This is a genomic window from Actinomycetospora corticicola (assembly GCF_013409505.1).
Lineage (GTDB): Bacteria > Actinomycetota > Actinomycetes > Mycobacteriales > Pseudonocardiaceae > Actinomycetospora > Actinomycetospora corticicola.
In genome coordinates, this window is the sequence record NZ_JACCBN010000001.1 from 4,301,134 (window position 1) to 4,531,819 (window position 230,686).

Genomic DNA, 230,686 nt, shown 5'->3' on the forward strand with positions numbered 1-230,686 from the left:
CACGGGAACTTCCGGGTGAGCGCGAGCGCGACGGTCACGGCCGGGTTCAGGTGCGCCCCGCTGACGTGCCCGAGCGCCGACACGAGCGCGACGAGCACGAGGCCGAAGGCCAGCGCCACGGCGAGCGAGTTCGACGGCTGGCCCGCGATCGTGCGGCCCGTCGCGGCGGAGACCGCCACCGCGGTCCCGGTGAACACGAGCAGGAACGTCCCGATCAGCTCGGCGGTCGCCGCGCGCCGGGTGTTGCCACCGCTCGTGTCACTGCCGTAGAGCCCGCTGCCTGCCATGCCCACCCTCCCCCGCGCGGACCACCCTCGAGTCCGAGCGGGCCCGTCATACCCAGCAGTAGGCGAACGACGGCTGGTCCGATCGGGCGAAGGTGCGCTCCGCGCAGGTGAGCAGAAAGAGGGGTTATAGGCCCACTTTCTGCTCACCTGGCCGCAGGCCACCTACGGCAGCAGGCGCCGGTCCAGGTAGCACCAGCGCCAGGACTCGCCCGGCTCGAACGACTCCATCACCGCGTGACCGGTGTCGGTGAAGTGCGACGACGCGTGCCGGTACGGGCTCGAGTCGCAGCAGCCGACGTGCCCGCAGGTCAGGCACATCCGCAGGTGCGCCCACACCTCGTACCCCGCCTCCCGGCAGTCCGGGCAGATCAGCCCCGGGGCGCCGCGCTCCGCCTGCGCCACCGGAGGGTCGACGTCCTTCGATGCGATGAGGTGTTCACAGGCGCCCACCCGTCCAGGTTACGTGAGCTCGTCACACCACCGACGTACGTCGCGTGATCGTCTCGTCGCGACCCGGACCCACCCCGATCGCCGACACCGGCGCCAGCGAGAGCTCCTCGATCCGCTCGACGTAGTCCCGCGCGGCCTGCGGCAGGTCGGCGAAGTCGCGGCACGCCGAGATGTCCTCGAACCACCCGGGCATCCGCTCGTAGACCGGGGTCGCGTGGTGCAGGTCGGACTGCGTCATCGGCATGTCCTCGACCCGCTTGCCGTCGATCTCGTAGGCGACGCAGATCGGGACCTCGGGCAGGCTCGAGAGGACGTCCAGCTTCGTCAGGAAGATGTCGGTCAGGCCGTTGACCCGGGTGGCGTAGCGCGCGATCACGGCGTCGAACCAGCCGCAGCGCCGGGACCGTCCCGTCGTCACGCCGAACTCCCCGCCCTGCTTGCGCAGGTACTCGCCGTCGGCGTCGAACAGCTCGCTCGGGAACGGGCCCGACCCGACGCGCGTGGTGTAGGCCTTGAGGATCCCGATGACGCGGTCGATGCGCGTCGGGCCGATGCCGGAGCCGGCCGACGCGCCGCCCGCCGTCGGGTTCGACGAGGTCACGTAGGGATAGGTGCCGTGGTCGACGTCGAGCAGCGTCCCCTGCGAGCCCTCCAGCAGCACCGTCTCGCCGGCCTCGAGCGCCTGGTTCAGGGCGAGGCGGGTGTCGGCGATCCGGTGCGCGAAGCCCTCGGACCAGCCGAGCACCTGGTCGGCGACCTCGTCGGGGTCGAGCGCGCGGCGGTTGTAGACCTTGACCAGCACCTGGTTCTTCAGGTCCAGCGCCGCCTCCACCTTCTGGCGGAGGATCTTCTCGTCCAGCAGGTCCTGCACGCGCACGCCGACGCGGGCGACCTTGTCCTGGTACGCCGGCCCGATGCCGCGACCCGTCGTACCGATCTTGGACTTGCCGAGGAAGCGCTCGGTGACTTTGTCCATCGCCACGTGGTACGGCATGATCAGGTGGGCGTCGGCGCTGATCAGCAGGTTCGTCGTGTCGACGCCGGTGGCCTCGAGCCCCGCGAGCTCCTCGAGCAGCACGGCCGGGTCGACGACCACGCCGTTGCCGATCACGTTGGTCACGCCCGGCGTCAGGATGCCGCTCGGGATCAGGTGCAGCGCGAACTTCTGGCCGTCGGGGAGCACCACGGTGTGGCCGGCGTTGTTGCCACCCTGATACCGGACGACCCAGTCGACCTCGCCGCCGAGGATGTCCGTCGCCTTGCCCTTGCCCTCGTCACCCCACTGGGCGCCGATGAGGACGATCGCGGGCATGTGAGACTCCCTCGGGTCGCGTGCTGAACTCCCGCACGAGTCCGCCCCGTGCACCCGAAGGGTAGTCGTCGTTGTCCACTCGTCACGCACCCCCGGCGGGAACGGTCGTGCTGACCTGCGGCGACGTCGCCTCCCGGGCCTCCTTCCCGACGTCGGGAGTGGTCGCCTGCGGCGCGGTCCCCGCGCGCTCCGAGGTGGACCCGCTGCTCGACGACGCGACCCGGCTCGTGGTGGCGGGATCCGACGCCGCCCTCGCCGCCGTCGTCGTGCGCCTGCTGCGCCGCGAGCGCCTCGACCTGGCCGTGGCCTTCGTGCCGGGGTCGCCGTCGTCGGAGGCCGCCGCGGTGTGGGGTCTCCCGACCGACCCCGGGGCGGCGCTGGACCTCGCCTTCGACGGGTCGCCGGTGCCGGCCCCGTTGATCCGCGACGACCGTGGGGGCGTGATCGCGGGCGTCCACCGGGTCGGGCCGTTCACCGGCGCCTCCTTCTGCGACGAGCACGAGCTCGTGCGTGGCGACGCCGCCGGCCTCGAGGTGCGGCCCGACCCGGAGGCCGACACGCGGACCGGGCTCGGGCCGGGCGGGGGCGGGGTGGCCGCGACGGTCCTCGTGCGGCGTCGACTGCTGCGGCCGCGGGCCAGGACCACGTTCGGTCGGGCGGCGACCGTGGGCATCCGACAGGGCTCGGCCGCGGCCGCGAGCCGGGACGGGGTGGACGACCCGAAACCGCTGGAACGACGCTCCTGGTACCGGCACACCGAAAACTGGCACCTCGTGCGCCCGTGACGCACCGTGAACATCCGGAAAACGTGCGGCGTCAACGGCGGACAGCGGAGGTGACCGTTGCCACACCTGCCGTAGCGGTCGGTACGACGTTCGGACCGACCTGTGATTCGTGAGGTTCAGGAGGCCGGGGACGCGGGTAGGTTCTGTTCATGCTGGTCGCGGTCCTCATCCCGGTGCTCCTGTTGGTCGCGACCGTGCTCCTCGAGCGCTTCGAATCCCGGGTGCTCGACGTTCCCACGCGACGCCGGCCGGTCCGCCCGCCGCTGCGCCTCGAGGCGCCCGCCACCACGACGGTCGCTCAGCGTCACCTCGCCGCCGTCCCGGAGCCGCTGGTCCTCGACGTCGCGCCGGCCGCGGTCACCGACCGTCCGCTGCCGAAGGCGTCGTAGCTCACCGACGGCTGGCCGACGCCGCGGACCGGGCGGCGTCGCGGTCCATCCCCATCGCACACAGCAGGTCCGTGACGATCGAGCGCATCTGGGCCACGACCACGTCCGCGGAGAACCCGCCACCGGCGCGCGGGAGCCGGGCCGCCACGTCGAGCACCGCCGTCTCGGCCGCGTCCACGCGGTGCCCGCCGGCCAGGTCGACCCGCAGCACGCCGACCGCGTCGGCGAGGGCGCGCAGGGTCGGGGGCCACCTCGGCGCCGACGGTCTCGCCGTCGGTCGCGGCCGACACCGCCCGGCGGACGAGCACCCGGGCGTTGCGCACGGCGAGGTCGAGGGGCCCGGTGGCCGCCCGCAACCGCGACAGCTCGCCGCGGTGACGCCGCCGGCCCGGAGCGATCGCGGTGATCTCCAGCCCGGCGTCGACGGCGCTGTCGAACGCGTCGACCGCCCGCTGACTGGCCCGGATGCGCTCGAGGACCCGGTTGCCGGTCTCGGGGTCGGCCGCTTCGAGGCTCTCGGCGGCGCCGCGCAGGGCCTCGGACAGCTCGTCGAGCAGGGTGTCGACCGTCCGGCGCGCGGCCGTCAGCGGGTTCGACGGCAGGACCGCGGCGACCAGGAGCCCCAGCGCCGCCCCGATCAGGGTGTCCAGCCAGCGCGAGAACGCCGCCGAGGTGCCGGGCGGCTGCAGCGTCGCGACCAAGACCGCCGACACGGCGGCCTGGTTGAGCAGCAGCGCGCCCACGTCGAAGAGCAGGGCGACGAGCAGCGCCAGGGCCACGACCACGGCGATCTGCCACCAGCCGCTGCCGATCACGAGCACGATCGCGTCGCCCACCCCCACGCCGACGCTCACCCCGACGGCGAGCTCGACGCTGCGGCGAAGCCGGTTGGTCAGCGAGATGCCGAGCACCAGCACACAGGCGATGGGCGCGAAGAACGGTACGGGGTGGCCGACCACGTGGCGGGCGATCGCGAACGCCGCGCCCGCCGCCAGCGCGCACTGGAGCACCGGCCAGGCGGAGTCGCGCAGACGTCGACGCCGGGTGTCGAGAAAGGTGCCGAGCCGACTCATGGGGCACACCTGACTCGAGCGAGCGGCACCTTCGCAGCCTCTCTGTGCGCGAAAGTGCCGCTCGTTCGCATCGGGACGGGCTCAGACCACGCCCAGTGCGGGCGCCGCCGCGGGGTCGCAGTCGTCGAGCAGGTCCCGGCAGCGGGTCGCCTCGTCGAGCTCACCGATGGTGGCCGACGCCTTGGCCAGTACCGCGACGGCGCGCAGGAAGCCCTGGTTCGGGACGTGCTCCCACGGCACCGGCCCGAAGCCGGCCCAGCCGTTGCGCCGCAGCTGGTCGAGGCCGCGGTGGTAGCCGGTGCGGGCGTAGGCGTACGCGGCGATCGTCTCGCCGGCGTCGAGGGCCTGCTCGGCCAGCGTCGCCCAGGCCGCGCTCGACGTCGGGTGGTCCGCCGCCACCGCGGCCGGGGACTCGCCGGCGTCGAGCCGGTCGGTGGCCGCGGGGTCGGCGGGCAGGAGGGTCGGCTGCGGACCGAGCAGGTTGTGGCCGTGCCCGGCGGAGGGACCGGTCGGGATCGTCATGACGACGATTCTCCCCGGTCCCGCCCGACCGGCCCCGACCCGGCGTCAGGAAGCGGCGTTCCTGCCACTGGATGACAGCAACGACGCTTTCCTGCCAGGTGGGGGACGAGCTACTTCGCCAGCGACTGCCCCGTCGAGCGGAGGTTCTCGCACGCCGTGACGACGCGCTCGGCCATGCCCTTCTCGGCCGCCTTGCCCCAGGAGCGCGGGTCGTAGACCTTCTTGTCGCCGACCTCGCCGTCGACCTTCAGCACGCCGTCGTAGTTCTGGAACATGTGCGCCGCGACGGGGCGGGTGAAGGCGTACTGGGTGTCGGTGTCGACGTTCATCTTCACCACGCCGTAGTCCAGCGCCTCGTGGATCTCCTCGAGCAGCGAGCCCGAGCCGCCGTGGAAGACGAGGTCGAACGGCTTCGAGTCCTCGGCCAGACCGAGCTTGCGGGCGGCGACCTCCTGGCCCTCCTTGAGCACGGAGGGGCGGAGCTTGACGTTGCCCGGCTTGTAGACGCCGTGGACGTTGCCGAAGGTGGCCGCGAGCAGGTAGCGGCCCTTCTCGCCGGCGCCGAGGGCGTCGACGGTGTGCTCGTAGTCGCCGGCAGCGGTGTAGAGCTTGTCGTTGATGTCGTTCGCGACGCCGTCCTCCTCGCCGCCGACCACGCCGATCTCGATCTCCAGGATGATGTTGGCCTTCGCGGCCTTCTCCAGGAGCTCCTGGGCGATCTCGAGGTTCTCGTGCAGCTCGACCGCCGAGCCGTCCCACATGTGCGACTGGAACAGCGGGTTCCGCCCGGCGTCCACCCGCTCCTGCGAGATCGCGATCAGGGGGCGCACGAAGCCGTCCAGCTTGTCCTTCGGGCAGTGGTCGGTGTGCAGCGCGACGTTGATCGAGTACTTCTCGGCGACGACGTGCGCGAACTCGGCGAGCGCGGAGGCGCCGGTGACCATGTCCTTCACGGACTGGCCCGAACCGAACTCGGAGCCACCGGTGGAGAACTGGATGATGCCGTCGCTCTCGGCGTCGGCGAACCCCCGCAGCGCGGCGTTGATCGTCTCCGACGAGGTGCAGTTGATGGCCGGGTAGGCGAAGCGGTTGGCCTTCGCCCGGTCGAGCATCTCGTTGTAGACCTCGGGGGTCGCGATCGGCATGAGGTTGGCTCCCTGCATCTCGTGTGGCTGCGCTGCCGTCCCCGGCGGCCGCAGTATGCCCGTCACGGGCGGGTGCCCGCTGCCCTTCGCGACGGGCCGGGGACGTGACCGATCTCCCCCGTTCGGCGGTGCCCCCGATGAAGCGGAGGTGTTCTCCCGTTTCACCGTCCGACAGCCCGGAAAGGTGTCGGTGGGCTGGTCTATCGTCGGGGACGTGGTCGAGCCGGTCGAGAGCGCGATCGAACGCACGCTGGGCAGTCTGCGGGCGCTCGACGCGATGACCGGGTCGGAGGCCTCGGTCGTCCACCCGGCCGCGCCGCCGGCCCGCGGCCCGAACGGCGGACCGCCCTACCCCCCGCCGAGCCGGCCCCCGGCCCACCCCGGTGCCGGGCGTCCCGGTCCTGGACCTGGTCCGGGCGCACCGCCGCCGCCCCCCGGCGTGCTCCCCGCGCCGCCCACGCCGCCGCAGCCCTCGCCCGACGGTCCCCGCACCCTCGAGGACCTCTACCGCGAGCACCGCATGCGGTTCGTCCGGCTCGCGATCCTGCTGGTGGACGACCCGGCGACCGCGGAGGACGTGGTGCAGGAGGCGTTCACGGGGCTGCACCGGCACTGGTCCCGCCTGCGCGACGAGAACGCGGCCCTGGGCTACCTGCGCACCGCGGTGGTCAACGGCTCCCGCTCGGTGCTGCGCCGCCGGCGCACCGCCCGCGAGTACACCCCGCCGCACACCGCCGACGCCCGCTCGGCGGAGTCGCTCGCGATGCTGTCCGCGGAGCACCAGGCCGTCGTGTCCGCCCTCTCCCAGCTCCCGCGCCGGCAGCGTGAGGTGCTGGTGCTGCGCTACTACGGCGGGCTGTCCGAGGCGGAGATCGCGGAGGCCACCGGGATCAGCCGCGGCACCGTCAAGTCGACCGCCAGCCGCGGCCTCGACGCGATCTCGAAGATCGTCGGCGGCGCCCCCTAACCCCCGCACCGGCTCCCGCACGACGACGCCGGGTGGCCCACCACCCGCCGCACGCATCCGTCCGGCCGACCACGCGGGACCGGAGAGACCCCTGGGGCAGCGGGGGTCACCCTGGTTACGATCGCCCGCGATGGATGACGAGCGGCTGCTGTCCGAGGCGTTGCGGGCCCAGGCCGCGGGTGGCGTCTCCACCCCGCGCGCGGTCCCGCCGACGCCCGAACCACCGACCCCGGCGTCCCCCGCGGCGCCCACCGGCCGCTCCCGCCGCTTCCGGCCCCTGGGTCGCCGCAGGGCCGAGGACACGCCCGCCACCCAGGTCACCCCCGCCGCCACCGGGAGCGCGGCCGTCCGCACCGACGTGCCCGCGCCGCGGTCCGGCGGGATCGCGGCACCTCCCCCGGGAGCCCGGCCCGCACCGCCCCGGCCCGGCCAGCCGTACGGCGGGCCCCGGCAGGGCCCGCCGTCGGGACCGGTCCCCGCCTACCGTCCGTACCCGGCCGCGCCGCCGGTCCCCCCGCGGGCGGTCGCCCCGCCGGAGGGTCCCGGCACCTGGAACGCGAGCACGGTGGCCTGGTGGGGGCTGGTGTCGCTGCTGGCAGGCGGCACGGTCGGCGCCGCCATCGGCGTGCTGTCGCTGCTGCTGCCGGCCTGACGCTGCGTGTCCGCCCGGGACACCGGCGGGCGCTTCCCCGGAGGCACACACCGGACACCCACGTCCGGCCAGTACCGTGACGAAGCGTGACGCTCACCGACGCGACCACGGTCGTCGCCCTGGGCCCGCAGTGGCTGGACCCGCAGTACATCATCTCCAGCCTGGGGCCCTGGGCCCTGCTGGGCGTGGCCCTCATCCTCTTCGCGGAGTGCGGGCTGCTGATCGGGTTCTTCCTGCCGGGTGACTCGCTGCTGTTCATCACCGGGCTCGCCGCCACCACGGGACTGATCGAGACCCCGCTGTGGGGGGTCTGCGTGGTGCTCGTGGTCGCGGCCTTCGCCGGCAACGTCGTGGGGTACGGGATCGGCTACAAGGCCGGACCCGCGATCTTCGACAAGCCGAACTCGAAGCTGTTCAAGCGGGAGAACGTCGAGCGCACGCAGAAGTTCTTCGACAAGTACGGCAACCGGGCCATCGTGCTCGGCCGCTTCGTGCCGATCGTGCGGACCTTCATCACGGTCATGGCGGGCGTCGGGCGGATGGACGCCAAGCGGTTCTTCACCTTCTCCGCGATCGGCGCCGTGCTTTGGGCCGCCGGGGTGACGCTGCTCGGGGCGGCGCTGGGCCAGTTCGAGTTCGTCAAGAACAACATCGAGCTGATGCTCATCCTCGTCGTCGTGATCTCCCTGGTCCCGATCGCCATCGAGGTGCTGCAGGCGCGCCGTGAGAAGAAGCTGGGCGCCTCGAACCTGGCCGAGCAGACGCTCGACGGCGCGAACGCCGACGCCCCGACCCAGCAGATCCGGCGTCCGAACCCCTGATCCCTACGGAGCCGCGTGCTCCCGGATCCAGGCGTGCATCGCGATCCCGGCGGCGACGCCCGCGTTGATCGAGCGGGTCGAGCCGAACTGGGCGATGGAGACGACGAGGTCCGCACCCGCGGTCGCCTCCGGGGTGAGACCCGGGCCCTCCTGCCCGAACAGCAGCACGCAGGCGCGCGGCAACGGGGTCGTCTCGAGCGGGGCGGAACCCGGCCCGTTGTCCACCGCGACGACGACGAGGCCCACCGACCGCGCCCACGACACGAGGTCGGCGACGTCCGCGTGGTGGCTGACGTGCTGGTACCGGTCGGTGACCATGGCGCCGCGGCGGTTCCAGCGCCGCCGGCCCACGATGTGCACGCCCGCCGCGAGGAACGCGTTCGCCGTGCGCACGACCGTGCCGATGTTGGCGTCGTGGCGCAGGTTCTCGATGGCGACGTGGAACGGGTGCCGGCGGGTGTCGAGGTCGGCCACGATCGCCTCCCGGCGCCAGTAGCGGTACCGGTCGACGACGTTGCGGCGGTCCCCCTCTGCGAGCAGCTCCGGGTCGTAGCGCGGATCGTCGGGCCAGGGGCCGTCCCACGGCCCGACGCCCACCTCCGGGGCGCCCGTCGTCCACTCGGTGGGGCCGGGCCCGGCGGGATCGGAACCGTCGGGAGCCGCGGTCACCCCAGGCCCAGGTCGGCGAGCCCGAGCAGCGCGCGGTAGGGCACGCCCCGCTCCTCGATGACCGCGGCGGCGCCCGTCGCCCGGTCGACGATCGTCGCGACCCCCACCACCTCGGCGCCCGCCTCGCGGAGCGCGTCCAGCGCGGTCACCGGGCTGCCCCCGGTGGTGGAGGTGTCCTCGACGACGAGCACGCGCCGGCCCGCGACGTCGGGGCCCTCCACCCGCCGCTGCATGCCGTGCCCCTTGGCCTCCTTGCGCACCACGAACGCGTCGATCGGGCGGCCGGGAGCATGCATGATCGCCGCCCCCACCGGGTCGGCGCCCATGGTCAGCCCGCCCGCGGCGTCGTAGGCCCAGTCGGCGGTCATCTCCCGCAGCAGCCGCCCGATCAGCGGCGCCGCCTCGTGGTGGAGGCTGATCCGGCGCATGTCGACGTAGTAGTCGGCCTCGCGCCCGGACGACAGGGTCACCCGACCGTGCACGACGGCGAGCTCGCGGGCGAGCGCGGCCAGCCGGTCGCGGGCCGGGCGGTCCACGTCGGGCCCACCGCCGACGGCGGCGACGGCGCGCTCCGCGGGAGCTCCGGGCAGGGGGGCGTGCGGGGTCGGCATGCCCCCATTCTGACGACGGGGTGACGACGGGGCGGGTCAGCCCCGGACCGACGCCCGCAGGTCCACCGTCGCGCGCAGCCAGCGGTGCCGCCGACTCGCCGGGTCGGTCGACGCGGCCGCCATGAGGCGCTGGCGGGCCGTCGTCAGGGGCTCGCGCAGCAGGCCGATCACCACGTCCCGGCGCCGGATCACGTCGCGGTGCCGGTCGCGCAGCTCGCGCAGGAACTGGTGCTGCAGGCCGATGTTGCGGCGGAACGCCGTGGAGGTCACCGAGCCCGTGGCCAGCCGGAACGCCGAGAGCGTCCGCGGGAGGCCGTGGAACCCGCCGTGCTCCACGAGGCGGGCCGCGAGCCCGATGTCGAGGGCGTACGGGTTGTCCGGGAACCCGCCCGCCGCGTCGTAGGCCGTGCGGCGGAACAGCATGTTCCCGGGCACTCCGAGCGGGCTGCCGCGGTGCCGGACGATCCGTCGGATCACCGTGGTCGCGTCCTGGCGGCCCAGCAGGTCCCGGCTGCGCAGGGCACGGTCGCGGGACATCACGCGGTCGTCGTCGTCGACCAGGTCGTGCCGGCAGGAGACGAGCGGGAGCGCCGGGTCGGCGTCGAGCACCGCGACCTGCTCGGCGAGCGCCGTCGGGTAGATCAGGTCGTCCGCGCTGAGCACCTTGACCAGCGGGGCACGGGCGAGCTCCACCGCCCGGCGGAAGTTCGCGGGCGCGGGGATGGTCGCCGGATTGTGCTCCAGCCGCACCCGCGGGTCGTCGAAGGAGCGCACCACGTCGACCGAACCGTCGGTGCAGGCGTTGTCGAGGACGACCACCTCGAAGTCGGTGAACGTCTGCGCGAGCACGCTCGCGAGCGTGCGGCCGATGTACCGCTCCTTCTGGTACAGCGGGATCACCACCGAGACCCGCGGCGTCCCGTCAGGCTCGCGTCCGGTGATCACGGGGCCAATCGTGAACGCTGCACGTCAGCCGGTCAACGATCCGATGACGGACCGTGACCCGGCCGCCCGCCTTGCTGGTTCATCCGCGTCCGGACGCGCTGCGCCGGGCCAGGGCGTGCACGAGCCGTGGTGGAGCGAGCCGGGACGCGAGCACGATCGCCTTGTACAGCGGATGCGGCACCGAGACGGGCCGGCCGCGGGCGAAGTCGGTCAGCGCCGTGCGGACCACGTCGTCGGCGTCCATCCACGCGAACGCCGGGCCGGTCCGGGCCTGGCCGAAGCGCTGGTGGAACTCGGTCTTCACGAACCCGGGGCACAGCGCCATCACGTGGACCCCGGTGCCCGCGAGCACGCCCGCGAGGTTCTGCGACAGCATCGTCACGTAGGCCTTCCCGGCGCCGTAGACCGAGCCGCGGCCTGGGAGGAAGCCGGCCACGCTGGACACGTTCAGCACCCCGCCGCGGCCGCGGCCGATCATGCCCGGCAGCGCGACGCGGGTCAGCCGCAGCACCGTGGTCACGTTGACCTCGTGGTTCGCGGCCAGGACGTCGAGGTCGGTGTCGACGAACTCGCCCGCCGTGCCGTACCCGGCGTTGTTCACCAGCAGGTCGACCGGGCGGTCGGCGTCGGTCAGCCGGGCCTCGACCACCCGCCGGGCCTCCGGGTCGGCGAGGTCGGCGACCAGCACCTCCGCGCCGCCGAGCCGGTCGGCGAGGGCCTGCAGGCGGGCCTCGTCCCGCGCCACCAGCACGAGGGCGTAGCCCGCGGCGGAGAGCTGGACGGCGAACTCGGTGCCGAGGCCCGAGCTCGCCCCGGTCACCAGGGCGGTGGGGCTCACCGGCCCCGGAACTTCCCGCTGCGCCAGGTGCTGCCCTGGGAGGACCGGGGTGCGCCGGCGCGTGGCTCGTCGGGGTCCGGGTCGTCGCTCTCGAGGTCGTAGGGGATGTCGGCGGGCCGGTCGCGGTGCGTCGGTCGCCCGCCCGCGTCGGTCCCGCCGCGCGTGTACGGGCTCGCGTCGTCGTCGCCCGAGGCGAAGGCCTCGAACTCGTCGTCGTAGTCGTCCTCGTCGGCGTCCCGCGCCGGGCGGCTCCCCGAGGGGCGCCCCGTCGTCGCGGGGGCCTCGTCGCGGCCCCGTGGACGGTCCCGCCCGCGGTCGACCACCGTGGTCGGCGCGTCGTCCTCCCGCTCGACGGTCTCGGTGCGGGACTCGTCGGCGGGGCTGCCCACCGGCGGCACCTCGCGCTCCGGCTCCCGCTTCCCGACGACGGAGGTGGGGGCGTCGTCGCCGTGCGGCTCCGCGACGCCCGGATCGCCCGGGCCGCCCTCGACCGCGTCCTTGATCGCCGCCGAGACCTCGACCAGGGACTCGATGAGCCCCTCGATCCGGTCGGGGTCGGCGTCGGGCTCGATCGAGGCCAGCACCCAGGTGTCCTCGGCCCAGACCAGCGGCACGTCGGCGCCCACGCGGTCGGCGGCGTCGGTGACCTGCCGGGTCAGCAGGCGACGGCCCTCCAGCGCGTTCGAGACGAAGGCGTAGCGGCGGCCGACCTGCCCGAGGTTGTCGAGCTCGTCGTCGTCGGGACGGGGCGACTCCGGGAGGCGCAGCTCGAGAGCCACCGGCACCGCGACGGTGCCGCGCACGGCGGCGATCGTGGCCACCGTCCGGCCGTCCTGCTCCTGGTCGAAGATGCAGCCCAGGCGCCGGCCGCCGGGGCCGGGCACGGCCCCCGTTGCCACGTCGTAGGCCTGCCGGGGACCGTCACCGCGCAGCGTGCCGTAGCGCCACGCGTGGGGCGGCGAGGACAGCGCGTCGGTGAACTCCCAGCCCTTCGACGCCGCCCACTCCCGCCGGTCGTTGCCCCGGCGCTCGGGACGGGCACGGTCGTACCAGAGCAGCAGCGCACCGCCGGCTGCGGCGACCAGCGCCACGACGAACCAGATCCAGGCAGGCACCCACCGAGCGTAGGCCCGCACCCCGGTCCGGTGGGGCAGGACACTCGGAGTGACCATGCCTTTTCGTCGGCGCACTACGCTCGGGTCGGTGCAGGCCACCCTCGTCGCCCGCGACGTCTCCGCCGTCCACGGCGCGCGCACCGTCTTCGCGGGCGCCGACCTCACCGTCGCCGCGGGGGACGTCGTCGGCCTCGTCGGCGCGAACGGGGCGGGCAAGTCCACGTTCATGCGCATCCTCGCCGGGCTCGAGAAGCCGGACACCGGTGGCGTCGAGCTCGCGCCGCCCACGGCCACCGTCGGGCACCTCCCGCAGGAACCCGCCCGCCGGCCGGGCGAGACGATCGAGGGGTTCCTCGCCCGCCGCACCGGCGTGGCCGACGCCCAGGCCGAGCTCGACGCGGCCACCGCCCTGCTCGAGACCGGCGACGACGGCGAGCGCTACTCGGTGGCCCTCGAACGGTGGCTCGACCTCGGCGCCGCCGACCTCGTCGAGCGCATCCCCGAGGTGGCCGACGACCTCGGCCTGGGGCTCCCCCTGAACGCGGAGATGACCGCGCTCTCCGGCGGTCAGGCCGCCCGGGTCAACCTCGCCGCACTCCTGCTCGCCCGCTTCGACGTGTTCCTGCTCGACGAGCCGACCAACGACCTCGACCTCGCCGGGCTGGAGCGCCTCGAACGCTTCGTCCGCGAGCTGCGCGCCCCCACCGTCGTCGTCAGCCACGACCGGGAGTTCCTCGCGCGCACCGTCACCGGCGTGCTGGAGCTCGACCTCGCCCAGCAGCAGGTCGCCTTCTACGGCGGCGGGTACGAGGCCTACCTCGCCGAGCGCGCCGTGGCCCGGCGTCATGCCCGCGAGAACTACGAGGAGTACGCGGACAAGCGCTCCGCGCTCGAGAGCCGCATGCAGACCCAGCGCAATTGGCTGGAGCACGGCGTCCGCAACGCCCGCCGGAAGGGCGCCGGAAAGTCCGACAACGACAAGAACGCCCGCAAGGTCCGCGCCGAGTCGACGGAGAAGCAGGCCTCCAAGGTCGCCCAGTCGCAACGGCGGATCGAGCGTCTCGAGGTGGTCGAGGAGCCCCGCAAGGAGTGGGAGCTGCGGATGACCATCGCCACCGCCCCGCGCTCCGGCACGATCGTCGCCTCCCTCCACGACGCCGTGGTGCGCCGCGGCTCGTTCACCCTCGGACCGGTCACGCTGCAGCTCGACCAGGCCGACCGCGTCGCCGTCACCGGCGCCAACGGGGCCGGCAAGTCCACCCTCCTCGCGCTGCTGCTCGGCAAGGTCCGTCCCGACGACGGGTCGGCGGAGCTGGGTTCCGGGGTGGTGGTCGGAGAGGTGGACCAGGCGCGCGGCCTCTTCGCCGGGGACCGGACCCTGCTCGACGCGTTCTCCCGCGAGCCCGAGGTCGACCGGTGGCCGACCGCGGAGGTCCGCACCCTGCTCGCCAAGTTCGGGCTCGGCAGCGAGCACGTGCACCGCCCGGCCGACTCGCTCTCCCCCGGTGAGCGCACCCGCGCGGCGCTGGCCCTGCTCCAGGCGCGCGGGGTGAACCTGCTGGTGCTCGACGAGCCCACCAACCACCTCGACCTGCCCGCGATCGAGCAGCTGGAGTCCGCGTTGGAGTCCTTCCCCGGCACGGTCCTGCTGGTCACCCACGACCGCCGGATGCTCGACACCGTGCGCACCACGCGGCGCTGGCACGTCGAGGACGGGCAGGTCCGCGAGGTCGGATGAGCCGGCCCGGCCCGGCCCGTTTCCCGTGGCCCGGCCCGCCCCCCGGTGGCAGGAAAGCGTCGTTGCTGTCATCCAGTGGCAGGATCGCCACATCGTCGCACTCGCCGCGCCTGCTCCCCCAGCCGCGAGACGCACACCAGGCATCCCCCGACGCACCGGGACCTGCCTGATGTGAGCCTCGGGAACGGGCCCCGGAACGAGCGAAGGGCCCCTCCGGTCGATCTACTCGGCCGAAGGGGCCCTTCGCTCAACCGGGGCCGGGACTCAGCCGCGCGCCACCGTCAGGGCGCCCGTCCCGTGCTCGGCGTCCTTGTCCAGGTCGACCCGGACCGTGTCGCCCTCGCGGACCTCGCCGCCGAGCAGCTCACGCGCCAGCTGGTCGCCGATCGCGGACTGCACGAGTCGGCGCAGCGGCCGCGCCCCGTAGAGCGGGTCGAAGCCCTGCAGGGCCAGCCACTCCTTCGCGGCGTCGGACACCTGCAGCGAGAGTCGGCGACCGGCGAGGCGGGACGCGAGCCGGTCGATCTGGATGTCGACGATCGACGTGAGCTCCTCGGTGGACAGCGCGTGGAAGACCACGACGTCGTCGAGCCGGTTGAGGAACTCCGGCTTGAACGACCGCTTCACGACCTCCATCACCCGGTCGCGCCGTCCGGCGTCGTCGAGCGAGGAGTCCATGAGCGCGGCCGACCCGAGGTTCGAGGTCAGCACGAGGATCGTGTTGCGGAAGTCGACGGTGCGACCCTGGCCGTCCGTGAGGCGCCCGTCGTCGAGCACCTGCAGGAGCACGTCGAACACATCGGGGTGGGCCTTCTCCACCTCGTCGAGCAGGACCACCGCGTACGGCCGACGCCGGACGGCCTCGGTGAGCTGGCCGCCCTGGTCGTAGCCGACGTAGCCGGGGGGCGCCCCGACGAGCCGGGCGACCGAGTGCTTCTCGCCGTACTCGCTCATGTCGATGCGGATCATGGCCCGCTCGTCGTCGAAGAGGAACGCGGCGAGGGCCTTGGCCAGCTCGGTCTTGCCGACGCCCGTGGGGCCGAGGAAGAGGAACGACCCGGTGGGCCGGTCGGGGTCGGAGATGCCGGCCCGGGTCCGTCGCACCGCGTCGGACACCGCGCGCACCGCCTCGGTCTGGCCGATCACGCGGCGACCGAGCTCGTCCTCCATCCGGAGCAGCTTCTGGGTCTCGCCCTCCAGCAGCCGACCGGCGGGGATACCGGTCCAGGCGGAGACGACGTCGGCGACGTCGTCGGGGCCGACCTCCTCCTTGAGCATGACCGGGCCCGCCGCCGCGGACGCCTCGTCAGCGGCCGCGAGCTCCTTCTCCAGGGCCGGGATGCGGCCGTAGCGCAGCTCGGCGACCTTCGCGTAGTCGCCGTCGCGCTCCGCCCGGTCGGACTCCCCGCGGAGGGCCTCGAGCTGCTCCTTGAGATCCCGCGCGGAGTTGATCGACTCCTTCTCGCCCTGCCAGCGGGCCGTGAGCGCGGCGAGCTCCTCACGCTTCTCGGCGAGCTCCGCGCGCAGCGCGCCCAGCCGCTCGACCGACCCGGCGTCGGACTCCTTGGCCAGCGCCATCTCCTCGATCTCGAGGCGCCGCACCGAACGCTCCACCTCGTCGATCTCGACGGGACGCGAGTCGATCTCCATCCGGAGGTGCGACGCCGCCTCGTCGACGAGGTCGATCGCCTTGTCGGGGAGGAACCGCGCGGTGATGTAGCGGTCGGACAGCGCGGCCGCCGCGACGAGGGCGGCGTCGGTGATCCGCACGCCGTGGTGCACCTCGTAGCGCTCCTTGAGCCCGCGCAGGATGCCGACGGTGTCCTCCACCGACGGCTCCCCGACGAGGACCTGCTGGAAGCGCCGCTCCAACGCCGGGTCGGACTCGATGTGCTTGCGGTACTCGTCGAGCGTCGTGGCGCCGACCATCCGCAGCTCGCCGCGGGCGAGCATCGGCTTGATCATGTTGCCGGCGTCCATGGCGGACTCGCCCGTGGCCCCGGCGCCGACGATGGTGTGCAGCTCGTCGATGAAGGTGATGACCTGACCGGCCGAGTCGGTGATCTCGCCGAGGACGGCCTTGAGCCGCTCCTCGAACTCGCCGCGGTACTTGGCGCCCGCGACCATCGACCCGAGGTCGAGCGAGACGACGCGCTTGTCGCGCAGCGACTCCGGGACGTCGCCCGCGACGATGCGCTGCGCCAGGCCCTCGACGATGGCGGTCTTCCCGACGCCGGGCTCGCCGATCAGCACGGGGTTGTTCTTGGTGCGGCGCGACAGCACCTGCACGACGCGACGGATCTCGGCGTCCCGCCCGACGACGGGGTCGAGCTTCCCGGAGCGGGCGCGCTCGGTGAGGTCCTGCCCGTACTTCTCCAGGGCCTGGAAGGTGCCCTCGGGATCGGGCGAGGTGATCCGGGCCGAACCGCGGACCTTGCTGAACGCCTCCTGCAGGGCCTCCGGCGTGGCGCCGTGGCGGGTGAGGACCTGCGCGGTCCGCCCGCCGGCCGCGGCTAGCCCCACGAGCAGGTGCTCGGTGGAGACGTACTCGTCCCCGATGTCGGCCGCGAGCTGCTGGGCGTGCGCCAGGACGCGGGCGGAGTCACCGTCGAACTGGGGCGCCGCGACGTTCGAGCCGGTCGCGCTCGGCATGGAGGTGATCAGGCGCTCGGCCTCGGCGCGCACGGCGTCGGGGTCGGCCGACACGGCGCGCAGCAGCGGCAGCGTGATGCCGTCGGCCTGGTCGAGCAGGGCGACGAGGAGGTGCGCCGGCGACACCTGGGGGTGTCCGGACGCGGTGGCGGCGCGGACCGCGGCGGACACCGCCTGCTGGGTCCGCGTCGTCGGCGAGAAGTCCATCGGGCCTGGCCTTTCGGGGTGGGAGGGGTCGTGGTGACTCTCGTGGGGTCCAACCTACGCGAACTTGAGCGTATTCCGCTCAACTCTGCGTGCGACTGTCTTTTTCCGGCCCGTCGATGTCGCACACGGTGACGACACGGGGATACTTCGCCGTGTTCCGGCACGCTCTGTCATGATGGCAGCGACTCGGGCGCGGAACGGGACCTCGCCGGGGGCACGGAGGGAGTCGGCATGTCGGCGGAACCGGCCGAGCCGATCGGACCAGTGGGGCAGGGTCCTGCCCTGCCCGACGACGGGTCGGGGCCGCGCGCCCCGCGTCCGTCGGACGCCCCGGCCGCCCGTCCCGTCCGGCCGCTGCGGCTCGTGCCCACCGCGACGCGGCCGGCCGCGTCCGCCGCGCCGACCACGGTCATCCGCGCCGTCGAAACCGTCGATCCCGACGCGGACCCCGACGCCGACCCCGCCGTCGAGGTGCCGGCGACGACCGTGCTCGCCGCGCCGTCGGCGACCGCACTCGTCGCGCCCGTCACGGTCCCCCCGCCCACGGCGCCGGGACGGGCCCCCCAACGGGCCGAGCCCGTCGCGGCACCGGCGCGGGCCCCCCAGCGCGCCGAGCCCGGCGCACCGGCGCGCGCTCCGGGGAAGGCCGCACCCGCCCCGGCACCGACCACGGCGATCACGACGACCACCGACCTCACGGTCGTCCGCGCCGCCGACGCCGTCCGCTCCGGCTGGGCGCAGGTCGCGGCGGCCGAGGCCGAGGTCGCCCACTGGTTCGGCGCCCTGCTCTTCAGCCTCGCGCCGGCGCTGCGCGGGCACTTCCCGGCGCAGGCCGACCCGGTCGCCCGCCGGCTGCTGCGCGCGACCGTCGACGCCATGTCCGTGGTGGACCGACCGGCCGACCTCGCCGCCGCGGTGCCGCCGCTCGCGCGTGAACTGCGTGCGCTCGGGCTCGACGACCGCGCCGACGAGCCGCTCGGCGTCGCCCTCGTGGGTGCCGTGCGGCGTTTCGCGGGCGAGCAGTGGGACGGCGCCGCCGACGCGGCCTGGGTCCGTGCCTTCTCGCTGGCCGCCCGTCCCGCCCGTGCCGCCGTCGCGGCCCAGCCCGGCGTGGTGGGCGCGACCGTGGTCTCCCACCGGCGCCTGAGCTGGGACCTGGCCGTGGTCGAGGTCGAACCCGACCGGCCGGTCCACCACCGGCCCGGGCAGTCGGTGACGGTCGAGGTGCCGCAGCGGCCGTGCCTCTGGCGCCACCTGACGCCCGCCGGCGCCCCGCGCGCCGACGGACGGCTCGAGTTCCACGTGCGGGCGGTCGAGGGCGGCTGGGTGAGCCGGTCGCTCGTCGCCCACAGTCGCGTCGGGGAGCGGTGGCGCATCGGTCCCGCCGAGGGCGGGCCCGAGCTCGACCCGGCCGCCGAGCGGGAGCTCCTGCTCGTCGGCGGGGGCACCGGGGCGTCGGTGGCGCTGGCGCTGTGCGAGGAGTTCGTCGGGCTCGCGGCCGCGGGGGTCGACGTCCGACCCACCACCGTGGTGATCGGCGGCCGGACCCACGAGGACCTGCACACGCTCGACCGCTTCCTCGACCTCGCGGTGGGCGAGCCGTGGCTCGCCGTGGTCGGGGTCTGCGAGTCCGACCCCCTGGACACCGAGCTGGCGCCGGGCACCGTCGTCGAGGCCGTGAGCCGCTCCGGCCCGTGGTTGGACCACGACGTCGTCGTGGCGGGCTCGCCCGCGATGACCCGCGCGACCGTCGACGCCCTGCTGGCCGACGGCACCCCGCTGGACCGCATCCACCACGACCCCTTCACCGACGGGGCCTGAGCCCGTCATCCGGTCGGCCCGGTCAGTCCTGACCCGGCTCGTCGGGTGCCTGCCTGCCCTGGTGACGGTGGTGCGCGGGCTGCCACACCACGACCGACTGCGTGCGCCGCACGGGCAGCAGGTCACCCGAGCGGCCGGCCTGTTCCGCCAGCGCCTGCAACCGGGACCGGCTGCGCGCGAGCTCGTCGGTGACCTCGGCCAACCGGTCGGTGAGCTGGTCGACCTCCCGCTCGAGCTCGATGATCCGCTTGATGCCGGCGAGGTTCACGCCCTCCTCCTGGGAGAGGCGCTGCACCTCCCGGAGCAGGGCGATGTCCCGCACCGAGTAGCGCCGCCCGCCGCCGCTCGCCCGGCCCGGGCTGACCAGGCCGATCCGGTCGTAGGAGCGGAGCGTCTGGGCGTGCATGCCCGAGAACTCGGCGGCGATGGAGATGACGAAGACGGGGGTGTCCTCGTCGGCCCACGGCGGCAGTCCGGGGATCGCCGACTCGGCACGCGGGGCACGACGGGCACTCCCGGATCCCGTGTCCCCGGTGGTCATGACGCGGCTTCGGAGTCCGCGTGGGCCCGGTCGGCCCGCTCGGTGAGGTGGGCGCGCGGGTCGTGGTCGGCCGTGGCACGGGCGTACGCGTCCAGCGCGTCGCTCGCCTCGCCCGACAGCCGGGCGGGGACGGCCAGCTCGAGGGTGACGAGCAGGTCGCCCGTGCGGTCCTTCCGCTTCACGCCGCGTCCGCGCACGCGCAACGTGCGGCCCGCGGAGCTGCCCGGCGGCACCTTCAGCGAGATGCGCCCCTCGAGGGTCGGCACCGTGACGGTGGCACCGCGCACCAACTCGGGGTAGGTGACCGGCAGCGCGAGCGTCAGGTCGTCCGGGTTCTTGGTCGAACGGCCGAAGACCGCGTCGGAGCTGACGTGGACGATGACGTAGAGGTCACCGGACGCGCCACCCGCAGGACCGGGCTGGCCCTTGCCGGCGAGCCTGATGCGCTGGCCGTCCTCGACCCCGGCGGGCACCCGGATGGTCAGAGTGCGGGGCCGGGAGCTGACACCGTCGCCGCCGCACTCCGGGCAGGGGTCGTCGACCAGGTGCCCGGTGCCGCGGCAGTCGGGGCAGGGCTCGCTGAAGGCGAACGCCCCCTGGCTCCGGGACACGAGCCCGGCACCGCCGCACCGCACGCACGTGCGGGGCGTCGTCCCCGGCTTCGCCCCGGACCCGTCGCAGGTCCCGCAGGTCATGGGCGAGGTCAGCCGCAACGGCAGGGTCGCCCCGTTCACCGCCTCGGCGAAGTCGATGCGCACCTCGGTCTCGACGTCGGCACCGCGCCGCTGGCGGGGGACGCCGCCGAAGCCGCCCAGCCCGCCGCCGTTGCCCAGGCCACCGGTCGGGTCGGCGGTGGTCCCGCCGCCGCCCATCCCGCCCATGCCCCCGAAGATGCCGCCGAGCAGGTCACCGAGACCGCCCGCGCCGCCGCCGCCACGGCCGCCACCGGAGAACAGGTCCTCGAACCCGGTGCCCTGGCCACCGGCGGACCGGCCGCCCCCGCCGCCGAAGCCCCCGAAGCGCCCGCCCGCGAACAGGGTGCGCGCCTCGTCGTACTCCTTGCGCTTGGTGGGGTCGGACAGCACGCCGTACGCCTCGCCCGCGGCCTTGAACTTCGCCTCGGCCTTCGTGTCACCGGGCTTCGCGTCGGGGTGGTTCTCCCGCGCGATCTTGCGGTAGGCCTTCTTGATCTCGTCGGCCGGGGCGTCCTTCGCGACGCCGAGCTCACGGTAGAAGTCCTTTTCGAGCCAGTCGCGATTGCTCAACGGTCCATCCCTCCTCCCGTGGGCCCGGCGTCGACCGGGACGTCCCTACTCTGCTGCACCTCAGGCGGCGCCGGAACCGCCGGTTCCGCTCTCCGTGGGGACCGCGTCCGGATCGTGGTCGGTGACCTCGACCATGGCGGGCCGCAGCACCTTCTCGCCGAAGCGGTAACCCCGACGCATGACCGTCGTGACGGTCGGCCCCGCGACGTCGGCCGAGGAGGCACTGGCGACCGCCTCGTGGACCGACGGGTCGAACGCGTCGCCGACCTCGCCGAAGCCGGCCAGCCCGGCCCGGTTCAGGGTCTCGGACAGCCGGTCGGCGACGACCTTGAACGCACCGGTCAGGTCGCCGTGCTGCCGCGCGCGCTCGACGTCGTCGAGCACCGTCAGCAGCTCACCGGCCACCTGGGCCTTCGCGCCGGACACGGTGGCCTCCCGGTCCCGCTCGACGCGGCGCCGGTAGTTCGCGTACTCCGCGGAGAGTCGCTTGAGGTCCTCGGTGCGCTCCTCGAGATCGGTGCGCAGCCGCGTCAGTTCCGGATCGCTCGTCGCGGTGTCGACCTCGCCCTCGGCCGAGGTGGGCGTGCCGCCCACCGCCGCGTCCGGGACGTCGACGCCCTCGGCCGGCGCCACGGGGTTGCCCCCGGGAGCGTCCGATCCGGCCCCGAACTCCTCCTGGTGGTCCTCCACCGACACGTCCTCACGGACGTCCGTCGGGTCCTGCACGATGGCCTCCTCCTGGAGTCCACCGCGCCCGGCCTCGCGGGCCGGGCGCGGTACCCGTCGTCGGTCTGGTGGGACTACTTCTTGTCGTCGTCGACGATCTCGGCGTCGACGACGTCGTCGTCGGCCGAGCCGTCCGCGGCACCGGCACCCGCCGCACCGCCGGCCGCGCCCGCGGCGCCGCCCTCGGACTGCGCCTGGGCGTAGATCGCCTGGCCGAGCTCCTGCGAGTCGGTGGCGAGCTTCTCCACCGCGGACTTGATCGTCTCGGTGTCGTCGCCCTCGAGCGCCTTCTTCAGGTCGTCGAGCGAGCCCTGGACCTTGTCCTTGGTCTCCGCCGGGACCTTGTCGCCGTTCTCGGAGAGGACCTTCTCGGTCTGGTGGAGGAGCGACTCCGCCTGGTTGCGGGTCTCGGCCGCCTCACGCCGCTTGCGGTCCTCGTCGGCGTGCGCCTCGGCGTCGGAGACCATGCGGTCGATCTCGTCCTTGGACAGCGCCGACCCACCGGTGATGGTCATGGCCTGCGACTTGCCGGTGCCCTTGTCGACCGCCGACACGTTGACGATGCCGTTCGCGTCGATGTCGAAGGTGACCTCGATCTGCGGCACGCCCTGCGGGGCCGGGGGCAGCCCGGTCAGCTCGAACATGCCGAGCTTCTTGTTGTAGGCGGCGATCTCGCGCTCGCCCTGGAAGACCTGGATCTGCACCGACGGCTGGTTGTTCTCGGCCGTGGTGAACACCTCCGACTTCTTGGTCGGGATCGTGGTGTTCTTCTCGATCAGCTTGGTCATGACGCCGCCCTTGGTCTCGATGCCGAGGGACAGCGGCGTGACGTCGAGCAGCAGGACGTCCTTGACGTCACCGCGCAGCACACCGGCCTGCAGGGTCGCGCCGACGGCGACGACCTCGTCCGGGTTCACGCCCTTGTTGGGGTCCTTGCCGCCGGTGAGCTCCTTGACCAGGTCGGTCACGGCGGGCATGCGGGTGGACCCGCCGACCATGACGACGTGGCTGATCTGCCCGACCGAGATGCCGGCGTCCTTCACGACCTGGTTGAACGGCTTGCGGCAGCGCTCGAGCAGGTCGGCGGTGATCCGCTGGAACTCCGAGCGCGAGAGCGTCTCGTCGAGGAACAGCGGGTTCTTGTCGGCGTCGACGGTGATGTAGGGCAGGTTGATGCTGGTCGAGGACGAGCTGGACAGCTCGATCTTCGCCTTCTCGGCGGCCTCGCGGAGCCGCTGCATCGCCATCTTGTCCTTGGACAGGTCGATGCCCTGCGAGCTCTTGAACTTGTCGACGAGCCAGCCGATGATCTTCTCGTCCCAGTCGTCACCACCGAGGTTGTTGTCGCCGTTGGTGGCGCGCACCTCGACGACACCGTCGCCGATGTCGAGCAACGAGACGTCGAACGTGCCGCCGCCGAGGTCGAAGACCAGGATCGTCTGCTCGTCGGAGCCCTTCTCCAGCCCGTAGGCGAGGGCGGCCGCGGTCGGCTCGTTGACGATGCGGAGCACGTTGAGGCCCGCGATCTGGCCGGCCTCCTTGGTGGCCTGGCGCTGCGCGTCCTCGAAGTAGGCGGGGACGGTGATCACCGCGTCGGTGACCTCCTCGCCGAGGTAGGACTCGGCGTCGCGCTTGAGCTTCATCAGCGTGCGGGCGCTGATCTCCTGCGCGGTGTACTTCTTGCCGTCGATCTCCGTGGTCCAGTCGGTGCCCATGTGCCGCTTGACCGACCGGATCGTGCGGTCGACGTTCGTCACGGCCTGGTTCTTGGCCGACTGCCCGACGAGGACGTCGCCGTTACGGGCGAAGGCGACCACCGACGGGGTGGTCCGGCTGCCCTCGGAGTTGGCGATGACCGTGGGCTCGCCACCCTCGAGGACCGCGACCACGGAGTTGGTGGTGCCGAGGTCGATGCCGACCGCTCGCGCCATGTCTGATGACTCCTTCCAGGAGCTCGTTCTGCTGTCCGTGAGCCCGTCGCGCTCAAGTCTACCGATCCCGGTCGCGCAGCGCGACCCGGGGATGAGTGGAAGGCGCTCAACTTGCTCTCGTGCGGGACAACGAGCCGGTCACGGGAGTTGTTCCCGGTCGGCTCAACTCGTGCCCGCCGGTGCCGTACCCGGTCGGGTCGCGAGCGGAACCAGACCCTTCTCCGACCAGCTCACCGAGCGGGTGCCGAGCGGCACGCCGGTCTGCTGGGCCTCCATCATCTTCCCGTCGCCCAGGTACAGGGCGACGTGGTGGATGGAGTCCGGGTCGGAGCTGTCGTAGGCCCAGAAGAGCAGGTCACCGGGCTGGGCCTGCGCGACGGGGACGTGGGCGCCGGCCCCGTACTGGTCCCGCGAGACGCGCGGCAGCACGATCCCGGCGGCCTGGAAAGCCCGGAGCATGAGCCCGGAGCAGTCGTAGCTCGACGGCCCGGTCGCCCCCCACACGTAGGGCTTGCCGGTCTCCCGGGTCGCGAACTCGATCGCCGTGCGGGCGACGCCCGGCGGGAGGGCGGTGGCGACCCCCGCGGTCGGTCCCTCCGCACAGGGCCGGATCGCGCCCTGGACGCCGGCGAGGTCGCCCACCAGGGACGCCGCGAGCGGTTCCCACTTCGCGTAGGCCTCGGGGAACGCCGAGCGCTGCACGATCTGCGCGGCCCGCGTGACCGGCAGGTCCGCCCACCCGGGAACTGCGAGCAGGCGGGTGAGGAAGGTGCGGGTGGCGTACACCGGGTCGCGCACCTGGTCCGGGCTGCCCCACCCCTGGCTCGGCCGCTGCTGGAACACGCCGAGGGAATCGTGGTCGACGGCCACGTCGATGCCCGCGAGCCCCATCCGCGACTCCTGCATGGCCGTCGCCAGTGCGACCACCCAGGCCCGCGGCGGGGCGTCCATGCCCTTCGCGACCCCGATGATCGTCCCCGCGGTGTCCCGCTGGATCTGGTTCAGGTCCGCCCCGGTGCGCGGGACCCCGACCGCCGCGCGCCCGGCTCCGGCGTCGCACGCCCCGGCCGCGTCCGGGTCGCCGCCGCCGGTGAACTGCCCGACGACGAGCAGCCCCATCATCAGCACGACGACGAGCACCCCGGCGAGCACGCCGACCGGGATCAGCAGCCGCAGGAACCGCAGGCGCGACGGCAGGCGCGGCAGGCGCGGCAGGCGCGGTGGTCCGCCCTGCTCGGGCGGGCGGAGCAGCGTCGTCATCTCAGCCGGCCCGGTCGTAGCCGGCCACGCGCCAGTCCCCCGGCGCGGTCTGGACGAGCAGCAGCTGCAGGGTCACCGCGTCGGTGGGCACCTGGACACGGACGGAGTCGGGACGCACCTCGACGGCCCGCGGCAGGCCGGTGACCCGGGTGCCGGGCACGTTGGCCGGGTCGACGTCGGCGAGCGTGGGCAGGTACTCGTCGGTGGTGTACGGCCGGAGCCGGTCGCTCCACTGCGCCGCGGTGGTCCCCGCCGGGTGGTCCGCCCACGCGGTCGCCCACCGCTGCGCGACGCCGAGCGCGGACTGCGGGGCGGCGGAGAGCGGCAGCGTGGTGGGCGTGAGCTCGGGCGGCGGGGTCGCGACCGGCGGCGCCACCGTGACCGTCGGCGCCTCGGGCACCGGGCCGAGCGCGGTCCCGGACCCGGCGGGACGCGGTGCCAGCCACCCCGAGAGGGCGGTCAGCCCGACGACGACGAGCGCGGCGACGGCGAGCACCAGGACGAGCCGGGCGGGGCTGTGCAGGGGCCATTCCCAGAGCGCGCGGTAGGCGCCCGAGCGGCCGCGTCGGGTCCGGATCGGCACGGCGCGCTACCTCCCGTCGCCCCGGGGCTCCGGCGTCACGCGACTCTCCAGCACCCGGCCCTCGACGACGGGTCCGCTCCCGCCGCCGCGGGCCGACGGCCGGTAGATGCGCTGCGCCGGCGCCCCGTCGACCTCGACGACGCGCGGGGCCGCCGCGGGCAGGGCCGGCCGGACGGCGTCGATCTCGCGGCGCGGTCCCGACGACCGGTCGGGCCGGACCACCTCCGACTCGACGTGCACGGTGCGGGTCCGGGCCGCGCGCTCGGTGACCGGGTCGGTCTCCTCGGGACGCACCCGCATGCCCTGCGAGTGCCGCTCGGCCCACCAGGAGCCCTCGCGCCCGTCGGACCCCCCGATCCGCCCGAGCGCACGGCCGAGGGCGCCGCTGCCGCTCGCCGGCAGGAAGCCGCCGACCTGCTCGCGGGTCAGCGAGACCATCGACGTCAGGCGTCGGAACGGCCGCGACACCGCCCAGAGGATCACCGTGACCACGCCGGTGACCAGGAGCGCGAGCCACGTGTCCACCCCGGACCCGGGCCGGAAGAGCGAGATGACCAGCAGCGAGTGCAGCCCGGCCAGGGCGCCCACGAGCAGGGTGTTCACCAGCGCCGCGCCGCCCACCCGCAGCATCGCCGGGAGCACCTCCGGGCGCAGCAGCGCCACCACCGCCAGGGCGGGCGCGACCATCACCAGCAGCCGGATCATGAGCATCGAGACCAGGATCAGGACCTTGCTCATCAGCTGGAACAGGCCGATGCACGCGGCCTGCACGAGCGCCAGCACCCCGGCGCCGACGCGGGACCCGGAGCGGCCCTGGAAGTAGGAGTAGCGGTCGCCCACACGGTTCGCGACGTCGGTGAACCGGGCCTTCTTCGCGTCCGCCTGGGCCTGCCCGTCCTGCCCGGTCGCGACCTCCACCTTGGAGAAGGTCTGCGCGTCCAGCAGCGGCCGCCCGAGGTCGCGGGCCTGCGGCACGTCGGCCGACCCGAACTCCCCGCGCAGCCAGTTCGAGTAGACGATCTGGTCGGAGAGCACCGTCGGCAGCGTGTTCTGGTCGCCCACGCCGACCTGGCGCAGGAACCCCTGCTGCATGGACGTCACGCCGTCGAGCAGCACCCCGTCCAGCGCGCGCGACCACTGGATCGGCGCCGCGTAGGCCCCGGCCGCGAGCCCCAGCGCGAGGACCGCGACGAACCCCCGTCGGGCCTGCTGGGACAGCTCGCCGCGCATGGCGAGCACGAGCAGGATCGCCGCGAGCGCCGCCAGCGCGACCCCCACCCACGTCGTGAAGACGGCCTCGTACATCGCGCGCGTGCCGGTCTGGATGACCTGGTCGAGCGGCGTGAGCAGGCTCGAGCCGCGGGCGATGAGGTAGTGCGCCCAGTTCACGCCGCCGACCACGAGCTTCGCGACGTTGAAGACCTGGTTGCCCAGCCACGTGTCGGTCGCCGCCGCGGGGTCGCGCGCCCCGCCCGGACCGCAGCCCAGGTCGTAGGTCCACCACACCTGCCCGGCGTAACCGACCTCGTCGTACACCGAGCCCGGGACGCCGACGCCGATCGGGGCCGGGTCGAGCGAGCCGACGAGTCCGGTCCCCGGCCGGTCCGGGTCCGGCGGCGCCTTGCAGTCGAACGCCTGCGCCGAGGCGGTCCCGCCGACCACGGCGAGCCCGGCGACGAGCGCGCCGACCACGAGCACCGAGCGCAGCCGCCCCCGTGGGGCACGACCCGGCGTCGGGACGGAGCGGTCCTCGCGGCGCGGCCGACCGCGACGCCACCCGATCACCAGCGCCGCCGCGATGATGCCGAGGACGAGCACGGCACCGCTCACCCGTCGCCTCCCCAGCCGGACGAGCGGGCGGCGGGCACGCCGTCCGCCACCGCGGGCCCCTCCTCCCCCGGCGGGGTCGGGGCCGGGCGCGGCCCGTCGTCGACGGGGAGCCGCGCATGCGGGGCGTCGGCGGCCGGGGCCGGCGGGAGGTGGGCGCGCTGCGCGTCCGGGTTGGTGTCGAGTGCGGCCCGCAGGTGCCCCAGGTGCTCGCCCTCGAGGTCGACCCGGATCTTCTCCACGCCGCCGTGCCCGTCGGAGAAGACGAACTGGCGCGGGGTGTCGTCGGGCCGGTCGTCGTGCTGGGCGGCGGTCGGGCGCGGCGAGAGCGTCCCGAGCATCTCCTCGTACCCGACGTCGGTGGGCACCCGGAGCAGCCGCAGGGCCTCCGCCTGGGCCTCGGCGTCGTCGGTGCGCCCGACGAACACGGCGTCGACCAGCGACGCGAAGCCCGGCACGCGGAGCAGGTCGCCGGCGAGCTGGGAGGCGAACAGGGCGCGGACGTTGAACTTGCGGGAGTCGCGGGCGAGCCGGTCGATGAGGACCTTGCCGGTCGGGATCTGCGACAGGAAGTGGGTCTCGTCGAGCGCGACGCCCTTCCGCAGGTCGCGGTCGGCGGTGTAGACGGTGCGCTGCGTCAGCCAGGACGCCAGGTTGAGCAGCTCGACCGCCAGGGACTCGCCGTCGGTCCACTCCTCGCGGGGACTGCCGGGGCGCGGCAGCGACATGCCCTGCATCGTCAGGACGGTGAGGCGGTAGTCCTCGTCGAGCACGCCCGGGTCCCCGATCGGGCTGTCGTCGGGCCCGCGGGGGTCCTCCGGGTCCTGCGTGCGCTCCGGGAAGAGCAGGGCGGCCTGCGGCAGCTCGCGGCGCTCCTCGAGGAAGTCCGCCACGACGTCGGCGTGCTCCTCGCCCTCCCGGGCGTGGCGCCGGAGCGTGGCGATGACCTGGCCCGGGTCGCGGTGCTGCCCGCCGCCGACCTCGCGGACCGCGCGCAGCAGCACGATCCGGGTGTGCGGCATCCGCGCGACGTCGTAGGGCAGCAGCCCGGTGAGCACGTCGAGCACCAGCCGACGGCGGGTCGCGGCGGCCAGGGAGCGTTCCCGACGCCAGGCCTTCTCCGGATCGTCCTCGTCGAGGAAGTGCTCGCGGCGCGGCTCAGCGACGACGCGGTAGGGGTTGAGGATGCCGGGATCGGCCCCGAGCAGGTGGATGTGCCGGGAGAACGGGGCGAGCTCGGGGACGCGGGTGAGCGCCGCCAGCGGGCCCGACGGGTCGAGCACGGTCCACCGCGCCCCGGCGCGCAGGGTCTTGTAGACCATCAGCCCCGTCAGGAAGGACTTGCCGGAGCCCAGGCCGCCGACGACCGCCGTGAGGCCGGACGCGCGCCGGACCTCCTGGGCCATCCACGGGTCCCACGCCACCGGACGGCGGGTCGCGGTGCAGGTCTCGCCGAGCAGGACCCCGCGCCGGTCGCCGACGCTCGCCGACGCGGCCGGGACCCCGGCCGCCACCCACGTGACCGATCCGCGGCGGCGGTAGGCGGTCGAGGCGAGCGGCTCGCCGGGAATGAACTCGCGCGCGTAGGCGTACTGCGCCTCGGGGTGCTCGAGGGCCACCCGCGGGCGGTAGAGGTCGAGCAGCTGCTGGGCGCGGGTGAGGGCCTCGGCCTCGTCGCGGCCGGCGACCGCGACGCGCCACCAGCCGTACACGCGGGTGTTGAGCTGGGTGAGCCCGCCCGAGAGCTCGTCCTCGATCTGCAGCACCCGGTCGGCCTGGCGCTCGAGCGACATGGGCGGGTCGAGGTCGTGGTCGTGGGTGTAGTGCCGGATCTGGCTGCGCACCTTGCCCATCTGGCGCTGCAGCTCGCCCGACACCTCCTCCGGACGACGGACGTAGATGCGCGCCGACCACTCCACGGGGAAGGGGAGCCGGTCGCTGCGCTGCATCCACGGGTCGTCGGCCTCGGGGATCCGCAGCGAGTCCATGAGGCCGACCGAGAGCACCGCGACGTGCCGCGACACCGGGTACAGGCCCTGCCGCCCCTCGACCTGGACGGTCGGGGCGTAGGGCTCCTGGTGCATGGACACGCCGTCGGTGAAGGCGGCGAGGTCCTCGGCCTCCCACGCCGTCCCGGCCTCGGCGTTCACGTGCTGGGGCGCGGGCAGGCCGAGCGCGCACGAGCGGTGCATCAGCCAGGCCATGTCCTCGGCGGTGCACGGGACGCCGTCGAGGCCCGGCCCGCCGACGAGGGCGTCGACGTGGGCGATCTCGGTCTCGAGGGCCGTGAGCTCGGCGTTCGCGGCGCTCGGCAGCACCCGGTGCAGCACCGGCGCGGCCGTCTCCAGCCACCGGTCCACCACGGAGCGCCCGGAGACCTCGACGCCGAGGAACACCTCCTTGTCGGCCATCGACAGGCCCATGAGGTGGTGCTGCTCGCCAGTGACGAACTCCTCCCAGGACAGCTCGCCCGGGACGTCGGGCAGCCGGCCCGGCGAGTTGCGGTCGAACGCCTCCGCCCACCGCGCGACCGGGAACGGGCGGCTGGTCACCCGCAGGTGCACCCACCGGCCCTGCAGCTCGCCGAGCTGGGCGGCGATGCGGCGGATGAGCGACTCGCGCTGCGGGTCGGAGCGGAAGCTCCACGGCTGGGGCGCGAGCCGGTACCAGGCGGTGACCGTCGAGCCGGTGCGCGCGATGTTCCCGTCGATCGAGCGCAGCGCGATCGCGGAGCGGTACCCGGGGGCGGCCGTGGCCCCCGCGAGGGCGCGGCCGCGGCGCGGCTTCGCCTTCGGCCGCGGGCGGCGCAGTCCGGTCGCCGGGGTGTCCGCGGGCTGCTCGATGCGGTCGGGGTCGAGCGGCCGGTCGTCCGCGACGTCGTCACGGTCCACCGGCACGACCTCGCCCGGCGTCGTCGGGAACGTGCCCCACCCGGCGTCGGGGTCGCTCACGGGCTCGGCCTCGCGGGCCTCGGGCCACGGCGCACGCCGACCCCACCCGCCGTCAGGACCTCCCCGGCGCACCGTCGCCCTCCCCGTGCTCCCTGCCCGCCGGCCCGTCCGCGCGACCGGTCGCAGTGGGACCGTAGCGACGAGCCCGTCCCGACGCCGGGTCGCGCTGCGGTCGGTCCGCCCGGCGCGCCGCGACGCGCACGACGCCGTCCGGGCCGACGTCGGACGCGGAGGCGGAGCCGGCGGGCGTGCCGCGGCGGCGCGGGGCCGGTCCGCCGCGCGTGGTCCAGGACCGCCTCGGCCGACGTCGGGCCCGGTCCCTCGTCGGCGTCGCCGGTGCGGTCGTGTCGGGCACCGCCACCGCGGCGTGGGGGTCGGTGCGGCCCGGGGGCAGCGCCGCCCGGGGTCGCACGGCCTCGATCGCGACGTGGCCGGCGCTGACCGTGCTGCCCGCGCCGCGCGTGCGACGGCGGGGGCCCCGGACCTCGTGCCAGAAGAGGGTCAGCCATTCGAGCAGTGGCCGGTCCTCGTTGATGCGTTTGCTGACGAACCGCACCACGACGACCGTGATCAGCAGCGCCCACGCCACCGAGAAGAAGCCGATCTGGATGCCCAGGCGTCGCTGCACGAACATCACGACGATCATGACGATGAGGCCGACGCCGTAGCTCGAGTAGCGCGCGCGCCAGGGGAAGGTCGCCTTCGGGGGGCCGAGCCAGACGGCGTCGACCCGGTACACGTCGTCGTCGGTGCGGATCTGCACCCGTTACCCCGTGATCAGCTGGGCCAGGAACTGCCCGACCGCCGGGCCGTTGCCGGAGACCGCGATCCCGAGGGCGACCAGGCCCACGAGCAGGCCCACGCCGCGACGCGCCACGCCCGCGTTGTCCCCGCGGCCGCCGATCCACAGCATGATCACCGCGATGCCCAGCAGGAGCAGCGGGACGATGTTGTCCCGGATCCAGCCCTGCAGCCCGTTCGTCCCCAGACCCTGCGCCGTGATCTGGGTGTCGAGGAGGTGCGCGCCCAGGGTCGTGAGGGTCATGCGGTGGTCCTCCCGGACGGTGTCGTGCTGGTTCGGGGTCGGCCTGACTCGACCGGTCGAGTAAACACGCCGTGCGAGCGGGTCGGTACCCCCGGTGGTGGGCAGCCGCGACCACATTGCGCCAGGGGTGTCGTCCTGCTCCACGGACGTCGTAGGCCATCGTGGCGTGTCCGCACCGGCATCCGTCGGATGATCGCCTACTCGGGGTTCCGCGCGTGTCGCGGGCCGTGCTGCCGGGTCCGTCCGGTTACCGGTGAGTAGTGCCTCACCGGTCTCGCTCGGTCGGTGTCGGGGCCAGCCGTTACAGTCCTGCTGATCCGGGCCGACGGCGCGACCACCACCGCAGCGCGCTCCCAGGCCCGCCTGAACGTGACGGACCCTGCGGGCGACGCAGCGGTCCGCAGGGAGGTCACACCGTGCTCGTCCGATTGATCCTGGGTCTCGCCCTGACCCTGGCCGTGGGGGTGATCGCCGCCCGCCGCGCGTGGTGGCTCTACAGCCTCATCAAGTCCGGGCAGCCCGACGCCAAGCGCTCCGAGGGTCTCGGTGCCCGGCTGCGCGCCCAGATCGTGGAGGTCGCGGGTCAGCGCAAGCTGCTCCGCTGGTCGATCCCCGGCCTGGCCCACCTCTTCACGATGTGGGGCTTCGTCATCCTGCTGACGGTCTACATCGAGGCCTACGGCGCGCTGTTCGTGGAGGACTTCCACATCCCGCTGATCGGGCGCTCGCCGATCCTGGGCTTCGTCCAGGACCTCATCGCCGTCATGGTGCTGCTGTCGATCATCACGTTCGGCATCATGCGCGTGCAGCAGGACCCGGAGCGCAAGCAGCGCTCGTCCCGCTTCTACGGGTCGCACACGTCCGGCGCCTGGATCGTGCTGTTCCTGATCTTCAACGTGATCTGGACGCTGTTCGCCTTCCGCGGCACCTCGTCGGCGGCCGGCAACCTGCCCTACGAGTCGGGCGCCTGGGTCTCGATCGCCGTCGGCCAGCTGTTCACCGGCCTCTCCCCGACGACGCTGTTCGTCCTCGAGACGATCTTCCTGCTGCTGCACATCGGCGTCGCGCTGGTCTTCCTCGTGCAGGTGCTCTACTCGAAGCACCTCCACATCTTCATCGCGCCGATCAACGTCGCGGCGAAGCGCCTGCCGAAGGCCCTCGGCCCGCTGCAGCCGATCGAGTACGACGGCAAGCCGATCGACTTCGAGGACCCGCCCGAGGAGGCCTCGTTCGGTCGCGGCAAGATCGAGGACTTCACGTGGAAGGGCATGCTCGACTTCGAGACGTGCACCGAGTGCGGTCGCTGCCAGTCGCAGTGCCCCGCGTGGAACACCGGCAAGCCGCTGTCGCCGAAGCTGCTGATCATGGACCTGCGCGACCACATGCTCGCGAAGGCGCCGTACATGATCGGCGGCAAGGACATGCCCGACGGCGGGGGCATCGACTGGGACGCGGGCCTCGCGAAGAACGAGCACGGCGGCCACGGCGTCCCCGAGTCGGGCTACGAGCGCCACGTCGGCACGGACGACATCCAGGCCGCCCGCCCGCTGGTGGGCACCGCCCAGCAGCTCGGCGTCATCGACCCCGAGGTCCTCTGGTCCTGCACCACCTGCGGCGCCTGCGTCGAGCAGTGCCCGGTGGACATCGAGCACGTCGACCACATCGTCGACATGCGCCGCAACCAGGTGATGATCGAGTCCGAGTTCCCCGGCGAGCTCGGCGTGCTCTTCCGCAACCTGGAGAACAAGGGCAACCCCTGGGGCCAGAACAACTCCAGCCGCATGGACTGGGCGAAGGACCTCCCCTTCGAGGTGCCCGAGTTCGACGGCGAGCTGTCCCCGGAGACCGAGTACCTGTTCTTCATCGGCTGTGCGGGTGCGTTCGACGACAACGCGAAGAAGACCGTGCGGGCCACCGCGGAGCTGCTGCACATCGCGGGCGTGAACTACACGGTGCTCGGCAAGGAGGAGAGCTGCACGGGTGACCCGGCGCGGCGCTCGGGCAACGAGTTCCTCTTCCAGATGATGGCGATGCAGACCAAGGAGATGCTGGACACGGTCTTCGAGGGCCGCGAACCCGGCACCCGCAAGATCGTCACCACCTGCCCGCACTGCATGAACACGCTCGGGCGCGAGTACCCGCAGCTCGACGGCCACTACGAGGTCGTCCACCACACCCAGTTGCTCAACCAGCTGGTCCGGGAGAAGAAGCTCATCCCGGTCGCCCCGGAGTCCTCGCCGGTGCCGCAGGCCAAGCTGGACATCAACCCGGCGACGAACCTGCAGTACAAGGGCCCACAGGCCGACGGCACCGAGCGCGGTCTGGTCAAGGCCGACGGGCACTCGACGAACGGCCACCCGACCGACCAGGCGGCCCCGGCCTCCGAGGTCGTCTCCACCAACGGGTCGACCAACGGGCACTCGAACGGGCACGGACCGAAGACCGTGACCTACCACGACCCGTGCTACCTGGGCCGGCACAACGAGGTCTACACCCCGCCGCGTGAGCTGGTGGAGGCCGCGGGCGCGGTGCTCAAGGAGATGCCGCGCCACGCCGACCGGGCGCTGTGCTGCGGTGCCGGTGGTGCGCGCATGTGGATGGAGGAGAACATCGGCAAGCGCATCAACATGGAGCGCGTCGACGAGGCCATCTCCGTCGAGCCCGATGTCATCGCCTCCGGCTGCCCGTTCTGCCGCGTCATGCTCACCGACGGCCTCACCGAGCGTCAGAGCGAGGCCAAGGCGGTCGGCACCGAGGTCATGGACGTCTCGCAGATGCTCCTGGCTGCGGTGAAGCGCGGCGCGCCGGCCGACGGTGACCAGCCGGGCGAGTCCGACCCGGCCACCACGGCCACCTCGGCGAACGTGCAGAACCCGGCGGAGTAGCCCTCCCCGGTTCCCGAGCGAAGGGGCCCTCCGGTCGAGTAGGTCGACCGGAGGGCCCCTTCGTTCGTTCCGGGGTGCGGTCGGGACCGTCGACCTTCCCGACGCCGGGTGTGGTCGCTCGGCGTGTCGGGTTGCGCCGATAGAGTGCGGCGGTGCTGCTCTCCGACCGCGACATCCGTGCCGAGATCGCCGCGGGGCGGGTCGCACTCGAGCCGTTCGACGAGACGCTGCTGCAGCCCTCGAGCGTGGACCTGCGCCTGGACCGGCACTTCCGCACGTTCAACAACCACGCCTACACCCACATCGACCCGGCCCTGCAACAGGACGACCTGACGCGGATGGTCGAGCCGGCCGACGACGAGGCGTTCGTGCTCCACCCGGGCGAGTTCGTCCTGGGCTCGACGTACGAGGTCATCTCGCTACCGGACGACGTGGCCGGGCGACTGGAGGGCAAGTCGAGTCTCGGCCGTCTGGGCCTGTTGACGCACTCGACGGCCGGGTTCATCGACCCCGGTTTCTCCGGGCACGTGACGTTGGAGCTGTCGAACGTCGCGAACCTGCCGATCCGGTTGTGGCCGGGGATGAAGGTCGGCCAGCTCTGCCTGTTCCGGCTCTCGTCGCCCTCCGAGCACCCGTACGGCTCCGAGATCTACGGCTCGCGCTACCAGGACCAGCGAGGACCCACGCCGTCCCGGTCCTACGTGAACTTCCGCAAGGGTCTGTCCTAGGCACGCTCGCGCCGAGGGTCACACCAGGCAGCCTCAACGGGCCCGCAGCCTGCCCCACGTACATCTCGCGGCCGGGCGGGCCCAGCAGCGCGCTCCGAGGGTCACACCAGGCAGCCCCAGCAGCCCAGGAACCTGCCCCACGTGCATCTCGCGGGGACCTGGCCTCAGCCGACCAGCTGGCCGGAGCGGTGGACGCGGTTCCGGCCGGAGTTCTTCGCCGAGTACAGCGCCCGGTCGGCCTCGGAGACGAGCCCTTCACCGTCGCCGGCGTGGTCGGGGAGCGTGGCGATGCCGAACGAGGCCGTGACGAGCTGGCGACCGCCGCGCTTGAAGTCCGTCTCCACCCGTTCGCGCAGCCGCTCGGCGAGGGCGGCGGCGTCCTCCGTGTCGCCCTGGGTGATGAGGATGGCGAACTCCTCCCCGCCGTAGCGGTAGGCCGTCTCGCCGTCGCGCATCGACGCCCGCAGGGTGCTCGCGACCTCCTGGAGCACCACGTCGCCCTGCTGGTGGCCGTAGCGGTCGTTCAGTTCCTTGAAGTGGTCGAGGTCCAGCATGATCACCGACATCGGCTGCCCGTGGCGCTTCGCGTTGGCGACGGCGTTGTCCAGGTCGGCCCCGAGCCGGCGCCGGTTGGCGAGCTGGGTCAGCGGGTCGAACTGGGAGAGCCGCTCGGTCGCGGCGTGCAGGCGGCTGGCCTCGATCGCCGAGCCGGCCAGGGTCGCGAGCATCTCGACGGCCGACAGGGCCTGGCCGTCGACCTCGCCGTCGGTGCCGTCGAAGCACTCCAGCACCCCGATGACGCGGGCACCGACCACCAGCGGGACGGCCACGGCGGCCTCGTCGTCGGTGTCGGGGTCCCCGCGGGAGATCTGCCCGTAGCGCGCCGAACGCCCGACCACCCCGACGCCGAGGCTGCACTGCCGCTCGAGGGGCGGGATGGCGCCGCGCTCGGAGTCGTAGGCGAGCTCCAGCCCGGAGCCGTCCTCGTCGAGCAGCCAGAGCAGCACCCGGCCCTCGGTGACGGCGACGGCGGCCTGGACCGTCGAGTCGACGACGTAGCGGGTGTTCAGGGAACCCGCGATCTCGCGGGTCATGATCAGGATCGTGCGGAGGCGGTCGGTCTGGGCCTGCAGGCGCTCGGCCTGCGCCATCGTCTCCTCGCGCTGGTGGCGCAGCGCCACGGTCATGTCCGCAAGTCCGTCACGCAGGGCCACCAGCTCCGCGGAACCCGCGACCGGTTCCGGCGGGTGCAGGCGGCCCTCCGAGATCCCCCGCACCGAGGCGAGGAGGCCGTCGACGGGAGCGACCACGTGGCGCTCGAGCCGACGGCGGCCACGGAGCGCGACGACGAGCGTGCCGAGCCCGACGAGCACCAGCAGGACACCGACCGACCACTGCATCACCGCGGACATCCGCTGGTTGTCCTCGATCGCGACGAGCGTCGCCGCGCGGGTGTCGTCCTTGCGCCCCTGGTAGTTGTCGAAGATCGCCTTGCCCTGCAGCAGGAAGGCCTCGACCCCGCCGGGCGGCGGCAGCTGCCGGGCACGGTCGGCCCACTCGGTGCGCCACCGCTGCTGGGCCAGGAGCAGCTGCAGGACGCTCTGCCGCAGCGCCGGCTCCTCGAGCAGGTTGACCATCTGGGTGTCGGCGGCCGCCAGCTCCGGGCTGGTCTTGGTGGCCTCGTCGGAGAAGAACCGGTCACCGGTGGCCAGGTAGCCCCGCAGCGCCGAGTCCATGGACAGCATCGCCTGGTGGGAGTCCTCGACGGCGAGGAGACCGGCCTGCAGCCGGTCCTCGGCCGGGGACGTCACCGCGGCGCTGTACAGCACGCGGAAGACGACCAGCAGCACGATCACGAGCGCGGCGACGGACACCGTGACCCCGAGGCGCTGGACCTCGGTGGTCAACCTCGGTGCTCGTCTCACCACCACACCCTCCTGGCCGATGTCCCCCGGGGCGTCACGCCGCGAGCCGCCGACGAGCGTGCTCCCCTGCTGGACATCCCCCACCGGAGGCATGACGTTAGCCGTTTCCGGGTAGGGCGCCCAAGCTTTACGGGCGGAGGCCGAGTGGATCCCTGCCGATGGATCAACACGTACGGCTGATCGGCCCAGTCGATCGAGGGAACGGGTCAGGCGGAGAGGGACGACCGCGAGCCACGGCCGGAGGGCATCCGCACGACGTTGGGGTCGCTCGCGTGCCGCGGGCGGGGCGGCGCGGGAGCGAGTCGCCGGTGCACGAGCAGGTCGATCTCGGTCGGGTACGGGAGCCCGCCGTCGGGCGAGGTCTGCCAGGCGGCGAGCTCGCCGACGAGCGCGCCGGTCGCGGCACTGCGCGCGTCGGACGCGGGGACGGGCAGGTGGAGCAGCGGCACCCCGACCGCGACCGCGCACCGGGCGGCCGCGAGCGCGGCCTCCGACCCGCCACGCACGACGACGCCGGCCGGGGGCTCGCCGGCGATGAGCGCGTCGAGACGGACGACCAGTCGCGCGGCCTCCTCCGCCCAGCCCCGCGTGGGGCCGTCGAGCAGGAGCAGGCGTCCGGCCGGCGCATCGAGCTCGTCGAGCTCGGCGTCCACCCCGAGGGGGTCCGGGCCGGTCGCGACGAGTATCGGGGTGACCGGTTCGTCCTGCGGGACGTTCCCCGGACGGCCCAACGGCGCGAGCGCCCGGGCGTCCTCCACCGACGCCACGACGATCAGCAGTTCGGCCACGTCCGGAGTGAGATCCGGGTCAAGGTGATCACCCAGTGTCATGGGCACCTCCCCGCCGTCATCCGCTCTACCCACGAGAACAGCACACACCACTTCGTCTCAGCAGGACAGACACGTGCCGGAGGACTACCGCTTGGGCGCAATCGGATCCACGCACCGTCACCTTTCGGCCGCGACCGGACCGAGACCACAGCGTGATCCGAGTGAGTTACAGCGGTGTGATTGCAGTACGCGTGGGCCGTTCGGGATCCCGGAGGGTGCCTGATCCCCCGTCGGCCGGACCGGTGTATCGTCGTCGATCGAAGCAGGCGAGTGTAGTTCAGTGGTAGAACATCAGCTTCCCAAGCTGAGAATGCGGGTTCGATTCCCGTCACTCGCTCCAAGAACCTCATCGCAGGTCAGCGGCCCGTCGCCCGGTCATCCGGAGGCGGGCCGTCGTCGTTCGTGCCAGGGTCGGGCCGTGAGCGCCCTGGACCCAGAACTCGCCGCCGGGATCGAGAAGCTCGAGGCCGACGGGTGGCTGCCGATCACCCGGGACACGCCCGAGGAGGCCCGCCGGAACTACCGGGAGCTCGCCCTGCTCCGACGCGGCTCCGTCGACCTGCCGGTGGCCGAGGTGCACGACGACGTCGTCACCGACCCCACCACCGACACCGACGTCGTGGTCCGCGTGTACTCCCCGGAGCAGCCCAGCGGCATCACGGTCGTCTGGCTGCACGGGGGCGGGTGGGTGGTCGGCGACCTCGACACCGGCGACGCCGCGGCCCGGCGGGTGTGCCGTCACCTCGGGGCCCGGGTGGTCTCGGTGGACTACCGCCTCGCCCCGGAGCACCCGCATCCGGCCGCCCTCCAGGACGCGCACGCGGCCCTCCGCTGGACGGCCACGACCATCGGGGGACGCCTCGTCGTCGGGGGCGACTCCGCCGGCGCCGGACTCGCCGCGGGACTCGCGCTGCTGGCGCGGGACTGGGGCCCGCGCCTCGAGGGGCAACTGCTCCTCTATCCCGGCCTGGACCCCACGCTGTCCTCCGCCAGCGTGGCGGCCAACGCCGACGGCCCCTTCCTGACGGCGGACGACATGCGCTGGTTCTACGCCCGCTACCTGCCCGACCCGGCCGCCCACGCGGACCCCTCGGTCAACCTCGCCGAGGCCGCCCGGCTCTCCGAGCTCGCCGGACTCGCACCGGCCGTCGTCGCCGTCGCGGAGTTCGACCCGCTGCGGGACGAGGGCGTCGCGCACGCCGGGGCGATGGCGGACGCGGGGGTCCCGGTCCGCCTGCTGCGGGGCGAAGGCCTGGTGCACGGCTTCTTCGGGCTGGGCTCCGTCTCCGCCGCGGCACAGAGGGAGGGCGACCGCGCGCTGGACGGCCTGGCGGAGCTCCTCGGCTGAGCGCTCTCTGAGGGCGCTGGTCCGGTTGCCGGGCCCACACCCCCGGACGCGCCCGATCACGGCGAGAAGCCCGTAGCGGTCGCCGGGAGGTCGTCCCGGCGCCGTTCGTCGACCACCGGCCCGTCCGCCCGTTCGGCGAGGAGATCCCCGGACCGCTCGACCGTGGCCGCCCGGCCGGTCACCGCCCCGGGCACGACCTGATCGTGGTGCTCCCCGGCCGGTCGCCGCACGTATCCCGGACGCATCCGTCGTCGGGAGGTCGGCGGGCGTCCCACGGGCCACCCCGTCCCCACGCGTGACCGGCACCCCGCTATGTTCCGGCGGTCCAGATCACGACGAGGTCACGGCGCCACGCCGGCGCCACCGCTCCCCAGCGGCCTCGTCGTGCCGGCCCTGCGGCGAAGGGTGAACACGTGGCGCGACACGGGCAACTCGTCCCCGGACAGCGGGCTACCCGCTCCGTCCCCGGCTACACCCCCGCGTTCGCCGCCGCTGCCCCGATGCGCCCGCTCGCCGCCATGCCCTCGCGCGTGACGGCCTGGACCCCCGCTCCCGCCCCGGCCCGCCCACGGGCGGCGCGCACCCTGTCCGGCGCCACCTCCGGGAAGATCCTGGTCGCGGCCGTCGCCGCCGGCGCGGTCGTGCCCGCGGTGCAGGCGTTCGACACCACGCACACCGCCGACGCCGACCCGGGCACCGCCCAGCTCTCCGCGGCGCAGATGGCGCTGGCGACCCAGCAGGGCCCGACCGCGCGGCCTGCGGCGACCGCGACGTCGGCGATCAGCGACGTCACCACCATCGCGATGTCCTCCGCCGACCTCGACGCCGCCGCGAAGGCCGCCGACACCGGCGCGGACGACCTGCAGAAGGCCATGGCGGTCGCCCGGGAGAACGGTCCGGTGGAGTTCGGTCGTCCCTACAGCGCCGGGAACGACGACACGCTCAACGGTCAGATCGCGAAGGCCCTCGGTCTGATGGGCCTGCCGCAGAAGCTGGCGCCGGGCGTCAAGCAGATCATCATGCGCGAGTCCACCGGGAACCCCCGCGCGATCAACAACTGGGACTCGAACGCCGCCGCGGGCACCCCGTCGAAGGGCCTCATGCAGCTCATCGACACGACGTTCCGCAACGCGGTGCTGCCCTCGCTGGCCGACAAGGGCATCTACGACCCGGTCGCCAACATCACCGCCGGCGTGCGCACGATGATCGCCAACCACGGCCTCGACGCCGTCACCGACGGCGGCCTCCGCAACTCCTCGGGCAACTACATCGGCTACGGCGGGGCGAAGCTTCCCGACGACGGGTTGGGTCGCGCGGGCTGAGGTCCCCGACGCCCCCCGGTGTCACCGCCGCCGGCGGGGGTAGACCGTGTGCATGAGCGAACGAGTGTGGCTGGTGACCGGCGCTTCCCGCGGACTGGGGCGGGCGCTGGTCGAGGTGTGCCTCGAGGCGGGTGACACCGTCGTGGCGACCGCCCGGAAGGCCTCGTCCTTGGACGACCTCCGCGGTGCGCACGGCGACCGGCTGGTGGCGATGGACCTCGACGTCACCGACCGGGACGCCACGTTCCGCGTCGCACGCGAGGCCGCCGAGCAGGTCGGGCGGATCGACGTGCTGGTGGCCAACGCCGGCTACGGCCTCGGCGGTGGCGTCGAGGAGGTCTCGGAGGCCGAGGCGCGCGACCAGATCGAGGTGAACCTGTTCGGCGCGCTGTGGTCGATGCAGGCCGTGCTGCCCACGATGCGGGCCCAGGGCTCCGGGCACATCCTGCCGATCTCGTCCGTGGGCGGCGTCGGTGCATTCCCGAACACGGGGCTCTACCACGCGACGAAGTGGGGTCTGGAGGGCCTGAGCGAGTCCCTGGCGCAGGAGGTGGCCGGCTTCGGCGTCCACGTCACGATCGTCGAGCCCGGCCCGTTCCGCACCGACTGGAACGGTGGCTCCATGGTCCGGGCCACTCCGATGCCGGAGTACGACGAGGTGTTGCACGCCCGCCGGGAGGCGATGGACGGGCGCGGCGCGTTCACCCAGCCCGGCGACCCGCGGCGGGCCGCGGAGGCGATGCGGCAGGTCGTCGCGTCGGACCAGCCCCCGCTCCGGCTCCTGCTCGGCAACGCCGCCGCCGACCTCGCGCCGAAGCTCTGGTCGCAGCGCATCGACGAGGCGGCCGCGTGGGAGCAGGTCGCCCGCGGCGCGGACTTCCCCGAGGGCGAGTAGCGGCCACCCCACCCTCACCGCGTGAGGGGAACCCTGGTGCCACAAGAACGCTCGAATCTTCCCCGCACAGGCCGGCCGACCGAACCGTGAGGGGAGGATCTGAGCGCTCTTATGGCATGAAGGTTCCCCTCACGCCGGAGTGGGCGGAACGGCGCGAAGGGGCGCGTGTCAGCTGCCCTGCGGGCCCTTCTGCAGGACGGGGCGCAGGGTGTCGAGCACCGAGGCGTCGTCGATCGTCGACGGGACCATGGCGTCCTGGCCGTCGGCGATCTGGCGCATCGTCTTGCGCAGCACCTTGCCCGAGCGGGTCTTCGGCAGCGCCGGGACCACGGCGACGTTCTTGAACGACGCGACGGCGCCCACCTCGCTGCGCACCAGCGCCACGAGCTCCGGGCCGATCTCGTCCTCGCCGCGAGTCACGCCCGCCTTGAGCACCACGAACCCGCGCGGGACCTGGCCCTTCATCGCGTCGTGCACGCCGATCACGGCGCACTCGGCGACGTCGGGGTGGCCGGCCAGGACCTCCTCCATCGACCCGGTCGACAGGCGGTGGCCGGCGACGTTGATGACGTCGTCGGTGCGGCCCATGACGAACACGTAGCCGTCGGCGTCGACGTACCCGCCGTCACCGGTGAGGTAGTAGCCCTCGTAGCGCGACATGTAGGACTCGCGGAAGCGCTCGTCGTCCTGCCACAGGGTCTGCAGGCAGCCGGGCGGCATCGGCAGCTTGATGACGATGGCGCCCTCCTCGCCGCGCGGCAGCTCCGTGCCGTCGACGTCGAGGACGTCCACCTGGTAGCCGGGCACCGGGACCGACGGCGAGCCCGCCTTGAGCTCCATCGGCTCGAGGCCCCGCAGATTGGCCGCGATCGGCCAGCCGGTCTCGGTCTGCCACCAGTGGTCGACGACGGGGACGCCGAGCGTCTCGGAGGCCCAGGTCCAGGTCTCGGGGTCGAGGCGCTCGCCGGCGAGGAAGAGGGTCTGCAGCGAGGAGATGTCGTAGTCGCGCAGGAGCACCGCGTCGGGGTCCTCCTTCTTGATGCCCCGGAACGCCGTCGGCGCGGTGAACAACGCCTTGACCCGGTGGTCCTGGATGACCCGCCAGAAGGCGCCCGCGTCGGGGGTGCCGATCGGCTTGCCCTCGTAGAGCACCGTCGTCGCCCCGGTGAGCAGCGGCGCGTAGACGATGTAGGAGTGGCCCACGACCCACCCGACGTCGGAGGCGGTGAACATGACCTCGCCCGGCCCGACGTCGTAGATCGCGGGCAGCGACCAGCGCAGCGCCACGGCGTGCCCTCCGTTGTCGCGCTGGACGCCCTTCGGCTTGCCCGTCGTGCCGGACGTGTAGAGCACGTAGAGCGGGTCGGTGGCGGCGACCGGGACGCACTCGGTGGCCTCGGCGGACGCCATCGCCTCGGCCCAGTCGAGGTCCCGCTCGGTCATCGGCGCCTCGTACTGCGGGCGCTGGAGCACGATCGAGCGGCCCGGGTCGTGCTCGGCGAGCTCGATGGCCTTGTCCAGCAGCGGCTTGTACTCGACGACGCGCTTGCCCTCGATGCCGCAGGACGCCGACACGATCGCCGAGGGCGTGGCGTCGTCGATGCGCACCGCGAGCTCGCGGGCGGCGAACCCGCCGAACACGACGCTGTGCACCGCGCCGAGCCGGGCGCAGGCCAGCATCGCGATCGCGGCCTCGGGGACCATCGGCATGTAGATGATCACCCGGTCGCCCTTGCCGACGCCCACCGAGCGCAGCACCCCGGCGAACCGGGCGACGAGGTCGCGCAGCTCGGAGTAGGTGAAGCGCTGCTGCGAGTCGGTCACGGGCGAGTCGTGGATCAGCGCGACCTGGTCCCCCCGCCCGGCGTCGACGTGCCGGTCGAGGGCGTTGTGGCAGGTGTTGAGCTCCCCGCCGACGAACCACTGCGAGAACGGCAGCGCCGACGCGTCCATGATCGTCTCGGGCTCGGTGTACCAGTCGATCAGTGCGGCCGCCTCGCGCCAGAAGCCGTCGGGGTCGGTCATGCTCCGGTCGTACGCCTGCCGGTACTCGCCACTCATGCGCGCGAGATTGCCACGGGACGTGACCTGGCGCACCGTCCGGACGGCGTGGGGGAACCCCTCACCCCTTGATGCGACGTCCGGCCGCACGGGTCGCCGCGAGGATCTCCGCCGGGTCGACGCGCACCGGGATCCGGTCGGCCACCACGGGCTCCCCGGCCACCCAGACGTCGCGCACCGCCCGCGAGCCCGCCGACCACACGAGGTTGGACACGAGCTGGGCCGGGTCGTCGGGGTCGACGAAGGCCGGGTCGTCGAGGTCGACGTGCACGACGTCGCCCCACGCGCCGGGGCGGAGCCGGCCGAGGTCGTCGCGGCCCAGCGCGTCCGCCCCACCCGCCGTCGCGAGGGCCAGCACGTCGGCGGCGGTGAGGGCGGTGGCGTCGCCGCCGCGCTGGCGGGCGAACAGCGAGGCGAGACGCTGCTCCTCCCACAGGTCGAGGTCGTCGTTCGACGCCGGGGAGTCGGTGCCGAGCCCGACCCGCAGCCCCGCGGTCAACATCTCCCCGACCCGCGCCACGCCCGCCGCGAGCTTCGCGTTCGAGCCCGGGCAGTGGGCCACGGCCACGTCGTGGCGGGCGAAGATCTCGACGTCCTGGTCGGACATCTGGATGGAGTGCGCGGCGAGCACGCGACCGCCCAGGCTGCCCGTCGTCTCCAGCATCGCGGGCACCGAGCCGTAGACGGCACGGACCTCGTCGTCCTCCCCGGCCGCCTCCGCGACGTGGATGTGCAGCAGCGCCCCGCGCTCCCGGGCCGCGGCCGCCGTCGTCGCGACCGCCTCCGCCGAGAGCGTGTAGGCCGAGTGCGCCCCGTAGCCGAGCTCGACCCGCTCGCCCGGTCCGAAGCGCAGGCCGTCGGCGTCGATCCAGCGCGAGATGCCGTCGCGCATCTCCTCCCACGTGCCCAGCCGGTCCATCCCGGGCGCGGTGATGATGCCCGGCGTCATCACCACCCGGGAGCCGAGCTCGAGCACCGCCTCGACGACGGTGTCGGCCCAGAAGTACATCTCGGTCGACGTGGTGACGCCCGCCCGCAGCATCTCCGTGCCGCCCGCGAGCATCCCCGTCCGCACGTCGGCGGCGTCGAGGCGCGCCTCCGCCGGCCACACCACCTCGGTCAGCCAGCGCATCAGCGGCAGGTCCCCGCCCATCCCGCGCAGCAGCGCCAGCGGCGTGTGCGCGTGGGTGTTCACCAGGCCCGGCATGAGCAGCCCGCTGCAGTGCGTCACGGGGGCGTCGGTCGCCGGGGCCTCCGCCCTCGGGCCGACGTGGGTGATCCGGCCCGCGTCGTCGACGTCCACGACCGCGTCCTGCAGCGGCACGGGTGCTCCGTCGCAGGTCAGGACGAGCGGGGCGGAGAGACGGCGCGCGGTCATGCCGATCAGTCTGATCAGCGCGCCGCGAGGGCGCACAGAAGGGTCAGCTGCCGCCGCATCATCACCAGGTCGCCCCACGCGAGCGCCTTCCCGACGACGGGTCCGGTCCCGTCGAGCACGACGGTCGCGGTCAGCCGCGAGCCCGCCGGGTCGGCGTGCACGGCGTAGGTGACCGCGAACTCCCCGACCGGACCGCTGGTGGTCCGGCGCCGGATCGTCAGGTGCTCGCCGCTGACGAAGGAGTCGACGACGAAGATCATCAACAGCCGCTGGCCGACCTGGAGGTCCTCCGCCCCCGGCGTCAGGGTGCGGGGGCTGCGGCAGACCCGCGGGAGACGAAGCGGAGCGGAGCTCGACCACGACCAGTTGTCGACCAGGTCGTAGCTGTAGGGCGCGACCGTGAGCTGGCACAGCCACCGCCAGAGCGTGGCCGAGTCGGCGGTACTCGTGGCGCCGCGGGTCCAGCGGTCGGTGGGGACGGCGACGAGGTCGTCGGCGGGCGTGCGCCGGGCGCGCTCGGCCGCCGTCGTGCCCCAGTGCTCCGGCAGGTCCACGGCGGCCTCCTACGCGGCGCACTGACGACGCGGCGTTCCTGCCACTGGATGACAGTAACGACGCTTCGCTGCCACGAGGGGTGAGCGGCTAGCGGTCGAGCAGCGACCGCAGCGAGCGCAGCGGCTGCAGCCACGCACCCCCGGCGGGCAGCGTGTCGAGGCTGACGCGCGGCAACGGCTCGCGGAACACGCCCTCGATCTCCTCGAGGTCGAGGAAGGCCACCACCTCGGAGGCGACGGCGAACGCGGCGTACTCGCGGAACCCGATGACCGTGACCCGGACGCCCTGCTCGACGAGGGCCTCCAGCGGCTCGCGGAAGGCGCGCCCGTCGCCGGACGCCACCACCACGTGCTCCAGGCCGCCCTCGGCGTGGCGCGCCTCGATGTGGGCGAGCATGTCGTCGTCGACGTCGGAGTCCTCGGCGGTCTTCGGCTTGGCGAAGACCGCGAACCCGACGTTGCGCAGCGCCTCGACCCAGGGCCGCACGATCTCGGTGGACCCGGGGACGACGTTGGTGAACACCGTCGCCTCGGCGAGACCCTCCGGCCCCGCCAGGCCGAGCAGCCACCGGCCGACCGCGTCGAAGCGCGGGCGGAACGCCGAGGTGGGCCGGGCGCCGAGGAGCGAGCCGAGGCTCATGTCCATGTTCGGGGCGTCCCAGACGAGCAGCGTCCGGGCGGGCGGGGCGGGCACGTCGGCCGCGACGTCGTCCGGGTGGCTCCCGCCGGCCAGCGTCACCGGGCCCGTCGCGTGCGCGAGGTCGGCCGGGGAGGGCGCGGGGGAGGGTGACACGACGTCGACTCTAACGGCCCTCCGGCGACGCGTCCGTCGCGTTCCACCCGATGCGGTCGAGCTCCGCTCGGTGGCGTCTCCGGCGTGGTCGCGCCCCTCCCGGGAGCGCCTCCCGTCGTCGTCGAACCGGATGATCACGAGGGCGCTCCCCGACGCACCAGCAGCAGGTCACGGCTGGGTCGACCCTCGCGCTCGGCGCGCGTCTCGAACTTCGTCAGCGGCCGCCAGTCGGGGCGGGGGGCGAATCCGCCGTGAGGGTTCTCCAGCAGGGGCTCGGCGTCGGTGACCTCGAGCATCCACTCCGCGTAGTCGGCGACGTCGGTGGCCAGGTGGAGCGTGGCGCCGGGGCGCAGGCGGGAGGCCATGAGCGCCACGGTCACGGGCTGGATCAGGCGCCGCTTGTGGTGGCGGCGTTTCGGCCAGGGGTCGGGGTAGTAGACGCGCAGCCCGTCGAGCGAGTCCGGCGCGACGTGGTCGCGCAGCACCACCACCGCGTCGCCGCGCAGCAGCCGCAGGTTCTCGAGCTCCGCGGCCTCGATGCGCATGAGCAGCTGGGCGAGTCCGGGCGGGTAGACCTCGACCGCCACGTGGTTGGCGCCTGGCTCCGCGGCGGCGAGGGCCGCGGTCGTCTCCCCCATGCCGGACCCGATCTCGAGCCGCAACGGCGCCGCGCGGCCGAACCAGCGTGCGGCGTCCAGGTGCCCGGCGTCGTCGAGGACGTCGGCGAGCTCCGCGAGCTCCCGGCCGTAGAGCGGCCACGCGCGGTCCCAGGCCCGTTGCTGGCCCGGCGTCACCCGGCCCCCGCGGTCGGCGAAGCTCACGATCCCGCGACGCTGGTCGAGCCCCGCGACGTCTCCTGCTGGCACGGGGTCGATCCTCACATCGGGCACGGACGGACGGAGCGGCGGGCGGATCCCGCGGAGCGGATCGTCAGGAACTGCCGGGGCCGAGGGCCTGGCTCGGGCCCGAGTCGCGCGGCGCCCGGCGACCGCCCCGCAGGTTGGCGGCCATCTGCTGCACGCGGCTGTTGTTCCGGATGCGGGCCAGGACCGCGAGCGTGATCACGTGCAGGATGCCGAGGAACACGAGCATCGAGCCGATCTTCGTGACGACGTACTGCACGGTCCCCTCGATCTCGAAGGGGTCCCAGGTCGACATGAGGGCGATGAAGCCCACGGCGACGGTGTAGTAGGCGACCGACAGCAGACGGCTCACCGACTGTGCCGCGTCGCGGTCCTCGAACACCTCGCGCAGGAAGCCGAGCCCGGAGCGCTGCAGGACCAGGCCCACCAGGATGGCCATGATCGTTCCGATGGCGACGACGAGCAGGTAGGTGCCCGTATCGGCGCTGGAGGCCACGGCGGAGCCCTTTCGTCACGGTGCCCGGGACGCCCCCGGTCGGGCACCAGCATCCCCGTGATCCCGATCGGACGAAACCCGACGCGCGCGTGATCCCGGGACGGATGTGGCTGGTGAGGTCCGCGGAACGGCCCCCACGGCCGGACCGGGCTCCCTACCCTGCCCGGTGTGGGTCGGTGGGCGGAGGACACGGCACGGCGCTGCCGTGCGGTCTCGCCCGCGGTCGCCCTGCCGATCGCGGACGCGCTGGACACGGTCGCGGCCCGGGCCGTCGCCACGCCGGCGATCGTGGTGACCGGGCCGGTGTCGTCGGGCAAGTCGACGTTGGTCAACGCGCTCGTCGGGCGCCGGGTGGCGCCCACGGGCGCAGGTGAGTGCACGCGGCTGACGGCCCGCTACGTCCGCGGCCCGGTGGACCGGCTCGACGTGGTCCTCGCGGACGGGTCGCGGCGCCCGTTGCCGCTGGCCGAGGGCGGTCGGGTCCCGGCCGCGGTCGGCGACCGGCTCGGCGTCGACCCGGGCGACGTCGACCACCTCCTGGTGTCGCTGACCAGCGAGGCGCTCGACGGGCTCACCGTGGTGGACACCCCCGGCGCCGGCTCCGCCCGCCGTCCCCGGGGCCCGGCGCGGGGCGTCGCCGACGCCGCGGAGGCCGCGCTCGTCGTGCTGCCGCCCACCGCGCTCCCGGAGGAGATCGCGGGCCTCGCCGACGCGGCCCGGCACGGTCCGGCCGGCGTGGTGGCGGTGCTCGGCCGCGCGGACACGGTGGGCGACGAGGCGGACGCGGCCGCGGTGGCCGACGGGCTGTCGCGGCGGCTCGGCTCCCACGTGGGTGCGGTCACACCGGTGATCGGGCTGCTGGCCGAGACGGCGGTGACCGGCGCGCTGGTCACCGCGGACGTCGCGGCCCTGCGGGCGCTGGCGGCCGACCCCGGCACGGACGCCGCCCTCGTCGACCCGGAGCTGTTCACCACCGCCCCGTCCCCGGTCGACCCCGCGACCCGGGCCCGCCTGCTCGACCTGCTCGACCGCCGCGGGGTGGGCCTCGCGCTCGCGCTGCTGCGCGCACGGCCCGAGGCCGGGGTGGGGGACGTGTGCGCCGCGCTGCTCGCCGCCTCCGGCCTCGACCGGGTGGTCGACCGCCTGCGCGCCGAGGTGCGCGGACGCGTGGACCTGCTGGCCACCGTCGCCGCGGAACGGCGGGTCGCGGCGCTCGCCGAGGCGGAACGGGCGGCCCTGCGGGCCGACCGCCGACGCGGGGCCCCCGACGGCGGGGACCGGGACCTCGTCCGCCTGGCCGACCTGCTGGAGGATCTGCGGGCCCGGCCGGTGCACGTCGACCTCGCCCTCACCGAGGCGGCGGCCCGGCACGGCAGCGGTGCCCTGCCCCTGCCCGCCGACCTCGCGGCCGATCTCGTCCTGCTCGCCGACCCGGCCCCTGACCTCGCCGGTCGCCTCGGGCTCGCCGCCGGTGAGCTGGCCGGGCACGCGGCCCGCCGGGCGGCGACCTGGCGCGGCTACGCGAGCTGGGGCACCCCACCGGGGCGCGCCGACGTCGCCGGGACCGTGCACCGGGGGTGGGCGCGCCTCTGGGGCGAGCTGACGCGGTGAGCGGGGACCCGGCCCGGGCGACGCTGCCCGAGGAGGTCGCCGCGGCCCGCCGCGACCTGACGCGGGTCCTCGCCGAGGCCGGGCTCCCGACGCCGGGTCCTCCCGCGGCCGGCGACCGCCCGGCCGTCGCGCTGGTCGGCGCCCCGGGGCGGGGACGGCGGGCCCTCGCCGCGGCGCTGGTCGACCGCGACCCGGCCGCACTGGGCCGGGAGATCGACCACCTGACCGCGGGGTCCGTGGACGTCCCGCTGCTCGAGGAGCTCGACCTGCTCCTCCCGGCGCGCTCCCCCGACGGCGGCTGGTCGGTCGCCGCGGCCTCGGCGCTGCTCGTCGTCGTGGGGGCGGGTGCGCCGCTCGACCGCCACGAGCTCGACCGGCTGGCCGCAGCCGCGGACACGGTGGAGGCCGTGACGTTCGCCCTGGTCGGCACAGAGGCACACCGCGGCTGGCGGACGGTGCTGGAGGCCGACCGGGAGCTGGTGGCCGAGCACGTGCCCCGGCTCGCCGCCGCGCCCTGGTTCCCGGTCTCCCCCGTACTGGCGGCCGCGGCGCGGGGCACCGGCACCGACGGCGAGGCGCTCCGCCGACGAGCGGGCCTCGCCCCGCTCCAGCGGTCGCTGTACCGGCTCGTGGCCCGCCGCCGTCGGATGCTCGCGGAGGCGAACGCGCTGCGCTGCGCGCTCGGCGCCCTCCGTGCGGTGCACGTCGACGACCCCGCGCCCGAGCTGCAGCGGCGCCGCGCGGCGCTGGAGGCGGCCCGCACCGGTCTGCGGCGGGAGCACCACGTGCGCTGGCGGGCGGAGCTGGCCGGGGCACGGGTGGCGGTGGTCGACGACGTCGGGCGGCGGGTCCGGGCCCTCGCCGCCGCCTACCGCGACCGGATCGACCGCGCCTCCTCCACGGAGCTCGGCTCCGTGGAGGCCGACCTGGCCCGGGACCTCGAGGGGGAGGCCGCCGCGGTCGTGGCCGCGCTCGGGGAACGGCTGCGCGAGCTCGTCGTCGGGACCCTGGCGGGCCTCGTGCCGGCCGACGACCTCGCCGCCCTGCGGATCCCGGCGCCGACCGCCCGCCCGGACCTCCCGCCGGGCACCCGCCGTCGGGCCGACCGGATGCTCGTCGTGGCGGGCGCCACGGGCGGGCTCGGTCTGTCCCGCCTGGCCCTGCTCCCGCTGCTCGCGGTGCCCGTGGCCCCCGTCGTCGGGGCGGCGCTGGTCCCGGTGTCGGTGGGGCTCGGCCTCGGCGCGGCGGGCTGGCTGGCGCGGGCGCGCCGTCGGGCGGCGGACCGGGCGCACGCGCGGGCGTGGCTGGTCGAGGCCCTGGGGCAGGCGCGCACGGACCTCGAACGGGTGCTCTCGGAGGCGTTGATCGTGGCCGACCGCGAGATCACCCTCGCCCTCGACCGGGCCCTGGACGAGCACGGGCGCCGGCTCGACGCCGAACTCGCGGGCCTCGCCCGCCGTCCGACCGACCGCGTCCTGCGGGACCGGGACGCGGCGGCGCGCCGGGCGGAGGCGGTCCTCGGGCGCCTCGCGGCGGCGCTCGCCGCGGAGGGCTGAGCCGACTTGTCCCGAACGGCCCCCACGACGACGGGCGGCGACCTACCGTCGGGCCATGACCGAGGATGAGGTCGCCGCGGCCGGGCCCGCGGTGTTCCCCCACCCCCCGGCGATGCCGGTCCTCGCCACCGGGGACCTGCTGCCCGGCGCGCCGCTCCTCGGCGCGCCCACGGTCGACTCCGACGCCGACGGGGTCGCCGACACCACGGTCGCCCCGTGGGACGACGGGCTGGTCCTCGCCACCGACGTCGACCACGACGGGGCGGCCGACGTGGTCACGCGCGTGGGTCCCGAGGCGGTGGTCACCACCCGCCACCTCGACGGGGACGTCCACGTCGAGGAGCGGCCGTGGGGCGCCCCGCCCCCGCCCGCACCGTCGATCGACCCGCGCACCGGGGCGTGGGTGCGCGGCCGGGACTGACCCGGGCCGCTACCGTCGCCGCGTGAGCACCGGTGCGCGCCCCGTCGACCCGGACTTCCTCGCCCTCCCGCTGCGGGCCGTGGCCGACGCCGCCCTGCAGGTGGCGCGCGATGCCGGGGCCGAGCACGCCGACGTCCGGGTCCACCGCCTGCGCAGCCGCGCGCTGGAGCTGCGGGACGCGCGCGTGGTGAGTTCCTCGGACACCGACCGGATGGGACTCGCCGTCCGGGTGCTCCGCCGCGGGGTGTGGGGGTTCGCCGCCCACGTCGACGTCACGCCCACCACCGCGGCGGCCACCGCTCGCCGGGCGCTGGAGGTCGCGACGACCCTGGCCGCGGTCGCCCGCGAGGCCGTCGAGCTCGCCCCCGAGCCGGTGCACGCGGACGTCACCTGGGTCTCGGACTACGAGCGCGACCCCTTCGACGTGCCCGAGGGCGACCGCATCGGGCTCCTCGCCCAGCGCTCCACACGGCTGCTCGCCGCGCCCGGCGTCGACCACGTCGAGGCGAGCTGCCTGGAGGTCAAGGAGCAGACCTTCTACGCCGACCTCGCCGGCACCGTCACCACCCAGCAGCGGGTCCGCGTCGACCCCGGGGTGAGCGTCACCGCGGTGGACCGGGAGGCCGGCGGCTTCGAGTCGCTGCGCACGGTGGCCCCGCCGGTCGGGCGCGGCTGGGAGTACCTCACCGGCACCGGGTGGGACTGGGACGCCGAGCTCGCGGAGCTCCCCGAGCTGCTCGCGGAGAAGCTCCGCGCCCCGAGCGTCGACGCGGGCCCCGCCGACCTCGTCATCGACCCCACGAACCTGTGGCTGGTGATCCACGAGTCGATCGGGCACGCCACCGAGTACGACCGCGCGATCGGCTACGAGGCCAACTACGCGGGCACCAGCTTCGCCACCCCCGACCTGCTCGGCACCCTGCGCTACGGCAGCGAGGTCCTGCAGGTCACCGGCGACCGGACCGTGCCGCACGGGCTCGCCTCCGTCGGCTGGGACGACGACGGGGTGGCGACGGGCGAGTTCGACCTCATCCGCGACGGCGTCCTCGTCGGCTACCAGGTCGACCGGTCCTTCGCGCCGCGCCTCGGGCTCGAGCGGTCCAACGGCTGCGCCTACGCCGACTCCGCCGAGCACGTGCCGCTGCAGCGGATGGCCAACGTGTCCCTCGCGCCCGCCGCCGACGACGTCGCCACCGCCGACCTGATCGCGGGGGTGGACGACGGGATCTACGTGGTGGGCGACCGGTCCTGGTCGATCGACATGCAGCGCTACAACTTCCAGTTCACCGGGCAGCGGTTCTACCGGATCCGCGGCGGCGAGCTCGCCGGCCAGGTCCGCGACGTCGCCTACCAGGCCACCACGACCGACTTCTGGGGCGCGCTCGAGGCCGTCGGCGGGCCCTCCACCTGGCGACTGGGCGGGGCGTTCACGTGCGGGAAGGCGCAGCCCGGTCAGGTGGCGCCGGTCAGCCACGGGTGCCCGTCCGCCCTCTTCCGGGGCATCCAGGTCCTCAACACCGCGAGCGAGGGCACCCGATGAACCTGGTCGAACGCGCCCTGGAGACCGCGGGCCGCGTCCGCCCCGACGCGGGCGCCGCGGTCCTCCTGCGCGAGACCAGCGAGGTGGTGCTGCGCTGGGCGAACTCCACCATGACGACGAACGGGGCGACCACCGACCGCACGCTCGGGCTGGTGCTGCTCGTCCCGCTCGCGGGCGGGGGCACGGGGGCCGGCGTGGTCCGCGTGTCGGCCCCGGACTCGCTGCTCGCGGGCGGCGCGGAGGCCGACGCGCGGCTCACCGACGCGGTGCGGGCCGCCGTCCGCGCGGCGGAGGACTCCGGCGCCTCGCGGGACGCCGCGGAGCTGCCGCCGCCCACCGGACCGGCAGACCCCTTCGACGTCCCGGCCGCGGAGACCTCCGTCGGCGTGTTCGGCGACCTCGCCGCCGCGCTCGGGGACTCCTTCGGGACCGACCGCAGCGCGGGCTTCGCCGACCACCACGTCACCACCACCTGGCTCGCCACCTCCGCCGGGGTGCGACGGTGCTGGACCGAACCCGCGGGGGCGGTCGAGGTCAACCTCAAGGACCCGTCGTCGGGGAGCTCGGTGTGGGGCGGCACCTCGACGCGCGACTTCGCCGACGTCGACCTGCCCGCGATCCTCGGCGACCTGCGCGGACGGCTGGCCTGGGGGCGGCGCCGGATCGCGCTCGACCCCGGCCGCTACGAGACGATCCTGCCGCCGTCCGCGGTCAGCGACTTCATGATCTACCTGGCGTGGTCGATGGGCGGCCGGCCCGCCCAGGAGGGCCGCAGCGCGTTGTCGCGGGCCGGCGGCACTCGGGTCGGCGAGCAGCTGACCACCCTGCCGCTCACCCTGGCCGGCGACCCGGACGCGCCCGGCTTCCCGACGCTGCGCTACGAGCCGGTCCTCGCGACGACGTCGTCCGGCGACGAGGTGTCGGTGTTCGACAACGGCGCGAGCACCCGCCGCGTGGAGTGGCTGCGCGACGGCGCCGTCGCCGAGCTCGCCTATCCCCGCGCGGCGGCGGCCGAGTACGGCGCCCGGTTCGCCCCGCCGTCGGACAACCTCCTGCTCACCGGCGGGTCCGACGCGTCGCTGTCCGACCTCGTCGCCACCACACGTCGGGGGCTGCTGCTGACCTGCCTCTGGTACATGCGCGAGGTCGACCCGGAGACGATGCTGCTCACCGGGCTGACCCGCGACGGCGTCTATCTCGTCGAGGACGGCGAGGTGGTGGGCGAGGTGAACAACTTCCGGTTCAACGAGTCGCCGCTCGACCTCGTCCGCCGTGCCACCGAAGCCGGCGCGACCGAGCGGACCCTGCCGCGCGAGTGGAAGGACTGGTTCACCCGCGTGGCCATGCCGCCCCTGCGCATCCCGGACTTCAACATGTCGTCGGTGTCGCAGGCCAGCTGACTCACCGGCGCGGGGCGACGACCCGGGTCAGCCCGGGCGGCGCGCCGAGGCCCTCGGTGACCGGTCCCTCGAGCACCTCGCCGTCGGGGGCGAAGCGCGACCCGTGCAGCGGGCAGTCCCAGCTCGCCGCCGCGTCGTTCCACGCCAGGATGCCGCCGAGGTGCGGGCACACCGCGCCGACCTCGTGCTCCACACCGCCCACCCGGCAGCGTCCGACCTTGCCGCGCGGCGTGGTCTCGACCCGGCCCTCGCCCTCCGCGAGGGGCTGTCGGGACGGCAGGTCGGGCTTGACCCAGCCGGTCGCCAGGTACTTCGCGACCTGTCCGTTGAAGCTCGCCAACGACGGGACCGAGTTCAGCTTCGGCGCCCGGTCGGCGGCGAAGGTCGGCGCCCACGGGTTGTCGCGGCCGACGACGTGGTCGGCCAGGGCGAGCCCGGCCGCGGTTCCGCCGGTCATGCCCCACTTCGCGAACCCGGTGGCCACCAGCACGCGCGGCTGCAGCGGCATCGGCCCGACGAACGGCAGGCCGTCCTCGGGCTCGTAGTCCTGCGCGGACCAGCGGTGGGTGATCCCGTCGACCGGCCAGTGCCGGGCGGACCAGGTCGCGAGGTCGCTCTCGTGGTGGGCCATGGGCGTGTCGGTGCCGACCCGGTGACCGAACCCGCCGGTCTGCAGCAGGCGCTCGCCGTCCACGACGACGGTGCGGATCGACACCGTCGGCGAGTCCGCCGAGAGGTACATCCCGCCCGGCAGGGTGTCGGCGTCGCGCACCCGCATCGCCTGCGCGTAGGAGCGGGCCGGCTCCATCCGGGCGAAGTAGAGCCCGCGGTCGAGCACCGGGATGCCGGTCGCCAGCACCACCCGGTCCGCGAGCACCCGGCCGTGCGGGGTCCGCAGCTCGGGCGTGGCCCCGAACGAGGCGCCCAACGAGACCGACCGCACGCGGGTCCCCTCGAAGACCGACTGCCCCGCGTCGACGAGCTCGCGGGCGAGGTCGTGCAGGTAGGGCACCGGGTCGAACTGGGCCTGGTCGGCGAGCACCACCGCCTCCGAGACCGCGAACGGCAGGTCCTGGTCGGCGTCGAGGGTGGCGGGCAGGCCCGCGGCCCGCAGGGCGTCCGCCTCGGCGCGGACCGCCCGGGCGCCGGCGGAGTCCCGACCCGCCGTCGAGAAGGTGACCGCGGGAGCACGCTCGAAGCCGCAGTCGACGCCCGCGGCGCGGGCCGCGAGCCAGTCCAGGCCCGCGGAGTGCGCGGCCACGTAGGCGTCGACGACGTCCTGCGGGTGCCGTTGCGCGAGCGTCGAGGCGCGGGTGCCCTGCAGCACCGACACCTTCGCCGTCGTGTTCCCGCTGGCGACGGCCCCGAGGTGCCGGGCCTCCAGCACCGCGACCGTGCAGCCCGCGCGATGCAGCGCGACGGCGGTGGTCAGGCCGGTGATGCCGCCGCCGACCACGGCGACGTCCACGCGGAGGTCGCCGTGCAGCGTGGGGTACGAGGGCAGGTCGCGGTCGAGCCAGACCGAGCGGTGACGGGTGGGGAGTGCAGGCGTGGTGGGCACGCGGAGGAGTAACCGCTGATCCACGCGACGCACACGGGGTCCTCCCCGTGACCGAGTCGTGACGGGACCGACGCGCAACACGGGGACGGAACGGGAACACCTCGGGTATGGCCGATCTCGACCGCCGTCCCCGCTCCGGCAACCCCGTCACGGGCGCGGCCCGCGGCCTGCTCGGCCTCGTGGCCGGGATCGTCCGGTTCGTCACCGGGCTCTTCGCCGCGATCCTCGTCGTGCACGTCGTGCTCGAGCTCCTCGGCGCGAACCCCGACAACGGGCTGACGCAGTTCGTGGCGAACGCGGCGGACTCGCTGACCCTCGGCCTCGCCAACCTCTTCGAGGTGGGAAGCCCGACCGTCCAGCTGATCCTCTCCTACGGGATCCCCGCGATCGCGTGGCTCGTCATCGGTGCGGTGATCGTGGCGGTCCTGCGCGTGTTCGCGCGCCCGCGCTCCGGTCTCGCCTGACCCCACCCGTCCGGCGGGGGCACCATGGAACCCGTGGGCAAGGTCGTCATGCGTTACCCCGGCTCGGTGCTGCAGGAGAGCTGGGACGCCGAGGTGCCGGTCCGCGGCGGGGTCAACGACCTCGCCGCGCTCGTGGGCGCCGGCGGGGTCTGTGTGCTCTCCGGGGCCGGGTTGTCGACCGACTCCGGCATCCCGGACTACCGCGGCCCCTCCAGCGCGGCGCGCAGGCACACCCCGATGACCTACGAGGCGTTCGTGCACGACCCGGCGGCCCGCCACCGGTACTGGGCGCGGAGCCACGTCGGGTGGCCGCAGATCGACCGGGCCCGCCCCAACCCCGCGCACGAGGCCGTGGCCGCGCTCCAGCGCTGCGGGCTGGTCGAGAGCGTGATCACCCAGAACGTCGACGGGCTGCACCAGGCCGGCGGGGCGCGGGACGTCGTGGAGCTGCACGGCGCGCTGGCCCGGGTGGTGTGCCTCGCGTGCCGCGTGGAGCTCGACCGGGCCGTGGTCCAGGCCGAGCTCGCGCGGGTCAACCGGGGGTTCGACACGGCCGTCTCGGGGCTGCGCGAGACCCAGGTCAACCCGGACGGCGACGTCGAGCTGCCCCCGGAGCTCGAGGCCGCCTTCACGATGATCGACTGCCCCGCCTGCGGTGACGGTCCGCTCAAGCCCGACGTCGTGTTCTTCGGCGAGTCCGTCCCGCGGCCCCGGGTCGACCGGTGCTTCGACCTGGTGGCGCAGGCGCGCTCCCTGGTGGTCCTGGGGTCGTCACTCGCCGTGATGTCCGGGCTCCGGTTCGCCCGGGCCGCCACCCGGGCGGGGACGCCGGTCGCCATCGTGACCGCCGGGCCGAGCCGGGCGGACGATCTCGCCCGGGTGCGGCTCGCGTCACCTCTCGGTGAGGTGCTTCCAGCCCTGGTCAGGGCCCTGAGAGCCTGAATCGTTCAGCTTGATCGTGGAAGTGGTGCCTCGAACACCTCGTGGCGGTTCCGTGTGCAACATCTGTCGTTAACGTCGAAGTACTCCGACGGGGCCACACGGCGAGGTGTATCGGCCGCCCGACTGCCGCGTGCCGGTGCGCTCAGGCCGTGACCCCGTTGCGTGACGACCCCTGGTCGTCGCTCGACACTGACCGGCGAACGAGGAGTGACACGACGCATGACGGCCGCACCGACCATCCCTGGGCTCGACAACCCGCCGCTGCAGCGCCGAGAGGTGCTGGACTGGGTGGCCGAGGTCGCTGAGCTCACCACGCCGGATCGGGTGGTGTGGTGCGACGGTTCGCCGGAGGAGTGGACGCGACTCACCGACGAGCTCGTGGAGGCCGGCACCTTCACCCGGCTCGACCCGGAGAAGAAGCCGAACTCGTTCCACGCCGCGTCCGACCCCGACGACGTCGCCCGCGTCGAGGAGCGCACCTTCATCTGTTCGGCCGACCCCAAGGACGCCGGGGTCACGAACAACTGGATGGACCCGGCCGAGATGAAGGCCACCATGACCGAGCTGTACCGCGGGTGCATGCGTGGTCGGACGATGTTCGTCATCCCGTTCTGCATGGGCCCGACGAACGCCGAGTCCCCGAAGCTGGGCGTCGAGATCTCCGACAGCCCCTACGTCGTGGTCTCCATGCACATCATGACGCGCATGGGCGCCGAGGTGCAGGCTCGCCTCGAGGAGAGCGACACCGAGTGGGTGCCGGCGCTGCACTCCCTCGGCGCGCCGCTCGAGCCCGGCCAGGCCGACGTGCAGTGGCCCTGCAACGAGACGAAGTACATCAGCCACTTCCCGGACACCCGGGAGATCTGGAGCTTCGGCTCCGGCTACGGCGGCAACGCCCTGCTGGGCAAGAAGTGCTACGCGCTGCGCATCGCCTCGGTGATGGCGCGCGACGAGGGCTGGCTCGCCGAGCACATGCTGATCCTCAAGCTGATCAGCCCGGAGGACCAGGCCTACTACGTCGCGGCCGCGTTCCCCTCGGCCTGCGGCAAGACGAACCTCGCGATGCTGCAGCCCACCGTCCCGGGCTGGCGGGCCGAGACCGTCGGCGACGACATCGCCTGGATGCGCTTCGGCGAGGACGGCCGCCTCTACGCGGTCAACCCCGAGTTCGGCTTCTTCGGCGTCGCGCCCGGCACCAACTGGAACACCAACCCGAACGCGATGCGCACCATCGAGCACGGGAACGCGCTGTTCACCAACGTCGCGCTGACCGACGACGGCGACGTCTGGTGGGAGGGCCTGGAGGGCGACCCCCAGCACCTCACCTCCTGGACCGGCGACGAGTGGACCCCCGCGTCCGCCAAGCCGGCCGCCCACCCGAACTCGCGGTACACCGTGCCGATCTCCCAGTGCCCGGTCGTCGCCTCGGAGTGGGAGGACCCGCAGGGCGTGCCGATCTCGGCGATCCTCTTCGGCGGTCGCCGCAAGACGACCATCCCGCTGGTCACCGAGTCGTTCGACTGGCAGCACGGCACCTTCATGGGCGCCACCATGTCCAGCGAGATGACCGCCGCGGCGAAGGGCGGCAAGGGCCAGGTCCGCCGCGACCCGATGGCCATGCTGCCGTTCCTCGGCTACAACGTCGGCGACTACTTCCAGCACTGGGTGAACGTGGGCAAGAGCGCCGACGTGACCAAGCTGCCGAAGATCTTCTACGTCAACTGGTTCCGCCGGGGCGAGGACAACCGTTTCCTGTGGCCCGGATTCGGCGAGAACAGCCGCGTCCTCAAGTGGATCATCCAGCGCCTCGAGGGCACGGCCGCCGCCACCGAGACGGCCATCGGTCACGTGCCCAGCGCCGACCAGATCGACCTCGAGGGGCTCACCGAGCCGCGCGAGGACATCGAGGCGTCGCTGCGCGTCGACCTCGACGAGTGGCGCGAGGAGCTGCCCCTCATCGAGGAGTGGTTCGACAAGATCGGCGACGCCCTGCCGACCTCCATGCGCGACGAGCTCGAGGCTCTCAAGCAGCGGCTCTCCGCCTGATCCAGTACACGTGAGGGGAACCCTCGGGCCACGAGAGCGCCCGAGGGTTCCCCTCACGCATGTCCGGGCTGTGCGTTCCCGACGCCGGGGCCGCGCGGCTGGGGCACGATGATCGGGTGCTCGAGTACCTGCGCGGCATCGGCGAGAGCGTCGGGCCCTGGCTCTACGTCATCGCGGGCGGGCTCGCCTTCGCCGAGGCCGCCGTGCTGGTGGGCGTGGTGCTCCCCGGCGAGACCGCCCTGCTCGTCGCCGGGTTCGCGGCCCACGAGGGGATCATCGGCCTGGTCCCGATGATCGTCGTCGCCATCCTGTGCGCGATCGCGGGCGACTCCGTGGGCTACGAGGTCGGACGGCTCGCCGGCCCCGGGATCCGGGCGTCGCGCGTCGGCCGGTTCGTCGGCGAGCACCGCTGGAAGGAGACCGAGGACTTCCTCAACCGCCACGGCGGGAAGGCCGTGCTCCTCGGCCGCGGCGTCGCTCTCCTGCGCGCCCTCGTCCCGGGCATGGCCGGCATGGCGCGGATGCCCTACCTGCGCACCTTCCTGCCGTGGAACGCCGTCGGCGGCGTCCTCTGGGGCGGCGGCTGCGTGCTGCTCGGCTACGTCTTCGCCCTGTCGCTGGAGACCGTCGCCCGCTACCTCGCCTGGGGTCCGGTGCCCATCGTGGTGGTCGTCGCGGGCGTGCTCGTCTGGCGCGAGACCCGACGTCGGAAGCGGAACCGGACATCCGGGACAGAAGAGGCCTCCCAGCCGTGAGACCTCTGGTGCGTACCTGTACGCGCGCCTAACATCCGCGCGTCCACCGAACGAGTACGCCCCGCAAGGATCGCCGATGTCGTCTTCCGTCGCGGACCGGGACACCCCGGACCCCGCCCCCGCGAGGCCCCACTTCCGTTTCCGGGCCTGGAACCTGCTCCTGCTCGTCCCGCTCGTCAGCCTGATCACGCCGCTGTTCAACGCGAAGGACCCGGAGCTGTTCGGGCTGCCCTTCTTCTACTGGTTCCAGATCGCGGTGATCCCGATCGGCATCATCTGCACCCTCGCGGTCCACCTCGCCACGCGGCACGACGACGAGGAGGGGGACCGGTGACCGGCGCGCAGATCGTCCAGCTGGTCGTCTTCCTGCTGCTCTTCCTGGCCGTCGCGGTCCTGGGGTTCATGGCCAGCCGCTGGCGGCGGGCCGACGACCTCGAGCACCTCGACGAGTGGGGCCTCGGCGGGCGGAAGTTCGGCTCGTGGGTCACGTGGTTCCTGCTCGGCGGTGACCTCTACACCGCCTACACCTTCGTCGCGATCCCGGCGCTGCTGTTCTCCTCCGGTGCCCTGGGCTTCTACGCGGTGCCCTACACGATCATCGCGTTCCCGCTGGTCATGCTGCCGCTGCTGCGGCTCTGGTCGGTCTCGCGGGTGCACGGCTACGTGACCCCGGCCGACTTCGTCCGCGGCCGCTACGACTCGCCGCTGCTGGCGCTCGCCATCGCCGTGACCGGGATCGTCGCGACGATGCCCTACATCGCCCTGCAGCTCGCCGGGCTCGAGGCGGTGCTGCGCACCATCGGGCTGAACGGGTCCGGGTTCTGGGGCCACGCGCCGCTGTTCGTCGCCTTCGTCGTGCTCGCCGCGTACACCTACCAGTCCGGGCTGCGGGCGCCGGCGCTGATCGCGGTGGTCAAGGACGTCCTGATCTACATCGTCATCCTCGTCGCGATCATCTACCTGCCGATCAAGCTGGGTGGCTTCGGCGCGATCATCGACGCGGGAGCGGCCAAGCTCGCGCAGCCCTCCCCGGCGACCGGCCAGGCGTCGGGGTCGACGCTGCTGACGGCGAACAACCAGCTGCAGTACGCGACGCTCGCCCTCGGGTCGGCGCTGGCGCTGTTCCTCTACCCGCACTCGATCACCGGCGTGCTGTCCTCGTCGAGCCGGGCCACCATCCGCCGGAACATGACCGCGCTGCCGGCCTACTCGTTCCTGCTGGCCCTGCTCGCGCTGCTCGGCTACGTCGCGATCGCGGCCGGCACGAAGCCGATCGTCAACGGCTCCACCGGGCGGCCGGACTCGAACACGATCGTCCCGGCCCTGTTCGCGGGCCAGTTCCCGTCGTGGTTCGCGGGCGTCGCCTTCGCCGCGATCGGCGTGGGTGCCCTGGTCCCCGCCGCGATCATGTCGATCGCCGCGGCCAACCTGTGGACCCGCAACATCTACAAGGAGTTCCTGCGCCGGGACGCCACCCCGAAGGACGAGGCCCGGCAGGCCAAGCTCGCCTCGCTCGTCGTCAAGGTCGGCGCCGTGCTGTTCATCGTCGTGGTGGATCCGCAGTTCTCGGTGGACCTGCAGCTCATCGGCGGCGTGATCATCCTGCAGACCCTGCCCGCGGTGGCCATCGCGCTCTACACCCGCTGGTTCCACCGGTGGGCACTGTTCGCGGGCTGGGCGGTCGGCCTGATCTGGGGGATGATCATGCTCTACGGCATCCCCAACCCGGTGAACGGCAAGCAGCACTTCGGGGGCTCCGCGCTCGCGCTGGGCAAGCTGGACCTCTTCGGCTGGACGCCGTTCGACGGCTCCAAGGTGCAGATCTACGTGGGCGCCGTGGCGCTGATCGGCAACCTCGTGGTGGCCGCCCTGGTCACCCTCGTCCTGCGCGCCACCGGGACGCGCGAGGGCGCCGACCACACCCGCGGCGAGGACTACCACGCCACCCGGGTGCCGGAGTCCACGACGCCGGAGGCGGTGTCGTCCACGTAGGTGCGCTCCGCGCCGGTGAGCAGGAGAGGTCGTGATACCGACCTTTACTGCTCACGAGCCGGAGGCACCTCCTAGGCTCACCCGCCATGACGGAGCGGCCGTTCCTCCCCGCCTACGGACACGGCACGCTCGCCGAGGTGATGCCGTCGATGGCGGCGGCGCTGGAGGTGCCGGGCTTCACCGACACCCTCGGCGTCGCCCGGCACCCCGACGACGTCACCGCCGCCGGGGTCCTGCTGGTCGACGGGCTGGGAGCCGACCTGCTCGCCGCCCACCCGCACGACGCGCCGGCCCTGCTCGACCTGGCCCGCGGGACCTCCTCCCGCGGGCTCACGGCCTGCTTCCCGGCCACCACCGCGGTCAGCCTGACCTCGCTCGGCACCGGGCTGACGCCGGGAGCGCACGGCATCGAGGGCTACTCGATGGGTGTCCCGCCGCTCGCCGAGCCGGACGCGGAGCCCGACGTCGTCCTGAACACCCTGCGCTGGTGCGCGCACGGGGCGACCGACCCGGTCGACCTGCTGGCCGACCTGCCGCCCGAGCAGGTCCAGCCGGTGCCGACGGTGCTGCAGCGGGCGCTGCGGGCGGGCGTCGCGGTGACGCAGGTGGCGCCGGAGGTCCAGCGACGGTCCGGACTGACCCGGGCCGCCCTGCGGGGCGGCCGCTTCCACGGGGTCTCCGCCCTCGGCGACCTCGCCGCGGAGATGCTGCACGGGCTCGCCGTCGAGGCCGAGGAGCGCGCCCTCGTCTACGCCTACCACGGCGACCTCGACACGATCGGCCACCGGCACGGCCCGGGGTCCCTGCCGTGGCGGATGCAGTTGCAGGTGGTGGACCGGCTCGTCGCCGCGATCGCGGAGTCCCTCCGCCCCGGCGCGGTGCTCCTGGTCGTGGCCGACCACGGCATGATCGCCACCGACCGCGGCTGGCAGGTCGACCTCGACCACACCCCGACCCTGTTGACCGGGGTGCGGCGCCTCGCCGGCGAGACGCGGGTCCGCCACGTGCACGCCCGCGCCGGGGCGGCCGCCGACGTCCTCGCCGCCTGGCGGGCCGAACTGGCCGACGCCGCGTGGGTCGTGTCCCGCGAGGAGGCCGTCGAGAACGGGTGGTTCGGCCCCACCGTCACCGACGTCGCCCGCGGTCGCATCGGCGACGTGGTGGCGGCCGCCCGCGGCAACTGGACCCTGGTGCGCTCGCGGAACGAGCCGCGGGAGACCGCCCTCATCGGCCACCACGGGTCGCTGACCTCCGCCGAGCAACGGGTGCCGCTCCTGGTGGCCCGCGGCTGAGCGGGGCCGGATCCCTCCGCCGATCGAGGCCGATCGCGGCCGATCCGGGGTGGGTGGTCGCGGGTCGGCCGATCGCGCCATACGCTGCCTTCACCAGTCGGAAGGGGTCGCGGAGTGGATCGGCACACACACGACGGGGACCCCCGGGCGGGCAGTCACGACGACGAGGGCCGCGACTCGGCGCTCGTCCGCTTCCGCGCCGCGATCGCCCACCACCCGCTGGTGGTCGGGGGCCCGCTGATCGTCGTGGCGATCGTCGCCGGGTTCTCCGACCTGCGCGACGCGAGCCTCGTGTCCCTGGGGGCGGTGCTGGTCTTCATCGTCGTCCAGCTGTTCACCCTCGCCCACGACGACCGGCTGTGCCTGCGCTGCATCGCCGAGAGCCCGGCGGACCCCGCCCAGGTCGTCGAGCGCCGTCGTCGCTGGCTGCGTCTCTTCCACTCCGCGACCACCACGGCCGGCATCGTGGTCCTCGTCGTCGCCGCGGCCGTCGGCGTGGCGGCGGGCCTGCTGGTCCGGCCCGGGTGGGGCGACCTCGTGCTCCTGCTGCCCCTCGGCACCATGGCCCTGACGGTGCTGCACCGGCGCGTCGAGCCGTGGTGCCCGTACTGCGGGTGGGGCCGCGACGACGACGGCGAGGACACCCCGGACCCGACGCCCGACCCGGATACCGCGGCCCCGCTCTCGCGCACGTGACCGAGCCGTCCGCGGACGTGGCCGGGCTCGCCGCCCGGGTGTTCGACATGGCGCGCGGCGGTGACGCCGACACGCTCGCGGCGTACGTCGACGCCGGGGTGCCGGTGAACCTCACCAACGACTCCGGCGACACCCTGCTGATGCTCGCCGCCTACCACGGGCACCCCGGGACGGTCCGGGCGCTCGTGGCGCGCGGGGCGGACGTCGACCGCGTGAACGACCGCGGTCAGGCGCCGCTGGCGGGCGCCGTGTTCAAGGGCGAGGACGACGTGGTGCGGGCCCTGGTGGACGCCGGGGCGGACCCGCTCGGCGGCCACCCGACGGCGGTGGACACGGCCCGGATGTTCGGCCGGGACGACCTGCTGGCGGTGCTCGCACCTCGGCCGTGACGAGGGGGGAACGCGGACGCAACACGCGCTTCCGAGCATCGGGTGGTCAGTCGTCCCCGATCCGGTGGGAGGCCCACGTGGCCCGTGTACCGCTCAACAACCCCGACGACCCCGGCCTCGACCCGCACGCCAAGGCGTTGCTCGAGGCCGTGCACGCCGCACAGCCCGACGTCGGCCTGCTCAACGTCCACCGCGCGCTGTCGAACCACCCCGTGGCCATGGAGCAGTTCATGGCGCTGGCCACCACGGTGTACTTCGACAACTCGCTGCCCACGGCCCGGATGCGGGAGCTCCCGTACCTGACCAGCGCGATGGCCAACAACTGCTTCTATTGAACGCCGACCCACGTGGTGCTCGGTCGAGCATCGGGTCTGACCGACGAGGAGATGTCGCACCTCCTCGACGACCCGCTCCCGGAGGGCATGTTCTCGCCCCCCGAGGAAGCGATCATCGTGTTCGCGCGGACGTCCACCGCGATGCTGCCGATCACGGATGAGATCTACAAGGGACTGGCCGAGCACTTCGACACGAAGCAGATCATGGAGATCTCCTTCACCGTCGGGCTCGACCAGCTGGTGAGCCGGTTCCACGCCACGGTGCGCACCGACCTCGACGGCATCACCACGGAGGCGACGAACGCCTGCGCGGTGCGGATGCCGGACCTCCCGGAGGGCTGACCGACCACGGTCGGCGGCCCGCCGAGGCCCGGAACAACGGGCCGCCGACCGTGCGTTGCACCCCGTATGGGCATCCCGATCTCGGTCCTCGACCTCTCCCCGGTCCCCTCCGGTACGCCCGCCTCGCAGGCCCTGCACGAGACCGTCGAGCTCGCCCGCACCGCCGAGGCCGCCGGCTACCGCCGCTTCTGGCTCGCCGAGCACCACGGCATCGCGAGCGTGGCGAGCTCCGCCCCCGAGGTCATGATCGCCGCCGTCGCGAGCGCCACCCGCACGATCCGGGTGGGCTCGGGCGGGATCATGCTGCCGAACCACAGTCCGCTGAAGGTGGCCGAGACCTTCCGTGCCCTCGCGGGGCTCTTCCCGGATCGCGTCGACCTCGGCCTCGGCCGCGCGCCCGGCACCGACCCCCGCACCGCGATCGCGCTGCGCCGCTCGCACGAGGCCCTCACCGCCGACGACTTCCCCGACCAGTTCACCGAGCTCCGGGGCTACGTCGACGGCTTCGACGCCGACCACCCCTTCGCCGGGATCGTCGCCGCTCCCGACGACGTGCCGCTGCCGCCGGTCTGGATCCTCGGGTCGAGCTACTACGGCGCCCAGGCGGCCGCCGCGTTCGGCACCGGCTACGCCTACGCGGGCCACTTCGGCGGCGCGGACGCCGGTGAGGCGACCCGCATCTACCGGCAGTCGTTCCGCCCCAGCAGCGGAGCCGGCGCGCAGGAGCCCCACGTGATCCTCGGGGCCGCTGCGATAGCCCACCCCGACGCGGAGCGCGCGGAGGCCCTGGGCCGGGCGAACGCGCTGTCGATGGCCCGGCTGCGCACCGGCCGCCCCGGTCCCCTCCCCAGCCCGGAGGAGGCGCTCGCCCACGACTGGTCCGCCGCCGAGGAGCACATCGCCCGCTCGATGGCGTCGAAGGTCTCGGTCGGCACCCCGGAGCAGGTGGCCGAGGACCTCGCCCGGAAGGCCCGCGAGGCCGACGCCGACGAGCTGATGATCACGACCGCGATCCACGACCCGGCCGAGCGCCGCCAGTCGCTGCGCCTGGTCGCCGAGGCCCTCGGCGCGGTGTCGCTCGCGGCCGTCTGAGGCACCCCCGAGAACGAACGAACGGCACTCTCGCGCACATGGATGCTGCGAGAGTGCCGTATCGTTCGTTCCGGCCGGGGTCCTACAGCGCCGCGAGGATGTCCTCGACCCGCTTCTTCGCGTCCCCGAAGATCATCGAGGTGTTCTCGCGGAAGAACAGCGGGTTCTGCACGCCCGCATAGCCCACGGCCATCGAGCGCTTGAACACGATGACGTTCTTCGACTCCCACACCCGCAGGACCGGCATGCCGGCGATCGGGCTGCCCGGGTCGTCCATCGCGGCGGGGTTCACGGTGTCGTTGGCGCCGATGACGAGGACGACCGAGGTCGACGCGAGGTCGTCGTTGATCTCGTCCATCTCCAGGACGATGTCGTAGGGCACCTTCGCCTCGGCGAGCAGCACGTTCATGTGCCCGGGGAGACGCCCGGCGACCGGGTGGATGCCGAAGCGCACCTCGACGCCCTTGTCGCGCAGCTTCCGCGTCAGGTCCGCCACGGGGTACTGCGCCTGCGCGACCGCCATCCCGTACCCGGGGGTGATGACGACGGACGACGCCTCGCGCAGCAGCTCGGCGACCTCGTCGGCCTGCACCTCCCGGTGCTCGCCCTCGACGTCGGCGGCCGTGCCGGACTCCACGCCGAACCCGCCGGCGATGACCGAGAGGAACGACCGGTTCATCGCCTGGCACATGACGTAGGACAGGTACGCACCGGAGGAGCCGACGAGGGCACCGGTGACGATCAGCAGCGTGTTGTTGAGCAGGAAGCCCGACGCCGCCGCGGCCCAGCCCGAGTAGCTGTTGAGCATGGAGACGACGACGGGCATGTCGCCGCCGCCGATCGAGGCCACCAGGTGCCAGCCCAGCGCCAGGGCCACCGCGGTGATCGCGATCATGACGCCGAGCGAGGGCGCGAGGACGAAGGCGACGGTCAGCGCCGCGAACGCGACGAGCGCCCCGAGGTTCAGCAGGTTCTTGCCCGGCAGGGTCAGCGGGCGGGACTTGAAGCGCCCGGAGAGCTTGCCGTAGGCGACGATCGACCCGGTGAAGGTGACCGCACCGATGAACACGCCGACGCCGACCTCGACGGAGTGGATGCCGAGCAGCTCCGGCGCGACCGTGGTCTGCGCGGCACCGACCGCCTCCACCTCGAGGTAGCCGTTCCAGCCGACGAGCACGGCCGCGAGCCCCACGAAGCTGTGCAGCAGGGCGATCAGCTCGGGCATGCCGGTCATCTCGACGACGCGGGCCCGCCAGAGGCCGACCCCGCCGCCGATGACGAAGCCCGCGACCATGAGGGCGACCGCCCCGGCCTCGAGCGAGTTCGCCGCGAGGACGACGGTCGCGACCAGGGCCACCGTCATGCCGGCGATGCCGTAGACGACGCCGTTGCGGGCGGTCTCGTGCTTCGAGAGGCCGGCGAGGCTCATGACGGTGAGCAGCGCGGCGACGATGTAGGCGGCGGTGGCCGCGGTCTCGGGACTCATGCGGCCGGGCCCTTCGTGAACATGGCGAGCATGCGGCGGGTCACCGCGAAGCCCCCGACGATGTTGATGCTGGCGAGCACGATCGCGATGAACGCGAGGACCGAGACGAGGGTCCCGTGCGCGCCGAACTGCACGAGCGCCCCCACGATCACCACGCCGGAGATGGCGTTGGTGACCGACATGAGCGGGGTGTGCAGCGCGTGGTGCACCTTGCCGATCACGTAGTAGCCGATGACCACGGCCAGCACGAAGACGGTGAGGTTGGTGGCGAGCTCGGCCGGGGCGAACGCCGTGGCCACGAAGAGCAGCGCGAGCCCCACGGCGATCGCGCCGTAGCGCCACGCGGCGGAGCGCGGCTTCGCCGGCTCGACGGCGGGTGAGGGCACCTCGGGCGCGGGGGCGGGCGCCGGGGCGGCGGAGACCGACACCGGGGGCGGCGGCCACATCACCGACCCGTCGTGGGCGACGGTCATGCCGCGCTGGACGACGTCGTCCAGGTCGAGGACGAGCTCGCCGTCCTTCTCGGGGGTGAGCAGCTTGAGCAGGTTCACCAGGTTGGTGCCGTAGAGCTGCGACGCCTGCGCGGGCAGGCGCGCGGCGAGGTCGGTGTCGCCGACGATCGTGACCCCGTTGCCGGTGACCACCACCTCGTCGGCCACCGAGCCCTCGACGTTCCCGCCCATCCCGGCCGCCATGTCGACGATCACCGACCCGGGCCGCATCGCGGCGACGTCGGCCGCGGTGATCAGGCGGGGCGCGGCGCGGCCGGGGATGAGCGCGGTGGTGATGATGATGTCGACGTCGGCGGCCTGCTCGGAGTAGATCTCCGCGGCGCGCCGGTCGTAGGCCTCGGAGGTGGCCTTCGCGTAGCCGTCGGTGGAGCGCTCCTGCTCCACGTCCACCGTCAGGAAGTCCCCGCCGAGCGAGCTGACCTGCTCGGCGACCTCCGGGCGGGGATCGGTGGCACGCACGACCGCGCCCAGCGACGAGGCGGCGCCGATCGCGGCGAGGCCGGCCACGCCCGCGCCGGCGACGAGCACCTTCGCCGGGGGCACCTTGCCCGCCGCGGTGACCTGGCCGGTGAAGAAGCGCCCGAAGCGGTTGGCGGCCTCGATCACGGCGCGGTAGCCGGCGATGTTCGCCATGGAGCTGAGGACGTCGAGCGACTGCGCCCGGGAGATGCGGGGCACCGCGTCGGTGGCCAGCACGGTGATCCCCCGCGCGGCGAGGTCGGCGACCAGCTCGGCGTTCTGCGCGGGTGCGACCCGGCAGATCAGGGTGGCCCGCTCCTGCAGCCGGGCGAGGTCCGGCGGGGCCGGGGTGTTGACCGCGAGCACGACGTCGGCCGACCACGGGTCGCCGATCTCCGCACCCGCCGCCACGTAGGCGTCGTCGGGGAAGTCGGCCCGCACCCCCGCACCGGGCTCGACGGTCACCGTCCAGCCGAGGTTCTGCAGTCCGACCACGGTGGCGGGGGTGGCCGCCACACGGGTCTCGCGTTCCCGGGTCTCCCGGGGGACACCGATGCGCACGTCGCGCCCCTTCTCGTGGGGCCCCGCGGGCGGGGCCTGCTCCGACCGCCGGGTCCACCGACGGCCGTGCGGCGGACACTAGACCGGCGCCGACGTCCAGCATGTGACCTGTCTCGCTCCGAGGCAGGCTGAACGATCGAGATGACCGGCGTCGCACCGATCACGGGCGCCTCACACCGGATTCCGAGGGCGTAGCGCCCCCGTCACGTCGACGAAACGCAGGACACGCAGCGTGGTGCCGTGACCGCCACCCACTGCCCCTACTGCTCCCTGCAGTGCGGCATGACGCTCACGCCCCGCCCGGAGACCGACGGCGGGGGCTACGAGGTCACCGGCACGAACTTCCCGACGAACCGCGGCGGGCTCTGCGAGAAGGGGCTGAGCTCGGCGGAGCTGCTCGCCCACCCCGACCGGCTGACCACCCCGCTGGTGCGCGACCACCGCGACGAGCCGTTCCGCGCCGCCACGTGGGACGAGGCGCTCGCGCGGGTGGTCGACGGGCTCACCGTCGCCCAGGAGCGGTACGGCCGGGACGCCGCGGGGCTCTTCGGGGGCGGCGGGCTGACCAACGAGAAGGCCTACCAGGCGGGGAAGTTCGTGCGGGTCGCGCTGCGCAGCGCGGCGATCGACTACAACGGCCGGTTCTGCATGTCGAGCGCCGCCGCGGCGTCGAACAAGGCCTTCGGCATCGACCGCGGGCTGCCCTTCCCGCTTTCCGACATCGCCCGGGCGGACACCGTGCTGCTGGTCGGCTCGAACCCCGCCGACACGATGCCGCCCGCGATGCGCTGGTTCGCCGCCGGCCGGGAGCGCGGGGCCCGGCACATCGTCGTCGACCCCCGGTACACCGCCACCGCCGCCGCCTCCGACGTCCACCTGCAGCCCGTGCCCGGCACCGACCTCGCGCTGGCCAACGGCCTATTGCACCTCGCGATCAAGCTGCGACTCATCGACACCGCCTACGTCGCGGACCGGACGACGGGGTGGGACGCGGTCCGGCGCGCCGCCCGCCAGTACTGGCCCGACCGGGTCGAGCGCATCACCGGGGTGCCGGTCCGGGTCATGGAGCGCACGGTGCGCCTGCTCGCGGAGTCGCGGGCCACGATGATCCTCTCCGCGCGCGGCGCCGAGCAGCACGCGAAGGGCTCGGACACCGCCCTCGCGTGGATCAACCTCGCGCTCGCCCTCGGCCTGCCCGGCCGGCCGTACTCGGGCTGGGCGACGGTCACCGGGCAGGGCAACGGACAGGGCGGCCGGGAGCACGGCCAGAAGGCCGACCAGTTGCCCGGCTACCGGATGCTCGCCGACCCGGCGGCCCGCGCGCACGTGGCGGGCGTCTGGGGCGTCGACCCCGACGAGCTGCCGCAACCCGGACTCTCGGCCTACGAGATGCTCGACCGGCTCGGGACCGACGGCGGCGTGCGGGCGCTGATGGTCATGGCGTCGAACGTCGTGGTGAGCGCCCCGCGGGCCGAGCACGTGCGCGAGCGGCTGCGGTCGCTGGACTTCCTCGTGGTCTCCGACATGTTCCTCTCCGAGACCGCCGAGCTCGCCGACGTCGTCCTGCCCTGCGCCCAGTGGGCCGAGGAGGAGGGCACGATGACCAACCTCGAGGGCCGGGTCCTGCGCCGACGGCGGGCGGTGCCGATGCCCGAGGGCGTGCGCTCGGACCTCGAGGTCCTCCACGAGCTCGCGGTGCGGCTCGGGCGCGGCGAGCACTTCTCCGCCGACCCGGAGACGGTGTTCGAGGAGCTGGGGCGGGCCTCGGCCGGCGGGAAGGCCGACTACGCCGGCATCTCCTACGCCCGCATCGAGGCCGAGCGGGGCGTCTTCTGGCCCTGCCCCACCCCGGAGCACGAGGGCACCCCGCGCCTGTTCCGGGAGCGGTTCCCGACCCCGGACGGCCGGGCCCGGTTCCACGTGGTCCACCACCGGGCCGCCGCCGAGAGCCCCGACGACGAGTACCCCTACCGGCTGACGACGGGGCGGTCCCGCCCCCACTACCAGTCCGGCACGCAGACCCGGCGGACGAAGGCCCTGCTCGACGCCGAGCCCGGCCCCGCCGTCGAGATCCACCCCGACCTCGCCGCCCGCCTCGGGCTCGCCGACGGCGCCGACGTCCGCCTGCGGACCCGGCGCGGCAGCGCGCGGATGCGGGTGCGCCTGACCAGCGGGATCCGGACCGACACCGTGTTCGCCCCGTTCCACTGGGGCGACGACCAGACCGTCAACGCGCTGACCAACCCGGCGCTCGACCCGGCATCGCGGATGCCGGAGTTCAAGGTCTGCGCCGTCGCCCTCGACGTCACCACCGGAGAGGACCCCGGCTCATGATGACGACGCCGCGCTTCCTGCAGGGCGCCTTCGCCTTCGAGGGGCAGGGGCTGGACAAGCCGACCCTGCTGCACCCCTCCCTGACCTACACGGTGCCCGAGGGGGTCACCGGCCAGGTGCTCTACGTCCGGGCCGGCAACTCCTCCGACGAGCTCGCGTCGGTGGTGCTGACCTTCGACGGCGCGCCCGCCCGGTGGCTGCCCGTCGGCGCGAAGGGCGACATGCACGTGTCGCTGCGGGTGGTCGAGGACCTGCTCGCGGGCAGCACCGTCGAGATCCACTACGCCGCGCCCGCCGGGGTCTCCGGCACCCTCGTCGTCGACTGCGGTCTGGTGGAGGTCTGATGACGGCCACGCTCGGCACCGGGCAGGAGGCCGGGACCCCGGCTCTCGACCGCGCGAAGCTCGTCGTCGTCGGGAACGGGATGTCCGGTGCGCGAGCCCTCGAGGAGATCCTCACCCGCGGCGGTGCCGACCTGTTCGACATCACCGTCTTCGGCGACGAGCCGTACGGCAACTACAACCGCATCCTGCTCTCCGAGGTGCTGGCCAAAGCGGCCGGCGCGGCAGTGGACAACGAGGACGCGGACGGGTGGGACCCCGACGAGCTCTACCTCAACCCCGTCGACTGGTACGCCGAGAACGGCATCACGCTGCACGCGGGCGTGCGGATCGTGCGCATCGACCGGCACGCGAAGGTCGTCATGGGCGACGACGGGTCGGTCACCCCGTACGACACGCTCGTCCTCGCCACCGGCAGCCGCTCGTTCTTCCCGCCGATGGACGGGATGTGGGCGTCGAGGACCGAGCTGACGCCCGGCGTCTTCGGCTTCCGCTCGCTCGACGACGCGAACGGCATGCTCGACCACGTCGCGGACGCCCGGACGGCGGTGGTGATCGGCGGCGGCCTGCTCGGGCTGGAGGCGGCGGCGGGGCTGCAGGCCCACGGGCTCGCCGTACACGTCGTCCACCCCACCGAGGTGCTGATGAACCAGCAGCTCGAGGCGGACGCGTCGAGGGTGCTGCGCTCGAAGCTCGAGGACATGGGCATGCACATGCACCTCGGGGTGAAGACCTCGGAGATCCTCGTGACCGACGGCGCCGTCTCCGGCGTGCGGTTCACCGACGGGTCCGACCTCGCCTGCGACATGGTCGTGGTCACGGCGGGCATCCGGCCGAACATCGGCCTCGCGATGGTCAGCGGGCTGGAGACGCAGCGGGCGATCGTGGTCGACGACCGGATGCGCTCGGTGGACGACGACGACATCTTCGTCGTCGGCGAGTGCGCCCAGCACCGCGGCGAGGTCTACGGCGTGGTCGGGCCGCTGTGGGAGCAGGCGGCCGTCCTCGCCGACGTGGTGACCGGCGCGGACCCGGACGCGGCCTACCACGGCTCGCGGCTCACCACGAAGCTCAAGGTCGCCGGCGTCGACGTCGCGCAGATGGGGGTCAAGGGCCCCGAGCGCGAGTCCGACGAGTTCGTGCAGTTCTCCGAGACCGGCCGCGGGGTCTACCAGACGGTGATCATCCGCGACGGCACGTTGATCGGGGCGACGCTGGTCGGCGACGTCTCCAAGGTCGCCGCGCTCACCCAGGCGTTCGACTCGCGCTCGGCGCTGCCCGAGGAGCGGGTGAAGCTCCTGTTCGACCTCGGGTCCGCCGACGACGCGGCGTCGGCCGCCGACCTGCCCGACGACACGCAGATCTGCAACTGCAACGGAGTCTCGAAGGGCGACCTGGTCGGCTGCGTCCACGGCGGCGCCGAGACCGTGTCGGCCTGCATGGACGCGACCCGGGCCGGCAAGGGCTGCGGCTCCTGCAAGGGCCTGGTGCGCGAGGTCGTCGAGGCCGCGCTCGGCGGGGCGGGTGCCGAGGACCCCGCCGACTCGTACTACGTGCCGGGCATCCCGCTGGACAAGCCGACGCTGATGCACGAGATCCGGACGCGGGAACTGAAGAGCCTGTCGGCGGTGTTCGCGACGCTCGCCCCGGAGGGCCGCGAGGACGTCGGGTCGAAGATGGGACTCACGGCGCTGCTGAGGATGATGTGGCCGCACGACCACGTCGACGAGCGCGACGGCCGCTTCATCAACGACCGCGTGCACGCCAACATCCAGCGCGACGGGACGTTCTCGGTGGTCCCGCGGATGTCCGGCGGGGTGACCTCCCCCGACCAGCTCCGACGGATCGCCGACGTGGCGGACAAGCACGACATCCCGATGGTCAAGCTGACCGGCGGCCAGCGGATCGACCTGCTCGGCGTCCCGAAGGAGAAGCTGCAGGAGGTGTGGGCCGACCTCGACATGCCGTCGGGCTGGGCCTACGGCAAGAGCTTCCGCACGGTGAAGACCTGCGTCGGCACCGACTTCTGCCGCTTCGGGCTCGGCGACTCCACCCGGCTCGGGATCGACCTCGAGGAGCGCTACAAGGGTGTCGAGGGGCCCGCGAAGATGAAGCTCGCGGTCTCCGGCTGCCCCCGCAACTGCGCGGAGTCGATGGTCAAGGACGTCGGGATCGTGGCCGTCGAGGGCGGGCAGTGGCAGATCTACGTGGGGGGCGCGGCCGGCGCGACGATCCGGAAGGGCGACATCCTCGCCACGGTCGACTCGCACGACGAGGCCGTGCGGATCACCGGGCGGTTCCTGCAGTACTACCGGGAGCAGGCCAACTGGCTCGAGCGGACCTACGACTTCGTGCCGCGGATGGGCCTCGACCACCTGATCGCCGTGGTCGTCGACGACGTCGAGGGCATCGCCGCGGAGCTCGACGAGCGCATGCAGGAGGCGGTCGACGCCTACGTCGACCCGTGGGCGGCCGACCAGCAGGAGGCCACCCCCGGACAGTTCCACGACGCGCTGCCGATGGTCCCGCTGCCGCAGGTCCCGGTGCGCTCGTCCGAGGGGGCCCCGGCGTGACCGCGTCGGACGAGGCCGTCTCGGTCCGGCTCGGGCCGGTGGACCAGGTCCCCGTGGGCGAGGGCCGGGCCTTCCTCGTGGGCGACGAGCCGGTGGCCGTGTTCCGGCCGCGGTCGGGCGGTCTGCACGCGCTGCGGGCGATCTGCCCGCACCGCGGCGGGCCGCTCGCGGACGGGCTCCTCGACGACGAGGTGGTGATGTGCCCGCTGCACAACCACCGGTTCACGCTCTCCTCGGGGGAGTGCGTGTCGGGCGGCGGGGTGGACGACGTGGCCGCCTACACCGCCCGCGACGAGGACGGGGAACTCGTGGTGAGCCTGGTGGCGCCGTAGGGCAGGCTCACGGTCGTGCCCGACCAGCTGCTCCTCCAGGCCACCGCGTTCGCCGATGCGGTCACCGCGCCGGCCGCGGGCGACGACCTGTCCGCGCCCGTCCCCACCTGCCCGGAGTGGACCGTCCGGGACCTCGCCCGGCACCTCGGCCGGGTCCACCGGCGGGTCGTCCTGACGATCGACGGCGGGTCCGAGCGGATGGTGGCGCGGGACGCCGAGATCCCCGACGGCGAGCCGCCGGCCTCCCGGGACGAGGTGGCGACGTGGCTGCTCACCGGCGCCTCGGCCCTGGCCACGACCTTGTCCGGAGCCGATCCGGACCGCGAGGTCGGCGGCTTCGTCGGGCCGGTGACCATCGCGTTCTGGGCGCGGCGCCAGCTGCACGAGACCCTCGTGCACCGGCTCGACGCCGAGCTCGCCGTCGGGTTCCCCCCGCTCGCGGACGTCGCCCCCGAACTCGCCGTCGACTCCATCGCCGAGTGGTACGACCTGCTCACCGCCTACCGGAGCGGCTCGCAGCGGGTCCGCGGGGACACCTCGATCCACCTGCACGTGACCGACGCCCCGGACGGCGAGTGGCTCGTCCGCCGGGGCGCCGAGGGCGTGACGATCACCCGGGAGCACGCCAGGGCCGACATCGCCGTCCGGGGGCGGGCGGTCGACCTGCTGGCGGTGGTCACCGGACGGCGGGCCCTCACCGACGTCGAGGGGCTCGCCGTGTTCGGTGACCCGGCAGTCGCCGAGGACTGGATCCGGGTGTCGGCCCTGGGCTGAGCCGTCCGCCCGCGGTCGCCCGGGTCAGAGGGTCAGCCCCACCACCACCGCGGCCGCCCCGAGGCACGCGGACCCCACGCCGAGCAGCAGCGCGCGGCCGACCCCGTCGGCCCGGAACATCGCGAAGGCGCCGATCCCGAGCGCGGCCACCCCGCACAGCGCGCCGATGAGACTGAACAGCGGGGTGCTGCCCAGGGTCTCGGCCGGCATCACCCGTGGCAGCAGCCCGGACCACGGCGCGAGCCCCAGCAGGACCCCCACCGCCCCGACGACCGTCCCGATCAGTCCGAGCCGTCCCTCGACCGGACGCTCCCAGGGCAGGGGCTGCCGGGCCGCGACGGCGGTGCGGGGCCGCGCCGGCCCGACGCCGGACGAGCCGTAGGTGCCGGTGCCGAACGCCCCCGGCCGCAACGACGACGGCCGCTCGCGCACGGCGAGGGGGCGCAGCGCCGGGGCGACCGGCGCGGCGGCCGCCCGACGCTGCCGCGGGACGGCCGCGTCCCGGTCCTCCTGACGCCGGGTCCGGTCGAGATCCGCACGCCGCACCGGGACGGTGACCGGCTCGTCCTCGGTCGGCGCCTGGACCGCGAGCGGACCCGACGGGCGTGACCCGCTGACGTCCGGCGTCCGCCGTGGCCCACCGCCGACATCGGATGACGCCGCCGCCGGCAGCGGGCCGGACGGGTGTGGCGACCTGCTGACGTCCGGCATCCGCCGTGGGCCACCGCTGACATCCGGCGAGCCCCCGCCCTGCACCGGGACGGGAGCGGAGGCCGGACCCGTCGTCGGGAAGGGCGGGACGCGCCGGAAACCGGACGGCGGGGAGTCGAGCGAGCCGCGCTGCTGCATCGGGACGTTCGCGAACTCGGTGGACGGCGCCGCCGCCACCTCCTCGGGCGCCCGGTGGCGTCCACCCTCCCGGCGCGGCGGGGTGTACTCGACCGGCCCCGCCGACCCGCCCGCCTCCCGGCCGTAGCCGCGTCCCCCGGCGGCCCGGTGACGGGCCTGCTGCGACTCCTGCGCGTGCATCGACAACCACTCCCCCGAACAGACGTACGCGCGCCGCCACGTGCGCGGTCCCGGCCACTCTGTCCCCCACGGGGACCCCGGTGTTACCGCTTCCACCCGCCCGGCCCAGCAGGTGTGCCGGACCGGGGGACCCGCGCCCGGAATCCTCGACGACACCCTCCGTAAACTGGGAGCATGACGCAGTCCCCCCGGGTTCCCGAGAAGCCGACGCTCGACGGTCTCGAGGACACCTGGGCCCCGGTATGGGAGGAACAGGGCACCTACGCGTTCGACCGGACGGCCCAGCGCGCCGACGTCTTCTCCGTCGACACGCCGCCGCCCACGGTCTCCGGGTCCCTGCACGTCGGGCACGTCTTCAGCTACACCCACACCGACGTCGTGGCGCGCTTCCAGCGCATGCGCGGCAAGTCCGTCTTCTACCCCATGGGGTGGGACGACAACGGCCTGCCGACCGAGCGCCGGGTGCAGAACTACTACGGCGTGCGCTGCGAGCCGAGCCTGCCCTACGACCCCGACTTCACCCCGCCGGAGAAGCCGGGCAAGCAGCAGGTCGCCATCTCGCGGCGCAACTTCGTCGAGCTGTGCGAGACGCTGACCGCCGAGGACGAGAAGGCCTTCGAGGCGCTGTGGCGCCGCGGCGGACTCTCGGTCGACTGGTCGCACACCTACCAGACCATCGACGCGCGGGCCCGGGCGATCAGCCAGCGTGCCTTCCTGCGCAATCTCGACCGCGGCGAGGCCTACGTCTCGATGGCGCCGACGCTGTGGGACGTCACGTTCCGCACCGCGGTCGCGCAGGCCGAGCTGGAGGACCGCGAGCACACCGGCGCGTGGCACCGGATCGCCTACCACGGCGCGGACGCGCCGGTGTTCATCGAGACGACCCGCCCCGAGCTCATCCCGGCCTGCGTCGCACTGATCGCCCATCCCGACGACGAGCGCTACCAGCCGCTCTTCGGCACGACGGTCCGCTCGCCGCTGTTCGACGTCGAGGTCCCGGTGCTGGCCCACCCGGCCGCCGAGATGGACCGTGGCGCGGGCATCGCGATGTGCTGCACCTTCGGCGACCTCACCGACGTCCAGTGGTGGCGCGAGCTCGACCTGCCCAACCGCACCGTCATCACCCGCGACGGCCGGCTGCTGCGCGAGACCCCCGAGTGGATCACCTCGGAGGCGGGCCGCGCCCGGTACGAGGAGATCGCGGGCACGACGGTCTTCAGCGCCAAGGAGAAGATCGTCGCGATGCTCGCCGAGTCCGGCGAGCTGGAGGGCGACGTCCGGCCGGTCACGCGCCCGGTGAAGTTCTTCGAGAAGGGCGACAAGCCGCTCGAGATCGTCTCGTCGCGTCAGTGGTACATCCGCAACGGCGGCCGCGACGCCGAGCTGCGCGAGGCCATGCTGCGCCGTGGCGACGAGCTGGTCTGGCACCCCGACTACATGCGCCACCGCTACGCGGACTGGGTCCGCGGGCTCAACGGGGACTGGCTGGTCAGCCGGCAGCGGTTCTTCGGGGTGCCGATCCCGGTCTGGTACGCCCTCGACGCGGACGGCGAGGTCCGACCCGAGCAGGTCCTCACGCCGGACGATGCGACGCTGCCGATCGACCCGTCCACCGACGTGCCGCCCGGCTACACCGCCGACCAGCGCGACCGTCCGGGCGGGTTCACCGGTGACCCGGACGTCCTCGACACCTGGGCCACCTCGTCGCTGACCCCGCAGATCGCCGGCGGCTGGACCGTCGACGACGACCTGTTCGCGCGGGTCTTCCCGATGGACCTGCGCCCGCAGGGGCACGACATCATCCGCACCTGGCTGTTCTCCACGGTGGTCCGCAGCTCGCTCGAGTTCGGGGAGCTGCCCTGGGCGCACGCCGCGCTCTCGGGCTGGATCCTCGACCCGGACCGCAAGAAGATGTCGAAGTCCAAGGGCAACGTCGTCACGCCGATGGGGCTGCTCGAGGAGTTCGGGTCCGACGCGGTGCGCTACTGGGCCGCCGGGGGGCGCCCCGGCGTCGACACCGCGTTCGACCGGGGCCAGATGAAGGTCGGCCGCCGCCTCGCGATGAAGCTGCTCAACGCCTCGAAGTTCATCCTCGGGGTGGGCGTCGGGGCCGGGCTTCCCGACGTCGGGGCGGTGACGGCCCCCATCGACCGGGCGCTGCTCGCGCGGCTCGCCGGCGTCGTCGCGAAGGCGACCGACGCGCTCGAACGGTTCGACTACGCGGTGGCCCTCGAGGTCACCGAGCAGTTCTTCTGGTTCTTCTGCGACGACTACCTCGAGCTGGTCAAGGCGCGCGCCTACGGCGAGTTCGACGACGTCGGGCGGGACTCCGCCCGGGCGGCGCTGGCCGTGGCGCTGCGGGTGCTGCAGCGGCTCTTCGCGCCGGTGCTGCCGTTCGTCACCGAGGAGGTCTGGTCGTGGTGGCAGGAGGGCTCGGTGCACCGCTCGGCGTGGCCGACCACCGACGAGCTCCCGGCCACCGACGGCGTCGACGAGGGCGTCCTGGACGTCGCCTCCGACGTCATCTCCGGCATCCGGAAGGGTAAGTCCGACCAGAAGCTGTCGATCCGCACCGAGGTGGAGTCGCTGTCGGTCTCCGCGCCGGAGGCGCAGCTGGACGCGCTGCGCGTCGTGCTGGGCGACGTGCAGGCGGCGGGCCGGGTGCGCGACGTCGAGCTCGTGCCCTCGGAGAACGGCGAGCTGGTGACCCGCGTGGGCGGGCCCGTGGAGACGGTCGGCGCGTAGCCGGGGGCGGGGTTCGCCCCGGACGGGTCCGGGCCCCGGTCACCGGGGCCCGGAGCCGGGTCAGCCCTGCAGCTCGGACTGCGGCGTGATCGCGAAGCGGTACTCGTCCCCGGAGCCGTCGGACTCGTTCTCGGGGATGCGCTCGACGTCGAGGACCTTGTCGTCCAGCGCGGACGCGGCCATCGGCTCGAGGAAGATGACGGCGCCGCCGCCCTCGAGCACGGTGTCGTCCGCCGCCGGGTTGGGCGCGACGGAGAGCTCGAGCCCCTCCTCCGCCATGTTCGGCGTGGCGGCGATCCGGAGCCCGGATCCCTCGGGCATCTCGTTGGTCTCCAGGATGTTGGAGATCGCCTCGGCCGCCGTCTCCGTCAGTGCCAGCATGCCCCGTTACCATACGGATCACGGAAACGTCACGCACGTCATCGCGCGCGCCATCACACGGGTTGGTCTCCCGACCCGGCGCCTGGTCACGGAGGAGAGCGGCCATGGCACTCCCGGTCCCCGAATCGGCCGCCGGGACGCGGGTGGACATCCTCCGAACGCTCGCCGAGCACCCCGAGGGCCTCTCGGACCGTGAGCTCGCCGAGGCGCTGGGCGCGTCGCACCCCGGCATCGACTACAAGGCCGTGAACCACCAGTGCCGCAAGCTGGTGACCGCGGGGACCGTGGAGCGGGTGGGCACGAAGCCGGTCCGCACCCGGCTGCGGCCGGGCGTCCTTCCCGACGACGGGACGCCGGAGCCGGCTCCGTCCGCTCCCTCACCCGACCGGCCCATCGAGGAGCCGGACGCGACGTCCGATGCGCCTGATGTGACCCTCGCGCCGATGATCGCCGGCCTGCCGCCCGTCCAGGTCGCCGTGCTCGCCGCCCTCGTCGACGCCCCCGAGGGTCTGACCGACAACGAGATCGCCGCCGTCCTCGCGCCGGCGCACCCCGACGTCGATCCCAAGGCGTTCAACTACCAGTGCCGCAAGCTCGTGAAGGCCGGGCTGGTGGAGCGCACCGGCCGCGCGAAGGACGTGCCGATCCGCACCCGCATCACCGAGGCGGGACGGGAGGAGGCGGCCCGGTCGGCACCCGCCCCCGTCGAGCCCGCCCTGCGGTTCACCGACCCGACGGTCTTCACCGCCGAGCCCTCCGGGACGTCGGAGTCCTCCGGGACGTCGGAGAACGGGGACGCCCCGAGGAACGGGGACGCCCCGGGGATCGCCGCCGTCCCCGTGCTCCGCGAGGACCCGGCCGACGACGCACCGCCCGACGACACACCGACCCGCCGCCCCCGCCACCGGCCGAAGGCGCCGAGCGACGACCTCGCCCGGAGGCGCCGTTCGGAGCGCGCCGGCGACGACCCGGACGAGACGCCGCTGCGTTTCCTGCCGTTCTCCGCGTCGGCCTCGCTGGTGCTGCGGGAACGCCTCGCGGAGCGCGCCGCGCTGCGCGCCGTGCCGCCCCGCACGCGGGAGGTCGTCCTCCCCCGGCGCGACGTGCTGCAGGGCTGGTCGCGCACACAGAACGTCGCGGCGGCGATCACCACGTGGCTGACCCGCCGCGGCGGCACCGTGCGGCGCGTGACCGAGCAGGGCCCGGCGCTGGACCTGGTGGCCCACCTGGACGGCGAGGACGTCCACGTCGAGGTCACGGGCTGGCCGCCGGACGGGGCCCGCACCCACCCGAGCACGCTCGCCGCCGACTGGTTCCGCGCCGCGAGCGAGGCGGCGGTGCAGCGACGTCGTGCCCACCCGCGCAGCCGCGTGGTCATCGCGCTCCCCGACACCCGGCGCTACCGCGGCCTCGCCGCCGACGCCGCGGCGCCGCTCGGCGACGCCCGCGCGGAGGTCTGGTTCGTGGACGCCGCCGGGCGGGTCCAGCTCTCCTGAGCCGATTGCCCTCCGGCGGCCCGGGGTAGCTCCCACGGACCACCACCGAAGGAGTACCCGTATGTCCGCGGACATCACCGAGATGATCCTCGACGACCACGACTGGTTCCGTCGCCAGTTCCTCCGCCTCGCGGACCTCCGCGACCACCCGGACACCCTCGACGAGGCGAAGCAGGTCTGGGACGCGCTCGCCCGCCACCTCGAGGTCCACGCCTCCGCCGAGGAGGAGCACTTCTACCCCTCGATGGCCCGTCGCGCCGACGACGAGGACGCCTCCGCCACCGAGGACGCGATCGGCGACCACGACGACATCCGGGCCGGCGCCCGGAAGGCGTTCGACGAGGAGCCGGGCAGCGAGGCCTGGTGGAACGCCATCGACGAGTGCGACAAGGCCAACAACCACCACATGTCCGAGGAGGAGAGCGACGACCTCGCCCCGTTCCGTCGGGTGACGTCGCTGGCCCTCCGCCAGGAGCTCGGCGCCAAGTTCGAGCAGTTCAAGGCCGAGCACCCCGGCGCGAAGGGGCTCGACTTCGCCGACAAGGACCCCGACGCCTACGTCGAGGCCGTCACCAGCTGAGCAGGAGCGCGGCCCCGGCGCCCAGCCCGCCGAACGCGGCGCTGATCCCGTCGGGGCCGAGCACGAGCACGCCGACGGCCGCGAGCACGGCCACGAGCAGCAGCACCACGAGCACCGGGACCGCACCGCGGGGCGGCCGGGCCGCCGTCGTCGCGGCCGCCACCGGCTGCGGCGCGGTGTCCGGGCCCCGCCGGGCACGGACGACGGGTCCGGTGCCGGGGGTGGCGGCGGACGGCGCCGGCTCGGGGTCGGTCGGGCGCCCGAACGGGCCGGACGTCCCGGGCGGCGCGTCGGAGGTCGGTCGCGCCTCGTGCGGGCGCGCGGCGGCCAGCGTGGCGTGACCGCCGACCCCGTTCGGGACCCGCTCGCGGTCGCCCCCCGCGACGAGGGCCGGTGCGGCACCCGCTGCGCGCGCCCCCGTCCCGAACGCCTGCGGCCAGCCCTCCGAGCCGCGCTGGGCCTGGACCGGGGTGGAGGGCAGTCGCGCCGCCGGGATGCCCGGGACCGGCTCGGCGACGCCGAGGTCCTGCCCGGCGTCCTCGGCCACGAGGTCCCCGTGGTCGGCGGGGTCGCCCTCCCGGTCGCGGACCGGTGGCGCGTCGACCGCGGTCGACTCCTCGGGGCGCTCCGGGGTGGACGAGGGTCCTGCGGGGACCGCCTCGGCGTGGACCGGCTCGGGCCGGGGCCGGTCGGGCACCGGGTCTCCGACGTCCGGGAGTCCGCGCGGCGGCGTGCGGGGTTCCCGGGGTGCGGGCGGTTCGTCGAGGGCCGGGGCCGCCCCGGAGGCACCGACCGCGGCGCCCACCCCCACCGGCGCGGAGGGAGTGCCGACGGTCCGGCGGGCCCGGATGGCCTGCGCGCCGGACGCGGCCCGGGTGGACCGGGGGCGGGCCGGGAGGAGCAGGGCGGCGAGCCCGCGCACACCGTCGTCGCCGGCGGCCACGACGAGGGCCGAGTCGGCGTCCCCGACCAGCCCGGCGAGGCGACGGGCCAGGGGCGTCGCGCGGTCGGCGAGCACGAGGACGTCGGCGGCGTCGTCGCCGGGGCCGGTCGGACCGGAGCGCTCGATCTCGGACACGGTCTCGCGCAACGCGTGCTCGACGAGCTGCTCGAACACCCCGCGGTCCACCGTGACGGTGTGCTCGCCCGCGCTGACCCGGACCTCGGTCGCGTCGGTCTCGGCGAGACGCGTCCGGGCGCGGCGGACCTCCCGGCGCAGACGGGCCGCGTCGCCCCGGGTGTCACCCGCGCCGCGGGCCCCCGGACGGGGGCCGCCGACGGTGTGGGCGGTCGGGTCGAGCGAGGTCAGCTGGGCCCGGACCACCCCGAGGAGCAGCTGGTCGAGCCGGGTGCCGGTGGCGACCGGGCCGCGGGCCCCCACCTCGGCGCCGTCGGCCGTGCGCACCACGGGCCAGGCGGTGAGCGCCCCGTCGCGGGCGTCGAGGACGACCGCACGCCCTCCGACCTCGACGGCGGCCGCGAGGCGGCGCCCGACGGTGGCGACGGGTCCCGGCAGCCACGACGGCGCCGGCAGACCGACCAGCGCGGTGGCCTCGGCGATCTCCTCGAAGCGTCGACGCTCGGTGTCCGCGGGGGTCGCGACGACGAGCGCGCCCGGCCGCCCGGCGTCCTCGAGCAGGACGGAGAACGCGTCCGCGAGGCGGTCCACGGCGTCCCCGTCGGCCTCGAGCGGCGCGCTCCGCGGGAGCGGGGCGCCGTCGTCCGCGCCGGACGCCCGGTCCACCTGGACCGCGACCAGCTCCGACGGCGTCACCTCGACCGCCATCACCCAGCTGCTCACCGCAGTCCTCCTCGTCGTCGCCCGGCGATCTCCGCACGCGTCGGGCCCGGTGCGGACACGCCGCACGGGACCCGGGCTCGCGCCGCGGGCGCCGTTCACGGTAATGGGGGCCGTTCCGGTTCCCACCACCGGTGACGGCGGTGTCACGCGGAGGGGGACGAAACGGACGTCGGTCATGGTCGATGTCACACGGGTGCGGCATGCTGACGCCCCGGGAGCCCGGAGCGCAGCGTGGTCGCACCCGGAGGGGGGACGCGGCCGCCCCGACGGGATGACGCCGCGCCGGACACCGATCGTCGTCCGGGTCGACGGGGAGGGGACGCGGTGGTCACCACCGGGACGGTGCGCACGCCGCGGCGGGGCGCGACCGTCGACGTGCACGCCACCCTCGCGCCGCTGTGGCGCGGTCTGGTGCTGTACCGGGTGGTCGCGCTGGCCTACGCCGTCGCGAACGTCGTGCGGTTCGCCGAGCTGTACGTCCGTCCCGCCCTCGGGGTGGCGGTCGTCGTCCTCATGGCCGCGTGGACGCTCGTCACCTCGGTGGCCTACCTGCGCGGCGCGTCCCGGCTCGTCGTGGTCGACCTCGCGGTCACCGTGCTCACCACGATGACGACGGTGCTGGTGGACGACCCGTCCCGCATCGCCGCCGGTCAGCCGGTGATCACGACGGTGTGGTCAGCGGGTGCCGTCCTCGCCATCGCGGTGGCGCACGGGGTGCGGCCCGCGGTCGGGGCGGTGGCGGTCTCGGTGGCGGCGCTGGCGTTCACCCGCCGGGCCCTCGACGCCGCCCTGCTCTCGGACGCCCAGCTGCTGCTGGTCGCGGGCGTCGCGGTCGGGTTCGCGTCGGTGGCGATGCGGCGGTCCGCGCAGCGGCTGCAGGAGGCGATCGCGACGGAGGCCGCCGCGGCCGAGCGCGACCGGCTGGCCCGCGACATCCACGACGGCGTGCTGCAGGTCCTCGCGCTGGTCCGCCGCCGCGGCCCGACGCTGGGCGACCCGGAGCTGGTGCGCGAGGCGGCCGAGCAGGAGGTCTCCCTGCGGCGGCTGATCACCCGCGGGCCGCCGGGGCTCGACGGTCCCGACGACGAGCCGGTGGACCTGGGGGCCGCGATCGGGGCGACGCTGCCCTCGCGCGCGGTGCTGGCGGTGCCCCCCGAGCCGGTGGCCGTGCCCGGCGGGCTGGCCCGCGCGGTGGTCGCGGTGGTGCGGGAGGCCGCGGCGAACGCGGACGCCCACGCCGGCCCGGACACCGGGCTGTGGGTGCTGGTGGAGGACGACGAGGAGGCGGTGACGGTGAGCATCCGGGACGACGGGGCCGGCATCGCGGAGGGCCGGCTGGACGCGGCCCGCGAGGAGGGCCACCTCGGGGTCGCCTCCTCCATCCGCGGGCGCACCGAGGAGCTGGGCGGCACCGCCGCCCTGGTGACGGCGCCCGGACAGGGCACGGAGTGGGAGTTGGTGTTCCCCCGATGACCGGAGCGGGTGCCACGCGCGTGATGGTGGTCGACGACCACCCGATGTGGCGGGAGGGCGTGGCGCGCGACCTCACCGAGCGGGGCTTCGACGTGGTGGCGACGGCGGGCGACGGCGCCGCCGCCGTCCGGATCGCGCCGGCGGCGCGACCCGACGTCGTGGTGATGGACCTGCAGATGCCGCACCTGGACGGGGCGGGTGCCACCGCGGCGATCCTCGCCGCGCTGCCCGGGACCCGCGTGCTCGTGCTGTCCGCGAGCGCCGAGCAGGGCGACGTGCTCGGCGCGGTCCGGGCCGGGGCGGCGGGCTACCTGCTCAAGTCGGCGCAGGCCGCGGAGCTGGTGGACGCCGTGCAGCGCACCGCGGACGGCCAGGCGGTGTTCGGCCCGGAGCTGGCGGGGCTCGTCCTGGGCGAGTTCCGTCGTCGGGAGAAGCGGAAGGACCGGGAGACGCAGCCCAGCGGCGAGCCGGCGCTGACCCCGCGGGAGACCGAGGTGCTGCGGCTGGTCGCCAAGGGGCTCACCGCCCGGCAGATCGCCGAGCGCCTGACGCTGTCCCACCGCACCGTCGAGAACCACGTGCAGAACGCCCTGCGCAAGCTACAGCTGACCAACCGCGTCGAGTTGACGCGCTACGCGATCGAGCAGGGGCTCGACCAGGTGGCTTCGCCGGGTGAGCAGTAAGGGGCCTATCACCCCACTTTCTGCTCACGGGGGCTTCGCCCACCTAGTTGAGGTGGGCCCGCCAGACCCGGGCGGCCCGGGCGAGCTCGGCGGCGTGCCGGGGCAGGCGCTCGCCCCACGAGTCCAGCAACCGGGCGGCGTCGAGGTACTCCCCGCGGCGGCCCATGGTGGCGGCGAGCTCGACGACCTCCTCGGCCGTGACGCCGGGGAGGTGCAGCCGGGCCTCCAGCACGCGGCGCAGCTCCAGCACCCGTCCGGCGGCGCGGTGCACGATCCGCAGGTTGGTCAGCATGCGCACGAGGATCGCCTCGGTGCTGACGGGGACGAGCAGGTCGGCGTGGAACGGCAGGGCGGGGTTCGCCCCCGTCGAGGCCACGAACAGGGCGCGGCAGTCGGCCTCGTCGAGCAGGGTCCCGGTGAACGGGTCGACGTACCAGGCCGAGCCCACGGGGTGCACGAGGAAGTGGCCCGGCATGCCGATCGGCTCGATCACCAGACCGGCGCGGCGGCCGACCTCGATCACGAGGACGGCGAGCGTGATCGGGATGCCGACGCGACGCTCGAGCACGTCGACCAGCGAGGAGTTCCGCGGGTCGTAGTAGTTCTCGCGGTTGCCCGCGAAGCCCTCCTCGGTGAACAGCCGCAGGACCAGGCCGTCGACGCTCGCGACCCCGGACGCCAGGCGGTCCAGCTCGGCGAGCGCCGACCCGACGTCCGCGTCCGGCCGTGCGAGCCGCGCGATCTCGAGCGCGGCCCGGTCGAGGGGCGGGTCACCGGCCTCGACGAGCGCGGCGAACCGCGCCACCGCGTCGGCGGACCCCTGCGGATCCGGCGGCGGTGTCCGGTCCTCGGGGTCGTCGGGCACGCGCGCATCCTCCCCCGCCGGGCCCGTGCGCGCTCAGGCGGGCGTGATCGAGGTCGCCCCGCTGGTGCGGTTCCACCGCAGGACGCCGTGCTCGAAGGCCTGCGCCCGACCGGCCGAGGTCGTGTACTCCTCCCCGGTGGGCAGCCCCAGCGACGAGCGGTCGGCGCCCCGGGCGCGCCAGGCGTCGAGGATGGGGCCGCTCAGCTGGTGCGCGCCGGTGTCGGGCGACCAGTAGACCGACCCGTGGGCGAAGTCGGTGAAGCGTCCGCGGCCGTCCGCGGTGGCCTGCTCGACACGGTCGGGATCCCCGAGGTCGGGCCGGTCCGCCCAGGCCGCCCGCACGTCGGTGCCGGCCGCCGCGACCAGCTTGTTCACCTCGGCGCGGATCGTGTCCATCGCGGCGAAGCCGGCGTTGCCCGGGCAGGCCGTGTTCCCGACGTCGCGGTGGGCGAAGACGGCGTCCACGGTGGCCGTGCTGCCCTTGGCGAACTTGGAGGTGCCGCCGCCGTTCGAGGTCAGCGAGACCTTCGCGGCGACGTCGCGGTACATCCCGCCGAGCTTCCACGCCGCGAGCTTCTCCACCGAGGTGAGCTCGGCCGGGGTCGGCGCGACGTCGGAGAGGTTGCCCATCATGGCGATGCCGAAGGTCTCGCGGTTGAACCCGCCGGAGTGGGCTGCGACGACCGGCCGGTCCAGACCGCCGGCCCGACCCTCGTAGATCGTCCCGTACTTGTCGACCAGGGCGTTGTAGCCGATGTCGCCCCACCCGTTCTTCTTCGCGTGGTAGGCGTAGATGCCCCGCACGATGGCGGCGGACTGCTCGGGGCTGTAGTCGTTGGACTCCGCGGTGTGGTGGATCGTCACCGCCTTCGTGGTCGGCGAGTACTCCGGCGGCCAGGTCATCATGCCCTCGTCGGCGCCCCACTGGGCGCGCGTCACGTACGCGGGTGCGGCCGGGGCGCCGTCGCGCGCCGCGGTCTGCCGCTCCCGGGCGCGCGCCCCGATCGCCTCGTCGTTGCCGGAGGTGCCCGGGTCGATGCGCTGCACCGCCAGGCCCTCGGTCACGGGCACGCCGCCGCGCGTCGCGCGCACCTCGACGGCCCGGCGGTCCCCCACCCAGACCGGGTCGGTGCCGCCCGGCGCGGTGGACGTGGTCGAGCTCCGGGCCCCCGGCGGGGCCGTGCGCGCCGCGTCGACGGTGTCCCGCTCGTCACTGTTCGCGTCCAACGGCAGCCAGGCGCCCCACGCCCCGCTGTCGTCGGTGGACCGGAGCGAGATGACGTCCGGGTCCGGTCCGGTCCAGGTGACGGCGACCATCCGCAGCGGCGCCGCCGAGCGCGCCACCTGCGCCCCGCTGCCGTCCCGGCCCTGCGGGGACAGCGGGAGCGGGGTGATCGACGGGTCGGTCGCATCGGCCGGCGGGAGCGTGGCCGCCGGCAGGGACGAGACCGCGGTCGCGCCCACGGGCGTCTGCCCGGTGACCGCGATCGCCGCGGGCGCGGCGACCGCGAGCGCGGTGAAGGCGCCGAGGCCGAGGAGGACCCGGCGGAGACGGCGACGGGGCGGCGCCGACGGGGTCACCCGCCGTCGGGAACCGTTCGCTGCCGACCACCGCGACCTCATCCGTCGTCCTCCGCTCCCTCGCCGATCCGCGCCGGAGCAGACTGTGTCACCCACATGCGTCCCAGTGATGCCACGACGCACCACCCGCGTGGGTGATCTTCTAGGACGAGCGCGTCCAGAAGGCGACGTCGGCGTAGGTGGCGACCGACCGTGCCGTGATGGAGTCCGCGCCGGCGCCGATGGGGCCCGCGACGACCGGGATGAGCTTGGTCAGGTTCAGCACGCCGCGGCGGCCGGCCCGGCTCGCCAGGCGGAAGCCGATGCGACGGTCGAGCTGCTCGCGGACCTCCGACGGGAGCCGGCGCAGGCCGGTGAGCAGCGAGACCTCCTGCAGGTCGATGCCGGTGTGCTCGGCGAGTTCCGAGCCGTCGGGACCGAGGACGCAGAGCAGGACGGCGGTCCGCACCACCGGGTCGTCGAGGTCGTGGCCGCGGACGTGGGCGATGGACGCGGCCAGGCGGGTGCAGACCAGGTAGAGGCCGGACGCGCCCGCGGGAGCGGTCAGCAGCATCGTGGCGGCCCCGCCGAGGCTGGTGAGCAGCCCGGAGCTCGCGGCGAGACGGACGTGCGCGCCGGTCAACCGACGGATCGCGGCCCCGACGTCGCCGTCGGACTCGGCCAGGTGCTCGTCCCCCACGCGGCGGGCGGGCGCGAACGGTCCGGCCCCGCCGATGCCGCGCCGCAGCAGCTCACGGACGAGGGGGTCGCCGGCCCACGGCGCGGGGGACGTCTCGGGCACGCCGAGACTCTGTCACGCCGGGCCCGGGACGCACGACGGCCCGGCCACCCTGGGGGAGGGGGTGACCGGGCCGTCGAGCGCGCGGAGGTCCCTAGAGGATCGCCGCGTTGATCGAGTTGCCGTTCAGGTTGTCCTTCACGTTGTCGTTCAGGAACGGGCTGCAGGTGATGTTGGCGGCGTTGAGGCCACCGACCGGCGCCTGGCCGATGATGTTCGCGAGCAGGGCGTCGCCGCCGTTGTTCTCGGCGAGGGCGCTGCCGCCCTTGACCGAGCAGGTGTCGCCGCCGCGCTTGCCGTGGTCGCCGTGGTGCTGGTGCGAGCTGTGGCCGTGGTCGCCACCGTCGTGGCTCGGCATGTCGCCGGCGAACGCGAGGGGCGCCCCGGCCACGAGGCCGGCACCGGCGCCCAGCAGGACAGCGGCGATCTTGGTCTTCGTCATGTCGTCTCCGCGCGCTTGGTGAGGGGGTGGATCAGAAGGGGAGGGTCGGGAGCGACCCGGTGCCCGGCAGCTCGAGGCCGGCGACCGACACGTTGAGCGAGTTGCCGTTGAGGTTGTTCTTCACGTTGTCGTTGAGGAACGGGCTGCAGGTGATGTTGGCGGCGTTGAGGCCGCCGATCGGGGCCTGCACGACGCCGTCGATCAGGCCGCCGCCCTCGCCGTTGTTGACCGCCGCCGCGTCGCCGCCGGCGACCGAGCAGGTGGAGGAGCCGTGGCCGCCGTGGCCGTGGTGGTCGCCGTGCGACTCGGAGGCGGAGGCCAGCGGGGCGACGGCCGCGAGGCCGGCCAGCACACCGACACCCACGATGCCGAACTTGGTGATCACGTTGTTCTCCTGGGGAGCTACACGGGGAGAGCCGCCGGTTGGAGGCATCACCGACATCAACGGCACCTGTTCAGAAAAGGTGACCCCTAGTCACCGGAAGGCGTTGCCGGTTGCTGCGGCCGTGCAGAAACGTGTGCAGGAAAGCCACGGACAGCGCAGGTCCATCGCCCGCAGCTCCTCGTTCGAGGGGCGGCTCCCATCCGTCGACCGGGGCGTGCCCTCACGCGGAGCAACCACACCAGGAGATCTTCACGATTCCGACGCCCCATCCGGTGTCGGACGAAGCAGAAATGACGAAGGCCCGGCCACCGAGAGGTGGCCGGGCCGTCGGGCGGGACGGAGTCAGAGCACGTCGGCGGTCAGCCGGTTCATGCTGAGGTTCCCGTTCAGGATGCTGTTGCACAGGATGTTGGCGGCGTTGGCGCCGCCGACCGGGGCCTGCGCCACGGCGTCCACGAGTCCGCCACCGCTCGCGCGGTTGTCGGCGGTGGCGTTGCCGCCCTGCGCCGAGCAGGTCGAGCTCGGACCGGACGGAGCCGGCGTGTCGTGGTGGCTCTGGTTGGCGGAGGCGAACGGCGCGACGGCGACCAGGCCGGCCGCGATCGTCAGGGTCACCAGGGCGGGCTTGCGGTAGGACATGTCATCTCCTCGCAGAATCGTCGGTCGCGGACTACAGGCCGAGCAGCCCGAGCAGGTCGAGGCCGTCGCCGAGGACGGACAGGTCGACCACGTTCCCGCTCAGGTTGTCGTTGAGGATGCTGTTGCAGACGATGTTGGCGGCGTTCAGCCCGCCCACCGGCGCCTGCACGACGGCGCCGACCAGGCCGTCGCTCGCGGAGCGGTTGTTCGCCGCGGCGTTCCCACCCGCGACCGAGCAGGTCGAGGAGCCGGCGCCGGCGTGGGGGGCGCCGTGGGACTCGGTGGCGGACGCGAAGGGCGCGAGGGCGACGAGGCCGGCGGCGACGCCGACTCCTGCGATACCGAGCTTCTTGATCATGGGGAAATCTCCTGAACGGTCGTGTCGTGGGGAGCTGCGGCCGCCCTCGGGCGGCGTCGAGTGCGTCAACGACCGTTGCGGGCGGTTTGTGACCGTCCGTCACCGGTTGGCGGCTACAGATGCCCGACCCGTGCTCGGTCGGCCCGGAACGGTCACGGCAGGCGACCGTTGCGTCCGGCGGCCGTCACCGCTGTGAGGGGCGACCGACCCCCTCGACCGCGCGTTGCGAGCACCCTCGGCAGTCACGACCGGTGAAATGTCCGAGAAAGGGTGTCGCTAATTCGGGTTGGTCGCGAGGAGATCGAGTGCCGTCCCGAGGTCGCCCGCCCACGACTCGTGGGCGTCCCGATGGGCCGCCCGTTCGAGGCGTTCGCGCTGCGCGCGGGCCCGGCTCCAGGCGACGACCACCGGGTCCACCCGCGCGCCGTAGTGCGCGTCGATGACGAGCTCCGCGAGGTGGTGGTCGGCGCTGGCGGTGTCCTTGTACTCCCAGATGCCGAGCAGCCGGGCCGGCCCGTCACCGAGCCCGGAGGCGTCGTCCAGGAAGGAGGTCGCGGTGGCCACCGGGAGGCGGGAGTACGGCCCCGGGTGCCGGTCGAGCAGGGCGACCCAGAGGGTGTCGACGAAGTCGCGCACCGCGGTGCACTCCGCGGTGGTCCAGTCGCCCCAGAAGGCGGCGATCCGCGCGAGCACGGAGTGCAGGTCCACCCGGTCGTCGGTCACGACCGCCCGCAGCAGCCACGGCGTCAGGGCCCGGACGTCGTCCGGGGCGCCGATGGTGGTGCCGAGGCCGAGCGCGAGGGAGAGCGGATCGGCGTCCGCGAGGACGACGGGGCCCTGCCGGGGCGTGCAGCTCTCCAGCACGTCGCGGGCGGGGTGCGCGACGAAGGCGGCCTCCACCTGCCACAGCGCCGCCGCGACCTCCGCTTCCACGTTCGCGATTCTGGGGCTTGACAAGCCGACACGCCCCACTGATCGGGCGCTTCCCACCTGATGGTGTCACTCTTCGTGATCTCGCGTACGGCCGAGCGGGGATCGCCGTCGGGGCGGGACCACCGGTGGCAGAGTGGGCCGGGTGGAACGCACGCGTACCGAACTCGAGGTCGGCACGACGACGGGCACCCTGCGGGGTCGCGCCCGGGACGGGCTGGTCTCCTGGCGCGGCATCCCCTACGCGGCTCCGCCCGTCGGCCCCCGCCGCTGGCGCGCGCCGGAGCCGGCCGAGCCGTGGGAGGGCGTGCGCGACGCCTCCACGTTCGGCCCCGTCCCGCCGCAGGAGCGGACCGGCGAGTTCCTCGGTGCCGGGCGGCACACCCCGATGGCCGAGGACTGCCTGACCCTCAACGTCCTCGCGCCCGCGGCACCGTCGGACACCCCGCGACCGGTGATGGTCTGGTTCTACGGCGGTGCCTTCGTGGTCGGCGCCGCCTCCGCGCGCACCTACCGCGGCTACGGGCTGGTGACGACCGGTGACGTGGTCTACGTGAGCGTGAACTACCGCATCGGCGCCCTCGGCTACCTCGACCTGTCGTCCTACGGCACCCCGGAGCGGCCGATCGAGTCGAACCTCGGCCTGCGGGACCAGATCGCGGCGCTGGAGTGGGTGCACGACAACATCGCGGCGTTCGGGGGCGACCCCGACGACGTCACGATCTTCGGGGAGTCCGCCGGCGCGATCTCGGTGACCACCCTCATGACGGTCCCCGCAGCTCGCGGGCTCTTCCACCGGGCGATCGCCCAGAGTTCCGCCCCCGGCGTGGCCTACTCCCGCGAGCGGGCCGGCGACTGGGGGCGGCGCTACGTCCGGGAGCTCGAGCACGTGCTCGGTCGGTCCGGCGACCCGGTGGAGCTGCTCGACACGGCGTCGACCGAGGAGCTCCTGCACGCGTCCCGTCGCTTCCGCCACGCCGCGGACGACACGCCCGGCGTGCTCCTCACGGCGCCCACCGTCGACGGCGACCTGCTGCCGGAGGCCCCGCTCGACGTGTTCGCCGCGGGCCGCGCCCACCCGGTCCCGCTGATCATCGGGACCAACGACACCGAGGGCCGGCTCTTCGAGCTGCCCGGGCTCCGGCTCGACATGCTCGTCAGCGACCAGCGCACCGACGCCGTCTTCGCCGCCACGCAGCCCGAGCTCCAGGAGCAGGTCCTCGCCGCGTACCGCGGCACGCCCCACCGCAAGGACCTCGGCGGCGACTACCTGTTCTGGTACCCGTCGGTGCAGGTCATGGAGGGGCACAGCGCGGCGGGCAACGCGGTCTACGCCTACCGCTACGACCTCGCCCCCCGCCTGCTCCGGCTCCTCGGCCTGCGCGCGACGCACGGGATGGAGCTCTACGCCGTGTTCGGGCTCGCCCGTTCGCGTGCGGGTCGGATGCTCACGGCCCTCGGGGGCGGACGCGCGCTGCGCCTGATCTCGCGGAGCCTGCGCCGGGACTGGACGACCTTCGCGCGCACGGGCGCCCCGGCCTCGCACTGGCCGCGGTACACCCCGGAGGACCGGCTCACCCGGATCATCGACGCCCACGACCGCATCGAGGCCGACCCCCGCCGTGGGCGTCGGCTCGCCTGGTCCGGCTACCGCGGCTACCGCTGAGCCTTCCCGACGGCGGGTCCTCGGTCCGGTCTCGCAGGTCCGGCGGCCCCCGAACCTGCCCAGCGGCATCGCGAGATGCACACCATGCAGGTCCGGGGCCGCCTGAACCTGCCCCATGTAGACCTCGCGGACGCGCACGCGGTTGGGCCGACCGCCAGGTGCACACCACGCAGGCCCGGCGGCTCCGGAACCTGCCCCACGTAGACCTCGCGGCCGGAGAAGGGCCCGAGTGGGCGCAGAGGACGATGGGCGCGTGACGGAGATGACCGGCCCCGAGGTGCGCGCGCTGCTGGCCGAGGGCGGGACGGTGCGCGACGTCGTGGCCGAGGAGCCGGACCTGCACGGGCTGGACCTGTCGGGCGTCACGCTCGAGAACTGCCGGCTGCCGGGTGCCGACCTGCGCGGCGCGACGCTGGACGCGGTCACGGTGCGGGGCGGGTCGCTGGCCGGCGCGATCTTCATCGACGCCGACCTCACCGACGCGGCGTTCGAGGCGGTCGACCTCTCGCGGATCCGGCTGACCGGTGCCCTGCTCACGGAGACCCGGTTCACCGACTGCCGGATGATCGGCGCCGACCTGTCCGGGCTGCGCGGGCTCGCCGTCTCCTACCGGCTCGACGGCTGCATCCTCGGGCTCGCCAACCTCCAGGACGTGGCGTGGCGGGGCGTGCACCTGCGCGGCGTGGACCTCTCCGAGGCCGACCTGCGCGGCGCCGACCTCCGGGACGCCGTGCTCACGGACTGCGTGCTGCGCGACGTCGACCTCGGCCACACCCGTCTGGTCGGCGCGGACCTGCGCGGCGCCGACCTCGGCGGGCTCTCCGACGACACCCCGCGCACGCTGCGCGGCGCGATCATCAGCGAGGCCCAGGCAGCGGCGGTCTGCCGCGCCCTCGGCCTCGTCGTCGCCTGAGGCCCCGTAGGGCGCGCGAGGTCTAGTGCGACGACCCCGACGAGTTCGCGCGCGCCTTCTTCAGCCGCCCGTAGAAGCGGAACGTCACGGCGGCCGCGACGATCGTGACGACGAGGAAGATGATCGACAGGATCGGCTCGTCGACCGGCGTGAAGAAGATGACGGCGCTGAACAACGACAGGATCGTGCCGATGATGCCGATCCCGACGTTGAGCTTCAGCTCGCTCTGCTTCTCCGGCGACGTGTCGGGCGCAGCAGCGGGGTTCCGGGCCAGGGCGGGGTCCATGGCTGCTCTTATACCCGGCTCGCCCGCTCCGGTCACCGGTGACGTGCGAAGCCCGACGCCCGTGAGATCGGTCGCCCGACCGCGGCATGTACGGATTCGGCCGATCCGACCACCCGGACGCGGTCCCGGGCCCTCGTCACCGCGGTGTAGAGCAGCTCCCGCGTCAGCAGGGGCGACTCCGGCGGCGGGAGCAGCACCGTCACCTTCGTGTACTGGCTGCCCTGCGCCCGGTGCACGGTCATCGCGTTGACCGTGGTCACGTCCCCGAGCAGGGCCGGCGCGCGCTCCACCGGCACGTCCCCCCGGCTGAAGACGGCGACCGTGCGATTTCCCTGCGCCACGATGACGCCGGTGTCGCCGTTGTACAGCCCGAGGTCGTAGTCGTTCTCGGTGACCAGCAGGGGGCGTCCGGGCCACCAGATCTCGCCGGCCTCCCGGTCGGCGTCGACCCCGCCGTCCTCGTCGAGCCACCGCTCGACCTGGGCGGCCCAGCGGGCGACCCCGTAGGGGCCCCGCCGGTGGGCGCAGAGCAGGCGGTGCTCCTCCCCGGCGAACAGCGCGCCGCGGGCGTCGCCGGCACGGGCGGCGGCCGCGACCTCCCGGGCGCCGCCGACGACCTCCTCGCGCAGGCCGGCCAGCCCGGCGGGCTCGCGGTCGGTGAGGTCGGCGGACTCCACGAACTCCAGCGACCCGGCGCTGCGCAGGCACTCCAGGGCCGCGTCGGCGTCGCCCTGCCGGATCGCGAGCGCCAGCGCGGCGATGTCGGCGTTGTTGCGGTAGTTCCGCTCGAGCCGCACGACCCCGTTCGCCGCGGGGTGGGCGGTGCAGCCGACCGCGTCGAGCTCGTCCGGTGCCGGGCGGGGCGTCCCGAGCTCCGGGGCCGACACGAGGTCACCGAGCACCGCGCCCGCCTCGACCGGCGCGAGCTGGTCGGGGTCGCCGACGAACACGACCCGCGCGTCGTCGCGGACCGCCTCGAGCAGGCGAGCCATCAGTGTCAGCGACACCATCGACGTCTCGTCGACGATCACCACGTCGTGCGGCAGCCGCCGGTGCCGGTCGTGCCGGAACCGCGAGGACGTGTCGGCCCGCGATCCGAGCAGGCGGTGGATCGTCGAGGCGTCGACGTCGCCGACCCGGGCCCGGTCGGCCTCGGGCAGGGACTCGGCCGCGACCGCCTCCCCGAGCCGGGCCGCCGCCTTGCCGGTGGGTGCCGCGAGGGCGATGCGGCAGGTCGGGTCCTGGTCGCGCAGCACGGCGAGCAGACGCGACACGGTGGTGGTCTTGCCCGTGCCCGGGCCACCGGCGATCACCGCCGTCCAGCGCAGGGTGGCGACCGCGCACGCGAGCCGCTGGTGGTCCCCGGCGTCCTCGCCCGGGAAGAGCCGGTCCAGGGCCGCACGGAGCCGGACGGGGTCGACCGACGGCGGCGGCGCGGAGGCGCGCGCGGTCAGGCTCGCGTGGACCTCGTCCTCCTGCCGGCGGTAGCGGTCCAGCCACAGCAGCCTGTCGTCGAGCCGGAGCGGGCCGCCGGGGCGGGTGAGGGGGCTCGCGGCCAGGCGGGCCGCCCACGCCGCCGGGGCGGCGGGCCACGGGAGGTCGGAGGTGTCGTCGAGAGTGCCGTCGTCGGTGAGGACGACCCGGTCGACGTCGCCCAGCGCGAGGCACACCGATCCGCCCCGCAGCGCCCGGACCGTCAGCGCCGCGGCGAGCAGGACCTCGTCGTCGTCCTCCCGCCCGAGACGTCCGAGCCGGCGCGCCACCGCCGCGTCCGACGGGGCGAGCACCCCCCGCGCGGTGAAGGTGGCCAGCAGACCGCCGGCCCGCGCGGCGTACCGCACGCCCTCCTCGGTCGCGAAATCCATCGTCACGACGACGTCCCTCCCGCCGACCCGGTCGAGCTCCGCTCCGCTGCGTCTCCCGCCGACCCGGTCGAGCTCCGCTCCGCTGCGTCTCCCGCCAACAGATCGGACAGCGCGACCACCAACGACGCCGGCGGCCACCACCGGAACACCCCGCTCGTGGTGCCGTCGACCACCGGGGTGTCGGGCCCGCACATCCCGCGCAGGAACAGGTAGGCGACGCCCCCGAGGTGCTGCTCGGGGGCGTAGCCGCGCACCCGCCAGCGCAGGAAGCGGTGCAGCGCTACGCCGTAGAGCATCGCCTGCAACGGGTAGTGCGCCCGGATCATGGCGCTGCGCATCTGCTCCGGCCCGTAGTGCGCGGTGGTCAGCGGGTCGGGCACCCCCGTGGTCGCGATCGGGCCGAGCCAGTTCGTCTTGTGGTCGACGATGACGAAGCGGCCGTCGGGGTCGCGGAGCACCGCGTCGATGCTGCCCGTCAGGTAGCCGCGCAGGACCTGGCCGGAGAGCCCCTCGAGGACGTCGGCGTACTCGGCCAGCGGGTCGTCGGCGGGGAGGTGGGCGCGCAGCAGCGCGGCCGCACCGCCCAGCGTCACGGTCGCGGCGGCGGGGTGGTCGCCCCCGGCGAGCGGCAGCTCGAAGTCGAGTTCGACGAGGCGGTCCGAGGGGACGACGTCGCCGTAGCTCCAGGGCCCCGAGGACGCCGTACCGACCGGGGTCCGCAGCACCGGCTCGAGCGCCACGGCGAGCTCGGCCGCCCCGACCCCCGCGACGGGCCGCTGCGCGAGGGCCTCGGCGGCGGCCTCGACCAGCGCGGGCCCGAAGTCGCCGGTCGAGGTGTCGACGGTCTCCAGCACGGTGTGCACGAGCACGCCGAACGCGGCACCGACGGGCAGGTCGGCCATCGGCGAAGGCAGCCCGTCGTCGGACGCCGCGGCCACCTCGAGGTCCCCCTCGTCGTCGAGCGTCGACTCCTCCGGCTCGGACGTCGCCGTCTCCGCGGCGTGCGCCGCGTGCGCGTCGGCGGTCAGCGACGAGTAGGAGGAGCGCCGCCACGCGAGGTCGAGCTCGCGGCCGAACCGCGCCACACCGAGGCCGCCGTGCTCCTCGGCGGCCGGGACGAAGGGGACCGCCGGCCGCTTCACCACCGGCTCGACGGCGAGGTCGGGGCCCGCGAGCGCGGTGAGCTCGTCGAGCACGGCCGTGTCCTCGGCCAGGGTCACCATCGCGTCCGGCTCCCGCCCCGGCCCGCGCCCCGGGCTGCGCAGCAGACGGTTCAGCGCGGACGCGGCGGTGTGCGCGGACGGTGCCCACCACGCGACCACCTGGCTGCGGGCACGGGTGAGCGCCACGTAGAGCAGCCGGAGGTCCTCGCCGTCGTCCTCGTGGCGGTGCGCCCGGCAGTGCTCCTGCCAGCCGGGCCCCTCGGTGGGCCCGCCCACGGCGCGGATCCGTCGACCCGCGGCGTCGTGGTGCAGGACCTCCTCCGGGGTGTCGCGGACCCAGCGGTCCCAGCCGAACGGCACGTAGACGACCGGGAACTCCAGGCCCTTGCACTTGTGCACGGTGAGGATCTGCACGGCGTCCGCGTCCGATTCCAGACGACGGGTGCGCTCCGGCCGGGCGTCGGCCCGCCGTCCCTCGGCCTCGACGATCCGTAGCCGCAGCCACTCGGTGATCGCGACGACCCCGAGCCGGCCGGCCGAGGCCTGGGCGTGCAGCACCTGCCCGACGTGGCGGACGTCGGTGAGCAGGCGCTCGCCGCCGACCGCGCCGAGCACCCGGCGCGTGAGGTCGGTGGTGGTGGAGACGGCCTCGAGCAGCGCCGCCACCCCGCGGTCACGCAGCACGGCGGCCCACCGCCGCAGGTTCTCCCCCACCTCGGCGAGCAGGGCGGCGTTCGCCCCGGCCCAGCCGTCGGTGTCGAGGTCGGCGGCCCGTGTGCCCACGAAGCAGGTCAGCGCGGCCGCCCGGACGCGCGTGGCCCGACCGGGCTGCTCGAGGGCCTCCAGCAGCGCCAGCCACTCCCGCGCCGCCGTCGTCGAGAACACGCTCGCCGCGCCGGCGAGCACCGCCGGCACCCCGGCCTCGGCCAGCGCCTCGCGGACCTGGTCGGACTGCGCGTTGGTGCGCACGAGCACGGCGACGTCGCCCGGCCCGAGCGACCGCCCGTCCCACGTGGAGTCGGCGGCCAGCAACGCGGTCAGGTCCGCGACGAGGTCGGTGACCACCGCGTCGCGCACCGGGGTGATCTCGGGGAGCCCGGTGCGCCAGTTCGCCCGCAGCCCGGCGCGGGGCAGGACGCGCAGCCGGAACGGCGTGTCGACGGGGGCGCCGGCGAGCCGGGGATCGGCGTGGGCGGCACCGACCGGGCGGACGACGATGCGGTCGTCGCCGAGGGCCGCGCCCGCGAAGACCCGCTCGAGGGCGGAGAGCAGCCCGGCGTCGCTGCGGTGGTTGACGGCGAGCGTGGCCCGCGCGTCGGCGGAGTCGGCCGCGGCGAGGTAGCTGACGACGTCGGCGCCGCGGAACGCGTAGATGGCCTGCTTCGGGTCACCGATCACGGTGAGCAGGCAGTGCCCGTGGAACGCGACCCGCAGGATGTCCCACTGCACCGGGTCGGTGTCCTGGAACTCGTCGACCAGGACGACGAGGTACCGCTCGCGCAGCCGGACCCGGGCCGCCTCGCCCAGCACCGGGTCGGTCAGCGCGGCGTGCAGCCGGGTGAGCATGTCGTCGAAGGTGAACAGCCGACGGGCGCGCTTGCGGTGCTCGACCTCGGTGCGCACGGCGGCCGCGAACCGGGCCCGGGCGTCGGCCGGACCCGTGACCTCCCCGGGGGCGGGCGCGAGGGTCGCGGTCGGGTCGCCGATCGCGGCCCGGCCGAGGACGAGCGCCGTGGCGTGGTCGAACGGCGGCGGGCCGGCCGTCTCCGGGGCGTAGGCCCGGACGTAGAAGTCGTCGACGACCTCGGTGACCACGTCGTCGATCGACTCGACGAACACCGCGTCGGCGTCGGTGTCCCCCGCGACGCCGAGGCCCGCCAACATGTCCTGGCAGAACTGGTGGGTCGTGGCGATCGTCGCGGTGTCGAAGTGGGCGAGCGCGTGGGCCAGCCGCCGGCGGCGCCGGGCCCGCTCCGCCTCGTCGACGTCGACGATCAGCGCGGTCACCGCGTCGGTCGGCATCCCGCCCGCCCGCAGCGCCCGCTCCACCGCGACGAACCGCTCCCGCACCCGTTCGCGCAGTTCACGGGTGGCCTCGCGGCCGAACGTGACGAGCATGAGCTGGTCGAGCTGCGCGCGGCCCTCGGCGACGTAGCGGGCCGCGAGCGCGGCGATCGTGTACGTCTTGCCGGTCCCGGCGCTCGCCTCCAGCACCGTGGTGCCCTCGGGCAGCTCACCGAGGACGTCGAAGGACCGGACGTCGGTCTCCACCGTGCTCATCGGTAGTGCTCCTCCTGCCCGCGCTCGGCCTCGCGCAGCGGCTTCCAGAACCGCACGGCGAGCTCCCCGAACCGCGTCGACTCGACCTCCCCGGCCGGCCCGGCCACGTCGTCCAGCGTGCGGTCGCGGCCCCAGACGAGGACGTGCGCCGCGTCGTTCGCCTCGCCGAAGCGGGACGACCACTCCCGCCGGGCGGTGTCGAACGCCTGCTTCGTGGTCCGCCGCGGGCGGTCGGCGACGTAGCGCTCGGAGACCTTCGCGAACAGCGGCAGCGGCTCGCGCAGCCCCTCGGCGCGCAGCGCCACGAGGTCGGCGAGCACGGCCCGCGCGTGCTCGGGGGTGATCCCGGTGATGTCGGCCCGGGCGGTCGGCTCGTCGCGACCGCCCTTCCCGATGGTGGCGGCGGACCAGGACCCGTCGGGGTGCGCGGCGGCCAGCGCGAGCAGGTGCACCCAGGTGACGGCCCGGTGCTTCGGCGCGAGCCGGGAGAAGCTCACGGCGGCCACGGTCGAGCCGCGGACCCCGGACACCGTGCCCACCACGGTGGGCCCCCCGTCGAGCGGCACCGTGACGGTGAGGTCGCGCGCCGGTTCGGCCCACAGCGGGTCGGCCACGAGCTTGATCGCCTCGGCCTGCTTCCCGACCCGGCGCAGCAACGCGACCCCCAGCGCCCCCGGGGGCAGGGTGCCGCGCCGACGCTCGGCCTCCATGCAGGCGGTGACGTCGTGGCCCGCCAGCCGGTCGGCGAGCAGCCGCTCCCCGATCGCCCAGGTGGCCAACGCGTCCGGCGCGACGGGGAGGGCCTCGTCGGGCTCCTCCTCCTCGCCACGGGCGACCAGCGACAGCCGCTGGCGCAGGAAGGCGCGCACCGGGTGCTCGACGAACTTCACGAGGTCGGCGAGGTCGACCTCGGTGGACGGGCGGGCCGGCAGCGGCCCCTCCAGGAACACCGTCCGGGTCCGCCGCCCGGACACCAGCGAGCGGGCGCCGGCGAGGGCGGCGGCGTCGAAGCTGAAGGCGCGGCCGCCCGTCGTCCGGAAGTTCCCCGGGGCGAACGGCTGCAGCGGGTGGCGGCGCACGACGTGCTCGCGGGCGGGCCGCCCGCCGACGGTCGCGGTGGCGTCGAGGGTGTCGAGCAGCTCGCCGACCGGCACGGCGGGCGGCCGGGACGCCCCGGTGCGCTCGTCGGCGCCGGAGTGCACGACGACGAGCCGCTCGGTGGCGGCCAGCACGGCGTCGAGGAAGAGCTGCCGGTCCTCCGTGGCCGCGTCCCGCTCGCCGACGTGCGGGTCGCGCGCGAGCACGTCGTCCCCGTCGGTGGCCCGCTGGCGGGGGAAGACCTGGTCGGCCAGGCCGAGCAGGCAGACCACCCGGTGCGGGACGCTGCGCATCGGCAGCAGGGTGGCCACGGTGAGCGTGCCGGTGCGGAAGTTCGCGCGGGTCGGACGGCCCGCGAGGTGGTCGGAGAGCACGGCCCGGACGTCGTGCAGCGTGAGCACCGGCGGGGCGGCGGCGGAGGCCGTGTCACGGACCTCGGCGAGGACGGCGCGGGCCTGGGTGAGCTGCCAGACGTCGGCGGGCACGGTAGCGGTGAGCGCGTCGAGGGCCCACCCCAACGCGTCCAGCCACGCCCCGAGCGGCTGCCCGTCGTCGGCCGCGGTGCCGCGCATCCGGTCGAGCACCTCGGCGACCCGGTCGACCAGCTCCGCGAGGCGGCCGACGAGGTCGGCGTCCCGCGAGTCGACCTCGTCGAGCGGCAGCGCGGAGTCCAGCCACACCTGCTCGTCGCCGGACATGGCGACCCCGACGAGCAGCCGGTCCAGCCCGGCCTCCCAGGTGTTCTCGGCGACGCGGCCGAGCTTGTAGGCCGCCCGGTGCGTGCGGTCGAGGCCCCAGCGCACGCCGGCGCGGGCGACGAGGACCCGCAGCCGTTCGAGGTCGTCGGCGTCGAACCGGAAGCGGCGCCGGACGGGCTCGCTCTCCGCGAGGTCGAGCAGCTCGCTCGCGGTGAGCCGCGCGTCCGCGAGGTCGAGCACCGTGCCGAGCACCCCGAGCACGGGGTTGACCTGGGTGAGCGCGCGGTCGGCGACGCGCACCTGCAGCCGGTGGCCGGGGTGGGCCGTGCCGGCGTCGTCCCCGCCGAACGCGGCGGTGATCAGCGGCGCGAACGTCTCGACGTCGGGGCACATGACGACGATGTCGCGCGGCTCCAACGTCGGGTCGTCGGCGAGCAGGCCCAGGACCGCCTCGCGCAGCACCTCGACCTGCCGGTCGGGCCCGTGGCAGGAGTGGACGACCACGCTCTCGTCGGGCGCCAGGTCGATCGCCGCGGGCGCCCGGTCGTGGCGCAGATCGTCCTGCAGCTGCTCGAGCAGCGTCGCCGGGGCCGCTCCCGACGCCGGGTGGTGCACCTCGTGCGCGTCGGCCGGCAGCCGCAGCTGCAGCTCCCGGGCGTCGCGGGCCAGGGACCGCAGCAGGGGGTGGGCCGCGACGTCGGCGGTCGGGTCCTCCCGGCGGCGTTCGACGGGCCCGGCCCCACGGACCGCCGCCCAGAGCGCGGGCGAGGGATGGGGCAGCCAGACGTGCACCTCCCGCCCGTCCGCGAGCGCCGCCAGGACCGTGAGCTCGGTGGTGGACAGCCGGGTGGGTCCGAACACCGACACGCGCGCCGGGAGCTCCGCGGCGGTCACCCGGCCGGGCAGCGTCTCCGCCGGGTTCGGCTCACCCAGCCGCTCGCGCAGCCGGCGCAGCAGCTCGGGCTGCCACCGGAGGTCGGCCGGGACGTCCTCGTCGTCCTTCGCCGCCCACGCCCGCACCATGGCGGGCCGGTCCTCGGCGTAGGCGTCGAACAGCCGCGCGAGGTGGCGCGCCGCGGCGAAGCGCCGGCCCGCGCGCGTGCCGGTGCGCTCGCCCACCACCCCGAGGTAGGTGTCGAGCGGCGCCAGCCACGGCTCGCCCGCACAGGCGTCGATCGTCTCCAGCAACGGCCAGACCAGCCGCTCCGGGCGCCACGACCCGTCGTCGGGAAGGCCCCGGGCGAGGCGCACGAGCTCGCGGGGCGACGGGAAGCGCACGTTCGCGCAGACCCCGTCCTGCGCCGCGCCGGCGCCGAGGTGGTGGGAGAGCCGCTGCGCGAGCCACCGCTCGACCCCGCGCGTGGGCACGGCCACGACCTCCGGGGCGAACGGGTCCTCCGGCGGCGTGACCAGGACGTCCGCCAGCGCCTCCGCGAGGGTGTCCGCCCGTTCGGCGCGGTGGACGTGGAGCGCCATGCCCCGGCACGCTAGCCGCGCCCCCCGACAGCCTCGATCACCCCCGGCGTCGGACCGGTCGGACGGTCGTCAAGGGCAGCCGGAGGACACCTTCACCCGCCACCAGCCGGCGAGGCGCCCCACGAGGCCGAGCACGGGCGTCACCTGCCAGCGGCAGCAGCCGGGCAGGCCGAGGTCGTCGGTGGTGAGCCGGACGCCGCGGTGCGCGTCGGGGTCGTCGAACATCCGCTCGAGCAGCGCGCGGTTCGCCGCGTGGCGCTCCCGCCGGGCGAGCACCGCCCCGCGGACGGCGTCCAGGGACGCCACCAGGTCGTCGCGGACCCGCTCCAGCTCGCCCAGGTCGAGCAGCCGCGGGCGCTCGGCCACCGGGACGACCGCCGCGGCCGCGAGCACCTCGGGCGCCCAGTCGGCCTCGAGGACCCGGCGCAGCCGTTCCTGCAGCTCCGCGACCTGCTCGCGCATCCCTCGTCGCGACGCCGGGGTCTCCGGCGCATCGAGGATCGCGAGCGCCAGATCCGGGCGTGGTTCGGTGGACGTCACCGGCGCCTCCCCCTCCGACGTGAACACGCGCCAGAGTGTGCGCGCCGCGCCGCCCGGACGCCAGGTCAGGTCGGGGTCACGTCCCTGCCAGGTAGTTCGCCGCGCGCCACACCGCCTCGCTGACCTCCCAGCTCGCCATCCCCGGCACCCGGACGGCGTAGAGCACCACCTCGCGGGTCCGGGCCCCCGCCGCGAGGCGCCGGGGCGGGTCCCCGACGACGGGTGCGACCGGCCCGCGCGCGTCGGCCACGACGAGGTCGCCCGCCGTGGTCGGGGTGCCGTCGCGGTAGGGCTCGCCGCGGCTGACGGTGAGCCGCCACGGCCCGCTCGTCGCCGCCGCGTCCAGCGCCGTCAACGGCACCCCGACCTCGGCGAGCACCGCCAGTCGCACGTCGTCGACCGCATGGGTGGACTGCAGCGCGCCGGTCACCACCACCTCACGGGCGTCGCGCTCCAGCGCGGTGGGCGGGACGGTCGGGTCCAGTCCGGTCTGGCGCTCGAAGGTCGGGTAGGCGACGTCGAGGAGCCGGCCGCCCCGCTCCCGGATGCGCTCCGCGGCGTGGAAGGACCCGGAGAGCCGTCCCAGCCGGGCCCGTCCGGCGGGGCCCGCCGCCCGGACCGGGGTCACGACCGCGGTCCACAGCTCCAGCGCCCCGAACTCGACGAGCAACGCCGGGTCGACCGCACCGGCGACGACGTCAGCCACGGGGCCAGGATGGGGCCATGAGCGACTGGAACCAGCAGGTCATCGAGGAGTTCCGTTCCCACGGCGGACGGGTCGGCGGGCAGTTCGAGGGGGCCCCGCTGCTCCTGCTGCACCACGTGGGGCGCCGCAGCGGCGCGGACCGCCTCAGCCCGATGATGTACCAGCAGGTCGGTGACGCGTTCGCGGTCTTCGCCTCCAAGGCCGGCGCGCCGGACAACCCCGACTGGTACCACAACCTGCTCGCGCAGCCCGAGGTCTCGATCGAGGTCGGGGACGGCGAGAGCATCGACACCGTGCCGGTCCGGGCCCGCGAGCTGCCCGCCGAGGAGCGCGAACCGGTCTGGGAGACCCAGAAGCAGCGCTACCCCGGTTTCGCCGACTACGAGGCGAGGACGACCCGGACGATCCCCGTGCTGCTGCTCGAACGGCGCTGATCGTCCCCACCTGGGGTTTTCGTCCCCCCGGTCGAGCGAGGAACGGCCCACCCGGCCCCTTCGGCGACGACGGGCGTGGCTACCGTGGCCACGCCCGGTCGTCGCGGAGGAAGGAGTCGCACCATCGCCTCCCGTCACTCCGCCCGGTCCACCCGCGAGCGCACCCTGCGCTCCCCGGCCCGTCCGCTCGCGGTCGAGCCCCGCCCCGGGGCCCGTCCGGCTCCGCGCCGGCGACCCGCCGACGCCGGGGTCCGCCGCCCCTCCCCGTCCCGCCGTCCGGCCACCCCGGGGAACCGGCCCCCGACGACGGGTCGCGCCACCACGGCCCGTCCGGCGCCGCGGCGCACCCTGCCGGTCGCGCTCGCCGCGGTCGCGGTGCTGCTGGCGATGGGCACCGTGCTCCTGCTGTTCGTCGAGCGGCGGACGGCGGACGCGGTCCCCGCGGCGATGACCTCCGCCCCCGCGGCCCCGGCCGCCACCGCGCCGCCGGCGTCCCCCGCCCCCGCCGTCGTGACCCCCGCGGAACTCGCCCGGTGCCCCGCCACCGCGACCGCCTGTGTCGACCTGGTGGCCCGCCGGGCGTGGCTGCAGCACGACGGGAAGGTCACCGTCGGGCCGGTGCCGATGCTCCCCGGCGCCGAGACCTTCCTCCGCCCGCCCGGTCCGACGTCGTCGGCCACGCCGACCGGCTCCTTCCACGTGCTGTGGAAGGACGCGGACGCGTTCAGCTCCGAGTTCGACGAGCCGATGCACCACGCCGTCTACTTCGCGGCGGGCGGGATCGCCTTCCACGAGGGCAGCCTGACGACGTCCTCCAACGGCTGCATCCACCTCTCCGCCGCCGACGCGGCGACGTTCTTCGCCCACCTGCGTCCCGGCGACGGGGTCACCGTCTTCTAGGGCCGTGGGAGAAGGTCTCGGCGGTGCCGTCCGCCCACACCACCAGGCCGGTGCGCCCCACCCGGCGTCGCAGCCAGGCGAGGGCGTCCGTCCCCAGGGCGAAGGCCGCCGTCGCGTCGACGTCGGCGTCGGTGAGGGAGGCGGCCAGCACGGTGACGCCCGCGATGCCCTCGGGAGCCGAGCCCGTGCGGGCGTCGACCAGGTGGGCGCCGCGGTGGGCGGTGCCCGAGGAGGCGACGGCGCCGTCGGTCAGCGGGACCGTGGCGACCAGGCGGGTCGGGTCGCGCGGGTCCTCGATGCCGATCCGCCACGGCTCCCCCGCCGACCAGCCCACCAGGTCCCCGCCCGCGGAGAGGCAGACGTCGGTGTCCGGGAGGGCGCGCAGGGCCGCGGCCGCCCGCTGCGTCGCCCAGCCCTTGACGACGCCGCTCGGGTCGAGCGTGCCGTCGCGCCACACGGAGAACGCGCCGTCGGTGGCACGGTTCGCTCGGGCAGCGATCGCGAGCACCTCGTGCACGTCGGCGGGGGCGTCGTCGAGGGCCAGCGAGCCGGCGTTGACGCGGCTCACCACGGAGTCCGGCCGGTAGGTGCTGAAGACGCGGTCGGCGACGCGGAGCGCGTCGAGGACCGCCGCCCACGCCGCGTCGGCCTCCGGCCCGTGGGTGTGCCGCCCGCGGAGCGCGAGGCTGATCGGCATGCCCATGACGTGCTCGACGCGGCGGGTGACCGGCTCCGTGGCGGTGGTCATGCGAGACCGGCCTGGTCGAGGGCGCTCTGCAGGGACGTCACGTAGCCCTCGGAGGTGTAGGTCGCGCCGCTGACCATGTCGATCTGCGTGCTCTGGGCCTGCAGCGTCTCGCTCACGAGGGTCGGGACCGCGTCGGCGTTGATCTCGCGGTCGCGGCCGTTGCCGTCGGGCTCCTGGATCACGTCGACCGCGGTGATCCGCCCGCTCGCCACGGTGACGCGGACCTGGACCGGGCCCCAGCGGGTGTCGGCGGCCGCCCCGGTGACGGTGCCGGTGTAGGTGCTGGTGGTCGCCCTCGCGGGGGCGGCGGCGGTGGTGCCCGTCGTCGGGGTGGTGGCGGTCTCGGCGGCCGTCGAGGACGAGGTGGAGGTCCGGTAGGAGAACAGCAGTGCGACGGTGCTGATCGTGGTCAGGCCCCACAGGGCGATGCGCCGGGCGCCACGGTCGAAGCGCAGGGGAGGCACGCTCACCATCCGAAGGTCTCGGTGTGGATGCGGTCGGCGGGCACGCCGGCCGCGCGGAGGGTCCCGACGACGAGGCGGGTCCACGGCTCGGGGCCGCAGACGTAGGTCTCGCGCTCCGCGACGTCGGGGACGCGGGCGCGCAGGGCCGTGAGGTCGTCGACGTCGCCGACGCCCGCACCGAGCCAGGAGTCGTGCGCCCGGCGCGGGCCGGGCAGGGGGACGAGGCCGAACCCGCGTTCGGCGGCCAGCACGGCGAACTCGCGGGCGAAGACCGGGACGCCGGTGAAGCGGTGCAGGACCACGACGTCACCGGTCAGCTCCTCCGCCAGGGCCCGCATCGGGGTGATGCCGATCCCGGCGCCGATCAGGGCGACCTTCGAGGCGGTGCGGGCCCGGTCGGTCAGCCGACCGTAGGGACCCTCGACGAGCACCCGCGTGCCGGGACGCAGGGCCGGCACGCGGGCACTGCCGTCCCCGAGGTCCTTCACGGTGATCCGCAGGCTCCGACCGTCGGGGGCCGCCGAGAGCGAGTACGGGTGCGCCCGGGTCCAGCCGGTGCCGCTGAGGAAGCGCCAGGTGAGGAACTGCCCGGCGCGCACCCGCAGCCCGTCGAGGTGCCGGCCGGCGAGGTACACCGAGGTGCAGCCGTCGCCCTCCTCCACCACGGAGGTCACGACGAGGCGGTGGCGCAGGCTGCGCTGCAGTGGCAGGGCGACGCGCCAGAGCAGGACCGCGCCCGCGGCCAGCGCCCACAGGCTCCACCAGAAGACGCTGCGGGCGGTGGACGCCCCGAGCTCCTGCCCGGTCCAGAGCTGGTGGGGCAGGGCGAGCCCGACGCCGAGGTAGGCGTAGAGGTGCAGGAGGTGCCACGACTCGTAGCGCAGCGCCGCCCGCGCCGCCCGCACGCTCGTGACGACCACCAGCACCAGGCACACGGTCCCGGCCGCTGCGAGCAGCATGCCCGGGTAGGAGACGGTGAGGTCCCACAGCTCACCGGGTGCCGCGACCAGGTCCCCGGCCGCGTAGCCCCAGGTGATGAGCCCGACGTGGGCGAGCATGCCGGTGAACGACGTGAACCCGACGAGCCGGTGGATCGTGGCGAGTCGGTCCTGCCCGAAGGCCCGCTCGAGCAGGGGCACCCGGGCCATCAGCAGGACCTGCACCAGGAGCAGCACCGAGGCCAGCAGACCCGTGAGTCGGCCCAGCGAGGTGAGCCCCGTGGCCCACCCGCCGAGGTCGCTCAGGCCGCCGCCGGTGGCCCACCAGGACGTGACCAGTGCCAGCGCGGCGCACAGGGTCGCCTCGGCGGCGGTGCGGATGCGGCGGTCCACGACGGCGGGTGCGGAGCCCGGGCGGGACGGGGCGGCGTGCCGGGTCGGCCGGTGTGCGAGGGCGGTCATGCGCCCGTGACGCCGACGGCGCCGGGCTGCACGGCGCCGGGCTGGACCGGGGCGGCCGGCTGACCGGGTGCGGGGACCGCGGGCTGACCCGGCTGCGCAGGCGCCGTGGGCTGACCGGGCTGCACGGGGGCCGCGGGCTGACCGGGCTGCCGGTCCCCGCGCCCGCCGTCGGGACCCCGCCGTCCCTCGCCGTCCCGCCCCTCGCCACGGCCGTCCCGGTCGCCGCCGCCGTGCCGGTGCCCACCGATCCCCGGGCGGTCGTGCCCGGGGCCCCCGACGGCGAGGCCGGCCGCGAAGCCACCGCCCGCGAGGACCAGGGCCGCGACGACCGCCGCGACCACGAGGCCCGCACGCCCGAACCGTCGACGGGGCCGGTCCGGGGTGGCAACGGCCGTGGGCGCCTCCGCCGGGCTCTCCGCGGCGGTCGCCGACCCGTCGTCGGGACCCTCGGACCCCGGCTCCCAGCGCGACCCGCTCGCCACCGTCGGCTCGTCGGCCGGACGCTCGTCGTCGGGACGCCCCTGCTCGGGTCGCTCGTCGGCCACCGGGATCACCTCTCGTGGGACGTGACCGGCCCACGGCGGGTCGATCAGGTGCCACCCACGGTCGTGTCCTGCGGTGAAGCGTCGACGTGGTCCGCTTCGGAGTCGGGTAAGAGCCGGTCGGCCGCGACCGTGAAGCCGACCAGCGCGCCGCCGCCCGCGGGGGCGGTCACGAACGCCGCGCCGCCGTGGCGGTCGGCGACGTCGCGCACGATCGCGAGGCCGAGCCCGGAGCCGGGGAGCCCGCGGGCGGCCGGGGCGCGGTAGAAGCGGTCGAAGACGCGCTCGACGTCGGCCACGTCGATGCCCGGTCCGTGGTCGCGCACGGTGACACCGCCGGCGTGGACCCGCAGCTCCAGCGGCGTGTCCGAGGCGTCGAACTTCGCCGCGTTCTCCAGCAGGTTCCCCACCGCCCGCTCCAGCGCGCCGGGATGGCCGCGGACCACCGAACCGTCGGCGTCCACGACGACCTCCCGGCCGGTGCGCCGCCCGACCCGCGCGGCGGCCCGGCGGACCACCGCGTCGAGGTCGACCGGCTCCTCGGGCTCGTCGGCGTCGCCGCCGGAGAGCGCGAGCTCGACGAGCTCGTCGACGAGGTGGGAGAGCTCCCGGGTCTCGCCCTGGACGTCGGCGAGCAGCCGCTCACGGGCCTCCGGCGAGAGCTCGGCGAACCGCCGGAGGACGCTCGCGTTGGTCCGCAGGCTGGTCAGCGGGGTGCGCAGCTCGTGCGCGGCGTCCTGCACCAGCCGGTCCTGCGCCTCGCGGGAGGCCGCGAGGCGCCCGACCATCGTGGCGAACGAGGCGGACAGTCGCCCCACCTCGTCGCGTCCCTCCACCGGCATCTCGGCCGTCGTCCCGCCGCGGGTGGTGACCTGCTCGGCGAGCTCCGTCAGCCGTTCCAGACGACGGGTGATGCGGCCCGCGACCAGCCACCCGGCCCCGGCCGCGACGACCAGCACGACGAGCGTGACCAGCGCGATCTCGTTCGCCATCCCGCGCAGCACCCGGTGGCTGAGGTCCACGTCCATCGCCACCTGCCAGGCGCCCCGGCCGCCGCCCTCGGAGGTGGTGAGCACCCGGTAGGTGTCGAAACCGACGGTGGTCTCGACCGTGTTCGTCACGCCCGCCACGGACGTCGCCGCCAGGGCCCGGGCCGTGTCGGTCACGGGGATCGGGACGTCGCGCCCGCCGAGGAAGGTCGCCGTGCCGTCCGGGGCGATGCTGCGGCCGACGAGTTCCTGCAGGCGCCCGCGGTCGTCCCCGCGCCCCGGGCCGCGGCGGGGTCCGCCGTCGTCGTCGTCGGTGCGCGGCGGTGCGATCGGGGCGAGGACACCGGTCTGGCCGTCGGCCACCGCCGTCGTGGCGGCGGCCAGGGTGGTGTCGGTCGCCTGGGTGATCCGCTCGGCCGCCGCGTGGTAGCTCAACACCCCGACCACGCCCGCCACCACCACGCTGACCAGCGCGAACGCCAGCGCGAACCGCAGCCGGAGGCTCACGGCCGACGCACCGTGTAGCCGACGCCGCGCACGGTGTGGATGAGCGTGGGCGCGCCGGCGGCGGTGAGCTTGCGCCGCAGGTAGCCGACGTAGACGGCGAGGTTCTTGGAGTCCGACCCGAAGTCGTAGCCCCAGATCCGCTCGTAGACGGTGGTGTGGTCGAGCACGATGCCCTCGTTGCGCGCCAGCAGCTCCAGCAGGTCGAACTCGGTCTTGGAGAGGGCGAGCTCCTCGTCGGCCCACCACGCCCGCCGGGCCGCGGGGTCGACGTGCAGCGCCCCGACCCGCAACGCACCGCGCTCCTCGGGCTCCTCCGTCGTCGCGAACGAGGCCCGGCGCAGCAGTGCCCGCAGCCGGGCCAGCAGCTCGTCGAGCTCGAAGGGCTTGGGCAGGTAGTCGTCCGCGCCCGCGTCGAGCCCCGCGACCCGGTCGGCGGTCTCCTGCCGGGCGGTCAGCATGAGCACGGGCGTGCGGTCGCCGTCGGCGCGCAGCACGCGGCAGACGGCGAGCCCGTCGACCCCAGGCATCATCACGTCGAGCACCAGGGCGTCGAAGGTCTCGTGGCGGACCCGGGTGAGCGACTCGACGCCGTCGACCACCGGCACGACGTCGTAGCCCTCGAGCTCCAGGGCCCGGGCCAGGGACTCCCGGATGGCCCGGTCGTCGTCGGCGACCAGCACACGCTGCGGCACGCCGACCAGCATGCACCCTCCGGCTCAGCGGTCCTCCGGGGTGAACGCCGCCTGCTGGCGCTTCACCCCGCGGATGACGTTCGTGCCCAGCAGCTCCGGCTCGCCGGTGACGTGGTGCTCCCGTGTTCTCGGCTCGTGGGCCATCCGTGCCACCCGTCACAACGATGTGAAACGCGACCACCCCCAACGAGGGAGGCGGGATCCCTCCCCGCGGGTAGGGTCCGGCCATCGAGTCGATCACCGCGGAGGACCTGCTGGCCCGCGCCCGGGCGTCCCGACGCCGGGTCGGGGCCACTCCCGTCGTCGTGATCGACGGCTTCTCCGGCGCGGGCAAGACGACGCTGGCCCGCGAGCTGCGGCGCGCGGCCGACGACGTCACCGTCCAGTCGATCGAGGCGTTCTACCTCGGCTGGGACGGCCTCGCCGCGGGCCCGGTCCGGGCCGCGGAGCAGCTGCTGGAGCCGCTGCGCCGGGGCGCGGTCCCCGAGGTCGCGCCCTGGGACTGGCGGCGGGGGGAGGTCGCCCCGTCCCGACGACGGGTGGCGTCGGGCCTGCTCGTCCTGGAGGGCGTCGGCGCGGCCGCCCGAGCGCTGCGCGACGCGGCGTCGCTGTCGGTGTGGGTCGACGCGCCGGCCGCGGAGCGGGCCGCCCGCCTGCGCGAGCGCGAGGACTGGGCGACCTACGCGCCGCACCGGGCGGCCTTCGAACGCCAGGAGCAGGCCCTCGCGGCGAGCGAGGGCACCCGGGCCGCCGTCGACGTCGTCGTGACGCGGGAGGGCTCGGAGTGGGTACGTTCCGCGACGTGACGGTCGAATCGACGGAGCCCGCGCCGGCCACCGACGCCGACCAGTGGCGCGAGGTGCAGGAGTGGAAGGAACGCGTCCAGACGACGAGTCCCGTGCTCTCCCCGCTGCGCGACTCGGTCGGGGAGATTCGCGCCCTCGTGCAGGCGGGGCTGCGGCGGGTGCCCGGGATCCAGCAGGTCGACGACGGGGTGCACGACGTCCTGCACCAGCTCGCGGCCGCCGGGGCCGGGGCGGGCGCGGCCACCGTGCGCCGCGACGCCGTGTTCGCGCGCTACCGCGCCCTCGGCCACGACGTCACCGAGTTCAAGGACATCCGGCGCCTCGAGGTGACCGACGTCCAGGCCGCGATGCCCCGGCTCGACCTCGCCTACCCCGTCTTCGCGGCGGTGCAGGGCGGCACGACGTCGCTGCTGCTCACCTCCGGGGCCACGGCGATCACCGGTGGGGCCTCGCTGCTCGGGATCGGCGGGCTGCCGGGCGTCGCCGTGATCGCCGCCTCGCTGACCGGGGACGCGCTGCTCACGGTGGCCACCTGCACCCGGGCGGTCGCGCACGTCGGCGCCTACTACGGCTACGACGTCACCAAGCGCTCCGAGCAGGTCCTCGCCCTGGCCGTCCTGGCCGTCGGCCTCTCCTCCGACGCCGACGCGCCGGAGGCCTACGAGGAGGTCTCCGGCCTCATCAGCCAGGCCGCCGAGGGCGTCAAGAAGAAGCGGCGGCAGCGCCAGCTCCGGCGGCTCGCGGCCGCGGTGCACCAGCGGCTGCTCTCCCAGATCGGCCAGCGCGAGCTCGCGCAGCTGGTGCCCGTGGCCGGCATCGGGATCGGCGCGGTGCTCTCGGCCCGGCTGCTCGCGCGCGTCGTCGACGCCGCGGAGCACCTCTACCGCGAGCGCTTCCTGCACGACAAGTACGACGTGCCGTTCACCGAGGATCCGCCGGACTGGGTGACCGTCGGATAGCTGGTCCGCCGGCTCGATACCGCCGGTTCACCCGCCGTCCACGTGTCCTCCACGGCGCCGCTGTCCGCGCTCCCTACCGTCGCGCCCGTGACCGTCGTCGCGTGGCCCGCGTGCATGTCCGCCGGGGACGCGCGCGCCTGGGACGCGGTCGGACGCTGGCGCGCCGCCGGGGAGGCGGGGCCCGGGTGGTGGGGCCGTGTCGGGTCGTGGGTGGTCACGGGGCTGCGGCACGTGCCGGGGGTGGGCGAGGTCGACCACCTGGTCGAGGCGGCCGTCGTCGGCGTGGTCGGGGAGCCGCTGCGCGACGCCGGGCTCGCGCTCGGCTGGTGGACCGCCGGCCGCGCGGACCGGGTGCTGACCGTGCTCGCCGAGGCCGGCCACGAGGTCACCGCCCTGTCCGACCTCCGCCGACTCGACGTCGACGACCTGCGCGCCGCCCGCGGGCCGCTCGCCCGGGTCCACCTCGCCGCCGCCGGACTCCGGGGCGGGATCGTCGGGGCCGCCGCCGGCGCGGCGGCCGGGGCGTCCAGCGCCGCCGTCGGGCTCGTCGCCGGCGCCGCGGCGCTCGCCCTCGACACCGTGCTCACCACCGCGACCTGTGCCCGGGCCGTCGCCCGCGTCGCCGCGCACTACGGCTACGACTGCGCCGAGCCCTCGGAACGCGAGTTCGCCCTCGCGGTCCTCACGGCCGGGCTCGCCCCGGCCCCGCCCCTCGTCGTGACCCCGCTGCCCGCGATCGGCATCGGGCTCGGCGTGTGGCTGTCCGCCCGACAGGTGGGGCAGGTCCTCGAGGCGGCCGAGCACCTCTACACCGAGCGGTTCCTCCGGGAGAAGTACACCCTTCCCGACGACGGGGCGCTGGTGCCGGCCGCGTCGTAGGTCGCCCCCGCTCCTTCGTGAGGGGAGGATTCGAGCGCTCTTGTGGTGTGAGGGTTCCCCTCACGCGGTCGGCAGCACCAGGAGCCGCAGCCCGTCGTCGGGACATCCGGGGAGGTCGGCGACGCGCTCGGGGAGGTCGAACCCGGCCGGCACCTCGTCGCGCAGCGGCCCGACCACGAGCAGGTCGACCCCGGTGGTGTCGCCGTGCAGCGCGGGCACGGTGACCACGGAGTCGACGGGGTCCCGGCGGGCCAGCCACGCGACCGCGCGCCGGTAGGACCAGGCGGCCGACCAGCGCTCCTCGCGGGGCACCCAGGTCGCGTCGGAGGTGTCGGCGTCGAGGGCCTCGAGCAGCGCCGGCCACTCCGCGAGCCGGGCCGCGAGCCGGTCGGAGCGCAGGAGGTCCCGCTGTTCCTCGCGGGTGGCGTCGACGGCGTCGGCGGCCACGGCGTAGCCCTCCACGTCGAGGCGCAGCAGCGCGGCGAGCGTCGCCCGCAGCTCCGGGGCCTGCTCGGCGGGCAGCCGCCCGTCCTGCAGGCGGGCGACGACGTCCCCGAGTTCCCGGCGCGCGAGGTCGGCGCTCGGGCGGGCGGTGAGGCGGCGACCCGTCGCGACGATCCGGCCGACCGCCGGCAGCGAGTCGGTCGACGGCCGGACCTCGGCGGGGAGCCCCACCAGCAGGCCGCGCAGCACGCCGACGGCGTCGAGGACGTCGGCGACGCGGCGGGCGATCTCGCCGAGGGACAGCAGCCGGTGCACCACGAGTGCCCGCTGCTCGGCGGGCCGCAGCACGCGTCCGAGCGGGGCGAGCGCCGCGGCCACGGTCGCCTCGACGTGGCGCAGCCGCAGGTGGTCCGCGACCGCCGCGGCGCCCTCGGCGGACAGCGGGTCGACCCGGTTGATCGCGAGCCCGGGCAGCAGGGCCTCCACGGCGCGCTGCTCGTCGGACTTGAACATGCGCCGCAGCGACCCACCCGCCGTCAGGAAGGCCGCCAGCGCGTCGAAGGTGGACGCGGCGGCCGCGGGGTCGACGGCGTCGTCGGTGACGCGGACCTGCGCGGAGCCGGAGCCGCGGTCGAGCTCGGGGACGCGGTCGATCGCGACGAACGCCGTCGTGGCCCGCGCCCAGGCGGACGCCGCCCGCCCGTCGAGGACGGCGTCGAGGGTCGCCCGGGCCCACGCGGCGTCCTCGCCGCGGCGGCCGAGCGCGACCACCGCGCCGTCGATGCGGACCAGGGCCGGCCCGAGGGCGGCCGCGGCGTCGGGCGGCAGGCACGCGAGCGCGGCGATGAGGGGCCGGGACGCCTCGCGACCGGGGGATCCGGCCGGGCCGGCGACGTCGAGCAGTTCCGCGGCGAGCTGGTCGACGTGCGGTTCCGGCGGCAGCTCCGCGGGCGGCGGGAGGACCTGGTGCCGGCGGGCGGGGTCGAGGGTGCGGGCCCCCGGGCGGCCGGGTTCGCCGTGCTCGGCGACCAGGAGCCGCCGCAGGGTGGCGAGGTCGGCGGCGTCCAGCGGCGGCGTCGGTCCGGTCGCGGTCGGCGGGTCCAACGGGTCGTCCGGGCCGAGCAGTTCGGTGAGCCACGCGTCCTGCGGGGTCGCGGCGAGCTGCTCGGCGATCTCCTCGACCGACCCCACCACCCCGGCCGCGACCCGGTGCGAGCGCAGCGGTTCCTCCCCCAGGGCGGCCCGCCAGCTCCGCGCGAGCGCGGGGGTCGGGGCGACGACCCGGACACGGCGGCCGGCGCCGCGCAGGCCCTCGACCAGGGCCGTCCGGTGCTCGCCGTCGAGGCCGGTGACCACGAGGGGACCGTCGTCGAGGCGGTCGAGCACGGCGCGGTGCGGGGGCAGGGGCGCCGCCGGGGCGGGCGGGGCCGCGTCCGGGGCGGGGGCGTCCGCGGTGGCGGTCTCCGTGGGTCCGGGCACGTCGTCCCCCGTCCGGCTCCGCTCCGACATCGCCGTCACAGCGATCCACCTCCGGGGGACTCAACGGCGCAGCGCCGTCCGCGGTTCGGCCCAAGTTCATCATCCGACGGAACCGGCAGGTACGTCGCGGAGTCGGAGCCCGTGGACGACGATGATCGGAGCCTGATGTCACCAGACCAGGTCGCCGCGGCGACCGTGCTGATCACCCGGTTGGCCCGCGGGCCGCTCACGCCCGACGCGCTGGCCGACGCCCGGGCGGTCCTGGCCGGGCGGGTCCCGGGAACCGTGCTGGACGAGGCCGCCGAGCGGGCCCTGCTCGACGCCGTCGACCCGCTCTGGTCCCGGGGCTGGACCCCACGGGACCTCGTCGAGGTCGTCCGGCGTCGGGTCGGTGCCTCCGTCGCGCCGCTCGCCGCCGACCTCGTCGCCGTGGACGCGGCGCGACGTCCGGCCACCTGGGTGCGTGTGGACACGCCGCCGCCCGGGGTCCCCCTGCTCACGCACTGGCGCGCCCGCCCCGGCGTGGACGGGCTCGCGGCCGTCCTGCGTCTCGTGGCCACGATCCTCGCGCTCCCCCCGCTGCCCGAGGTGCCGCCGGAGGAGCCCGACACGTCGGGCATCGACCCGAAGGTCCTGGCCCGCGTGCGGGGGCTGCTCGCCAAGGCGGAGTCGACGACGTTCGCCGAGGAGGCCGAGGCCCTGTCGGCCAAGGCGCAGGAACTGATGGCCCGCCACGCGCTCGAGGCGGCGGCGGTCACCGGGGTCACCGAGACCTTCCCGACGGCGGGGGTGCGCCGACTCTGGCTCGACGCGCCCTACACGTCGGCGAAGTCGTCGCTCGTGCACCAGGTCGCGGGGGCGAACCGGTGCCGCGCGGTGAGTCTCGACGCGCTGGACCTCGTCACCGTCGTCGGCCACCCCACCGACCTCGACACGGTCGAGCTGCTCACCACCTCCCTGCTCGTCCAGGCGGGACGGGCGATGGCGGGCCCGGCCGGCGGGTCGCGCACCCGGTCGTTCCGGCACGCCTTCCTGCTCTCCTACGCCGCCCGGATCGGGGAGCGGCTGCGGGAGGCCGGGGAGGCGGCGGAGGCGGCCGCCCGGGCGGAGCGCGGGGACGCCCTGCTGCCGGTGCTCGCGGCGCGCGGGGAGATCGTGGAGCGGACGGTCGCCGAGCTCTTCCCCCGGCTGACCACGAAGCGCTTCACGGTGGGGAACACCGCGGGCTGGCGGGCGGGCCGGGAGGCGGCCGACGCCGCGAGCCTGCGGGTCGGCCGGGAGGCGCTGCACGACTAGGTGCCACCATCCCCGCATGGGTCTCTCCAACCGTGAGCGGCGCGCGGCCAAGCAGCGCAAGCGGGACCAGAAGCGCGGGGTGACGGCGCCGGAGGCACGGGCCGACACCGGACGCGGGCTCCCGCCGGAGACCCTGCAGGCCCTGCTCCGCCGCGCCGGGGCCGACCTCGCGGCGGGCCGGGAGGAGGCGCCCGCGGAGCTGCGCGGCGTCCTCGCCGAGCACCTCGCCCGCCGTCGGGCCGAGATCCTCGCGGCGTGCGACGCGGTGCTCGCCGACGTGGAGCCCCGCCCGGGTACCGGCCTCGCCGGTGCCCTCGGCGGGGAGGCCCCCGCGACGACGTGGGCCGCGGCGACCGGCGCCTCCACCGAGGGCGCCGCCCTCGCCACCGTGCGCCTGCTCGCCGGACACGATTGACCGACGGGCCCCGCACGTCTCGTGGACGGTGCGGTTCGTCCGATCCGGCGACATCGCGTCGCGGACCGTGCTGCGCTCCCGGCCCGACCGTTGGACCTCCGGTGGGTCGCGGCGAGGCGCCCACCACCGGGGGACATCCGCCGTCACGCGGCGGACCCGGTCGGAGGCGGGACCGGGGGGTCCGTTCCTCCCGACCGGGCCGGACCGGGGGACCGGACGTGTGGTGCGTCCGGTCCCCCGTCCGGACTCCCTTGACCTCCACCATCGTCGAGGTCCACGGTCGGGGGCATGACCCCGGGCCACGGCGAGCTGTCGGTCGGGGAGGTCGCGCAGCGCAGCGGGGTCGCGGTGTCGGCCCTGCACTTCTACGAGCGCGAGGGCCTCATCTCGAGCCGCCGCACCGCCGGCAACCAGCGCCGGTTCCGCCGCGACGTGCTGCGCCGGATCGCCTTCATCCGGATCGCCCAGCGCGTGGGCGTCCCGCTGGCGCAGGTCCGGGCGGCCCTCGACGAGCTCCCCGACGCCCGCACCCCGACCCGCGCCGACTGGGAGCGGCTCTCCGCGTCCTGGCGGGCCGAGCTCGACGAGCGCATCCGCAGCCTCGAACAGCTCCGGGACGACTTCTCGGGGTGCATCGGGTGCGGGTGCCTGTCGATCGACCGGTGCCAGCTGGTGAACCCGGGCGACACGTTGGGGGCGGCGGGTCCGGGGGCGCGTGTGCTCCGCAGGTGAGCACTAACGGTCGCTATCGCGACCCTTTCTGCTCACCTGCGCGCAGCGCACCTCCTCCGGCGCCGGGACCACAGCCGGGTGCAGCGCGTGAGCGAGCGCCTCGATGCCGTCGACCAGTCGGGGACCGGCCCGCACGACGTAGGCCGCCGAGTCGATCGCGATCACCGGTACGTCGGGGAAGCGGTCGGCGATCGGGCCGGCCTGCGCCACGGCGGCCGCGAGGTCGTAACCGCACGGGGTGACCACCACCGCGTCCGGGGACTCGAGGTCCTCCCAGGCCACCGCGCGGCTGCGCCCGCCGTCCACCCCCGCCGTCGGGACGGCACCGGCGCGGCGGACGAGCTCGGGCACCCAGTGCCCCGGCAGGAACGGCGGGTCGGTCCACTCGAGGACGAGGGCGCGGGGACGGTCGACGTCCGCCAGCGCGGTGTCGAGCCCGGTCAGGCGTCGACGCAGGTCGGAGAGCATCGGGGACGCGTCGGCGTCGATCGCGGCGGCGATCCCGCCGATGCCGGTGAGGACCTCGTCGAGGGTGTGCGGGTCGAAGGAGTGGACGGCGACGTCGGGCAGGCCGAGCTCGTCGAGCGCCTCCGCCACGGTGTGGCCGGGGAGGGCGCAGACCCCGCAGAGGTCCTGGGTGAGAACGACGTCGGGCGCGGCCGCCCGGAGCGCCTCGCGGTCGAGGTCGTACATCGGCAGCCCGGCAGCGGCACGCTCGCGGACGGTGCGGTCGATCTCGCCCGGCGTCATCCCGGGCTCCAGGGCGGAGCGGACGACGACGGGTGCGGCCAGGCCGGGCGGGTGGTCGCACTCGAAGGTGATCGCGACGAGGTCGTCGGCCCGCCCGAGGGCGGCCACGATCTCGGTGGTGGCGGGCAGCAACGAGGCGATCCGCATGCTCCGAGGCTAGGCCCGTCGTCGAACCGGTGATGGGACGATCCGGACGTGTCCGACCTGCTGCTCGGTCTGCGGCTCTACGCCCGCGGCGCCGGGATGGTGCTGCGCTCCCCGCGGCTGCTCCGCCTCGGGGCGCTGCCCGCGCTGGTCACCGCGCTGTTCTACCTCGCTGCCCTCGTGGTCCTGGTGCGGTACCTCGGCGACCTCGTCGGGTTACTCACTCCGTTCGCCACGACGTGGTCGCCCGGCGCGCGGGACACGGCCGAGGTCGTCGTCGGGATCGCGCTGGTGGCCGCCGTGGCGCTGGTGTCGGTCCTGACGTTCGTGGCGGTCACCCTCGCGGTCGGCGGGCCGTTCTACGAGAAGCTCTCCGAGATCGTCGACGACACCGTGGGGACGGTCCCGGACGGGCCCGGCCGCTCGTGGCCCGGATCGGTACGGGACGGGCTGCTGCTGGTCGGGCTGTCGGTGCTGGTGGCCGTCCCGCTGTTCGTGGCCGGGTTCCTGCCGGTCGTGGGGCAGACCGTGGTGCCCGTGGTCGCGGCGCTGGCGGGCGGCCGGCTGCTGGTGCTGGAGCTGACCGCGCCCGCCCTGGAGCGGCGCGGCCTGGGGTTCGCGTCCCGACGGCGGGTCGTGCGGTCCCGCCGGGCGCTCGGCTGGGCCGTCGGGGTGCCGACCTACCTGCTGTGCCTGGTCCCGCTGGTCGGCATCGTGGCGATCCCGATCGGGGCGGCCGCGGCGACGTTGGTGGCCCGGGAGCTGCGGGGCGAGCCAACGGGGCTGCCGTCCCACCGGCCCGCTCCTCCCGCGCGAGGGGAACCCTCACCCCACTAGAGCGCTCGGATCCTCCCCTCACACGCGACGCCGCTGGTCGGTCCGGCGGGCGCCGAGGGCGGCGGGCCGAACCCACCGCCCCGGCATGCCGACTACCCGACCCGTCCCGGACGCTGCGCGACCACACCAGCATCGGTCAGGGCGTCCCAGACCGCATCGACGGTCACGGAGTCACCCGGCGACCCGGCCCGCATCTCCTTCAGCGCGGCGAAGGCCGCACCGGACGGCGGGGGCGGGGTGTTCAGCTCCCGCTCGAACTCGGCCTCCGTCGACACGTCGACACGTCGACGCAGGGTGTCGATGACATCGTCGTGCACCAGGTCGACGACGGCGTCGGTCTGGACCCGCACGGCGTACTCCTGCCACATGGCGGACTCCTCTTCAGTCGGGCGGGCGCCGGCGTCGGGCCGGCCCCGCTCGGCCGCGCCGGCGCTGGAAGCCGAGCGCTGGGCCACCAGGACCGCGACCGACGATCATGCGCCCAACCGCTCTGCGAGCCGGTCGATCCCGCCCCGGATCAGCCGTCCGTACCCGTCGTCGGGAAGGACATCGACGCAGGCCTGGGCCCGCACGAGATGCTCGCGGGGCGGCCGGGAGGTCCTCGGCGCGGCGGAACGCGTCGCCGAGGTTCAGGTGCAGCGACGGGTAGAACGCCGCGACGTCGATCGGCGTGTCCCGCTCGGGCGTGACCGCGTCGGCCGCGGCCAGGGCGCGGACGTCCCACCGCAGCTCGTCGGCCACCTCCGGCTCGAGATCGGCCGCGTGGTGGGCGAGCGCGCACCGGTGGAACGGATCGGCCTGCACGGCCGGCTCCTCCCACAGCGCGGCCAGCTGCCGCCGGGCCTCCTCGACGGCACCGCCGTGGCCGAGCTCGACCGCCGCCGCGATCCGCGCCATCACGTCCATGTCCCGTACGCGAGGTCTGACACGACGCGAGCCCGGGACCCCACGCAACGTAGGAACTCCCCGGGCTCACTTCCGACCACTCCGCGAAGCGGCGGCTCCTCCTGACGGTAGCGCCCTCGCCGTCAGAACGGCAACGACAGGGCCGCGGCCAGCAGCTCGTCCATCACACGTTCCTCGTCCACGGCCCGGCCGCGTTCGGTCATCACATCGTGCAGCTCCGGGTCCCAGGGCGTCGACGGCACCGCGCCCTCGAACCGACGCAGCTCCGGCCTCACCGCGGCGCGGTAGTCGGCAGCGGTCATCCGCCAGGGCACGACGCCGAGCTGCGCCAGTCGGGCCGTGATCGCGACGCCGGCCGGGTCGAGGTCGCCGTGGTGCCGCACCTCCGCGCCGGCGGCGAGCAGGCCGCGGATGAGCGTCAGGGGTGCGGTGGTCGGGTTGCCGACGGTGCACAGCATCGGGATCGGCAGCGCGCGTTGCACGGCCGCCTCGAGCAGACGGGGGTTCTCGACGCTCACGACGACGGTTCCCCGCGGAACGTCGACGGTCAGCTCGCGCAGGGTCAGCGTCGACAGGTAGCTCGGTGCCCCGGCGGTCGTGGCCGCGCGCGTGGCGGCCGCCGCACCGTCCCCGAGCAGCGGCAACGACCAGGTCGGGACCGGTGTCGCGACCAGGTCACCGGGCAGGCCCGCGTCCGCCCACAGCTGCGCGTCGTCCCAGTGCCCGTCCTCCGCCCGCAGGGCCAGGGCCGTCCCGACGAGCCGCCGCGCGGGCTCGCCGCGGTCGAGGGCGTGCGCGTTCCCCAGCTCGCGGGCGGCGGTCTCCGCACGGCTGCGCACCCCCGGCTCGGCGGCCACCGCGAGCACCCGCGCGACGGTGTCGACGGCGCCCCGCGCCGCCCCGTCGTCGGGAAGGCCGGAGCGGACCGCGTCGATCCAGGCGACGACCCACGGCTCCAGGCCGAACGCCTCGGTGGCGGCGGCCGTGAGCACCTCGTCGCGGCGGGAGCGCCGGTCGCGGTCGGCGTCCCGGGCCTCGCGGCGACCGGTGGGCGGGCAGCCGGCGGCGGTGAGCAGGGCGGGCAGGTCGGTGCCGAGGCGGCCGAGCGCCCGGTCGAGCTGCCCGAGCTCCAGACGGCGGGTCGAGCGGCCCGGCACCAGCTTCCGCAGCTGGTCGCGGGCGCGGGGTGCGAGCCCGTCGGGCAGCGGGACCCAGCCACGGTCGTCGAGTCCACGCCGGTCGAGGGCCGACGAGACCTGCTGCCACAGCGGGAGGAACTCGGGTTGGAGCAGCACCGGCGGGACGGTCACGACGGCCTCCTCGACGACGACGATGTGGCTTTCCTGCCACTGGGTGACAGCAACGACGCTTTCCTGCCACGAAAAGGGCTACAGCAACGTCGGCTGCTCCTCGACGTCCTCGCCCTCGACGACGGTCACCTCCGGGGTGTACCGCGCAGCGGGCGGCAGGACCCGCACCGCGCCGTCGTCCTCCACCACCACGAGCCGCACCGAGACGAGCAGCGCGAGGACGTCGGCGGCGAAGCGGTCGCGGTCGGCGAGCGCCGCCTTCGACCAGTACCGGCCGTGCTCCGCGACCAGCTCGTCGAGCACCTCGCGCACCGACGCCCAGGGGATCGCGTCCGGGTCGTCCGCCGGCCGGAACTGGAAGACCAACTCGCTGACCAGCAGCAACGCCGCGTGGGGCAGGGTCCCGCCGGTCGGGAAGGCGACGTCGGAGCACCCGCCGTCGACGTCGAGGGCCGCGAACCCCTCGGCCCGCGCCTCGAGCACGAGCCCGGTCCGGGCCTCGATCCGCCGGCCCTCGTCCCCGGCGCGGCGGCGCAGTTCGGCGAAGCGGGCGGGGTCGAGGTCGGTCGCGAGCACGGCCGGGTCCTCGACGAGCCGCCGCCGCACCGCCGTCGCCGCGGACCCGCGCTCGCGGGCCCGCCCGACCAGCTCGTCCGGCGTCTCCGCGCCCACGACCGCGCCGGTCGGCAGCAGCGCCATCCGGTCCTGACGCACCTCGAGCAGCGCGTCGGCGTCCGCGTCGTGCTCGTAGACGGCCACGCCACGGTCCAGTTCGCGGAGCATCCCCTGCGCGATCAGCCACCGCAGCGCCGTCACCAGTGCCCGCCGGGACGCCGCGTCGGTGTCCAGCACGACTCCAGCCTCGGCCGCCGCGGAGTGCACCGCGTTGACGAGATCGCGCAGGCTCGTCCGGTCCGGCCCGGAGGTCGTCGCGGCGAGGACCAGCGCCAACGCCGTGTACTCGGCCGAGGTGAACGGCCGCGGCGTGGCGGAGACGGTCCGCAACGGCCGGTCGGCGGGGACGTGCCCGGTCTTCACCAGCCGGGCGGTGTCCGCCGTGACCACCAGCCGGTAGTTCAGCTCCTGGGTGAACCACGCGTCGAGTGCGTCGGCATGACGGCGGATCGATGCGACGAGATCCGGGTCGGTCTCGGTGGTGCGCCACGGCCGGGCGAGCAGGGCCCGCGTGGCCGCGACGAGCTCGCCGTCGCGCTGCGGGTCGGTCGCGGGCGCGCTCACGGGGCGCCCCGTTCCGGGCGAGCGGCACTGTCGCGCACATCGATGCTGCAAGAGTGCCGTTCGTTCACGTCGGACGAGCTCACGGCGCCGCCTCCACCGTCAGGGCCAGCCCCTCCACCCGCAACGCACCTGCATGGGTGGGCACGCTCGTCGTCGTACCGGGCTCGCGCCGCACCTCGCAGCGCACGCCGTCGAGGACGATGCTTCCCGACGACGAGGCCGGGCCCAGGTCCGCTACGGCGCGGGTGAGCACCTTCTGGAGCTCCCGCAGTGCGGGCTCCGAGAGCCGGGCGGTGAACCCGGCCGCGCCGACCTCGAGGAGCTCCGCCCGGGCGGCCGCGGCCCGCTTCTCGACCTCAGCCTTCCGCGCGAGCAGGTGCCGCCGCTCCTGCGTGCGGTCCTGCACCCGGGAGGTGCGGCCCCGGCTCGTCGTGTCCCCGCGCTCGCGCAGCGACACCGGGATCGTCGCGACCGGCGCGTCCCACCACGACACGCCCGCGTCGACCGGGTCGGTGTCGTCACCGCCCGCGCCGCCGAGGTGGCGCGCGCCGTAGAGCCCGAACGCCGCCGCGGCGAGCTCGTGCGCCCGTGGCGCCGGGGCGTGCGCGAAGAAGCCCGCGAGCCGCAGGAAGTCCACCCGCCGTGACGACCCCGCCGTCCCGGTCCGGGAGAGCCGCGTGAGGTTCTGGGTGAGGGTCCGGACGGCGTCGACCGCGTCCCGCTCCAGCGTCTGGACGCGGCTCGGGCGCCCCGGCGTCGAGACGAACCACGACGCCAGGTTCTCCCAGTCGGCGACGGCCGCCCCGGGCGCGCGGCGCACCCGCACGGTCGACAGGCCGGCGGCGGCCACCCGGGCGGCGAGGCCGTCCGCCGCGCGTTCCACCAGGGTCCCGACGACGGGTGCGAGCTCGGTGAGCAGGACGGCGATCGGGCGGGCCGCGCGGTGCAGGGTCTCCAGCCGTTCGCCGACGTAGCCGACGAGCACCTCGGAGAAGAACGCGAACTCGTCCTCGTCGAGGTCGAAGCGCGACTGCCACTGGTTGATCGCGGCGAAGAACTGGGTGATCTCTGCGGAGAAGGCGACGTGCGGGTCGAACACCGCCCGCACGGCGGCGGCGAGCCGGTCCGGCGGAGCGGTGGCCGCGTCGAGCCCGCCCAGCTCCTCCAGGGCGGCGCGCAGCTGGTCGAGCCGTCCGAGCGACACGTCGCGCACGTCGTCGACCTGGGCGAGCACGCCCTCGACGAGGTCGTGCACCTCCTGCCCGACCCGGGTGATCAGGAAGCGGTCGCGCCGCCGGTAGTAGTCCTCGACCGTGCCGACCTGCCCGACCGAGGCCGACACCTCGAGGTTGCCCCAGACCCGGAGCTGGTCGAGCCGGATCTTGACGGTGGGCTCGTCCAGCTCGTGCCCGGCCTCCGCGAGCCGCGCGGTGACCTCCCCGGGGGTCAGCTCCGCGAAGAAGGTCCCCGCGAAGACCCCGAGGATCCAGCGGTAGTCCGGCGACTCGGTGACGTAGGAGAAGACGACCGGTCGGATCGTCGAGCTCATGCGCCCCGGCCCAGGGTCGAGCTCCGCTCCGCTGCGTCTCCCACCGACAGTTCCGACCCGTTCCAGCGGTAGTGCACCAGCGCGATCGCGCGCAGCTCCGGGTCGCGCAGCACCTCGGTGATCGCGAGCTCCGGGACGCTCGGGTGCGTCCCCCAGAGCCGTTCCGAGGTGACCACGAAGTCCACGTCGAGGTCGACGAGCAACCCGAACAGCTTCGCGTGGTTGTCCTCGGAGACCTTCGCGAACGCGTCGTCGAGCAGCACGAGCCGCGGCGCCCCGACCCCGTGCGGGTCGTGCGCCGCGGCGCTGGCGGCGGCCGCGCTCGCCATCGGCAGGACGGTGACCAGCTTCTTCTCGCCCTCGGACAGCGTGGTCCGCCGCGTCAGCAGCTCGTCGTTGCGCCCCGGTCGGCGCAGGTAGATCCGCATCTCGTGCCACGTCCGGTAGTCCAGGACGTCGCCGATCACCGAGCGGTACGACGCCTCCGGGTCGGCCGTCCGGGCCTGCTCGACGAGGCTCTTCACCGCCTCGCGGACCTGGTCGTCCTCCTCCGGCGAGCGCAGGTCGGGGTGCTTGCCGAGCAACGCCAGGGCGGTGGCCGTCTCGCTCTCCAGGTCGCCGCGCGGGCGCCACTGCAGCCGCACGCCGATGCCCTGGCTGGAGGTGACGCCACGCAGGATCCGGTTCATCCGGTCGACGAGCTCGCCGGCCGCGAACAGCGCGTCCGCCACCTCGCGGGCGATCCGGCCGTGCAGCAGGTTGCGCAGCGCCTGGTCCTGCTGGGCCGACAGCAGGCTCGTGGCCCGGCGCCGCTGGACCGCGACCCGGTGCACCATCTGCGCCAGCACCGCACGGGTCGGGCCGGTGACGTGGACGGCGAGCGGCGTGCCGTCGGCGCCGCGCCGGGACTCGATGTCCCACCCCGACGCCAGGTGGTCCCGCGTCTCGCGCAGCGCCTTCTCCAGGGCATCCTCGGTCACCTGACGGCGGGGCGCCGCGAGCCGGGCACGCAGCGCGTCGACCAGTTCCGCGGCGCCCTCGACGGTGTCCGGGGTGACGGGGATCGGCTCCTCGGACCAGTCCGTACCGCCGTCCGCCACATCCCCGTCCTGAGCGAGCGGCCCGTTCGCAGCATCTCTGTGAGCGACAGTGCCGTTCGCTCGGTCCGGGGTGTCGCGTTCCGCCGCGGCCAGCAGCCCCGGCACCTCGAGCGCGTCGACCAGGCGGGCCCGGCCCCCGACGGCCGCCTTCTCCCGCTCGACCAGCGTCTCGCGGGCCGCCTCCACGCGGAGCTCCGCCTCCCGGACGGCGACGGTCGCGGTCGTCTGCTCCTCGCGGGCCGCGTCGAGCCGGACGGCGGTCTCCCGCAGGTGCGTGTCCAGCTCCGAGACGCGGGCGGCGACCTTGGCGGGCTCCTCGCCCAGCGCGGACTCGGCGGTCTCCAGCTCGGTGCGCACGGCGGCCGCGTGGCCGGCGGCGACCCGGTGGTCGGCCACCGCCGCGGCCAGGTCGGCCACCTCGCGGTCCCACCCCGCGATCGCCTCGCGCCACGACCGCACGCTGCGCCGCGTGCGCTCCACGGCGGAGTCGACGGCGGCGAGGGCCCGCTCGGCGTCGGTGACCGCCTCCAGCAGGACCTCGAGCCGCTCGGGATCGGTCGACAGCCCGGACTCGGCCGCCTCCTGCTGCAGGCGCGCGACGAGGTCGTCGGCCCGACGACGGGTGTCCGCGGCCGCCGCGGTCCGCTCGGCCGCCCGCCCCTGCGCCTCCTGCGCATAGCGGGTGGCGCCGGTCGCCGCGACCACCGCGTCGTCGACGGTGCGGGTCCCGGGGAGCTCGCGGACCAGCCGGCGCAGCGCGTCGGCGTGCTCCTCGAGGGCGGCCGCGACGGCCCGTACGGCCGACAGGCGGGCCTCGGCGTCCGCCACCAGCGCGGCGAGCTCCGCCAGCCGACGGGCGCGCGCCTGTGCCCGCGCTCCGGCCCCGACGTACTCGGCGGCCGGCTTGGTGTGCCGGCCGCGCAGCGGGCCCGCCCCGAACGAGCCGTCCTCGCCGACCCAGAGGGCGTCACCGGGCGTCGTCCCGACGGCGGCGAGCACACCGGCCACGACGTCGACCGGCACCGTCCCGGTGTCCACCGGCACCAGCCGGGGCCCCGCCCCGGCCGCCGCCGGACCTGCCGCACCTGTCGTCAGGAACAGCTCGCCGTCCGCACCGAGCACGCGGCCGTCGGCCTCGACACGGGCCGCGAGCAGCCCGGACGCTTCCAGCGCCGCCTCGAGGCCCGCCCGGCCCGCGTCGTCGAGATCGTCGGCGAAGTCGACCAGCGAGGCGAACAGGGCGGCGTCCTCGACGCCGGTGTCGGTGCGCCACGGCTCACGGGGCAGCGGGAGCTCGCCCGCCGCCTCGACCCGGGCGTGCTCGGCGCGCAGGGCGGTCAGCTCGTCGTCGGCCTCCCCGACGCGGGCCGTGGCCCGGCTGCGGGCCGCGGAAAGCGCCCCGGAGGCCTCGTCCGCGACGCGCCGCACGGCGCCGACCAGGCTCTCGGCGCGGGCGCGCAGGTCGTCGCCGGGCTCGGCGTCGTCGGGACCCGACGACAGGGCCAGCCAGCCCGCGGCGCCGTCCGGCTCGGCCGCGGGGACCGCCGCGACGTGGGCGACGAGCCGCTCGTGCCAGGTGCCGACCGCCGCTGCGTGCTCGTCGGCGGCCACCCGAGCGGCACGACGCGCGACGTCGGCCTGCTCGGCGGCCTCCGCGGCGCGCTCGGCCGCCTCGGCGGCCTCGGTGTCGGCACGGTCGGCGGCCGCCGTCTCGCGGTCCGCCGCTGCAGCGCGTTCCCGCAGCTCGCGCACGGTGGCCCGGTGGGCGCGCAGCCCGTCGGCCACCGCGACGAGCGCCGGTGGCAGGTCGTCGACGGGGTCGAGGTCGTCCTCCGGGACGTCCACCGCGGTGCTGCTCGCGGCGTCGTCGCGCGGCTCGGTGACCAGGACGGGCGGGTCGGGGAGGCGGACCGGCGCGGAGGCGGTGCGGGCGGCCGTCGTCACGCCGCGGAGGTGCTCGGCGATCCCGGCGAGGTCGGACTCCACCTGGCCCTTCGCCGCCGTCGCGCCGGCGGCGGCGGTAGTCACGCGGGCCAGGGCACGGGTGCGGACACCCTCGAGCGTGCCGGCCGCCTCGTCGGCGCGGGCCAGTTCGTCCCGACGACGGACGAGGTCGGCGTGCGCGGAGTACTCCGGCAGGCTCACCAGACCCTGCCGCTCGGCCGTCGCTCGAGCGTGCTCGTCGACCAGGTCGCCGACCGCCCGGACGGCGTCGTCGCGCGCGGTCCCCGCCCGTTGCGCGGCGGCCCGGTCGCGCTCCACGCGCCTGCCAGCGGTGCGGGCGGCGTCGACGGCCGAGGCCGCGCCCTCCACCGTCGTCATGAGCACCCGGCGGGCGTAGTCGGTGTAGACCTCGACGACGCCGTCGAGCGCCGCGGCCGTCGCCGCGAGGTCGGTGACGTTGCGACGGTGGTCCTCGAGGTCCTCGAGCGGCTGGGCGGCGTCGTTCACCGCGTCCTCGGGCACCGGCGGCAGGGCCTCGCGGAGGGTGCGCGGGAGGTCGGTGTCGATCCGGTCGCCGACCCGGGGGTTGCGCACCTGGTGCAGCAGCCGGAAGTACGCCGTCGGGTCGGTGCCGCCGAAGAAGCGGCGGGCGATCTCGGCGCGGTACTCCGCGGTGGAGGTGAACACCTGGCCCCGCACCCCGAGCTCGGCCCGCAGCGCGTCGGCCGAGAACGGGACGTCGGCCTCGGTGAGCCGGAAGTCCAGCCGGGCCCGGCGGTCGGTGGAGAACCACCAGGTGGTGACGCGGTCGGTGGACCGGTTGGCGCGGATCCCGCAGCCGACGGTGCGGTACTCGCCGTCGCGCACGAACTCGATCCACAGGTAGCCGGTGCGCTGCGTGTCGTCGTTGTCGGAGAGCATCCAGGAGCGCAGCACCCCGCGCTGCTCGCCCGCCGCGTCGATCTTGCGGACGTCGGCCTCGAGCAGGAACGGCAGCAGCATGTTCATCGCCGTCGACTTGCCCGAGCCGTTCACCCCGCGCAGCAGCAGCCGGCCGCCACCGAACTCCAGCACCTCGTCCTGGTACTGGTAGACGTTCAGGATCCCGGCGCGCGACGGTTGCCAGCGGGCGGGGGAATCCACCCGGAGGAGGGTACGGAACCCGGGATCCCGCCCCGACGGCGGCGGACGGGCCCCCGGGCCCCGGGTCCGCCCGTGCGGCGGCGATCATGACGGGGTGCTGGTCGTCCTCCCTCCGTCCGAGACCAAGGCGTCCGGGGGCCGCGGCGCACCGCTCGACCTCGACGCGCTGTCCTTCCCGGCGCTGACCGCGACCCGGGCCGAGCTCGTCGACGCCGTCGTCGCCCTCGCCGACGACGTGCCCGCCTCGCGGTCGGCGCTCGGGGTCAGTGAGCGTCAGGACGACGAGATCGAGCGCAACGCCGCCCTGTGGACCTCCCGGACGGCGCCGGCCCTCGCCCGGTACACCGGCGTCCTCTACGACGCGCTCGACGCCCGGTCCCTGACGCCGGGCGCCAAGGGGCGGATCGCGGTCTGCTCCGCGCTGTTCGGGCTGGTGATGGGCACCGACCGAATCCCCGCCTACCGGCTCTCGGCCGACTCCGCACTGCCCGGGTACGGCGGCCTGCGGACCGTCTGGCGGCCGGTGCTCGGCCCCGTCCTCGCCGACCTCGGCGAGCACGTCGTCGACCTGCGCTCCGGCGGCTACATGGCCCTCGCCCCGGCGACCGGTGCGACGACGCTGGACGTGGTCTCGGAGGCCGAGGACGGGTCGCGCAGCACGGTCAGCCACGCCAACAAGTCGTTCAAGGGCCGCGCCGCGCGCCTGCTCGCCTCGACCCGCCGTCGCCCGAAGGACACCGGCGGCGTCCTCGCGGTCCTCGCCGACGCCGGGCTGCGCGTGGAGCAGTCCGACGAGACGTCGCTGGTGCTGGTCGTCCCGCGCTGAGTCTCTCCCCCGTGCCGGCGGAGGGTCGTCGCCGCGAGGGCAGCCCCGGCCGTGCGCCGACCTGCGCCACCTCGGGAAGGGCACCGACCTGGACCGGCGGCCGTCCCGTCGAGTGCCGGTAGCGCGACCGACCGCCTTTCACGTTCTCGTGAAAAGCGGTCGAAGTGTCCGCGCCCGTCGACTCCTCGGCCGGGTCGGCCTCCGGGTCACCTCGGCGTCGGGGTCCGGGGGCAGGCGCGTCCCCGCGCCGCCACCGGCGGCGACCCGTCGTCAGGAACGCAGCTCGGCCAGCACCGCGTCGGTGAAGGGCGGCCAGGCCTCCTTGGACCAGTCGCCGAAGTCGCGGTCGGTGAGCGCCACGCAGGCGGCGCGGACGTCCGGGTCGACCCACAGGAAGGTGCCGGACTGGCCGAAGTGCCCGAAGGTCGACGGCGAGCTGTCGGCGCCGGTCCAGTGCGGCGACTTGTGGTCGCGCAGCTCGAAGCCCAGGCCCCAGTCGTTCGGCTTCTGGTAGCCCAGCCCGGGGAGCACCCCGGTGAGCCCGGGGAACTGCACCGTCGTCGCCTCGGCGAGGGTCTCGGGCGCGAGCAGGGTCGGGGCGAGCAGCTCGCCGGCCACGAGCGCGAGGTCGTCGACGGTGGAGACGGCGCCGTGCCCGGCCGAGCCCTCGAGCGTCGTCGCGCCCATCCCGAGCGGCTCGCACACCGCCTCGTGGAGGTAGTCGGGGAACGCGATCCCGGTCGAGGCCGCGACGTGGTCGGCCAGCACCTCGAAACCGGCCGACGAGTACAGGCGCCGCGTCCCCGGCTCGGCCATCGCCTTGTGCTCGCTGAACGCCAGGCCCGAGGTGTGTGCGAGCAGGTGGCGGACGGTCGCCCCCTCCGGCCCGGCCGGGTCGTCCAGCGAGATCGCCTCCTCCTCGACCGCGAGCAGGACGGCCACCGCGACGAGCGGCTTGGTCACCGACGCCAGCCGGAACCGCCGGTCGGTGGGCCCGTGCGCGGCGGTGCCGGCGTCGGTCACCACCGCGACCGCCACGTGGTCCACCGGCCAGTCGTCCACCCGCGCGAGGCTCTCCACGGCGGCGAACCCTAGTTCCCGACGACGGGGCGGGTCGGCCGACGATGCCGCCTTTCCTGTCCCTGGGTGCATGCAGCGACGCATCGCTTGCACCAGGAGGTGCTCAGACCAGCACGTCCCGCAGCGCACCCACGGCGTCGTCCACCACGGCCCGGGCGGCGGCGTAGCCGAACGGCTGGTTGGAGAGCACGGCGACCACGTAGCGGCCCTCCGGGTCCAGCACGCCCGTGCTGTGCAGGTCGACCGAGCTCTTCAGGCAGCACAGCCAGCCCTGCTTCGCGGCGACCCCCCGCCCGTCCGGGTCGAGCAGTCCGAACGCCTGGTCGAACCCGTCGGAGGCGGTGGCGGGCGCGCGGGACATGGCGCCGAGCAGCAGGTCGCGGTCGCCGGGGGCCATGGTCTCCAGGACGTGGCGGAAGACCGTCGTCATGTCGCGGGCGGAGAGCTGCACCTCGCCCCACTGCGACGGGTCGGCCGGCACCGCGGTGTCCTCCAGGCCGAGCCGCTCGACGACCCGGGTGATCCCCGACTGCCCGCCGAACCGGGTCCACAGGGCGTTCATGGCCGGGTCGTCGCTGGGGCCCAGCGCCGCGCGGACCAGGCGGCGGTCGGCCGCGGTCACCTCCACCCGGCCGGCCGCGCCGCGGTCGAGGAGGTCGATCGCGGTGAGCAGCTTGGACAGTGACGCCGAGTTCATCGCGTCGTCGGCCTCGTCGTTGAGCGCGAGCGCCCCGGTGGACCGGTCGAGCACCGCGATCCCCACGTCGGCACCCCGCCGCGTCACGGTGGCGTCGGCCGCCTCCACCGCGGCCTGCACCGGCGAGGGGCCGGGCGCGGCGGCCGGGACGGGCGGACCGGGGGTCGGCACGCGGGCGGGCGCGGCGACGGCCGTCGGTGCGGGGGCCACCTGCTCGGTCTCGACCGCCGGGTCGAGCAGCCCGAACAGCAGCGGCCCGCCGATCGCGAGGACCGCCAGCACGGTGGTGCCGAGCAGCGCGACCCGGGACCGCGAGAAGCCGGGCGTGCGCGCGGGACGCAGCAGACCCCGCCGTCGGGACGGGCCGGCCCGGTGGCCGCTCCCCGCCCTCCGCGCGCGCGTCACCGTCGCATGATGCGCACCCGCATGTGCCGCTCGTGTGACGGACCGGGCGGAACGTGACGGATCGGACAGCAGGGTCATCGGGATGCTCCGAACGCTCGGAGACGGCCGGGAACACGGTGCCGCACGGCGCGCACCGGGCGAACACCGGGGGTGATCCGGCGTTTCCGGGGGTGGAGCAGGTCGGACTCGGGTAGGGATTCGGACATGCCCGCCCGTACCAGCTCCCCCCTCCTCGTGGCGGGCGCCGTCGCCGTCGCCGTGCCCGGCGTCGCCATGAGCCTGGGGGGTCTGTCGATCTCCCCACCGGTCGACGCGCTGCTCTACGGGCTCGCGATCGTCGGCGCCGCGTTCCTGCTCTCCTGGGCGGCCGAGGCGGCCCAGGTGGACATCTCGGCCGGGTTGGCGATCGCCCTGCTCGCCCTGGTCGCGGTGCTGCCCGAGTACGCCGTGGACTTCGTCTTCACCATCCAGGGCGGCAACGCCTACGCGCAGTACGGCCCGACGTGTCTGCCGCCGGGTTCGGCCGACCAGTCACCCTGCGGCCTCGCCCTCGCCAACATGACCGGGGCCAACCGGATCCTCGTCGGCGTCGGCTGGGCGCTGGTCGTGCTGCTCGCCGCCGTCCGGCTGCGCACCTCGAAGGGCCGCTCCGGGGAGATCGGCGACGGCGGGACCGCGCACCGGGAGGGGCACTCCACCCGCGTCACGCTGCAGCGCACCGACTCGGTGCCGCTGATGTTCCTGCTGCTGGCCACCGTCTACTCGCTCACCCTGCCGCTGCGGGTCAGCATCACGCTGGTCGACCTGGTGGTGCTGGTCGGCATCTTCGTCGCCTACAGCATCCGGGTGGCCCGCGCCCCGGCCGAGGAACCCGACCTCATCGGGCCGTCCGCCTGGATCGGCGAGAAGGACGCGAGCCCCCGCCGTACCTGGTACATCGGACTGTTCGTCCTCGCCGCCGCCATCATCATCGCCTGCGCCGAGCACTTCGCCGACTCCCTGGTGGAGACCGGCACCGAGCTCGGGATCAGCCAGTTCTTCCTGGTCCAGTGGCTCGCGCCGCTGGCCTCCGAGGCCCCGGAGCTGCTGGTCGCGGGCCTCTACGCCTGGCGCCTGAAGACCACCGACGCGCTCGCCACCCTCGTCTCCTCCAAGGTCAACCAGTGGTCCCTGCTGGTGGGCACGCTGCCCCTGGTCTTCGCGCTCGCCGCCGGGTCGCTCAACGGCCTCCCGATCGACGTCGACCAGCGCGAGGAGCTGCTGCTCACCGCCGCGCAGTCGCTGTTCGCGGTGGCGCTGCTCGTCACCCTGTCCATCAGCGTGAAGGGCGCGCTGACACTCCTCGGCCTGTTCCTCGCCCAGTTCCTGCTCGCCGCGTTCCTGCCCACGGCCCTGCAGGAGACCGAGCTGCTCATCCTCTCGGCGGTCTACGTCGTGCTGGCGCTCGTGCTGTTCGTGCGGCAGCGCAAGGCGCTGGCGCAGCTGTTCCGCGACGGGCTGCGCACCCCCTACTCCGAGCTCACGAAGGAGAACGCGTGACGCGGCTGGCCGTGATGTGGGTGCACGGCGTGGAGATCGCCGACGACCGCTTCGCCGACACCTCGATGGACCTGCTCCGCGCGGAGTTCACCCGCATCGCCGGCGTCGACGCGGACGAGGCACTGGTGCTCCGGACGGCGTTCTGGGCGCCGGTCTACGAACGTCGGCAGGACAAGCTCCTGCGGCGGATGGGCGGCCAACAGGCCGAGGGCGTGTTCGACGTCCTCGACGCCCTGGGCGGCGCGACCGACCGCGGCTCGGTGACCGCCCTGCTCGGGCTGGTCGCCTCCGGGCTGGTGCGCAGCCTGCCCGGCAGCCCCGGCTTCCACTTCCCGACGCTGCGCTGGCTGGTGGTGCACTACCTCGGCGACGCCATCAGCTACCAGGCCGGCGCGGTCGACCGCACGCTCTACGACCGGGTGCACAAGGTCCTCGCACGCTCGCTGCACGACCTCGCGACGGAGGCCGGCGACGACGCCCCCGTCTGCGTGCTCGCGCACTCCCTCGGCTCCGTCGTCGCGAGCAACTTCTTCTACGACCTCCAGGCCACGGAGGGGCTGCACCCCGACGGGTCGGCCGGCGTGGCCCCGGAGGTCGCCGCGGAGCTGGGCGACACCCCGGCCGAACGCGGGGAGACCCTCGGCTGGCTCTACACGCTCGGCTCGCCGCTCGCGCTGTTCGCCCAGCGCCACCCCGACTTCGGCACGCCGATCACGGTGCCGCACCCCGAGCTGGACCGGCTGCACCCGCACGTCGGCGGGGAGTGGGTCAACGTCTGGGACCCCGACGACGTCATCGCGGCGCCGATCCGTCCGCTCAACGACGCCTACGCCCGCGCCTGCGTCGAGGACCGCGCCGTCGCGGTCGGGCCGTGGTGGCTCGGCTGGACCCCGCTGGTGCACCCCTTCTACTGGAACGACGTCCGCGTGATCCGGCCGATCGCCACCCAGCTCGCCATGGCCTGGCACCGGCTGCAGGAGGCCCCGGCGCACGTCACGGCGGGGTAACGCCGCAGCCGCCTGCGCCGATCTCCCCCACGCCTCGTCCGCCGGTGGAGGGAACCCGTTCGTCATGTCGCGCCCGCCGCACCGTCGCGGCCCCGGTCGGGTGTCCGTCCAGGTGGCACGACCGGGCGGACCCGGCGGCGACCCCGACCGCGACGGCGCCGAGGGTCCGGCGAGGGGCCGACACCGCAGTCCCGACGCCGAGGGCGGCGCCCCGGTACTCGCGGCCTCCTCCCTGGTGGGCGCGCCGCGGCACCGCCGGGCGCGTCCCGACGGCCCGGACGGCGGAGCCGAGGACGCCGGACCCGCCGGGCTGCCGGCCCGGTCGCTCGCGCGGGTGGAGGCCGCCCAGGAAGCCGCGTCCCGGCCCCGGGCGGTCCGCCCGGTGTCCCCCCTCCCGACGGCGGGTGCGCCCGGGGCGACGGCGGGGGCGCCCGACCCGACGGCGGGGGCGCCCGGCCCGGGCAGCCCGACGGCGCCCGTGCGGCGCGCGACCCCGGCAGCCGAGCCGGCCCGCGACGCTCGACCGGATGTGCCGACCCCGGGCTCGGCGACCCCGGGTCGAGCCCGGGACTCAGCCGCGGCGGACGCCCCGGAGGAGGCCGTCACCGACCTCGTGGTCCGGCCCGGCCGGGGCGCGCTCGCCGACGGGCCCGGCACCGGCCCCGAGCCCGCCGTGCTCGGCGCCGTGGTGTCGGTCGTGGCCCTCGTGGCGGCCGTCGTGGCGGCGGTCGTCGCCGCCCCCGGCGGGTCCCACGTGACCCTGGTCGGGACGCTCGCCGTCGCCCTGCTCGGCACCGCCACGTCCGCGCTCGGCCTGGGCCGTCAGCGCCCCCGGCGGGCCCTCGCGGCCGCGGGCGTGGTGGTCGGTGTCGCGGCGGTCGTCGCCGGCGTGATCCCGCTCCTGGCGCTGTAGCCCGGACAGGACGGTGCCCCGCGGCCCGGGGCCGCGGGGCACCACCCGTCGTCGGGAACTCAGGCGGAGGCGGCCGCCCGCGCCCGCTCGACCTGGGCCTGCCGGTCCTCCCCCGCCTGCCGGGTGAGCTCGGCCCCGGCCTCCGCGTCGCGGGTGAGGTTCTCGCCGCTCTGCGGGTCGAACACGTGGATCTTGCGGGTGTCGAACCAGAACTCCGCCTCGGCGCCCTCCCGGATCCGCGAGGTGGAGTCGATGGAGACGATCGCCTGCGTACGCAGCTGGTCGCCGTCGAGCTCCTGGGCGAGCTCCTTGAGCTTGGCCGCCGCCTCCGGGGACGACTCGTAGGGCAGGTAGGCGTACTGCGAGTCGCCGAGCCACTCGGTCACGTCGACCTGCGCGGTGAACCGCGCGCCCCGGTCGAGCAGCGCCTCGTCGACCAGGGAGGCGTCCTCGAACATCTCCGGCCGCACGCCGACCAGCACGAGGTCCCGGTCCCCGACCTTCGCGGCGCGGGTCTCGTCGAGGGCGATCGTGCCGAACGGCGTCTCGAGCTTCCCGCCCCGCGCCGACGCCGGGAGGAAGTTCATGGGCGGCGAGCCGATGAAGCCCGCGACGAACAGGTTGGCGGGCTGTTCGTAGAGCTCCCGCGGCGAGGCGACCTGCTGGATGACGCCCTTCTTGAGCACGCACACCCGGTCGCCGAGGGTCATCGCCTCGGTCTGGTCGTGGGTGACGTAGACCGTGGTGATCCCGAGCCGGCGCTGCAGTCGGGCGATCTCGGCGCGCATCTGACCGCGCAGCTTCGCGTCGAGGTTGGACAGCGGCTCGTCGAACAGGAACGCGTCGGCCTCACGCACGATCGCGCGGCCCATGGCCACGCGCTGGCGCTGGCCGCCGGACAGGTTGGCCGGCTTGCGCTGCAGGTGCTCGTGCAGTTCGAGGATGCTCGCGGACTGCTCGACCTTCGCCTTCACCTCGGCGTCGGGCGCCTTGGCCAGCCGCAGCGGGAACGCGATGTTCTCGTAGACGGTGAGGTGCGGGTAGAGCGCGTAGTTCTGGAACACCATCGACAGGTTCCGCTCGCGCGGTGCCTTGTCGTTGACCCGCTTCCCGCCGATCACCATGTCACCGGAGGTGATGTCCTCCAGCCCGACGATCATCCGCAGCAGGGTCGACTTCCCGCAGCCCGACGGACCGACGAGAATCATGAACTCCCCGTCGGCGATGTCGAGCGACACGTCGTTCACGGCCGGGAAGCCGTCGCCGTAACGCTTGACGATGTGACTCATCTCGATCGCGGCCATGGTGCTATCCCTTCACGGCGCCGTTGGTCAGACCGGCGACGATGCGCCGTTGGAAGATCAGGACGAGGACGACGACGGGGATGGTCACGATGACGGCCGCCGCCGCGATCGGGCCGGTCGGCGACTCGAACTGCGAGGCCCCGGTGAAGAGGCCCAGTGCCGCCGGGACGGGACGCGAGGCGCTCGTCGAGGTCAGCGAGATGCCGTAGACGAAGTCGTTCCAGGCCAGGAAGAACGCGATGATCGCCGTGGTGAACACGCCCGGGGCGGCCAGCGGCACGATCACCTTGCGGAACGCCTGCCAGGGGGTCGCCCCGTCGACCTGGGCCGCCTGCTCCATCTCCCACGGGATCTCGCGGAAGAACGCCGAGAGCGTCCAGATCGAGATCGGGAGGGTGAGCGAGAGGTAGGGCAGGATCAGCCCGAGCCAGGTGTCGTAGAGCCCGATCTCGCGCCACAGGTTGAACAGCGGCGTGACGATCGAGATCACCGGGAAGATCGCGACGGCGAGCGCGGTCGACAGGATGAGCTTCTTGCCCCGGAAGTCGAGCCGCGCGATCGCGTAGGCCGCGAACATCGCGAGCAGGCACGCGAGCGCGGTCGCGATGAGGCAGATGCCGAACGAGTTGCGCAGCGCCGGCAGGAACAGCTCCGCGGCGTCACCGGTCAGGATCGTCTCGTAGTTCTCGTTCGTCGCGACCGTGGGCAGGAACGACCCGTTGCTGATGTCCGCCGAGGACTTGAACGACAGCGAGACGATCCAGGCGATCGGGAACAGGCAGTAGACGACGATCAGCAGGCCGCCGATCCCCCAGCCGACCTTCTCTCGGATGGACACGACTCACTCCCCTCTTGCCTGGGACAGGTCGACCTTGAAGCCCTTGATGAACAGGCCGCAGATGAGGACGACGGAGATGAACAGCAGGACCGACACCGCCGACCCGAGACCGATCTCGAGCCGCGCGATGGTCTGGCGGTAGGCCAGGAACGAGAGCACCTCGGTGCCGTTGGCACCCGCCGTCATGACGTAGACGGAGTCGAACACCCGGAAGGCGTCGAGGGTCCGGAAGAGGAGGGCGACCATGATGGCCGCCTTCATGTTCGGGATGGTCACCTTGCGCATCCGCTGCCACCAGGTGGCGCCGTCGACCTTCGCGGCCTCCTGCAGCACCTCCGGGACCTGCGCGAGGCCCGCGAGCAGCAGCAGCGAGATGAACGGCGTGGTCTTCCAGATCTCGGCCAGGCAGATCACGAAGATCGCCGACCCGGGGCTGCCGAACCAGTCGGTGTCCGGGGCGAGCCCGACGAAGGAGAACCACGAGTTCACGAAGCCCGAGTCCGGCGCGAACGCGAACTGCCACGCGAAGGCCGAGACCACGGTGATCACGGCGTAGGGGATGAGGATGGCGGCGCGCAGGATCGGCCGGAGCGCCTTGAGCGCCTGGACCATCACCAGCGCGAGGGCGAAGCCGAGCACGAGCTCCACCGCGACCGTCACCACGGTGATCAGCACCGTCACGCCGAACGCGTCCCACCACACCGGGTCGGTGAGGATGACGCCGTAGTTCGACAGGCCGGTGAACGACCGGTTCGCCGGGTCGGTGAGCCGGTAGTCGAACAGCGACTCGTAGAACGCCTGCAGGATCGGGTAGGCGGTGACCAGCAGCATCACCGCGAACGCCGGCCCGGCGAGCAGCCAGGCCAGGCGGGCCTCGGAGCGCGACTTGTCGCTCGCCTGGTGCTTCCCGCCGGCGGCGGCCGGGGCGGCCGGCCGTGCTTCGGTGGTCGTCACAGCAGCCTGTCCTTCCGCAGCACGCCGAGGATCAGGTCCTGGGCCGCCTGGTTGGTCGGGCCGGGGACGATCGCCGCCGGCGGGTGGAACGTCCGCTGGAGCCCGCCGGAGACCTCGGCGTAGTAGGCGGTCTGTGGACGCGGCTTGGCGAGGGTGAGCGACTGGAGGATCACCGGCGCCATCGGGTACTTCGCGAGCACGGCCGGGTCGGAGTAGCTGGCGTAGCGCGCCGACGGGTTGCCGTTGGACTCGAAGTAGTACGCCGTGTTCTGCGCGCTGGTGATGCACTCCGTCGCCGCGTAGGCGAGGTCGGGGTGCAGGCTCGCGTGGCCGACGCCGAGGTTGATGCCGCCGTACGGGGGCGCCGACGGCAGGTCGGGGCGGGTCTGCGGGTAGAGCGTCCAGCCGTAGTCGTCCGGCGTGTTCGCGGGCGCGGTGCCCTCGGAGGCCGCCTTCGTGACCTTGGACCAGACGAACGGCCAGTTGACCATGAACGCCGATGTGCCGCTCTGGAGCGCCTCGGAGTTCGAGTCCTCGTCGGCGGTGGAGAAGGCCGCCGGGGCGGCGGGCGAGTTCGCCAGCTTGCTCATGATGCGCGCGGCCTCGAGGGCCGGCGGGTCGGTCAGCCCGAGCGTGACCAGCTTCGGGTCGGTCTCCTGCGGGTTGGTGATGATCTGACCGCCGCCGGAGCGGACGAGCGCGTTCGTCCAGACCATGAGCGACTCGGCGCGCTTGCCCTGCGCCTCGACCTTCGTGCCCCGCGCGACGGCGGCGTCGATGATCTGGTCCCAGGTGACCGGCTTCGAGAGGTCCAGCCCCATCGCGGCGACCTGCGACTTGCGATACCAGAGCAGCTGCGTGTTCGCCCAGAACGGCACCGTGACCAGCTGCCCCTGCCAGGAGGCGCCCTCGATCGCCGACGGGACGACGCCGTCGCTCACGCGGGCACCGACGCCCGGCGGCACGGGGGCGAGGAACCCGGCCTCGGCGAACTCCGGGATGTACGGCGGGTCGAGGCTCATGATGTCGATCGACGAGTCGTTCGCCGCGAGCCGCCGGACGAGCTCCTGGCGCTGGTCGCCGGAGTCGCGCGGCAGCGTCGAGATCGCGATCGAGTACCGCCCGCCGGCGGCGTCGGTGCACCGCTTCGCGATCTCGGCCTGTCCGCCGTCGTCGGGGTTGATGTACCAGGTCAGCGTCGGCGGACCGGCCGGCCCGCTCGCGCAGCCCGCGAGCAGGGCGAGCACGGAGACGCCCAGGGCGGCCAGGACCGCGAGGGACGGTCTCCGCCGCCGGGTGGGAGAGCGCATGGGCGTGGTCCTCCGGCCTCATCGGGGCCTGTCGTTCGGCACTGTGGAAGCGCTTGCGGTGTGACTGTGGTGACCCAGGTCTCACATGTCAAGCGGTGAGACCGCCCAGGACACTTGAATCGTCACCGAACGGACATGGGGAGCTACGCCCTGGTCCGGTCGGCGTAGTCACACCGGGAGCGCTTGCGGAGTGCCCTAGGCTGCGTGACGTGGCTCACGAACCCCCCGCTCCCGTCGGGCGCCGGGTGGCCGAGGAGGAGCGCCGTGCCGTGGGCTCCGGGGCGAGCCTGGACGACGTGGCGCGGCTCGCCGGGGTCTCCGCGTCCACCGCCTCGCGCGCGCTCAACAACCACCCGCAGGTCGCCGCGGCCACCCGCGAGCGCGTGCTCACGGCCGCGGCCGGCCTGGACTACGTCGTCTCCCCGGAGGCGTCCCGCCTGGCGGGCGGGGCGTCCCGCACGCGCGTCGCGGTGGTCGTGCCGCACCTGTCGCGCTGGTTCTTCGGGCGGCTGCTCGAGGGGCTGGAGGCCGGGCTGCGGGAGGGCGGCGACACGGCCGTCGACGTGCTGCTCTTCCTCGTCGGGGACGTCGCCGGGCGGCGCGCCTTCTTCGAGCACCTCCCGGCCCGACGACGGGTGGACGCCGCCGTCGTCGTCGGCTTCGAGGTCGACGAGGCCGAGCGGGCGCGCCTCGAGCTCCTCGGGGTGCACATCGTCTCGGCCGGCGGGCCGCGCGAGCCGTTCCCGTCGGTCACCGTCGACGACCACCGGGCCGGGCGGCAGGCCGTGGACCACCTCGTGCATCTCGGACACCGCCGGATCGGCCTGCTCGCCTCGCAGGACCCCGACGACCGGGGCCCCGACCTGCGGACCGCGGCCTACCGGGACGCGCTCGCCGACGCGGGACTCGACGTCGACGACGAGCTCGTGGTCCGCGTCCCCTTCGGCGGACCCGGCGGGGCGGACGGGATGGGGCGCCTCCTCGGCCTGCGGCACCCGCCGACCGCCGTGTTCGCCTCCGCCGACGAGATCGCCGCCGGCGCGGTGCGCACGCTGCGCCGGGCCGGGTTGCGGGTGGGCGGCGAGATCTCGGTGATCGGTGTCGACGACCATCCGGTGGCCGAGATGCTGGACCTCACCACCGTCGCGCAGCCCGTCCACGAGCAGGGTGTGGTCGCCGGACGGATGGTCCGGGCGCTGCTGGAGCCGGGCGGCCCGGTACCCGTCGCCTCGCAGGTCCTGCCCACGCACCTCGTCCTGCGCGGCACCACCGGACCGCCCCCGTGAGCGCCCCCGAACTGCGGCTGCGGTCGCCGTCGGTCGCGCTGCTCAACCTCCCCTGGGACGTGCCGCTGGAGTCCTGGGACCCCGCGACGGTGCCGCTGCGGACGCTCGACGTCGGACCCAGCCGACACCTGGTGCGCTTCGTCGTCGCCGACGGGGTGCTCTGGGCGCTCAAGGAGCTCCCGGTCCGGCTGGCCGGCAAGGAGTACGAGGCCCTGCGGCGGATGGAGACGATGGGCCTGCCGACCGTCCGGGCGGCCGGCCTCGTCGTCCGGTCGGTGCCGGAGGACTCCGCGGTCCTGGTGACCCGGTTCCTCACCGGGTCCTGGCAGTACCGGCGCCTGTTCGCGCGGCTGCCCCCGGACCGCGCCGCGCACCGCGCCCGGCTGCTCGACGCCATGGCGGGGCTGCTGGTCGAGCTGCACCGCCACGGGGTGTTCTGGGGCGACTGCTCGCTCGCCAACACGCTGTTCACCCGCGACGGGCAGGCCCTGCAGGCCCACCTCGTCGACGCCGAGACGGCCGAGAGCCACCCCTCGCTCTCCGACGGGCAGCGGCAGATGGACCTCGACATCCTCGTGGAGAACGTGGCCGCCGGGCTGATCGACGTGGCGGCGTCCCTCGGCCGACCGCCGGACATCGAGCCGCGTCTCATCGCAGAGGCACTGAGCGTCCCCGCGCGCTACCAGGCGCTGTGGGACGCGCTGACCGCCGAGCCGCGCTTCGCCTTCTCCGACCGCTACCGGGTCGAGTCCCGGGTGCGGGACCTGGAGGAGCTGGGCTTCGTCGTCGACGAGGTCTCGCTCGTCCCGGACGGCGAGGCGGTGCGCCTGCGGGTCGGCGTCGGGGACCGCCGCTTCCACGCGCAGCGGCTGCGCGAGCTGACCGGGCTCGACGTCGGGGAGGGCCAGGCCCGCGAGCTCCTCGGCGACCTGCAGGCCCACCGGGGCGCGCTGTCCCGGACCTCGGGCCGCGCGGTGTCCGAGGACGAGGCCGCGCCGAGCTGGCTGCACGACGTCCTGACGCCGGGGATGCGCCGCGCGCACGCCGCCGTCGGCCACGTCGGGACGGCGGTGCAGGCGTACTGCGACCTGCTCGAGGTGCGCTGGCTGCTCTCCGAGGCCGCCGGGCACGACGTCGGGACCGACGCCGCCCTGCAGGCGCTCGCCGAGAAGGCGCCGACCGACTCCGCCGCCCGGGCCCTCGTCGCCGACACGCGCTCGGACCTACCGGTGGTCGGCTCCGACCCGGACTGAACGAACGGCACGCTCGCGCGCCCAGATGCTGCGAACGTGCCGCTCGTTCGGGCCGACGTCGGCGGACGGCCTAGTGCGCGGCGAGCCAGACGGCCGTGTCGGGCGGGAGCCGCCGACCGTCGAGCGGGCCGCTCGCGAGCAGCACGCCGTCGTGGTCGGGCAGGTCGACCGTCTCCGCCGACAGGTTCACGACGGCGAGGAAGGCCGGTGATCGTCGGAACGCAAGGACCGCGTCGCCCGGGGCCGACACCCAGTCCAGGTCGCCCTCGCCCAGGGCGGGGTGACGACGACGGATCGCGAGGGCCGCGCGGGCGAGTTCGAGGAACGAGCCGTCGACCCCCTCCTCGACCGAGGCCGCGTAGTCGGCGAACCAGCCGGGCTGGGGCAGCCAGGGGGACGCCCCGCCGTCGGGACCGAAGCCGAAGCTCGACCCGGTGGGCGTCCAGGGGATCGGCACCCGGCAGCCGTCGCGGCCGCGCTCGGTGTGACCCGAGCGCTCCCAGGTCGGGTCCTGCAGGGCCGCCTCGGGGATGTCGTCGACCTGCGGCAGCCCGAGCTCCTGGCCCTGGTAGACGTACATGCCGCCGGGCAGCGCGGTGTAGAGCAGGAACGCCGCGCGGGCGCGCCGGACACCGAGCTCGACGTCCACCGGGTCGGCCTCGTCGAACGTGGCGTTGCCGTGCCGCTCGACGGTCGGGCGGCCGTAGCGGCTCGGGGCGCGGACCACGTCGTGGTTCTCGAGCACCCAGGTCGCGGGCGCCCCCACCGCACCGAGGAACCGGGTGCTGGTGTCGATCGTCCCGCGCAGCGCGGCCGGGTCCCACGGGGCGACGAGGTAGTCGAAGTTGAACGCCGTGTGCAGCCGGCCGGCCCCGACGTAGCGGGCCAGCCGCTCCGGGCCCGGCGTCCACGCCTCGGCGACGAACATCCGGGCGCCGTCGTAGGAGTCGGCGATCCGGCGCCAGGACTCGTAGATCGCGAGGACGCCGTCGCGGTCGACGTACGGGTGCTCGCCGGGGCCGGTGGTGAAGCCGACGAAGTCGGTCGCGTCCGCGAGGTCGGGCAGGGCCGGGTCCTTGACCAGGCCGTGCGCGACGTCGATGCGGAAGCCGTCCACCCCGCGGTCGAACCAGAAGCGCAGCACGGACTCGAACTCGGCGTGGACCTCGGGGTTGTCCCAGTTCACGTCCGGCTGCCCGGGGTCGAACAGGTGCAGGTACCACTGCCCGTCGTCGACCCGGGTCCACGCCGGCCCACCGAAGTGCGAGAGCCAGTTGTTCGGCGGCTCGGCACCGTCGGGCCCCCGACCCTCGCGGAACACGAACCGGCTCCGCGCCGCCGACCCCCGGCCGGCCGCCAGGGCCTCGACGAACCACGCGTGGTGGTCGGAGAGATGGTTGGGGACGATGTCCGGGACGATCCGCAGCCCGTGCTCGTGGGCCTCGGCGATCAGCTTCTCCGCGTCGGCGACCGTGCCGTAGGCGGGCTCGGTGGTCCGGTAGTCGGCGACGTCGTAGCCGGCGTCGACCTGCGGCGAGGCGTACCAGGGGTTGATCCACAGCGCGTCGACCCCGAGGTCGCGCAGGTAGGGCAGCCGGTCGCGGAGGCCGGCGAGATCCCCGATCCCGTCGCCGTCGCCGTCGGCGAAGCTGCGGATGTAGACCTGGTAGATGACGGCGTCGCGCCACCAGAGTGCATCGGTCGTCACGCTGACCCAGCCTACGGGGCTCACCCGGCCGGGCCGCAAGCGCTTGCAGTGGACGATTCCGGCGTCTGTTGCCGTGGCGGCGGAGCGCCCGCGATGACGAAGGCACGTCGTCCGCCGGATGCGTGCAGGACCTCCCGAAGATCAACAGGCGCTCATCGGTCTCGCGGCCGGTCCGCGGGACCGATGAGGGCCTGTTGATCTTCGGGGCGGGACGCCCGGACCCGCAGCACGGGCGATCTTCGCGACCGAGGGGCATCCTGGAGATCGATGCAACCCGGTCGTTCCCAGCGCCTCACCGCCGCGCACGCGCGCGACGGCGCGAGCTGCGTGTGGTGTGCCCGCCCGCTCGACACCCGCGTCCCCGCCACCACCGACCACGTCATCCCGAAGGTCAAGGGCGGCCCGTCGTGGTTGGAGAACGAGGTCGCGGCCTGCCGGCGGTGCAACGGCGAGCGTGGGCACCGCGGGGTGGTCGACTGGCTCGAGGAGTGCGAGCGACGCGGCTGGTCACCGGACGTCGACCGGCTGGTCCGGGTGCTCGACGCCCTCGCGGCCGCCATCGACGTCCGCGGCGGCCAGCGCCGGGCGCGCCCGCACCTCGACGCGCAGCGTCGTCGCCTGGCGAAGCGGAGCCCGTCGGCGGCGTGAGCTACGCGCCGTCGAGAGTCACACCAGGCAGCCCGCAGCGCCCCGGAACCTGCCTCACGTGAACCTCGCCGAGGGGCGGGTCGGCATGCACCCCCACGCTTCGCCGAGAGTCACACCAGGCAGCCCGCCGCGCCGGAAAGCATGCCTGACGTCAACCTCGCGGAACGGGCGGGCGGCCACGTCAGCCGTAGGCCGCCTCGAAGAACGCCAGCTCCAGCTCGACCGCGCGGGCGAACGCCGGCTCGTCGGCGCCGACCCGGTCGACCTCGTCACGCAGGAACCCCACCCAGGCCGCGAACGCCGGACCCCGGTGCAGCTCGACCCACTCGGCGTACAGCCAGTCGGACGGCGCGTCCCCGAGGCGCTCGGCCCAGTCGAGGTAGAGCCATTCGGCGACCAGCAGCACCGTCATGACGGTCGGGTAGTCGGCCGAGCGGCGGGCGTCGTCCATCAGCGTGAGGAAGCCGGCCGTCGGGTCGGCGGGCGTCGCGGGCCCGGTCACGCCGAGCCGGGCCAAGGCGCGGGTGAAGTAGTCGTCCTCGTCGCCCGCGACCAGCCCGAGCTGGCGGGCCACGACCATCCGCGGCCCCGGACGGTCGGATGCGGCCACCGCCGCCCCGAGGAGGGCGACGAACGCGTCGAGGAACAGCGCGTCCTGGGCCAGGTAGCGGGCCAGCACCGCGTCGTCCACGGTCCCGGCGCCGAGCTCGTCGACGAATCGGTGCCCGACGGCCGCCTCCCACGGGGAGGCGTGCCGGCGGCGGAGTTCGGCGCTCGTGACCACGCGGCGAGTCTGACGAGGGGGCGATCCTCCCGCTGGATGACAGCAACGACGCTTCGCTGCCACGGACGTGGGGGCGACGGACATGCGAACGGCCCGGACACCACCGTGGGGGCGACGGTGGTGCCCGGGCCGATCATGCGTCCTCCTCGACGAGGGAGCGTGCGAGGAGGAGAGGTCCCTAGCGGTCGAACTGGTCGGGGTCGGGGCCGATGCGCTCCGCACGCTCGAGCTCGCCGATCGCCGACATCTCCTCGTCGTTCAGCTCGAAGTCGAAGATGTCGAAGTTCTCCTGGATGCGCGACGGCGTCACCGACTTCGGGAAGACGATGTTGCCGAGCTGGATGTGCCAGCGCAGCGTCACCTGCGCACCGGTCTTGTCGTGCTTCTTCGCGATGCCCTCGATGGCGGGCTCGTCGATGACACCCTTGCCCTGACCAATTGGGCTCCACGCCTCGGTGGCGATCCCGTGCCGCTCGTCGAAGGAGCGCATGGCCAGCTGCTGCATGTGCGGGTGCAGCTCGATCTGGTTGACGGCGGGGACCGTCTCGGTCTCGGAGAAGAGCCGCTCCAGGTGGTGGTCCTGGAAGTTCGAGACGCCGATGGACTTCGTCTTGCCGTCCTTCACCGCCTCCTCGAAGCCCCGCCAGGTGTCGACGTAGAGGTCCTTGCCCGGCAGCGGCCAGTGGATCAGGTAGAGGTCCACGTAGTCGAGGCCGAGCTTCTGCAGACTCTCGTCGAGCGCCTTCTGCGAGTCCAGCCGCCCGTGGTTGGAGTTGTTGCACTTCGTCGTGACGAACAGTTCGTCCCGCCCGATCCCCGAGCTGCGGATCGCCTCGCCCACCTCGGCCTCGTTGCCGTACATCTGGGCGGTGTCGATGTGCCGGTAGCCGATCTCGAGGGCCTTCGCGACCGTCTCCGCGGTCTGCGACTGCTCGATCTGGAACACACCGAACCCGAGCTGCGGGATCGTCGCGCCACTGTTCAGCTCGATACCGGGGACGTCAGTCATACCCGGCGGATACCCAGGTCCGCCCGTCGTGGAACGGGCGGGCCCGGGTCCTCCGGTCAGGCTGTGGCGAACGCCCCGAGCGTGGCGTTGGGCTTGACGCCGGAGAACGACCGGTGCCACGTCCGGTAGTACGCGACCTCCTCGTCGCTGCGCAGTTCCCAGCCGTCCTCGACGACGGGAGGCTCGGCGCCCTGCGCGCCCTCCTTCGCCTTCTCCTTCTCGACGAGGCCGGCGAGCACCTCGCCCGCGCCGGAGCCGTCCCCGAACTGCTCCTTGCCGCGCCACAGGATGTCGTCGAGGACCATGTCCTGGAACGCCTCACGCAGCAGCTGCTTCTCGGTGCGGCCCTCCCCCATGAGCTTCCACTCGGCGGGGATCGCGAGCATCTCCTCCATCACCGTGGCGTCGAGGAACGGCACGCGGGCCTCGAGGCCGTAGTTCATAGTGGTGCGGTCGCAACGCTGCAGGTTCAGCTCGTGCAGCGTCTCGATCGAGCGGACCAGCTCGGCCTGCAGGGCGTCCGGCGTCGCGAACGCCGGGTCCTCGTGGACGTAGGAGTAGCCGGCGAACAGCTCGTCGGCGCCCTCCCCGGTGAGCACGACCTTGACGTGCTTCACCGCCTCGCGGGCCAGCAGCAGGTTCGGCACGGCCGAGCGCACGAGCGCCGGGTCGAAGTGCTCGATGACCGTGACCGCCTCGTCGAGGGCCTCCTCGAGGTCCGCCGCGGTCGGCACGATCTCGTGGTGGTCGGTGCCCAGGTACTCGGCGACCGCCCGCGCGGCGAGCAGGTCGGCGCTGGACTCCGTCCCGACGGCGAAGGTGGGCAGCTTCTCCCCCTTCTCCGCCGCGACCTGCGCGGCCACGGCCGCCACGATCGCCGAGTCGAGCCCGCCGGAGAGGAACACCCCGACCGGCACGTCGGACATCATGTGGCGGCGCACCGAGTCCGAGAGCACCGAGCGGATGTGCTCGAGCACCGAGTCGTCCCACTGCTTGTCCGGGGCGTAGCGCGCCGGGCGCACCTGCACCGGGACGGCGTCGGCGAAGCGCACCATCGTGCCCTCGGAGACGTCGCCGGACTCGGCCAGACCCGGGCTCCACACGTAGCCGGGCGGGAACGCCTCGACCATCGGCTGGTCGGCCTCGTCGAAGGCGCGCAGCTCGGAGGCGAACAGCGTGACGCCGGGCAGCTTCGCCCAGTACAGCGGCTTGATGCCGATCGGGTCGCGGGCGACGACGCCGTGCCCGTCGGTGTGCGCCATGGCGAGCGCGTACATGCCTCGCAGGTCGTGCAGCGCGGCCGAGCCGTCCCGCAGGACCAGGCGGAAGGCCGACTCGGTGTCCGAGTCGGTGGCGAACCGGACCTCCGAGAGCTGGTCGCGGATGTCGGCGTGGTTATAGATCTCGCCGTTGCCGACCACGTAGGCCGAGTCGGTCTCGTCGGCGATCGGCTGCTTGCCGCCGGTCACGTCCATGATCGAGAGTCGCTGGTGGCCGAGCCACGCACTCCCGAGCTGGACCCGCCCGGAGTCGTCCGGACCGCGGTGGTGGATCCGCGCGAGCATCCGCTCGCACTTCTCCGGGTCGATGTCACCGTACGCAGCAACGATTCCGCACACAGGCGCTCACGCTTCCTTCGTCAGGGTGCCTGACCACAGGTACACGAGGGAGCCCCGGAGCCGCATGGGAACGGGGTGCTCGTCACGCATCGTTAACGGTCAAGGCGCCCGATCACGACGTCGGCTCAGCGCCAGGCGAAGACCGGCTGCTCCAGACCGTCCACCCGGGTGGCCCGGTCGTGCAGGGCGACCTCCGTGAACTGGAGCATCACGGCCGCCGTCGGTGCGTGCACGCGGTGACCGACGATCGGGAGCTGCACCACCGGGCGGTCCGACTCCGGGATCTCCAGGTAGTACGGCTCGACGTCCAGCTCGTCGAGCGTCACGTGGTAGAGCCGCGCGACCTCGTCCGGCGAGGGCACCAGGCTCTCCAGGGCCACCCCCGTCGTCATGACGACGGGGGTGATGACGAAGCCCGAGCGGGTCGGGTAGTCGTCGAGCAGGCCGGCCACGTCGGACGGCCCGAGCCGCAGGCCCAGCTCCTCGTCCAGCTCGCGCAGTCCCGCCGTGACGGCGTCCTCACCCGGGTCCAGCGAGCCGCCCGGGAGGGCGAACTGCCCGGGGTGGTCGCGCAGCTTCGAGGTGCGGCGGGTGAGGAGCACGCCCGGCCCGCGCTGCGGGTCGTCGAGCAGCACGACGGCCACGGCCGCACGGCGCGGCGGGCGCATCGCGCCGTCCCGGGCGCGGACCTCGGGCAGCGAGGACGGGTCGACCCGACGTCGGGAACGGTGCGAGAACGCACCCACCCGGGCGGCGATCGTCGACGCGTCCGGGTGGCCCGTCGCTGCGCCGGTCCCGGAACTCTCCCCCGTCGCTCCGCTCGCCCGACTCACCCCCAGAAGATGCCGGTCGGGTCCGCGTCGACGATGTCGAGCAGCGGGGCCGGCGACGAGGCCTTCGTCTCGTCGGGGTAGCGGTGCCAGCGGCCGCCGGAGTCCGGCCAGAGCAGCACCCAGCGGGCGTCGGCCGCGTCGTAGCGCAGCTGCGCGATCGGGGCGGTGGACCACTCGGTGGCCAGCTCCGGGAAGACCGGTGCGCGGCGGCAGGACAGCGTGATGCGCCCGGCGCGCTCCGAGTACGAGATCTGCATCGAGTCGCGCTGCGACTCCGGCACCCGTCTCGTGCACCACCGGCGGACGATCGCGCGGTGCTCGTCGGTCACCTGCACACCCGGTCCCTCCTCGTCGCGCCGTGGGCTCCCTCCGGGGGTCACTGTGACACGGCCACCGGTCCCGGCGGGAGGGCGGACCCGCACCGTCACCCCCTCGTCGTCACCCGTCCGGCCCGACGGCGGGGCGAGCAGGTCCGGCTGACACCATCTCGAACGGGTCACGACGGCGACACGACAGGGGTGGCGGATGCGGGCACGTCGGGTGCTGGCGGGGTGCCTGCTGGCGGGCACGCTGCTGCTGGCCGGGTGCGGGGGCTCGGACGAGGCGGCGGCGCCCCCGGTCGACCCGGCCGTGAAGTCCTACTGCGACACCGTCGTCCGGGTGCAGGCCGAGCAGACGTCACCGCAGGCCGGGCAGGGCGGGGTGGCGGCCGCGAGCGCGGCCGCCCGCCAGCAGGTGGACGACCTCGTCGCGACCGCACCGCCGGAGCTCGCCGCCGACTGGCGCACGGTCTCCGACCTCACCGACCAGGCGCTCGGCTCCCTCGCGGCCACCCGCGGCGACCCGAACCGCATCGACCGCGCCCGGCTCGCGCAGCTCCAGGCCCGGTCCCAGCCCGCCGTCCAGCGCATCAAGGACGTCACCGCCGCCCGCTGCCACGTGGCCTTCCAGCCGTCGGCGTAGGCAGGTGCGCTCCGCGCCCGTGAGTACTTCTCCGTGTCCTGGCACGGAGAAGTACTCACAGGCCGGAGGCACCTAGGGTCTCGGGACATGGACGAGGTCAGCCGGTTCGGCGTCACGGAGCTCACCGATCTGCCCGACGACCTGCGGGAGCGGGTCGGCGCGATCGCGGAGAAGTCCGGCTTCGTGCCGAACATCTTCCGCGCGCTCGGTCGTCGACCCCGCGAGCTGCGGGCGTTCCTGGACTACCACGACGCTCTGATGGACTCGAACGACGGCCTGTCCAAGGCCGAGCGTGAGCTCGTCGTCGTGGCCACCTCCGGGGCCAACCACTGCACCTACTGCATCGTCGCCCACGGCGCGATCCTGCGGGTGCGCAGCAAGGACCCCTACCTCGCCGACGCCGTCGGCACGAACCCCTACGGCGCCGTGCTGACCGGCCGGCAGCGGGCGATCGTCGACCTCGCCCTCACCCTGGCCGTCGACTCCGCGAGCTTCACCGACGACGACGTCGACGCCGCCCGCGAGGCGGGGCTCTCGGACGACGAGATCTGGGACGTCGGGTCCATCGCGGCCCTGTTCGCGATGTCCAACCGGCTGGCCCACCTGACCGCTCTGCGCCCGAATGCGGAGTTCTTCACGATGGGCCGGTAGGGGTAACCGGCGTCCATGACTTCAGTAGCCGTCCTGGGCACCGGGATCATGGGCGCGGGCATGGCGCGCAGCCTGCTGCGCGAGGGCCTCGACGTCACCGTCTGGAACCGCAGCCCCGAGAAGGCGAAGCCTCTCGCCGACGACGGGGCCACCGTCGCCGACTCCGCCGCGGACGCCGTGGCGGGGGCCGACGTGGTGATCACAATGTTGTTCGACATCGAGCCGGTGCTCTCCGTCATGGCGGACGCCGCGGGTTCCCTGCGCGACGACGCGGTGTGGATGCAGGCGAGCACCGTCGGGATCGAGGGCACCCGCCGCGTCGGGGCGTTCGCCGCGGAGCACGGGATCGACGTGCTCGACGCCCCGGTGCTCGGCACCAAGGCCCCGGCCGAGAACGGCAAGCTCGTGATCCTGGCGTCCGGGCCGTCCGCCCTGCGGGACAGGGTCGCGTCGGCGTTCGACGCCATGGGCGCGCGGACCCAGTGGGTGAGCGAGACGCTCGGGGACGCCAGCAAGCTCAAGCTCGCCGTGAACGCATGGATCGGCGTGATGGTCAACGGCACCGCGCAGTCGATCGCGCTCGCCCGCGGCCTGGGCCTCGACCCGCAGCAGTTCCTCGACGCGGTGGACGGTCAGGCCGTCGACTCGCCGTACGTGCAGCTCAAGGGCAAGGCGATGATCACCGGCGACTACACGCCCTCGTTCGAGCTCGACGGCGTCATCAAGGACACCGACCTCATCCGCGACGCCCTCGCCGAGGCGGGCACGGCGACGACGCTGGCCGACGCGGTCGCCGACCGGCTCGCCGCCGCCTCGGCCCAGGGCCACGGCGCCGAGGACATGGCGGCCGTCGTCCACGGCTACGGCACCTGAGCCCCCACCCATGACAGGGAAGCGTCGTTGCTGTCGCTCGGTGACAGCAACGACGCTTCCCCGCCACGACCCCCGGACGACCGGAGGGCCCCCTCGCTCGAGTGGATCGAGCGAGGGGGCCCTCCGGCCGGGACGGGGTGGACCCGTCGTCAGGAACTCTTCGCGGCCTTGGCCAGGCCGAGTGCGTAGTCCGGCATCCAGTCGCCGGCCTTCGGGCCTCCGCGGCACTCACCGTCGGAGTCACCCGGCTCCTTGATCCACAGGAACGCGGCGACCCGGGGATCGCCGGTGCTGCGGGTCGGCGGGGTGCCGAGGGCGCGGCCGGGCGGGTTGCACCAGTTCTTGTCGTCGGAGCTGGTGTAGGGCCCGTTGCCGTTGCGGCTGGTGTCGATGACGAACTTCTTGCCGCCGACCGCGTCCGAGACCTTCTTGCCGTAGGACTCGACGGCGTCGGTCGACTGGAAGTTCGAGACGTTCAGCGCGAAGCCGGCCGCCTGGTCCACCCCGGACTTCCGCAGCCCGTCGGCGAGCTTGCCGGTGTCGGTGACGAAGCCCGGGTTGCCGGCGTCGATGTAGACCTCGGCGCCCGCCTGCGACAGCGTCTTCACGGCCCCGGCCAGCAGGGCCTCGCGGCCCTCCTGCTCGCCCTGGCCCTCGCAGTTGGTCAGCGTCTGGGGCAGCGCGTCGGGCTCGAGGATCACGATCGTCTTCGTCCCGCCGAGACCGGACGCGAAGTCGCTCACCCAGTTGCGGTAGTCACCGTCGTCCGACGCTCCGCCCTGCGAGTACAGCCCGCAGTCGCGGTTGGGGATGTTGTAGGCGACCAGCACGGCCGTCCGGCCCGCCGCCTTCGCCTGCCCGACGAGGCCCCGGACCTCGTCGGCGGTGTTGCCGTCGCTGCCGATCCACCGGGCGACCGGCTGCCGCGCGATCTTCTCCAGCTCCGTGGCGTCCGCGCTCCGGCCCTGGTTGCGCCACTCCTCGACCTGCTTGGCCGCGGTGGACGCCGGGTCCACCCAGAACTCCGAGGCCGCCGCCGGGACGATCGTCTGGGGCGACGCCGGCTCCTCGGAGGTGCCTCCGCCGGAACATCCGGCCAGCGTCAGTGCCGCGATCATCGCGAGCGCGCCCGAGGCGATGTGCCTCCGTCGTGCCGACATCCTGCCGAGCCACCCCCGGTGTCGTTCGTGGTCGTCGTCCTGCGGCGGACCGGTCGGGTCCGCGCCTCAGAGTCCCATCCGCACTGACGGGACCCGTCCGCACCCCGGTCACGCCCGAGGCACCATCTCGTGTTCGTGCGACGGGCCCGACCGGATCACCGCCGCGTGGACGGACCGGGACCGGTCAGCTCGCCTCGGTCTGCTCCGGCTGACGGACGCGACGGCGCCCGTCCTCGGGACGACCCGCCGGCGGTGCGACGGCCGCCAGGGCGACCACCCGCACCGCGACGGTCGACGCGTGGAGCGCACGCTCGCTCGTCGACAGGCCGTCGTCGGGTCCAGTGTCGCCGCCGCGGGGTGTGACCTCGGTGTGCCCGACGCCGTTGGCGCCGTTCGCGGAGGCGCCGTTCGCGGAGGTGCCGTTCGCGGCCGGGCCGTGGGCACCGTTCACCGGCGTCCCGTTGGCGGGGACCCCGTTGGCGGTCGCCCCGTTGGCGGCGGGCGCCTCGACCGGCGCGCCGTTGCGTCCGGTGCGCGCCGGGCGGCCGTCGGCCGACGTCCGCGACCGACGCTCGAGCGGCGTGATCTCGTTGCGGTGCACGGTCGCGGCCGGTTCGGACGCGGCCTGCTGCGTCGCGTCCGGGGTCGCTCCCGCGGCGGCCGGCCGGAGCCGGTGCGGCTCGGGACGGACCGGACGACCCGGCTCGGGACGCTGGTCCGGGCGCGGCTGATCGGGACGCGGCTGATCCGGACGCCGGTCGGGCCGGGGCTGCTCGGCCGCCGGACGCTCCGGGGTGGGGCGACCCGGCTGCGGGCCGGGGCGCGGCGCCGTCGTGCGGGGCACGGGCGTGGGGCGCTGGGCGGGCCCACCCGGACGCGGGGCCTGTCCGTTCCCGGGCTGACCGGCCGGACCGACCTGGCCCGGCTGACCGGCCTGACCCGGCTGACCGACCTGACCCGGCTGACCTGCCTGGCCGGGCTGACCCGGCTGGCCGCCGGCCGGACCCGACGTCGGGACGGGGCGCGGACGCTGTCCTGCCGGCGGGGGACCGGCATCGGCGGGTCGGTTCGGGCGCGGGCCCGGGCTCGGCGGACGCGGTCCGGAGGCCGGGACACCGACGGCCGGGGAGATCGGGGCCGGTCCGACCGCGGTCTCCGCGCCGGGCTCGCCCTGGCGGACCCAGCCGGCGGGCAGCGGACGGTAGCGCTCGCCCGCCACCTCGGTGCGCGGCCCGGCCTCGGCGCCGGAGCCGGCGCCGACACCGGCGGGCACCCCGCGGCGGTCGCCGGTCCGGATCCAGCCCTCGGGCAGCTTGCCCACCAGCGGCGAGCGGAACGGCGCGGAGGCGGGTCCCTCGGCGATCATGGCGTCGAGGGCCGCGCGCTGGAGCGACTCGGTGGTGATACCGGTGTGGCCGCTGGAGGTCCGGGCCGGCTCGGCGGTGATGACCGGCTGGCGGCCCACCACGCGCTCGACGATCCACAGCGCGGGCGGCGCGAGGCAGGCGCAGAGGGCCACGAACGGCCAGAGCAGCACCGCGGGCGTGGCGTAGCCCATGAAGATCGACGTGATGATCGCGCCGAGCAGCAGGACCGCCCACTGGAGGTGCCGGCGGAAGGTGAGGATGTGGTCCGCGCTGGACGACAGGCCCTTCGGCGTGACCACGAACTTCGCCGGCAGCCGCAGCAGCGTCGCGAGCAGCGAGGCCGCGAAGATCGGCGACGCGAAGATCGACATCAGCATGCCCTTGACGCCGGAGGAGCCCTCGGCCTCGTAGGGGCTGACGTTGTAGCGCCGGTTGCGCAGGTAGACCCAGAGCTGGAAGGCGGTCGCGTCGACGTAGAGGGCCAGCCAGAGCTGGACCGGGACGACGACACCCTGCACCCCGAGCGCGAGGAACAGGACCGCGTTGACCGCGCCGAGGATCCAGCCGATCGCCATCGACGGGTAGAACGTGGTGATCAGGATGTAGTGCAGGGCCCGGCCCGGCGAGAGCATCGGCAGCCGGCGCCAGAACTCGGTGAGCAGCACCTCGAAGGTGCCGCGGGACCAGCGCATCTGCTGGCTGAAGAAGTCGCCCCACGACGACGGGCCCTCGCCGACGGCGAGGACGTCGGGGGTGTACACCGACTTCCAGCGGGCCTTGGTCAGCGGGTTCCGGTTCACGTGGAACTTGAGGCCGGTCGCCATGTCCTCGGTGACCGAGTCGGAGAGCCCGCCGATGCCCTTGAGCGCGCTGATCCGCATGGCGTTGTTGGTGCCGACCAGCATCGCCGCGTTGTAGCGGTTGGCGGCGCGCTGGATCAGCGAGTGGAACGGGAACTGCTGGGACTCCGCGGCGCGCGTCACGAACGTCTCGTCGTTCGCGTAGCACTGCGGGCCGACGACGAAGGCGACGTCGGGGTCGCGGAAGTAGCCCAGGATGCGCTCGGCGTAGTTGGGCAGCGGCACGTGGTCCGGGTCGACGGACAGGAAGATCTCGTAGGAGTCCCCGTGCTCCGCGACCCAGGCGTTGTAGTTGCCGTGCTTCGTCTTCGCCTTGAAGGCGCCCTTCTTGCGGTTGTACTTCTCGATCCCCTTGCGGGTGAAGTGGTTGACGCCGAGCTCGCGGCACATCGCGCGGACCGCCGGGTCGTCGCCCTCGTCGAGGATCCAGACGTCGAGGATGCCCTGGTAGCGGATGCGCAGCGCGGCCTGCAGCGTGCCGCGGACGACGTCGATCGGTTCCTTGCTGGGGACGATCGTCGTCAGGAAGGCGACGCGCTGGTTCGCGACCGGCGGGACCGGGACCGGGTCCCGGGAGATGACCGAGGCCAGCGACAGCGAGAAGACGTTGATCAGCCGGAGGAGCTCCATCAGGCCGATCGAGCCGATGACCACCCAGTTCGCATAGGTCGCGAACGCCGGGGCGTTGATGTCGACCGGCGGCCGGTGCGACGGGTGGAGCAGCCAGAGGAAGAACAGGGCCTCGAACGCGAAGTTCAGGCCGGCGACGAGCAGCGAGCGCCAGACGCGCCCCTTGCCGTGGACGGCGTCCACACCGCGGTAGGACACGCGGTAGTCCGCGGGGTCCCCGTCCAGCTCCCGGACGGGTCCGGCGAGCTGCGAGAACTCCTGGATACGACGACCGACGACGAGCTCACTCTCGTCGACCTCGTCGGCAGGTCTCTCGGCTAGAAGCGTCATCGGCCGTTTCGTCTCGAAGGCAGGGGCTCGAGGAGGAATGGTGCTGGGGAGCGTTCCTGGAGTCCTCGTCGTCGTGGCGTTCGGCGTGGGCCCCGTGTCGGGAACCGTCGGCCGGTCGCCGTCCTCTCGTCTGGTCGTCCGCGTGCGGTCCGGTTGTGCGCTGCCCGCACCCCCGATGTCGGGAGAACGGTACGGGCATCACTGACCGTGCTCGTGAAGGGGGACGGTCCAGGGCGGCCGGACGTTGCTCCGGTGCCGTAAATCGGTGCACCGGTGCCGCCACACGCCGACCTGACACGCCGACCACGGCCGGCCGCCGTGACCACGAGTGATCGTCAGCGCGGCCGTCCGGGGCGCGGAGGCAGGTCGTGAAGGGTGATGGAGAGCGTTCCGTCGCTCACCGAACCCGACATGAACGTACAGAACGGTTGTCGACGGCGATCGGTGGGTGAACCTGGATTGAGCAGCCGCACCCCACCGGGCGTCGTGGACTCCCAGGGGATGTGGCTGTGGCCGAAGACGACCACGTCCGCGGGGTCGTCCGTGTCCGGACCGAACCAGGCGTCGCACCGACGCTCCCGCCCGCGCGCGTCCCCGGTCTCGTGCACCACGGCCAGCCGCAGACCCCCGACCGTCGCGCGCGCCACCTCGGGCATCCGGGCCCGGAGGTCGTCCCCGTCGTTGTTGCCCCAGCAGGCGAGCAGTTCCCGGGACCGGGCGGCGAACGCGTCGTGCGTGGCCACGTCGGTCCAGTCCCCCGCGTGCACCACCAGGTCCGCCGCGTCCACCGCCGCCCACACCTCGTCCGGGATCCACCGGGCGTGGGTGTCCGACACCAGGACCACGGCGGTTCCCCCGGTCGGGCTCGGCGGCGCCGCGTCCCCGGTCACGGCCGCACCAACGAGTGCAGGGCCACGAACGCGACCGGCGTGTACGGCGCGACGACGAGGGCGGGGCCGTCGGTGACGAGCCAGGTCCGCGAGCCGGCGCCGTCGGACTCGACACCGTGCTGCAGGACGAGCTGCACCGGGCCCACCCGCACCCGCCAGGTCCACGTCCGCGCCGTCTCGTCCACGGCGAGCACGGTGAACGGGACGTGCACCACCCCGGCGGCCCGGACCACGCCCTCGAGGCCCGGCACCAGTCGACGCGCGGGCGCGGTCACCCCGGTGATCTGCGGGGCCCAGCGCGGCCAGGCGTCGAGATCGGCGTAGCGCTCCCACGCCTCGTCGGCGGGCAGGGTGCCTCGGGCGGCCACGGTGGTGCGCACGGAGGCGGGTGTACCCGCCGCCGTGCCCGTGACTCCCGTGCGATGTGACCGCGGACGCGGACGCCGATCGGTACCGTCGCGTACCATCGCTCGGCATGATCCGGGACACGGTCCGTTGGGCGGCCACGCACGGGGTGATGCGGGCCGCGATCCGCCGTCAGGCCCGCCGCGGCAACGCCGACGCCGCGCTGCTCCTCGACCCCGAGCTGCAGGGCGACCCGTTCGCGCACTACGAGCGGCTCCGGGAGCACCGCCCGTTCGCCGAGGGCGCGTTCTCCCGCGTCACCGTCCATCACGACGTGTGCACCGAGGTGCTCCGCAGCGAGGACTTCGGGGTGGCGAACCGCGACGGCTCGATGCCCGCGCCGGTCCGGCTGGCCCTGCGTCTCGCCGGCCCGCCGCCGCACCCGGGTCCCATCGACCCGCCGTCGATGCTGGCGGTGGACGCCCCGGACCACACCCGGTACCGGCGGCTGGTCACCCGCGCGTTCACCGCGAAGCGGGTGGCGGCGCTGCGCGGGCGGACCGAGCAGATCGCCGACGAACTGCTCGACACGCTCGACGACGGGTCGGGGTCGGTCGACCTGGTCGCGCGCTACGCGAGCCTGCTCCCGGTCACGGTCATCTCGGAGATGCTCGGCGTGCCGACCTCGATGCGCGAGCAGTTCCTGGCCTGGGGCGACGGGGCGGCCGCCTCGCTGGACCTCGGGCTGCCGCGGGAGCAGTGGGCGACCGTGCAGGCCAACGTGGCCGCGCTGCACGACTGGATGAGCGGGCACCTGCGCCGGCTGCGCGCGGAGCCGGGCGACGACCTGCTCTCCTCGCTGGTCACCGCGGCCGACGACGACGGGTCCCGCCTGACCGAGCCGGAGCTGGCCAGCACCGCCCTGCTCGTGCTCGCGGCCGGGTTCGAGACGACGGTCAACCTCATCGGCAACGGCACCCGGCTGGTCCTCGACCATCCCGACCAGCGGGACCGGCTCGCCGCGGACCCCACGCTGTGGGCCAACGCGGTGGACGAGGTGCTGCGGGTGGAGTCACCGGTCTCCCGGACCGCGCGCTCGGCACGCCGCGACACCGTCGTGGCGGGGCAGGGGATCCCGGCCGGGTCGCTCGTGGTGACGGTGCTCGCCGCCGCGAACCGCGACCCCGAGGTCTTCACCGACCCGGACGCGTTCGACGTCGGGCGGGCGAACGCCCGTGACCACGTCGCCTTCTCCAACGGCATCCACTACTGCCTGGGGGCGGCTCTCGCCCGGATGGAGGGCGAGGTGGCGCTGCGGGCGCTGTTCGAGCGCTACCCGGGCCTCACGTCCGCCGGGGAGCCGGTCCGGCGCCGGACCCGCATCCTGCGCGGCTACGAGCACCTGCCGGTGACCACCGGGCACGCGGCGGGCCGACCCGTCACAGCGTGATCGGCAGCCCCAGGAGGGCGACGGCGGCCGGGGAGAGCGCCACGGTGCACGGGCGGCCCGGCGGCTGCGCGATGAGCCGCGCGAGGCCCGCCCGGACCAGGCGGTGCCCGGCGAACTGATCGGAGCACGGCCGCCCGTCGACGAGCAGGCCCTCGGCCGCGTCGGGGTTCATCGTGCACCGTCCGGCGGCGACCGCCATGAGGATCGCGCGGTCGCGGGGTGAGACGGCCTCCGGCACGTCCTCCGGGGGTCGGCGGGCCTCGGGCACGGCCGGTGGTGTCGCCGCGAGGGCCGGGTGCGGCGTCCGGACGGCGGGACGGCGGGGCCCGCGAGCGGCGGGAACGGTCACAGCGGTTCTCCTCGGGCGAGTGGGACCCTCCGGACGCCCACCTGTCGTTGGGCCGAACGGGTCATGCTCGCTCATCGCCGACACCGACGAGGGCGTTAGTCGATCGCCCGCAACCGTCACCGGTTCGTGTCGCTCGGCTCGTATCGCGCCGTCTACGGCGATCGCGAGAGAGCCCGAGACACCCCGATCGACCTCAGGGTCGGACCCCGAGGTGCCAGGGCGTCCCGCGCGGGACGCTGGTCGACATGAGCGAGCAGACCAGCACCGACGGCCCCACCCCCGACGTGACGGTGGCCCCACCGACTCCGGGCGACCCGCCGTCGGGAGAGCACCCGACGGGGGACCTGCCGCCCTCTCCCGCCGACCTCCCGGTCGACCACGACGACCGCGAGCACGTCGTCGGGCTGCTGCACGACGCCGTCACCCGCGGGCTCATCGACACCCTCGAGTTCGACCGGCGTTCCGGGCTCGCCATCACCGCGCGGACGCGGCGGGACCTGAACACCCTCGTCGTCGACCTGCCGCTCGACCACCCCGACCGCGCGCGGGCCCGCACCGAGGCCGAGTCCCGCGACCGCGGCCGCACCCCGCGCGACGCCTACGCGGGCGGTGACACCAGCGGCACCGTCGCCCTCCACGCCACCCTCGGGTCGGTGAAGCGCTCCGGCGCCTGGGCGGTACCGCGACGGATGGAGATCGACGGCTGGCTGGGCTCCGCGGAGCTGGACCTCACCCAGGCCGTGATCGACCACGACGTCGTCGAGATCGACGTCGACATGACGCTCGGCTCGGTGGAACTCCGCCTCCCCGAGACGGCGAGCGCCTCGCTGGAGGGCGTGAGCGCCACCGCCGGCAGCATCGAGGACAAGCGACGGAACGGGTCCGCCGCCGGTCGCCCGCACGTCGTGGTCACCGGCAGGGTGGCCTTCGGGTCGGTCGAGGTGAAGGGCCCGAAGTGGTGGCGGTGAGCCGGGCCTAGGTGAAGGCGCCGAGCCCGGTGATCTCCCGCCCGACGATCAGCGTCTGGATCGTCTCGGTGCCCTCGAAGGTGTGGACCGACTCGATGTCGGCCATGTGCCGCATGACGTGGTTGTCGAGCAGGATGCCGTTGCCGCCGAGCAGGTCCCGGGCCTCGGAGAGGATCCACCGTGCCTTCGAGGTGTTGTTCATCTTGGCGAGGCCGGCGATCGTGGGCGAGAGGTCGCCCTCCTCGGCGAGCTGGGCGATCTGCATGCAGTAGAGCTGCATGCCGGTCAGCTCCGCGAGCATCTTGACCAGCCGCTGCTGGACGATCTGCAGCGACGCCAGCGGCTTGCCGAACTGCGTGCGCTCGAGCGCGTAGCGCAGTGCGGCGTCGTAGCCGGCGGTCGCGTGCCCGAGCGCGATCCAGGCGCAGGTCCCGCGCGTGGTGGCGAGGACACGCCCGGTGTCCTTGAACGTCCGGGCCCCGGGGAGCCGGTCGGACTCCGGGACGCGGACGCCGTCGAGCCGGATGTCGGCCTGCCACACCGAGCGCATCGAGCCCTTGCGCGGGATGACACTGGCCTCGTAGCCCGGCGTCGTGGTGTCGACCACGAAGCCGTGGACGTCGCCGGACTCGGTGTTCCGGGCCCACACCACGGTGCGGTGGGCCACCGACCCGTTGCCGATCCAGCGCTTGCGACCGTCGAGGACCCACTCGTCGCCGTCCCGGCGCGCGGTGGTCTCCAGCGACACCGAGTCGGAGCCGTGGTCGGGCTCGGTGAGGCCGAACGCCCCGACCGTCTCCAGGCGGGCCATCCCCGGCAGGAACCGTGCCCGCTGTTCTTCGGAGCCGAGCATGTCGATGGCCTTCATGGCGAGCCCGGACTGGACCGCGTGGAACGTCGCGAGGCTGCCGTCGCCGCGCGCCAGCTCCATCGACACGAGCCCGCACGACAGCGGGTCGAGCCCCGGGCAGCCGTTGCCCTCGATGTCGTCGCCGACCACGCCGAGCTCCGGCAGGCGGTTGATCACGTCCCACGACATCTGCGCCGCGTCCCACGCCTCGGCGGCCACGGGCAGGACCTCGTGGTCGACGAACCGGCGGACCGCCATGAACGTGTCCCACTGCTGGGTGGTGAAGCGGTGGCGCACCGAGAAGTAGTCGGTGCCCCGGGCCTCGGTCAGCTGGTGCGGCGCGCCCGACGGGTCGGCCTCGAGGCCGCCGTCGGCCGGGGACTGTCCGATGTCGACGGCCATGGCACGTCCTTTCCTGACGACAGGTCGTGTCTCGTATGTGCCCGGCGTCACCCGTCGGAAACCCGGTCGTCGCCACCGGGTGCTCCTCCGCGCCGGCGGCCGGGCCCCTACGGTGCGCGGCGTGGAGGACATCCTGCGCGCCGAGCGTCTCACGGCGGTCCGACGGTTCCGGGCGCTCGACGACGAGGACTGGGAGCGGCCGAGCCTGTGCGCGGGCTGGCGGACCCGCGAGGTGCTCGCCCACATGATCACGCCGTTCGAGGTCTCGCTGCCGCGGATGGTCCTGTCGATGGTGCGCCACCGGGGCCCGTCCGGGGCCATGGACGCGTGGGCGCGCTCGCTCGGCGAGCGGGACACGGCGGAGCTGGTCGACGTGCTCGAGGCGAACGCCGGGTCGACCTTCCACGCGCCGGGGCTGCCGCTCGCGGCCTCGCTGACCGACGTCCTGGTCCACTCGGTGGACGTCCTGTGGGCGCTGGCGGGGTACGCGTCGGTCGACCACGTCGACCCCGCGCACGTGCGGCCGTCACTGGCGTTCCTGACCACGCCACGGGCTGTGGGGCCGTTCCTGCCCCGCGGCCGCCTCGACGGGGTGCGGCTGGAGGCCACGGACGTCGACCTCGCGCACGGGACGGGCGACGTGGTGGCCGGTCCCGCCCTCGCCCTGGTCGCCGGGGCGTGCGGCCGTGCGCCGGCGTACGACCTGCTCGACGGACCCGGTGTCGCCCGGTGGCGGGGATGAGGACACGCCTGCGCTCCGGGCTGCGGATCGGCCTCCCGGTCGGGCTGCTGCTCGCGGCGGTCGGCGCGGCGGGCCTGCTCTCGGGCGCGGGCGTGTGGCTCACCGCGACGCTCGGTCCGACCGCCTACCTGCTCGTCGCCCATCCCCGGGACGTCACCGCCCGCGCCCGCAACGCGATCGTCGGCCACGGCTCCGCTCTCGTCCTGGGCCTGCTCGCACTCGCCGTGTTCGGGCTGTGGAACGCGCCGTCGGTGGCGGTGACCCACCACGAGACCTGGGTCCAGATCGCGGCACAGGGCTGTGCGGTCGCGCTGACGCTGGTGGTGCTGACCGTCGCCGATGCCCACCACGCCCCGGCCGGCGCGACCGCCCTGCTCGTCAGTTCCGGCATCGCGGCGCCCGGACTCCCGCTGCTCGGACTCGTCGTCGGGCTGGTGATCGTGCTCGCCGTCGCCCCACTGCTGGCGCGCCTCGCGGGCCCCGTGCGCTGAACCGCGCCGGTGCGGCCGACCCGCGGGAGGACCCGACGTCGGGAAGGGGAGGACGACGAGAGCCCCGGCCGCTCGAGGAGCGACCGGGGCCGTGCCGGGGGAGCGTTCTCGCGGGACCCTGCCCGCCCCCCTCGTGCGGGCAGGGAGTCTCAGGCGATGTGCCGGCCGGAGATGTTGCGGGCGATGACGAGCTGCTGGATCTGCTCGGTGCCCTCGAAGATGTCGTAGATCTTCGAGTCCCGGTGCATGCGCTCCACCGGGTGCTCGCGGGAGTAGCCCGCGCCGCCGAGGATCTGGATGGCCCGCTCCGTGGCCCACACCGCGACGCGGCCGGCCTTGAGCTTGGACATCGAGCCCTCGCCCGCCTCGAACGGCACGCCGTTGCGGCCCATCCAGGCGGCCCGCCAGACGAGCAGGCGGGCGGCGTCGATCTCGGTCTTCATGTCCGCGAGGGTGAACGCGATCGACTGGTTGTCGATGATCGGACGGCCGAACGTCTCCCGGCCCTTCGCGTACTCGAGGGCGTACTCGTAGGCGCCGCGGGCGATGCCGATGGCCTGCGAGCCCACCGTGGGGCGGGAGAGCTCGAAGGTCTGCATCGCGGCCGACCCCTGCGAACGCTTGCCCTCGCGCGCCTTGGCGAGGCGCTCGTCGAGCTTCTCCTTGCCGCCGAGCAGGCACGAGCCGGGCACGACGACGTCGTCGAGGAAGACGTCGGCGGTGTGCGAGGCCCGCAGCCCCATCTTCTTGATCTTGCGCGTCGACTCCAGCCCCGGCGTGTTCGGCGGGATGATGAAGCCGGCCTGGCCGCGGGTGCCCAGCGACGGGTCGACGACGGCCTGGACGACGTGGATGTTCGCGATCCCGCCGTTGGTGGCCCACGCCTTCGCGCCGGAGAGCGTCCACTGGTCCTTGGCCTCGTCGTAGACGGCCTTGGTCCGCATGGCGCCGACGTCGGAGCCCGACTCGGGCTCGGAGGAGCAGAAGGCGGCGACCTTGACGTCGTCGGCGTCGCCGTAGCACTGCGGGATCCACTCGACCATCTGCTCGGGCGTGCCCGAGGAGAAGATGCCGGCGACGGCGAGGGTGGTGCCGAAGATGGCCATGCCGATGCCGCCGTCGCCCCAGAAGAGCTCCTCGTTGACGATCGGCAGCGAGAGGCCGGTCTCGTCGCCCCAGAAGGACGCGAGCGTCTCGAAGTTGTAGAGCTCGATCTTCGCGGCCTCCTGCAGGACGGGCCACGGGGTGGCCTCGCGCTCGTCCCACTCCTCGGCCGCGGGCCGGATCACCTCGGCGGCGAACCCGTGGGCCCAGTCCTTGAGGTCGGTGTGCTCCTCGGACAGTTCCATGGAGAAAGTCATGATCGCTGCCTTACGCCGAGGGGATCGTGAACATCTTCTGCAGGGCGGTGGCGAAGCCGACGTCGCCCGAGACCTTGAGCTTGCGGGTCATGAACAGCGTGATCGGGTTGGCGTTGTTCGTGACCACCTTGAGGAACTCCGTGCCGTTCATGAACAGCTCGGTGCGGGGCTCCTCGTCGAGGCTGGTGGACACGTTGCAGACGCCGTGCTGCATGGCGGTCTGGTAGTCGTCGCTGCCGCCGCCGGGCGCACCGGTCACGTGCCAGTGCACGACCTGGCGCTTCGAGCCGGCGCCCTTCGACGAGTAGAACTCGCTCATCCGACCGAAGATCGCGTCGATGACGGGGCGGCGGGCGTCGGAGTTCATCACCGCCTCGAGCTGCGACTTGCTCGCGCCCTTGACGAGCCGCGCGAACACCGAGGCGTCGACGGTCTTCGCACCCTCGGGCTCGGCCAGCGCGTCGCGCAGGGCCCCGACGAGCTCGTCGTCGGACAGCTTCTTGAGGTCGACGCTGCGACCCAGCTCGTTGACGTCGATCTTCTCGGCCACGGTCTCCACTCCGACGTGAGGTTCCAGGTACCAGCGGTCCCGCTGACGTTCGCTACTTTACGCAGTAGTAGATAAGATGCAAGCGTGACCTCCGGGACCCGCCGCCGCCTCGCGCCCGACGTGCGCCGTCGCCAGGTGCTCGACGCGGCCGTCGCGGTGTTCTCCGAGGAGGGCCTGCACGGGGCGTCGATGGACGCCATCGCGGCCCGGGCGGGCGTGTCGAAACCGCTGGTCTACGCCCACGGCGGCACGAAGGACGAGCTGTTCGCCGCGTGCCTGGCCCGGGAGGCGGACCGGCTCGTCTCGACGTTGACCACGGCCGCTCTTCCCGACGACGGGTCGGGGGCCTCCAGCGCGGACGCGCGGCTGCGGCGGGCCCTCCGGGCCTTCTTCGGCGCCGTCACCACGCACCGCCAGGGCTGGACGGTCCTCTACCGGCAGGCCTCGACCGGGGAGTTCGCCGGCACCGTCGACGCCGCCCGCCGCGGCATCGTCCGGCGCGCCGCGGAGCTGCTCGCCGCCGAGCTGGGCGGGTCGGCCGAGGCGGCGGAACCCGTCGCCCACACCCTGGTCGGCGCCGCCGAGGGGCTGACCGACTGGTGGCTCGGGGCGGAACGCCCGGCCGGTGACCAGGAACCCGCCGACCTCCTGGCCGACATGCTCATGGCGGTGGTCTGGCCGGGACTGGACGCGCTGCGCCGGCCCTGATCCCGTGGCAGCTCCCGTGGCAGCGAAGCGTCGTTGCTGTCATCCAGTGGCAGGTTTGCCGCATCGTCGGAGCGGCCCCGGTCCGGCGATCGCATTCTCTCGGTCCGTCTAGCTCTCGTGCGAGAGAGCCGGATACACCGCGATCCCCCGTCGATCGCGCCGTCTACGGTTGTCTAGCCCAGGAGCGAGAGAACCCGATACGGCGCGATGGCGCGCGAGATGTACATGGGGCAGGGTCGCGGGCTCGGGCCCATGCCTCACGTGGACCTCGCGGCGAGGGCGCGCACCCTCCGGATCACCGGCCGGCGCGAGGTTCACAACAAGCAGGTCTGCGGGCCGTCGGACATGCCTCACGTGAACCTCGCGAACCGAGGTCGGGCTCACCGCCCCGAATGAGCGGCACCTTCGCAGCATGTATGCGCGCGAGAGTGCCGTTCGCTCGGAACGGGGCCGACCTCAGCGCCGCGACAACCGCCCGAGCGCCCGGCGGACCGGGTTGCGCGAGGCACCGGAGCCCAGCACCCCGGCGGCCCCGTCGGCGATGAGTGACGCCACGGTCTCGGCCGCGTCAGCCTTGTTCGCGCCGATGCCACCGGACGCGCCACGCTTGATCCAGCCGACGACGTAGGTGCCCGGGAGGTCCTGCACCCGCCCCTCGACGTGCGGCACCGTTCCCGACGACGGGTCGAACGGCAGCCCCGGCACGGCGCGGCCGCGGTGGCCGATCGCCCGGACGACGACGCCCGCCTCCACGACCTCCCCGCCCACCAGCCGGACCCCGGTCACGTGGTCGGCGCCCACGATCTCCTCGAGGGCGGCGTGGAAGCGCAGCACCACCCGCCGTCGGGAAGAGGACAGCACTCGCGACGCCGAGAGCAGCGGGACGTCGCGCAGCAGGCTCGCCGTCTCCGCAGTCCCGGCAGCGGCGATCTCGGCGGCCACCCGCGGGTCGAGGTCGTCGACGACGACCTCCAGGTCGTCCCGGCGCAGCAGGCCGAGCAGTTCGCCGCGGGTCCAGGACGCATCACGCGGCCCGCGCCGACCGAGCACGAGGACCTCGGCGACGGCGCTGCCGCGCAGCGCGGACAGGGCACCCGGAGCTACGCCGGACAGGGCGGCCGGGTCGGCGGCGAGCACGCGCGCGACGTCCAGCGAGACGTTGCCGGTGCCGACGACCACGACGCGTGGGCCGGACAGATCCACGGCGGACGCCGGGACCTCGGGGTGGCCGTTGTACCAGTGCACGACCGTGGTCGAGGCGAGGTTGCCCGGCAGGTCCTCGCCGGGGACACCCAGGTCGCGGGACTCGGCGGCGCCGACGGCGTAGATCACCGCGTCGTACTGCCGGCCCAGCGACTCGACGGTCACGTCGCGCCCGACCTCGACGCCCAACCGCAGCGTCACCCGGTGATGGTCGTGGTAGCGGGCGAAGTGCTCGCCGACCTTCTTGGTGGACGCGTGGTCGGGCGCCACCCCGAAGCGGACGAGGCCGCCCGGCTCGCGGAGCCGGTCGATGATCGTCACGTGGGCCGTGGTGTGCAGGAGCAGGTCCTCCACCGCGTACATCGCGGCCGGCCCGCTGCCCACCACCGCCACGTCGAGGCGGGGGAAGTCGGCGGGCAGCACGCGGTCGAAGCGCACCGGGTCCCACGCGTGGAACAGCGGGGACCCGGCGAGCGCCGCCGGGGCGTCCCGATCCGCGTAGTACTCGGCGTTGACCTCGGCGTACTCCCACAGGGAGCCCACCAGGTTCTCCACGGGGAACACCGCGTCGACCGGGCAGACCTCGGCGCACGCCCCGCAGTCGATGCAGGCCCGCGGGTCGACGAAGAGCATGTCGGTCGACCCGAAGTCGGGCTCGCCCGGCGCGGGGTGGATGCAGTTGACCGGGCACGCCGAGACGCACGAGGCGTCGGCGCAGCACGACTGCGTGATCGCGAACGGCACGGCTCGACCTCTTAGAGGATGTGCGCGGCGCGGTAGATCGCCCGCGCCGGACGCGTCAGCAGGCCGACGGATCCGAGGAACTCCATGAGCTCCGCGCAGCTCGACCGCAGCATCGCGCGGTGGTGCTGGTTGGCCTTGGCCTCGCGCAGCGCGCGCTTCGGGTCGAGCCCGGCGTTGGCGTAGACCTGCTTGTTCCACATGCTCGTGACGATGAAGAAGGCCGCGAACGCGACGAGCAGCGCCTGCACGCGGCGACGCACGGGGCCGACACCCTCGAGGCGCTCGCGGGTCTCCTCGCGGGCGAAGCGCATGTGCCGCGCCTCCTCGACCACGTGGATGTTGTTGATCGTGCGCGCGAACGGGGCGACGCGGTCGTCGCGCATCCAGTCGCGCTGCATGACGTCGAGGACCTCCTCGGCGACCAGGATCGACGCGTAGGCCGCCTCGCCGGTGGCCACGGCCTTGAACACCCGGCCGCCCTCGACGACGTGGCGGGCCGGGCGGTACGCCGGCGCGCCCAGCTTCTCCGCCCCGCGGGCGAACATGATCGAGTGGCGGCACTCGTCGGCGATCTCGGTGAGCGCCCACTGGAACGCCGGGTCCGTCGGGTCCTTCGCATAGAAGTCCCGGATGACCATCTGCTGCAGGATCATCTCGAACCAGATGCCGGTGCTGGCGACCGAGGCGGCCTCCTGCCGGGTCAGCGCCGCGCGCTGGGCCTCGGTCAGCTCGTCCCAGTAGGCCGTGCCGTAGAGCGTGCTCCACTCCGGGCTGCAGCCGTGGTGGGCCGGGTCCAGCGGGGTCTCCCAGTCGACCTCCTGGAGGGGGTCGTAGGACAGCTCGCCCGCCGAGCGCAGCAGACGCTCCGCGACGTCGTCCCGCCGCGTGGCGCTCGGGGTGTTCTCGACGGTGGTCATGGTGCCGAACTCCTCCGTACCGACGGTCACTGTTACTTGCGGTTACCCGTACCAAAGGTAACCGATACACCGTGTCCCACAGCGACCCACTGTCTCCGCCGTCACACCGCGACACGCCGATCGCCGTCTCTCCGGATGTATCGGACCTGATCTAGAGAGCGCCATACGCTCCGATCGGACCCCCGGAGGTGGCCATGGACCCGGTGCGCAACCCGTTCGCTCCCGGCGCGGGACAGCGACCCCCGGAGCTCGCCGGACGCGACCGGGAGCTGCACGCCTTCGACGTCGTGCTCGAGCGGGTCGCCCGCGGACGGCCCGAACGCAGCCTCGTGCTCACCGGGCTGCGCGGCGTCGGCAAGACCGTGCTGCTCGGCGAGCTGCGCTCGATGGCCGTCCGGGCGGGCTGGGGGGCCGGGAAGATCGAGGCCCGGCCGGACGCCGACCTGCGCCGTCCGCTCTCGGCCGCCCTGCACCGCGCGGTCCGCGACCTCGCCGTGCGCCACCGCGCCCCCGACCGGGTGGAGGAGACGCTCGGCGTCCTGAAGGCCTTCGCGCTCAAGGCGACCCCGCCGGACGCCAAGCTCAAGGACCGCTGGCAGCCCGGGATCGACGCGCCCGTGCTGACCGGCCGCGCCGACTCCGGCGACATCGAGATCGACCTCGTCGAGCTGTTCGGCGTGGTGGCCGAGCTGGCGGCCGACGTCGGGGTCGGGGTCGCGCTGCTGATCGACGAGATGCAGGACCTGCAGCTCGACGACGTCTCCGCCCTGTGTGCGGCCTGCCACGAGCTCTCCCAGTCCGGCGCACCGCTCGTCGTCGTGGGCGCGGGCCTGCCGCACCTGCCCGCCGTGCTCTCGGCGTCGAAGTCGTACTCCGAGCGGCTCTTCCGGTACGTGCGGATCGGGCAGCTGGACCGGTCCGACGCCGACTTCGCGCTGACCGCCCCGGCGAAGCGGGAGGACGCCGAGCTGACGCCGGCGGCCCTCGACGCGCTCTACGAGGTCTCCGGCGGCTACCCCTACTTCGTCCAGGCCTACGGCAAGGCGGCCTGGGACGCGGCGGTGCAGAGCCCCATCGACGTCGACGACGTCCGGGTGGCCGCGCCGGACGCCGGCGCCGAGCTCGCCGTCGGCTTCTTCGGCTCCCGCTACGAGCGCGCCACGCCCGCCGAACGCGAGTACCTGCAGGGCATGGCCGAGCTCGCCGAGGGTCGGGACGAGGCGGTGCAGACCGCGAAGCTCGCCGCCCACCTCGGCAAACGCGCCTCCTCGCTGTCCCCGGCGCGCGACAGCCTGCTGCGCAAGGGTCTGGTGTTCTCCGCCGAGCGCGGCTGGATCGCCTTCACCGTCCCGCACTTCGGGCGCTTCCTGCTCGGGCGGGACTGAGGTCGTGACTAGCCCGGACGAGTGAAGCTCCGCGGGGCGGTAACGAACGGCGGGCTCCGGACGACACCCCTCACGAGCCCCGTGGCGCTGCCGGACCCCCGACCTGGCAGGGCCACGGGGCTGCTTGCCGTCCAGGGTCGGAACGCATGCTGCGACACGCCCCGACGCGGCCCGCCCACCCGCCGAGGGATACCGACCTCCCCGTACGATTCGTGCGTGTCGGACACCCGGCTGGAAATCCAGATGCTGCACGACCGCGTGCTGGTCTCCCCCTCGGCCGCCGAGGGCGAGCGCCGCAGCACCGGAGGCATCGTCATCCCCGCGACGGCGTCGGTGTCGAAGCGGTTGAGCTGGGGGGACGTGTACGGCACCGGGAACCACGTGCGGACCGTCAAGGTCGGCGACCGGGTCCTGTACGGGCCGGACGACCACGCCGAGGTGGAGGTCGACGGCAGGGCCTTCGTCGTGATGCGCGAGCGCGACGTGCACGCCGTGGCCAGCGAGGACATCGAGCCGACCAGCGGGACGGGGCTGTACCTGTGACGACACCGCCTTCTCCGGACTCCCCCGGGGACACCCGCCTCGACGCCGCCGGCGGCGACTCCGCGGAGTCCGACGCCGAGGCGACGCGGGCGATGTCGGCCGACACCGCGCCCCCACGCGCGGCGGGGTACGACCCCGACGCCGAGGCCACGGTGCAGATCCCGCCGGTCGCGGGTCCGCCGCAGGACGGAAGCGATGTTCCTGACGACGGGTCGGGGCGCGGCTCCCGCCGCAAGCTCCTCATCGCGGGCGCGGCCGTCGTCGGCCTCCTCGCCGTCCTCTACGTCGGCGACCTCCTCGTGTCGGCGACCGACGTGCCCCGCGGCGTCACCGTCGCCGGCGTCGAGATCGGCGGGATGAACCGCCTCGCCGCCCAGGAGACGCTGCGCACCGAGCTCGGGCCGCGCGTCTCCCGGCCGGTCACCCTCGTCGCGGGCGGTGGCCCCGAGGCCCGCACGACGACGCTCGACCCGCGCACCGCCGGGCTCGACCTCGACGTCGCGGCCACCATCGACGAGGCGGGCGAGCAGCCGCTCAACCCCTTCACCCGGCTGTCGTCGCTCTTCGCCGACCGCGAGATCGCCCCGATCAGCAAGGGCAACCCGGTCGCGATCGGCCAGGCCGTCGACGCGGCCCGCCCGCAGCTCGACCGGCCCTCGACGGAGGGCACGATCCGCTTCGAGGGCGACCGCCCGGTCCCCGTGCCGTCGGTCCCCGGCGCGATCGTCGACAGCCGCACCGCACCGGACGTCGTCCTCGCCCACTGGCTCGACTCCGCCCCGGTCGGCCTGCCCGTCACCGAGCAGCCCGTCACGGTCACCCAGGACGGCATCGACACCGCAATGCGCGAGGTGGCGACGCCCGCCGTCGCCGGCCCGGCCTACGTCATCGGCGACGCGAAGAACGCGACGCTCTCACCGGAGGAGATCGGGTCGTTCCTCAAGTTCGACCCGGACGGGTCGGGCGGGCTGACGCCGCGGGTCGACGTGCCCGCCGCCGAGCGGGTCGCCGACCGCGACCTGGCCTCGACCGAGGCCGAGCCGAAGGACGCCACGTTCGCCTTCGAGGGCGCGGCGGCCACCGTGGTGCCCGCCGTCACCGGCCGCACCATCGACTACCCGAAGACCTTCGAGGGACTCGTCGAGGCGCTCGGGCGCGAGGCCGACCCCACCCCGCCGACGACCTTCACCCCGCCCCCGGTGCCGCCGGGTGCGACGCCGGCCGCCCCGCCGCCCGCGAACGGCCGCGCGGTGAACGCCGTCTACACCACCACGCCGCCGAAGGTCACCACCGAGGCGCTGCAGGCCCTCGGCCCCGCCACCGTGATCGGCGAGTTCCAGTCGGGCGGGTTCGCGGCCGACTCCGGGCAGAACATCAAGCGGGTCGCCGAGATCGTCAACGGCGCCACGATCAAGCCGGGCGAGACGTTCAGCCTCAACGGCTTCACCGGTCCCCGTGACGCGGGTCAGGGCTTCGTCGAGGCGGGCATCATCGACGACGGGGTGCCCGGGCGCGGCATCGGCGGCGGGATCTCGCAGTTCGCGACGACGCTGTACAACGCCTCCTACTTCGCCGGCCTGCAGCAGGTCGAGCACAAGGAGCACAGCTACTACATCAGCCGCTACCCGGCGGGCCGCGAGGCGACCGTCTTCGAGGGCGCCATCGACCTCAAGTTCCGCAACGACGGGGACACCCCGGTGCTCATCCGCACGCAGTGGACCCCGGCGTCGATCAAGGTCCAGATCTACGGTCAGAAGCGCTACGACGTGACGTCGCAGACCGGCCCGCGCACCAACCCCGTGGCGCCCGGCACCCGCGACCTCTCGGACAACCCCAGGTGCAAGCCGTCCAAGGGCGTCGGCGGCTTCACCATCACCGACACCCGGGTCCTGAAGGACGTCCGCACGGGCGAGACGAAGTCCGAGCCGCGCACCGTCCGCTACAACCCGGAACCCGAGATCACCTGCAACGGCGGATGAGCACCGAGCGGTCCGACGGCAACGGCGGCGGCGCGGAACGGGCCGCCCGGGAGGTCCGTGGCGCGCTCGAGGGCCTCGGGCGCGGCGGCGAGGGCGAGGCACCGGCCCGCGGGGTCGAGCTCCTCGGTCGCGTCGGGCTGGCCGCCTACGGGCTCGTCCACCTGCTCGTCGGGGGGATCGCGGTGCAGATCGCGCTCTCCGGGGGCGGTCAGGCCGACCAGCAGGGAGCGCTGAGCGCGATCGCCGGCGAGCCGTTCGGCGTCGTCGTGATCGTGGTGATCGTGCTCGGGCTGGTCGCGTTCGGCGTCTGGCAGAGCCTCGCCGCGATCGCCGGGTACCGGTGGGCCAGCGGGTGGGACCGCGCCCAGAAGCGGATCGGCAGCGGCGCCCGCGCCCTCGCCGTCCTGGGGGTGGCGGTCCTCGGGGTGCGGCTGCTCGTCACCGGGTCGTCCGGCTCGTCGACCGGTGGTTCGCAGGAGGCCACGGCGGGGGTGCTCGCCCTCCCGGGAGGACGGGTGCTGATCGCCCTCGTGGCCCTGGTCGTGCTGATCGCCGCCGGCGCCACGGCGTGGACCGGCATCCGGCGCGACTTCCTCGAGGAGCTGGACCGCTCCCGGCTGCCCGCCTCGGCGCAGCGCCCCACGGTGTGGCTCGGGGTGGCCGGGCACGTGCTCCGCGCCGTCGCGTTCGCGGTGATGGGCGTGCTCTTCGGCCTGGCCGCGTTCACCGCCGACCCGCGTCAGGCGGGCGGGCTGGACGCGGCGCTCAAGACCCTCGCGGGGCAGCCGTTCGGGGTGTTCCTGCTGCTGGCGGTGGCCCTGGGCTTCATCGCGTTCGGCCTCTACCTGTTCGCGGAGGCCTGGGCGCGCCGGGTGTAGGTGGCCTTCGGCCAGGTGAGCAGAAAGTGGGCCTATAGCCCCACTGAGTGCTCACCTGCGCGAAGCGCACCTAGTCCGTGCCCGACTCCATGGCGGCGCGGTCGAGGGCCGACTCGTCGGTGCCCCGGTCGTCGCCGCGGCCGGTGATCTGGTCGGCGCGGCCCTGCTCGAGCTCGCCGACGAAGGCGGCCTGCCCGGTGAGCTGGCCGAACGCGGCGTACTGCTCGAGCTTCGCCCGGGAGTCGGCGATGTCGAGGTTGCGCATCGTCAGCTGGCCGATCCGGTCCAGCGGGCCGAACGCCGCGTCCTCGGTGCGCTCCATCGAGAGCTTGTCCGGGTGGTAGGAGAGCGCGGGGCCCTCGGTACGGACGATCGTGTAGTCCTCGCCGCGGCGCAGGCGCACCGTCACCGAGCCGGTCACGGTGCGGCCGATCCACCGGACGATCGACTCGCGGAGCATGATCGACTGCGGGTCCAGCCAGCGGCCCTCGTAGAGCAGCCGGCCGAGCCGGCGCCCCTCGTTGTGGTAGTTCGCGATCGTGTCCTCGTTGTGGATCGCGTTCAGCAGCCGCTCGTAGGCGATGAACAGCAGGGCCATGCCGGGCGCCTCGTAGATGCCGCGGCTCTTGGCCTCGATGATGCGGTTCTCGATCTGGTCGGACATGCCGAGCCCGTGGCGGCCGCCGATGCCGTTCGCGGCCATCACCAGGTCGACGTTGTTCGCGAAGCGCTCGCCGTTGATCGCGACCGGGTAGCCCTGCTCGAAGGTGAGCGTGACGTCCTCGGGCTCGATCGCCACCGAGGAGTCCCAGAACCGGACGCCCATGATCGGCTCGACGACCTCGAGGGACTCGTCGAGGTGCTCGAGGGTCTTGGCCTCGTGCGTGGCGCCCCAGATGTTGGCGTCGGTGGAGTACGCCTTCTCCTTGCTGGCGCGGTAGGGCAGGTCGTGCTCGGTGAGCCACTGGCTCATCTCGGCACGGCCACCCAGCTCGTCGACGAACTGCGCGTCCAGCCACGGCTTGTAGATGCGCAGCTGCGGGTTCGCGAGCAGGCCGTAGCGGTAGAACCGCTCGATGTCGTTGCCCTTGTAGGTCGAGCCGTCGCCCCAGATGGAGACGTCGTCGTCCTGCATCGCGCGCACGAGCAGCGTGCCGGTGACGGCGCGCCCGAGCGGCGTGGTGTTGAAGTAGACGCGCGAGCCGGAGCGGATGTGGAAGGCGCCGCACATCAGCGCGACGAGGCCCTCCTCGACCAGCGGCCCGCGGCAGTCGACGAGCCGCGCGATCTCGGCGCCGTACTCCTTCGCGCGGTCGGGCAGCGTGGCCATGTCGTCCTCGTCGTACTGACCGAGGTCGGCCGAGTACGCGCACGGCACGGCACCGTGGTGGCGCATCCAGGCCACCGCGACGGAGGTGTCGAGACCCCCGGAGAAGGCGATGCCGACACGCTCGCCGACCGGCAGATTCGTCAGGACCTTCGACACGTCGCAGAACCTATCTCCCGGGTCCCTGTGACCCAGTAATCACCCGAGTTCACCCGTGCTCCGAGAACGACGAACGGGCCGTTCATCACGATGGATCGTGATGAACGGCCCGTTCGTGGATGGCAGGGGTCGATCAGAACGCGGCGACGTCCAGATCCATCAGCGTGTTGTCGGCACCCTCGACGATCGCGCGGCGCGCGGTCAGCTCGGGCAGCACGTTCTTCGCGAAGAAGTGCGCGACGGCGATCTTGCCCTCGTAGAAGGCGGTGTCCTTCGCCGAGGCGCCGCGGTCGAGCGCCCCGATGGCCACCTCGGCACCGCGCAGGAGCAGGTAGCCGATGAGCATGTCGCCGACCGAGAGCAGGAAGCGCACCGCGTGCTGGCCGACCTTGTAGAGGTTCCGCACGTCCTCCTGCGAGGAGGTCAGGTGGCCGATCATCGTGCCGAGCATCGCCTGCACGTCGGCGAGCGCGGTCGCGAGCAGCGCCCGGTCCTCCTTGAGCCGGCCGTTGCCGGCCTCGGACTCCAGGAACGTCTGGACGAGCCCGGCCACGTGCACGAGGGCCTGGCCGTTGTCCTTGACGATCTTGCGGAAGAAGAAGTCCTGCGACTGGATCGCCGTCGTGCCCTCGTACAGCGAGTCGATCTTGGCGTCACGGATGTACTGCTCGATGGGGTAGTCCTGCAGGTAGCCCGAGCCGCCCAGGGTCTGCAGCGACCCGATCAGCTGCTCCGAGGCCCGCTCCGAGCCGACGCCCTTGACGATCGGGAGCAGCAGGTCGTTGACCTTCTCCGCGAGCGCGACGTCCTCGGCGCTGACCGACCCGGCCTCGGCGTCGGGGGCCTCCCCGAGCCGCACCGTGTCCTGGTAGGTCGCCGTGAACGCGTAGACCGCCCGCAGCCCCTCGGCGTACGCCTTCTGCAGCATGAGGCTGCGGCGGACGTCGGGGTGGTTCGTGATCGGCACGCGCGGCGCGGCCTTGTTCGTCTGCTGCGTGAGGTCGGCGCCCTGGATGCGCTCCTTGGCGTACTCCAGCGCGTTCAGGTAGCCGGTGGAGAGCGTGCCGATGGCCTTCGTGCCGACCATCATCCGGGCGTACTCGATGACCTGGAACATCTGCGCGATGCCGTCGTGCACCTCGCCGAGCAGGAAGCCGGTGGCGGGGACGCCGTGGGCGCCGAAGGTGAGCTCGCAGGTCGCCGAGGCGTTGAGGCCCATCTTGTGCTCGACGTTCGTCACGAAGGCGCCGTTGCGCTCGCCCGGCTCGCCGGTCTGCGGGTCGAAGTGGAACTTCGGCACCAGGAAGAGGGAGAGGCCCTTGGTGCCCGGCTTCGCGCCCTCGGGGCGGGCCAGCACCAGGTGCATGATGTTCTCGACGAGGTCGTCGGAGTCCGCCGAGGTGATGAAGCGCTTCACGCCCTCGATCGACCAGGTGCCGTCGCCGTTGTCGCGGGCCTTCGTGCGGCCGGCGCCGACGTCCGACCCGGCGTCCGGCTCGGTCAGCACCATCGAGGCGCTCCAGCCGCGGTCGACCATCACCTGCGCCCAGTGCTTCTGCTGCTCGGTGCCGTTGCGGTAGATCACCGAGGCGAAGTTCGGGCCGGTCATGTACATGAACACCGGCGCGTTGGCGCCGAGGATCATCTCCGCGGCCGACCACTGGATCGACGGGGGCACGCCCATGCCGCCGATGGCGTTGTCGGCCGAGAGGCGCCACCACTCGGCGTCCCACATCGCGCGGTAGGACTTCTTGATGCCCTCGTCGAGGTGCGCGGTGTTCGTCTGCGGGTCGAAGCGCACCGGGTTGCGGTCGCCGGACTCGTAGGACTGCGCCAGCGGGCCCTCGGCGAGCGCCGCGGCCTCGTGGAGGAGGGCGCGGGCGGTCTCCTCGTCGGTCTCCGCGAACGGACCCTGCCCGAACCGGTCCTGCACGCGCAGGAGCTCGAACAGCGTGAACTCGATGTCGCGGACGTTGGCCTTGTAGTGGCTCATGACGTGGCTGCTCCGTGCTCCGTCGAGAAGGCCCTCCGGTGGTGACGCGGCGGGCTCGGGCCAGCGTACCGGCCGGTAACTGCAGGCTATTACCACCCGGTAACCGTGTCGAGAGTGGATCCCGCCTCCCCGGTCACGTGGGAGACTCCGCACCTCGAACGAGGGGAGCGACCCGGCCGTGGGCACGACGAGGGCGATCGAGTCGCTGCGCACCCTGCTGGTCACCGCCGACCCCGGCCTGGCCCGGCTGCGCCTCGCCTCCGTGGCGGTCGCGTCGATGGCCCTCGCCGCCGGACTGGTGGCCTGGGGACGGTCCGCCCTCGTCCCCGACGAGCCCGTGACGGTCGTGCTCTTCGCGGGCGTCCTGGCGATGATCTCCAACCTGGCGGTCAACGAGAAGACGGTGGCGCGCCAGCGCGTCACCACCGCGCTGATGGTGCTGCCGGCGCTCGCGTCGACCACTGTCGGGACGCTGCTCTCGCCGTACCGCCTCGTCGCCGACGTGGTGTTCGTCGCCGTGATGATCGGCGCGGTCTACGTCCGCCGGTACGGCCCGCGCGGGTTCGCCCTGGGCATGGGCGCGTTCATGCCGTTCTTCTTCACCCAGTTCCTCCAGGCGAAGCCGCCGCAGATCCCGGCGCTCTGCGTCGCGGTGCTGATCGGCCTGGGGGTGACCCTGCTGCTGCGTGGGTTCCTCTTCGCCGAACGCCCGGAGCGCACGCTGCGCCGGCTGGTCGACGCCTTCCGCGCCCGCGCCCACGAGATGGTGCTGCGGGTCGACGACGTGCTCGCCGAGGCCCAGCAGGGCCAGGCACGGGGACCGGGCCACGAGCACGAGCAGGTCGGCGACGCCGTCCTGGAGCGGCTCTACCGGGCGCGGCGGCGCCTCAACGAGACCGCCCTGCTGGTGGAGGACCAGCTCGAGCACAGCGCCGCGGACCGGGTGTGGCCGGGACTGGAGAACGACCTGCTCGCGCTGCGGGTCGTCGACACCGAGCTGGGGCTCGAGCGGCTCGGCGTCGCCGTCCGCCGGCTCGTGCGCGCCGAGGACGCGCAGCAGGCGAGCCCGCTCGCGCTGACGGCGCTGCGCACCGGACTCACGCACCTCGCTCGCGCCACCGCCCGGCGGGTGCCCCACCAGGAGATCCTCGGCGAGCTCGCCGACGCGCGCGGCGCGGTCGCGGGCCTGGTCGCCGACACCAGCCGCGGCCACGAACGCGTCCAGCGCACCGCGTTCGGGGTCCGGCGGATCGCCGACTCGGTCGAGTACGCCCAGCGCGACCTGCCCGCCCGTCCCGGGGAGACGATGACCGGGGGCATCGTGCTGCCCGGCGTGCCGCGGGCGCCGGCCGCGTCCCCGGTCGCCCTCGCGTCCGCGCCCCAGCCCGACGGCATCGCGCAGGGCCGTCCCGACGACGAGGCCTCCCGACGACGGGAGGGGTCGGATCCCGGCCCCGAGGACCCGTCGTCGGGAACGGGGAGCGGGGAGACGGACCGCGACCGCGGCCTCCTGCTCACCACCCGCCAGTCGATCCAGGTGGGTGTGGGGACCACGATCGCGATCGGGCTGGGCGAGCTGCTCGCCCCGTCGCGCTGGTACTGGGCGGTGATCGCGTCCTTCGTCGTGTTCGCCAACACGGCCAGCCGCGGCGACCTGCTGTCGCGGGGGTGGGGCCGCGTCGTCGGCACCGTGGGCGGGGTCGCGGCCGGGATGGGCCTGGCCTTCCTCACCGCCGGGAACCAGGTGCTCTCGCTGGTCCTGCTGTTCGTGTGCGCGTTCCTCGCGCTGTACCTCGTGCGCGTGTCGCCGGGCATGCTGGCGTTCTGGATCACCGCCGTGCTCGCGCTGGTGTACGGGATCATCGGGCAGTTCAGCGTCCAGACCCTCGTGCTCCGCATCGAGGAGACGCTGGTCGGAGTGCTCGCAAGCGTGGTCGCGGCCTTCCTCGTGCTCCCCAAGGGGACCCGCGAGGCGTTCGGCGAGGCCGTGGAGGACTTCGTGGACACCGCGGACGGGGTGCTCGATGCGGCGGTGGCGACGATCCTCGGCCGGGGCCGCGGCGGGGCCGCCGCGCTCGAGGGCGCCCGCGACATGGACACCTCCCTGGCGACGCTGCGTGCCCGCACGAAGCCGCTGCTGGTCGACACCCCGAAGCGGCGCGGCCGCTCGAGCCACCGGCGCGCGTTGCGCGTGTTCACCGTCGTCGACCACTACGCCCGCTCCCTCGCCCGGACCGCCGCCGACCTCGGGTCCGACCCGACGCCGGGGTGGGCGGCGACGCTCGAACCCGCTCTCGCCGCGGTGCGCGCGAACCTCGACGGGCTGCGTGACGTCGTGGTGCGCGGTCGGCGGCGCTCGGACGGCGCGCAGGTGCTGGTGCACTCCGCCGAGGACCTCGTCGACCGGGCCGAGGAGCAGGCCGCCCGCACCCAGGACCCCCGCCGTCGCAACGACGCCCTCGTGGTCACGCGACTGCTGCGCCGCATCGACCAGGCCGTCGTGGCGCTCGCGGTGGACCTGGGGGCCGCGGCGGACCCGGACGAGGATCAGTCGCCGAGCAGCCGGGCGAGCGCGGGGTTGGTGAACACCCGGTCCGGGTCGTAGTCGTCGCGCACCCGCGCGAAGTCCGCGAAGCGGGGGTAGGCCACGTCCACGTCCACGGCGTCGAAGTCGTGCCGGGTGCCCCAGTGCGGGCGACCGCCGTGCGCGCGCATCACCGACGCGGTCCGGGCGAGGACCGGGCCGGGGTCGGTCCCGCGCGGGACGCGGACCGCGATCCACCCGGTGGCGCGGCCGTGGGCCGGGTGCAGCCATCCCCGCTCGGCCGGCCCGACCCGCATGCGCACCGGCAGGCCGGTCTCGAGCCCGTCGGCGAGCTGGGCGAGCAGCGCCCGCAGGCTCCCGACCAGCACCTCGCGCGGCACCGCCCACTCGCTCTGCTCGTACCGGACGGCGGGCGGGTTCGACAGCACGCGGTGGCCGGTGCCGGTCGCGGACACCGTGCGGGCCAGCCGGGACACGACCCGGTTGAGCGACGGCGCGAGGCGGGGCAGGGCGCGCTCCACGACGACGGCTCCGCCCAGGGCGGTCCGTCCCGTCGCGCCCGCGCTGGTCACGCCGACGCCGCGCTCGGTCTCGTCCTCGTCGGTGGCCTCCGCGACCCCGGCCCACCGGGCGAGCGCCGTCGGCGACGACGGGAACAGGGCGGCCTCCGCCAGGTCGTGCGCCTCCCAGAACGCGGGGTCGAGGACCTCGTCGACGGGGCGTTGGGCCCGGGTGACCGTCATCGTCGCGGCGGGTACGACGGCGAGCTCGGCGTCCAGGATCACGCCGAGGGCGCCGAGGGCGGTCCGGGCGGCGTCGAGGTCGGCGCGGGGGACGTCGCGCACCCGGCCGCGGCCGTCGACCACCCGCAGCGCGAGGACCTGCTCGGCGAGCGAGCCCCGGGACGCGGCGCTGCCGTGGGCGCCGACCGCGAGCGCACCGCCGAGGGTGGGGGCGCCGAGGTCGAGCGGTACCGGGAGCGCCAGGCCCCGCTCGGCCAGTCCGTCCTGGAGTTCGCCGATCGTGGTGCCGGCGCGGACGCGCACCACGGCGTGTCCGGTCGCCGCGCCGGGGCCGCCGGAGGCGGAGACACCGGTGATCCCGGCGAAGGCGGAGCAGTCGAGGTGGACCCCGTCGGTCACGGCGAGGTCGGAGAAGCCGTGCCCCGCCCCCACCGGCCGCACCGTCTGGCCGCGCTCCGCGGCCCGGCGCACCACGCCCGCGACGCCGGCGTCGTCGAGCGGGCGGGCGGTGGCGACGGGCCGGCAGCGTTGACCGCCCGACCAGTTCGTCCACACGTCGCCCAGCCTAGGGGGCGCCCACGGGGTCGGAACGCACGAACTCCCCCGCACCGCTGCGCCGGACGCAGGGGACGGGGGAGTCCGGGTGGAGCAGGGCCGTCAGGCCACGAAGCGGCCGATCGCCACGTCGACGGCGTCCTTCGCGGTCGCGCCGGCGGTCTCGGCCGCGGACTTCGCGCTGCCCGCGAAGTCGTGGTCCGAGGCCGACCCGGTGAGCTCGCGGGTCTGCTTGGCGACCTTCCGCGAGGCGCGACGCGCCCGCCAGCCCAGCGAGGGCTTCCCCTCGGTGTCCACCGCGGCGAGGATCAGCCCGCCGAGCAGCCCGAGGTTCTTGAGGAAGTGGATCTCCTGGGCGGGACGGTCCGCGCCGTCGGCCTCCCAGAAGGCGTGACCCACGACCGTCGTCGGGATGATGCTCGCGGCGAGGGCGAGCGAGGCGATCCGCGGGAACTTGCCCAGGGCGAGCAGGACGCCCGCGCCGATCTTGACGCCGGCGTCGATGCGCACCAGCTGGTCGGGCTCGGTCGGCGCCTGCGGCGGGAGCTTGTCACCGACCGCGTTCTCCGCCTGCCGGAGCTTCGGCGCGGCCATACCGACGCGGGGCTCGGGATTGAGCAGGGTGTCGATCCCGCCCTTGATGAACACCGCGGCCAACATCGGCCGGGCGAGACGGCGGACGAGCATGGGGAGGACCTCCTGCGATCAGGGACACCGTGCGCTGGCCGGGGCGATACCCCGCGCCGACGACGGGCACACCTGCCCCACGACGGCCGGAGGGCCTCCCGCGGCGTGCGGGAGGCCCTCCGGGGCGTCGTCTCCGACCGGTGTTCCGGACACCCCCGACGGGTCCGGAACGGTGTCAGTGCCGCAGGACGTGCCGGCCGCCGGCCGGCTCCGCGTGCGGACGGCGACGGCGCTCCGCGCGGCGCCGCAGCTCCTCCTCGGCCGAGGCCACCGGGCCGAGGTCCGGCGCGACCGGCGGGACCGGCGCGACCGGGGGCGGCGGGACCTCGTCGACCGGCGCGAGGCGGCGACGGCCGCCGTCCTGCGCCGGGAAGGGCCCCGAGCCCGGGTGCGGCTCCGGGATGTACCCGTGCCGCTCCGCCGGGGCGTGCGCGGCGTGCCGGTAGCGGCCGCCCTCGTACCGGCGCTCCTCCCGCACCTCGTGCGCCACCGACCGGAAGATCGGCTCCGCCTCGAACGGGTCGCCGGGCGTGGCCGCGAGGGCCGGACGGAGCCGTTCCTGCCGGGCGCGCTGGTCGGCCAGGAAGCGCTCCCGGGCCCACTGTTCACGCGCCCGGGCGTCGGGCTCCACGCGCCGCGGCGCGCCCACCGGCTCCAGGCGCGCGGGCTCGTCGTACCGCCACGAACCCGTGTTGTCGAGACGCCACCCGCCGCGCACCGTCTCGTCGCGCCAGACCCACATGTTCCCCACCTCCGCCGTTGCACCACACGGTCCTGCGTCGCTGCGTCGAACGGTGGTGTCCGTTCGCCCGCGACATGAGGGGCAACGGCAGGGTGGCGGCGCACCTTTCGGGCGACGCGCCGAACGAATCGCGACACGCCAGAAGACCCCCTGGTCGTGTGTCACTCCACCGGAGCAGAACCACATCCGTGTCGTTCGACGCCGCGATGCTCACCGGGCGTCAGGTCGACGCGCTCGATCAGGCACCCGGGTGAGTCGCCCACCCCCGCGAGGCGCACACGGCGGGTCGTGCACCCCATCGAGCGGATGCGCACGGTCGTGGCACACCCCATCGAGGCAGGGGCCGGGGCCGCAGATGTCGCGGTCCGGAAGCCCAGCCGCGACGATGGGAACCGTGAAATGCGTGGTGACCGGTGCGACCGGCTACATCGGCGGCCGGCTCGCGCCGCGGCTCGCGGCCGAGGGCCACGAGGTCCGCTGCGTGGTGCGGACCCCCGCGAAGATGCAGGACATCCCGTGGGCCCAGCAGGACGCCGTGGAGGTGGTCGCCGGGGACGTCCTCGACGAGGACTCCATACGCGCGGCCTGCGAGGGCGCCGACGTCCTGTTCTACCTCGTGCACTCGCTCTCCGAGTCGGGCTTCGCCGCCGTCGACCGCCGGGCCGCGCTGATCACCGCCCAGGCGGCCCGCGAGGCGGGCATCCGGCGGATCGTCTACCTCGGCGGCATCCACCCCGACGACGTCGAGCTCTCCGAGCACCTCGCCTCGCGGACCGAGGTCGGCGAGGTGTTCCTGCGCTCCGGGGTGCCGACCGCGGTGCTGCAGGCCGCGGTGATCCTCGGGTCGGGCTCGGCGAGCTTCGAGATGCTGCGCTACCTCACCGAGCGGCTCCCGGTGATGCTCACGCCGAGCTGGGTGCACCACCGCGTGCAGCCGATCGCCATCCGCGACGTCCTGCACTACCTCGTGCACGCCGTGGACCTGCCCGCCGACGTGAACCGGACCTTCGACATCGGCGGACCCGACGTCCTGACCTACCTGCAGATGATGGAGGGCTTCGCCGAGGTCGCGGGCCTGCCGCCACGCCGGATGCTGCCCGTCCCCGTCCTCACCCCGCGGCTGTCCTCGCACTGGGTCAACCTCGTGACGCCGGTGCCGCGCTCGACCGCCGTCCCGCTCATCGACTCGCTCGTCCACGAGGTCGTCGCCGCCGAGCACGACATCGACACCTACGTGGCCCCGCCCGCCGAGGGCCTCACCAGCTTCCGGCGCGCGGTCGACCTGGCGCTCACCCGCATCCGGGAGGGTCGGGTGGAGACGCGCTGGTCGGGGGCGAACGCGCGCTACGCCCCGTCCGACCCGATGCCGTCGGACCTGCTGCCCTCCGACCCGGACTGGGCCGGCGGCACCGTCTACACCGACGTGCGCGAGCGCACCTCCGCCGCGAGCGCCGACAACCTGTGGCGGGTCGTGATCGGGATCGGCGGCAACCGCGGCTGGTACTCGTTCCCGATCGGCTGGTGGGCCCGCGGCGTGATCGACCGCCTCGTCGGTGGGGTCGGCCTGCGCCGCGGCCGGCGCGACGAGGACACCCTCAAGGTCGGCGACGCGCTCGACTGGTGGCGCGTGGAGGAGTGCCTCGAGGGCGGGGACGCCGGCCCGCGCTCGGTGCCCGACCTCGAGGACGGCGAGTACCTCCTGCGCCTGCGCGCGGAGATGAAGGCCCCCGGGCTCGCGTGGCTGGAGCTGCGGGTGGCACCCCGCCCGGAGGGCTCGATCTACCGCCAGCGCGCGATCTTCCTGCCCAAGGGGCTGTTCGGCCACGCCTACTGGTGGGTCATCGCGCCGTTCCACGTGCTCGTCTTCGGCGGGATGGAGCGACGCATCGTCGCGGCCGCGGAGCTCGCCGAGGGCAGCGGCCCGCTCGCCGTTCCCGACGACGGGTTCGGTCCCCTCGCGGTGCTGCGCCGCCGCCGCCGGGAGCGTGCCCTGCGCGACGCCGAGAAGGCCCGCAGCCGCGTGGGCGCCTGACCTGCTCCGTCCGGCCGCACCTCTCGGACGAACGAACGGCACTCTCGCAGCATCTGTGTGCGCGAAAGTGCCGCTCGCTCGGACCGGGGTGGGAGATCAGCCCGCCGCGGCGTCCAGGCGCGTGACGGCCGCGCGAGGGAGCTCCAGCGTCCCGGCGGCGCAGTTCTCCTCGAGGTGCGCGAGCGAGGCGGTGCCCGGGATCGGCAGCATCACCGAGCTGCGCTGCAGGAGCCACGCGAGGGCGACCTGCGCGGGTGTCGCGTCGAGCTCGACGGCCGCGTCGTGCGCCGCGTTGCCCTCCTGCGCGAGGTTGCCGGCATCGGCCGGGGCCCACGGGATGAAGGCGATGCCGTGCTCCGTGCAGTGGCGCAGCTCGGCGTCGGAGGAGCGGTCGACGAGGTTGTAGCGGTTCTGCACCGACGCGACGTCGACGATCCGACCCGCCGCCTCGATCTGCTCGACCGACACCTGCGAGAGACCGACGTGGCGCACCTTGCCCTCACGCTGCAGGTCGGCGAGGAGGCCGAACTGCTCGTCGGCCGCCACGTGCGGGTCGACCCGGTGGAGCTGGAAGAGGTCGATGGTCTCCACGCCGAGGCGGCGCAGGCTCATCTCGCACTCCTGGCGCAGGTAGTCGGGCCGGCCGCAGGGGATCCAGCGGTTCGGTCCGGTGCGCAGCAGCCCGGCCTTCGTGGCGACGCGGACGTCGCGGTACGGGTAGAGCGCCTCCCGGACGAGCTCCTCCGAGACGTAGGGCCCGTAGGAGTCGGCCGTGTCGATGAAGTCGACCCCGAGCTCGACCGCGCGCCGCAGGACGGCGAGCGCGTTGTCGGTGTCCTTCGGCGGGCCCCAGATGCCCTCCCCGGTCAGCCGCATCGCGCCGTAGCCGAGGCGCCGGACGGTGAACTCGCCCCCCAGCCGGAACGTCCCGGCGGCGGTGGCCGGCGACTGCGTCGTCGTCACGTGGCATCTCCTTCCCCCCGCGAGAAGTCCCCGCGGACCGCCCAGGGTGCTCCCACCCGGCCACCCGCGCGCCCCACAGTGGTCGATCTCCCACGATGGGTTCGTCCGGCGGTCACATCGTTCGCCGATGCCGTCCGCTCATGTCACACCGTCCGGTGTCACACCCTCGCGGGCGCGGTCTCCTCGGCGAAGGCGGCGGCCACCCGGTCCGCGCTCGCTCGGGCGCGCGCCGTCGTCGCGACCACGCCGAGCACCCCGACGACGGCCGTGGCGCCGGCCGCGACGAACCACGCCGGCGGCAGCCCCGATCCGACGGTGGCCGCCGCGGCGACCACGGTGCCCGCGACCGCGACCCCGAGCGTCGAGCCGACCTGCCGGCTCGTCGACGCGACGGCCGCGGCCACCCCGGCCTGGGCCCGCGGCATGCCGCTCACGGCGGTGTTGGTGATCGGCGGGTTGACCATGCCGAAGCCGATCCCGAACAGCGCGAACACGCCGAGCAGCACCCACTCCGGGGTCGCCGGCCCGACCTGCGAGAGCGCGACCCCGGAGATCGTCATGGCGACCCCGGCGACGACGAGCGAGGGGCGGGCGCCGCGGGAGGCGACCAGCCGACCCGAGAGCGGGGCGCAGAGCGTCGAGGTGACGGCCGCGGGGAGCAGGGCCAGGCCCGCGGCGAGCGACGACAGCCCCCGGACCTCCTGCAGGTAGAGGGTGCACAGGAAGAGGAAGGACGCGAAGGCCGCGAACGCGCACACCGCGATGACCGTGGCCGCGGAGAACGGCACGCTCGCGAAGAAGCCGAGCTCGAGCAGCGGCTCCCGGCGGCGGCGCTCCCACCAGAGGAGGGCGGCGAGCGCGACGACCGCGACCACCCCGAGCCCGATGACGGCACCCGAGGCCCAGCCCAGTCGCGGGGCCTCGATCACGGCCGTCGTCACGGACCCGAGCAGGACGACGACGCAGAGCTGGCCCACGGGGTCGGGACGCCGGGCGTGCGCCGCCCGCGACTCCGGCACGTAGCGCGCGGTCAGCGCGATCGCCGCGAGCACGATCGGCACGTTGACCCAGAAGATCGCCCGCCAGCCGACCGTCTCGGTGAGCAGCCCGCCGAGTACCGGGCCCAGGCCGAGCGAGATCCCGACGACGGAGCCCCACACGCCGATGGCCCGCGCCCGCTCGCGCGGGTCGACGAAGACGTTCGTGACGATGGACAGCGCGATCGGGTTGAGCATCGTCCCGCCGAGGCCCTGGACGGCGCGGGCCGCGATCAGCCAGCCCACCGAGGGCGCGAGGCTGCAGAGCAGCGAGCCCAGACCGAAGACCGCGAGGCCGGTCTGGAACGTCCGTCGTCGGCCGAGCCGGTCGCCGGTCGCGCCCGCCAGCATGAGGAAGCAGGCGAGGACGAGCGTGTAGGCGTCGACCGTCCACTGCAGTTCGGTGATCGAGGCGTCGAGGTCGGCGCGGATCGCCGGCAGCGCGACGTTGACGATCGTGTTGTCCATCGAGACCACGAGCAGGCTCGTGCAGCAGATGCCGAGCACGAGCCAGCGGTGCCGGGGTCCGCCGCCGGAGTCGTTCGCCATGCTCACGAGCGTAGGCCCCGGGGCGGGACGGACATCCCGGGACGTTCCCGACGGCGGGTGTCCCGACGGCCGTTGTTGAGCCTAAGTTCTGGACCCATGGCAGCTCCGGGACTCCTCGAGCAGGCGCGGGGGCTCACCCGCGAGCAGCGCAACGCCTTCCTGGCGGCGTGGCTGGGCTGGGCGATGGACGCCTTCGACTTCTTCCTCGTCGTGTTCGTCCTGTCCGACATCGCGAAGGAGTTCGGCCGCTCCACGACCGAGGTGGCCTTCCTCACGACGGTCACCCTGATCGCGCGACCGGTCGGGGCGTTCATCTTCGGGATCTGGGCCGACAAGAAGGGCCGCCGCATCCCGCTCATGGTCGACGTCCTCTTCTACTCGGCGATGGAGGTGCTCTCCGGGCTCGCGCCGACCTTCACCGTCCTCGTCGTCCTGCGCTTCCTCTTCGGCCTGGGCATGGGCGGCGAGTGGGGGCTCGGGGCGTCGCTGGCCCTGGAGAAGATCCCGCCGGAGAAGCGCGGCTTCTGGTCGGGGCTGCTGCAGCAGGGCTACCCGGTGGGCTACCTGCTCGCGACCCTCGCCAACTTCGTGGTGACGCCGTACCTCGGCTGGCGCTGGCTGTTCGTGCTCGGCGCGATCCCGGCGCTGATCGCCTTCCTCATCCGCACCCGCGTCGGGGAGTCCGAGGCCTGGGAGCGCACCCAGGAGAAGGTGGAGCTCACGAAGGTCGGGCCGCGGCAGGTGTTCCTGCAGCCCGCCGTGCTCCGGCGCTTCGCCTACCTGATCGTGCTCATGACGCTGTTCAACTTCATGAGCCACGGCACGCAGGACTTCGTGCCGACCTTCCTCAAGGAGGACTTCGCCGCCTCGACCGGCACGGTCACCGTCGTCGCGATCATCTACAACATCGGCGCGATCGTCGGCGGGGCGTACTTCGGGGCGCTCTCCGAACGCTTCGGGCGTCGGCGCACGGCCGCGGGCTGCGCGATCCTCGCGATCCCCGTCGCCTTCCTCTTCGCCTTCTCCCCGGCCCTCGGCCTGGTCACCCTCGGCGCCTTCCTGCTCCAGGTCCTCGTCCAGGGCGGCTGGGGGGTGGTGCCGGCCCACCTCGCGGAGCTCTCGCCGGACGAGGTCCGCGGCTTCTACCCGGGCGTGACCTACCAGCTCGGCAACGCGATCGCGTCGTTCAACCTGCCGCTGCAGACGGCGCTGGCCGCCGCCTACAGCGGGTCGGTGGCGCTCGCGGCGGTCATCGTCCCGGTGCTCGTCCTGACGGCGGCGGCGCTCCTGCTGGGTCCGGAGGCCCGGGGGAAGGTGTTCGGCGAGGTGCCTTCGGCCCGTGTGCACTAATCCGTGTCATGGCACGGGTTAGTACTCACGGGCGCGAAGCGCACCTCCTGATCACCACCACCGACTCCGACGACGAGGCCGGGCGGCTCGCCCGCGGGCTCGTCGAGGCCCGGCTCGCCGCGTGCGTGCAGATCGTGGGGCCGGTCCGCAGCGTGTTCCGCTGGGAGGGGGCGGTGCAGGTCGAGCCGGAGTACCAGCTCGTCGTGAAGACGACGCGGGTGGCGGAGGTGACCGACTGGATCGTCGAGCACCACTCCTACGACGTGCCCGAGGTGATCGCGCTGCCCGTCGTCGGCGGGCACGAGACGTATCTGACGTGGGTGGCGGACGAATCGTCCGGTTAGCCTGGACAACGATGTCCGTGGACCTCGGTACCGACGCCCTCCGTCGCGGCGACCCCGGGTTCCGACGTGTCTCGGTCGGGTTGTTCTTCGCCGGCTTCACGACCTTCGCGTTGCTCTACGCGACGCAGCCGCTGCTCCCGCGCCTCGTCGACGTGTTCGGGGTGTCCCCGGGGACGGCCTCGCTGTCGGTCTCGGTGACGACGGGCGGGCTCGCCCTGGCGATCATCCCGGCGTCGGCCCTCTCGGAGCGGTGGGGCCGGCGGCCGGTGATGCTCTGGTCGCTCGCGGGCGCGGTGGTGCTCGGGCTGGCCGCGTCGGTGGCGCCGTCGCTCTGGCTGCTGCTGGTGCTGCGGGGGTTGGAGGGCGTCGCGCTGGCCGGGCTGCCCGCCGTCGGGATGGCGTACCTGGCCGACGAGATCGACCGCGGGCACCTCGGCGGCGCGATGGGCCTCTACGTCGCCGGGAACTCGGTCGGCGGCTTCGGCGGGCGCGTCGTGGTGTCCGCGCTGAACGACCTCACCGGCTCGTGGCGGCTCGCCCTCGGCGGCATCGCGGCCGTGTCGGGCGTCTGCCTGCTCGTGTTCTGGCTGGTGCTGCCGCCCTCCCGCCGCTTCACCCCGACCCCCGTCGCACCCGCCGAGCTGGTCGGCGAGGTCCGTTCGCACCTGGCCGACCCGGTGCTGCGCCGCCTGTTCGCGGTCGGGCTACTGCTCATGGGCACCTTCGTCTGCGCCTACAACTACGTGGCGTTCCGCCTGCTCGGGCCGCCGTTCTCGCTGCCCGACCTCGTGGTCGGCTTCGTCTTCGTGCTCTACGCGGTGGGCACGGTGACCTCCACGGTCGCCGGTCGGATCTCGGGGCGCCTCGGCGCCCGGACGACCGTGCTCGCGGCCTGCGCCGTGGCGGCGGTCGGCGCGCTCGCGATGCTCGCCCCGGTGCTCGCGCTGGTGATCGGCGGCCTGGCCCTGCTCACGGTGGGGTTCTTCGCCGGCCACGCGGTGGCGTCGGCCTGGGTGGGGCGACGCGCCGAGCACGGGCGGGCCGTCGCCTCCGGGATGTACCTGTTCAGCTACTACGTCGGATCGTCCGTGGGCGGCACGCTCGGGGGCGTCGTCTTCGGGGTCGCGGGATGGTCGGCGACCGTCGGGTTCCTCGTGGTGCTCCTCGCGGCGACGGCCGTGGTGGTGCGCCCGTTGTCGTCCCGCTCCTCCGCCGCGCGAGGGGAACCCGCACGCGCGTAGGAGGTCCGGATCGTCCCCTCGCGTGCGGCACACTCGCCGTATGGACGCCGCGCTCGACCTCCGCGGAGACCTCGACGCCGCCCGCGACGGGGACCCGACCGCCTTCGACCGGTTGGTCGCGCCGCTGCACCGTGAGCTGCACGCCCACTGCTACCGCATGCTCGGGTCGGTGCACGACGCCGACGACGCGCTCCAGGACGCGCTGCTGCGGGCGTGGCGGGCCGTCGGGCGGTTCGAGGGACGAAGCGCGCTGCGGTCCTGGCTCTACACGGTCACCACGCGGACCTGCCTGGACCTCGTCGAGGCCCGGGGCCGCCGGGCCCTGCCGATGGACCTCGGCCCGTCGTCGTCCGAGCCCGTCCTCGACGACGCCCCGGTCGAGGTCGCCTGGCTGACGCCCTACCCCGACGCGGCGCTCGCCGTCGAGGAACGCGAGTCGGTGGAGCTCGCCTTCGTCGCGGCCCTGCAGCACCTGCCCGGCAACCAGCGGGCCGCCCTGCTGCTCTTCGAGGTGCTCGGCTTCTCCGCCGCGGAGATCGCGACGACGATGGACACCTCCACCGCGTCGGTGAACTCCGCCCTGCAGCGGGCCCGGCGCATCGTCGCGGAGAAGGTCCCGCCGGTGTCGCAGGCCCGCACGCTCGCCGACCTCGACGACGCCCGCCTGCGAGCCGTGGTCGCCGGCTACGCGTCCGCCCTCGAGCAGGGCGACGCCGACCGCCTCGTCGCGCTGCTCACCGAGGACGTCACGTGGTCGATGCCGCCGCTGCCCGGCTGGTACGCCGGACGCGGCCCCGTCGAGGCCTTCACCCGGGCGGTGCCCCTCGGGTCGTGCGGGACGTGGCGCACCGTGGTGACCAGCGCGAACGGTCAGCCCGCGGTGGCGCTCTACCTGTGCGGGCCCGCGGTCTCACCCCCCGACGACGGGTCCTACCGCGCGTGGTCGATCACCGTGCTGACCCTGCGCGGCGAGCGGATCGCAGACCTGACGTCGTTCCTCGGGACCGAGCACTTCGCGGCAGCGGGACTGCCGCTCGTGCTCGACTGATCAGCGCCCCTCGTTGGGCTCGAGGTGCTCCTCGGAGGAGGCCTCGCCGGCGGGGAACACGTCGGAGACCGCGGGGCGGTCCGGCTCGGCCGACTCACCGGTCAGCTGCTCGGCGGGCGGGACGACCGTCGCCGGATCGGTCTGCTTCTCGTCGCTCATGGTGGGTCCTCTCGTGGTGGTGGACCCAGGCGGCTACCCGCGTGACGTGGCACCGGTCACCTGTCCGATCGGTCGGTCATGCCTCCGGCGCGAACACACGCAGGAGGTCGGCGAGCAGGCCGTAGTAACCGACGAGCGCCGTCACCTCCACGAGCCGGGCCTCCCCGAGGACGTCGGTCCAGGCGCGGTAGGTGTCGTCGTCGACCGGGTCGTGGTGCAGGAGCGCCCGGGCCGCGGTGTCAGCGGTGCGCTCGACGGGGTCGGGCCACGGGACGACGGCGTCGGCGGCGAGTCCGGCGAGCTCGTCGTCGGTCAGGCCGGCCCGGCGGGCGATCGGCTCGTGGGTGGCCCGCTCGAAGCGGCTGTCCCGCACCCCGGCCACCCGGAGGATCACCAGCTCGCGGGCCCGGTCGGACAGCTCTCCGCCGTAGCGCAGCGCCGCCCCCAGGGCCTGCAACGGTCCCCCGACGGCGGAGTGGCGCAGCATTGCGTCGAACGGGCCGCGCAGCGACCCGTCGTCGTGCACGAGGCCGCTGCCCGCCCGGGGACCGGAGGCGATGGCGTCGTACACGGCCCGGGCGGCCGGGTCCAGCTCGTCGGGACGGAGGCGCGAGGGACGGGTCACGGGGTCATCGTGCCGGGAAGCATCCGCGCCCGGCTCCGGTTGCCGGGAGCAGGTGTCACGACGACCAGGAGCAGACCATGCGCGCAGCGCGCTTCCACCGCTACGGCGGCCCCGAGGTCCTCACCGTGGAGGACGCGCCCGAGCCCCACGCCGGTCCGGGCTCCGTCCGCATCCGGGTGCGGGCGGCGAGCGTCAACCCGATCGACCGGCTGGTGCGCGCCGGGGCGCTGGCGGAGGTCCTGCCCCTCGAGCTGCCCGTGATCCCGGGTCGCGACGCTGCGGGCGTCGTCGACGAGGTCGGTCCGGACGTCAGGGGCGTGTCCGCGGGCGACCTCGTGTTCGGGCTCGGCGGCATCGCCGACACCACCGCCGAGTTCGCGGTGCTGACCGCGTGGGCCGCGGTCCCGCCGACCTGGAGCGTCGAAGAGGCCGCCGCCGCCGGGCTCGGCTCCGTGACCGCCCTCCGGGCCCTGGCGCCGTTCGGTGACCTCCGGGGGCGCACCCTGCTGGTCGACGGAGCGTCCGGAGCCGTGGGCACCGCCGCGGCGGCGGCCGCGCTGCACGCGGGCGCCACTGTGATCGGCACCGCGCGCGAGGCCAACCACGAGCCCCTGCGCGCCGCCGGCGTCGTCCCGACCACCTACGGCCCCGGCCTGCCCGAGCGGGTCCGTGCCCTCGCGCCCCAGGGGGTCGACGCGGCCCTGCACGCTGCGGCCTCCGACGCCCTGCCCGATCTGGTCGATCTCGTCGGCGGCGACCCGACGCGCGTGGTCACCGTCATCGACCGGGAGGGCGCCGCCCGCCTCGGGACACACCTCGTGGACGCCGCGAACGACTCCTCCGTGCTGGCCGCGGCCGCCGAGCTCGGGCGGGACGGCCACTACCGTCCCCGCGTCGCCCACGTGCTGCCGCTGGACGACATCGCGAAGGCTCACGAGCTCGCCGCCGGTAGCAGCGGCAAGGTCGTGGTCACCGTGCCCTGAGGCCGGGCCGACCTGATCGTGCGCCCGAGCCGACGCGTTCGTCGGCCCGGGGCACGGGCCGATCAGCCCCGGGCGAGGTCGGCGAAGCGGCTGTAGTGCAGCTGGTGGGCGATCGGGATCGTCGCCGTGGGCCCGTTGCGGTGCTTGGCCAGGATGATGTCGGCTTCGCCCGCGCGGGGGTCGTCCCGCTCGAAGGCGTCGGGTCGGTTGATCAGCATGACCATGTCGGCGTCCTGCTCCAGCGACCCGGACTCACGGAGGTCGGAGAGCTGCGGCTTCTTGTCGGTGCGCTGCTCCGGACCACGGTTGAGCTGGCTCATCGCGACCAGCGGGATCTCCAGCTCCTTCGCCAGCAGCTTCAGCTGACGCGAGAACTCCGAGACCTCCTGCTGACGGCTCTCGACCTTCTTGCCGGAGGTCATCAGCTGCATGTAGTCGAGGATGATCAGCCGCAGGTCGTGGCGCTGCTTGAGCCGCCGGGCCTTCGCGCGGATCTCCATGATCGTCATGTTCGGCGAGTCGTCGATGAACAACGGTGCCTCGGAGATCTCGCTCATGCGGCGGGCCAGCCGGGTCCAGTCGTCGTCGGTCATCGTGCCGGCGCGCATGTCGGCCAGCCGGATCTTCGCCTCGGCCGAGAGCATGCGCATGACGATCTCGGTGCGGCTCATCTCCAGCGAGAACACGGCGCTCGTGAGCCCGTGCTTGACGCTCGCCGACCGCGCGAAGTCGAGGCCGAGCGTTGAGTTGTGGGTGGGGACCATGGCGCGCCCCGCGAGGTACAGGTGGTCGGTGTTGTCCACCTCGACGCACCGCACCGGAACCGAGGACACGGGACGGACCGCGGTCACGTAGCGGCGCCTCGTCCGCACGTCGGAGGTGGCGGGGCACCGCTCCTTGTGCGCCAGCCGCTTCCGCTCGAGCCGGAAGACCTCCTCCGTGGTGCTGAACGTGAGGAGGTAGGACGTGCTCGAGGCGTCGGTCCGACCACGGACCGCCTTCGTCGTCATCGAGCAGCGGTACCCGAGCGAGACGACCAGCTCGGCCACGTCCTCGGCGAGCCGCCGGTGGGTCACCGCGAACTGGATCGCGCCCTTCGGCAGCACCGTGCCGTCGGAGTCGAGGAGCCCGGCGAGCAGGGCGCGGCGCTGGGCCTCGGAGGCACGCAGGTACGGCATCGGGATGTGCTTGTCGCCGAGCACGCCCAGGGTGCGGAGCCGCCCCTGCACCGTGCCGTAGGCGTGGTGGCAGGCCTGGCAGCGGACGAGACCCGAGGTCGGTGCACCGCAGTCCGGGCACGTCGGAGCGGCCACCGGCGCCGAGACGAACCGGGCCCTCCCGCCGCACGACTGCCCGCAGGTCCGCACCTGGGACGTCGCCGGCACGAACGTGGTCCCGCAGACGACACACACCCGCTCGGCCGGGCCCGATCCCGCGGGCAGCCGGAGCCCGTACCGCATCGGCGTGCCCAGCTCCGGCGCGAGGAGTCCCTCGGTCTCGATCAGCGCCGCGACCTCCGGATCCGCGCTCGTGAAACTCGCGCTCGCGGCGGTGCCGTCGCCGAGCCAGATGCCGAGCGCGTAGGGCGGCACGAGCAGGTCCTGCTCGGGCAGCTCCAGCGCCCGGCAGGTGTCCACGGAGTGGTTGAGGCGGGCGTCGGCCGTGGGGGTGCGGAGGGTCGCCGCGATCTCCTCGGTGGTGCGCACGGCCGCGGGCACCCGCTCCGAGCGGCGGGAGGCGCGGGTATCGGTGAGCCACTGGTGCCGGGCGTCCGCGACGATCGTGGTGCCGTCGGAGAACGTGACCTCGAAGCAGGGACGACCGGCGAGGACGTCGGTCGCGGCGACGACCAGCGTCGGCCGACCGTCGGCGTCGAGCAGGTGGTCGCCGACCGCGACGTCGCCCATGGTCGTCCAGCCCGTGGGCGTGGGCAGCGGCGTGTCGAGGGCGAGGGCCTTCCCAATTCCAGGCCTGGCCGCCACGATGATCATCTGCCCGGCGTGCAGGCCGTTCGTCACGTCGTCGAGGTCGGCGAACCCGGTGGGCACGCCGAAGGACACCCCGCCGCGCGAGGCGATGGCGTCGATCTCGTCCATCGTGGGCTGGAGGACGTCCTCGAGGGCCACGTAGTCCTCGGTGACCCGGCGGTCGGTCACCTCGTACACGGCGGCCTGGGCCCGGTCGACGATGTCGTCGGTGTCGGCTCCGTCCCCACCGTTGTAGCCGAGCTGGACGATGCGTGTCCCCGCCTCGACGAGGCGCCGCAGCACGGCCCGGTCGGCGACGATCTCGGCGTAGTACGACGCGTTCGCCGCCGTGGGGACGCTGGCGATGAGCGTGTGCAGGTACGGCGCGCCCCCGATGCGGAGCAGCTCGCCCCGCCGTTCGAGGTCGGCCGAGACGGTGACGGCGTCGGCCGGCTCGCCGCGGCCGTAGAGGTCCAGCACGCACTCGTAGACCGTCTGGTGGGCCGGCCGGTAGAAGTCGTCGGGCTTCAGCAGTTCGATGACGTCGGCGATGGCGTCCTTGCTGAGCAGCACGGCGCCGAGCACCGACTGCTCGGCCGCGATGTCCTGCGGGGGCTGCCGGTCGAACTCCGGACGGCCCTCGCCGTCACCCGACCGCTGGCCCTTGAAGCCGCCGTCGCGTCCGCCCGCGCCCCGCTCGTCGAGCACCGCCACCGATCGCTCCTCCCACCCGTCCCGACCGGACCGAAGGCCCCGTCGAACTCACGTTCGCACGAGGGTCCGACAATCACCGCCGTCCACCGCCGGTGCGCACGCTAGGGCCGCCCGCACCGGGTCCGCGAGGCGGTGGTGTGCACGCCCCTGTGCACGGAGTGGGGACGGACGACCATGCACAGGCCCCCGAGGTGGGCGCACCTGGGGACAACCTGTTGGCAACCTCCTCAGATTCGCCGTTCTCGCAGCTCACAGCGTTGTGCGCCCTGGGGACAACAAGTGGACCGGCATGTCGCCGCACGACATCACCGGCGTGTCGCGACACGGATACGGGACGTGGCGGCGACCGGCCGACGACCGGCGCCGGACGGTGCGGTGACCGCCGGGTGACCTCTCGTCGCGGCGCTCCTCAAACCGCACGATCGGGTCCGCCCGGGCTTGAGACCCCTCACCGATCGGCGGCCGGATTCCGGCGTGTCGGAGCGCCCCGCGACGGACCCCGGACACACGTCGGGCCCCGGACCGACGATGCGGTCCGGGGCCCGAGGTGGGTCCTGCGAGGGATCAGGTGCCCTGCACGGCCAGCGGCAGCTCGACGCGGACGTCGGGGTGGAGCCGGACGTGCACCGAGTGCGACCCGGTGGACTTGATGTGCCCCGAGATCTCGACGAGACGCTTGTCGAGGTTGGGGCCGCCCGCGGACTTGACCGCGGAGACGATGTCGGCGGCGCTGATCGAACCGAACAGCTTGCCGCCCTCGCCGGCCGACTTGGCGGCGACGGTGACCTTGCCGAGACCCTGGATCTCGCCCGCGATCTCGCGGGCGTGGTCGAGGTCGCGGATCCGCTTCCCCTCCTGGGTGCGGCGGATGGTCTCGACCTGCTTCATCGCGCCACGGGTGGCGACGATGGCCAGCCCGCGGGGCAGCAGGAAGTTGCGTCCGTAGCCGTCCTTGACGTCCACGAGGTCACCGGGGCCACCGAGGTTGGCGACGTCGGCGGTGAGGATGAGCTTCATCGCGTGGGTCCCCTTCCTCAGCGAGCGGTCGACGTGTAGGGCAGCAGCGCCATCTCACGCGAGTTCTTCACGGCGACGGCAACGTCACGCTGGTGCTGCGAGCAGTTGCCCGAGACCCGGCGGGCGCGGATCTTGCCGCGGTCCGAGATGTACTTGCGGAGGAGGTTGGTGTCCTTGTAGTCGATCAGCTGGTTCTTGTCCTTGCAGAACGCGCAGACCTTCTTCTTGGGCTTGCGCACCGGCGGCTTCGCCATGGTGTTTCTTTCTCCTAGCCGAATTCTGGGGATTGGCGTACGTCAGAAGGGGGGCTCGTCGTCGTACCCGCCGTTGCCGGACGAGCCGGCCACGGGCGCGGAGGCCCACGGGTCGTCGGCCGGGCCGGACTGGCCACCGCCGCCGTACCCGCCACCACCGCCGCCGCCGGAGTAACCACCGCCGCCGTTGGAGGCGCCGAAGCCACCTCCACCGCCGCCGGGGCCGCCGCCGGAGCGGCTGGCCTTGGTCACCGACGCGGTCGCGTACCGCAGCGAGGGGCCGACCTCGTCGACCTCGAGCTCGATGACGGTGCGCTTCTCCCCTTCACGGGTCTCGAACGAGCGCTGCTTGAGGCGACCGGACACGATCACACGCGCTCCGCGGGTCAGCGACTCCGCGACGTTCTCGGCGGCCTGGCGCCAGATGTTGCAGCGCAGGAAGAGCGCCTCCCCGTCCTTCCACTCGCCGCTCTGGCGGTCGAAGGTGCGGGGGGTCGACGCGACGGTGAAGTTCGCGACGGCGGCGCCCGACGGCGTGAACCGCAGCTCCGGGTCGGCGGTGAGGTTGCCGACCACGGTGATGACCGTGTCGCCGGCCATTAGCTCGCGCCGGCCTTGCCCCGACGCGCTCCGGCGTTCGGGTCACGACGCATGACCTTGGTGCGCAGCACCGACTCGTTCAGCGCGAGCTGCCGGTCCATCTCCTTGATGGTGGCGGGCTCACAGTTGACGTCGAGGACGGCGTAGATGCCCTCGGCGTTCTTCTCGATCTCGAAGGCGAGACGTCGACGGCCCCAGACCTCGACGTTCTCGACGGTGCCGCCGTCCTTGCGGATGACGTTGAGGAACGTCTCCAGGGACGGGGCGACGGTGCGCTCGTCGAGACTGGGCTCGAGGATGACGACCATTTCGTAGTGGCGCACGAGTACCACTCACCTCCTATGGACTGGTGGCCACGGACGATCCGTGGCAGGAGGGAACTCGGTCCGACCAGTCTACGGGCGACCCCGGATACGACCTCGGGCGGGCCGGGGAAGACCCCGACCCGCCCGAGTTGGTCCCTCGTGGGCTCCGACGCAGCTCAGCGGCGCGTGGTTCCCATCAGTTCGGTCTCGTCCGCCCCGACCCGCGGGAAGCCCACGGCCGGCGACCGCGGGGCCTCGCCGTGGAGCGCGGTGAGCTCCTCCATCGAGGCGACGGTGTAGTCGTCGTCCTCCGGCTCGTTCCCGACGACGGGTGCGGCCGGCGCGGCCGCGGCGCTCGCGCCGGCGGCGCGGCGGAGCACCATCGAGCGGACGACGAACGCGGCGACCCCGGCGAGGGCGAGGACCGCGAGCATCACCGGCACGCCCATGCCGCCGGAGAGACCGTCGACCGGCAGGGCCTGGACCTGGCTGGCGGTGGTCACCGCGCTGGCCGGGTCGTAGCCGAGGTACGCGGGCGCACCGGCCTTGAGCCCGGGGAACGCGGAGCCGAGCAGCTGTCCGGGGTCGTAGGCCGCGAGCCCGGCGGGGGCGGACGCGGGCGCCGCGCCGAGGAACGACGAGGGCAGGCCGTTGAACGACGGCGCGAACGCCGGGGCCGCGGCGGCCAGCGCCGCCGGGGGCAGCGCGGGCGCCGGGGCGACGGCGGGCGGGACGGCGGCCGGGGCGACGGCCGCCGCGGTCGGGCTGGCAGCGGCGGCGGCCGACGGCTGCGGGGCGGCCTCCGGGGCCACGGCCCGACCGGCGGACGCGGCGGCGCTCGCGAGCGGCGCGGCCGGCGGCACGGCGGCGGCCGCAGCGGTCGCCACCGGCTCGACGAGCTGGACCTGCACGCGGCAGAGCAGCCCGGTCAGCGGCTGGGTGATCGACTGCAGCGGGCCGGCGGCCGAGGTGATCGGCACGAGGAACGAGCCGCCCAGCGGCTTGGTCACCTGGACGGTGTCGCCCGGGCTGGCCTGGACCGTCTGGCCACAGCGGGCCGGGACGACGTCGCCCGGCGCGGCGGGAGCCGACGGCGCTGCCAGGGCGGCGCCACCTCCGAGCAACAGCGACCCCGTGAGGACACCCCCGGCCGCAGCGACCGACACCAGACGCGAGAACCGCGCACCCATCAGCAGGACCCCTTACTCAGACCAACGCTGCCCGAACGAGCTCCCCCGGCCCAGCACATGCCCCGTGCGCGGATCCGGGAGGGAGACGCCCGAGTTCCCCAACGACGCGTTGGTCCGGAGGTGACGCGGACGTCACCGAATCCGTCGCCCGGGGCGACGGCGGGTGCCGTCGGCCCTGGGCCGCCCGGGCCCCGTCGTTCCCTATCGAGTGGTGCGCGCGGGCGGACGGTCGCCCGCCGGGGTGCCGGGGACCCCCGGTCCCCGGTCGCGGAGCCGCCGGAACCAGGCCGTGTCGGGCGCACCGTCGAGGCACCCGCCGTCGGGATCGGCACCGATCTCGGACGGGCCGGGATGCCCGGGACGCCGCCGCACCGGGTCGAGCTCGGGACGGAGCACGCTGCGCACGATCAGGGCCGCGACCGCGATCACCGCCAGGTCGCGCACCACCACGGCGCCGTAGAACCACGGCGCCGGCAGGCCCTTGTTGGCGGTGCCGAGGTAGTAGTACATCCGCGGCACCCAGACGAACGCGTCGATCGCCATCCAGATCAGCAGCGGCTTCCAGCGGGGGTACGCGAGCACCGCCAGCGGGATCAGCCACAGCGAGTACTGCGGGCTCCACACCTTGTTCGTCAGCAGGAACGCCGCGACCACCAGGAACGCGATCGACGCCAGCCGGGGGCGCACCGGCGCCCGCCAGACGAGGAGCGCAATTGCGACGCAGCAGAGCACGAACAGCACCGCGGTCACGGCGTTGAGCACCGTGGGGGCCTGGCCGGACGCGAGCGGTCCGTCGAACCCCGACCAGCCGGTGAGGCCGGCGACGATGTTGTAGAGCGAGTCCGGGTCGGCTGCCCGCGTGGAATTGAGTCGGAAGAACTCCCACCAACCGGCCGGCGCCAGCACCGCGACCGGGGCGTTCGCCACCGCCCAGGCGCCGACCCCGGTCAGCGCGACCGTCCACCAGGCGCGCATCCGGCCCGCCCGGAGGCAGAGCAGGAGCAGCGGGAACAGCAGGAAGAGCGGGTAGAGCTTGGCCGCGGCCCCGAGCCCGAGCAGGACGCCGGCCAGGGCCGGCCGTCGCCGCGCCCAGGCGAGCATCCCGAGGGTCGCCCCGGCGACGGCCAGGGTGTCGAAGTTGGTGAAGGCGTGCACGGCCACCAGCGGCGAGACGGCGGCGATCGCGGCGTCCCAGGGACGTCCCGGGCGTAGCCGCACCATCGCCCACACGACGCCGAGCCACGCCAGCGCCAACCAGAAGGCCGAGAGGTCGAAGTAGACGACGACGGGCAGCGCGGCCGGGAGCCCGAGCGCGAGCCACCCCGCCGTCAGGCGTGCGTTCATCCACTGGAAGAACCCCGTGAGCACCGGGTACTCCATGTAGCGCACCTGGCTCGTGCCGTCGTCGCGCTGGTCGACCCAGCTCGTCACGTACGGGATCCCGCCCTGGTCGAGCCGCTCGGCGGTGTAGAGCGGGACGGTGTCGGAGTAGCACATCGCCACGTACTGCCGGCTGTCCCGCCAGTCGAGCTGGAGCTGACCCGAGTCGTCCACGTACTGCTGCAGGCACGGCGACTTCGCGAACCAGCCGAGCGCCAGCACGATCGTCGCGAGCAGCAGCACCACGCGCAGCGGGGTGAAGAAGCGCGCCCGCCCGACGACGGCGTGGGCCCCGACCGGACCGCCGACGGCGGCGCTCGCCGCCCGGACGAACCCGTCGTCGTGCGCGGGGAGGACCCGGGACGCGGCGTCGAGCGACTCGGGATCGTGCGCGCGGCTGCGGGTGGGCGGGGCGTCAGCGGACACAGGTGTCCCGGGCGAGCGGGTCAGTTGAATCCGTTGGGGAACAGGCCACCGCCACCGTTGTTCGGCTGGTTCCCGCCGTCCCCGTTGTTCCCGCCGTTGTCGCCGTTGTTCCCACCGTTGTCGCCGTTGTTGCCGCCGTTGTCCCCGTTGTTGTTGCCACGGTTGTTGTTGCCACCGTTGTCGCCGTTGTTGTTGCCACCGTTGTCGCCGTTGCCCCCGTAGTTCACGCAGACCCCGTCGACGCAGTACTGGCCGTCCTTCTGGCCGTCGGGGTTATTCGGGTCCTGGCCGTCCGGCGGCTTCGGCGGGGCGATGGGCGTGCCGATGGCCTTGAAGTCCGAGAACTGCTCCACCGGCTCGGTGCGCAGCGCGGAGTTCATGTACTTCTGCCAGATCTGCCCCGGGACGCCGCGGCCGTAGATCGGCGCGCCCCCCGAGGTCTTGATCGGCGAATTGTCGTCGGTCCCGACCCACACCGCCGTCGACAGCTGCGGCGTGTAGCCGATCGTCCAGGCGTCGTTGTTCTGGCCCTTCACCGACGACTGGACGGTGCCGGTCTTCGAGGCGACCGGACGCCCCGCCGACAGCGGGATCTGGGAGTGCGAGGCGACGTCGAGCATGGACTCGGTGACGTTGCGGGCGAGCTGCTGGCTGATGCGCTGCTCGCCGGGGGTCGCACCGCCGTCGAAGAGCACGCGCCCGTCCGCCGTCGTCACGCGGGTGACCATGTGGGGCTTGCGGTAGACGCCGTCGGCGGCGAAGGTCGCGTACGCCGAGGCCATGTCGCCCGGCTTGACCTCCTTGTCACCGATCGAGATGCCGCCGCTCGGGTTCGGCAGCGGCGCGGTGACGCCCACCTGGTGGGCGGCGTCGGCGACCTTCTCCGGCCCGACCTGGACGCCCAGCTGGTAGAAGACGGTGTTGATCGAGAGCGTCATCGCCGTCTTGAGGTCGCAGTTCGGGCAGCTCTCGCCGTCGGAGTTCTCGACCTTGGTGCCGGCGATCGTCTGCGGGGTCGTCCCGTCGAAGGTGCTGCCCAGGCCGATCGGCGGGTTCTTCTCGAGCCCGGCGAGCAGCACGAACGGCTTGAACGACGATCCGGGCTGACGCGAGGTCTGGGCGTAGTCGAAGCCCTGCCCGTCGTCGCCGCCGTAGTAGGCCCGGATCGACCCGGACTGCGGGTCCACCGACACGAGCGCGGTCCGCAGGTTGGCCGGCTGCCCGTCGAGCGTCTTGTCGGCCGCGTCCGCCGCCTGCTGCTGGAGCTTGGGGTCGATGGTGGTCTCGACCTTCAGCCCCTCCTGGTTCACCTGCTGCTCGGTGATGCCGTAGGAGGCGAGCTCGTCCTTGACCGCGGTGACGATGTGGCCGCGGTCGTTGCCGGGGATGCCGGTGCGGGCCTTCGCGGGCGGGATGGTCGTCGGGAAGACGGCGGCCTGGCGGTCGGCGCGGGAGAGCCAGTTCTGCTCGACCATGCCGTCGAGCACGTAGCTCCACCGCTGCTGGGACCCGCCGCGGTCGACCGCGGGGTCCCACTTCGACGGGGCCTGGATCAGACCCGCGAGCATCGCGCCCTCGCTGGGGGAGAGCGTCGCGACGTCCCGGCCGAAGTACGCCTGGGCGGCGGCCTGGATGCCGTACGCGCCGCGCCCGAAGTAGATCGTGTTCAGGTAGTTCTCGAGGATCTGGTCCTTCGACTCCTCCTGGTTGATCTTCGCCGCGATGACCACCTCGCGGTACTTGCGCCAGTAGGAGTGCTCGTCGCCCACCAGCACGTTCTTGACGTACTGCTGGGTGATCGTCGATCCGCCGCCGACCCCGCCCTGGGCCTGGTTCCAGGCCGCGCGCGCGATGCCGATGGGGTCGAAACCGTAGTTGGTGTAGAAGCTGCGGTCCTCGGCGGAGGCGACCGCGTGCTGGACCGGCAGCGGCACCTGCGAGAGCGGCACCTTGATGCGGTTGCCCTCGGCCTGCGCGAGGCTCGCGAGGGTCGAGCCGTCGGAGTAGGCGATGGTCGCGACCTGGTTGTTGGTCGCGTCGTCGGGGCTCGGGATGCGGAAGAAGATCCAGCCGATCGCGAAGGCGAGGATCGGCCCCAGCACGAGCAGGGCGACCAGCACGTAGATCACGCGGCGGATCCGCCTGCCGCGCCGCTTCGGGTCCGGCTCGGACCCGTCGTCGTCACCCCGTCCGGGCGGCGGCGTGCCCGGCGGCGGGGTGCGCACCCCGATGCGGCCGGGTGCGGCCGTGCCCTGCACGACGTCGGTGGCCGCGGTCGGCGCCGTGCCCGGCCGGCCGCCGGCGCGGGCTCCGGCGCTCGCACGGGTGGGCGCCGCCGCGGAGGCGGTGGCCAGCGGGCGGGACCCGTCGTGGGTCAGGAGCTGCGGCTCGCGCCGCTGCTCGCCGCCGGGGAACGGTCCGCCCACGCGCGTCGGGCGGGGGCCGGGCTGCCCGTTCCCGACGGCGGGTCGGCCCGGGTCCGCGCCGGGGGTCGGCCCGACGCGCGTCGGTGCCGGCCCGGGGCCCTGACCGTTCTGCGGGGGTCGGCCGTTCGGCGCGCCCGGACCCGGTCGACCGGCCGGCGGGGCGGCCGACCACCCGGGCGGGAGGTTGCCGCGCGGACCGGCGGGCGGGCGCGGTGCGGCGCTCGGCGGCGCGGAGCCGCCGACGGGACGACGGTCGTCACGACGGTCGTCGGTCACGTGGCGCCTCCCCGGGGGACTGCTCGGCCGGTCACGGTCTCGACCTCGTCACGCCCACCGCGGCGTCAGGGCGATGCCGTGCGACGCCGACGGCGACCCGATCGCGAGGCGTCGTCCGCTCCCAAGACGTAGGACTGTACGAGGTGGTTCCATCGACACGTACGGCAGACCTCCACCACGTGCACCGTGAACTCTCCCGCCGCGTCGTCCAACCGAGCGATCTCGTCGGCCGAACGGGCGGAACCGGACACCGGACCGAGGCGGTCGCCGAAGACCCAGGAGACGTTCACCAGCTCGTCGCGGCGGCACAGCGGGCACGGGGTGGGGGTGGCGGTCCCGTGGTACGAGGCGGCCTGGAGCAGGTAGGCCCCCGCGTCGCAGGCGTCCTCGGTGGAGGTGCGCCCGGCGGCCACGTCGGCGAGGTGCGCGCGGCGCTGCAGCGCGTAGTCGACGACCTGGCGGGGATTTCGCACGGACTCCAGCGTAGCCAGCGACCGGGCGGAGCGCGTCGGTCCCGTTGTGACGAGATCGTCGAGCGGGACGCCGCGATGTATCGCCGCGATATGGTCGAGGAGATCGGTCCGGGTCGAGGTGGAGGGAGGGCGTGTGCTGGAACTCGCCGTCCTGGGCCTCCTCCACGAGGCCCCGATGCACGGGTACGAGCTGCGTAAACAGCTCCACGCGCGGCTCGGACCGCTCCGGGCGTTCTCCTGGGGATCGCTGTACCCGACCCTGCGCCGCCTGCAACGCGCCGCCCTCATCGCGGAGCAGGCGCCGGCGGGGGACGAGCGCGTGAGCTGGGGACGTCAGGGCCGGCGGAGCCGCAAGGTCTACGAGATCACCGCCGAGGGCAAGGACCGGCTCGACGAGCTGCTCGGCGAGACCGGTCCCCAGGCCTACGACGACGACGGGTTCGGCGTCCACCTGGCCTTCTTCTCCCGCACCCCCGCCGAGGTGCGCATGCGCATCCTCGAGGGCCGCCGTCGTCGGGTCGAGGAGCGCCGCGAGGGGCTCCGCTCGACGATCACCCGCGCGGGGGAGCAGATCGACCGCTACACCCGTGAACTGCACCGCATCGGCTTGGACACCACCGAGCGAGAGGTCCGCTGGCTCGACGAGCTCATCGACCACGAACGGTCGTTGGGCCGCAGCGCCCCCGACGAGGCGACGGGCCGGACCCGTCGTCCGGAATGAGTGAAGGAGACCATCCATGGGTCAGGTCCGAGTGGCCGTCGTCGGCGTGGGCAACTGTGCCGCGTCGCTGGTCCAGGGCGTCACGTACTACGCCGACGCCGACCCGGCCGCCCGCGTGCCGGGTCTCATGCACGTCGACTTCGGCGGCTACCACGTCCGCGACCTGACGTTCGTCGCCGCGTTCGACGTGGACGCGAAGAAGGTCGGTCAGGACCTCGCCGAGGCCATCACGGCGAGCGAGAACAACACGATCAAGATCGCCGACGTCCCGCCGACCGGGGTGATCGTGCAGCGCGGCCACACCCTCGACGGTCTCGGCCGCTACTACCGCGAGACGATCACCGAGGCCGACGACGAGCCGGTGGACGTCGTCGCGGCGCTGCGGGAGGCGCGCGCCGACGTGCTCGTGTCCTACCTGCCGGTGGGCTCGGAGGACGCGGACAAGTTCTACGCCCAGTGCGCGATCGACGCGGGCGTCGCCTTCGTCAACGCCCTGCCCGTGTTCATCGCGTCCGACCCCGTGTGGGCGCAGAAGTTCACCGACGCCGGCGTCCCGATCGTGGGCGACGACATCAAGTCGCAGGTCGGCGCCACGATCACCCACCGGGTGCTGGCCAAGCTGTTCGAGGACCGCGGTGTCCAGCTGGACCGGACGATGCAGCTGAACGTCGGCGGCAACATGGACTTCAAGAACATGCTCGAGCGGGAGCGGCTGGAGTCGAAGAAGGTCTCGAAGACCCAGTCGGTGACCTCGCAGGTCGACCGCGAGATGGGCAAGGGCAACGTCCACATCGGCCCGTCGGACCACGTGCCGTGGCTCGACGACCGCAAGTGGGCCTACGTCCGCCTCGAGGGGCGCGCGTTCGGCGACGTGCCGCTGTCCCTGGAGTACAAGCTCGAGGTCTGGGACTCCCCGAACTCGGCCGGCATCATCATCGACGCCGTCCGCGCCGCGAAGATCGCCCTCGACCGCGGCATCGGCGGCCCGCTGCTCGCCCCGTCGTCGTACTTCATGAAGTCGCCGCCCGAGCAGTACCGGGACTCCGTGGCGTACGACAAGGTCGAGTCCTTCATCCGCGGCGAGGACTGACGGTTCCACCTCCCCCGGGTTGAGCGAAGGGCCCCATCGGTCGAATAGGCCGGCCATGGGCGCCCACCGCCATCCCGTAGCGCCCGCACCTTGACGGAACGAAGGGCCCCATCGGTCGAATAGATCGACCGTTGGGGCCCTTCGTTCGTCCCGGGGCTCAGCCGATCACGACGGCGGGCCGCGGGCGCAGCCGGGCCTGCTCGAGGGCGGCGCGGAGCTTGCGTCGGACGGCAGCCGGGTCCTCACGCAGCTCCCTCGGCGTGACGGGCACGACCACGATCCCCGCGGCGACCATCGCCGCCTGCCGCCGCATGGTGGCGTCGAAGGTCGACAGGTCCGCGTGGTGCGCGAAGGAGTTCAGCTCGATCGCGAGCGCGACGCCGTCGAGGAAGCCGTCGGCCACGACCTTCGTCCCAACGGGCAGGCGGAGGGCGACGTTCCAGCGGATGTCGGCGAACTCCGGCATCGCACCGACGAGCTCACGCAGCCATCCCTCTGCCGCCGACCGGATGCCGTCCTCGAGCTCGACGACGACCTGACGGACGAGGGCCGCCCCGCGACAGGAGCCCGCCTCGAGTTCGGCGCGCAGGGCCGAGACGGTGACCCTGCCGCGTTGCACCGCCTCGCAGAGCAGCGCCCGGACGTCGTCGATCCGCATCAGTCGGCGGGCGGCATCGATCAGGGCGCGGGCGAGCGGAGCGCACCGGATGCCGTTCCGGATCACGGGATTCGGGGGCATCCGCGCGGTCCGCTCGACGAGGAGGAAGCCCTCGGAGCGCCGTCGCTGCTCGTGCGGGATGAGGACGTGGACCTCGTCGTGGTCGGGGACCCGTTCGAGTCCGAAGAGCCGGCAGGCGGCGAGGCCGGTGACCAGCGCGGCGTCGCCGGTCACGAGGAGGGCGGCGACCAACCGTTGATAGGTGGTGAGCGCACCGCGGGTCAGGGCGATCAGGCCCTGGAGCGGTCGCCACCACACGCCGCCGGCCTTGCGGCACCGGAAGGCGATCGTGCTCGACGGGACGCCGAGCGTGAGGAGGGTTCGGACGAGGATGAGCTGCTGGGGGGCGGCATCGGACACCGCAGCCCAGTCGACCTTGGCACGTGGGGGCACATGGGTGTTGACGCAGCCCGGACGCTCACGGATCCACCGTTCTCGGCCAGGGGCGCCCATGGGCGGCTCTATTGAGCGAAGGGACCCATCGCTCAGGACGGCTGGCAGGGAGGGAGCTACGGGACGACGTTCACCAGCCGCCCCGGGACCACGATCACCTTCCGCGGCTCGGCGCCCGCGAGGAGCTCCACGACCTTCTCGTCGGCCAGGGCCGCGGCGCGCACCTCGTCCTCGCCGGCCGACGCCGCCACGGTGACCCGCGACCGCACCTTGCCCTTGACCTGGATCGGGTACTCGACGGACTCCTCGACCAGCAGGGCCGGGTCCGCGACCGGGAAGTCCGCGTAGGCCAGCGTCGAGGTGTGGCCGAGCTTCGACCACAGCTCCTCGGCCAGGTGCGGGCACAGCGGCGCGAGCATGAGCACCAGCGGCTCGGCGACCGACCGGGGGCACCCGCCGTCGGGGTAGGCCTTGGTCAGGTGGTTCGACAGCTCGATGAGCTTCGCGGCGCCGGTGTTGTAGTGCAGCGACGGAAAGTCGGTGCGGACGCCGTCGATCGTGCGGTGGAGCAGGCGCAGCGTGTCGTCCGACGGTTCGGCGTCCGACACCCGCAGCGACCCGTCGTTCTCGTCGACGAACAGCCGCCAGACGCGCTGCAGGAAGCGCTGCGAGCCGACCACGTCGCGGGTCGACCAGGGGCGCGAGGCCTCCATCGGGCCGGTCGACATCTCGTAGAGCCGGAAGGTGTCGGCGCCGTAGGCGGCGCACATGTCGTCCGGGGTCACCACGTTGCGCAGCGACTTGCCCATCTTCCCGTACTCCCGGGAGACGGGTTCGCCGTTCCACGTGAATCCGCCGTCGGGACCCTCGACGACCTCCTCGGCCGGCACGTACACGCCGCGCGCGTCGGTGTAGGCCCACGCCTGGATGTAGCCCTGGTTGAACAGGCGGCGGAACGGCTCGGAGGCGGACACGTGGCCGAGGTCGAACAGCACCTTCTGCCAGAACCGGGCGTAGAGCAGGTGCAGCACCGCGTGCTCGACGCCGCCGACGTACAGGTCGACACCGCCCGGGTCGGCGGGGCCGAACACGTCCGGCCGCGGGCCGAGCCAGAACCGCTCGACGTCGGGGTCGACGAAGCGCTGGTCGTTGGTCGGGTCCAGGTAGCGCAGGTGGTACCAGCAGGAGCCGGCCCACTGCGGCATCGTGTTCGTCTCGCGCACGTACTCCGACCAGGCGCGCTCGTCGTCCGAGTCGAGGTCGGCGGAGAAGGTCGTCCACTCCGTGGCGCGGGCCAGGGGCGACTCCGGCGACGAGTCCCGGTCGTCGGGCGCGAACGACTTGGGCGAGTAGTCGTCGACGTCGGGCAGCAGCACCGGCAGGTCGGAGTCGGGCAGCGCGCGCGGGATCGACGGCCCGCCGTCGGACTCGCCGCCGGCCGCGTAGGCGACGGGGAACGGCTCGCCCCAGTAGCGCTGACGACTGAACAGCCAGTCGCGCAGCTTGTACTGCACGACCGCCTCGCCGTCGCCGCGCTCGGCGAGCCACCCGATGATCGTCGACTTCGCCTCGTCGACGCCGAGCCCGTTCAGCGAGATCTCGTCGTTGGCCGAGTTGATCGCCGCGCCCGCGCCGACGTACGCCTGCCCGTCGAAGTCCTCCGGCGGCTGCACGGTCCGCGTGATCGGCAGCCCGAAGACGGTCGCGAAGTCCCAGTCGCGCTGGTCCTGACCGGGCACGGCCATGATCGCACCGGTGCCGTAGCCCATGAGCACGTAGTCGGCGACGAACACCGGCAGCGGCTCGCCGTTCACCGGGTTGGTCGCCCACGCCCCGGTGAAGACGCCGGTCTTGTCGCGGGCCTCCTGGCGCTCGAGGTCGGAGCGCGAGGCCACGACGCTGCGGTAGCCGGCCACGGCGTCGGCCGGCGTCTCGGCGCCCCCGGTCCAGCGTCCGTCCAGCTCCTCGCCGGTGCCGGGCTGCGGCCACGCCGCGGGCAGGATCGCGTCGACCAACGGGTGCTCCGGGGCCAGGACGAGGTAGGTCGCGCCGAACAGGGTGTCGGGGCGGGTGGTGAAGACCTCGATGGCGTTCCCGCCGGGGGCGGCGAAGCGCACGGTCGCCCCCTGCGAGCGGCCGATCCAGTTCCGCTGCATGGCCTTCACCGAGTCCGGCCAGTCGACGCCGTCGAGGTCGTCGGCCAGGCGGTCGGCGTACGCGGTGATCCGCATCATCCACTGGCGCAGGTTGCGCCGGAAGACGGGGAAGTTGCCCCGCTCGGAGCGCCCGTCGGCGGTGACCTCCTCGTTGGAGAGCACCGTGCCCAGGGCCGGGCACCAGTTCACGGGCGCGTCGGCGAGGTAGGCCAGGCGGTAGGAGTCCAGCACCCGGTCCTGCTGCGGCCGCGACAGCTCGGACCACGACCCGCCGTCAGGAAGAGAACGCGTGCCCGCCGCGAACTCCGCCTCCAGCTCCGTGATCGGGCGGGCGCGGTTCGCCGCACGGTCGAACCACGACCCGTGGATCTGCAGGAAGATCCACTGCGTCCAGCGGTAGAACTCGACGTCGGTGGTGGAGACCGACCGGCGCTTGTCGTGCGCCAGCCCCAGACGACGGATCTGGGCGCGGTAGCGCTCGACGTTCGCCTCGGTGGTCGTGCGCGGGTGCGTCCCGGTCTGCACCGCGTACTGCTCGGCGGGCAGCCCGAAGGCGTCGAAGCCCATCGTGTGCAGCACGGTGCGGCCGGTCATGCGCAGGAAGCGGCCGAGGACGTCGGTGCCGATGAAGCCCAGCGGGTGCCCGACGTGCAGGCCTGCGCCGCTGGGGTACGGGAACATGTCCATCAGGTAGAACTTCTCGGCCGGGTCCAGCGTGCGGCCGTCGGACAGCGGGCCGGAGGGGTTCGGCGTCTCGAACGTGCCCTCGGCCTCCCAGCGGTCCTGCCAGCGGGCCTCGATCTCGTTCGCCAGCGCGGCGGTGTACCGGTACGGCGGCACGGCCGCCCCGCCGTTCTCCCGGCGGGCGACGTCGGGCTGGGCGGTCACGGCGTTCCTCCTGGTCACCACAGGCCTCCGGCGCGATCCACAGCCGGGGCGGGGCCGGGTCCCGCAGGACCGGCGATACGACCGTCGAGCCTACTCTGGGGGCATGGTCGTCCCCGTGCTGGCCGCCGTGCTCCTGGTCGCGAGCCTCGTCGTCGCCGTCGTCGGTGTGCTCGCCGCGCTCCAGCGGCTCCCGCGCAACCGTGTCATCGGCGTGCGCACCGGCTGGACGATGGCCCGTGTCGACGCCTTCCGCCGCGCCAACCGGGTCGCCGCGCCCGCCTTCACGGGCGCCGGCGGGCTCGGGCTCGTCGCCGGGGTCACCGCGCTGCTCAGCCCGGTGACCGCCGCCGCCGTCACGCTGCTCGTGGTCGGTGCCGTCGGCCTGCTCGTGCTGCTCGGGGTCGGCGGCGTCCTCGGCGGCCGCTACGCCGAGGCCGACCGCGAGGCCACGCTCGAGGCCGAGAACCGGCCCGCGCAGCCCTGCTCCGTCCCTGTTCCCGACGGAGCAACCGAGCACGCCGATAGGGGGTGTGGTGCGGAGACGCGCTCGGCCTGCGCCGGCTCGTGCGCGATCTGCCCGAAGGGCGCCGGCGCCTGACTCACCAGCCCCAAGAGCCGGGCCCGCCCTTGAACGGGCCGACGACGTCCTGCGTGATCCACCCGCCGTAGAACCCTCCGGGCTGGGGCACCACCCGCTCACCGTCGAGGGTGATCTCGTCGAGGGGTGCGGGGTACAGCGCGACCCGGTCGGCGAGCTCGGGATAGGTGGCGCTGACGTCGCCCTCCGGGTACCACCACCCGACGTCGTCGAGCGTCGTCCCCGGCAGGACCAGGTCGACGTACCGGGCCGTGCCCTTCCACTCGCACACGGTACGGCGCGTCGCGGGCCGCAGCACGCCGTCGGCGAAGGCGGTGCGGGGCAGGTAGAAGGTCGGCGGGTGGCTGGTCTCGAGCACGCGCACTAGGTCGTCGGTGTTCACCACGACCGTCCCCGCGTGCGTGATCACGCAGCGCCGCGCGTCCCGCTCCGCCCGCGGGGGGCGGGGGTAGTCCCACACCGACTCCTGGCCGGGTCCCGGGGTCTCACGCGTGATCCGCACGCCTGCGGACGCTACGCCGGACGCCGACCCCCCGCCGGGAGCGAGCGGACCGTTGGCACACGGGGAGGCGGCCTCGCCCGGAACGAGGAGATCAGTTCCGCGTCGGCTCCGACACGTGCGTGGCCAGCAGGGCCAGCGGCACCCCCTGGCGGCGCAGGACACCGCCCCACAGGTCGTACCGGGCGGGGGCGAGCACGTCGTCGGGCAGCGCGGGGACGACGAACCAGTCGCCGCGCGAGATCTCGCCCGCGAGCTGACCGCGGTCCCAGCCCGAGTAGCCCGCGAACACCCGCAGCCCCCGCACCCGGGGGGCCAGCGCACCGGGGTCGCCGTCGAGGTCGACCAGCGCCACCGGACCGCGCACCCCGACCACGCCGGGCGTCCCCGCCGGGTCCTCCCCGGTCCGCAGCGCCGCGAGGCACAGCGCGGTCTTCTGCTCGACGGGCCCGCCGACGAACACCGCGCTCGGCCGGCTCGTGTGCGGGCCCCACGTGGGCAGCACGTCGGAGACCGCGACCTCGCTCGGCCGGTTGAGGATCACGCCGAGCGTGCCCTCGCGACGGTGGTCGATGACGAACACGACCGTCCGCACGAAGTTCGAGTCGGTGAGGGAGGGGGCGGCGACCAGGAGCGAGCCGGCCTCGACCGAGTACGCCGACCGCTCGGCAGGCTCTCCGCGGGTTCCCTCGGCCACCACCCCATCGTGACACCACCGTCCGCGCGCGGTCAGCCCGCCCGGCCCCCTTCGCCGCGCACGTCACCTGTCCGGACGGGGAGGTCGTCCGGACGGAGGACCGCGCTCTCCCTGTGGCGGGGGAGTCCGCGTAGCGTGGGTCGTCGTGCCCGTTTCGACCGACCGGAACCTGCCTCCCCGGCGTGCGCGCACCAGTCGTCGGGAGCTCGCCGCGCATCCCGGTTTCCTCCGGCTGCTCACCGTCCGGCTCGGCGCCCAGTGGGGCGACGGGGTCTTCCAGGCGGCGCTCGGCGGCGCGGTCCTGTTCAACCCGGAGCGCCAGTCCGACCCGGTGCTCGTGGCCCTCGGCCTCGCCGTCGTGCTGCTGCCGTACTCCCTCGTCGGCCCGTTCGCGGGCGCCCTGCTCGACCGCTGGGACCGCCGCCGGGTCTTCCTCGTCGCGGGCGGGGTCCGGGCCCTGCTCACCCTCGGCACCGCGGCGGTGGTCGCGGCCGGCGTGACCGGCCCCGCCCTCTACCTCGGCGCCCTCACCACGATCGGCGTCAGCCGGTTCGTCCAGGCCGGGCTCTCCGCCGCCCTGCCGCACGTGGTGGCCCCGCGTCGCCTGGTCGCCGCGAACTCGCTGGTCACCACCAGCGGCGCGGTGGCCGCCGCGTTCGGCGCCGCCTGCGCGTTCGGGCTCACGGGGCTGATCGGCGCGGGCGACGCGCAGTCCGGGATCGCCGCCGCGGCCGCCGTCCTCGGGTCGCTCGTGATCGTCGCGGTGGCGGTCGGGTTCCGGCCGGGCTCGCTCGGTCCGGACGACCCGTCGGAGGCCGCCCGGGCGATGAAGGCGGTGGCCCTGGGTCTCGCCGACGGCGCACGCGCCGCGCGGGAGGCGCCGGGCGTCGTGGCGGCGTTCTGGGCCGTCGCGGCCCACCGCCTCGCCTTCGGCGTCGCGACGCTCGTGATGCTCCTGCTGATGCGCAACGGGCTCACCGACTGGGGCCCGCTGCGCGCCGGGGTCGCCGGGCTCGGCGAGACCGTGGTGGCGGCCGCCGCCGGACTCGGCGTCGCCGCGGTGGTGACGCCCTGGCTCACCGCCCGGATCGGGCGACCCGCGACGGTGCGGGTGATGCTCGGGCTCGCCGTCGCGGCGCTGCTCACGCTCGGCCTGCCGATGACCCTCCCGACGATCCTGGGGGCCGCCTTCGTGCTCGGCCTCGTCGGCCAGGCCATCAAGCTGTGCGCCGACGCCGCCGTGCAGCGCGAGGTCGACGACGCCCGCCGCGGCCGGGTGTTCGCGCTCTCCGACACCGTCTTCAACGTCACCTACGTGTCGGCCGTGGCCGTCGCGGCGCTGCTCAGCCCGCCGGACGGCCGCTCGGCCGCCCTCGTCGTGGTCGCGGCCGCGCTCTACCTCCTCGGACTCGGGGTGCACGAGATCGCGCTGCGTCGCGGCGTGCCGGTGGGGGACACCCGCGGTCCCGACGGCGGGGCCGCCGTCCCCGCTCAGGGCGGCACCCACCCGGAGGTGTCCTCGGCGATCTCGACGTCGGCCGTCCCGTCCGCGTCGGTGTCGGCCAGCAGCACGTCCCACCGCTCCGCGGCCCCCGACACCCCGTAGGCCGCCTCGGCGCGGCCGTCCCCGTCGTGGTCGACGAGCAGCTGGTCGGCCCGGCCGTCGCCGTCGAGGTCGCAGACCACCTCGCGGCCGGCCGGATCGTGGTCGACCTCCGCCCACCCGCCGTCGGGAAGCCCGTCGCCGTCGGTGTCGATCGTCGCCGTCGTCGAGCCGGCGCGGCCGCGGACGTCGGTGAACGCCACCGCGCGGGCCACCGAGGCGTCCCAGAGCCCCCGGCCGGAGGGGTCAGCGAACGCGCGCTCGGGGCGCCCGTCGTCGTCGAGGTCGAGCACCGCGCGGTCGGCCACCCCGTCGCCGTCGGTGTCCCACAGCGCGTCGTCGACCCGGCCGTCACCGTCGAAGTCGAGCGCGACGGCGTCGGGAGCGGCTCCGCCCAGCGCCCGGTCGGCCGGGGAGCGGTGGTGGTGGACCGGTCCGCGCCCGGTGCCGAACCGATAGGTGATCACACCGGCTCGGACGGCGGCGCCGCCCGATCGGTTCCACCGCCGGTCGACGATGGGGAGAACCTGCCACTGGACGACAGCAACGACGCTCCGCTGCCACCCGGAGGAGGGCCACCTACGACTCGACGATCCCCTCGGCCCGCGCCCACGCCAGTAGTTCCGCCTCGGCCTCGTCCCGGTCGAGCGGGCCGCGCTCCAGGCGCACGTCCTTGAGGTGCCGCCACGCCCTCCCGACGACGGGTCCGGGCTCGACCCCGAGCAGCTCCATGATCGCGTTGCCGTCGAGGTCCGGGCGCACGCGCGCGAGGTCCTCCTCGGCCGAGATCTGCGCGATCCGCTCCTCGAGGTCGTCGTAGGTCCGCTGCAGGGCGGCCGCACGGCGCTTGTTGCGGGTGGTGGAGTCCGACCGGACCAGCCGGTGCAGGCGCTCCAGCAGCGGGCCGGCGTCGGTGACGTAGCGCCGGACGGCGGAGTCGGTCCACTCGCCCTTGCCGTAGCCGTGGAAGCGCAGGTGCAGGAACACCAGCTGGGAGACGTCGTCGATCAGCTGCTTCGGGTAGCGCAGCTCGCGCAGCCGCTTGCGGGTCATCTTCGCGCCGACCACCTCGTGGTGGTGGAAGCTGACCCGGTTGCCCGGCTCCACCCGACGGGTGGCGGGCTTGCCGATGTCGTGCAGCAGCGCGGCGAGGCGCAGGGTGAGGTCCGGGCCGTCGGTCTCCCGGTCGATCGCCTGCTCCATGACCGTCAGCGAGTGCTCGTAGACGTCCTTGTGCTGGGCGTGCTCGTCGATCTCCAGGCGCATGGCCGGCACCTCGGGCAGGACCACGTCGGCGAGCCCGGTGTCGACCATCAGCTCGATGCCCGCCCGCGGGTGCGCCCCGAGGAGCAGCTTCGAGAGCTCCGCCTGGACGCGCTCCGCGGTGATCCGGTCCAGCTGCGGCGCCAGGGCCGTCATCGCCTCCCGCACCCGGGGGGCGACGGTGAAGCCGAGCTGCGAGACGAAGCGGGCCGCGCGCAGCAGGCGCAGCGGGTCGTCGTCGAAGGAGCGTTCGGGCTCGATCGGGGTGTCGAGCACGCCCCGCGCCAGCGCCGCGAGGCCGCCGCAGGGGTCGACGAACGTGCGGTCGGGCAGCGAGACGGCCATCGCGTTGGCGGTGAAGTCCCGCCGCACCAGGTCGCCCTCGACGCTGTCGCCGAACGCCACGACGGGGTTGCGGGACACGCCGTCGTAGGTGTCCGCCCGGAAGGTCGTGACCTCCAGGGTCACCCCGTGGCGGGCGAGTCCGATCGTCCCGAACTCGATCCCCGTGTCCCAGACGGCCTCGGCCCAGCCGGAGAGGATCTTCTTGACCTGCGCCGGACGCGCGTCGGTGGTGAAGTCCAGGTCGCTCGACAGGCGCCCGAGCAGCGCGTCGCGGACGCTCCCGCCGACCAGGTAGAGCCGGTGTCCGGCGTCGGCGAAGCGCCGGCCGAGCTCGTCGGCGACGGGGGAGTAGCGCAACAGCTCCACCACGGCAGTCTGACCGGCGTCCCCGGGCTCGTGCTGCGGGTCCGAGGTCTTCCCGACGGCGGGTCCGAGGTCCGGACGGGCACGGTGGGTTGCGGCGGGCACGGCGGGTCAGCCTATCGCGGGCACCGCGCGCGGACGGCCACCACCACCGTGTGAGGGCTCCGCGTCGGGCCTCGTCCCCACCCCGCCGGGCGCCCGTCGGTCGTACCATCACTGAATGCCCCCGTCGCCACGTCGACCCGCCGACCGCCGTCGGCGCGGTCCGCGGCGGCGGATGCGGACGGTCGACGAGTTCTCCGCGGGCGGCCTGGTCGTCGACGCCGAGCGGGGGTGCGCCGCGCTCATCGGCCGGCTCGACCGGCGCGGCCGGCTGCTGTGGTCGCTGCCGAAGGGCCACATCGAGGAGGGCGAGACGGCCGAGCAGGCGGCGGTGCGTGAGGTCGAGGAGGAGACCGGCATCATCGCGACCGTGCAGGCCCCGCTCGGCAGCATCGACTACTGGTTCGTCGCCGAGGACCGTCGGGTGCACAAGACGGTGCAGCACTTCCTGCTCGCGGCGCGCGGCGGGGAGCTCTCCGACGAGGACGTCGAGGTCACGGAGGTGGCCTGGGTGCCGCTCACCGAGCTCGGCTCGCGGCTCGCCTACGCCGACGAACGCCGACTCGTGCGGCTGGCGGCGGAGATCCTGGAGGAGTCCGCGTGATCGCAGGAGGGGCCCGGCGGACCCTCCTGCCCCTCGCGGTCGCGGTCCTCTGCCTCGTCCTGACGGCGGGTGCGTGGGCCCCGGCGGCCCGCGCCGCCCCGGCGCAGGGCCCGTCGTCGGGACCGGTGGCGCTGGCGCTCGACCTCGCCCCCCGCGTCGTCGGGCCGGGGACCACCGAGCTGACCGTCACCGGCCGGTTGACCAACCAGGGGGCCGTCCCGGTCCGCGACCTCGGGATCCGGGCGCAGCGGGGCGCTGCGGTGGCCGACGACGGCGAGGTCGACCAGGCGCTCGTCGGAGCGATCTCGCCCGATCCCGCCGCCGTCGCACCGCCCCTCACGCCGGTGGCCGCCCAGCTCGACCCCGGCGACTCCCTGCCGGTGACGTTGCGCGTCCCGCTCACCGCGCTCGCCCTGACCGCGCCCGGCGTCTTCCCCGTGGTCGTCGAGGTGAACGGCACCCCCGGCGACGGACCGCCGGAGCGGGTCGCCGCGAAGCGCTTCCTGCTGCCGGTCACCGGCCTCCCGGGCCGGCCCGCGGCCGCGCCCCGGACGCCCACCGCGGTGTCGCTGCTCTACCCGCTCACCGACCGGCCGCGCCGGCTCCCGGTCCCACCCGGTGCCCCCACCCTGCTCGCCGACGACTCGCTCGCCGCGTCCTTCGCCCCGACCGGACGTCTCGGCGGGCTGGTCACGGCCCTCACCCGTGCTGCGCCGCTCGGCAGCCCCGCGGCGGCCGCGACGTGTCTCGCCGTCGACGCCGACCTCCTGGAGACCGCCCGCGACATGAGCGGGGGCTACCAGGTGACGAGCCCGACCGGGCCCCGACCGGGGGCCGGTGCCGCCGTCGCCGGGCAGTGGCTCGCGTCCGTCCGCGCCGCGGCGGCCGGGCGCTGCGTGGTCGCGCTGCCCTACGCGGACGCCGACCTGCTCGCCACCAGCCGCGGCAACATGAGCGACCTGACCACGGCCGCGCGCACGCTCGGCGCCCAGCGCACCGCCGACCTGCTCGGGGTCACGCCGGTGCCCGACACCACGGTGCCCGCGGGCGGGCTGCTCGACGAGCGCAGCCTCGCCGACCTCGCGGGAGGCGGCGCCCGCGCCCTCGTGGTGGACGGCTCCACGCTGACCGGCGGTGTCCCGGCGGGTGGGGTGGGCCGCTTCCCCGGGGCCGTGGGCGGGAGCAGCCCGCTGGCGGTCGCGACCGACCCGACGGCCGCCCGCGCGCTCGACCGGGGCCCGGACACGGCCGCGCCCACCGGGGGGTCGACCGCCGCGGACGGTGCCCTCGCCACCCAGGACGCCCTGGCCGTCGTCGCGCTGCGGGCCCTCGCCCCGACCCCCGCCGCGGCGCCGGTCCTGCTCGCCCCGCCCGCCGACTGGGACGTCGACGGGGACGCCGCCGCCGCGCTGCTGGCGGGGCTCACCGACCTGACCGGCCGCGGGCTGGTCACCCCCGTCGACGCCGGCACCCTCGTCGCACGCGCCGCGGCGGACCCGGCCACCCCCGCGGTCGCCCTCGGGCCCGGCGACCGCGCCGCCGTGTCGGACCAGTCGTCCGCCGTCCTCGACGAGATCCGCGGCGTGCGCGACGACCAGCGCGACCTCCTCGCGGCGAGCCGCCAGGACCGGGCCGGCTCGCCGACCCCGGCCGAGTACGTCTCGACCCTCACCGGCGCCCTGCTCCGCAGCCTCTCCGCCGCCGGGCGGGGCGACCCCGCCCTGCAGCAGGCGGCCGCCACGGACGTCGCCGCCCAGATGCGCACGCTGCGCGGCCTGGTGCGGGTCATCCAGCCCGCCGGCACCTACTCGCTCGGCTCCAGTGACGCCCCGCTGCTGCTCACCGTCGAGAACCAGTTGCCGGTCGCGGTCGACGTCACCGTGGTCCTCGAACCGACCCCGGGGGTCCGGGCGTCCCCGGTCGCCGTGCGCCAGGTGCCCGCCTTCGGCAGCTACCAGTTCCAGGTCGCGCTCGACGTGGAACGCGCCGGCCAGTTCACCATCGACGCGACCGCCCGCACGCCCGGCGGCGAGACCCTCGGCCCCACGGCTCGTCTCCTGCTGCGATCCACCGCCTACGGCACGATCACGGTGTGGTTGACCGCGTCCGCAGCCGTCGTGCTGGTGATCCTGGCGAGCCTGCGGGTGGCGCTGCGGGTCCGGGCGGCCCGACGCGAGCGCAGGTCCCGACGCAGGCGACGCCCCGGGACGCCGACGGACCCCGACCCGTCGACGACGGACGACCGCACGCTGCAGGCCCGATGACCGGCCGCTCCGGGCGCGGGACCGACACCCCCGCGACGCACGACGCCGACGGGCACGTCGTCGTGCCACCGCCGCCCGCGCCGGTCGACGACCCGCCCCCGGCCCGCCGTCCCCCGGGACCGCCCGTGCCGCCCGTGCCGCCCGGCCCGGCCGCCCACCCCGGTCAGCCCGTTCCTCCTGGCCACGCCGGTCAGCCCGTTCCGCCCGGCCAGGCCGCCCACTCCGGTCAGCCCGGCCGCCCCGGTCCGGCCGGGCCGCCCCGTACGCCCGGCGACGACCCCGAGGCCCACACCCGGCCCACCGCCACTCCCGGACCGGCCGGGGCGCCGGGCGGAATCCCGTCCGGGGGTCCGCCTCCGCTCGCGCCGGTCGGCCCCGACGCCGGGCACCCGTCCCCGCCGCCGCCCGGTCGGCCCGCTGGCCCGCCCGCCCCGCCTCCGGGGCGTCCCGCGGGTCCGCCGCCGGTGCCGCCTCCCGCCGCACCGTCAGGTCGGCCCGGTCCCGCCGCGTCCCGGACGCCGCCCGCACCCCCGCGGGCCGCCGTGCCACCACTCGGTGCCGCCCCCCTGCCCGGGCCGACACCGTCGCCCGGCCCGCTCCCGTCCGGCCCCGCCGCCGCAGGCCCCCCGCGGCCCGTCGACCCGGGGGCCACGCGGCCGATCTCGGCCCGCGACGCGGTCACGGTGCCCGCCCGGGCGCTCCCGGCCGACGCCCCGCCGCGCACCGGCCGCCCGCCCGCCCGGGTCGAGGAGGCGACGACACGACTCGGCGCGCTGCCCGGCGTGGACGCCGCGACCGTCCGTGCGGCGCCGCTGGCCTCCTGGACGGTGGGCGACTCGCCCGACGAGACCGTCCTCCTGCCCCGGCCGCCCCTCGAGCAGGACGCGCCCGCGGTCCCGGCGCCGCGGTCCCCGAGCGACGACCGGGACGACTCGTCGTTGGTCAAGGCCTCCGGCGGCATGGCGATCGCCACCCTCGTGAGCCGCCTGACCGGCTTCCTGCGCACCCTCGCGCTGGCCGCGACGCTCGGGCTCGGCCTGGTCGGCAGCTCGTTCAACATCGCGAACACGCTGCCGAACATCATCTTCGAGCTGCTGCTCGGCGGCGTGCTCACGAGCGTCGTCATCCCGGTGCTCGTCCGTGCGGCGAAGGAGGACGGCGACGACGGGGACGCCTTCGCCCAGAAGCTGCTCTCCGGGGCGGCGGTGGCCCTGTTCGTCGCGACCACCGCGGCGACGATCGCGGCCCCGTTGCTGGTCCGGCCCTACATCTCCGACCCGCAGGACGTCGAACTCGCGGCCCGCTTCGCCTACCTCCTGTTGCCCCAGATCTTCTTCTACGGGATGGGCGCGCTGTTCGGGGCGATCCTCAACGCCCGGGCGGTGTTCGGACCCGCGGCCTGGGCGCCCGTGCTCAACAACGTCGTCTGCCTGATCGCCCTCGCGATCTACTGGGTGCTCCCGAGCCCGCCCGGGGACGGCATCAGCACCACGCAGCTGCTCGTCGTGGGCGTCGGCAGCACGCTCGGCATCGTCCTGCAGGCCGCCGTGATGCTGCCGGCCATGCGCCGCACCGGCTTCCACTGGCGGTGGCGCTTCGGGTGGGACCAGCGGCTGTCGGCCTTCGGGGGTCTCGCCGCCTGGGTCGTCGGTTACGTGGTGGTCAGCCAGATCGGCCTCACCGTGATCACCCGCGTCGCGTTCGCCGCGGACGCCGGCGGTCCTGCGATCTACTCGTACGCCTGGCTGCTCATCCAGGTGCCCTACGGCGTGCTCGGGGTCTCGCTGCTGACCGCCCTGATGCCCCGGATGAGCGCGGCCGCCGCGAACGGCCGGATCGACCAGGTGGTGGCCGACCTCTCGCTCGGCTCCCGCCTCTCCACGGTCACGCTGCTCCCGATCAGCGCCATCCTCACCGTCTTCGGCACCCCGCTCGGCGTCGCGATGTTCTCGCTCGGCAAGTCGGGGGCCGCGTCCGCGGGCACCCTGGGCACCGCGCTCGCCTGCTCGGCGTTCGGGCTGCTGCCGATGGCCGTGACCATGCTCCAGCTGCGCGTGTTCTACGCGATGGCCGACGCCCGCACCCCGACGCTGATCATGGTCATGATGACGGCGGTGAAGGTGCCGCTCGCGTACCTCTGCCCCGTCCTGCTGGCCCCCGACCAGGTGGTCCTCGGGCTCGCGGCGGTCAACGCCTTCGGGTTCGTGGTGGGGCTCGTCGTCGGCGACGTCTGGCTGCGCATCCGGTTGGGTCGGCTCGACACCCGCCGCGTGCTGCGCACCATGATGCTGACGGGGCTGGCCTCGGTGATGGCCGTGCTCGTCGCGGTCATGCTCGTGACGCTCCTGGAGCGGGTGCTGCCGGGCGGCGGGACCGTCGCCCACGCCTGGCTCACGGTGACCGTCGGCGGGGTGGTGTCCCTGCTCGTGGTCGTCGTCGCCATGCGGCTGCTCCGCGTGCCGGAGCTCGACCCGGTGGTGTCCCGGCTGCGGCGGCTCGTCGGCCGCTGAGCGGCACCGTCCACGGACGGGTTGCTCCGTCGTGACAGGTCTCGCGCCCGGGCCTGCGTCCACGACGGGGGACCCGCCGTCCCGTACTCTCGCCGGTGACGTGCTCCCCGGGGTGGGAGTCGCGCGGGTGGGGCGAACCCGGAGGTGACGGGGTGGACGAGGCGGTGAGCGCACGGCGCGTGCCGAGCCCGTCCCCCGCGCGGACGGGATCCGGGGCCGTCGCCGATCCGGCCGAGGACGCCGCCGCCGTCGAGACCGACGCCGCGACCGGGACCAACGGCACGAACGGGACGCGCGCGACCACGCCCGACCACGAGCCCGGTCGGGACGCGGACGGCGACGCCGACGAGGACTCCCCGACGACGGCGGTCCCGCCGGTGGCCTCGCCGTCCACGCCCGCCGGGTCGACCGGGTCGAAGCCCGCACCCGGGATCGACGGACCCACCACCTTCCTGCCCGACGCCGCCCGGCGCGGCGGCACCGGGGGCCGGACCGCGAGCCGCACCGGGTCGTCCCGGGGCGGCCGACGACCCACCCCGCCGCCGGGTCCGCGCCCGCCGTCGTCGGGACCGATCCCGGTCGGTCCCCGCGGCGCCCTCGTCCCCGGCACCGTGATCGCCGACCGCTACCGGCTCGTGGCCGAGGTCGGCCGCGACCGCGCCGCCGACGCCGCCCTGTGGAAGGCGCGGGACACCACGCTCGAGCGGGACGTGGCGATGACGCTGCTGGTCGGCGGCTGGCAGGCCGACGCCCGCGCGTCCTCCGCGCTCTCCCGCGCGACCCGGTCCGCGCACTTCGCGCACCGCCACGCCGCCCGCGTCCTCGACGTCATCCAGCCCGGCTCGAGCCGTCTGCCCACCGGGGTGCTGGGCGCCGCCGTGGCGGAATGGACGCCCGGCCGCGACCTCGCGGAGCTCGTCGCGGGGGGTCCGCTCTCGCCGAGCGCCGCCCTGCGGGTCGTCGAGCCGCTGGCGCAGGCGGTCGCGGACGCCCACCGGGCCGGGCTGGTCCTCGGTCTCGACCACCCGCAGCGGGTGCGGGTCACCGCGCGGGCGAGCGCCCGCCTGGCGTTCCCCATGCCGCGCGGCGACGCGGAGGTCGACGACGACGTCCGCGGACTCGGCGCGATCCTCTACCTGCTGCTGACCGGACGCTGGCCCTCCACCGACGGCTCGACCCCGGCCGGGCTGACGGCCGCCCCGCGCACGTCCGCCGGCGGGATCGCCCCGGTCCGGGACCTGCGCCCCGCCCTCCCCGTGGGGCTCGCCGCGCTGGTCGACCGCACGCTCGACGCCACCGGCGGGATCCGTACCGCCGCGGCGGTCCACGGGCTCGTCCGGCAGCTGCGCGAGGGCGCCGAGGACGACGGTGTGCTGCTGCCGCTCACCGAGGACGGCGTCCAGCTCGCGGACGACGACGGGGCGGTGTGGCACCCCGACGACTCCGAGGGCGAGCGCCGGGACCCCGACACCCGCCGCAAGCTGCGGATCGGGGTCACCCTGCTCGTGGTGGCGGTGCTGGCGATCGTCGCCTTCGTGGCCTTCCAGGCCGTCTCGCTGCTCGGCGGGGGCCCGTCGTCGGGACCTCCGCTGGTCATCCCGACCTCCGCCGCTCCCGCGCCCGCCCCCACCGCGGCGCAGAACCCGGCCGTGCCGGCGGTCCCGGCCGCACCGGGCACGCCCGTGCAGCTCGCGAGCATCGCCGTCTACGACCCCTCGGGAAACCCCGACAACCCCGACCGGGTCGGTCGTGCGGCCGACAACGACCCGTCGACGACGTGGTCGACCTCGGACTACCGGCAGCAGTTCCCGGCCCTCAAGCCCGGCATCGGACTGATGACGACCTTCCGGGCCCCGAGTCGGCCCACGCAGGTGATCGTGCGGTCCCCGAGCCCCGGCACCACCATCGAGATCCGGTCCGCGGCCGCGCCGAACCTGCCGCTGGCGCAGACCCAGCTGCTCGGCACCGGCACCGTCTCCGGGGACACCCTCACGATCCCGCTGCAGGCCGGGGCGCCCACCTCGAACCTGCTGGTCTGGATCACGGCGCTGGGCCAGTCCGACGGCCAGTACGCCAGCGAGATCGCCGAGGTGACGGTGATCGGCGGGAGCTGAGCTCCCGCGGGTCGGCCCGTTCCCACGGGTTCGGTCAAACCGCCCCTGCCCCACGCAGCGGCCGCCTAGCGTCCGCGGGGTGGACGACCCCCGCTCCGACGAGGCGCTGCTCGCCGCGCACGTCGCGGGGGACCCGACGGCCTTCGAGGAGCTGGTCCGGCGGTACTCCGAGCGGCTGTGGGCGTTCGCCACCCGCATCCTGCGCGACTCGCACGACGCGTCGGACGTGGTGCAGGAGGCCTTCATCTCCGCGTACCGCAACGCGTCCCGCTGGCGCGGCGAGGCCACCGTCACCACCTGGCTGCACCGCATCGTCCACCACGCGAGCCTCGACCGGCTGCGACGCCGGCGCAGCCGCCCCGCCGAGCCCCTCACCGACGCGCTCGACCTGCCGCTGCACCGCGACCCGATCCTCGACCGGGAGCGGGTGCTCGCCGTCGAGGAGGCCCTCGGACGACTGCCGCTGCCGCAGCGGGCCGCCGTCGTGCTCCTGGACATGGAGGGCATGACGGTGGCCGAGGCGGCCGCGGTGCTGGAGATCAAGGAGGGCACGGTGAAGAGCCGCGCCGCGCGGGGCCGCTACCGCCTCGCGCAGCTGCTCGGCCACCTGCGCCCGGAGCACGACACCGCCGCGCACTGGTCCGACGGGCGACCGACGGCGAGGATCGCCGGGAACGATCCGACCCCCGGCGACGTCCAAGCCCCGGGAGGCCGGACGCGCAGCCCGTCAGGAGGAGACCGATGACCGACCCGACGCCCGGCGCCCGCGCCCGCGGCGGGGACGTCCCGGAGGCCGGGGACATCGAGGACGCCGTCGGTCGGCACGGCGCCGGCGGGTCCCCCCGCCCCGGCGAGGAGCACCTCTTCGCCGCCCTCGACCGCACCCGGGCCGACCTCGCGGCCACCCCCCGCCCGACGGCCCCCGCCGGCCTCACCGGGGCCCTGCTGGCGGCGGTCGCGGCGGAGCGGGACGCCGGGCCGGCACCGGCGGTCGAGCCCCGTCCTGCCGACACCCCGGGACGACGCCGCCCGGGGCGCCGGTGGCTGGCGGCGGGCACCGTCGGGGTGGCCGCCGCGGCGGCGGTGCTCGCCGTCGTGGTGCTCGGCGGGGGCGGCACCGCCCCGTCCCCCGCCCCGGCGCCGACGGCCGCCCCCGCGCCCGGCCCCGGGTCGCCCGTCGTCCTCGCCTCCGCGGACCTGCCGCAGGCCCTGCGCTCCGCTGTCGGCGCCCGCGACGGGACGGCCGACCCCGCCGCCCGGGCGGGCTGTCTGGTCGCGCACGGGCTCCCTGCGGGCACCGTCCCCCTCGGCAGCCGGGCCGTCGTGCTGGACGGACGGCCCGGCACGCTCTACGTGCTCGGCACCGGACGGGCGGCCCGGTTCCGGCTCCTCGTCGTGGGCCCGGACTGCGCGCCGGGGTCCCCGGACACCCTCGGGGACGTGACGGTGGGCGGGTGAGTGGGGTGGGCGACACGGCGTGGGGAATCCTGGGGCCGTGGGCGACGTTTCAGCGGACGTGAGTGAGCAGACCATCCACGACGTCATCATCGTGGGTTCGGGACCGGCCGGGTACACCGCGGCGACGTATGCGGCCCGCGCCCAGCTCGACGTCGTGGTCTTCGAGGGCAGCCAGTTCGGCGGAGCCCTGATGACCACCACCGAGGTCGAGAACTATCCCGGCTTCGTCGAGGGCATCATGGGCCCGGAGCTGATGGACCAGATGCGGCGGCAGGCCGAGCGCTTCGGCGCGGACCTGCGGCCCGCGGACGTCGACGGGCTCGACCTGTCCGGCGAGGTCAAGACGGTGAGCGTCGGCAAGGAGCGGCACTCCGCCCGCGCCGTCATCCTCGCGATGGGCTCCGCGCCCCGCTACGTCGACGTGCCCGGTGAGGAGCGCCTCCTGGGCCACGGCGTCAGCGCCTGTGCGACCTGTGACGGGTTCTTCTTCCGCGACCACGACATCGTGGTGGTCGGCGGCGGTGACTCCGCGATGGAGGAGGCGACCTTCCTCACCCGGTTCGCCCGTTCGGTGACGATCGTGCACCGCCGCGAGGAGTTCCGGGCCTCCGGGATCATGCTGGAGCGGGCCCGCGCCAACGAGAAGATCCGCTTCCGGACGAACGCCGTGGTCACCGAGGTGCTCGGCGAGAACTCCGTGACGGGGGTCCGGGTGCGCGACGTCGTCACCGGCGAGGAGGACACCCTGGAGGCGAGCGGCATGTTCGTGGCGATCGGCCACGACCCGCGCTCGCAGCTGGTCGCGGGTCAGATCGACCTCGACGACGAGGGGTACGTGCAGGTCGCGCACCCCAGCACCTACACCAACCTGTCGGGGGTGTTCGCCTGCGGCGACCTCACCGACAAGACCTACCAGCAGGCCATCACCGCGGCCGGTAGCGGCTGCACGGCCTCGATCGACGCCGAGCGCTGGCTGGCCGAGAACCCGGCGACGTCCGTCCCGGACACCTCGCCGAAGCCCGGCGCCGGCACCGAGCTCACCCCCGAGCTCGACGCCGTCCCGGCGTCCTGACCGTCCCGATCCGTTCCGTCCGAGAGGAGCCCCCATGGGCAGCCCGATCAACGTCACCGACGCCACGTTCTCCGACGAGGTGCTGAACAGCGACAAGCCGGTCGTCGTCGACTTCTGGGCGACCTGGTGCGGCCCGTGCAAGATGGTCGCCCCGGTGCTCGAGGAGATCGCCCAGGAGCACGGGGACAAGATCACCGTCGCCAAGCTGGACATCGACCAGAACCAGGCGACCGCGCGTGACTACCAGGTCATGTCGATCCCGACCATGATCGTGTTCCAGGGCGGCAAGCCGGTGAAGCAGATCGTGGGCGCGAAGCCGAAGGCCGCGCTGCTCAACGACCTCTCCGACGTGCTGGCCTGATTGCCGTACACCTCCCCGACGCCGGGCCCGGACCTCGTCCGGGCCCGGCGTCGTCGTGTGTGCGGGGTGGTCGAACCCGAACCGTGACCCTCCGGCGCGGGCCCGCTGCCGGGTGTGCGCGGGGCGACAGGGCACAATGAGGCTCGGGTGAACCGGCGTGACTCGTCGGCGGTGCGACACCGTTGCCGCCTGGAGCGAGGGTCGGCGATCACCGTCGCAGTGACCGGACAGGACGGGAGCAACCGAATGCAGCTGCTCAGCCGCGGCGACACCGGTCCGGCGGTCGCCGAGGTCCGCGCAGCGCTCGAGGGCCTGGGCCTGCTCGAGCCCGCCGATGCCGCGCACTCCGTCTTCGACGCCGCGCTGTTCGACTCCGCGCTCGAGGACGCCGTGCGGGCCTTCCAGCAGAACCGCGCCCTGATCACCGACGGTGTCGTCGGGCCGGCCACGTACCGCGCCCTGCGCGACGCCCGTTGGTCGCTGGGCGACCGCATGCTCTGCCTGCAGATGGGCAACATGATGACCGGGGACGACGTGTTCGCCCTCCAGGAGCGCCTGCTGGAGCTGGGATACGACTCCGGGCGCGCCGACGGGGCGTTCGGCCGGCAGACCGAGCAGGCGCTGCGTAGCTTCCAGCGCGACTACGGGATGGCGCCCGACGGCATCTGCGGACCCCGCACGCTGCGTCACCTCGGCTACCTGGGCCGCAAGGTCACCGGGGGCCGCCCGGGCCTGCTGCGGGAGCAGGAGCGCCTGCACCGCGCCGGTCCGCGCCTCTCCGGCAAGCGCATCGTGATCGATCCGGGTCACGGCGGCGCCCACCCCGGCGGGGTCGTCGGAGAGGTCACCGAGGCCGGACTGGTGTCCGACATCGCCCGGCGGCTCGAGGGCCGGATGTCCGCGGCCGGCATGGAGGCGCTGCTCTCCCACGGCCCGCAGGACTGCCCGAGCGACGCCGAGCGCGCGGCCTTCGCGAACTCCGCCGGCGCGGACGTCGTGCTCTCGCTGCACGTCGACGCGAACCCGAGCACCGCCGCGAACGGGCTCGCCGCCTTCCACTTCGGCACCGGCACCGGTGCCACCTCCACGGTCGGTGAGGCCCTCGCGGGCTACATCCACCGCGAGCTGCTCGCCCGCACCCGGATGACCGACTGCGGGGTCCACCCGCGGCCGTGGGAGCTGCTGCGGCTGACCCGCATGCCCGCCGTCCGGGTCGAGATCGGGTACCTCACCAACGCCGCCGACCGCGCGGCGCTGCTCGACCCGGCGTTCCGCGACGTCGTCGCCGAGGGGATCCTGGTCGCGGTCAAGCGGCTCTACCTGCTGGGGCAGAACGACAAGCCCACCGGCACGTTCACGTTCTCGGACATCCTCCAGCGCGAGGAAGGCAGCCCGATCGGCGCCTAGTGCGCTTCGCCCGCTCGAACGAACGGCACTTCCGCTCACATAGAAGCTGCGGAAGTGCCGTTCGTGCGTTCAGGGGTGCCGCCGGACGGCCTACCGCGGCGCCGGTGCGCCCACCGGGGCGGCGGGCGCCGTCGTCACGGTCACCGAGCCGAGGAGCTGGGCGATCGCCGCCTCGACGTCCTCCTTCCAGGAGAACCCGGTGCGCAGCTCGAGGCGCAGGCGCGGCCAGCGGTGGTGCGGCGCGACGGTCTTGAAGCCGACGGCGCGCAGGAACGCGGCGGGCAGCACGCAGGTGGGGCCGTCCTCCGCGGTGCGGCCGTGGGCCTCGCCGCGCGGTCGGGCGGACGCGTCACCGAAGGCCTCCACGGCCTTCACCCCGCGGCGGGAGAGGTCCCGCACGACGTCCTGCACCAGCAGACGTCCGATGCCCACCTCGGCGAAGTCGGGCACCACGTGCAGGCCGCAGAGCAGGACGGCGTCCGGGCCCACCGGGGCCGTGGGGAACGCCGCGGCGCGGGGCACGGCGGCCGGCGGGGCGTAGAGGGCGTAGCCGGCGGGGACGCCGTCGACGTGGGCGATCCGGCCGCAGGAGCCCCACTCGAGCAGGACGCCGGAGACCCAGGCCTCCTTCTCGAGCTCCAGGGTGCCGAACTCCTCGGCCTGGCTGCCCAGGTGCGGCGGGAGCTCCCAGTAGACGCATCGACGGCAGCCCTTGGGCAGCTCCTCGATGTTGTCGAGGGTGATCCCCACGCACTCTCGCGACACCGACACTCCGTTCACCCGACTCCGCACGGTCCGGCCCGGGCGGCGCAGCACTGCGTCACCCACCCGGCCTTGGCATACGTACTCTCCCGCGCCGCTCACGACAATACGGGCGACCGGACGGGGGAAGCGGGCACCGGGGCGGCCGGAGCGACGGATGGTCGACGCCCGGGTGACGACGCTCGCTGAATCCGGTGCGCCCCGGCGCGTACAGTCGCGCTGATCCCCCGTCGTGAAGATGATCACGGAGAGTCGCTGATGACGCCGTCGTCCCCCGCCCCCCGACCCGACGCCCTCCACGGGGCCGGCGCGGCGGCGGCGGGCGCGGCGGCAGGCACCACCGGCGACCCCCACCTCGACCGCTACGCCGCCCGCACCACGGGGATGACGGCCTCGGAGATCCGGGCGCTGTTCGCCGTGGCCAGCCGCCCCGAGGTGGTCTCGCTGGCCGGCGGGATGCCGAACCTGGCGGCGCTGCCGCTGGACTCGCTCGCCGTCGAGGTCGGTGACCTGGTCGCGACCGAGGGCCAGGGCGCGCTGCAGTACGGCTCCGCGCAGGGCGTCCCGGTCCTGCGCGAGCAGATCGGTGAGGTGATGGCCTTCGAGGCCGGCTCGCTCGCCGCGACCGGCGGGTTCGCGCCGGACGACGTGGTCGTCACGGTCGGCTCGCAGTCCGCGCTCGACATGCTGACGCGCCTGTTCGTCGATCCCGGTGACGTCGTCCTCGCCGAGTCGCCCTCCTACGTGGGCGCGCTCGGCTCGTTCGCCGCCTACCAGGCCGAGGTCCGCCACGTCGCGATGGACGACGACGGGCTCGTGCCGGCCGCGCTGGAGGAGGCCCTGGAGCGCCTCGCCCGCGAGGGGCGGCGCGCGAAGTTCCTCTACACCGTCCCGAACTTCCACAACCCGGTCGGCGTCTCGCTCGCCCCCGGACGGCGCGCGCAGGTCGTCGAACTGTGCCGCCGGTACGGCGTGCTCATCGTGGAGGACAACCCCTACGGCCTGCTGGGCTTCGACGGGCAGACCTACGAGTCGCTCCGGTCGCTCGACCCGGAGAACGTCGTCTACCTCGGGTCGTTCTCGAAGATCTTCGCCTCCGGCCTGCGGGTCGGGTGGGCGCTCGCTCCCCACGGCATCCGCGACAAGCTCGTCCTCGCCGCCGAGTCGGCCACGCTGTGCCCGCCCGCCTTCACCCAGCTCGTCGTCTCGCGCTACCTCGCGACGCACGACTGGCGGAGCCTCGTGAAGTCGTTCCGCGAGATGTACCGCGAGCGGTGCGAGGCGATGCTGGGGGCGCTCGAGACGCACCTGCCGGAGGGCTGTTCCTGGACGCGGCCGCGGGGCGGGTTCTTCGTGTGGGCGACGGTGCCCGAGGGGGTGGACACCCGGGCGATGCTCCCGCGGGCCATCTCGGCCCGCGTCGCCTACGCGTCCGGCACCGGCTTCCACGCCGACGGGTCCGGGGCACGCCACATGCGGCTCTCGTTCTGCTACCCGCCGCCCGAGCGGATCGTCGAGGGCGTGCGACGCCTCGCGGGCGTGCTCGACGGGGAGCTCGAGGTGCTCCGCACCTTCGGTCTGTCCGGGTCGGGCGCGACCGGCGCCCGCCCGTCGTCGGGAACGCCGGGGCCGCAGGCGCCCTCGGTCGACACCGCCTGACTCCCTTCCCGACGACGGATCGCGACCCCGGACTAGGGTCCGGGGTCGTGATCGACCGCACCGTCGCCGTCCTCGCCGGCGGCCTCTCCCACGAGCGTGACGTGTCGCTGCGGTCCGGCCGCCGGATCGCGGCCGAGCTGCGCGACGCCGGGGCCACGGTGGACGAGTGGGACACCGACGCCGCCCTCCTGGGCCGGCTCCGCGACACCCGGCCCGACGCCGTCGTCGTCGCCCTGCACGGCGGGGAGGGCGAGAACGGGGCCGTGCAGAGCGTCCTCGAGCTGCTCGGGGTGCCCTTCGTCGGAACCGACGGCCGGGCCTGCCGCCGCGCGCACGACAAGCCGAGCGCGAAGGCCGAGCTGACGCGGGCAGGGCTCGACACCCCGGAGTGGGTGGCGCTGCCGCACGCGACGTTCCGCGAGCTCGGTGCCGGCGCCGTCCTGGATGCCCTCGTGGCCCGGCTCGGGCTGCCGCTCATGCTCAAGCCGGACCAGGGCGGCTCCGCGCTCGGCGCCCAGGTGGTGCGGGACGCGACGCAGCTGCCGTCGGCGATGGTCGGGGCCCTGGCCTACTCCGAGACCGTGCTCGTGGAGCGCTTCGTCGACGGGGTGGAGCTCGCGGTGTCGGTGGTCGACACCGGCGACGGGCCGGTCGCGCTCCCCGCCGTCGAGGTGGACCCGGAGAGCGGGGTGTACGACTACACGGCCCGGTACACCGCCGGCCTGACCCGCTTCCACTGCCCGGCCCGGCTCGACGAGGCGGTCGCCGCGCGGGTCGCCGAGACCGCCGTCGCCGCCCACCGCGCCCTCGGGTTGCGGGACCTCTCGCGCACCGACGCGATCGTCGACCGCGACGGCCGGGTGCAGGTGCTGGAGGTCAACGTGTCACCCGGGCTGACCGAGACCTCGCTCCTGCCGACGGCGATCGGCGCCGCGGGACTCGACCTCGGTGAGGTCTTCGGGCTCCTCGTGGAGCGCGCCGTGCGACGCGCGTCCGACCGCTCCGACTAGGCGTCGGGCGGAGCGGCGATCTCAGGGCGCCCTGAGATCGCCGCTACGGGCCCCGCCGGTCACTCCTCGGGTGAGGAGGCCGGGAAGCCCTTCTGGTTCATCAGCGCCGCGATGCGCTCCAGATCGTCCACCGAGCCGAACTCGACGACGATCCGACCCTTCCGCTGGCCCAGTTCGACCTTGACCCGCGTGTCGTACGCGTCGGACAGTCGCTCGGCGAGGTCCTGGAGCCCGGGCGCGTGCAGCTTGCGCGCGGGGGAGCGGCGCTTCGCGGCGGGCTCCTTCTCCCCGCGCGCCAACGTGACCGCCTCCTCCGCCGCCCGGACGGAGAGCCCCTCCGCGATGATCCGCGTCGCGAGCTCCTCCTGGGCGGTCGGGTCGTCCATGCCGAGCAGGGCCCGCGCGTGGCCGGCGGAGAGCACGCCCGCCGCGACCCGCCGCTGCACCGCCACCGGGAGCCGCAGCAGTCGGATCGTGTTGGTGATCGCGGGGCGACTGCGCCCGATGCGGTCGGCCAGCTGCTCGTGCGTCACGGCGAACTCGGTCAGCAGCTGCTGGTAGGCCGCCGCCTCCTCGAGCGGGTTGAGCTGGACCCGGTGGATGTTCTCGAGCAGGGCGTCGCGCAGCAGGTCGTCGTCCGACGTCCGCCGCACGATCGCCGGGATGTGCGTGAGGCCGGCCCGCTGGGCGGCACGCCACCGCCGCTCGCCCATGACCAGCTCGTGGGTGACAGGAACCGCGGAGCCGCCGGTCTCGTCGGTCGCCGGGGCGTCCAGCTCGCGGACGACGATCGGCTGCAGCAGACCGAACTCGCGCACGGAGTGCTCGAGCTCGGCGAGCGCCTCCTCGTCGAAGACGGAGCGGGGCTGGCGCGGGTTGGCCCGGATGCCGTCGACCCGGACCTCGCGGTAGACCGCGCCCGCGACGTTCCCGTCGTCCCCGGTCGGGGTCGTGTGCTCCGGTGCCGTCGCCGTGGTGCTCCCCGCGGGGCGGGCACGCTGCCCGATGACCACGTCGGCGGCGCGGCTCCCCACGCCGGGCCGGGTGTCCGTGCCGCTCTCGGGCGGCCCGGTCGGGATGAGGGCGGCGAGGCCACGCCCCAGTCCGCCGCGTCGTTCGGTCACGCCCACTCACCCGCCTTCGCGCCGGCCCGGGCCTCGGCGACCGCCGCGCGCATGGCGAACTCGCGGGCCGCGTCGAGGTAGCTCATCGCGCCCCGGGAACCCGGGTCGTAGGTGAGCACCGTCTGCCCGAAGCCGGGCGCCTCGCTGACCTTGACGCTGCGGGGGATCACGGTGCGCAGGACCAGGTCGCCGAAGTGGTTGCGCACCTCGTGGGTCACCTGGTCCGCGAGCTTCGTGCGCCCGTCGTACATCGTCAGCAAGATCGTCGACACGTGCAGCCGCGGGTTGAGGTGCGACTGCACCAGCCCGATGTTGCTCAGGAGCTGGCTGAGTCCCTCCAGGGCGTAGTACTCGCACTGGATCGGGATGAGGACCTCGGGGGCCGCCACCATCGCGTTCAGTGTGAGCAGGCCGAGCGACGGCGGGCAGTCGACCAGCACGTAGTCCACGTCGAGCCGGTCGAGCGCCTCGTCGGAGAGCGCCTGCTTGAGCCGGGACTCGCGGTTCATCATCGACACGAGCTCGATCTCGGCGCCGGCCAGGTCGATCGTGGCGGGCACGCAGAGCAGGTCGGAGGACCGGTCGCACACCTGGGCGGCCTGGTCGAGCGTGAGCTCGCCGATGAGCACCTCGTAGATCGACGGGGTGCCGCTGCGGTGGTCGACGCCCAGCGCCGTGCTGGCGTTGCCCTGCGGGTCGAGGTCGACGACCAGGAC

Annotated in this window: 206 protein-coding genes and 1 tRNA gene (2 of these 207 running past the window's edge); 92 read left to right on the plus strand and 115 right to left on the minus strand. The window is 74.4% G+C overall.

The features are described 5' to 3' along the window. The 3 genes from BJ983_RS21020 to BJ983_RS21030 all read right to left on the minus strand — a co-directional run. Positions 1–287, minus strand: partial view of an MIP/aquaporin family protein gene (locus BJ983_RS21020; RefSeq protein ID WP_179795598.1) — the beginning only. 475 nt of this gene lie to the left of the window's left edge; 287 of the gene's 762 nt are visible here — the first part of the coding sequence; its start codon is at positions 285–287; its stop codon lies off the left edge, out of view. A gap of 162 nt (positions 288–449) precedes the next feature. Continuing rightward, a complete protein-coding gene (locus BJ983_RS21025) occupies positions 450–737 on the minus strand; it encodes a UBP-type zinc finger domain-containing protein (RefSeq protein ID WP_179795599.1) in 288 nt (95 codons plus the stop codon). A gap of 22 nt (positions 738–759) precedes the next feature. Further along, entirely contained in the window at positions 760–2,049 is a 1,290-nt protein-coding gene (locus BJ983_RS21030) for an adenylosuccinate synthase (protein ID WP_179795600.1), read from the minus strand. A 107-nt stretch (positions 2,050–2,156) separates the two neighbouring features. On the opposite strand from BJ983_RS21030, the gene BJ983_RS21035 reads away from it, so the two are divergent. Beyond that, a complete protein-coding gene (locus BJ983_RS21035; protein ID WP_179795601.1) occupies positions 2,157–2,834 on the plus strand; it encodes a hypothetical protein in 678 nt (225 codons plus the stop codon). A 149-nt stretch (positions 2,835–2,983) separates the two neighbouring features. Beyond that, on the plus strand, positions 2,984–3,223 hold the full coding sequence (locus BJ983_RS21040; protein WP_179795602.1) for a hypothetical protein: 240 nt from the start codon (positions 2,984–2,986) through the stop codon (positions 3,221–3,223). Here BJ983_RS21040 and BJ983_RS21045 read toward each other — a convergent pair. The 3 genes from BJ983_RS21045 to fbaA form a co-directional block, all read right to left on the minus strand. After that, positions 3,139–4,296, minus strand: coding sequence for an FUSC family protein (locus tag BJ983_RS21045; protein ID WP_246325625.1), 1,158 nt, complete (start codon positions 4,294–4,296; stop codon positions 3,139–3,141). The genes BJ983_RS21040 and BJ983_RS21045 overlap by 85 nt on opposite strands. A gap of 81 nt (positions 4,297–4,377) precedes the next feature. Further along, positions 4,378–4,818, minus strand: coding sequence for a DUF3151 domain-containing protein (locus BJ983_RS21050; protein WP_179795603.1), 441 nt, complete (start codon positions 4,816–4,818; stop codon positions 4,378–4,380). A 110-nt stretch (positions 4,819–4,928) separates the two neighbouring features. Beyond that, entirely contained in the window at positions 4,929–5,963 is a 1,035-nt protein-coding gene (fbaA, locus tag BJ983_RS21055) for a class II fructose-bisphosphate aldolase (protein WP_179795604.1), read from the minus strand. A gap of 277 nt (positions 5,964–6,240) precedes the next feature. Here fbaA and BJ983_RS21060 point away from each other — a divergent pair, with 277 nt between their 5' ends. The 3 genes from BJ983_RS21060 to BJ983_RS21070 all read left to right on the plus strand — a co-directional run bounded on the left by BJ983_RS21060 (position 6,241) and on the right by BJ983_RS21070 (position 8,403). Next, positions 6,241–6,930: a SigE family RNA polymerase sigma factor gene (locus tag BJ983_RS21060; protein WP_218891400.1), complete on the plus strand. Its 690-nt coding sequence runs from the start codon at positions 6,241–6,243 to the stop codon at positions 6,928–6,930. A 130-nt stretch (positions 6,931–7,060) separates the two neighbouring features. Beyond that, positions 7,061–7,582 carry a hypothetical protein gene (locus BJ983_RS31800; RefSeq protein WP_179795605.1) on the plus strand — a complete coding sequence of 174 codons (522 nt, stop codon included), beginning with the start codon at positions 7,061–7,063 and terminating at the stop codon, positions 7,580–7,582. Between the two features lie 86 nt (positions 7,583–7,668). Further along, entirely contained in the window at positions 7,669–8,403 is a 735-nt protein-coding gene (locus BJ983_RS21070; protein ID WP_179795606.1) for a VTT domain-containing protein, read from the plus strand. Between the two features lie 3 nt (positions 8,404–8,406). Here BJ983_RS21070 and BJ983_RS21075 read toward each other — a convergent pair whose 3' ends face one another. From BJ983_RS21075 to BJ983_RS21095, 5 genes are all read right to left on the minus strand, one after another. Then, entirely contained in the window at positions 8,407–9,072 is a 666-nt protein-coding gene (locus BJ983_RS21075) for a TrmH family RNA methyltransferase (RefSeq protein WP_179795607.1), read from the minus strand. Continuing rightward, a complete protein-coding gene (gene pyrE / locus BJ983_RS21080) occupies positions 9,069–9,683 on the minus strand; it encodes an orotate phosphoribosyltransferase (protein WP_246325626.1) in 615 nt (204 codons plus the stop codon). The genes BJ983_RS21075 and pyrE overlap by 4 nt, the downstream gene beginning before the upstream one ends. 36 nt (positions 9,684–9,719) lie before the next feature. Continuing rightward, entirely contained in the window at positions 9,720–10,628 is a 909-nt protein-coding gene (locus BJ983_RS21085; protein ID WP_179795608.1) for a glycosyltransferase, read from the minus strand. Positions 10,629–10,707: 79 nt separating this feature from the next. Further along, entirely contained in the window at positions 10,708–11,466 is a 759-nt protein-coding gene (locus tag BJ983_RS21090; protein ID WP_179795609.1) for an SDR family NAD(P)-dependent oxidoreductase, read from the minus strand. Then, on the minus strand, positions 11,463–12,581 hold the full coding sequence (locus BJ983_RS21095; protein ID WP_179795610.1) for a type III secretion system chaperone family protein: 1,119 nt from the start codon (positions 12,579–12,581) through the stop codon (positions 11,463–11,465). The genes BJ983_RS21090 and BJ983_RS21095 overlap by 4 nt, the downstream gene beginning before the upstream one ends. Positions 12,582–12,669: 88 nt before the next feature. Between BJ983_RS21095 and BJ983_RS21100 the strand changes: the two genes are divergently transcribed. After that, on the plus strand, positions 12,670–14,319 hold the full coding sequence (locus BJ983_RS21100) for an ATP-binding cassette domain-containing protein (RefSeq protein ID WP_179795611.1): 1,650 nt from the start codon (positions 12,670–12,672) through the stop codon (positions 14,317–14,319). Positions 14,320–14,583: 264 nt separating this feature from the next. Here BJ983_RS21100 and clpB read toward each other — a convergent pair whose 3' ends face one another. Beyond that, complete coding sequence (gene clpB, locus BJ983_RS21105) at positions 14,584–17,178, minus strand: ATP-dependent chaperone ClpB (RefSeq protein ID WP_179795612.1); 2,595 nt, start codon at positions 17,176–17,178, stop codon at positions 14,584–14,586. 231 nt (positions 17,179–17,409) lie between these two features. Here clpB and BJ983_RS21110 point away from each other — a divergent pair, with 231 nt between their 5' ends. Continuing rightward, entirely contained in the window at positions 17,410–18,999 is a 1,590-nt protein-coding gene (locus BJ983_RS21110; protein WP_179795613.1) for an FAD-binding oxidoreductase, read from the plus strand. Positions 19,000–19,021: 22 nt separating this feature from the next. On the opposite strand, the gene BJ983_RS21115 is transcribed toward BJ983_RS21110, so the two are convergent. The 10 genes from BJ983_RS21115 to BJ983_RS21160 all read right to left on the minus strand — a co-directional run bounded on the left by BJ983_RS21115 (position 19,022) and on the right by BJ983_RS21160 (position 31,128). Then, the gene (locus BJ983_RS21115; protein WP_246325627.1) at positions 19,022–19,540 is read right to left on the minus strand and encodes a heat shock protein transcriptional repressor HspR; all 519 of its coding nucleotides are present in this window, start codon (positions 19,538–19,540) and stop codon (positions 19,022–19,024) included. Next, positions 19,537–20,805, minus strand: a complete 1,269-nt coding sequence (locus BJ983_RS21120; protein WP_179795614.1) for a DnaJ C-terminal domain-containing protein — start codon at positions 20,803–20,805, stop codon at positions 19,537–19,539. Before BJ983_RS21120 ends, BJ983_RS21115 begins: the two co-directional genes overlap by 4 nt. 60 nt (positions 20,806–20,865) lie before the next feature. Beyond that, positions 20,866–21,531, minus strand: a complete 666-nt coding sequence (gene grpE, locus BJ983_RS21125; RefSeq protein WP_179795615.1) for a nucleotide exchange factor GrpE — start codon at positions 21,529–21,531, stop codon at positions 20,866–20,868. A gap of 74 nt (positions 21,532–21,605) precedes the next feature. Further along, complete coding sequence (gene dnaK, locus BJ983_RS21130; RefSeq protein WP_179795616.1) at positions 21,606–23,462, minus strand: molecular chaperone DnaK; 1,857 nt, start codon at positions 23,460–23,462, stop codon at positions 21,606–21,608. A gap of 162 nt (positions 23,463–23,624) precedes the next feature. Then, complete coding sequence (locus tag BJ983_RS21135) at positions 23,625–24,584, minus strand: C40 family peptidase (RefSeq protein WP_425484816.1); 960 nt, start codon at positions 24,582–24,584, stop codon at positions 23,625–23,627. A 139-nt stretch (positions 24,585–24,723) separates the two neighbouring features. Beyond that, positions 24,724–25,305, minus strand: coding sequence for a hypothetical protein (locus BJ983_RS21140; protein WP_179795618.1), 582 nt, complete (start codon positions 25,303–25,305; stop codon positions 24,724–24,726). A 6-nt stretch (positions 25,306–25,311) separates the two neighbouring features. Continuing rightward, positions 25,312–27,135, minus strand: a complete 1,824-nt coding sequence (locus BJ983_RS21145) for a hypothetical protein (protein ID WP_179795619.1) — start codon at positions 27,133–27,135, stop codon at positions 25,312–25,314. Beyond that, the gene (locus BJ983_RS21150) at positions 27,132–29,942 is read right to left on the minus strand and encodes an ATP-binding protein (protein WP_246326425.1); all 2,811 of its coding nucleotides are present in this window, start codon (positions 29,940–29,942) and stop codon (positions 27,132–27,134) included. Before BJ983_RS21150 ends, BJ983_RS21145 begins: the two co-directional genes overlap by 4 nt. A 193-nt stretch (positions 29,943–30,135) precedes the next feature. Beyond that, positions 30,136–30,846, minus strand: a complete 711-nt coding sequence (locus BJ983_RS21155) for a hypothetical protein (protein WP_179795621.1) — start codon at positions 30,844–30,846, stop codon at positions 30,136–30,138. Between the two features lie 3 nt (positions 30,847–30,849). After that, the gene (locus tag BJ983_RS21160; RefSeq protein WP_018330533.1) at positions 30,850–31,128 is read right to left on the minus strand and encodes a hypothetical protein; all 279 of its coding nucleotides are present in this window, start codon (positions 31,126–31,128) and stop codon (positions 30,850–30,852) included. 416 nt (positions 31,129–31,544) lie between these two features. Between BJ983_RS21160 and BJ983_RS21165 the strand changes: the two genes are divergently transcribed. Together BJ983_RS21165 and dcd are read left to right on the plus strand one after the other, a co-directional pair. Next, entirely contained in the window at positions 31,545–34,013 is a 2,469-nt protein-coding gene (locus BJ983_RS21165; protein WP_179795622.1) for a heterodisulfide reductase-related iron-sulfur binding cluster, read from the plus strand. Positions 34,014–34,165: 152 nt separating this feature from the next. Then, positions 34,166–34,741, plus strand: a complete 576-nt coding sequence (gene dcd / locus BJ983_RS21170; protein ID WP_179795623.1) for a dCTP deaminase — start codon at positions 34,166–34,168, stop codon at positions 34,739–34,741. A 164-nt stretch (positions 34,742–34,905) separates the two neighbouring features. On the opposite strand, the gene BJ983_RS21175 is transcribed toward dcd, so the two are convergent. Continuing rightward, entirely contained in the window at positions 34,906–36,648 is a 1,743-nt protein-coding gene (locus BJ983_RS21175) for a GGDEF domain-containing protein (RefSeq protein WP_179795624.1), read from the minus strand. A gap of 224 nt (positions 36,649–36,872) precedes the next feature. Continuing rightward, positions 36,873–37,454, minus strand: a complete 582-nt coding sequence (locus BJ983_RS21180; protein WP_179795625.1) for a hypothetical protein — start codon at positions 37,452–37,454, stop codon at positions 36,873–36,875. 308 nt (positions 37,455–37,762) lie between these two features. On the opposite strand from BJ983_RS21180, the gene BJ983_RS21185 reads away from it, so the two are divergent. Together BJ983_RS21185 and BJ983_RS21190 are read left to right on the plus strand one after the other, a co-directional pair. Next, positions 37,763–37,836, plus strand: a tRNA-Gly gene (locus BJ983_RS21185). A 78-nt stretch (positions 37,837–37,914) separates the two neighbouring features. Next, positions 37,915–38,844, plus strand: coding sequence for an alpha/beta hydrolase fold domain-containing protein (locus BJ983_RS21190; RefSeq protein WP_179795626.1), 930 nt, complete (start codon positions 37,915–37,917; stop codon positions 38,842–38,844). Between the two features lie 56 nt (positions 38,845–38,900). On the opposite strand, the gene BJ983_RS21195 is transcribed toward BJ983_RS21190, so the two are convergent. After that, positions 38,901–39,038 carry a hypothetical protein gene (locus tag BJ983_RS21195; protein ID WP_179795627.1) on the minus strand — a complete coding sequence of 46 codons (138 nt, stop codon included), beginning with the start codon at positions 39,036–39,038 and terminating at the stop codon, positions 38,901–38,903. Between the two features lie 219 nt (positions 39,039–39,257). Here BJ983_RS21195 and BJ983_RS21200 point away from each other — a divergent pair, with 219 nt between their 5' ends. Further along, positions 39,258–40,166: a transglycosylase SLT domain-containing protein gene (locus BJ983_RS21200; RefSeq protein WP_343054284.1), complete on the plus strand. Its 909-nt coding sequence runs from the start codon at positions 39,258–39,260 to the stop codon at positions 40,164–40,166. Positions 40,167–40,218: 52 nt separating this feature from the next. Continuing rightward, positions 40,219–41,061, plus strand: a complete 843-nt coding sequence (locus BJ983_RS21205) for an oxidoreductase (RefSeq protein ID WP_179795628.1) — start codon at positions 40,219–40,221, stop codon at positions 41,059–41,061. Between the two features lie 168 nt (positions 41,062–41,229). On the opposite strand, the gene BJ983_RS21210 is transcribed toward BJ983_RS21205, so the two are convergent. The 6 genes from BJ983_RS21210 to BJ983_RS21235 all read right to left on the minus strand — a co-directional run bounded on the left by BJ983_RS21210 (position 41,230) and on the right by BJ983_RS21235 (position 47,206). After that, positions 41,230–43,122, minus strand: coding sequence for a propionyl-CoA synthetase (locus tag BJ983_RS21210; protein WP_179795629.1), 1,893 nt, complete (start codon positions 43,120–43,122; stop codon positions 41,230–41,232). Positions 43,123–43,183: 61 nt separating this feature from the next. Further along, a complete protein-coding gene (locus BJ983_RS21215) occupies positions 43,184–44,500 on the minus strand; it encodes an amidohydrolase family protein (RefSeq protein ID WP_179795630.1) in 1,317 nt (438 codons plus the stop codon). Between the two features lie 14 nt (positions 44,501–44,514). Continuing rightward, complete coding sequence (locus BJ983_RS21220) at positions 44,515–45,054, minus strand: hypothetical protein (protein ID WP_179795631.1); 540 nt, start codon at positions 45,052–45,054, stop codon at positions 44,515–44,517. 88 nt (positions 45,055–45,142) lie between these two features. After that, on the minus strand, positions 45,143–45,847 hold the full coding sequence (locus BJ983_RS21225; RefSeq protein ID WP_179795632.1) for an NYN domain-containing protein: 705 nt from the start codon (positions 45,845–45,847) through the stop codon (positions 45,143–45,145). A 134-nt stretch (positions 45,848–45,981) separates the two neighbouring features. Continuing rightward, the gene (gene trmB, locus BJ983_RS21230) at positions 45,982–46,713 is read right to left on the minus strand and encodes a tRNA (guanosine(46)-N7)-methyltransferase TrmB (protein ID WP_179795633.1); all 732 of its coding nucleotides are present in this window, start codon (positions 46,711–46,713) and stop codon (positions 45,982–45,984) included. Between the two features lie 64 nt (positions 46,714–46,777). Beyond that, positions 46,778–47,206, minus strand: a complete 429-nt coding sequence (locus tag BJ983_RS21235; protein ID WP_179795634.1) for a hypothetical protein — start codon at positions 47,204–47,206, stop codon at positions 46,778–46,780. 168 nt (positions 47,207–47,374) lie between these two features. On the opposite strand from BJ983_RS21235, the gene BJ983_RS21240 reads away from it, so the two are divergent. From BJ983_RS21240 to BJ983_RS21260, 5 genes are read left to right on the plus strand one after another with little or no spacing between them, the layout of a single operon-like run. After that, on the plus strand, positions 47,375–48,817 hold the full coding sequence (locus BJ983_RS21240; protein WP_179795635.1) for a dynamin family protein: 1,443 nt from the start codon (positions 47,375–47,377) through the stop codon (positions 48,815–48,817). Continuing rightward, on the plus strand, positions 48,814–50,373 hold the full coding sequence (locus BJ983_RS21245; RefSeq protein ID WP_179795636.1) for a hypothetical protein: 1,560 nt from the start codon (positions 48,814–48,816) through the stop codon (positions 50,371–50,373). The genes BJ983_RS21240 and BJ983_RS21245 overlap by 4 nt, the downstream gene beginning before the upstream one ends. 55 nt (positions 50,374–50,428) lie before the next feature. Then, positions 50,429–50,794: a DUF6802 family protein gene (locus BJ983_RS21250; protein ID WP_179795637.1), complete on the plus strand. Its 366-nt coding sequence runs from the start codon at positions 50,429–50,431 to the stop codon at positions 50,792–50,794. Positions 50,795–50,816: 22 nt separating this feature from the next. Then, a complete protein-coding gene (locus BJ983_RS21255) occupies positions 50,817–52,334 on the plus strand; it encodes a metallopeptidase TldD-related protein (protein ID WP_179795638.1) in 1,518 nt (505 codons plus the stop codon). Further along, complete coding sequence (locus BJ983_RS21260) at positions 52,331–53,734, plus strand: metallopeptidase TldD-related protein (protein WP_179795639.1); 1,404 nt, start codon at positions 52,331–52,333, stop codon at positions 53,732–53,734. Before BJ983_RS21255 ends, BJ983_RS21260 begins: the two co-directional genes overlap by 4 nt. Before the next feature lies 1 nt (position 53,735). Here BJ983_RS21260 and BJ983_RS21265 read toward each other — a convergent pair whose 3' ends face one another. Next, positions 53,736–55,295: an FAD-dependent oxidoreductase gene (locus BJ983_RS21265; protein WP_179795640.1), complete on the minus strand. Its 1,560-nt coding sequence runs from the start codon at positions 55,293–55,295 to the stop codon at positions 53,736–53,738. A 107-nt stretch (positions 55,296–55,402) separates the two neighbouring features. Here BJ983_RS21265 and BJ983_RS21270 point away from each other — a divergent pair, with 107 nt between their 5' ends. The 12 genes from BJ983_RS21270 to BJ983_RS21325 all read left to right on the plus strand — a co-directional run bounded on the left by BJ983_RS21270 (position 55,403) and on the right by BJ983_RS21325 (position 65,640). Next, positions 55,403–55,759, plus strand: a complete 357-nt coding sequence (locus BJ983_RS21270; RefSeq protein WP_179795641.1) for a hypothetical protein — start codon at positions 55,403–55,405, stop codon at positions 55,757–55,759. A 48-nt stretch (positions 55,760–55,807) separates the two neighbouring features. Further along, positions 55,808–56,701, plus strand: coding sequence for a Sir2 family NAD-dependent protein deacetylase (locus tag BJ983_RS21275; RefSeq protein WP_179798093.1), 894 nt, complete (start codon positions 55,808–55,810; stop codon positions 56,699–56,701). A gap of 219 nt (positions 56,702–56,920) precedes the next feature. Next, positions 56,921–58,747, plus strand: coding sequence for a phosphoenolpyruvate carboxykinase (GTP) (locus BJ983_RS21280; RefSeq protein WP_179795642.1), 1,827 nt, complete (start codon positions 56,921–56,923; stop codon positions 58,745–58,747). A gap of 59 nt (positions 58,748–58,806) precedes the next feature. Continuing rightward, positions 58,807–59,502, plus strand: coding sequence for a DedA family protein (locus tag BJ983_RS21285; RefSeq protein ID WP_179795643.1), 696 nt, complete (start codon positions 58,807–58,809; stop codon positions 59,500–59,502). 76 nt (positions 59,503–59,578) lie between these two features. Further along, positions 59,579–59,836: a DUF3311 domain-containing protein gene (locus BJ983_RS21290; RefSeq protein ID WP_179795644.1), complete on the plus strand. Its 258-nt coding sequence runs from the start codon at positions 59,579–59,581 to the stop codon at positions 59,834–59,836. After that, a complete protein-coding gene (gene mctP / locus BJ983_RS21295) occupies positions 59,833–61,494 on the plus strand; it encodes a monocarboxylate uptake permease MctP (RefSeq protein WP_179795645.1) in 1,662 nt (553 codons plus the stop codon). The genes BJ983_RS21290 and mctP overlap by 4 nt, the downstream gene beginning before the upstream one ends. 86 nt (positions 61,495–61,580) lie before the next feature. Further along, positions 61,581–62,786: an alkaline phosphatase family protein gene (locus BJ983_RS21300; protein WP_179795646.1), complete on the plus strand. Its 1,206-nt coding sequence runs from the start codon at positions 61,581–61,583 to the stop codon at positions 62,784–62,786. Between the two features lie 114 nt (positions 62,787–62,900). Next, positions 62,901–63,482: a hypothetical protein gene (locus BJ983_RS21305; RefSeq protein WP_179795647.1), complete on the plus strand. Its 582-nt coding sequence runs from the start codon at positions 62,901–62,903 to the stop codon at positions 63,480–63,482. Positions 63,483–63,529: 47 nt separating this feature from the next. Beyond that, complete coding sequence (locus BJ983_RS21310; RefSeq protein WP_179798095.1) at positions 63,530–63,871, plus strand: ankyrin repeat domain-containing protein; 342 nt, start codon at positions 63,530–63,532, stop codon at positions 63,869–63,871. Positions 63,872–63,948: 77 nt separating this feature from the next. Then, positions 63,949–64,206: a carboxymuconolactone decarboxylase family protein gene (locus BJ983_RS21315; RefSeq protein WP_179795648.1), complete on the plus strand. Its 258-nt coding sequence runs from the start codon at positions 63,949–63,951 to the stop codon at positions 64,204–64,206. Positions 64,207–64,257: 51 nt separating this feature from the next. Further along, entirely contained in the window at positions 64,258–64,548 is a 291-nt protein-coding gene (locus BJ983_RS21320; RefSeq protein WP_179795649.1) for a carboxymuconolactone decarboxylase family protein, read from the plus strand. A gap of 66 nt (positions 64,549–64,614) precedes the next feature. Beyond that, positions 64,615–65,640: an LLM class flavin-dependent oxidoreductase gene (locus BJ983_RS21325; RefSeq protein WP_179795650.1), complete on the plus strand. Its 1,026-nt coding sequence runs from the start codon at positions 64,615–64,617 to the stop codon at positions 65,638–65,640. 82 nt (positions 65,641–65,722) lie between these two features. Here BJ983_RS21325 and pntB read toward each other — a convergent pair whose 3' ends face one another. Together pntB and BJ983_RS21335 are read right to left on the minus strand one after the other, a co-directional pair. Further along, positions 65,723–67,126, minus strand: a complete 1,404-nt coding sequence (pntB, locus tag BJ983_RS21330; RefSeq protein ID WP_179795651.1) for a Re/Si-specific NAD(P)(+) transhydrogenase subunit beta — start codon at positions 67,124–67,126, stop codon at positions 65,723–65,725. Beyond that, on the minus strand, positions 67,123–68,658 hold the full coding sequence (locus BJ983_RS21335) for a Re/Si-specific NAD(P)(+) transhydrogenase subunit alpha (RefSeq protein WP_179795652.1): 1,536 nt from the start codon (positions 68,656–68,658) through the stop codon (positions 67,123–67,125). Before BJ983_RS21335 ends, pntB begins: the two co-directional genes overlap by 4 nt. A gap of 240 nt (positions 68,659–68,898) precedes the next feature. Here BJ983_RS21335 and BJ983_RS21340 point away from each other — a divergent pair, with 240 nt between their 5' ends. From BJ983_RS21340 to BJ983_RS21360, 5 genes are read left to right on the plus strand one after another with little or no spacing between them, the layout of a single operon-like run. Continuing rightward, positions 68,899–70,992, plus strand: a complete 2,094-nt coding sequence (locus BJ983_RS21340) for a molybdopterin-dependent oxidoreductase (RefSeq protein ID WP_179795653.1) — start codon at positions 68,899–68,901, stop codon at positions 70,990–70,992. Further along, on the plus strand, positions 70,989–71,336 hold the full coding sequence (locus BJ983_RS21345; RefSeq protein ID WP_179795654.1) for a molybdopterin oxidoreductase: 348 nt from the start codon (positions 70,989–70,991) through the stop codon (positions 71,334–71,336). The genes BJ983_RS21340 and BJ983_RS21345 overlap by 4 nt, the downstream gene beginning before the upstream one ends. Next, positions 71,336–73,906, plus strand: a complete 2,571-nt coding sequence (nirB, locus tag BJ983_RS21350) for a nitrite reductase large subunit NirB (protein ID WP_179795655.1) — start codon at positions 71,336–71,338, stop codon at positions 73,904–73,906. Before BJ983_RS21345 ends, nirB begins: the two co-directional genes overlap by 1 nt. After that, positions 73,903–74,238 carry a Rieske 2Fe-2S domain-containing protein gene (locus BJ983_RS21355; protein WP_179795656.1) on the plus strand — a complete coding sequence of 112 codons (336 nt, stop codon included), beginning with the start codon at positions 73,903–73,905 and terminating at the stop codon, positions 74,236–74,238. Before nirB ends, BJ983_RS21355 begins: the two co-directional genes overlap by 4 nt. A gap of 15 nt (positions 74,239–74,253) precedes the next feature. Further along, on the plus strand, positions 74,254–75,012 hold the full coding sequence (locus BJ983_RS21360) for a maleylpyruvate isomerase N-terminal domain-containing protein (RefSeq protein WP_179795657.1): 759 nt from the start codon (positions 74,254–74,256) through the stop codon (positions 75,010–75,012). A gap of 24 nt (positions 75,013–75,036) precedes the next feature. Here BJ983_RS21360 and BJ983_RS21365 read toward each other — a convergent pair whose 3' ends face one another. Continuing rightward, positions 75,037–76,041, minus strand: a complete 1,005-nt coding sequence (locus BJ983_RS21365) for a hypothetical protein (RefSeq protein ID WP_179795658.1) — start codon at positions 76,039–76,041, stop codon at positions 75,037–75,039. A gap of 174 nt (positions 76,042–76,215) precedes the next feature. Here BJ983_RS21365 and valS point away from each other — a divergent pair, with 174 nt between their 5' ends. Continuing rightward, positions 76,216–78,786 (plus strand): valine--tRNA ligase, encoded by a 2,571-nt coding sequence (gene valS / locus BJ983_RS21370; protein WP_179795659.1) that lies wholly within the window; start codon positions 76,216–76,218, stop codon positions 78,784–78,786. Positions 78,787–78,846: 60 nt separating this feature from the next. On the opposite strand, the gene BJ983_RS21375 is transcribed toward valS, so the two are convergent. Further along, the gene (locus BJ983_RS21375; RefSeq protein ID WP_018330495.1) at positions 78,847–79,167 is read right to left on the minus strand and encodes a hypothetical protein; all 321 of its coding nucleotides are present in this window, start codon (positions 79,165–79,167) and stop codon (positions 78,847–78,849) included. A gap of 104 nt (positions 79,168–79,271) precedes the next feature. Between BJ983_RS21375 and BJ983_RS21380 the strand changes: the two genes are divergently transcribed. Both BJ983_RS21380 and BJ983_RS21385 read left to right on the plus strand, forming a co-directional pair. After that, positions 79,272–80,663 (plus strand): hypothetical protein, encoded by a 1,392-nt coding sequence (locus BJ983_RS21380; RefSeq protein WP_179795660.1) that lies wholly within the window; start codon positions 79,272–79,274, stop codon positions 80,661–80,663. A 61-nt stretch (positions 80,664–80,724) separates the two neighbouring features. Then, complete coding sequence (locus BJ983_RS21385; RefSeq protein ID WP_179795661.1) at positions 80,725–81,243, plus strand: hemerythrin domain-containing protein; 519 nt, start codon at positions 80,725–80,727, stop codon at positions 81,241–81,243. On the opposite strand, the gene BJ983_RS21390 is transcribed toward BJ983_RS21385, so the two are convergent. Further along, positions 81,233–83,044 (minus strand): hypothetical protein, encoded by a 1,812-nt coding sequence (locus BJ983_RS21390; RefSeq protein WP_179795662.1) that lies wholly within the window; start codon positions 83,042–83,044, stop codon positions 81,233–81,235. The genes BJ983_RS21385 and BJ983_RS21390 overlap by 11 nt on opposite strands. 324 nt (positions 83,045–83,368) lie before the next feature. On the opposite strand from BJ983_RS21390, the gene macS reads away from it, so the two are divergent. Beyond that, positions 83,369–84,517 carry a MacS family sensor histidine kinase gene (macS, locus tag BJ983_RS21395; protein WP_179795663.1) on the plus strand — a complete coding sequence of 383 codons (1,149 nt, stop codon included), beginning with the start codon at positions 83,369–83,371 and terminating at the stop codon, positions 84,515–84,517. Continuing rightward, positions 84,514–85,200, plus strand: coding sequence for a response regulator (locus BJ983_RS21400; RefSeq protein ID WP_179795664.1), 687 nt, complete (start codon positions 84,514–84,516; stop codon positions 85,198–85,200). The genes macS and BJ983_RS21400 overlap by 4 nt, the downstream gene beginning before the upstream one ends. Before the next feature lie 43 nt (positions 85,201–85,243). Here the strand turns inward: BJ983_RS21400 and BJ983_RS21405 are convergent, their stop codons facing one another. From BJ983_RS21405 to BJ983_RS21440, 8 genes are all read right to left on the minus strand, one after another. Next, positions 85,244–86,065 (minus strand): transglutaminase family protein, encoded by an 822-nt coding sequence (locus BJ983_RS21405; RefSeq protein WP_179795665.1) that lies wholly within the window; start codon positions 86,063–86,065, stop codon positions 85,244–85,246. Between the two features lie 33 nt (positions 86,066–86,098). Beyond that, positions 86,099–87,688, minus strand: a complete 1,590-nt coding sequence (locus BJ983_RS21410; protein WP_179795666.1) for an N-acetylmuramoyl-L-alanine amidase — start codon at positions 87,686–87,688, stop codon at positions 86,099–86,101. Between the two features lie 100 nt (positions 87,689–87,788). Then, positions 87,789–88,427: a hypothetical protein gene (locus BJ983_RS21415; RefSeq protein WP_179795667.1), complete on the minus strand. Its 639-nt coding sequence runs from the start codon at positions 88,425–88,427 to the stop codon at positions 87,789–87,791. Positions 88,428–88,518: 91 nt separating this feature from the next. Next, positions 88,519–88,866: a hypothetical protein gene (locus BJ983_RS21420; RefSeq protein WP_179795668.1), complete on the minus strand. Its 348-nt coding sequence runs from the start codon at positions 88,864–88,866 to the stop codon at positions 88,519–88,521. Between the two features lie 31 nt (positions 88,867–88,897). Continuing rightward, positions 88,898–89,251 (minus strand): hypothetical protein, encoded by a 354-nt coding sequence (locus tag BJ983_RS21425; protein WP_179795669.1) that lies wholly within the window; start codon positions 89,249–89,251, stop codon positions 88,898–88,900. A 342-nt stretch (positions 89,252–89,593) separates the two neighbouring features. Then, positions 89,594–89,890, minus strand: a complete 297-nt coding sequence (locus BJ983_RS21430; protein WP_179795670.1) for a hypothetical protein — start codon at positions 89,888–89,890, stop codon at positions 89,594–89,596. Positions 89,891–89,921: 31 nt separating this feature from the next. Then, complete coding sequence (locus tag BJ983_RS21435) at positions 89,922–90,248, minus strand: hypothetical protein (RefSeq protein WP_179795671.1); 327 nt, start codon at positions 90,246–90,248, stop codon at positions 89,922–89,924. 276 nt (positions 90,249–90,524) lie between these two features. Then, positions 90,525–91,181 carry a hypothetical protein gene (locus BJ983_RS21440; protein ID WP_179795672.1) on the minus strand — a complete coding sequence of 219 codons (657 nt, stop codon included), beginning with the start codon at positions 91,179–91,181 and terminating at the stop codon, positions 90,525–90,527. A gap of 142 nt (positions 91,182–91,323) precedes the next feature. Between BJ983_RS21440 and BJ983_RS21445 the strand changes: the two genes are divergently transcribed. Next, positions 91,324–92,844, plus strand: coding sequence for a carboxylesterase/lipase family protein (locus BJ983_RS21445; protein WP_343054286.1), 1,521 nt, complete (start codon positions 91,324–91,326; stop codon positions 92,842–92,844). Positions 92,845–93,106: 262 nt separating this feature from the next. Then, entirely contained in the window at positions 93,107–93,757 is a 651-nt protein-coding gene (locus tag BJ983_RS21450; RefSeq protein WP_246326434.1) for a pentapeptide repeat-containing protein, read from the plus strand. 22 nt (positions 93,758–93,779) lie between these two features. On the opposite strand, the gene BJ983_RS21455 is transcribed toward BJ983_RS21450, so the two are convergent. From BJ983_RS21455 to BJ983_RS21480, 6 genes are all read right to left on the minus strand, one after another. Beyond that, entirely contained in the window at positions 93,780–94,043 is a 264-nt protein-coding gene (locus BJ983_RS21455) for a hypothetical protein (protein ID WP_179795675.1), read from the minus strand. 32 nt (positions 94,044–94,075) lie between these two features. Next, positions 94,076–95,908, minus strand: coding sequence for an exodeoxyribonuclease V subunit alpha (gene recD, locus BJ983_RS21460; protein ID WP_179798097.1), 1,833 nt, complete (start codon positions 95,906–95,908; stop codon positions 94,076–94,078). Between the two features lie 2 nt (positions 95,909–95,910). Beyond that, a complete protein-coding gene (locus BJ983_RS21465; RefSeq protein WP_246325630.1) occupies positions 95,911–99,351 on the minus strand; it encodes a UvrD-helicase domain-containing protein in 3,441 nt (1,146 codons plus the stop codon). Beyond that, positions 99,348–102,623 carry an exodeoxyribonuclease V subunit gamma gene (recC, locus tag BJ983_RS21470; protein WP_179795676.1) on the minus strand — a complete coding sequence of 1,092 codons (3,276 nt, stop codon included), beginning with the start codon at positions 102,621–102,623 and terminating at the stop codon, positions 99,348–99,350. Before recC ends, BJ983_RS21465 begins: the two co-directional genes overlap by 4 nt. Positions 102,624–102,692: 69 nt before the next feature. After that, positions 102,693–103,190, minus strand: a complete 498-nt coding sequence (locus BJ983_RS21475) for a hypothetical protein (protein ID WP_179795677.1) — start codon at positions 103,188–103,190, stop codon at positions 102,693–102,695. A gap of 49 nt (positions 103,191–103,239) precedes the next feature. After that, the gene (locus tag BJ983_RS21480; RefSeq protein ID WP_179795678.1) at positions 103,240–103,869 is read right to left on the minus strand and encodes a hypothetical protein; all 630 of its coding nucleotides are present in this window, start codon (positions 103,867–103,869) and stop codon (positions 103,240–103,242) included. Positions 103,870–103,886: 17 nt separating this feature from the next. Here BJ983_RS21480 and BJ983_RS21485 point away from each other — a divergent pair, with 17 nt between their 5' ends. After that, positions 103,887–104,303 carry a nitroreductase family deazaflavin-dependent oxidoreductase gene (locus BJ983_RS21485; protein WP_179795679.1) on the plus strand — a complete coding sequence of 139 codons (417 nt, stop codon included), beginning with the start codon at positions 103,887–103,889 and terminating at the stop codon, positions 104,301–104,303. 75 nt (positions 104,304–104,378) lie between these two features. Next, entirely contained in the window at positions 104,379–105,203 is an 825-nt protein-coding gene (locus BJ983_RS32465) for a L,D-transpeptidase (protein ID WP_343054287.1), read from the plus strand. Here BJ983_RS32465 and BJ983_RS21495 read toward each other — a convergent pair. The 7 genes from BJ983_RS21495 to BJ983_RS31805 are packed head-to-tail and all read right to left on the minus strand — an operon-like array spanning position 105,190 to position 110,698. Continuing rightward, the gene (locus BJ983_RS21495) at positions 105,190–105,951 is read right to left on the minus strand and encodes an FAD:protein FMN transferase (protein ID WP_179795680.1); all 762 of its coding nucleotides are present in this window, start codon (positions 105,949–105,951) and stop codon (positions 105,190–105,192) included. The genes BJ983_RS32465 and BJ983_RS21495 overlap by 14 nt on opposite strands. Then, on the minus strand, positions 105,948–106,424 hold the full coding sequence (locus BJ983_RS21500; RefSeq protein ID WP_179795681.1) for an FMN-binding protein: 477 nt from the start codon (positions 106,422–106,424) through the stop codon (positions 105,948–105,950). The genes BJ983_RS21495 and BJ983_RS21500 overlap by 4 nt, the downstream gene beginning before the upstream one ends. Next, positions 106,418–107,815, minus strand: a complete 1,398-nt coding sequence (locus tag BJ983_RS21505; protein WP_179795682.1) for a ferredoxin reductase family protein — start codon at positions 107,813–107,815, stop codon at positions 106,418–106,420. The genes BJ983_RS21500 and BJ983_RS21505 overlap by 7 nt, the downstream gene beginning before the upstream one ends. Further along, positions 107,812–108,360, minus strand: a complete 549-nt coding sequence (locus BJ983_RS21510) for a hypothetical protein (protein ID WP_179795683.1) — start codon at positions 108,358–108,360, stop codon at positions 107,812–107,814. The genes BJ983_RS21505 and BJ983_RS21510 overlap by 4 nt, the downstream gene beginning before the upstream one ends. 44 nt (positions 108,361–108,404) lie before the next feature. Then, positions 108,405–109,853 carry an ATP-binding protein gene (locus BJ983_RS21515; protein WP_179795684.1) on the minus strand — a complete coding sequence of 483 codons (1,449 nt, stop codon included), beginning with the start codon at positions 109,851–109,853 and terminating at the stop codon, positions 108,405–108,407. Then, positions 109,850–110,557, minus strand: a complete 708-nt coding sequence (locus tag BJ983_RS21520; protein WP_218890393.1) for a response regulator transcription factor — start codon at positions 110,555–110,557, stop codon at positions 109,850–109,852. Before BJ983_RS21520 ends, BJ983_RS21515 begins: the two co-directional genes overlap by 4 nt. 12 nt (positions 110,558–110,569) lie before the next feature. Beyond that, positions 110,570–110,698 (minus strand): hypothetical protein, encoded by a 129-nt coding sequence (locus tag BJ983_RS31805; protein ID WP_281376289.1) that lies wholly within the window; start codon positions 110,696–110,698, stop codon positions 110,570–110,572. Between the two features lie 152 nt (positions 110,699–110,850). Here BJ983_RS31805 and BJ983_RS21525 point away from each other — a divergent pair, with 152 nt between their 5' ends. From BJ983_RS21525 to BJ983_RS21535, 3 genes are all read left to right on the plus strand, one after another. Beyond that, positions 110,851–111,351 carry a uridine kinase family protein gene (locus BJ983_RS21525; RefSeq protein WP_179795686.1) on the plus strand — a complete coding sequence of 167 codons (501 nt, stop codon included), beginning with the start codon at positions 110,851–110,853 and terminating at the stop codon, positions 111,349–111,351. Next, the gene (locus tag BJ983_RS31075; RefSeq protein ID WP_179795687.1) at positions 111,348–112,310 is read left to right on the plus strand and encodes an EcsC family protein; all 963 of its coding nucleotides are present in this window, start codon (positions 111,348–111,350) and stop codon (positions 112,308–112,310) included. The genes BJ983_RS21525 and BJ983_RS31075 overlap by 4 nt, the downstream gene beginning before the upstream one ends. Positions 112,311–112,397: 87 nt before the next feature. Continuing rightward, the gene (locus tag BJ983_RS21535) at positions 112,398–113,189 is read left to right on the plus strand and encodes a hypothetical protein (protein WP_179795688.1); all 792 of its coding nucleotides are present in this window, start codon (positions 112,398–112,400) and stop codon (positions 113,187–113,189) included. 60 nt (positions 113,190–113,249) lie between these two features. Here the strand turns inward: BJ983_RS21535 and BJ983_RS21540 are convergent, their stop codons facing one another. Then, positions 113,250–115,151: a hypothetical protein gene (locus BJ983_RS21540; protein WP_179795689.1), complete on the minus strand. Its 1,902-nt coding sequence runs from the start codon at positions 115,149–115,151 to the stop codon at positions 113,250–113,252. Positions 115,152–115,277: 126 nt separating this feature from the next. On the opposite strand from BJ983_RS21540, the gene BJ983_RS31080 reads away from it, so the two are divergent. From BJ983_RS31080 to soxR, 3 genes are all read left to right on the plus strand, one after another. Continuing rightward, the gene (locus tag BJ983_RS31080; RefSeq protein WP_179795690.1) at positions 115,278–116,408 is read left to right on the plus strand and encodes a DUF2786 domain-containing protein; all 1,131 of its coding nucleotides are present in this window, start codon (positions 115,278–115,280) and stop codon (positions 116,406–116,408) included. Positions 116,409–116,424: 16 nt separating this feature from the next. Further along, a complete protein-coding gene (locus BJ983_RS21550; RefSeq protein WP_179795691.1) occupies positions 116,425–116,823 on the plus strand; it encodes a hypothetical protein in 399 nt (132 codons plus the stop codon). A 288-nt stretch (positions 116,824–117,111) separates the two neighbouring features. Further along, positions 117,112–117,555 (plus strand): redox-sensitive transcriptional activator SoxR, encoded by a 444-nt coding sequence (gene soxR / locus BJ983_RS21555; RefSeq protein ID WP_179795692.1) that lies wholly within the window; start codon positions 117,112–117,114, stop codon positions 117,553–117,555. Between the two features lie 3 nt (positions 117,556–117,558). Here the strand turns inward: soxR and BJ983_RS21560 are convergent, their stop codons facing one another. Next, complete coding sequence (locus tag BJ983_RS21560; protein WP_179795693.1) at positions 117,559–118,452, minus strand: TroA family protein; 894 nt, start codon at positions 118,450–118,452, stop codon at positions 117,559–117,561. Between the two features lie 48 nt (positions 118,453–118,500). On the opposite strand from BJ983_RS21560, the gene BJ983_RS21565 reads away from it, so the two are divergent. Further along, positions 118,501–119,286, plus strand: a complete 786-nt coding sequence (locus BJ983_RS21565) for an EI24 domain-containing protein (RefSeq protein ID WP_179795694.1) — start codon at positions 118,501–118,503, stop codon at positions 119,284–119,286. A 92-nt stretch (positions 119,287–119,378) separates the two neighbouring features. On the opposite strand, the gene BJ983_RS21570 is transcribed toward BJ983_RS21565, so the two are convergent. The 6 genes from BJ983_RS21570 to BJ983_RS21595 all read right to left on the minus strand — a co-directional run bounded on the left by BJ983_RS21570 (position 119,379) and on the right by BJ983_RS21595 (position 128,477). Next, positions 119,379–119,654, minus strand: coding sequence for a hypothetical protein (locus tag BJ983_RS21570; RefSeq protein WP_179795695.1), 276 nt, complete (start codon positions 119,652–119,654; stop codon positions 119,379–119,381). A gap of 13 nt (positions 119,655–119,667) precedes the next feature. Beyond that, complete coding sequence (locus BJ983_RS21575; protein WP_246325631.1) at positions 119,668–120,192, minus strand: hypothetical protein; 525 nt, start codon at positions 120,190–120,192, stop codon at positions 119,668–119,670. Positions 120,193–120,314: 122 nt separating this feature from the next. Next, positions 120,315–121,502: a DUF2399 domain-containing protein gene (locus tag BJ983_RS21580; protein WP_179795696.1), complete on the minus strand. Its 1,188-nt coding sequence runs from the start codon at positions 121,500–121,502 to the stop codon at positions 120,315–120,317. A gap of 78 nt (positions 121,503–121,580) precedes the next feature. Further along, the gene (locus tag BJ983_RS21585; protein WP_179795697.1) at positions 121,581–122,741 is read right to left on the minus strand and encodes a TIGR02678 family protein; all 1,161 of its coding nucleotides are present in this window, start codon (positions 122,739–122,741) and stop codon (positions 121,581–121,583) included. 79 nt (positions 122,742–122,820) lie between these two features. Next, a complete protein-coding gene (locus BJ983_RS21590) occupies positions 122,821–124,290 on the minus strand; it encodes a TIGR02677 family protein (RefSeq protein WP_179795698.1) in 1,470 nt (489 codons plus the stop codon). After that, entirely contained in the window at positions 124,287–128,477 is a 4,191-nt protein-coding gene (locus tag BJ983_RS21595) for a TIGR02680 family protein (RefSeq protein ID WP_179795699.1), read from the minus strand. The genes BJ983_RS21590 and BJ983_RS21595 overlap by 4 nt, the downstream gene beginning before the upstream one ends. Before the next feature lie 94 nt (positions 128,478–128,571). Between BJ983_RS21595 and BJ983_RS21600 the strand changes: the two genes are divergently transcribed. Further along, on the plus strand, positions 128,572–129,303 hold the full coding sequence (locus tag BJ983_RS21600; RefSeq protein ID WP_179795700.1) for a peroxide stress protein YaaA: 732 nt from the start codon (positions 128,572–128,574) through the stop codon (positions 129,301–129,303). Positions 129,304–129,573: 270 nt separating this feature from the next. On the opposite strand, the gene BJ983_RS21605 is transcribed toward BJ983_RS21600, so the two are convergent. After that, positions 129,574–130,383, minus strand: coding sequence for a serine hydrolase (locus BJ983_RS21605; RefSeq protein WP_179795701.1), 810 nt, complete (start codon positions 130,381–130,383; stop codon positions 129,574–129,576). 103 nt (positions 130,384–130,486) lie between these two features. Then, positions 130,487–131,485: a serine hydrolase gene (locus BJ983_RS32470; RefSeq protein ID WP_179795702.1), complete on the minus strand. Its 999-nt coding sequence runs from the start codon at positions 131,483–131,485 to the stop codon at positions 130,487–130,489. Positions 131,486–131,689: 204 nt separating this feature from the next. Here BJ983_RS32470 and BJ983_RS21615 point away from each other — a divergent pair, with 204 nt between their 5' ends. The 3 genes from BJ983_RS21615 to BJ983_RS21625 all read left to right on the plus strand — a co-directional run bounded on the left by BJ983_RS21615 (position 131,690) and on the right by BJ983_RS21625 (position 134,944). Beyond that, positions 131,690–133,024: a sodium/calcium exchanger protein gene (locus tag BJ983_RS21615; RefSeq protein WP_179795703.1), complete on the plus strand. Its 1,335-nt coding sequence runs from the start codon at positions 131,690–131,692 to the stop codon at positions 133,022–133,024. Beyond that, positions 133,021–134,031: a hypothetical protein gene (locus BJ983_RS21620; RefSeq protein WP_179795704.1), complete on the plus strand. Its 1,011-nt coding sequence runs from the start codon at positions 133,021–133,023 to the stop codon at positions 134,029–134,031. The genes BJ983_RS21615 and BJ983_RS21620 overlap by 4 nt, the downstream gene beginning before the upstream one ends. 112 nt (positions 134,032–134,143) lie before the next feature. Next, the gene (locus BJ983_RS21625) at positions 134,144–134,944 is read left to right on the plus strand and encodes a hypothetical protein (protein WP_179795705.1); all 801 of its coding nucleotides are present in this window, start codon (positions 134,144–134,146) and stop codon (positions 134,942–134,944) included. A 59-nt stretch (positions 134,945–135,003) separates the two neighbouring features. Here the strand turns inward: BJ983_RS21625 and BJ983_RS21630 are convergent, their stop codons facing one another. From BJ983_RS21630 to BJ983_RS21645, 4 genes are read right to left on the minus strand one after another with little or no spacing between them, the layout of a single operon-like run. Then, the gene (locus tag BJ983_RS21630) at positions 135,004–136,248 is read right to left on the minus strand and encodes an ABC transporter ATP-binding protein (RefSeq protein ID WP_179795706.1); all 1,245 of its coding nucleotides are present in this window, start codon (positions 136,246–136,248) and stop codon (positions 135,004–135,006) included. A 4-nt stretch (positions 136,249–136,252) separates the two neighbouring features. Next, on the minus strand, positions 136,253–137,086 hold the full coding sequence (locus tag BJ983_RS21635; RefSeq protein WP_179795707.1) for an ABC transporter permease subunit: 834 nt from the start codon (positions 137,084–137,086) through the stop codon (positions 136,253–136,255). A 3-nt stretch (positions 137,087–137,089) separates the two neighbouring features. Further along, complete coding sequence (locus BJ983_RS21640; protein WP_179795708.1) at positions 137,090–138,040, minus strand: ABC transporter permease subunit; 951 nt, start codon at positions 138,038–138,040, stop codon at positions 137,090–137,092. Next, positions 138,037–139,350 (minus strand): extracellular solute-binding protein, encoded by a 1,314-nt coding sequence (locus BJ983_RS21645; RefSeq protein WP_179795709.1) that lies wholly within the window; start codon positions 139,348–139,350, stop codon positions 138,037–138,039. Before BJ983_RS21645 ends, BJ983_RS21640 begins: the two co-directional genes overlap by 4 nt. A 209-nt stretch (positions 139,351–139,559) precedes the next feature. On the opposite strand from BJ983_RS21645, the gene BJ983_RS21650 reads away from it, so the two are divergent. Together BJ983_RS21650 and BJ983_RS21655 are read left to right on the plus strand one after the other, a co-directional pair. Continuing rightward, positions 139,560–140,636, plus strand: coding sequence for a LacI family DNA-binding transcriptional regulator (locus tag BJ983_RS21650; RefSeq protein ID WP_343054288.1), 1,077 nt, complete (start codon positions 139,560–139,562; stop codon positions 140,634–140,636). Then, positions 140,633–141,889: a DUF4032 domain-containing protein gene (locus BJ983_RS21655; protein ID WP_179795710.1), complete on the plus strand. Its 1,257-nt coding sequence runs from the start codon at positions 140,633–140,635 to the stop codon at positions 141,887–141,889. Before BJ983_RS21650 ends, BJ983_RS21655 begins: the two co-directional genes overlap by 4 nt. Positions 141,890–141,959: 70 nt before the next feature. Here BJ983_RS21655 and BJ983_RS21660 read toward each other — a convergent pair whose 3' ends face one another. Then, positions 141,960–143,597, minus strand: a complete 1,638-nt coding sequence (locus tag BJ983_RS21660) for an alpha-amylase family glycosyl hydrolase (protein WP_179795711.1) — start codon at positions 143,595–143,597, stop codon at positions 141,960–141,962. A 267-nt stretch (positions 143,598–143,864) separates the two neighbouring features. Here BJ983_RS21660 and BJ983_RS21665 point away from each other — a divergent pair, with 267 nt between their 5' ends. Beyond that, positions 143,865–144,245 carry an HNH endonuclease gene (locus BJ983_RS21665; RefSeq protein ID WP_179795712.1) on the plus strand — a complete coding sequence of 127 codons (381 nt, stop codon included), beginning with the start codon at positions 143,865–143,867 and terminating at the stop codon, positions 144,243–144,245. Positions 144,246–144,426: 181 nt separating this feature from the next. Here the strand turns inward: BJ983_RS21665 and BJ983_RS21670 are convergent, their stop codons facing one another. The 5 genes from BJ983_RS21670 to BJ983_RS21690 form a co-directional block, all read right to left on the minus strand. After that, positions 144,427–145,029, minus strand: coding sequence for a TenA family protein (locus BJ983_RS21670; protein ID WP_343054289.1), 603 nt, complete (start codon positions 145,027–145,029; stop codon positions 144,427–144,429). Between the two features lie 178 nt (positions 145,030–145,207). After that, on the minus strand, positions 145,208–146,038 hold the full coding sequence (locus tag BJ983_RS21675; protein WP_179795714.1) for an aldo/keto reductase: 831 nt from the start codon (positions 146,036–146,038) through the stop codon (positions 145,208–145,210). A gap of 56 nt (positions 146,039–146,094) precedes the next feature. Beyond that, positions 146,095–147,657, minus strand: a complete 1,563-nt coding sequence (gene asnB, locus BJ983_RS21680; protein WP_179795715.1) for an asparagine synthase (glutamine-hydrolyzing) — start codon at positions 147,655–147,657, stop codon at positions 146,095–146,097. A 125-nt stretch (positions 147,658–147,782) separates the two neighbouring features. After that, on the minus strand, positions 147,783–148,325 hold the full coding sequence (locus BJ983_RS21685; RefSeq protein WP_246326441.1) for an NUDIX hydrolase: 543 nt from the start codon (positions 148,323–148,325) through the stop codon (positions 147,783–147,785). 161 nt (positions 148,326–148,486) lie between these two features. Next, positions 148,487–148,825: a DUF3024 domain-containing protein gene (locus BJ983_RS21690; RefSeq protein ID WP_179795716.1), complete on the minus strand. Its 339-nt coding sequence runs from the start codon at positions 148,823–148,825 to the stop codon at positions 148,487–148,489. A 190-nt stretch (positions 148,826–149,015) separates the two neighbouring features. Between BJ983_RS21690 and BJ983_RS21695 the strand changes: the two genes are divergently transcribed. The 3 genes from BJ983_RS21695 to BJ983_RS21705 all read left to right on the plus strand — a co-directional run bounded on the left by BJ983_RS21695 (position 149,016) and on the right by BJ983_RS21705 (position 150,977). Beyond that, positions 149,016–149,453: a hypothetical protein gene (locus BJ983_RS21695; RefSeq protein WP_179795717.1), complete on the plus strand. Its 438-nt coding sequence runs from the start codon at positions 149,016–149,018 to the stop codon at positions 149,451–149,453. Positions 149,454–149,540: 87 nt separating this feature from the next. Continuing rightward, positions 149,541–150,104 (plus strand): peroxidase-related enzyme, encoded by a 564-nt coding sequence (locus BJ983_RS21700; RefSeq protein ID WP_179795718.1) that lies wholly within the window; start codon positions 149,541–149,543, stop codon positions 150,102–150,104. A gap of 15 nt (positions 150,105–150,119) precedes the next feature. After that, entirely contained in the window at positions 150,120–150,977 is an 858-nt protein-coding gene (locus BJ983_RS21705) for an NAD(P)-dependent oxidoreductase (protein WP_179795719.1), read from the plus strand. Positions 150,978–151,126: 149 nt separating this feature from the next. Here BJ983_RS21705 and BJ983_RS21710 read toward each other — a convergent pair whose 3' ends face one another. The 4 genes from BJ983_RS21710 to BJ983_RS21725 all read right to left on the minus strand — a co-directional run bounded on the left by BJ983_RS21710 (position 151,127) and on the right by BJ983_RS21725 (position 156,594). Continuing rightward, complete coding sequence (locus tag BJ983_RS21710; RefSeq protein WP_179795720.1) at positions 151,127–152,137, minus strand: glycoside hydrolase family 6 protein; 1,011 nt, start codon at positions 152,135–152,137, stop codon at positions 151,127–151,129. A 184-nt stretch (positions 152,138–152,321) separates the two neighbouring features. Next, positions 152,322–155,324, minus strand: a complete 3,003-nt coding sequence (locus BJ983_RS30250; RefSeq protein WP_218890400.1) for a glycosyltransferase family 2 protein — start codon at positions 155,322–155,324, stop codon at positions 152,322–152,324. Between the two features lie 335 nt (positions 155,325–155,659). Next, positions 155,660–156,214 carry a YfcE family phosphodiesterase gene (locus BJ983_RS21720; protein ID WP_179795721.1) on the minus strand — a complete coding sequence of 185 codons (555 nt, stop codon included), beginning with the start codon at positions 156,212–156,214 and terminating at the stop codon, positions 155,660–155,662. Next, positions 156,211–156,594 (minus strand): SRPBCC family protein, encoded by a 384-nt coding sequence (locus BJ983_RS21725; protein ID WP_343054291.1) that lies wholly within the window; start codon positions 156,592–156,594, stop codon positions 156,211–156,213. Before BJ983_RS21725 ends, BJ983_RS21720 begins: the two co-directional genes overlap by 4 nt. Positions 156,595–156,689: 95 nt before the next feature. Between BJ983_RS21725 and BJ983_RS21730 the strand changes: the two genes are divergently transcribed. Further along, positions 156,690–158,009: a cytochrome P450 gene (locus tag BJ983_RS21730; protein WP_179795723.1), complete on the plus strand. Its 1,320-nt coding sequence runs from the start codon at positions 156,690–156,692 to the stop codon at positions 158,007–158,009. Here the strand turns inward: BJ983_RS21730 and BJ983_RS21735 are convergent. Next, on the minus strand, positions 157,999–158,358 hold the full coding sequence (locus BJ983_RS21735) for a hypothetical protein (protein ID WP_179795724.1): 360 nt from the start codon (positions 158,356–158,358) through the stop codon (positions 157,999–158,001). The two genes, BJ983_RS21730 and BJ983_RS21735, sit on opposite strands and share 11 nt — an antisense overlap. A 245-nt stretch (positions 158,359–158,603) precedes the next feature. Between BJ983_RS21735 and BJ983_RS21740 the strand changes: the two genes are divergently transcribed. Next, the gene (locus BJ983_RS21740) at positions 158,604–159,326 is read left to right on the plus strand and encodes a DUF1707 SHOCT-like domain-containing protein (RefSeq protein ID WP_179795725.1); all 723 of its coding nucleotides are present in this window, start codon (positions 158,604–158,606) and stop codon (positions 159,324–159,326) included. Positions 159,327–159,333: 7 nt separating this feature from the next. On the opposite strand, the gene BJ983_RS21745 is transcribed toward BJ983_RS21740, so the two are convergent. Next, entirely contained in the window at positions 159,334–160,578 is a 1,245-nt protein-coding gene (locus BJ983_RS21745) for an acyl-CoA dehydrogenase family protein (RefSeq protein WP_218890401.1), read from the minus strand. A 121-nt stretch (positions 160,579–160,699) separates the two neighbouring features. Here BJ983_RS21745 and BJ983_RS21750 point away from each other — a divergent pair, with 121 nt between their 5' ends. Then, the gene (locus BJ983_RS21750) at positions 160,700–161,320 is read left to right on the plus strand and encodes a maleylpyruvate isomerase family mycothiol-dependent enzyme (RefSeq protein ID WP_179795726.1); all 621 of its coding nucleotides are present in this window, start codon (positions 160,700–160,702) and stop codon (positions 161,318–161,320) included. After that, positions 161,317–161,811, plus strand: a complete 495-nt coding sequence (locus BJ983_RS21755) for an HPP family protein (RefSeq protein ID WP_179795727.1) — start codon at positions 161,317–161,319, stop codon at positions 161,809–161,811. Before BJ983_RS21750 ends, BJ983_RS21755 begins: the two co-directional genes overlap by 4 nt. Positions 161,812–161,960: 149 nt before the next feature. Here BJ983_RS21755 and BJ983_RS21760 read toward each other — a convergent pair whose 3' ends face one another. Beyond that, positions 161,961–163,160 carry an acyl-CoA dehydrogenase family protein gene (locus BJ983_RS21760; protein ID WP_246325633.1) on the minus strand — a complete coding sequence of 400 codons (1,200 nt, stop codon included), beginning with the start codon at positions 163,158–163,160 and terminating at the stop codon, positions 161,961–161,963. Positions 163,161–163,182: 22 nt separating this feature from the next. Continuing rightward, positions 163,183–163,722, minus strand: coding sequence for an SCP2 sterol-binding domain-containing protein (locus BJ983_RS21765; RefSeq protein WP_343054292.1), 540 nt, complete (start codon positions 163,720–163,722; stop codon positions 163,183–163,185). 84 nt (positions 163,723–163,806) lie between these two features. On the opposite strand from BJ983_RS21765, the gene BJ983_RS32475 reads away from it, so the two are divergent. Further along, positions 163,807–164,430, plus strand: a complete 624-nt coding sequence (locus BJ983_RS32475) for a TetR family transcriptional regulator (protein ID WP_179795730.1) — start codon at positions 163,807–163,809, stop codon at positions 164,428–164,430. 456 nt (positions 164,431–164,886) lie between these two features. Here BJ983_RS32475 and BJ983_RS21775 read toward each other — a convergent pair whose 3' ends face one another. Together BJ983_RS21775 and BJ983_RS21780 are read right to left on the minus strand one after the other, a co-directional pair. Beyond that, positions 164,887–166,377 (minus strand): FAD-dependent oxidoreductase, encoded by a 1,491-nt coding sequence (locus BJ983_RS21775; RefSeq protein WP_179795731.1) that lies wholly within the window; start codon positions 166,375–166,377, stop codon positions 164,887–164,889. Positions 166,378–166,388: 11 nt separating this feature from the next. After that, entirely contained in the window at positions 166,389–167,294 is a 906-nt protein-coding gene (locus BJ983_RS21780; protein ID WP_179795732.1) for an AurF N-oxygenase family protein, read from the minus strand. A gap of 194 nt (positions 167,295–167,488) precedes the next feature. Here BJ983_RS21780 and BJ983_RS21785 point away from each other — a divergent pair, with 194 nt between their 5' ends. The 4 genes from BJ983_RS21785 to BJ983_RS21800 all read left to right on the plus strand — a co-directional run bounded on the left by BJ983_RS21785 (position 167,489) and on the right by BJ983_RS21800 (position 172,079). Beyond that, on the plus strand, positions 167,489–168,679 hold the full coding sequence (locus BJ983_RS21785) for an ATP-binding protein (RefSeq protein ID WP_179795733.1): 1,191 nt from the start codon (positions 167,489–167,491) through the stop codon (positions 168,677–168,679). A gap of 243 nt (positions 168,680–168,922) precedes the next feature. Beyond that, positions 168,923–169,222 carry a GroES family chaperonin gene (locus BJ983_RS21790; protein ID WP_179798102.1) on the plus strand — a complete coding sequence of 100 codons (300 nt, stop codon included), beginning with the start codon at positions 168,923–168,925 and terminating at the stop codon, positions 169,220–169,222. Beyond that, complete coding sequence (locus tag BJ983_RS21795) at positions 169,219–171,201, plus strand: VanW family protein (RefSeq protein ID WP_179795734.1); 1,983 nt, start codon at positions 169,219–169,221, stop codon at positions 171,199–171,201. Before BJ983_RS21790 ends, BJ983_RS21795 begins: the two co-directional genes overlap by 4 nt. After that, entirely contained in the window at positions 171,198–172,079 is an 882-nt protein-coding gene (locus BJ983_RS21800; RefSeq protein WP_179795735.1) for a DUF1206 domain-containing protein, read from the plus strand. The genes BJ983_RS21795 and BJ983_RS21800 overlap by 4 nt, the downstream gene beginning before the upstream one ends. Before the next feature lie 70 nt (positions 172,080–172,149). Here the strand turns inward: BJ983_RS21800 and argG are convergent, their stop codons facing one another. Further along, positions 172,150–173,565 (minus strand): argininosuccinate synthase, encoded by a 1,416-nt coding sequence (gene argG, locus BJ983_RS21805; protein ID WP_179795736.1) that lies wholly within the window; start codon positions 173,563–173,565, stop codon positions 172,150–172,152. Between the two features lie 133 nt (positions 173,566–173,698). Then, a complete protein-coding gene (locus BJ983_RS21810) occupies positions 173,699–175,558 on the minus strand; it encodes an acyl-CoA dehydrogenase (RefSeq protein WP_179795737.1) in 1,860 nt (619 codons plus the stop codon). A 178-nt stretch (positions 175,559–175,736) separates the two neighbouring features. Here BJ983_RS21810 and BJ983_RS32480 point away from each other — a divergent pair, with 178 nt between their 5' ends. Then, positions 175,737–178,163, plus strand: a complete 2,427-nt coding sequence (locus BJ983_RS32480; protein WP_179795738.1) for an FUSC family protein — start codon at positions 175,737–175,739, stop codon at positions 178,161–178,163. Here BJ983_RS32480 and BJ983_RS21820 read toward each other — a convergent pair. The 3 genes from BJ983_RS21820 to BJ983_RS21830 form a co-directional block, all read right to left on the minus strand. Further along, positions 178,106–179,401 (minus strand): D-arabinono-1,4-lactone oxidase, encoded by a 1,296-nt coding sequence (locus BJ983_RS21820; protein ID WP_179795739.1) that lies wholly within the window; start codon positions 179,399–179,401, stop codon positions 178,106–178,108. The genes BJ983_RS32480 and BJ983_RS21820 overlap by 58 nt on opposite strands. Before the next feature lie 102 nt (positions 179,402–179,503). Next, positions 179,504–180,088, minus strand: a complete 585-nt coding sequence (locus BJ983_RS21825; RefSeq protein ID WP_179795740.1) for a DoxX family protein — start codon at positions 180,086–180,088, stop codon at positions 179,504–179,506. A gap of 175 nt (positions 180,089–180,263) precedes the next feature. Beyond that, a complete protein-coding gene (locus BJ983_RS21830; RefSeq protein WP_179795741.1) occupies positions 180,264–180,830 on the minus strand; it encodes a hypothetical protein in 567 nt (188 codons plus the stop codon). A 394-nt stretch (positions 180,831–181,224) separates the two neighbouring features. Between BJ983_RS21830 and BJ983_RS21835 the strand changes: the two genes are divergently transcribed. After that, complete coding sequence (locus tag BJ983_RS21835) at positions 181,225–182,862, plus strand: DUF2867 domain-containing protein (protein WP_179795742.1); 1,638 nt, start codon at positions 181,225–181,227, stop codon at positions 182,860–182,862. A 96-nt stretch (positions 182,863–182,958) separates the two neighbouring features. Here BJ983_RS21835 and BJ983_RS21840 read toward each other — a convergent pair whose 3' ends face one another. Together BJ983_RS21840 and BJ983_RS21845 are read right to left on the minus strand one after the other, a co-directional pair. Continuing rightward, positions 182,959–183,825, minus strand: a complete 867-nt coding sequence (locus BJ983_RS21840; RefSeq protein ID WP_179795743.1) for an oxidoreductase — start codon at positions 183,823–183,825, stop codon at positions 182,959–182,961. Between the two features lie 158 nt (positions 183,826–183,983). Then, positions 183,984–185,411, minus strand: coding sequence for an MFS transporter (locus tag BJ983_RS21845; protein ID WP_179795744.1), 1,428 nt, complete (start codon positions 185,409–185,411; stop codon positions 183,984–183,986). 96 nt (positions 185,412–185,507) lie between these two features. Here BJ983_RS21845 and BJ983_RS21850 point away from each other — a divergent pair, with 96 nt between their 5' ends. Genes BJ983_RS21850 through BJ983_RS21865 form a run of 4 tightly spaced genes read left to right on the plus strand, consistent with a single transcriptional unit; the run spans position 185,508 to position 189,394 of the window. Then, positions 185,508–186,761: an MFS transporter gene (locus BJ983_RS21850; protein WP_179795745.1), complete on the plus strand. Its 1,254-nt coding sequence runs from the start codon at positions 185,508–185,510 to the stop codon at positions 186,759–186,761. 8 nt (positions 186,762–186,769) lie between these two features. Next, entirely contained in the window at positions 186,770–187,105 is a 336-nt protein-coding gene (gene cutA, locus BJ983_RS21855) for a divalent-cation tolerance protein CutA (RefSeq protein WP_179795746.1), read from the plus strand. A gap of 11 nt (positions 187,106–187,116) precedes the next feature. Beyond that, complete coding sequence (locus BJ983_RS21860) at positions 187,117–188,346, plus strand: MFS transporter (protein ID WP_179795747.1); 1,230 nt, start codon at positions 187,117–187,119, stop codon at positions 188,344–188,346. A 40-nt stretch (positions 188,347–188,386) separates the two neighbouring features. Continuing rightward, positions 188,387–189,394 (plus strand): sigma-70 family RNA polymerase sigma factor, encoded by a 1,008-nt coding sequence (locus tag BJ983_RS21865; protein WP_179795748.1) that lies wholly within the window; start codon positions 188,387–188,389, stop codon positions 189,392–189,394. On the opposite strand, the gene BJ983_RS21870 is transcribed toward BJ983_RS21865, so the two are convergent. After that, positions 189,395–189,553: a hypothetical protein gene (locus BJ983_RS21870; RefSeq protein ID WP_179795749.1), complete on the minus strand. Its 159-nt coding sequence runs from the start codon at positions 189,551–189,553 to the stop codon at positions 189,395–189,397. A gap of 76 nt (positions 189,554–189,629) precedes the next feature. Then, the gene (locus BJ983_RS21875; protein WP_179795750.1) at positions 189,630–190,178 is read right to left on the minus strand and encodes a carboxymuconolactone decarboxylase family protein; all 549 of its coding nucleotides are present in this window, start codon (positions 190,176–190,178) and stop codon (positions 189,630–189,632) included. Positions 190,179–190,255: 77 nt separating this feature from the next. Between BJ983_RS21875 and BJ983_RS21880 the strand changes: the two genes are divergently transcribed. Continuing rightward, entirely contained in the window at positions 190,256–191,161 is a 906-nt protein-coding gene (locus tag BJ983_RS21880) for an NADP-dependent oxidoreductase (RefSeq protein ID WP_179795751.1), read from the plus strand. Positions 191,162–191,223: 62 nt separating this feature from the next. Here BJ983_RS21880 and dnaB read toward each other — a convergent pair whose 3' ends face one another. The 9 genes from dnaB to BJ983_RS21925 all read right to left on the minus strand — a co-directional run bounded on the left by dnaB (position 191,224) and on the right by BJ983_RS21925 (position 202,189). Beyond that, positions 191,224–193,842, minus strand: coding sequence for a replicative DNA helicase (dnaB, locus tag BJ983_RS21885; protein WP_343054295.1), 2,619 nt, complete (start codon positions 193,840–193,842; stop codon positions 191,224–191,226). A 564-nt stretch (positions 193,843–194,406) separates the two neighbouring features. After that, on the minus strand, positions 194,407–194,859 hold the full coding sequence (gene rplI, locus BJ983_RS21890) for a 50S ribosomal protein L9 (RefSeq protein WP_179795752.1): 453 nt from the start codon (positions 194,857–194,859) through the stop codon (positions 194,407–194,409). 17 nt (positions 194,860–194,876) lie between these two features. Further along, the gene (rpsR, locus tag BJ983_RS21895) at positions 194,877–195,113 is read right to left on the minus strand and encodes a 30S ribosomal protein S18 (RefSeq protein ID WP_018330393.1); all 237 of its coding nucleotides are present in this window, start codon (positions 195,111–195,113) and stop codon (positions 194,877–194,879) included. Between the two features lie 42 nt (positions 195,114–195,155). Continuing rightward, positions 195,156–195,713 (minus strand): single-stranded DNA-binding protein, encoded by a 558-nt coding sequence (locus BJ983_RS21900; RefSeq protein WP_179795753.1) that lies wholly within the window; start codon positions 195,711–195,713, stop codon positions 195,156–195,158. Further along, positions 195,713–196,045: a 30S ribosomal protein S6 gene (gene rpsF, locus BJ983_RS21905; RefSeq protein ID WP_230750238.1), complete on the minus strand. Its 333-nt coding sequence runs from the start codon at positions 196,043–196,045 to the stop codon at positions 195,713–195,715. The genes BJ983_RS21900 and rpsF overlap by 1 nt, the downstream gene beginning before the upstream one ends. Before the next feature lie 149 nt (positions 196,046–196,194). Further along, positions 196,195–197,208: a hypothetical protein gene (locus BJ983_RS21910; RefSeq protein WP_179795754.1), complete on the minus strand. Its 1,014-nt coding sequence runs from the start codon at positions 197,206–197,208 to the stop codon at positions 196,195–196,197. A gap of 201 nt (positions 197,209–197,409) precedes the next feature. After that, complete coding sequence (locus BJ983_RS21915) at positions 197,410–199,014, minus strand: glycosyltransferase 87 family protein (protein WP_179795755.1); 1,605 nt, start codon at positions 199,012–199,014, stop codon at positions 197,410–197,412. 20 nt (positions 199,015–199,034) lie between these two features. After that, positions 199,035–201,716, minus strand: coding sequence for a transglycosylase domain-containing protein (locus BJ983_RS21920; protein WP_343054296.1), 2,682 nt, complete (start codon positions 201,714–201,716; stop codon positions 199,035–199,037). Between the two features lie 65 nt (positions 201,717–201,781). Continuing rightward, positions 201,782–202,189, minus strand: coding sequence for a DUF5318 family protein (locus tag BJ983_RS21925; protein WP_179795756.1), 408 nt, complete (start codon positions 202,187–202,189; stop codon positions 201,782–201,784). A gap of 133 nt (positions 202,190–202,322) precedes the next feature. Here BJ983_RS21925 and BJ983_RS21930 point away from each other — a divergent pair, with 133 nt between their 5' ends. Together BJ983_RS21930 and BJ983_RS21935 are read left to right on the plus strand one after the other, a co-directional pair. Further along, complete coding sequence (locus tag BJ983_RS21930) at positions 202,323–202,910, plus strand: helix-turn-helix transcriptional regulator (RefSeq protein WP_179795757.1); 588 nt, start codon at positions 202,323–202,325, stop codon at positions 202,908–202,910. Positions 202,911–202,926: 16 nt separating this feature from the next. Further along, on the plus strand, positions 202,927–204,000 hold the full coding sequence (locus tag BJ983_RS21935; protein WP_179795758.1) for an inositol-3-phosphate synthase: 1,074 nt from the start codon (positions 202,927–202,929) through the stop codon (positions 203,998–204,000). A 157-nt stretch (positions 204,001–204,157) separates the two neighbouring features. On the opposite strand, the gene BJ983_RS21940 is transcribed toward BJ983_RS21935, so the two are convergent. Both BJ983_RS21940 and BJ983_RS21945 read right to left on the minus strand, forming a co-directional pair. Continuing rightward, positions 204,158–205,078 carry a hypothetical protein gene (locus BJ983_RS21940; protein WP_179795759.1) on the minus strand — a complete coding sequence of 307 codons (921 nt, stop codon included), beginning with the start codon at positions 205,076–205,078 and terminating at the stop codon, positions 204,158–204,160. Between the two features lie 149 nt (positions 205,079–205,227). After that, positions 205,228–208,155 carry a class I tRNA ligase family protein gene (locus BJ983_RS21945; RefSeq protein ID WP_179795760.1) on the minus strand — a complete coding sequence of 976 codons (2,928 nt, stop codon included), beginning with the start codon at positions 208,153–208,155 and terminating at the stop codon, positions 205,228–205,230. Between the two features lie 103 nt (positions 208,156–208,258). Between BJ983_RS21945 and BJ983_RS21950 the strand changes: the two genes are divergently transcribed. Then, positions 208,259–208,753, plus strand: coding sequence for an SdpI family protein (locus BJ983_RS21950; protein ID WP_179795761.1), 495 nt, complete (start codon positions 208,259–208,261; stop codon positions 208,751–208,753). A gap of 1 nt (position 208,754) precedes the next feature. Here BJ983_RS21950 and BJ983_RS21955 read toward each other — a convergent pair whose 3' ends face one another. Then, the gene (locus tag BJ983_RS21955) at positions 208,755–209,255 is read right to left on the minus strand and encodes a DUF427 domain-containing protein (RefSeq protein ID WP_179795762.1); all 501 of its coding nucleotides are present in this window, start codon (positions 209,253–209,255) and stop codon (positions 208,755–208,757) included. 91 nt (positions 209,256–209,346) lie between these two features. Continuing rightward, the gene (locus BJ983_RS21960; RefSeq protein ID WP_179795763.1) at positions 209,347–209,952 is read right to left on the minus strand and encodes a YqgE/AlgH family protein; all 606 of its coding nucleotides are present in this window, start codon (positions 209,950–209,952) and stop codon (positions 209,347–209,349) included. 142 nt (positions 209,953–210,094) lie between these two features. Here BJ983_RS21960 and BJ983_RS21965 point away from each other — a divergent pair, with 142 nt between their 5' ends. After that, a complete protein-coding gene (locus BJ983_RS21965; protein WP_343054297.1) occupies positions 210,095–211,555 on the plus strand; it encodes an MFS transporter in 1,461 nt (486 codons plus the stop codon). Here BJ983_RS21965 and BJ983_RS21970 read toward each other — a convergent pair. After that, entirely contained in the window at positions 211,441–212,019 is a 579-nt protein-coding gene (locus BJ983_RS21970) for a hypothetical protein (RefSeq protein ID WP_179795764.1), read from the minus strand. The genes BJ983_RS21965 and BJ983_RS21970 overlap by 115 nt on opposite strands. Before the next feature lie 112 nt (positions 212,020–212,131). Then, on the minus strand, positions 212,132–213,529 hold the full coding sequence (locus BJ983_RS21975) for a CCA tRNA nucleotidyltransferase (RefSeq protein ID WP_179798106.1): 1,398 nt from the start codon (positions 213,527–213,529) through the stop codon (positions 212,132–212,134). Between the two features lie 214 nt (positions 213,530–213,743). Between BJ983_RS21975 and BJ983_RS21980 the strand changes: the two genes are divergently transcribed. The 9 genes from BJ983_RS21980 to BJ983_RS22020 all read left to right on the plus strand — a co-directional run bounded on the left by BJ983_RS21980 (position 213,744) and on the right by BJ983_RS22020 (position 225,415). Then, the gene (locus BJ983_RS21980; protein ID WP_179795765.1) at positions 213,744–214,229 is read left to right on the plus strand and encodes an NUDIX hydrolase; all 486 of its coding nucleotides are present in this window, start codon (positions 213,744–213,746) and stop codon (positions 214,227–214,229) included. Further along, complete coding sequence (locus BJ983_RS21985; protein ID WP_179795766.1) at positions 214,226–216,493, plus strand: hypothetical protein; 2,268 nt, start codon at positions 214,226–214,228, stop codon at positions 216,491–216,493. The genes BJ983_RS21980 and BJ983_RS21985 overlap by 4 nt, the downstream gene beginning before the upstream one ends. After that, entirely contained in the window at positions 216,490–219,003 is a 2,514-nt protein-coding gene (murJ, locus tag BJ983_RS21990; RefSeq protein WP_179795767.1) for a murein biosynthesis integral membrane protein MurJ, read from the plus strand. The genes BJ983_RS21985 and murJ overlap by 4 nt, the downstream gene beginning before the upstream one ends. A gap of 164 nt (positions 219,004–219,167) precedes the next feature. Further along, positions 219,168–221,117: a protein kinase family protein gene (locus BJ983_RS21995; protein WP_179795768.1), complete on the plus strand. Its 1,950-nt coding sequence runs from the start codon at positions 219,168–219,170 to the stop codon at positions 221,115–221,117. A 79-nt stretch (positions 221,118–221,196) separates the two neighbouring features. Continuing rightward, positions 221,197–221,862 (plus strand): RNA polymerase sigma factor SigM, encoded by a 666-nt coding sequence (gene sigM, locus BJ983_RS22000; RefSeq protein ID WP_179795769.1) that lies wholly within the window; start codon positions 221,197–221,199, stop codon positions 221,860–221,862. After that, the gene (locus BJ983_RS22005; protein ID WP_179795770.1) at positions 221,859–222,575 is read left to right on the plus strand and encodes a hypothetical protein; all 717 of its coding nucleotides are present in this window, start codon (positions 221,859–221,861) and stop codon (positions 222,573–222,575) included. The genes sigM and BJ983_RS22005 overlap by 4 nt, the downstream gene beginning before the upstream one ends. A 58-nt stretch (positions 222,576–222,633) precedes the next feature. Continuing rightward, on the plus strand, positions 222,634–223,647 hold the full coding sequence (gene trxB / locus BJ983_RS22010) for a thioredoxin-disulfide reductase (RefSeq protein WP_179795771.1): 1,014 nt from the start codon (positions 222,634–222,636) through the stop codon (positions 223,645–223,647). Positions 223,648–223,681: 34 nt separating this feature from the next. Beyond that, positions 223,682–224,008, plus strand: coding sequence for a thioredoxin (gene trxA, locus BJ983_RS22015; protein WP_179795772.1), 327 nt, complete (start codon positions 223,682–223,684; stop codon positions 224,006–224,008). Between the two features lie 246 nt (positions 224,009–224,254). Beyond that, positions 224,255–225,415 carry an N-acetylmuramoyl-L-alanine amidase gene (locus BJ983_RS22020; RefSeq protein WP_179795773.1) on the plus strand — a complete coding sequence of 387 codons (1,161 nt, stop codon included), beginning with the start codon at positions 224,255–224,257 and terminating at the stop codon, positions 225,413–225,415. 90 nt (positions 225,416–225,505) lie between these two features. On the opposite strand, the gene BJ983_RS22025 is transcribed toward BJ983_RS22020, so the two are convergent. Beyond that, on the minus strand, positions 225,506–226,180 hold the full coding sequence (locus tag BJ983_RS22025; RefSeq protein WP_179798107.1) for a GNAT family N-acetyltransferase: 675 nt from the start codon (positions 226,178–226,180) through the stop codon (positions 225,506–225,508). A 255-nt stretch (positions 226,181–226,435) separates the two neighbouring features. Here BJ983_RS22025 and BJ983_RS22030 point away from each other — a divergent pair, with 255 nt between their 5' ends. Further along, positions 226,436–227,836 carry an aminotransferase-like domain-containing protein gene (locus tag BJ983_RS22030; protein ID WP_179795774.1) on the plus strand — a complete coding sequence of 467 codons (1,401 nt, stop codon included), beginning with the start codon at positions 226,436–226,438 and terminating at the stop codon, positions 227,834–227,836. Positions 227,837–227,883: 47 nt separating this feature from the next. Further along, the gene (locus tag BJ983_RS22035; RefSeq protein WP_179795775.1) at positions 227,884–228,846 is read left to right on the plus strand and encodes a D-alanine--D-alanine ligase; all 963 of its coding nucleotides are present in this window, start codon (positions 227,884–227,886) and stop codon (positions 228,844–228,846) included. Positions 228,847–228,905: 59 nt separating this feature from the next. Here the strand turns inward: BJ983_RS22035 and BJ983_RS22040 are convergent, their stop codons facing one another. Further along, positions 228,906–229,970, minus strand: coding sequence for a ParB/RepB/Spo0J family partition protein (locus BJ983_RS22040; RefSeq protein WP_179795776.1), 1,065 nt, complete (start codon positions 229,968–229,970; stop codon positions 228,906–228,908). Next, on the minus strand, positions 229,967–230,686 hold the 3' portion of the coding sequence (locus BJ983_RS22045) for a ParA family protein (RefSeq protein ID WP_179798108.1). 177 nt of this gene lie beyond the right edge of the window; the window shows 720 of its 897 coding nt (coding positions 178–897); the start codon falls outside the window, past its right edge; its stop codon occupies positions 229,967–229,969. Before BJ983_RS22045 ends, BJ983_RS22040 begins: the two co-directional genes overlap by 4 nt.

Coding starts and splice junctions, on each gene's coding strand:
- BJ983_RS21900 (WP_179795753.1), bottom strand. CDS start 195,713: ATGGCCGGCGACACGGTCATCACCGTGGTCGGCAACCTCACCGCCGAC.
- rplI (WP_179795752.1), bottom strand. CDS start 194,859: ATGAAGCTCATCCTCACCGCCGACGTCGCCAACCTCGGTGGCCCCGGT.
- BJ983_RS21285 (WP_179795643.1), top strand. CDS start 58,807: ATGTCCGGGCTGTGCGTTCCCGACGCCGGGGCCGCGCGGCTGGGGCAC.
- BJ983_RS21570 (WP_179795695.1), bottom strand. CDS start 119,654: ATGTGGCAGGAGTACGCCGTGCGGGTCCAGACCGACGCCGTCGTCGAC.
- BJ983_RS22030 (WP_179795774.1), top strand. CDS start 226,436: ATGACGCCGTCGTCCCCCGCCCCCCGACCCGACGCCCTCCACGGGGCC.
- BJ983_RS21675 (WP_179795714.1), bottom strand. CDS start 146,038: ATGACTGACGTCCCCGGTATCGAGCTGAACAGTGGCGCGACGATCCCG.
- cutA (WP_179795746.1), top strand. CDS start 186,770: ATGGCACGGGTTAGTACTCACGGGCGCGAAGCGCACCTCCTGATCACC.
- BJ983_RS21260 (WP_179795639.1), top strand. CDS start 52,331: ATGAACCTGGTCGAACGCGCCCTGGAGACCGCGGGCCGCGTCCGCCCC.
- BJ983_RS21050 (WP_179795603.1), bottom strand. CDS start 4,818: ATGACGATCCCGACCGGTCCCTCCGCCGGGCACGGCCACAACCTGCTC.
- BJ983_RS21615 (WP_179795703.1), top strand. CDS start 131,690: ATGCCCGCCCGTACCAGCTCCCCCCTCCTCGTGGCGGGCGCCGTCGCC.
- dnaK (WP_179795616.1), bottom strand. CDS start 23,462: ATGGCGCGAGCGGTCGGCATCGACCTCGGCACCACCAACTCCGTGGTC.
- BJ983_RS21115 (WP_246325627.1), bottom strand. CDS start 19,540: ATGACCACCGGGGACACGGGATCCGGGAGTGCCCGTCGTGCCCCGCGT.
- BJ983_RS21280 (WP_179795642.1), top strand. CDS start 56,921: ATGACGGCCGCACCGACCATCCCTGGGCTCGACAACCCGCCGCTGCAG.
- BJ983_RS22020 (WP_179795773.1), top strand. CDS start 224,255: ATGCAGCTGCTCAGCCGCGGCGACACCGGTCCGGCGGTCGCCGAGGTC.
- BJ983_RS21705 (WP_179795719.1), top strand. CDS start 150,120: ATGACTTCAGTAGCCGTCCTGGGCACCGGGATCATGGGCGCGGGCATG.
- BJ983_RS21385 (WP_179795661.1), top strand. CDS start 80,725: ATGTCCGCGGACATCACCGAGATGATCCTCGACGACCACGACTGGTTC.
- BJ983_RS21980 (WP_179795765.1), top strand. CDS start 213,744: ATGCCCCCGTCGCCACGTCGACCCGCCGACCGCCGTCGGCGCGGTCCG.
- BJ983_RS21110 (WP_179795613.1), top strand. CDS start 17,410: ATGTCGGCGGAACCGGCCGAGCCGATCGGACCAGTGGGGCAGGGTCCT.
- BJ983_RS21800 (WP_179795735.1), top strand. CDS start 171,198: ATGAGCACCGAGCGGTCCGACGGCAACGGCGGCGGCGCGGAACGGGCC.
- BJ983_RS21060 (WP_218891400.1), top strand. CDS start 6,241: ATGACCGGGTCGGAGGCCTCGGTCGTCCACCCGGCCGCGCCGCCGGCC.
- BJ983_RS21825 (WP_179795740.1), bottom strand. CDS start 180,088: ATGCTCGTCCGCCGTCTCGCCCGGCCGATGTTGGCCGCGGTGTTCATC.
- BJ983_RS21320 (WP_179795649.1), top strand. CDS start 64,258: ATGTCGCACCTCCTCGACGACCCGCTCCCGGAGGGCATGTTCTCGCCC.
- BJ983_RS21780 (WP_179795732.1), bottom strand. CDS start 167,294: ATGACCACCGTCGAGAACACCCCGAGCGCCACGCGGCGGGACGACGTC.
- BJ983_RS21560 (WP_179795693.1), bottom strand. CDS start 118,452: ATGCGGATCGCCTCGTTGCTGCCCGCCACCACCGAGATCGTGGCCGCC.
- BJ983_RS21910 (WP_179795754.1), bottom strand. CDS start 197,208: ATGGGTGCGCGGTTCTCGCGTCTGGTGTCGGTCGCTGCGGCCGGGGGT.
- BJ983_RS21730 (WP_179795723.1), top strand. CDS start 156,690: ATGATCCGGGACACGGTCCGTTGGGCGGCCACGCACGGGGTGATGCGG.
- BJ983_RS21250 (WP_179795637.1), top strand. CDS start 50,429: ATGACCGAGGATGAGGTCGCCGCGGCCGGGCCCGCGGTGTTCCCCCAC.
- recC (WP_179795676.1), bottom strand. CDS start 102,623: ATGGCGCTCCACGTCCACCGCGCCGAACGGGCGGACACCCTCGCGGAG.
- clpB (WP_179795612.1), bottom strand. CDS start 17,178: ATGGACTTCTCGCCGACGACGCGGACCCAGCAGGCGGTGTCCGCCGCG.
- fbaA (WP_179795604.1), bottom strand. CDS start 5,963: ATGCCGATCGCGACCCCCGAGGTCTACAACGAGATGCTCGACCGGGCG.
- BJ983_RS21500 (WP_179795681.1), bottom strand. CDS start 106,424: ATGGTGAGCGTGCCTCCCCTGCGCTTCGACCGTGGCGCCCGGCGCATC.
- recD (WP_179798097.1), bottom strand. CDS start 95,908: ATGGATTTCGCGACCGAGGAGGGCGTGCGGTACGCCGCGCGGGCCGGC.
- BJ983_RS21845 (WP_179795744.1), bottom strand. CDS start 185,411: ATGGCGAACGACTCCGGCGGCGGACCCCGGCACCGCTGGCTCGTGCTC.
- BJ983_RS21710 (WP_179795720.1), bottom strand. CDS start 152,137: ATGTCGGCACGACGGAGGCACATCGCCTCGGGCGCGCTCGCGATGATC.
- rpsR (WP_018330393.1), bottom strand. CDS start 195,113: ATGGCGAAGCCGCCGGTGCGCAAGCCCAAGAAGAAGGTCTGCGCGTTC.
- BJ983_RS21205 (WP_179795628.1), top strand. CDS start 40,219: ATGAGCGAACGAGTGTGGCTGGTGACCGGCGCTTCCCGCGGACTGGGG.
- BJ983_RS21590 (WP_179795698.1), bottom strand. CDS start 124,290: ATGAGCTCGACGATCCGACCGGTCGTCTTCTCCTACGTCACCGAGTCG.
- BJ983_RS21270 (WP_179795641.1), top strand. CDS start 55,403: ATGGCCGATCTCGACCGCCGTCCCCGCTCCGGCAACCCCGTCACGGGC.
- BJ983_RS21455 (WP_179795675.1), bottom strand. CDS start 94,043: ATGGACCCCGCCCTGGCCCGGAACCCCGCTGCTGCGCCCGACACGTCG.
- BJ983_RS21485 (WP_179795679.1), top strand. CDS start 103,887: ATGAGCGACTGGAACCAGCAGGTCATCGAGGAGTTCCGTTCCCACGGC.
- BJ983_RS21380 (WP_179795660.1), top strand. CDS start 79,272: ATGGCACTCCCGGTCCCCGAATCGGCCGCCGGGACGCGGGTGGACATC.
- BJ983_RS21215 (WP_179795630.1), bottom strand. CDS start 44,500: ATGACCGCGCGCCGTCTCTCCGCCCCGCTCGTCCTGACCTGCGACGGA.
- BJ983_RS21755 (WP_179795727.1), top strand. CDS start 161,317: ATGAGGACACGCCTGCGCTCCGGGCTGCGGATCGGCCTCCCGGTCGGG.
- BJ983_RS21550 (WP_179795691.1), top strand. CDS start 116,425: ATGGGTCTCTCCAACCGTGAGCGGCGCGCGGCCAAGCAGCGCAAGCGG.
- BJ983_RS21345 (WP_179795654.1), top strand. CDS start 70,989: ATGATGACGACGCCGCGCTTCCTGCAGGGCGCCTTCGCCTTCGAGGGG.
- BJ983_RS21645 (WP_179795709.1), bottom strand. CDS start 139,350: ATGCGCTCTCCCACCCGGCGGCGGAGACCGTCCCTCGCGGTCCTGGCC.
- BJ983_RS30250 (WP_218890400.1), bottom strand. CDS start 155,324: ATGACGCTTCTAGCCGAGAGACCTGCCGACGAGGTCGACGAGAGTGAG.
- pntB (WP_179795651.1), bottom strand. CDS start 67,126: ATGAGTCCCGAGACCGCGGCCACCGCCGCCTACATCGTCGCCGCGCTG.
- BJ983_RS21435 (WP_179795671.1), bottom strand. CDS start 90,248: ATGATCAAGAAGCTCGGTATCGCAGGAGTCGGCGTCGCCGCCGGCCTC.
- BJ983_RS21695 (WP_179795717.1), top strand. CDS start 149,016: ATGCGGGCACGTCGGGTGCTGGCGGGGTGCCTGCTGGCGGGCACGCTG.
- murJ (WP_179795767.1), top strand. CDS start 216,490: ATGACCGGCCGCTCCGGGCGCGGGACCGACACCCCCGCGACGCACGAC.
- BJ983_RS21325 (WP_179795650.1), top strand. CDS start 64,615: ATGGGCATCCCGATCTCGGTCCTCGACCTCTCCCCGGTCCCCTCCGGT.
- BJ983_RS21310 (WP_179798095.1), top strand. CDS start 63,530: ATGGCGCGCGGCGGTGACGCCGACACGCTCGCGGCGTACGTCGACGCC.
- BJ983_RS21275 (WP_179798093.1), top strand. CDS start 55,808: ATGCGTTACCCCGGCTCGGTGCTGCAGGAGAGCTGGGACGCCGAGGTG.
- BJ983_RS21700 (WP_179795718.1), top strand. CDS start 149,541: ATGGACGAGGTCAGCCGGTTCGGCGTCACGGAGCTCACCGATCTGCCC.
- BJ983_RS21365 (WP_179795658.1), bottom strand. CDS start 76,041: ATGCACGCGCAGGAGTCGCAGCAGGCCCGTCACCGGGCCGCCGGGGGA.
- BJ983_RS21290 (WP_179795644.1), top strand. CDS start 59,579: ATGTCGTCTTCCGTCGCGGACCGGGACACCCCGGACCCCGCCCCCGCG.
- BJ983_RS21685 (WP_246326441.1), bottom strand. CDS start 148,325: ATGCGCCCGCCGCGCCGTGCGGCCGTGGCCGTCGTGCTGCTCGACGAC.
- BJ983_RS21935 (WP_179795758.1), top strand. CDS start 202,927: ATGGGTCAGGTCCGAGTGGCCGTCGTCGGCGTGGGCAACTGTGCCGCG.
- BJ983_RS21505 (WP_179795682.1), bottom strand. CDS start 107,815: ATGACCGCCCTCGCACACCGGCCGACCCGGCACGCCGCCCCGTCCCGC.
- BJ983_RS21430 (WP_179795670.1), bottom strand. CDS start 89,890: ATGTCCTACCGCAAGCCCGCCCTGGTGACCCTGACGATCGCGGCCGGC.
- BJ983_RS21465 (WP_246325630.1), bottom strand. CDS start 99,351: ATGAGCACGGTGGAGACCGACGTCCGGTCCTTCGACGTCCTCGGTGAG.
- BJ983_RS21210 (WP_179795629.1), bottom strand. CDS start 43,122: ATGAGTGGCGAGTACCGGCAGGCGTACGACCGGAGCATGACCGACCCC.
- BJ983_RS21630 (WP_179795706.1), bottom strand. CDS start 136,248: ATGGCCGCGATCGAGATGAGTCACATCGTCAAGCGTTACGGCGACGGC.
- BJ983_RS21045 (WP_246325625.1), bottom strand. CDS start 4,296: ATGAGTCGGCTCGGCACCTTTCTCGACACCCGGCGTCGACGTCTGCGC.
- BJ983_RS21865 (WP_179795748.1), top strand. CDS start 188,387: ATGGACGCCGCGCTCGACCTCCGCGGAGACCTCGACGCCGCCCGCGAC.
- BJ983_RS22005 (WP_179795770.1), top strand. CDS start 221,859: ATGACCGACCCGACGCCCGGCGCCCGCGCCCGCGGCGGGGACGTCCCG.
- BJ983_RS31080 (WP_179795690.1), top strand. CDS start 115,278: ATGTCACCAGACCAGGTCGCCGCGGCGACCGTGCTGATCACCCGGTTG.
- BJ983_RS21870 (WP_179795749.1), bottom strand. CDS start 189,553: ATGAGCGACGAGAAGCAGACCGATCCGGCGACGGTCGTCCCGCCCGCC.
- BJ983_RS21575 (WP_246325631.1), bottom strand. CDS start 120,192: ATGGACGTGATGGCGCGGATCGCGGCGGCGGTCGAGCTCGGCCACGGC.
- BJ983_RS31800 (WP_179795605.1), top strand. CDS start 7,061: ATGGATGACGAGCGGCTGCTGTCCGAGGCGTTGCGGGCCCAGGCCGCG.
- nirB (WP_179795655.1), top strand. CDS start 71,336: ATGACGGCCACGCTCGGCACCGGGCAGGAGGCCGGGACCCCGGCTCTC.
- BJ983_RS21745 (WP_218890401.1), bottom strand. CDS start 160,578: ATGGCCGTCGACATCGGACAGTCCCCGGCCGACGGCGGCCTCGAGGCC.
- BJ983_RS21665 (WP_179795712.1), top strand. CDS start 143,865: ATGCAACCCGGTCGTTCCCAGCGCCTCACCGCCGCGCACGCGCGCGAC.
- BJ983_RS21375 (WP_018330495.1), bottom strand. CDS start 79,167: ATGCTGGCACTGACGGAGACGGCGGCCGAGGCGATCTCCAACATCCTG.
- BJ983_RS21830 (WP_179795741.1), bottom strand. CDS start 180,830: ATGTGGGTCTGGCGCGACGAGACGGTGCGCGGCGGGTGGCGTCTCGAC.
- BJ983_RS21950 (WP_179795761.1), top strand. CDS start 208,259: ATGGTCGTCCCCGTGCTGGCCGCCGTGCTCCTGGTCGCGAGCCTCGTC.
- BJ983_RS21400 (WP_179795664.1), top strand. CDS start 84,514: ATGACCGGAGCGGGTGCCACGCGCGTGATGGTGGTCGACGACCACCCG.
- BJ983_RS21420 (WP_179795668.1), bottom strand. CDS start 88,866: ATGACGAAGACCAAGATCGCCGCTGTCCTGCTGGGCGCCGGTGCCGGC.
- soxR (WP_179795692.1), top strand. CDS start 117,112: ATGACCCCGGGCCACGGCGAGCTGTCGGTCGGGGAGGTCGCGCAGCGC.
- BJ983_RS21790 (WP_179798102.1), top strand. CDS start 168,923: ATGCTGCACGACCGCGTGCTGGTCTCCCCCTCGGCCGCCGAGGGCGAG.
- trxA (WP_179795772.1), top strand. CDS start 223,682: ATGGGCAGCCCGATCAACGTCACCGACGCCACGTTCTCCGACGAGGTG.
- BJ983_RS21860 (WP_179795747.1), top strand. CDS start 187,117: ATGTCCGTGGACCTCGGTACCGACGCCCTCCGTCGCGGCGACCCCGGG.
- BJ983_RS21810 (WP_179795737.1), bottom strand. CDS start 175,558: ATGAGCCACTACAAGGCCAACGTCCGCGACATCGAGTTCACGCTGTTC.
- BJ983_RS21450 (WP_246326434.1), top strand. CDS start 93,107: ATGACCGGCCCCGAGGTGCGCGCGCTGCTGGCCGAGGGCGGGACGGTG.
- BJ983_RS21520 (WP_218890393.1), bottom strand. CDS start 110,557: ATGCTGGTCGGCGTGCCGCAGCGTGTGCTGGTCGCCGACGACGACCGG.
- valS (WP_179795659.1), top strand. CDS start 76,216: ATGACGCAGTCCCCCCGGGTTCCCGAGAAGCCGACGCTCGACGGTCTC.
- BJ983_RS21740 (WP_179795725.1), top strand. CDS start 158,604: ATGAGCGAGCAGACCAGCACCGACGGCCCCACCCCCGACGTGACGGTG.
- BJ983_RS21880 (WP_179795751.1), top strand. CDS start 190,256: ATGCGCGCAGCGCGCTTCCACCGCTACGGCGGCCCCGAGGTCCTCACC.
- BJ983_RS21785 (WP_179795733.1), top strand. CDS start 167,489: ATGGACCCGGTGCGCAACCCGTTCGCTCCCGGCGCGGGACAGCGACCC.
- pyrE (WP_246325626.1), bottom strand. CDS start 9,683: ATGCCGACCCCGCACGCCCCCCTGCCCGGAGCTCCCGCGGAGCGCGCC.
- BJ983_RS21040 (WP_179795602.1), top strand. CDS start 2,984: ATGCTGGTCGCGGTCCTCATCCCGGTGCTCCTGTTGGTCGCGACCGTG.
- BJ983_RS21135 (WP_425484816.1), bottom strand. CDS start 24,584: ATGATGGGGCTGCTCGTCGTCGGGCAGTTCACCGGCGGCGGCGACCCG.
- BJ983_RS21300 (WP_179795646.1), top strand. CDS start 61,581: ATGACGGAGCGGCCGTTCCTCCCCGCCTACGGACACGGCACGCTCGCC.
- BJ983_RS21760 (WP_246325633.1), bottom strand. CDS start 163,160: ATGGAACTGTCCGAGGAGCACACCGACCTCAAGGACTGGGCCCACGGG.
- BJ983_RS21030 (WP_179795600.1), bottom strand. CDS start 2,049: ATGCCCGCGATCGTCCTCATCGGCGCCCAGTGGGGTGACGAGGGCAAG.
- BJ983_RS21850 (WP_179795745.1), top strand. CDS start 185,508: ATGGCAGCTCCGGGACTCCTCGAGCAGGCGCGGGGGCTCACCCGCGAG.
- BJ983_RS21410 (WP_179795666.1), bottom strand. CDS start 87,688: ATGAGGTCGCGGTGGTCGGCAGCGAACGGTTCCCGACGGCGGGTGACC.
- BJ983_RS21495 (WP_179795680.1), bottom strand. CDS start 105,951: ATGACCACCGCCACGGAGCCGGTCACCCGCCGCGTCGAGCACGTCATG.
- BJ983_RS21160 (WP_018330533.1), bottom strand. CDS start 31,128: ATGACCCTCACGACCCTGGGCGCGCACCTCCTCGACACCCAGATCACG.